At 63.8% G+C, this 222,704-nt stretch carries 223 protein-coding genes, 2 tRNA genes, 1 pseudogene and 1 other annotated feature (2 of these 227 only partly in view); of the genes and pseudogenes, 114 read left to right on the forward strand and 112 right to left on the reverse strand.

Translation table 11 applies throughout. The features are described from left to right. Window positions 1-151 carry the end of an acyl-CoA thioesterase gene (locus ACZ1JX_RS10255; protein WP_465123456.1) on the forward strand. 749 nt of this gene lie to the left of the window's left edge, so only the last 151 of its 900 coding nucleotides appear in the window; its start codon lies off the left edge, out of view; the stop codon is at window positions 149-151. On the opposite strand, the gene ACZ1JX_RS10260 is transcribed toward ACZ1JX_RS10255, so the two are convergent. The 4 genes from ACZ1JX_RS10260 to uvrC all read right to left on the reverse strand — a co-directional run bounded on the left by ACZ1JX_RS10260 (window position 152) and on the right by uvrC (window position 4,614). Beyond that, window positions 152-604: a hypothetical protein gene (locus tag ACZ1JX_RS10260; protein WP_465123457.1), complete on the reverse strand. Its 453-nt coding sequence runs from the start codon at window positions 602-604 to the stop codon at window positions 152-154. Beyond that, a complete protein-coding gene (locus tag ACZ1JX_RS10265) occupies window positions 601-1,476 on the reverse strand; it encodes a hypothetical protein (RefSeq protein ID WP_465123459.1) in 876 nt (291 codons plus the stop codon). Before ACZ1JX_RS10265 ends, ACZ1JX_RS10260 begins: the two co-directional genes overlap by 4 nt. A gap of 126 nt (window positions 1,477-1,602) precedes the next feature. Further along, window positions 1,603-2,661, reverse strand: a complete 1,059-nt coding sequence (locus tag ACZ1JX_RS10270) for a PLP-dependent cysteine synthase family protein (RefSeq protein ID WP_465123461.1) — start codon at window positions 2,659-2,661, stop codon at window positions 1,603-1,605. A gap of 15 nt (window positions 2,662-2,676) precedes the next feature. Next, window positions 2,677-4,614, reverse strand: a complete 1,938-nt coding sequence (uvrC, locus tag ACZ1JX_RS10275) for an excinuclease ABC subunit UvrC (RefSeq protein WP_465123462.1) — start codon at window positions 4,612-4,614, stop codon at window positions 2,677-2,679. A 160-nt stretch (window positions 4,615-4,774) separates the two neighbouring features. On the opposite strand from uvrC, the gene ACZ1JX_RS10280 reads away from it, so the two are divergent. After that, window positions 4,775-5,182 carry a PilZ domain-containing protein gene (locus tag ACZ1JX_RS10280; RefSeq protein WP_465123463.1) on the forward strand — a complete coding sequence of 136 codons (408 nt, stop codon included), beginning with the start codon at window positions 4,775-4,777 and terminating at the stop codon, window positions 5,180-5,182. 7 nt (window positions 5,183-5,189) lie between these two features. On the opposite strand, the gene ACZ1JX_RS10285 is transcribed toward ACZ1JX_RS10280, so the two are convergent. After that, a complete protein-coding gene (locus tag ACZ1JX_RS10285) occupies window positions 5,190-7,604 on the reverse strand; it encodes a TonB-dependent receptor (protein WP_465123465.1) in 2,415 nt (804 codons plus the stop codon). A gap of 294 nt (window positions 7,605-7,898) precedes the next feature. Between ACZ1JX_RS10285 and infA the strand changes: the two genes are divergently transcribed. The 12 genes from infA (at window position 7,899) to ACZ1JX_RS10345 (ending at window position 17,706) form a co-directional block, all read left to right on the forward strand. Then, window positions 7,899-8,144, forward strand: a complete 246-nt coding sequence (gene infA, locus ACZ1JX_RS10290) for a translation initiation factor IF-1 (protein WP_039338683.1) — start codon at window positions 7,899-7,901, stop codon at window positions 8,142-8,144. Further along, complete coding sequence (locus tag ACZ1JX_RS10295) at window positions 8,144-8,749, forward strand: Maf family protein (RefSeq protein ID WP_465123466.1); 606 nt, start codon at window positions 8,144-8,146, stop codon at window positions 8,747-8,749. The genes infA and ACZ1JX_RS10295 overlap by 1 nt, the downstream gene beginning before the upstream one ends. 3 nt (window positions 8,750-8,752) lie before the next feature. Beyond that, complete coding sequence (locus tag ACZ1JX_RS10300) at window positions 8,753-9,745, forward strand: ribonuclease E/G (protein ID WP_465123467.1); 993 nt, start codon at window positions 8,753-8,755, stop codon at window positions 9,743-9,745. Next, the gene (yacG, locus tag ACZ1JX_RS10305) at window positions 9,742-9,906 is read left to right on the forward strand and encodes a DNA gyrase inhibitor YacG (RefSeq protein ID WP_465123468.1); all 165 of its coding nucleotides are present in this window, start codon (window positions 9,742-9,744) and stop codon (window positions 9,904-9,906) included. Before ACZ1JX_RS10300 ends, yacG begins: the two co-directional genes overlap by 4 nt. A 290-nt stretch (window positions 9,907-10,196) precedes the next feature. Then, window positions 10,197-10,272 (forward strand) — tRNA-Phe (locus ACZ1JX_RS10310). Window positions 10,273-10,377: 105 nt separating this feature from the next. Next, entirely contained in the window at window positions 10,378-11,325 is a 948-nt protein-coding gene (locus tag ACZ1JX_RS10315) for an NAD(P)H-binding protein (RefSeq protein ID WP_465123469.1), read from the forward strand. Between the two features lie 69 nt (window positions 11,326-11,394). Next, window positions 11,395-12,825, forward strand: a complete 1,431-nt coding sequence (locus ACZ1JX_RS10320; RefSeq protein WP_465123470.1) for an FGGY-family carbohydrate kinase — start codon at window positions 11,395-11,397, stop codon at window positions 12,823-12,825. Then, entirely contained in the window at window positions 12,822-13,967 is a 1,146-nt protein-coding gene (gene lldD / locus ACZ1JX_RS10325; protein WP_465123471.1) for an FMN-dependent L-lactate dehydrogenase LldD, read from the forward strand. Before ACZ1JX_RS10320 ends, lldD begins: the two co-directional genes overlap by 4 nt. 22 nt (window positions 13,968-13,989) lie before the next feature. After that, the gene (gene rhaT / locus ACZ1JX_RS10330; RefSeq protein WP_465123472.1) at window positions 13,990-15,063 is read left to right on the forward strand and encodes an L-rhamnose/proton symporter RhaT; all 1,074 of its coding nucleotides are present in this window, start codon (window positions 13,990-13,992) and stop codon (window positions 15,061-15,063) included. A 27-nt stretch (window positions 15,064-15,090) separates the two neighbouring features. Next, window positions 15,091-15,864 (forward strand): DeoR/GlpR family DNA-binding transcription regulator, encoded by a 774-nt coding sequence (locus ACZ1JX_RS10335; RefSeq protein ID WP_465123473.1) that lies wholly within the window; start codon window positions 15,091-15,093, stop codon window positions 15,862-15,864. 148 nt (window positions 15,865-16,012) lie between these two features. Further along, window positions 16,013-17,089, forward strand: coding sequence for a sensor histidine kinase (locus ACZ1JX_RS10340; RefSeq protein WP_465123474.1), 1,077 nt, complete (start codon window positions 16,013-16,015; stop codon window positions 17,087-17,089). Window positions 17,090-17,379: 290 nt separating this feature from the next. Then, entirely contained in the window at window positions 17,380-17,706 is a 327-nt protein-coding gene (locus ACZ1JX_RS10345) for a GIY-YIG nuclease family protein (protein ID WP_465123476.1), read from the forward strand. A gap of 148 nt (window positions 17,707-17,854) precedes the next feature. On the opposite strand, the gene ACZ1JX_RS10350 is transcribed toward ACZ1JX_RS10345, so the two are convergent. From ACZ1JX_RS10350 to ACZ1JX_RS10375, 6 genes are all read right to left on the reverse strand, one after another. Beyond that, complete coding sequence (locus tag ACZ1JX_RS10350) at window positions 17,855-18,319, reverse strand: low molecular weight protein-tyrosine-phosphatase (RefSeq protein WP_465123477.1); 465 nt, start codon at window positions 18,317-18,319, stop codon at window positions 17,855-17,857. Next, window positions 18,316-19,329 carry an ACP S-malonyltransferase gene (locus tag ACZ1JX_RS10355; RefSeq protein WP_465123478.1) on the reverse strand — a complete coding sequence of 338 codons (1,014 nt, stop codon included), beginning with the start codon at window positions 19,327-19,329 and terminating at the stop codon, window positions 18,316-18,318. The genes ACZ1JX_RS10350 and ACZ1JX_RS10355 overlap by 4 nt, the downstream gene beginning before the upstream one ends. Further along, the gene (locus ACZ1JX_RS10360) at window positions 19,322-21,631 is read right to left on the reverse strand and encodes a dehydrogenase E1 component subunit alpha/beta (protein ID WP_465123479.1); all 2,310 of its coding nucleotides are present in this window, start codon (window positions 21,629-21,631) and stop codon (window positions 19,322-19,324) included. Before ACZ1JX_RS10360 ends, ACZ1JX_RS10355 begins: the two co-directional genes overlap by 8 nt. A 249-nt stretch (window positions 21,632-21,880) precedes the next feature. Then, the gene (locus ACZ1JX_RS10365; protein WP_465123480.1) at window positions 21,881-22,777 is read right to left on the reverse strand and encodes a carbon-nitrogen hydrolase family protein; all 897 of its coding nucleotides are present in this window, start codon (window positions 22,775-22,777) and stop codon (window positions 21,881-21,883) included. A 133-nt stretch (window positions 22,778-22,910) separates the two neighbouring features. Further along, window positions 22,911-23,498, reverse strand: coding sequence for a GNAT family N-acetyltransferase (locus ACZ1JX_RS10370; protein ID WP_465123481.1), 588 nt, complete (start codon window positions 23,496-23,498; stop codon window positions 22,911-22,913). Next, window positions 23,498-23,920: a ketosteroid isomerase-related protein gene (locus tag ACZ1JX_RS10375; RefSeq protein ID WP_465123482.1), complete on the reverse strand. Its 423-nt coding sequence runs from the start codon at window positions 23,918-23,920 to the stop codon at window positions 23,498-23,500. Before ACZ1JX_RS10375 ends, ACZ1JX_RS10370 begins: the two co-directional genes overlap by 1 nt. Window positions 23,921-24,149: 229 nt before the next feature. Here ACZ1JX_RS10375 and purC point away from each other — a divergent pair, with 229 nt between their 5' ends. Next, window positions 24,150-24,935: a phosphoribosylaminoimidazolesuccinocarboxamide synthase gene (purC, locus tag ACZ1JX_RS10380; RefSeq protein ID WP_039332937.1), complete on the forward strand. Its 786-nt coding sequence runs from the start codon at window positions 24,150-24,152 to the stop codon at window positions 24,933-24,935. Window positions 24,936-25,101: 166 nt separating this feature from the next. Next, entirely contained in the window at window positions 25,102-27,942 is a 2,841-nt protein-coding gene (locus ACZ1JX_RS10385) for a M16 family metallopeptidase (RefSeq protein ID WP_465123483.1), read from the forward strand. Here the strand turns inward: ACZ1JX_RS10385 and ACZ1JX_RS10390 are convergent. The 4 genes from ACZ1JX_RS10390 to ACZ1JX_RS10405 form a co-directional block, all read right to left on the reverse strand. Beyond that, a complete protein-coding gene (locus tag ACZ1JX_RS10390) occupies window positions 27,939-29,057 on the reverse strand; it encodes an ABC transporter permease (protein WP_465123484.1) in 1,119 nt (372 codons plus the stop codon). The two genes, ACZ1JX_RS10385 and ACZ1JX_RS10390, sit on opposite strands and share 4 nt — an antisense overlap. Before the next feature lie 223 nt (window positions 29,058-29,280). Next, window positions 29,281-30,204: an ABC transporter ATP-binding protein gene (locus ACZ1JX_RS10395; RefSeq protein ID WP_465123485.1), complete on the reverse strand. Its 924-nt coding sequence runs from the start codon at window positions 30,202-30,204 to the stop codon at window positions 29,281-29,283. 135 nt (window positions 30,205-30,339) lie between these two features. Beyond that, on the reverse strand, window positions 30,340-31,314 hold the full coding sequence (locus ACZ1JX_RS10400; protein WP_465123486.1) for an HlyD family secretion protein: 975 nt from the start codon (window positions 31,312-31,314) through the stop codon (window positions 30,340-30,342). Then, on the reverse strand, window positions 31,311-31,925 hold the full coding sequence (locus tag ACZ1JX_RS10405; protein WP_465123487.1) for a TetR/AcrR family transcriptional regulator: 615 nt from the start codon (window positions 31,923-31,925) through the stop codon (window positions 31,311-31,313). The genes ACZ1JX_RS10400 and ACZ1JX_RS10405 overlap by 4 nt, the downstream gene beginning before the upstream one ends. Window positions 31,926-32,341: 416 nt before the next feature. On the opposite strand from ACZ1JX_RS10405, the gene purS reads away from it, so the two are divergent. After that, window positions 32,342-32,575, forward strand: coding sequence for a phosphoribosylformylglycinamidine synthase subunit PurS (purS, locus tag ACZ1JX_RS10410; protein ID WP_465123488.1), 234 nt, complete (start codon window positions 32,342-32,344; stop codon window positions 32,573-32,575). 15 nt (window positions 32,576-32,590) lie between these two features. Then, window positions 32,591-33,268 (forward strand): phosphoribosylformylglycinamidine synthase subunit PurQ, encoded by a 678-nt coding sequence (gene purQ / locus ACZ1JX_RS10415; RefSeq protein ID WP_465123489.1) that lies wholly within the window; start codon window positions 32,591-32,593, stop codon window positions 33,266-33,268. On the opposite strand, the gene ACZ1JX_RS10420 is transcribed toward purQ, so the two are convergent. From ACZ1JX_RS10420 to ACZ1JX_RS10430, 3 genes are all read right to left on the reverse strand, one after another. Next, entirely contained in the window at window positions 33,265-35,628 is a 2,364-nt protein-coding gene (locus tag ACZ1JX_RS10420; protein WP_465123490.1) for a putative bifunctional diguanylate cyclase/phosphodiesterase, read from the reverse strand. The genes purQ and ACZ1JX_RS10420 overlap by 4 nt on opposite strands. Window positions 35,629-35,781: 153 nt before the next feature. Then, entirely contained in the window at window positions 35,782-35,940 is a 159-nt protein-coding gene (locus ACZ1JX_RS10425) for a hypothetical protein (protein WP_011444689.1), read from the reverse strand. Window positions 35,941-36,060: 120 nt separating this feature from the next. After that, a complete protein-coding gene (locus ACZ1JX_RS10430) occupies window positions 36,061-37,656 on the reverse strand; it encodes an isocitrate lyase (protein WP_465123491.1) in 1,596 nt (531 codons plus the stop codon). A gap of 146 nt (window positions 37,657-37,802) precedes the next feature. On the opposite strand from ACZ1JX_RS10430, the gene ACZ1JX_RS10435 reads away from it, so the two are divergent. Next, complete coding sequence (locus ACZ1JX_RS10435; RefSeq protein WP_465123492.1) at window positions 37,803-39,197, forward strand: helix-turn-helix domain-containing protein; 1,395 nt, start codon at window positions 37,803-37,805, stop codon at window positions 39,195-39,197. Here ACZ1JX_RS10435 and ACZ1JX_RS10440 read toward each other — a convergent pair. The 3 genes from ACZ1JX_RS10440 to ACZ1JX_RS10450 are packed head-to-tail and all read right to left on the reverse strand — an operon-like array spanning window position 39,178 to window position 41,745. Next, window positions 39,178-39,339 (reverse strand): DUF2474 domain-containing protein, encoded by a 162-nt coding sequence (locus ACZ1JX_RS10440; RefSeq protein ID WP_465123493.1) that lies wholly within the window; start codon window positions 39,337-39,339, stop codon window positions 39,178-39,180. The two genes, ACZ1JX_RS10435 and ACZ1JX_RS10440, sit on opposite strands and share 20 nt — an antisense overlap. Next, window positions 39,326-40,324, reverse strand: coding sequence for a cytochrome d ubiquinol oxidase subunit II (gene cydB, locus ACZ1JX_RS10445; protein ID WP_465123494.1), 999 nt, complete (start codon window positions 40,322-40,324; stop codon window positions 39,326-39,328). The genes ACZ1JX_RS10440 and cydB overlap by 14 nt, the downstream gene beginning before the upstream one ends. After that, on the reverse strand, window positions 40,321-41,745 hold the full coding sequence (locus ACZ1JX_RS10450; protein ID WP_465123495.1) for a cytochrome ubiquinol oxidase subunit I: 1,425 nt from the start codon (window positions 41,743-41,745) through the stop codon (window positions 40,321-40,323). Before ACZ1JX_RS10450 ends, cydB begins: the two co-directional genes overlap by 4 nt. Before the next feature lie 225 nt (window positions 41,746-41,970). Here ACZ1JX_RS10450 and ACZ1JX_RS10455 point away from each other — a divergent pair, with 225 nt between their 5' ends. From ACZ1JX_RS10455 to ACZ1JX_RS10470, 4 genes are read left to right on the forward strand one after another with little or no spacing between them, the layout of a single operon-like run. Next, window positions 41,971-42,480 carry a GNAT family N-acetyltransferase gene (locus tag ACZ1JX_RS10455; protein ID WP_465123496.1) on the forward strand — a complete coding sequence of 170 codons (510 nt, stop codon included), beginning with the start codon at window positions 41,971-41,973 and terminating at the stop codon, window positions 42,478-42,480. Window positions 42,481-42,502: 22 nt separating this feature from the next. Then, window positions 42,503-43,072: a DUF1285 domain-containing protein gene (locus ACZ1JX_RS10460; RefSeq protein ID WP_465123497.1), complete on the forward strand. Its 570-nt coding sequence runs from the start codon at window positions 42,503-42,505 to the stop codon at window positions 43,070-43,072. Then, window positions 43,069-43,671, forward strand: coding sequence for a CoA pyrophosphatase (locus tag ACZ1JX_RS10465; RefSeq protein ID WP_465123498.1), 603 nt, complete (start codon window positions 43,069-43,071; stop codon window positions 43,669-43,671). The genes ACZ1JX_RS10460 and ACZ1JX_RS10465 overlap by 4 nt, the downstream gene beginning before the upstream one ends. Continuing rightward, on the forward strand, window positions 43,664-44,866 hold the full coding sequence (locus ACZ1JX_RS10470) for a CCA tRNA nucleotidyltransferase (protein ID WP_465123499.1): 1,203 nt from the start codon (window positions 43,664-43,666) through the stop codon (window positions 44,864-44,866). Before ACZ1JX_RS10465 ends, ACZ1JX_RS10470 begins: the two co-directional genes overlap by 8 nt. Here ACZ1JX_RS10470 and ACZ1JX_RS10475 read toward each other — a convergent pair. The 16 genes from ACZ1JX_RS10475 to hisB form a co-directional block, all read right to left on the reverse strand. Then, entirely contained in the window at window positions 44,784-45,683 is a 900-nt protein-coding gene (locus ACZ1JX_RS10475; protein ID WP_465123500.1) for a phytanoyl-CoA dioxygenase family protein, read from the reverse strand. The two genes, ACZ1JX_RS10470 and ACZ1JX_RS10475, sit on opposite strands and share 83 nt — an antisense overlap. Continuing rightward, the gene (locus ACZ1JX_RS10480) at window positions 45,671-46,204 is read right to left on the reverse strand and encodes a J domain-containing protein (protein WP_465123501.1); all 534 of its coding nucleotides are present in this window, start codon (window positions 46,202-46,204) and stop codon (window positions 45,671-45,673) included. Before ACZ1JX_RS10480 ends, ACZ1JX_RS10475 begins: the two co-directional genes overlap by 13 nt. Window positions 46,205-46,315: 111 nt before the next feature. Next, window positions 46,316-46,837, reverse strand: a complete 522-nt coding sequence (pal, locus tag ACZ1JX_RS10485) for a peptidoglycan-associated lipoprotein Pal (RefSeq protein WP_465123502.1) — start codon at window positions 46,835-46,837, stop codon at window positions 46,316-46,318. 107 nt (window positions 46,838-46,944) lie between these two features. Next, entirely contained in the window at window positions 46,945-48,327 is a 1,383-nt protein-coding gene (tolB, locus tag ACZ1JX_RS10490; RefSeq protein WP_465123503.1) for a Tol-Pal system beta propeller repeat protein TolB, read from the reverse strand. After that, the gene (locus ACZ1JX_RS10495) at window positions 48,324-49,223 is read right to left on the reverse strand and encodes a hypothetical protein (protein WP_465123504.1); all 900 of its coding nucleotides are present in this window, start codon (window positions 49,221-49,223) and stop codon (window positions 48,324-48,326) included. The genes tolB and ACZ1JX_RS10495 overlap by 4 nt, the downstream gene beginning before the upstream one ends. Before the next feature lie 10 nt (window positions 49,224-49,233). Continuing rightward, entirely contained in the window at window positions 49,234-49,683 is a 450-nt protein-coding gene (locus ACZ1JX_RS10500) for an ExbD/TolR family protein (protein WP_465123505.1), read from the reverse strand. Window positions 49,684-49,686: 3 nt separating this feature from the next. Continuing rightward, window positions 49,687-50,388 (reverse strand): protein TolQ, encoded by a 702-nt coding sequence (gene tolQ, locus ACZ1JX_RS10505; protein ID WP_465123506.1) that lies wholly within the window; start codon window positions 50,386-50,388, stop codon window positions 49,687-49,689. After that, window positions 50,385-50,849 (reverse strand): YbgC/FadM family acyl-CoA thioesterase, encoded by a 465-nt coding sequence (locus ACZ1JX_RS10510; RefSeq protein ID WP_465123507.1) that lies wholly within the window; start codon window positions 50,847-50,849, stop codon window positions 50,385-50,387. Before ACZ1JX_RS10510 ends, tolQ begins: the two co-directional genes overlap by 4 nt. A 75-nt stretch (window positions 50,850-50,924) precedes the next feature. Next, window positions 50,925-51,302, reverse strand: coding sequence for a histidine triad nucleotide-binding protein (locus tag ACZ1JX_RS10515; RefSeq protein WP_465123508.1), 378 nt, complete (start codon window positions 51,300-51,302; stop codon window positions 50,925-50,927). A gap of 1 nt (window position 51,303) precedes the next feature. After that, the gene (locus tag ACZ1JX_RS10520; RefSeq protein ID WP_465123509.1) at window positions 51,304-51,627 is read right to left on the reverse strand and encodes a phosphoribosyl-ATP diphosphatase; all 324 of its coding nucleotides are present in this window, start codon (window positions 51,625-51,627) and stop codon (window positions 51,304-51,306) included. Between the two features lie 181 nt (window positions 51,628-51,808). Next, window positions 51,809-51,973: a hypothetical protein gene (locus tag ACZ1JX_RS10525; RefSeq protein ID WP_465123510.1), complete on the reverse strand. Its 165-nt coding sequence runs from the start codon at window positions 51,971-51,973 to the stop codon at window positions 51,809-51,811. Between the two features lie 98 nt (window positions 51,974-52,071). Next, window positions 52,072-52,833 (reverse strand): imidazole glycerol phosphate synthase subunit HisF, encoded by a 762-nt coding sequence (gene hisF, locus ACZ1JX_RS10530; RefSeq protein ID WP_465123511.1) that lies wholly within the window; start codon window positions 52,831-52,833, stop codon window positions 52,072-52,074. Window positions 52,834-52,974: 141 nt separating this feature from the next. Then, window positions 52,975-53,700, reverse strand: a complete 726-nt coding sequence (gene hisA, locus ACZ1JX_RS10535; protein WP_465123512.1) for a 1-(5-phosphoribosyl)-5-[(5-phosphoribosylamino)methylideneamino]imidazole-4-carboxamide isomerase — start codon at window positions 53,698-53,700, stop codon at window positions 52,975-52,977. 22 nt (window positions 53,701-53,722) lie between these two features. Beyond that, on the reverse strand, window positions 53,723-54,862 hold the full coding sequence (locus ACZ1JX_RS10540) for a glycoside hydrolase family 130 protein (RefSeq protein WP_465123513.1): 1,140 nt from the start codon (window positions 54,860-54,862) through the stop codon (window positions 53,723-53,725). 66 nt (window positions 54,863-54,928) lie between these two features. Further along, window positions 54,929-55,558: an imidazole glycerol phosphate synthase subunit HisH gene (gene hisH, locus ACZ1JX_RS10545; RefSeq protein WP_465123514.1), complete on the reverse strand. Its 630-nt coding sequence runs from the start codon at window positions 55,556-55,558 to the stop codon at window positions 54,929-54,931. Continuing rightward, window positions 55,551-56,144 (reverse strand): imidazoleglycerol-phosphate dehydratase HisB, encoded by a 594-nt coding sequence (hisB, locus tag ACZ1JX_RS10550; protein ID WP_465123515.1) that lies wholly within the window; start codon window positions 56,142-56,144, stop codon window positions 55,551-55,553. Before hisB ends, hisH begins: the two co-directional genes overlap by 8 nt. An 85-nt stretch (window positions 56,145-56,229) precedes the next feature. On the opposite strand from hisB, the gene ACZ1JX_RS10555 reads away from it, so the two are divergent. The 3 genes from ACZ1JX_RS10555 to gmk all read left to right on the forward strand — a co-directional run bounded on the left by ACZ1JX_RS10555 (window position 56,230) and on the right by gmk (window position 57,856). Further along, window positions 56,230-56,727, forward strand: coding sequence for an SspB family protein (locus tag ACZ1JX_RS10555; protein ID WP_465123516.1), 498 nt, complete (start codon window positions 56,230-56,232; stop codon window positions 56,725-56,727). Window positions 56,728-56,839: 112 nt separating this feature from the next. After that, window positions 56,840-57,154 carry a hypothetical protein gene (locus ACZ1JX_RS10560; protein ID WP_465123517.1) on the forward strand — a complete coding sequence of 105 codons (315 nt, stop codon included), beginning with the start codon at window positions 56,840-56,842 and terminating at the stop codon, window positions 57,152-57,154. A 51-nt stretch (window positions 57,155-57,205) separates the two neighbouring features. After that, entirely contained in the window at window positions 57,206-57,856 is a 651-nt protein-coding gene (gmk, locus tag ACZ1JX_RS10565; RefSeq protein WP_465123518.1) for a guanylate kinase, read from the forward strand. A gap of 20 nt (window positions 57,857-57,876) precedes the next feature. Here gmk and ACZ1JX_RS10570 read toward each other — a convergent pair whose 3' ends face one another. The 4 genes from ACZ1JX_RS10570 to ACZ1JX_RS10585 all read right to left on the reverse strand — a co-directional run bounded on the left by ACZ1JX_RS10570 (window position 57,877) and on the right by ACZ1JX_RS10585 (window position 62,010). Then, entirely contained in the window at window positions 57,877-58,764 is an 888-nt protein-coding gene (locus ACZ1JX_RS10570) for an SMP-30/gluconolactonase/LRE family protein (RefSeq protein WP_465123519.1), read from the reverse strand. A gap of 5 nt (window positions 58,765-58,769) precedes the next feature. After that, window positions 58,770-59,573 (reverse strand): SDR family oxidoreductase, encoded by an 804-nt coding sequence (locus tag ACZ1JX_RS10575; protein WP_465123520.1) that lies wholly within the window; start codon window positions 59,571-59,573, stop codon window positions 58,770-58,772. Between the two features lie 133 nt (window positions 59,574-59,706). Continuing rightward, complete coding sequence (locus ACZ1JX_RS10580; protein ID WP_465123521.1) at window positions 59,707-60,846, reverse strand: acyl-CoA dehydrogenase family protein; 1,140 nt, start codon at window positions 60,844-60,846, stop codon at window positions 59,707-59,709. A gap of 3 nt (window positions 60,847-60,849) precedes the next feature. Continuing rightward, a complete protein-coding gene (locus ACZ1JX_RS10585; protein WP_465123522.1) occupies window positions 60,850-62,010 on the reverse strand; it encodes an acyl-CoA dehydrogenase family protein in 1,161 nt (386 codons plus the stop codon). Window positions 62,011-62,204: 194 nt separating this feature from the next. Between ACZ1JX_RS10585 and ACZ1JX_RS10590 the strand changes: the two genes are divergently transcribed. The 6 genes from ACZ1JX_RS10590 to ACZ1JX_RS10615 all read left to right on the forward strand — a co-directional run bounded on the left by ACZ1JX_RS10590 (window position 62,205) and on the right by ACZ1JX_RS10615 (window position 69,328). Beyond that, window positions 62,205-63,053: an SDR family NAD(P)-dependent oxidoreductase gene (locus tag ACZ1JX_RS10590; RefSeq protein WP_465123523.1), complete on the forward strand. Its 849-nt coding sequence runs from the start codon at window positions 62,205-62,207 to the stop codon at window positions 63,051-63,053. Next, window positions 63,050-64,477 (forward strand): MFS transporter, encoded by a 1,428-nt coding sequence (locus ACZ1JX_RS10595; protein ID WP_465123524.1) that lies wholly within the window; start codon window positions 63,050-63,052, stop codon window positions 64,475-64,477. The genes ACZ1JX_RS10590 and ACZ1JX_RS10595 overlap by 4 nt, the downstream gene beginning before the upstream one ends. Before the next feature lie 107 nt (window positions 64,478-64,584). Continuing rightward, complete coding sequence (locus tag ACZ1JX_RS10600) at window positions 64,585-65,877, forward strand: acyl-CoA dehydrogenase family protein (protein ID WP_465123525.1); 1,293 nt, start codon at window positions 64,585-64,587, stop codon at window positions 65,875-65,877. 126 nt (window positions 65,878-66,003) lie between these two features. Further along, window positions 66,004-67,092 (forward strand): Zn-dependent alcohol dehydrogenase, encoded by a 1,089-nt coding sequence (locus ACZ1JX_RS10605; RefSeq protein WP_465123526.1) that lies wholly within the window; start codon window positions 66,004-66,006, stop codon window positions 67,090-67,092. Then, window positions 67,089-68,165: a phosphotransferase family protein gene (locus tag ACZ1JX_RS10610; protein ID WP_465123527.1), complete on the forward strand. Its 1,077-nt coding sequence runs from the start codon at window positions 67,089-67,091 to the stop codon at window positions 68,163-68,165. The genes ACZ1JX_RS10605 and ACZ1JX_RS10610 overlap by 4 nt, the downstream gene beginning before the upstream one ends. A 377-nt stretch (window positions 68,166-68,542) precedes the next feature. Beyond that, a complete protein-coding gene (locus ACZ1JX_RS10615; protein ID WP_465123528.1) occupies window positions 68,543-69,328 on the forward strand; it encodes a hypothetical protein in 786 nt (261 codons plus the stop codon). 38 nt (window positions 69,329-69,366) lie between these two features. On the opposite strand, the gene ACZ1JX_RS10620 is transcribed toward ACZ1JX_RS10615, so the two are convergent. Next, on the reverse strand, window positions 69,367-70,740 hold the full coding sequence (locus ACZ1JX_RS10620) for a class II 3-deoxy-7-phosphoheptulonate synthase (protein ID WP_465123529.1): 1,374 nt from the start codon (window positions 70,738-70,740) through the stop codon (window positions 69,367-69,369). A 196-nt stretch (window positions 70,741-70,936) separates the two neighbouring features. On the opposite strand from ACZ1JX_RS10620, the gene ACZ1JX_RS10625 reads away from it, so the two are divergent. Genes ACZ1JX_RS10625 through ACZ1JX_RS10635 form a run of 3 tightly spaced genes read left to right on the forward strand, consistent with a single transcriptional unit; the run spans window position 70,937 to window position 74,111 of the window. Further along, window positions 70,937-72,883, forward strand: coding sequence for a Tad domain-containing protein (locus tag ACZ1JX_RS10625; protein WP_465123530.1), 1,947 nt, complete (start codon window positions 70,937-70,939; stop codon window positions 72,881-72,883). Continuing rightward, complete coding sequence (locus ACZ1JX_RS10630; protein ID WP_465123531.1) at window positions 72,880-73,464, forward strand: TadE/TadG family type IV pilus assembly protein; 585 nt, start codon at window positions 72,880-72,882, stop codon at window positions 73,462-73,464. The genes ACZ1JX_RS10625 and ACZ1JX_RS10630 overlap by 4 nt, the downstream gene beginning before the upstream one ends. Continuing rightward, entirely contained in the window at window positions 73,461-74,111 is a 651-nt protein-coding gene (locus tag ACZ1JX_RS10635) for a TadE/TadG family type IV pilus assembly protein (RefSeq protein WP_465123532.1), read from the forward strand. The genes ACZ1JX_RS10630 and ACZ1JX_RS10635 overlap by 4 nt, the downstream gene beginning before the upstream one ends. 2 nt (window positions 74,112-74,113) lie before the next feature. Here the strand turns inward: ACZ1JX_RS10635 and ACZ1JX_RS10640 are convergent, their stop codons facing one another. Then, complete coding sequence (locus tag ACZ1JX_RS10640) at window positions 74,114-77,005, reverse strand: M16 family metallopeptidase (RefSeq protein ID WP_465123533.1); 2,892 nt, start codon at window positions 77,003-77,005, stop codon at window positions 74,114-74,116. A gap of 48 nt (window positions 77,006-77,053) precedes the next feature. Next, window positions 77,054-77,635, reverse strand: coding sequence for an FKBP-type peptidyl-prolyl cis-trans isomerase (locus ACZ1JX_RS10645; RefSeq protein ID WP_465123534.1), 582 nt, complete (start codon window positions 77,633-77,635; stop codon window positions 77,054-77,056). A gap of 135 nt (window positions 77,636-77,770) precedes the next feature. On the opposite strand from ACZ1JX_RS10645, the gene ACZ1JX_RS10650 reads away from it, so the two are divergent. From ACZ1JX_RS10650 to ACZ1JX_RS10705, 12 genes are all read left to right on the forward strand, one after another. Beyond that, window positions 77,771-78,349: a NifU family protein gene (locus ACZ1JX_RS10650; protein WP_144905831.1), complete on the forward strand. Its 579-nt coding sequence runs from the start codon at window positions 77,771-77,773 to the stop codon at window positions 78,347-78,349. Window positions 78,350-78,359: 10 nt separating this feature from the next. After that, entirely contained in the window at window positions 78,360-78,977 is a 618-nt protein-coding gene (gene tsaB / locus ACZ1JX_RS10655; RefSeq protein WP_465123535.1) for a tRNA (adenosine(37)-N6)-threonylcarbamoyltransferase complex dimerization subunit type 1 TsaB, read from the forward strand. Window positions 78,978-78,998: 21 nt separating this feature from the next. After that, complete coding sequence (locus ACZ1JX_RS10660) at window positions 78,999-79,472, forward strand: GNAT family N-acetyltransferase (RefSeq protein ID WP_465123536.1); 474 nt, start codon at window positions 78,999-79,001, stop codon at window positions 79,470-79,472. A 163-nt stretch (window positions 79,473-79,635) separates the two neighbouring features. Continuing rightward, a complete protein-coding gene (locus tag ACZ1JX_RS10665) occupies window positions 79,636-80,076 on the forward strand; it encodes a Ros/MucR family transcriptional regulator (protein ID WP_144905631.1) in 441 nt (146 codons plus the stop codon). Window positions 80,077-80,186: 110 nt separating this feature from the next. After that, complete coding sequence (locus ACZ1JX_RS10670; RefSeq protein WP_144905629.1) at window positions 80,187-80,609, forward strand: Fur family transcriptional regulator; 423 nt, start codon at window positions 80,187-80,189, stop codon at window positions 80,607-80,609. Then, window positions 80,593-81,366, forward strand: coding sequence for a lysophospholipid acyltransferase family protein (locus ACZ1JX_RS10675; RefSeq protein WP_465123537.1), 774 nt, complete (start codon window positions 80,593-80,595; stop codon window positions 81,364-81,366). The genes ACZ1JX_RS10670 and ACZ1JX_RS10675 overlap by 17 nt, the downstream gene beginning before the upstream one ends. Before the next feature lie 34 nt (window positions 81,367-81,400). After that, a complete protein-coding gene (gene miaB / locus ACZ1JX_RS10680) occupies window positions 81,401-82,720 on the forward strand; it encodes a tRNA (N6-isopentenyl adenosine(37)-C2)-methylthiotransferase MiaB (RefSeq protein WP_465123538.1) in 1,320 nt (439 codons plus the stop codon). Window positions 82,721-82,808: 88 nt separating this feature from the next. After that, the gene (locus tag ACZ1JX_RS10685; RefSeq protein ID WP_465123539.1) at window positions 82,809-83,831 is read left to right on the forward strand and encodes a PhoH family protein; all 1,023 of its coding nucleotides are present in this window, start codon (window positions 82,809-82,811) and stop codon (window positions 83,829-83,831) included. Next, the gene (gene ybeY, locus ACZ1JX_RS10690; RefSeq protein WP_465123540.1) at window positions 83,828-84,331 is read left to right on the forward strand and encodes an rRNA maturation RNase YbeY; all 504 of its coding nucleotides are present in this window, start codon (window positions 83,828-83,830) and stop codon (window positions 84,329-84,331) included. The genes ACZ1JX_RS10685 and ybeY overlap by 4 nt, the downstream gene beginning before the upstream one ends. 39 nt (window positions 84,332-84,370) lie before the next feature. Then, window positions 84,371-85,324 (forward strand): transporter associated domain-containing protein, encoded by a 954-nt coding sequence (locus ACZ1JX_RS10695; RefSeq protein ID WP_465123541.1) that lies wholly within the window; start codon window positions 84,371-84,373, stop codon window positions 85,322-85,324. Window positions 85,325-85,333: 9 nt separating this feature from the next. Then, complete coding sequence (locus tag ACZ1JX_RS10700) at window positions 85,334-86,215, forward strand: LysR substrate-binding domain-containing protein (protein WP_465123542.1); 882 nt, start codon at window positions 85,334-85,336, stop codon at window positions 86,213-86,215. After that, window positions 86,215-86,607 (forward strand): hypothetical protein, encoded by a 393-nt coding sequence (locus ACZ1JX_RS10705; protein WP_465123543.1) that lies wholly within the window; start codon window positions 86,215-86,217, stop codon window positions 86,605-86,607. Before ACZ1JX_RS10700 ends, ACZ1JX_RS10705 begins: the two co-directional genes overlap by 1 nt. 14 nt (window positions 86,608-86,621) lie before the next feature. On the opposite strand, the gene ACZ1JX_RS10710 is transcribed toward ACZ1JX_RS10705, so the two are convergent. Continuing rightward, complete coding sequence (locus ACZ1JX_RS10710) at window positions 86,622-87,113, reverse strand: gamma-glutamylcyclotransferase family protein (protein WP_465123544.1); 492 nt, start codon at window positions 87,111-87,113, stop codon at window positions 86,622-86,624. Further along, a complete protein-coding gene (locus ACZ1JX_RS10715) occupies window positions 87,079-87,858 on the reverse strand; it encodes an inositol monophosphatase family protein (RefSeq protein ID WP_465123545.1) in 780 nt (259 codons plus the stop codon). Before ACZ1JX_RS10715 ends, ACZ1JX_RS10710 begins: the two co-directional genes overlap by 35 nt. A gap of 165 nt (window positions 87,859-88,023) precedes the next feature. Here ACZ1JX_RS10715 and ACZ1JX_RS10720 point away from each other — a divergent pair, with 165 nt between their 5' ends. The 3 genes from ACZ1JX_RS10720 to ACZ1JX_RS10730 are packed head-to-tail and all read left to right on the forward strand — an operon-like array spanning window position 88,024 to window position 89,344. Then, window positions 88,024-88,704 (forward strand): AraC family transcriptional regulator, encoded by a 681-nt coding sequence (locus ACZ1JX_RS10720; RefSeq protein ID WP_465123546.1) that lies wholly within the window; start codon window positions 88,024-88,026, stop codon window positions 88,702-88,704. Then, window positions 88,705-88,965 (forward strand): helix-turn-helix transcriptional regulator, encoded by a 261-nt coding sequence (locus ACZ1JX_RS10725; RefSeq protein ID WP_465123547.1) that lies wholly within the window; start codon window positions 88,705-88,707, stop codon window positions 88,963-88,965. Window positions 88,966-89,005: 40 nt separating this feature from the next. Continuing rightward, on the forward strand, window positions 89,006-89,344 hold the full coding sequence (locus ACZ1JX_RS10730; protein ID WP_465123548.1) for a hypothetical protein: 339 nt from the start codon (window positions 89,006-89,008) through the stop codon (window positions 89,342-89,344). Here the strand turns inward: ACZ1JX_RS10730 and ACZ1JX_RS10735 are convergent, their stop codons facing one another. Next, window positions 89,345-90,280 carry a ribose-phosphate pyrophosphokinase gene (locus ACZ1JX_RS10735; RefSeq protein ID WP_144905609.1) on the reverse strand — a complete coding sequence of 312 codons (936 nt, stop codon included), beginning with the start codon at window positions 90,278-90,280 and terminating at the stop codon, window positions 89,345-89,347. 103 nt (window positions 90,281-90,383) lie between these two features. On the opposite strand from ACZ1JX_RS10735, the gene ACZ1JX_RS10740 reads away from it, so the two are divergent. The 3 genes from ACZ1JX_RS10740 to gltX all read left to right on the forward strand — a co-directional run bounded on the left by ACZ1JX_RS10740 (window position 90,384) and on the right by gltX (window position 93,932). After that, window positions 90,384-92,051, forward strand: coding sequence for an NAD+ synthase (locus ACZ1JX_RS10740; RefSeq protein ID WP_465123549.1), 1,668 nt, complete (start codon window positions 90,384-90,386; stop codon window positions 92,049-92,051). Window positions 92,052-92,128: 77 nt separating this feature from the next. Next, the gene (locus ACZ1JX_RS10745; RefSeq protein WP_465123550.1) at window positions 92,129-92,557 is read left to right on the forward strand and encodes a hypothetical protein; all 429 of its coding nucleotides are present in this window, start codon (window positions 92,129-92,131) and stop codon (window positions 92,555-92,557) included. A 46-nt stretch (window positions 92,558-92,603) separates the two neighbouring features. Then, the gene (gene gltX / locus ACZ1JX_RS10750) at window positions 92,604-93,932 is read left to right on the forward strand and encodes a glutamate--tRNA ligase (RefSeq protein ID WP_465123551.1); all 1,329 of its coding nucleotides are present in this window, start codon (window positions 92,604-92,606) and stop codon (window positions 93,930-93,932) included. 216 nt (window positions 93,933-94,148) lie between these two features. Here the strand turns inward: gltX and ACZ1JX_RS10755 are convergent, their stop codons facing one another. Beyond that, window positions 94,149-94,604 (reverse strand): peptidylprolyl isomerase, encoded by a 456-nt coding sequence (locus tag ACZ1JX_RS10755; protein WP_465123552.1) that lies wholly within the window; start codon window positions 94,602-94,604, stop codon window positions 94,149-94,151. 112 nt (window positions 94,605-94,716) lie between these two features. Between ACZ1JX_RS10755 and mgtE the strand changes: the two genes are divergently transcribed. The 3 genes from mgtE to ACZ1JX_RS10770 all read left to right on the forward strand — a co-directional run bounded on the left by mgtE (window position 94,717) and on the right by ACZ1JX_RS10770 (window position 98,248). Continuing rightward, entirely contained in the window at window positions 94,717-96,162 is a 1,446-nt protein-coding gene (gene mgtE / locus ACZ1JX_RS10760; RefSeq protein ID WP_465123553.1) for a magnesium transporter, read from the forward strand. 73 nt (window positions 96,163-96,235) lie between these two features. Beyond that, the gene (locus ACZ1JX_RS10765; RefSeq protein WP_465123554.1) at window positions 96,236-96,643 is read left to right on the forward strand and encodes a DUF1489 domain-containing protein; all 408 of its coding nucleotides are present in this window, start codon (window positions 96,236-96,238) and stop codon (window positions 96,641-96,643) included. A gap of 129 nt (window positions 96,644-96,772) precedes the next feature. Then, window positions 96,773-98,248: a hypothetical protein gene (locus ACZ1JX_RS10770; protein WP_465123555.1), complete on the forward strand. Its 1,476-nt coding sequence runs from the start codon at window positions 96,773-96,775 to the stop codon at window positions 98,246-98,248. A 30-nt stretch (window positions 98,249-98,278) separates the two neighbouring features. Here the strand turns inward: ACZ1JX_RS10770 and ACZ1JX_RS10775 are convergent, their stop codons facing one another. Genes ACZ1JX_RS10775 through mutY form a run of 4 tightly spaced genes read right to left on the reverse strand, consistent with a single transcriptional unit; the run spans window position 98,279 to window position 102,218 of the window. Beyond that, window positions 98,279-98,977 carry a DsbA family oxidoreductase gene (locus ACZ1JX_RS10775; protein ID WP_465123556.1) on the reverse strand — a complete coding sequence of 233 codons (699 nt, stop codon included), beginning with the start codon at window positions 98,975-98,977 and terminating at the stop codon, window positions 98,279-98,281. Then, a complete protein-coding gene (nudC, locus tag ACZ1JX_RS10780) occupies window positions 98,974-99,855 on the reverse strand; it encodes an NAD(+) diphosphatase (RefSeq protein ID WP_465123557.1) in 882 nt (293 codons plus the stop codon). Before nudC ends, ACZ1JX_RS10775 begins: the two co-directional genes overlap by 4 nt. Then, window positions 99,855-101,150, reverse strand: a complete 1,296-nt coding sequence (locus tag ACZ1JX_RS10785; protein ID WP_465123558.1) for a serine hydrolase domain-containing protein — start codon at window positions 101,148-101,150, stop codon at window positions 99,855-99,857. The genes nudC and ACZ1JX_RS10785 overlap by 1 nt, the downstream gene beginning before the upstream one ends. A 3-nt stretch (window positions 101,151-101,153) precedes the next feature. After that, window positions 101,154-102,218 carry an A/G-specific adenine glycosylase gene (gene mutY / locus ACZ1JX_RS10790; protein ID WP_465123559.1) on the reverse strand — a complete coding sequence of 355 codons (1,065 nt, stop codon included), beginning with the start codon at window positions 102,216-102,218 and terminating at the stop codon, window positions 101,154-101,156. Between the two features lie 14 nt (window positions 102,219-102,232). On the opposite strand from mutY, the gene ACZ1JX_RS10795 reads away from it, so the two are divergent. From ACZ1JX_RS10795 to smc, 4 genes are all read left to right on the forward strand, one after another. Continuing rightward, entirely contained in the window at window positions 102,233-102,817 is a 585-nt protein-coding gene (locus tag ACZ1JX_RS10795) for a DUF721 domain-containing protein (RefSeq protein ID WP_465123560.1), read from the forward strand. Continuing rightward, window positions 102,814-103,533, forward strand: a complete 720-nt coding sequence (locus ACZ1JX_RS10800) for a DsbA family protein (protein ID WP_465123561.1) — start codon at window positions 102,814-102,816, stop codon at window positions 103,531-103,533. Before ACZ1JX_RS10795 ends, ACZ1JX_RS10800 begins: the two co-directional genes overlap by 4 nt. Before the next feature lie 235 nt (window positions 103,534-103,768). Continuing rightward, entirely contained in the window at window positions 103,769-104,518 is a 750-nt protein-coding gene (locus tag ACZ1JX_RS10805) for a thioredoxin domain-containing protein (protein WP_465123562.1), read from the forward strand. A 37-nt stretch (window positions 104,519-104,555) separates the two neighbouring features. After that, the gene (gene smc / locus ACZ1JX_RS10810; RefSeq protein WP_465123563.1) at window positions 104,556-107,996 is read left to right on the forward strand and encodes a chromosome segregation protein SMC; all 3,441 of its coding nucleotides are present in this window, start codon (window positions 104,556-104,558) and stop codon (window positions 107,994-107,996) included. Here smc and soxR read toward each other — a convergent pair. Next, window positions 107,993-108,439, reverse strand: a complete 447-nt coding sequence (soxR, locus tag ACZ1JX_RS10815) for a redox-sensitive transcriptional activator SoxR (RefSeq protein ID WP_465123564.1) — start codon at window positions 108,437-108,439, stop codon at window positions 107,993-107,995. The two genes, smc and soxR, sit on opposite strands and share 4 nt — an antisense overlap. A gap of 99 nt (window positions 108,440-108,538) precedes the next feature. Here soxR and ACZ1JX_RS10820 point away from each other — a divergent pair, with 99 nt between their 5' ends. Then, on the forward strand, window positions 108,539-108,916 hold the full coding sequence (locus tag ACZ1JX_RS10820; protein ID WP_465123565.1) for a VOC family protein: 378 nt from the start codon (window positions 108,539-108,541) through the stop codon (window positions 108,914-108,916). After that, window positions 108,906-109,751 (forward strand): arylamine N-acetyltransferase family protein, encoded by an 846-nt coding sequence (locus ACZ1JX_RS10825; RefSeq protein WP_465123566.1) that lies wholly within the window; start codon window positions 108,906-108,908, stop codon window positions 109,749-109,751. The genes ACZ1JX_RS10820 and ACZ1JX_RS10825 overlap by 11 nt, the downstream gene beginning before the upstream one ends. On the opposite strand, the gene ubiA is transcribed toward ACZ1JX_RS10825, so the two are convergent. Continuing rightward, on the reverse strand, window positions 109,730-110,644 hold the full coding sequence (gene ubiA, locus ACZ1JX_RS10830; protein ID WP_465123567.1) for a 4-hydroxybenzoate octaprenyltransferase: 915 nt from the start codon (window positions 110,642-110,644) through the stop codon (window positions 109,730-109,732). The genes ACZ1JX_RS10825 and ubiA overlap by 22 nt on opposite strands. A gap of 46 nt (window positions 110,645-110,690) precedes the next feature. Between ubiA and ACZ1JX_RS10835 the strand changes: the two genes are divergently transcribed. The 3 genes from ACZ1JX_RS10835 to ACZ1JX_RS10845 all read left to right on the forward strand — a co-directional run bounded on the left by ACZ1JX_RS10835 (window position 110,691) and on the right by ACZ1JX_RS10845 (window position 113,339). Next, a complete protein-coding gene (locus ACZ1JX_RS10835) occupies window positions 110,691-111,440 on the forward strand; it encodes a 16S rRNA (uracil(1498)-N(3))-methyltransferase (RefSeq protein WP_465126396.1) in 750 nt (249 codons plus the stop codon). Between the two features lie 129 nt (window positions 111,441-111,569). Next, entirely contained in the window at window positions 111,570-112,943 is a 1,374-nt protein-coding gene (locus tag ACZ1JX_RS10840) for a glutamate--cysteine ligase (protein WP_465123568.1), read from the forward strand. A 96-nt stretch (window positions 112,944-113,039) separates the two neighbouring features. Continuing rightward, the gene (locus ACZ1JX_RS10845; RefSeq protein WP_465123569.1) at window positions 113,040-113,339 is read left to right on the forward strand and encodes a putative quinol monooxygenase; all 300 of its coding nucleotides are present in this window, start codon (window positions 113,040-113,042) and stop codon (window positions 113,337-113,339) included. A 362-nt stretch (window positions 113,340-113,701) separates the two neighbouring features. On the opposite strand, the gene ACZ1JX_RS10850 is transcribed toward ACZ1JX_RS10845, so the two are convergent. From ACZ1JX_RS10850 to ACZ1JX_RS10875, 6 genes are all read right to left on the reverse strand, one after another. After that, on the reverse strand, window positions 113,702-116,128 hold the full coding sequence (locus tag ACZ1JX_RS10850) for a TonB-dependent receptor domain-containing protein (RefSeq protein WP_465123570.1): 2,427 nt from the start codon (window positions 116,126-116,128) through the stop codon (window positions 113,702-113,704). 269 nt (window positions 116,129-116,397) lie between these two features. Continuing rightward, window positions 116,398-117,750 carry a methyltransferase family protein gene (locus ACZ1JX_RS10855; protein ID WP_465123571.1) on the reverse strand — a complete coding sequence of 451 codons (1,353 nt, stop codon included), beginning with the start codon at window positions 117,748-117,750 and terminating at the stop codon, window positions 116,398-116,400. Window positions 117,751-117,858: 108 nt separating this feature from the next. After that, window positions 117,859-119,202, reverse strand: a complete 1,344-nt coding sequence (locus ACZ1JX_RS10860) for a PQQ-like beta-propeller repeat protein (RefSeq protein WP_465123572.1) — start codon at window positions 119,200-119,202, stop codon at window positions 117,859-117,861. A 19-nt stretch (window positions 119,203-119,221) separates the two neighbouring features. After that, window positions 119,222-119,980 (reverse strand): tetratricopeptide repeat protein, encoded by a 759-nt coding sequence (locus tag ACZ1JX_RS10865; protein WP_465123573.1) that lies wholly within the window; start codon window positions 119,978-119,980, stop codon window positions 119,222-119,224. A gap of 144 nt (window positions 119,981-120,124) precedes the next feature. Beyond that, on the reverse strand, window positions 120,125-121,297 hold the full coding sequence (locus ACZ1JX_RS10870) for a glycosyltransferase family 4 protein (protein ID WP_465123574.1): 1,173 nt from the start codon (window positions 121,295-121,297) through the stop codon (window positions 120,125-120,127). After that, window positions 121,294-122,148, reverse strand: a complete 855-nt coding sequence (locus ACZ1JX_RS10875) for an alpha/beta fold hydrolase (RefSeq protein ID WP_465126397.1) — start codon at window positions 122,146-122,148, stop codon at window positions 121,294-121,296. Before ACZ1JX_RS10875 ends, ACZ1JX_RS10870 begins: the two co-directional genes overlap by 4 nt. A 72-nt stretch (window positions 122,149-122,220) precedes the next feature. Here ACZ1JX_RS10875 and ACZ1JX_RS10880 point away from each other — a divergent pair, with 72 nt between their 5' ends. After that, window positions 122,221-123,624: a protein adenylyltransferase SelO gene (locus tag ACZ1JX_RS10880; RefSeq protein ID WP_465123575.1), complete on the forward strand. Its 1,404-nt coding sequence runs from the start codon at window positions 122,221-122,223 to the stop codon at window positions 123,622-123,624. Window positions 123,625-123,756: 132 nt separating this feature from the next. Beyond that, entirely contained in the window at window positions 123,757-125,172 is a 1,416-nt protein-coding gene (gene astD / locus ACZ1JX_RS10885; protein WP_465123576.1) for a succinylglutamate-semialdehyde dehydrogenase, read from the forward strand. Between the two features lie 4 nt (window positions 125,173-125,176). Here the strand turns inward: astD and ACZ1JX_RS10890 are convergent, their stop codons facing one another. Together ACZ1JX_RS10890 and ACZ1JX_RS10895 are read right to left on the reverse strand one after the other, a co-directional pair. Continuing rightward, window positions 125,177-125,395, reverse strand: coding sequence for a hypothetical protein (locus ACZ1JX_RS10890; protein ID WP_465123577.1), 219 nt, complete (start codon window positions 125,393-125,395; stop codon window positions 125,177-125,179). A 118-nt stretch (window positions 125,396-125,513) separates the two neighbouring features. After that, the gene (locus ACZ1JX_RS10895) at window positions 125,514-126,026 is read right to left on the reverse strand and encodes a glycine zipper 2TM domain-containing protein (protein WP_465123578.1); all 513 of its coding nucleotides are present in this window, start codon (window positions 126,024-126,026) and stop codon (window positions 125,514-125,516) included. A 205-nt stretch (window positions 126,027-126,231) separates the two neighbouring features. On the opposite strand from ACZ1JX_RS10895, the gene rarD reads away from it, so the two are divergent. After that, window positions 126,232-127,122, forward strand: a complete 891-nt coding sequence (gene rarD, locus ACZ1JX_RS10900; RefSeq protein WP_465123579.1) for an EamA family transporter RarD — start codon at window positions 126,232-126,234, stop codon at window positions 127,120-127,122. On the opposite strand, the gene pyrC is transcribed toward rarD, so the two are convergent. Continuing rightward, window positions 127,119-128,156 carry a dihydroorotase gene (pyrC, locus tag ACZ1JX_RS10905; RefSeq protein ID WP_465123580.1) on the reverse strand — a complete coding sequence of 346 codons (1,038 nt, stop codon included), beginning with the start codon at window positions 128,154-128,156 and terminating at the stop codon, window positions 127,119-127,121. The two genes, rarD and pyrC, sit on opposite strands and share 4 nt — an antisense overlap. Before the next feature lie 39 nt (window positions 128,157-128,195). Between pyrC and ygfZ the strand changes: the two genes are divergently transcribed. Continuing rightward, window positions 128,196-128,942, forward strand: coding sequence for a CAF17-like 4Fe-4S cluster assembly/insertion protein YgfZ (ygfZ, locus tag ACZ1JX_RS10910; protein ID WP_465123581.1), 747 nt, complete (start codon window positions 128,196-128,198; stop codon window positions 128,940-128,942). Here ygfZ and ACZ1JX_RS10915 read toward each other — a convergent pair. Next, a complete protein-coding gene (locus ACZ1JX_RS10915; protein ID WP_465123582.1) occupies window positions 128,926-129,513 on the reverse strand; it encodes a TetR/AcrR family transcriptional regulator in 588 nt (195 codons plus the stop codon). The genes ygfZ and ACZ1JX_RS10915 overlap by 17 nt on opposite strands. A 37-nt stretch (window positions 129,514-129,550) precedes the next feature. Here ACZ1JX_RS10915 and ACZ1JX_RS10920 point away from each other — a divergent pair, with 37 nt between their 5' ends. Next, window positions 129,551-130,435, forward strand: a complete 885-nt coding sequence (locus tag ACZ1JX_RS10920) for a metal-dependent hydrolase (protein ID WP_465126398.1) — start codon at window positions 129,551-129,553, stop codon at window positions 130,433-130,435. A 119-nt stretch (window positions 130,436-130,554) separates the two neighbouring features. On the opposite strand, the gene ACZ1JX_RS10925 is transcribed toward ACZ1JX_RS10920, so the two are convergent. The 3 genes from ACZ1JX_RS10925 to rplU all read right to left on the reverse strand — a co-directional run bounded on the left by ACZ1JX_RS10925 (window position 130,555) and on the right by rplU (window position 131,954). After that, window positions 130,555-131,124, reverse strand: coding sequence for a GNAT family N-acetyltransferase (locus tag ACZ1JX_RS10925; RefSeq protein ID WP_465123583.1), 570 nt, complete (start codon window positions 131,122-131,124; stop codon window positions 130,555-130,557). Between the two features lie 235 nt (window positions 131,125-131,359). Further along, a complete protein-coding gene (gene rpmA, locus ACZ1JX_RS10930; protein WP_465123584.1) occupies window positions 131,360-131,629 on the reverse strand; it encodes a 50S ribosomal protein L27 in 270 nt (89 codons plus the stop codon). A gap of 28 nt (window positions 131,630-131,657) precedes the next feature. Continuing rightward, complete coding sequence (gene rplU / locus ACZ1JX_RS10935; protein WP_465123585.1) at window positions 131,658-131,954, reverse strand: 50S ribosomal protein L21; 297 nt, start codon at window positions 131,952-131,954, stop codon at window positions 131,658-131,660. A gap of 260 nt (window positions 131,955-132,214) precedes the next feature. On the opposite strand from rplU, the gene ACZ1JX_RS10940 reads away from it, so the two are divergent. Continuing rightward, window positions 132,215-132,745: a hypothetical protein gene (locus tag ACZ1JX_RS10940; RefSeq protein WP_465123586.1), complete on the forward strand. Its 531-nt coding sequence runs from the start codon at window positions 132,215-132,217 to the stop codon at window positions 132,743-132,745. A gap of 96 nt (window positions 132,746-132,841) precedes the next feature. Here ACZ1JX_RS10940 and ACZ1JX_RS10945 read toward each other — a convergent pair whose 3' ends face one another. From ACZ1JX_RS10945 to coxB, 16 genes are all read right to left on the reverse strand, one after another. Further along, window positions 132,842-133,225, reverse strand: coding sequence for a hypothetical protein (locus ACZ1JX_RS10945; protein WP_465123587.1), 384 nt, complete (start codon window positions 133,223-133,225; stop codon window positions 132,842-132,844). 80 nt (window positions 133,226-133,305) lie between these two features. Then, window positions 133,306-133,752: a molybdenum cofactor biosynthesis protein MoaE gene (locus ACZ1JX_RS10950; RefSeq protein ID WP_465123588.1), complete on the reverse strand. Its 447-nt coding sequence runs from the start codon at window positions 133,750-133,752 to the stop codon at window positions 133,306-133,308. Continuing rightward, on the reverse strand, window positions 133,745-133,981 hold the full coding sequence (locus ACZ1JX_RS10955) for a MoaD/ThiS family protein (RefSeq protein ID WP_465123589.1): 237 nt from the start codon (window positions 133,979-133,981) through the stop codon (window positions 133,745-133,747). Before ACZ1JX_RS10955 ends, ACZ1JX_RS10950 begins: the two co-directional genes overlap by 8 nt. A 3-nt stretch (window positions 133,982-133,984) precedes the next feature. Then, complete coding sequence (gene moaA / locus ACZ1JX_RS10960; protein ID WP_465123590.1) at window positions 133,985-134,989, reverse strand: GTP 3',8-cyclase MoaA; 1,005 nt, start codon at window positions 134,987-134,989, stop codon at window positions 133,985-133,987. Continuing rightward, window positions 134,986-135,756 carry an SDR family oxidoreductase gene (locus tag ACZ1JX_RS10965; RefSeq protein WP_465123591.1) on the reverse strand — a complete coding sequence of 257 codons (771 nt, stop codon included), beginning with the start codon at window positions 135,754-135,756 and terminating at the stop codon, window positions 134,986-134,988. Before ACZ1JX_RS10965 ends, moaA begins: the two co-directional genes overlap by 4 nt. Continuing rightward, the gene (locus ACZ1JX_RS10970) at window positions 135,756-136,130 is read right to left on the reverse strand and encodes a dihydroneopterin aldolase (protein ID WP_465123592.1); all 375 of its coding nucleotides are present in this window, start codon (window positions 136,128-136,130) and stop codon (window positions 135,756-135,758) included. Before ACZ1JX_RS10970 ends, ACZ1JX_RS10965 begins: the two co-directional genes overlap by 1 nt. 54 nt (window positions 136,131-136,184) lie before the next feature. Continuing rightward, window positions 136,185-137,069 (reverse strand): class I SAM-dependent methyltransferase, encoded by an 885-nt coding sequence (locus tag ACZ1JX_RS10975; RefSeq protein ID WP_465123593.1) that lies wholly within the window; start codon window positions 137,067-137,069, stop codon window positions 136,185-136,187. Continuing rightward, window positions 137,062-138,468, reverse strand: coding sequence for a threonine synthase (gene thrC / locus ACZ1JX_RS10980; protein WP_465123594.1), 1,407 nt, complete (start codon window positions 138,466-138,468; stop codon window positions 137,062-137,064). Before thrC ends, ACZ1JX_RS10975 begins: the two co-directional genes overlap by 8 nt. 49 nt (window positions 138,469-138,517) lie before the next feature. Continuing rightward, window positions 138,518-139,102 (reverse strand): SURF1 family protein, encoded by a 585-nt coding sequence (locus ACZ1JX_RS10985; protein ID WP_465123595.1) that lies wholly within the window; start codon window positions 139,100-139,102, stop codon window positions 138,518-138,520. Then, window positions 139,102-139,473: a DUF983 domain-containing protein gene (locus ACZ1JX_RS10990; protein ID WP_465123596.1), complete on the reverse strand. Its 372-nt coding sequence runs from the start codon at window positions 139,471-139,473 to the stop codon at window positions 139,102-139,104. Before ACZ1JX_RS10990 ends, ACZ1JX_RS10985 begins: the two co-directional genes overlap by 1 nt. Beyond that, window positions 139,473-140,294 (reverse strand): cytochrome c oxidase subunit 3, encoded by an 822-nt coding sequence (locus tag ACZ1JX_RS10995; RefSeq protein WP_465123597.1) that lies wholly within the window; start codon window positions 140,292-140,294, stop codon window positions 139,473-139,475. Before ACZ1JX_RS10995 ends, ACZ1JX_RS10990 begins: the two co-directional genes overlap by 1 nt. An 81-nt stretch (window positions 140,295-140,375) precedes the next feature. After that, complete coding sequence (locus tag ACZ1JX_RS11000; protein ID WP_465123598.1) at window positions 140,376-141,017, reverse strand: cytochrome c oxidase assembly protein; 642 nt, start codon at window positions 141,015-141,017, stop codon at window positions 140,376-140,378. Window position 141,018: 1 nt separating this feature from the next. Then, a complete protein-coding gene (locus ACZ1JX_RS11005) occupies window positions 141,019-141,192 on the reverse strand; it encodes a hypothetical protein (RefSeq protein ID WP_465123599.1) in 174 nt (57 codons plus the stop codon). Then, a complete protein-coding gene (locus ACZ1JX_RS11010) occupies window positions 141,189-142,115 on the reverse strand; it encodes a heme o synthase (RefSeq protein ID WP_465123600.1) in 927 nt (308 codons plus the stop codon). The genes ACZ1JX_RS11005 and ACZ1JX_RS11010 overlap by 4 nt, the downstream gene beginning before the upstream one ends. Before the next feature lie 169 nt (window positions 142,116-142,284). Further along, window positions 142,285-143,976, reverse strand: a complete 1,692-nt coding sequence (gene ctaD / locus ACZ1JX_RS11015; RefSeq protein ID WP_465123601.1) for a cytochrome c oxidase subunit I — start codon at window positions 143,974-143,976, stop codon at window positions 142,285-142,287. Between the two features lie 30 nt (window positions 143,977-144,006). Continuing rightward, window positions 144,007-145,005 (reverse strand): cytochrome c oxidase subunit II, encoded by a 999-nt coding sequence (gene coxB, locus ACZ1JX_RS11020; RefSeq protein WP_465123602.1) that lies wholly within the window; start codon window positions 145,003-145,005, stop codon window positions 144,007-144,009. 296 nt (window positions 145,006-145,301) lie between these two features. Between coxB and pyrE the strand changes: the two genes are divergently transcribed. The 9 genes from pyrE to ACZ1JX_RS11065 are packed head-to-tail and all read left to right on the forward strand — an operon-like array spanning window position 145,302 to window position 151,615. Continuing rightward, entirely contained in the window at window positions 145,302-145,886 is a 585-nt protein-coding gene (gene pyrE, locus ACZ1JX_RS11025) for an orotate phosphoribosyltransferase (protein ID WP_144905504.1), read from the forward strand. Continuing rightward, the gene (locus ACZ1JX_RS11030) at window positions 145,886-146,626 is read left to right on the forward strand and encodes a pyridoxine 5'-phosphate synthase (protein ID WP_465123603.1); all 741 of its coding nucleotides are present in this window, start codon (window positions 145,886-145,888) and stop codon (window positions 146,624-146,626) included. Before pyrE ends, ACZ1JX_RS11030 begins: the two co-directional genes overlap by 1 nt. Before the next feature lie 10 nt (window positions 146,627-146,636). Next, window positions 146,637-147,056 (forward strand): holo-ACP synthase, encoded by a 420-nt coding sequence (acpS, locus tag ACZ1JX_RS11035; protein WP_465123604.1) that lies wholly within the window; start codon window positions 146,637-146,639, stop codon window positions 147,054-147,056. Then, on the forward strand, window positions 147,053-147,964 hold the full coding sequence (lepB, locus tag ACZ1JX_RS11040) for a signal peptidase I (protein WP_465123605.1): 912 nt from the start codon (window positions 147,053-147,055) through the stop codon (window positions 147,962-147,964). The genes acpS and lepB overlap by 4 nt, the downstream gene beginning before the upstream one ends. 5 nt (window positions 147,965-147,969) lie before the next feature. Next, on the forward strand, window positions 147,970-149,031 hold the full coding sequence (locus ACZ1JX_RS11045; RefSeq protein ID WP_465123606.1) for an AI-2E family transporter: 1,062 nt from the start codon (window positions 147,970-147,972) through the stop codon (window positions 149,029-149,031). A 13-nt stretch (window positions 149,032-149,044) separates the two neighbouring features. Then, window positions 149,045-150,181, forward strand: a complete 1,137-nt coding sequence (locus tag ACZ1JX_RS11050) for a DUF3089 domain-containing protein (RefSeq protein ID WP_465123607.1) — start codon at window positions 149,045-149,047, stop codon at window positions 150,179-150,181. A 20-nt stretch (window positions 150,182-150,201) separates the two neighbouring features. Continuing rightward, complete coding sequence (gene ruvX / locus ACZ1JX_RS11055) at window positions 150,202-150,645, forward strand: Holliday junction resolvase RuvX (protein ID WP_465123608.1); 444 nt, start codon at window positions 150,202-150,204, stop codon at window positions 150,643-150,645. A gap of 53 nt (window positions 150,646-150,698) precedes the next feature. Continuing rightward, entirely contained in the window at window positions 150,699-151,202 is a 504-nt protein-coding gene (locus ACZ1JX_RS11060; RefSeq protein WP_465123609.1) for a PaaI family thioesterase, read from the forward strand. 14 nt (window positions 151,203-151,216) lie between these two features. Continuing rightward, window positions 151,217-151,615: a PaaI family thioesterase gene (locus ACZ1JX_RS11065; RefSeq protein ID WP_465126399.1), complete on the forward strand. Its 399-nt coding sequence runs from the start codon at window positions 151,217-151,219 to the stop codon at window positions 151,613-151,615. 5 nt (window positions 151,616-151,620) lie between these two features. Here ACZ1JX_RS11065 and ACZ1JX_RS11070 read toward each other — a convergent pair whose 3' ends face one another. From ACZ1JX_RS11070 to ACZ1JX_RS11085, 4 genes are read right to left on the reverse strand one after another with little or no spacing between them, the layout of a single operon-like run. Continuing rightward, window positions 151,621-151,953: a DUF2794 domain-containing protein gene (locus ACZ1JX_RS11070; RefSeq protein WP_465123610.1), complete on the reverse strand. Its 333-nt coding sequence runs from the start codon at window positions 151,951-151,953 to the stop codon at window positions 151,621-151,623. A 35-nt stretch (window positions 151,954-151,988) separates the two neighbouring features. Then, window positions 151,989-152,705: a serine O-acetyltransferase EpsC gene (gene epsC, locus ACZ1JX_RS11075; RefSeq protein WP_465123611.1), complete on the reverse strand. Its 717-nt coding sequence runs from the start codon at window positions 152,703-152,705 to the stop codon at window positions 151,989-151,991. Between the two features lie 26 nt (window positions 152,706-152,731). Beyond that, complete coding sequence (locus ACZ1JX_RS11080; RefSeq protein ID WP_465123612.1) at window positions 152,732-153,346, reverse strand: HdaA/DnaA family protein; 615 nt, start codon at window positions 153,344-153,346, stop codon at window positions 152,732-152,734. 32 nt (window positions 153,347-153,378) lie between these two features. Further along, window positions 153,379-154,602, reverse strand: coding sequence for a heavy-metal-associated domain-containing protein (locus ACZ1JX_RS11085; RefSeq protein WP_465123613.1), 1,224 nt, complete (start codon window positions 154,600-154,602; stop codon window positions 153,379-153,381). Window positions 154,603-154,762: 160 nt separating this feature from the next. Here ACZ1JX_RS11085 and purM point away from each other — a divergent pair, with 160 nt between their 5' ends. Genes purM through ACZ1JX_RS11100 form a run of 3 tightly spaced genes read left to right on the forward strand, consistent with a single transcriptional unit; the run spans window position 154,763 to window position 157,953 of the window. Further along, window positions 154,763-155,869 carry a phosphoribosylformylglycinamidine cyclo-ligase gene (gene purM / locus ACZ1JX_RS11090; RefSeq protein WP_465123614.1) on the forward strand — a complete coding sequence of 369 codons (1,107 nt, stop codon included), beginning with the start codon at window positions 154,763-154,765 and terminating at the stop codon, window positions 155,867-155,869. Continuing rightward, on the forward strand, window positions 155,862-156,803 hold the full coding sequence (purN, locus tag ACZ1JX_RS11095) for a phosphoribosylglycinamide formyltransferase (protein WP_465123615.1): 942 nt from the start codon (window positions 155,862-155,864) through the stop codon (window positions 156,801-156,803). The genes purM and purN overlap by 8 nt, the downstream gene beginning before the upstream one ends. Window positions 156,804-156,810: 7 nt before the next feature. Beyond that, window positions 156,811-157,953 carry an MFS transporter gene (locus ACZ1JX_RS11100; protein WP_465123616.1) on the forward strand — a complete coding sequence of 381 codons (1,143 nt, stop codon included), beginning with the start codon at window positions 156,811-156,813 and terminating at the stop codon, window positions 157,951-157,953. Here the strand turns inward: ACZ1JX_RS11100 and ACZ1JX_RS11105 are convergent. The 7 genes and pseudogenes from ACZ1JX_RS11105 to ACZ1JX_RS11135 all read right to left on the reverse strand — a co-directional run bounded on the left by ACZ1JX_RS11105 (window position 157,950) and on the right by ACZ1JX_RS11135 (window position 163,367). Beyond that, window positions 157,950-158,195 (reverse strand): hypothetical protein, encoded by a 246-nt coding sequence (locus ACZ1JX_RS11105; RefSeq protein WP_465123617.1) that lies wholly within the window; start codon window positions 158,193-158,195, stop codon window positions 157,950-157,952. The two genes, ACZ1JX_RS11100 and ACZ1JX_RS11105, sit on opposite strands and share 4 nt — an antisense overlap. A gap of 84 nt (window positions 158,196-158,279) precedes the next feature. After that, window positions 158,280-159,689 carry a TonB-dependent receptor gene (locus ACZ1JX_RS11110; RefSeq protein ID WP_465126400.1) on the reverse strand — a complete coding sequence of 470 codons (1,410 nt, stop codon included), beginning with the start codon at window positions 159,687-159,689 and terminating at the stop codon, window positions 158,280-158,282. Window positions 159,690-160,112: 423 nt separating this feature from the next. After that, a pseudogene (locus ACZ1JX_RS11115) lies at window positions 160,113-160,673 on the reverse strand (TonB-dependent receptor plug domain-containing protein); the annotation flags it as partial. A gap of 144 nt (window positions 160,674-160,817) precedes the next feature. Continuing rightward, window positions 160,818-161,240 (reverse strand): nucleoside-diphosphate kinase, encoded by a 423-nt coding sequence (gene ndk / locus ACZ1JX_RS11120; RefSeq protein WP_465123618.1) that lies wholly within the window; start codon window positions 161,238-161,240, stop codon window positions 160,818-160,820. A gap of 79 nt (window positions 161,241-161,319) precedes the next feature. Continuing rightward, window positions 161,320-161,751: a DNA polymerase III subunit chi gene (locus ACZ1JX_RS11125; protein ID WP_465123619.1), complete on the reverse strand. Its 432-nt coding sequence runs from the start codon at window positions 161,749-161,751 to the stop codon at window positions 161,320-161,322. Further along, complete coding sequence (locus ACZ1JX_RS11130; RefSeq protein WP_465123620.1) at window positions 161,751-161,903, reverse strand: DUF2256 domain-containing protein; 153 nt, start codon at window positions 161,901-161,903, stop codon at window positions 161,751-161,753. The genes ACZ1JX_RS11125 and ACZ1JX_RS11130 overlap by 1 nt, the downstream gene beginning before the upstream one ends. A gap of 6 nt (window positions 161,904-161,909) precedes the next feature. Continuing rightward, on the reverse strand, window positions 161,910-163,367 hold the full coding sequence (locus tag ACZ1JX_RS11135; protein WP_465123621.1) for a leucyl aminopeptidase: 1,458 nt from the start codon (window positions 163,365-163,367) through the stop codon (window positions 161,910-161,912). Between the two features lie 98 nt (window positions 163,368-163,465). Between ACZ1JX_RS11135 and ACZ1JX_RS11140 the strand changes: the two genes are divergently transcribed. After that, window positions 163,466-165,748: an LPS-assembly protein LptD gene (locus ACZ1JX_RS11140; protein ID WP_465123622.1), complete on the forward strand. Its 2,283-nt coding sequence runs from the start codon at window positions 163,466-163,468 to the stop codon at window positions 165,746-165,748. Window positions 165,749-165,905: 157 nt separating this feature from the next. Next, entirely contained in the window at window positions 165,906-167,264 is a 1,359-nt protein-coding gene (locus tag ACZ1JX_RS11145; RefSeq protein ID WP_465123623.1) for a peptidylprolyl isomerase, read from the forward strand. A 6-nt stretch (window positions 167,265-167,270) separates the two neighbouring features. Here the strand turns inward: ACZ1JX_RS11145 and ACZ1JX_RS11150 are convergent, their stop codons facing one another. Next, entirely contained in the window at window positions 167,271-168,290 is a 1,020-nt protein-coding gene (locus tag ACZ1JX_RS11150) for a DNA topoisomerase IB (RefSeq protein WP_465126401.1), read from the reverse strand. 91 nt (window positions 168,291-168,381) lie between these two features. Between ACZ1JX_RS11150 and yghU the strand changes: the two genes are divergently transcribed. The 6 genes from yghU (at window position 168,382) to ACZ1JX_RS11180 (ending at window position 173,439) form a co-directional block, all read left to right on the forward strand. Continuing rightward, window positions 168,382-169,248, forward strand: coding sequence for a glutathione-dependent disulfide-bond oxidoreductase (gene yghU, locus ACZ1JX_RS11155; RefSeq protein WP_465123624.1), 867 nt, complete (start codon window positions 168,382-168,384; stop codon window positions 169,246-169,248). A 100-nt stretch (window positions 169,249-169,348) separates the two neighbouring features. Next, a tRNA-Gln gene (locus ACZ1JX_RS11160) sits at window positions 169,349-169,423 on the forward strand. A 146-nt stretch (window positions 169,424-169,569) separates the two neighbouring features. Next, on the forward strand, window positions 169,570-170,859 hold the full coding sequence (locus ACZ1JX_RS11165) for an adenylosuccinate synthase (RefSeq protein ID WP_465123625.1): 1,290 nt from the start codon (window positions 169,570-169,572) through the stop codon (window positions 170,857-170,859). A gap of 55 nt (window positions 170,860-170,914) precedes the next feature. Continuing rightward, window positions 170,915-171,430, forward strand: a complete 516-nt coding sequence (locus ACZ1JX_RS11170) for a L,D-transpeptidase family protein (protein ID WP_465123626.1) — start codon at window positions 170,915-170,917, stop codon at window positions 171,428-171,430. 87 nt (window positions 171,431-171,517) lie between these two features. Then, window positions 171,518-172,561, forward strand: a complete 1,044-nt coding sequence (locus tag ACZ1JX_RS11175; protein WP_465123627.1) for a MarR family transcriptional regulator — start codon at window positions 171,518-171,520, stop codon at window positions 172,559-172,561. 275 nt (window positions 172,562-172,836) lie between these two features. Continuing rightward, window positions 172,837-173,439, forward strand: a complete 603-nt coding sequence (locus ACZ1JX_RS11180) for a cupin domain-containing protein (RefSeq protein ID WP_465123628.1) — start codon at window positions 172,837-172,839, stop codon at window positions 173,437-173,439. A 35-nt stretch (window positions 173,440-173,474) separates the two neighbouring features. Here ACZ1JX_RS11180 and ACZ1JX_RS11185 read toward each other — a convergent pair whose 3' ends face one another. From ACZ1JX_RS11185 to ACZ1JX_RS11195, 3 genes are all read right to left on the reverse strand, one after another. Beyond that, the gene (locus ACZ1JX_RS11185; protein ID WP_465123629.1) at window positions 173,475-174,008 is read right to left on the reverse strand and encodes an SCO family protein; all 534 of its coding nucleotides are present in this window, start codon (window positions 174,006-174,008) and stop codon (window positions 173,475-173,477) included. A gap of 184 nt (window positions 174,009-174,192) precedes the next feature. Then, on the reverse strand, window positions 174,193-175,719 hold the full coding sequence (locus ACZ1JX_RS11190; protein ID WP_465123630.1) for a DUF4139 domain-containing protein: 1,527 nt from the start codon (window positions 175,717-175,719) through the stop codon (window positions 174,193-174,195). 8 nt (window positions 175,720-175,727) lie between these two features. Beyond that, window positions 175,728-177,218 carry a DUF4139 domain-containing protein gene (locus ACZ1JX_RS11195; RefSeq protein ID WP_465123631.1) on the reverse strand — a complete coding sequence of 497 codons (1,491 nt, stop codon included), beginning with the start codon at window positions 177,216-177,218 and terminating at the stop codon, window positions 175,728-175,730. 104 nt (window positions 177,219-177,322) lie between these two features. Between ACZ1JX_RS11195 and ACZ1JX_RS11200 the strand changes: the two genes are divergently transcribed. Then, window positions 177,323-179,080, forward strand: coding sequence for a cation:proton antiporter domain-containing protein (locus ACZ1JX_RS11200; RefSeq protein WP_465123632.1), 1,758 nt, complete (start codon window positions 177,323-177,325; stop codon window positions 179,078-179,080). Here the strand turns inward: ACZ1JX_RS11200 and ACZ1JX_RS11205 are convergent. Continuing rightward, entirely contained in the window at window positions 179,063-179,965 is a 903-nt protein-coding gene (locus ACZ1JX_RS11205; protein ID WP_465123633.1) for a LysR substrate-binding domain-containing protein, read from the reverse strand. The two genes, ACZ1JX_RS11200 and ACZ1JX_RS11205, sit on opposite strands and share 18 nt — an antisense overlap. A gap of 409 nt (window positions 179,966-180,374) precedes the next feature. On the opposite strand from ACZ1JX_RS11205, the gene ACZ1JX_RS11210 reads away from it, so the two are divergent. Continuing rightward, window positions 180,375-180,752: a hypothetical protein gene (locus tag ACZ1JX_RS11210; protein ID WP_465123634.1), complete on the forward strand. Its 378-nt coding sequence runs from the start codon at window positions 180,375-180,377 to the stop codon at window positions 180,750-180,752. A 3-nt stretch (window positions 180,753-180,755) separates the two neighbouring features. Here the strand turns inward: ACZ1JX_RS11210 and ACZ1JX_RS11215 are convergent, their stop codons facing one another. Continuing rightward, window positions 180,756-181,622 (reverse strand): LysR substrate-binding domain-containing protein, encoded by an 867-nt coding sequence (locus ACZ1JX_RS11215; RefSeq protein WP_465123635.1) that lies wholly within the window; start codon window positions 181,620-181,622, stop codon window positions 180,756-180,758. 101 nt (window positions 181,623-181,723) lie between these two features. On the opposite strand from ACZ1JX_RS11215, the gene ACZ1JX_RS11220 reads away from it, so the two are divergent. Next, window positions 181,724-183,118 (forward strand): proton-conducting transporter transmembrane domain-containing protein, encoded by a 1,395-nt coding sequence (locus tag ACZ1JX_RS11220; protein WP_465123636.1) that lies wholly within the window; start codon window positions 181,724-181,726, stop codon window positions 183,116-183,118. Between the two features lie 41 nt (window positions 183,119-183,159). Further along, on the forward strand, window positions 183,160-185,718 hold the full coding sequence (locus ACZ1JX_RS11225) for a DUF2309 domain-containing protein (protein WP_465123637.1): 2,559 nt from the start codon (window positions 183,160-183,162) through the stop codon (window positions 185,716-185,718). Between the two features lie 17 nt (window positions 185,719-185,735). On the opposite strand, the gene ACZ1JX_RS11230 is transcribed toward ACZ1JX_RS11225, so the two are convergent. Genes ACZ1JX_RS11230 through ACZ1JX_RS11240 form a run of 3 tightly spaced genes read right to left on the reverse strand, consistent with a single transcriptional unit; the run spans window position 185,736 to window position 189,764 of the window. Then, the gene (locus tag ACZ1JX_RS11230; protein WP_465123638.1) at window positions 185,736-186,410 is read right to left on the reverse strand and encodes a response regulator transcription factor; all 675 of its coding nucleotides are present in this window, start codon (window positions 186,408-186,410) and stop codon (window positions 185,736-185,738) included. Further along, the gene (locus ACZ1JX_RS11235) at window positions 186,407-187,828 is read right to left on the reverse strand and encodes a sensor histidine kinase (RefSeq protein WP_465123639.1); all 1,422 of its coding nucleotides are present in this window, start codon (window positions 187,826-187,828) and stop codon (window positions 186,407-186,409) included. Before ACZ1JX_RS11235 ends, ACZ1JX_RS11230 begins: the two co-directional genes overlap by 4 nt. 7 nt (window positions 187,829-187,835) lie before the next feature. Next, window positions 187,836-189,764 (reverse strand): potassium transporter Kup, encoded by a 1,929-nt coding sequence (locus tag ACZ1JX_RS11240; RefSeq protein ID WP_465123640.1) that lies wholly within the window; start codon window positions 189,762-189,764, stop codon window positions 187,836-187,838. A 184-nt stretch (window positions 189,765-189,948) separates the two neighbouring features. Here ACZ1JX_RS11240 and ACZ1JX_RS11245 point away from each other — a divergent pair, with 184 nt between their 5' ends. The 5 genes from ACZ1JX_RS11245 to ACZ1JX_RS11265 all read left to right on the forward strand — a co-directional run bounded on the left by ACZ1JX_RS11245 (window position 189,949) and on the right by ACZ1JX_RS11265 (window position 195,262). After that, window positions 189,949-190,356 (forward strand): DUF2946 family protein, encoded by a 408-nt coding sequence (locus ACZ1JX_RS11245; protein ID WP_465123641.1) that lies wholly within the window; start codon window positions 189,949-189,951, stop codon window positions 190,354-190,356. A gap of 91 nt (window positions 190,357-190,447) precedes the next feature. Further along, window positions 190,448-192,421: a TonB-dependent receptor family protein gene (locus ACZ1JX_RS11250; RefSeq protein WP_465123642.1), complete on the forward strand. Its 1,974-nt coding sequence runs from the start codon at window positions 190,448-190,450 to the stop codon at window positions 192,419-192,421. Window positions 192,422-192,519: 98 nt separating this feature from the next. Continuing rightward, complete coding sequence (locus ACZ1JX_RS11255; protein ID WP_465123643.1) at window positions 192,520-193,203, forward strand: TetR/AcrR family transcriptional regulator; 684 nt, start codon at window positions 192,520-192,522, stop codon at window positions 193,201-193,203. Window positions 193,204-193,307: 104 nt separating this feature from the next. Continuing rightward, window positions 193,308-193,646, forward strand: a complete 339-nt coding sequence (locus tag ACZ1JX_RS11260) for a c-type cytochrome (protein ID WP_465123644.1) — start codon at window positions 193,308-193,310, stop codon at window positions 193,644-193,646. Then, window positions 193,643-195,262, forward strand: a complete 1,620-nt coding sequence (locus tag ACZ1JX_RS11265) for an FAD-binding oxidoreductase (protein ID WP_465123645.1) — start codon at window positions 193,643-193,645, stop codon at window positions 195,260-195,262. Before ACZ1JX_RS11260 ends, ACZ1JX_RS11265 begins: the two co-directional genes overlap by 4 nt. Window positions 195,263-195,435: 173 nt before the next feature. Here ACZ1JX_RS11265 and ACZ1JX_RS11270 read toward each other — a convergent pair whose 3' ends face one another. Both ACZ1JX_RS11270 and ACZ1JX_RS11275 read right to left on the reverse strand, forming a co-directional pair. Continuing rightward, window positions 195,436-196,476, reverse strand: a complete 1,041-nt coding sequence (locus ACZ1JX_RS11270; RefSeq protein ID WP_465123646.1) for a tyrosine-type recombinase/integrase — start codon at window positions 196,474-196,476, stop codon at window positions 195,436-195,438. Continuing rightward, the gene (locus ACZ1JX_RS11275; protein ID WP_465123647.1) at window positions 196,473-196,748 is read right to left on the reverse strand and encodes a helix-turn-helix domain-containing protein; all 276 of its coding nucleotides are present in this window, start codon (window positions 196,746-196,748) and stop codon (window positions 196,473-196,475) included. The genes ACZ1JX_RS11270 and ACZ1JX_RS11275 overlap by 4 nt, the downstream gene beginning before the upstream one ends. 252 nt (window positions 196,749-197,000) lie before the next feature. Between ACZ1JX_RS11275 and ACZ1JX_RS11280 the strand changes: the two genes are divergently transcribed. After that, entirely contained in the window at window positions 197,001-197,540 is a 540-nt protein-coding gene (locus ACZ1JX_RS11280; RefSeq protein ID WP_465123648.1) for a hypothetical protein, read from the forward strand. 521 nt (window positions 197,541-198,061) lie between these two features. Here the strand turns inward: ACZ1JX_RS11280 and ACZ1JX_RS11285 are convergent. Beyond that, window positions 198,062-199,290, reverse strand: a protein-coding gene (locus ACZ1JX_RS11285; RefSeq protein ID WP_465123188.1) for an IS3 family transposase whose coding sequence is annotated in 2 segments (ribosomal slippage) — window positions 198,062-199,002 and window positions 199,002-199,290 — 1,230 coding nt in all. Because the reading frame shifts where the segments join, the coding sequence is not laid out codon by codon here. Next, window positions 198,895-199,009: a sequence feature (AL1L pseudoknot), on the reverse strand. It overlaps the preceding gene by 115 nt. 932 nt (window positions 199,291-200,222) lie before the next feature. Further along, complete coding sequence (locus ACZ1JX_RS11290; protein WP_465123649.1) at window positions 200,223-200,651, reverse strand: hypothetical protein; 429 nt, start codon at window positions 200,649-200,651, stop codon at window positions 200,223-200,225. A gap of 11 nt (window positions 200,652-200,662) precedes the next feature. Between ACZ1JX_RS11290 and tnpA the strand changes: the two genes are divergently transcribed. From tnpA to ACZ1JX_RS11310, 4 genes are all read left to right on the forward strand, one after another. After that, entirely contained in the window at window positions 200,663-201,025 is a 363-nt protein-coding gene (gene tnpA, locus ACZ1JX_RS11295) for an IS66-like element accessory protein TnpA (protein WP_217806662.1), read from the forward strand. Then, a complete protein-coding gene (gene tnpB / locus ACZ1JX_RS11300; RefSeq protein ID WP_368655956.1) occupies window positions 201,022-201,381 on the forward strand; it encodes an IS66 family insertion sequence element accessory protein TnpB in 360 nt (119 codons plus the stop codon). Before tnpA ends, tnpB begins: the two co-directional genes overlap by 4 nt. Before the next feature lie 68 nt (window positions 201,382-201,449). Continuing rightward, entirely contained in the window at window positions 201,450-203,039 is a 1,590-nt protein-coding gene (gene tnpC / locus ACZ1JX_RS11305; protein WP_084281523.1) for an IS66 family transposase, read from the forward strand. Continuing rightward, window positions 203,036-203,629 carry a plasmid pRiA4b ORF-3 family protein gene (locus ACZ1JX_RS11310; protein WP_254895250.1) on the forward strand — a complete coding sequence of 198 codons (594 nt, stop codon included), beginning with the start codon at window positions 203,036-203,038 and terminating at the stop codon, window positions 203,627-203,629. Before tnpC ends, ACZ1JX_RS11310 begins: the two co-directional genes overlap by 4 nt. Window positions 203,630-203,631: 2 nt before the next feature. Here the strand turns inward: ACZ1JX_RS11310 and ACZ1JX_RS11315 are convergent, their stop codons facing one another. From ACZ1JX_RS11315 to ACZ1JX_RS11335, 5 genes are all read right to left on the reverse strand, one after another. Continuing rightward, on the reverse strand, window positions 203,632-206,424 hold the full coding sequence (locus tag ACZ1JX_RS11315) for a type I restriction endonuclease subunit R (protein WP_465123650.1): 2,793 nt from the start codon (window positions 206,422-206,424) through the stop codon (window positions 203,632-203,634). Continuing rightward, entirely contained in the window at window positions 206,421-207,395 is a 975-nt protein-coding gene (locus ACZ1JX_RS11320) for a GIY-YIG nuclease family protein (protein ID WP_465123651.1), read from the reverse strand. The genes ACZ1JX_RS11315 and ACZ1JX_RS11320 overlap by 4 nt, the downstream gene beginning before the upstream one ends. Then, a complete protein-coding gene (locus ACZ1JX_RS11325) occupies window positions 207,392-209,359 on the reverse strand; it encodes a restriction endonuclease subunit S (protein WP_465123652.1) in 1,968 nt (655 codons plus the stop codon). Before ACZ1JX_RS11325 ends, ACZ1JX_RS11320 begins: the two co-directional genes overlap by 4 nt. Next, complete coding sequence (locus ACZ1JX_RS11330) at window positions 209,356-211,176, reverse strand: type I restriction-modification system subunit M (protein ID WP_465123653.1); 1,821 nt, start codon at window positions 211,174-211,176, stop codon at window positions 209,356-209,358. The genes ACZ1JX_RS11325 and ACZ1JX_RS11330 overlap by 4 nt, the downstream gene beginning before the upstream one ends. 223 nt (window positions 211,177-211,399) lie before the next feature. Next, window positions 211,400-212,005, reverse strand: coding sequence for a hypothetical protein (locus tag ACZ1JX_RS11335; protein WP_465123654.1), 606 nt, complete (start codon window positions 212,003-212,005; stop codon window positions 211,400-211,402). A 305-nt stretch (window positions 212,006-212,310) separates the two neighbouring features. On the opposite strand from ACZ1JX_RS11335, the gene ACZ1JX_RS11340 reads away from it, so the two are divergent. The 9 genes from ACZ1JX_RS11340 to ACZ1JX_RS11380 all read left to right on the forward strand — a co-directional run. Beyond that, window positions 212,311-212,964: a TetR/AcrR family transcriptional regulator gene (locus ACZ1JX_RS11340; RefSeq protein ID WP_465123655.1), complete on the forward strand. Its 654-nt coding sequence runs from the start codon at window positions 212,311-212,313 to the stop codon at window positions 212,962-212,964. A 171-nt stretch (window positions 212,965-213,135) separates the two neighbouring features. Next, on the forward strand, window positions 213,136-213,417 hold the full coding sequence (locus tag ACZ1JX_RS11345) for a c-type cytochrome (RefSeq protein ID WP_465126402.1): 282 nt from the start codon (window positions 213,136-213,138) through the stop codon (window positions 213,415-213,417). Continuing rightward, complete coding sequence (locus ACZ1JX_RS11350; RefSeq protein WP_465123656.1) at window positions 213,414-215,033, forward strand: FAD-binding oxidoreductase; 1,620 nt, start codon at window positions 213,414-213,416, stop codon at window positions 215,031-215,033. Before ACZ1JX_RS11345 ends, ACZ1JX_RS11350 begins: the two co-directional genes overlap by 4 nt. Before the next feature lies 1 nt (window position 215,034). Beyond that, on the forward strand, window positions 215,035-216,213 hold the full coding sequence (locus ACZ1JX_RS11355) for a cytochrome P450 (protein WP_465123657.1): 1,179 nt from the start codon (window positions 215,035-215,037) through the stop codon (window positions 216,211-216,213). A gap of 11 nt (window positions 216,214-216,224) precedes the next feature. Further along, on the forward strand, window positions 216,225-217,268 hold the full coding sequence (locus tag ACZ1JX_RS11360; RefSeq protein ID WP_465123658.1) for a Rieske 2Fe-2S domain-containing protein: 1,044 nt from the start codon (window positions 216,225-216,227) through the stop codon (window positions 217,266-217,268). Window positions 217,269-217,312: 44 nt separating this feature from the next. Further along, entirely contained in the window at window positions 217,313-219,772 is a 2,460-nt protein-coding gene (locus ACZ1JX_RS11365; RefSeq protein WP_465123659.1) for a TonB-dependent receptor, read from the forward strand. A gap of 20 nt (window positions 219,773-219,792) precedes the next feature. After that, complete coding sequence (locus ACZ1JX_RS11370; protein WP_465123660.1) at window positions 219,793-220,854, forward strand: aromatic ring-hydroxylating dioxygenase subunit alpha; 1,062 nt, start codon at window positions 219,793-219,795, stop codon at window positions 220,852-220,854. A 9-nt stretch (window positions 220,855-220,863) separates the two neighbouring features. After that, window positions 220,864-221,973, forward strand: coding sequence for an NAD(P)-dependent alcohol dehydrogenase (locus ACZ1JX_RS11375; protein WP_465123661.1), 1,110 nt, complete (start codon window positions 220,864-220,866; stop codon window positions 221,971-221,973). A gap of 45 nt (window positions 221,974-222,018) precedes the next feature. Next, window positions 222,019-222,704, forward strand: the 5' portion of a protein-coding gene (locus ACZ1JX_RS11380) for a hypothetical protein (protein ID WP_465123662.1). It continues 253 nt past the right edge of the window; the window shows 686 of its 939 coding nt (coding positions 1-686); it begins with the start codon at window positions 222,019-222,021; its stop codon lies off the right edge, out of view.

Consider the following 222,704-nt stretch of genomic DNA (forward strand, 5'->3'; position numbering starts at 1 on the left):
CGATTGGCTGCTCTACGCCTGCGACAGCCCATGGGCCGGACGCGCGCGCGGCTTCAACCGCGGTCGGATCTATACGCGTGACGGCAGGCTGGTCGCCAATGTCGCTCAGGAAGGGCTGATCCGCCCGATCACGCCCAAGCCCCAGGGCTGATCAGGGCGCGGGGCAGACCACGCCGCTGATGCGCGGGCGGTCGATCATGGCGAAAACCACCCGCCCCAGCGACGATACACCCGGTTGAGCCGCCAATTCCCTGGCAACGCGTTCGAAACGGCGGCAGTTGGCGGGATCGGTTGCCCCGCCGCCATAGCGGTTGCCAAGCTGGGTAGAGTAGCTTTCATAGGCCCGCTTCTGCGGCGCGAAGAAAGCGCGCAACCGGCGGTCAGCGGCCGAAAAGACCGGGCGATGAGTGCCGAGCATGGCTTCATAGACCGGCGCGATGTCCGTGCCGATTGCCTTGCAGCGCAAGGTCACGGCCATCATCATCGTCTCGAACTCGTGGATCCGCGCTGCGGTCAGCGTTTCGCGATCAAGGCAGGCTTCGGCATGGGCCGGGCTGGCCGCGAGCATGATCGCCGCCATCGCGAGTTCGACCGCACGCCTCATTTCGTCGCCGTCGCGATCTGGCAGGCCGTGATTGGCACGGCCATGATCTCATCGAACTGGCGGACGAGCGCAGCCTGCCGCGCGTAAGTCGTTGCGGCAACCTGCTGCTGATAGGCACTGGCCTCGGCCGCGAGCACGTTCATCGGCGTGGGATCGCGGGCGAGCTGAAAGCTGTCATAAGCCTGCTGGAGCGTCTGCATGTAGGCGATGGCGGCGGCATTGTTGGCGCGCGCGAGTTCCAGCTGCGGCTTGTAGCGCGTTTCGTAAAAGGCATTGCGCTGTTCGGCCGAACAGAACGTGCTCGGCAGCGGAAGATCGGCCACCTCGCTCAGCACCGGTCGCGGCGGAACGGAAAAGCCTTGCGCTGCAGAGACCCGGCTCGTCCCCGCACCCGCTTCCTGCGAGCGAGCGAGTTCGAGCAGCAGGTTCGCGTCGCTGGCCGCTTGCGACGCGTCGGCCGGAGCAGCCCCCGGGGCAGACACGGCAATCGCTTTCGGCTCGGGTCGAACGGGAGCAGGAGCTGCTGCCGGTGCAGCAGGGGGAGGTGCAACGGTTACGACGGCGGGAGCTAGTTGCGCGGGAGGTGCCGCTACCGGCGCCGGTGCCTGCGCAACAGCGGGGGCCGAAAGCGGCACCTTGCGCAGGTTCGCCAGCTTGGCGCGTGCCAGCCCAGCAAAGGTGCCGGCCGGATACTGCTGGAGATAGGCTTCGTAAACTGCCGGATCGTCACTGCCCGAGACCGATTGCCAGAATGCCAGCTCGAACGGAGAGCCGACACCGTTGGCCGATTGCGCGCAAAGCGGCGCAGGCAAGCCGAGCAGCGCTGCCGCCACTGTCGAAAGCGCTGCCACGCGCACCCATCCCGCAAACATTCGAAAAGCCCCCCGGCTGTTCCGTCACCATTGACCAAGGCCAGACACCAGACGGCATCAGCCTCAACCTGCTGCAAACAGACAAGGTTACCACTACGTCAATAGTAATTCTACGTATAGTCCGTATCAGGAAAGCAACAGTGCCGCGCGCTGTTCTGCTTCGCGCCAGTCGAGCCCCTGCGCTTCCAGCCAGCCATCGTCGTAATAGGTCTGGGCATAGCGCAACCCGGAATCGCACAGGATGGTGACGATGGCCCCGGACTCGCCCGCCGCGGCCATTTCCTCGGCCAGCTGCAGGCAGGCGTGGATGTTGGTGCCGGTAGATCCGCCGACGGGCCTGCCGATTCTCGCGGCAATCGCGCGCATCGCTCCGATAGAGGCAGCATCAGGCACAGCGATCATCCGGTCGATCACATCGGGCAGAAACGAAGGTTCCACGCGCGGGCGGCCTATGCCTTCGATCAGGCAGCACGCGCCCTGCGGCGGCGCGGTCACGCTGCGGTCGGCATGGTGGCGGTGGAACACCGAGCCTTCGGGATCGGCAACGCACAGGCGCGTCGGGTAACGGCCATAGCGGATGAAGCGCCCAAGCGTGGCCGACGTCCCCCCCGTCCCTGCTCCGCAAACGATCCACGTCGGCACCGGATGATCATCACGCGCCATCTGCTGGAAGATCGATTGCGCGATGTTGTTGTTGCCGCGCCAGTCGGTCGCGCGCTCGGCATAAGTGAACTGGTCAAGGAACAGCCCGCCCGCTTCTGCCGCCAGCCGCTCTGCTGCCGCATACATCTCGGCCGCACTGTCGACCATGTGCACGTCGCCGCCATGAAAGCGGATCGCCTCGATCTTCGCAGGCGATGTGCTGCGCGGAATCACCGCGACGAACTTCAACCCGATCAGCTTGGCAAAGTAGGCTTCGGAAACGGCAGTCGATCCACTCGTCGCGTCGACCAGCAGCGTATCCGGCCCGATACGGTTGTTGCACAGGCCGTAGAGGATCAGCGAGCGCGCCAGCCGGTGCTTGAGGCTGCCAGTGGGATGGACGCTCTCGTCCTTGAGATAGAGCGTGATGCCGGGGAACTTCGGCAGTTCCACCCGGATCAGATGGGTGTCGGCAGAACGGTTGAAGTCCGCCTCGATGCGGCGCACGCCCTCGTCGCTCCACTTGCGCCGGTCGTCGGTCATCGCGTTCTCCATCCTCTACCCATTGGGATGATAGAAGTCGTACACTGTTTGCGCCACTGCCGCGCTCACCCCCGGCGCACGCTGCAGGTCCTCGAGGCTCGCCGCACGCACCTTGCCGGCCGTGCCGAAATGCAGGAGCAGCGCCCGCTTGCGCGCCGGGCCGATGCCGGGGATCTCGTCCAGCGGACTCGCGGTGATCGCACGGCTGCGCTTGGCGCGGTGCGCGCCGATGGCAAAGCGGTGCACCTCGTCGCGCATGTTCTGGAGGTGGAACAGCAACGGCGAATTGACCGGGAGCATCTTCTCGCGCCCGTCGGGGAAGTGAAACACCTCCCGCCCCTCGCGCCCGTGGTGCGGCCCCTTGGCGATGGCGATCAGCGCCACGTCCTCGATGCCGAGTTCGCCCAGCGCATCCTTCACCGCCGACATCTGCCCCTTGCCGCCGTCGATCAGCACGAGATCGGGCCACATCCCGCTCTCGCGATCCGGGTCATCCTCCTGCACCTTGCCGAAGCGCCGGGTCATCACTTCGCGCATCATGCCGAAATCGTCGTTGGTCTGCGCGGTCTTGATGTTCCATTTGCGATACTGCGCCTTCACGAAGCCATCCGGCCCCGCCACGATCATCGCGCCAAGCGCATTGGTGCCCTGGATATGGCTGTTGTCGTAAACCTCGATGCGCTGCGGCACTTCAGGCAATTCAAGGAATTCGGCCAGTTCGCGCATGACCTTGGCCTTGGTCCCGCTCTCGGCCATCCGCCGGTCAAGCGCTTCCACCGCATTGCGCTGCGCCTGCTCCATCAGCCTGCGCCGGTCGCCCCGCTGGGGCACCGAAATCTCCACTTTGCCGCCCGCGCCTTCGCACAGCGCTTCGGCCAGCAATGCGGCTTCGGGCAGTTCGCGATCCACCAGAATGAGCCGCGCCGGGGGCACTTCCTCATAGAACTGGGCGAGGAAGCTGGTCATCACCTCGGCCTCGTCCAGACCTTCGGTGTGGCTGGGAAAGAAGGCGCGGTGGCCCCAGTTCTGGCCACCACGGATGAAGAAGGCCTGCACCGCCACCTGCCCGCCCTTGACCGCCATGGCAAAGACATCGGCATTGCCGACGCCCTCGGCATTGATCGCCTGACTGCCTTGTATGAAAGTCGCGGCGCGCAGCCGGTCGCGCAGCATGGCGGCGCGTTCGAAGTCGAGTGCTTCGGCGGCCTCCTGCATCTGCGCCTCGATCTCGCGCTGCACCGCGCCCGATTTGCCGCCGAGGAAATCCTTCGCCTGCCGCACCAGCTCGCCATAGTCCTCCGGCGTGATCCGGTCGACGCAAGGGGCTGAGCAACGCCGGATCTGATAGAGCAGGCAGGGCCGGTCGCGCCGCGACATGAAGCCGTCGTTGCAGCTGCGCAGCAGGAACAGCTTCTGCAGCGCATTGATCGTGGTGTTGACGCTGCCCGCGCTGGCGAAGGGGCCATAGTAATTGCCCTTCGCCTTCCTCGCCCCGCGATGCTTCTGGATGCGTGGGTAAGCATGATCGCCGCGCAACAGGATGAATGGGAACGATTTGTCGTCGCGCAGCAGCACGTTGTAGGGCGGGCGGAAGCGCTTGATCAGTTGCGCTTCCAGCAGCAACGCCTCGGCCTCGGAATTGGTCGTGACGATGGTCATCGACCGCGTCTGGCTGACCATGCGGCGCAGGCGATTGGGCAGGCGTTCAACCTGCGTGTAGTTCGCCACGCGGTTCTTCAACGCCCGCGCCTTGCCCACATAGAGCACGTCGCCCTTGGCATCCTGCATCCGATAGACGCCGGGCTTGGGCTTGAGCGTATTGACCGTATCGCGGATGACCGAGACGCCGAGTTCGATGTCGGGCTTGTCAGACCCGCGCACGGTCGTGGACGCGCGGTCCTCGTGGAAACGCTCGGTATCGCGATCAGGCGGAGGGGCGGGCTTTCGGGCCATGACTGCCTGAGCAAATAAGCGCTGCTGCGCGCCGCGCAATGGTTCCAAAGGGCTTTCCCCCAAGCAATCAGGCCCCCAAGCAATCAGGCCACCGCGCTATTAGGGATTTCCCGCATGGTCCGTTTCGGCGGTTTTAGGGTCGATGCGCGACACTTCGTGAATGATCGGGAAACCATTCGGCAGGTCGGGAACGGGCACAAGTCCGGTCACTCCGGGACGGCGCGGCGAAGCACGCGTGCGCCTGCACCTGCCCGCCCGCCTTATCCTGCTGACCGGGACGCAGCACTGCATCCTCGAGGATCTGTCGGTGACAGGCGCTGCATTCATTCCGGAGGAAAGCCTGCCACCACCGGGCGCCTCCGCCATCCTGCAATGCGAGCATATCGAAGCCTTCGGCCAGATCCGCTGGTCGCGCTATGGCCGTTGCGGCGTAATGTTCGAGGAGAAGCTCCCGCTCGCGCAAGTCGTCTCTCTTCGCCACTGTGCCGACAACTTCGAAGCGACCGAACGCGAACGCCTCAAGCAACGCGCACAGGCCTGGGTTCAGGGCAAGAGCCGGATCGTGTGAAGCTGCGTCAGAACTGCTTGCGGAACTCGATCTCGAACACCCGCCCGCGCGGATCGAGATAGCCGGGCTGATAGCGCAAGGGCACTGCACCGCTCTCGTCCGTCACCCGCTGCTGCGCGTTGAACAGGTTGTCGACCGACAGCGACAGGCGCGATCCCTTGAGGAACGGCACCTTCTCGACCAGCTTCGCCTTGCGCCCCAGATCGGCGAACAGGCGCAAATTGAATGTCGCGATGGGGTCGAACCGCAGCGTCGACGATCCCGGCAAGACGCTCGCATCGATCCGCGAGCCGCCGGTGTAGGTGCCATTCAGCCGCAGGCCGAAGCCGCGATAGAAGCCGCCGCCCTCCATCTCGAACCCATGCCGCGCGACCCCACTGCTGACCGCATCGCCATCGAGCAGGTTGAGGACAGCCCCACCCGGCGCAATCTGCACCGATTGCTGGAAGCGGATTGTGTGGAAGATCGACAGGTTCCAGCGCCCACGACCATCGGAATTGAACCCGCCCGGCCCGCCGCGACCGCCACCACCGCCCATGCGTGGACCACCGCCCGGCGGAGGACCGCCTGCGCCAACACGCGGACCACCCGGCCCACCGCCGCCACCGCGCATCCCGCCAAACGGCCCACGCTGCGCATTGGGATCGGGCTTGCCGAAGTTGCCCGAGAGGTTGAGCCCATAGCGCAGGCGCGAGCCCTTCTCCTCGGCAAAGGTCACCGCACTCTGGTCCACCGAAACGATCCGCCCCGATGCATCGCGCACCACGCGCCCCGGAAACGCCGCTTCCACCTCGGGCGTCAGCAGCGGAAAATCGTTGGTCGTATTGGTCGATCGGTTGCGGAAGTATTCGGCGACGAAGGTCGAATCCTTGAGGAACGGCAGCGTCCAGTTCAGCCCGAACTTCCAGTCGCGCTGGCGCTCTTTCACAAGGTTCGAATTGCCGCCCGAAATCACCCGCGCCAGCACCGTCTCACCGCGCGAAAAGTCATAGATCGATACGTTCTCGGTCACGATCGAAGGTCCCCCCAGCTCGGTCAGCGTAGGCGCCTTGTCCGCCGCCACATAGCTCGCCTGCAGCGTCAGCTTCCCGGTCGGGCTCCAGGTCAGCCCGCCGCCCCAATTGTACAATGTGCCGAAATCCGAAAGCCGGTGCACTTCGGCATTGGCGTTGAGCGAGATATCGCCGATCCCTGCGCCAAAGCCTTCCTTGCGGCTGGTGATCGGCACATCGAGGCTGAAGCCTGCCTGCGCATCGCCGCGCTTGAGGTTGATCTGCCCCGTTGTGGTGCGCGTGTCGCTGCTCTCGATGCCCGAATAATCAAACCCTGCCTTCACCGTCAGCGAAGCCTCGCCGCCCGGCAGCCGCAACGGACGCCCGCTCAGCGTGGCGAGGCTGGTCAGCGAATCGGTCTTCGAAAGCGCCCGGTCGGCAGCGACATAGCCGTTGTTGTCGATGTCGGATTTGGTCTCGACATGGCCGCCATCGGCCGTAAGCGCGAGGTACCAGTCGCCCAGCGGCTTGTTCAGCGCCGCGCCTGCCTGCAGCGTCGTGGTGCGCGTGCGCCGGGTCAGGGCCTGCAATGCACCCGTGTCATCCAGAACGACCGTGTTCAGACCATTGAGCGAGCGCGAATCATCGCGCTGCGCCAGCATGTTGACGCTCAGTCCCGCTCCGCCGCCAAGCGCCCGCGCCAGCGTGGCGTTGAGCTGTGCGGATTTCGAATCCGCGATCAGCGTGCGATAGTCTGCTGCAGCCGCTCTGCTGCCCGCCGGCTGCACGATCCCGCGCTCCGCCTCGGTCAGCGGGCTTGCATCCTCCAGCTTGCCGGTCACGTTGATACGGTTGCCGCCCGTAATCTTGGTGAGGTTAAGCTCCTGCTCCCACTCGGTGAACCCGCCACCGCTGGGCAGGCGCAACTCGCTGTCCGAGCCATAGGCGCTGAAATTGTCCTTGAGGATGAAGTTCACCACCCGCTGGTCGGGCCGGTAGCCATATTTGAGCGCAACTTCCTCGGGCAACACCTCGACACGGCGGATCGCCTCGGGCGGGAGCCCGCGCATCTCGCGAAACCCTGAAATACGCATCCCGTTGAGCAGCACCACCGGCATCCCGCCGCCCCGCCCGCGCCCCGACGATGTCTGCGGGGAGAGCGCCGCAAGAAGGTCCTGCAACGATCCCGCGCCATACGAGGCGATCGCCTCTTCATCGAGCACGGCAATCGGCGGCTGCGCCGTATCGACCTGCCCCTTGATCCGCGTCGCCACGACGAGGATCTGGTCAGGCTCGGCGGCGATCTCATTGCCTTCGATGTCCTGCAGGGCATCGTCGGTCCCGTCGGTCACGTCCTGCGCCAGCGCCGGGTTCACCGCCACAAGGCAAAAGGCCAATACCGCCAGCGGAGTCGCTGCTGCAGGTTTCACGATCACGTTCCTTCAGAATTGCTCTGCGCCGGGCACGGCCCCGGCTGGTTCAACGCCACTGGTGGCCAAATGGCTCCGCACGGACAACGCGCATTTCGTATCACTTTGTCGCACTGCAACATCGCGATGCCTACATGAACGAAAGGTGGCCCGAGGGTCAGGGCCTTGCCGCGTCCCCCTTTCCTTTTTGCGCGGGCAAGGCTATGGGCCGCCCAATTCCTGTGCGTGTGGATCACATCCGGTGCTCTGCGCGTTACCGAACCATACCCTATACAAAGGCATCCGAGCCCGCCGATGGCGAAAGAAGAACTCCTAGAAATGCGCGGCCAGGTGGTGGAACTCCTGCCCAACGCGATGTTCCGCGTCCGCCTCGAAAACGACCATGAAATCCTCGGCCACACCGCCGGCAAGATGCGCAAGAACCGCATCCGCGTACTGGTGGGCGACGAAGTGCTGGTCGAACTCACCCCTTATGACCTGACCAAGGGCCGCATCACCTACCGCTTCATGCCCGGTCGCGGCGGTCCCGGCGGCTTCTGATGGCGGGCGAGGTTTCGCCCGCTTCCCCTTCTCCCGAACTCATACTGGCGTCGGCAAGCCCGCGTCGGCTTGAACTGCTCGGACGCCTTGGTCTCAAGCCAGACCGCGTCGTCGCCACCGCCATCGACGAATCCCCGCTCAAGGGTGAGCGTCCCCGCGCCCACGCGGTACGCCTCGCCGCCGAAAAAGCGCGCGCGGCAGCGGCTCTGGCACCAGCTTGCGTCATCCTTGCCGGAGATACCGTCGTCGGCGCAGGCGCGCGCATCCTGCCCAAGGCAGAGGACGAGGCCACCGCCCGCAAGTGCCTCGCGCTCCTCTCCGGGCGCCGCCACCGCGTGTTCTCCGCCATCGCGGTCATCACCCCGGACGGAACCCTGCGCGAAGCGCTGTCCGAAACGATCGTGCGCTTCAAGCGTCTCTCGGGCGAGGAAATCGAATCCTACATCGCTGGCGGCGAATGGCACGGCAAGGCCGGCGGCTATGCCATCCAGGGCAGCGCCGAGGGCTTTTGCGACTGGCTTTCGGGCAGCCACTCCGGCGTCGTCGGCCTCCCCCTGTTCGAAACCCGCCGCCTGCTGCGCGCTGCGGGCCTGAAGGTCGGCTGAACCATGTCCGCACAATGGCTCTATGAAGACGGCATCGCCGAGGAACGCGCCATCCTCGTCTCGGGTGGCACGATCCTGTCCGCCCGCGTCGAATGGGGCGAGGCGCTGCGCCCCGGCCTTGTGGCGCAGGTCCGCCTTGCAAAGCGCCACCACGGCAGCCGCCGCGGCGTGGTCCGTTTCGACAACGGCACCGAAGCCCTGATCGACCAGCTCCCGCGCGAGGCCACCGAAGGGGTGACGCTCACCGTCCGCGTGATCCGCGCCGCGATTGCCGAGCGTGGCCGCACCAAACTCCCCGTCGCCCGCCCCGCGCCCGGCGAAGCGCCCCGACCCGCCCCCACCTTGCGTGAGGAAATCGAGGCCACCGGCGCCGCCTTGCGCGCGCTGCCGGTCACCAACGCCGAATTCGCCCGCCACGGCTGGGACGAACTGGTCGAACAGGCGCAGACCGGCGAGATCGCCTTTCCCGGCGGCTCGATCATCGTCAGCCCTACGCCTGCAATGACCCTGATAGACATCGACGGCGCCCTGCCCCCGCTCAAGCTCGCGCTCGCAGCCGTACCGGTCATCGCCGATGCGCTGCACCGCTTCGACATCGGCGGCTCGATCGGCATCGATTTTCCCACTCTTGCCGACAAGCAGGACCGCCAGCAGATCGACAAGGCGCTCGGCAATGCGCTGATCGACTGGACCGGCGAGCGTACCGCGATGAACGGCTTCGGCTTCGTCCACCTCGTCGCGCGGCTCGAACGCCCCTCGGTCGTCGCGCGCCACGCCCGCCATCCCGCCGCTGCCGCCGCGCGCGTGCTGCTGCGCCAGGCCGAGCGCGTGGCCGAACCCGGCGCCCTTCTGCTCACCGCCAACCCGCGTGTGCTCGATGCGCTCCAGCCAGACTGGGAAGCCGAACTTGCCCGTCGCACGGGGCGCGTCGTGCGCCGCAAGGCTGACCCTGCGCTTGCCCTTTCCGGCGGTTTTGCCCAAGGCGTGCCGCTATGAATACGCCGACCCCCAAGCGCTGCCCGATCTGCGGCAAACCCCGCAGCGAAGCGCACACCCCCTTCTGCTCCACCCGCTGCAAGGACCGCGATCTGGTCCAGTGGCTGCAGGGCGGCTACGCCCTCCCCGGCCGTCCGCTGGAAGAAGATCCGGAAGACTGAAATCCCATCACCGGCCAGATACCTGCTCCCCCGCGCAGGCGGGGGCCACGGGCCTGTTACGCAACCGAAGATACGCCAGAAACCCCGCCCTCCCGCAGGCGGGAGGGCGGCGAGACTTACCGAACGCAGTGAGGTTAGTCGCAGCGGGGTGGGCTTCCGACCAGTCGCGTCGGCAGCAGGCCCATGCCCCAAAATTTTCACGCGATGGGGCTTGCCAACCTCGCCCCGCTTCGCCATAGGCGCGCTTCCCATCGCCTGCTGGTCCATTCAGGAACGCGGCAAAGGACGATGCCCGGGTAGCTCAGTTGGTAGAGCAGCGGATTGAAAATCCGCGTGTCGGCGGTTCGAATCCGTCCCCGGGCACCACATTCAACCCAAATCTCCCACACCGCCATGACCGCTTGAACGCGCGTGCGTTCTGGTTGACACTCCGCCTTATGCCCTCTCAAACGAGCGGGCGGGGAGAGGGGCATGCGGGTCTGTGTCGTCGGTGCGACGGGTACCATCGGGCGTGCAGCCGTCGCGGCCCTCGCCTCGCGGGGGCACGAGGTAACATGCCTTGTCCGGCGTGCCGATGCCGATCTCCAGCACAGAGCGGCGATGATCGTCGCAAACCTGCAGGACCCGTCCAAACTTGAAGAAGTCTTTGCCGGGGGGCGCTTTGACGCGGTCGTCTCCTGCCTCGCCTCGCGCACCGGGGTGCCGACCGATGCCTGGGCCGTCGATCATCGCGCCAACCTGAACGTGCTCAAAACCGCGCAAGGCGCCGGTGTCCAGCACTTCGTCCTGCTCTCGGCCATCTGCGTGCAGAAGCCGCTGCTGGCCTTCCAGCATGCCAAGCTGGCCTTCGAAGCCGCGCTTGTCGGCTCGGGCCTGCGCTGGTCCATCGTCCGCCCCACCGCCTTCTTCAAATCTCTCTCGGGCCAGATCGACCGTGTAAAAGCCGGCCGCCCCTTCCTGATCTTCGGAAATGGCGAACTGACCGCGTGCAAGCCGATCAGCGACGGCGATCTGGCAGCCTACATCGCCGATTGCCTGACGCATGAGGACCGCTGGAACCGCATTCTCCCCATAGGCGGCCCCGGCGATGCCATCACCCCGCGCCAGCAGGGCGAGGCGCTGTTCGCCATGCTCGGCAAGCCACCGCGCTTCCGCTCGGTCCCGCTGGCCTTGCTCGACGGGATCGCAGGCGCGCTCGGCCTGTTCGGGCGAGTCATCCCTGGCCTTGCCATCAAGGCCGAACTCGCCCGCATCGGCCGCTATTACGCGAGCGAATCGATGCTCGTGCTCGATACCGAGACGGGCCGATACGATGCCGCCGCCACGCCCTCGACCGGCAGCGAAACCCTGTTCGACCACTACCGTGCCGTGCTCGAAGGCCGCACTGTGGTCGATCGCGGGGATCACGCGGTGTTCTGAGCTTTCTGCTGGAAACGATCAAGATTGATTGCTATTGATCGTTTTCAAGCATTCATCGGGAGAGCGCGCTTGTCTACAGGCGCTACCAACAAAGGCGCAACGATCGTCATCGATCTCGGCAAGACGCTGAGCAAAGTCAGCCTGTGGGACGCAGGCGGGGCCATGCTCGACCGTCAGGTGCGCCCCAACGTACCTCTCGAAATCGGTGGCATCCGCCGCCTCGATGCGCCCGCCACCGGCAGGTGGCTGCTGGAAACGCTGGCCTCCTATGCCCGCCAGCCCGTCGATACGATCGTGCCCGTCGGCCATGGTGCAGGCGTTGTGGCACTCGTGGATGGCACGCTCGCCTTCCCCCCGCTCGATTACGAACAGCCCATCCCGTCTGAAGTCATGGCCGCATACCGTGCACAGCGCGATGCCTTCGCGCTGACCGGCTCGCCCGCGCTTCCCGATGGCCTCAACTTCGGCAGCCAGCTATGGTGGATGGAGCAGTTCGCCCCCGAAGCCATTGCCCGCGCCACGCTGCTCCCCTGGGCGCAATACTGGGCGTGGTTCCTCACCGGCAACGCGGTCAGCGAAGTGACCAGCCTTGGCTGCCATTCCGATCTGTGGTGCCCGCAAGAGGCGGACTTCTCGCCCATGGCCAAAAGACTCGGCTGGGCACAGCGCTTCGCCCCGCTGGCGCGCGCGGGCGACACGGTGGGCACGCTCCTGCCCGGAATCGCTGCACAGACCGGCCTCTCTCCCGAAGTCCGCGTCCGAGCAGGCCTCCACGATTCCAACGCCGCCCTGCTCGCCGCACGCGGCTTTGCCGAGATCGCCGACAACGAGGCGACCGTGCTGTCCACCGGCACCTGGTTCATCGGCATGCGGCTTCCGGCCACCCCGGTGAACACCGCCGACCTCCCCGAAGCGCGCGACTGCCTCGTCAATGTCGATGTCCACGGCCGCCCCGTCCCCTCCGCCCGCTTCATGGGCGGGCGCGAGATCGAGACGCTGATCGAGATCGACACCCGCCGCGTCGACATCAAGCCCGACCAGCCTGCCCTGCTCGCCGCCGTGCCCGAAGTGCTGCGCAAACCCGCCATGATCCTGCCAACGCTGATGCGTGGCTTCGGCCCATACCCGCAGGGTCGCTTCGACTGGATCAACCGGCCAGAGGACTGGTACCAACGCCGCGCCGCCGCCTGCCTCTACGCCGCGCTCGTTGCCGATACCGCGCTGGACCTCATCGGCTCGTCCGAGCGCCTGCTCGTCGAAGGCCGCTTTGCCGAGGCCGAAGTCTTCGTCCGCGCCCTCGCCGCCCTGCGCCCCGACACCGCCGTCTATACCGCCAACGCCCACAACGACGTCTCGTTCGGAGCGCTGCGCCTCATCGACCCGACGCTCACGCCGCGCGGCGAACTCGTCCGGGTCCAGCCACTAAACGGCGATCTCGACACCTACCGCAACCGCTGGCACGCCGAGATCGACGCCTCGCACAAGAGAACCGCCGCATGATTGCCGCCTCGATCCCCGATTTCCGCGAACTCGCCCGCCGCCGCCTGCCGCACTTCCTGTTCGAATACATCGACGGCGGCTCCTACAGCGAGACGACGCTCCGGCGGAACGTCGAGGACTTGCGCGACATCGCCCTGCGCCAGCGCGTGCTGCGCGACGTTTCGGGCCTCGACCTGTCGACCGAACTGTTCGGCCAGAAGCTCCGCCTCCCCGTCGCGCTTGCCCCCATCGGCCTTGCCGGCATGAACGCCCGTCGCGGTGAATGTCAGGCCGTGCGCGCGGCAGAGACCGCAGGCGTGCCCTTCACCCTCTCCACCGTCTCGGCCTGCTCGCTCTCCGAAGTCGCCAAGGCCGCATCAAAGCCCTTCTGGTTCCAGCTCTACATGACCCGGGACCGAGGCTTCATGCGCGAACTGCTGCAGGAGGCGGTCGAACTGAACTGCTCCACCCTCGTCTTCACTGTTGACATGCCCATCCCCGGCAGCCGTTACCGCGATTACCACTCGGGCCTTGCCGGAGCCTCGGGCATGAAAGGCGCGCTCCGCCGCTCGTTGCAGGGCGCGATGAAGCCCGCGTGGGCGTGGGATGTCGGCGTGATGGGCCGCCCGCATGGCCTCGGCAACGTGATCCGCAAGCTTGAAGGCAAGACCGGCATCGAGGACTTCTTCGCGTGGATGCGCGAGAACTTCGACAGCTCGATCTCGTGGAAGGACCTCGATTTCATCCGCTCGGAATGGAACGGCCCACTGGTCATCAAGGGCCTGCTCGATGCCGAGGACGCAGTCGAAGCCGCCAACCTCGGCGCGGACGGGATCGTCGTTTCCAACCACGGCGGGCGCCAGCTTGACGGCGTCCCCTCCACCGCCCGCGCCCTGCCCGCCATTGCCGATGCCGTGGGAGACCGGCTGACCGTGCTCGCCGATGGCGGCGTGCGCTCGGGTCTCGACGTGGTGCGCCTGCTGGCACTGGGAGCCAAAGGCGTGCTGCTTGGCCGCGCATGGGTATTCGCCCTCGCCGCCAATGGACAGCAGGGCGTCGAACACATGCTCGGCCTGATCGAGGCCGAAATGCGCATCGCCATGACGCTGACGGGCGTGAAGAACATCAGCGAGATCGACCGCTCGATCCTCGTGAACCGATAAGAACAACAAGGGACAGGAACCGATGGGCGCGAACCCGCTGCTGGGCGTACTCTTTCACTGGATCGGAGGTTTCTCCTCGGCCAGCTTCTATGTGCCGTACAAGCGCATCAAGCTGTGGTCGTGGGAAGTGTTCTGGCTGGCGGGCGGCCTGTTCTCGTGGTTGATCGCGCCTTGGCTCTTCGCCTCGATCCAGACGAAAGACCTGCTCGGCGTCCTCTCCGCCACCCCGCGCGATACGCTGCTGTGGTGCTGGTTCTGGGGCGCAATGTGGGGCTTTGGCGGGCTGACCTTCGGCCTGACCATGCGCTACCTCGGCCTGTCGCTTGGCATGGCAGTGGCGCTCGGCCTCACCACCGTGATCGGCACGATGGGCCCGCCGATCTTCGATGGCACCCTCGGCCAGATCGCCGCCACGACTAGCGGCAAGCTCACCCTGCTCGGCATCCTAATCACGCTGGCGGGTATCGTGGTCGTCGCCCGCGCGGGCAATGCCAAGGAAGCGGACCTCGGCGGCGCGGCATCCGAAGGCGTTGCCGAGTTCAACTTGCGCAAAGGCCTACTGATCGCGACCTTCTCGGGCGTGATGTCGGGCTGCTTTGCCTGGGGCCTTGCCGCAGGCCAGCCGATCCGCGACCTCACGCTCGCCGCCGGCACCGACCCGCTGAGCCAAGGCCTGCCTGTCCTGTGCGTCGTCCTCGCAGGCGGCCTCACCACCAACGCGCTGTGGTGCGCCTACCTCATCGCGAAGAACAAGAGCTTCGGCCAGTTCTTCGGCGCTGCCTCCGTCGAAGCCCAACCCGGCGAGCGCCCCAACCTCCTCGCCAACTGGCTCCTCGCCGCTTTGGGCGGCACGCTATGGTACGGCCAGTTCTTCTTCTACACCATGGGCGAGAGCCAGATGGGCAAGTACGGCTTCTCCTCTTGGACGCTGCACATGGCCTCGATCATCCTGTTCTCCACGCTCTGGGGTTTCGCACTCAAGGAATGGAAGGGCGCATCCCCGCGCACCCGCACGCTGGTCTGGACCGGGATCGGCCTGCTCGTCGGCTCGACCATCGTGATCGGCCTTGGCAACATGCTGCAGGCGAGTGCATAAGCGCGGGCGGAAGGGACCCCAGCACCAATGCACGCGGAAGAACGGGAACGGCGGATATTCGAGGCGCTGCGGCCGACCGGCTTTGTCAGCTATCGCGAGCTGGAAGCCCTGCTCGATGCCTCGCCCGCCACGATCCGGCGCGATCTGACGCGGCTTGAGGAAAGCCGCCAGATCGTCCGCGTCCACGGCGGGGCCAAGCTGCCCGACGGCGAAGACGCCACCGGCCCCCGCCTGCTCGGCACCCCGTTCGAACAGAACATCACCCGCAACCTCGCCGCCAAGCAGGCCATCGGCAAGGCGGCGGCTGCGCTGTGCTCGCCCGGTGAAGGCGTGATGATCGATGGCGGCACCACCACGCTGCAGATGTGCGCGCACCTCGATGGCCTGGGCCTACAGGTCCTGACCAACTCGCTGCACATCGTCACCGCGCTTCTCCCGCAACCGACCACGCGCATCCTCGTGCCATCAGGCGCCGTGTTCCGCGAACAGAACATCATCCTTGCCGCCGCGGGCGAGGAATCGATGCCGCGCTTCCACGCCCCGCGCCTGTTCATGGGTGCCGCCGCCGTCGGCCCGCAAGGCGCGATGCAGGCAGACGTCGTCCTCGTCGCCGCCGAACGCCGCCTGATCGACCGCGCCGAAGAAGTGATCCTGCTAGTCGATAGCAGCAAGTTCGAAACACAGTCCGGCACCATCGTCTGCGGATTGGACGAGATCGACACGATCATCACCGACAGCGGCATTTCGCCGCAAGCCGCACAGATGATCAGCGACGCACAAGTCAGGCTGATCGTCGCCTGATATCCGGTTTACATGGCGCCTGTCGTCAAAGCGGTTAGGACGTACGGCGAATACATGGTAACGGGCAACTGTTCGCCAGCATCCTTGCCGACGGGCAACCGGGAATGGCTCTCGCCCTGCGGGTCCCGGCTTTCGGAAAGCCCGGGCCATGGAATTCCTTACGCCCATCCCTCCCCACGAGGCGAGCAGCCTCGGCATGGCGCTGGTCATGTCGTCGGCCACCCCTCTTGTCCTGCTCAGCGACAGTCTGGTCGTGCAGGCGGCCAGCGGCTCGTTCTGCCGCGCCTTCTCGATCAACTGCAGCAACGTCGTCGGCCGCGAACTCTTCGTGCTGGGCGATGGAGAGTGGAACATCCCGCAACTGCGCTCGCTCCTCAACGCCACGGCCGCCGGCCGCGCAGCGATCGAGGCCTATGAGATGGTTCTGCATCGCCCCGGCGCAGAACCGCGCACCCTGATCCTCAATGCCCACGTTCTCGCCCATCCCGACAGCGAGCCCCTCCGCCTGGTGCTGGCCATCACCAACATCACGGAGTCTCGCGCCGCCGAAAACCGCGTCCGCCATGCCGAGCTGGAGAAGGAAGCCCTGCTCCGCGAAAAGGAAGTCCTGTTGCAGGAACTCCACCACCGCGTGGCCAACAGCCTGCAGATCATCGCCAGCGTGCTGATGCAGCGCGTGCGCAGCGTCCAGTCCGAAGAAACGCGCGAGCATTTGCGCGATGCCCATCACCGCGTGATGTCCATCGCCACCCTGCAGCGCCAACTTGCCGCCACCGCCACCGGCGATGTCTATCTCAAGCCCTACCTCTCCGATCTGTGCGCCAGCATCGGCGCCTCGATGATCGCCGATCCGGCAGACCTCACGCTCGAAGTCTTGGTCGACGAAAGCTTCACCTCGGCAGACAGGTCGGTCAGCATTGGCCTGATCGTGACCGAACTCGTGATCAACGCGCTCAAGCACGCCTTTCCGGGCGGGCCGAAGAAGGGCAAGATCACGGTGGGCTTCGCGGCCAACCCGCAGGGCTGGCTGCTGTTCGTCGGCGATAATGGCGTAGGCTTGCCCGGCAACTTCGCCCAGGCCAAGCCGGGCCTCGGCACCGGCATCGTCAACGCGCTGGCCACCCAGCTGTCATCGACGGTAACAATCGCAAACGCCAATCCCGGCACGCTGGTCTCGGTCACCCACGTCGATGCCGTGCCTGTAGCAGACCTCACAGCGGTCTAGGGTCAGGGCGAAGGCAGCGTAATCCCGTTGGAGGCGAAGAATTGGAGAATGGACACCTTCTCCACCAAACCCCCGTCGCCCCGTGCTCGACACGGGGCTGGGCTTCCTCCGACCCAACGCTGAAGAAGAAAAGCCAAGTCCGGGACGACGGGTTTTGGGCGCTGGCTGCTGGGGGCTGAATGGCTGCTTTGGGTACGGAGCGGACATCTCCTCCTCCAACCCAACCGTCGCCCCGTGCTTGACACGGGGCTTGGCTTTTCTTGCGACCTCGCGTTTGGCATGACAGCGCGATGGAAAAGGGTGGTTGGGTCTACATCATGGCGAACCGCTATCGTGGCGGGATGTACGTTGGCGTCACTTCCGACCTCATCCGCCGCGTATGGCAGCATCGTGAAGGTGTCGGCTCAAGCCACGTCGACGACTTTGGCAAGACAAGGCTGGTTTATGCCGAGCGCCACGATGAGATCGAACCCGCCATCGCCCGCGAGAAGCTGGTCAAGAAGTGGCGCCGGGAATGGAAGTTTGCGCTGATCGAGGCGGAGAATCCCGATTGGCTGGACCTGTGGGACCAGTGGTATCCGGCGGCGGTTGCTTTGCAGGGCGACGTTCAAAGATAGCCAAGCCCCGTGTCAAGCACGGGGCGACGATGGTTATGAGTTATGTTGAAGGGACTATCCGCAATGGCGTCGTGTCCTGAAAGTTCGATCTCAGAACAAAAAAGCAAATAGCCCACGCCCCCGCCAAGACGAAATTCGTCCGCGCCCCCTAACGCAAGTACCGCTTAACCAGCGCCTGCGCCGCGGCATCGACATCGGCCCAGGCCTGCTCGAAATCCTCCTCGTCGCCATAATAGGGATCGATCACCGCCGTGCCCTTGCGGCCCGGCACGAGGTCCATCAGCAACCGCACTTCGGCGATGTGGCGCGAGGGTTCGATGCGGCGCAGGTCCTTGAGGTTCTGCTGGTCGAGCGCGAAGACGTGGCCGAACTTGTGGAAGTCTTCCGCAGTCACCTGCCGCGCGCGATAGCTCGAAATGTCGAGGCCATGGCGCATCGCGGTTTCCTGTGCGCGGGGATCGGGCGGGCGGCCGACGTGCCAGTCACCGGTTCCGGCGGAATCTATCGTCATCGCCACGCCAGCCTCCACCGCACGACGGCGCAACGCCGCCTCGGCGAGAGGCGAGCGACAGATATTTCCAAGGCAGACGAACAAAATCGACGGTTGGCTCACGGGATCACGATACTCCGCTGGCTGGGTCTCCCCAGGCCAATCAGAAACGGATCCTCTCCCTGCCGCGCAGTGAACATGTTACGTGACGCGATGTCCAGCCATTTCAGCTTGACCAGCACCTGCCCGATAGCCCCGCCCAGCGTCTCCCCCGGCCCGAGCAGCACCACGCGGTCGGGCGCAAACTCGCGGATGCCCACAGTCATCGCGGCGGTGAAGTCGTAAGGCTGCAGAATCTGGTGGCCGAAGGTGTAATCCCACAGCTCTTGGGCATTGCTCTCGAACCGCCGCCACACCTTCCCCTGCCCGTCGATCAACGGCACCTGCGGCTGCCCGAACCAGTCCACCGGAAACTGCGCGCGCGCCGCATCGCTGCTTGGCCACATCAGCGGCGTATGGAACGGCCCATGCCCTACCAGCCGCATCGGCGGGCGCGAAAGCGGCGGCAGGTCTTTCTCGAACGCATCGAGCGCAGCCACTGATCCTGCCACCACCAGCATCCCGCCCAGCCGGATCGAAGGCAGCACCCCATGCCGCGCCATCGCCGCCTCGACAGCCGCCAACAGCGCCGGGTCGACCGTCCAGTCCTCCCCCGCCAGCCCCAGCACTGCCTGCCCGCCCGGCTCATGGCGCTGCGAATTGACGCCCATCCCGTCGGCAATGGCAAAACCATGCTCACCCGAAACCGCCCCGGCGCAGGCCAGCGCCGTATACCAGCCCATCGAATTCCCGGTCACCGCCACCACCTCGAACCGCTCGCGGTCGAGGCTGAGGAAATCCAGATAAGCGCAGGCATGGATCAACGGCGCGGCGTTGTCCCCCTTGAGCAGCGCCGGACTGAACTTGGCCGCCCCATCTAGCGCCGAAAGCGTCGCCTTCCCCGCCTCCGCCCGCATTGCATCAAACCGCGCCAGCCACTCGGCCCCACCATGATGCCGCGCCAGATACCCCAGCTCTGGCGCATTATAAGTGCCGCGCCCCGGACAGACGACAAGGACGGTCTCCTTAGCCACGCACCATCTCCAGCACCTTGGCCACGATCCCGTCCCGGCTTGGCAGCGTATGCGTCGCCGCGCGCGCCAGCGGGATGAAGCTGTCCGTCGCGGCCATCCGTGCAATCGCCTTGTCGGGCGCCCGCTCGGCGAGCAGCGCCATCAACGCCTCGTTCTGCCCCCCGGTAATCCGACACTCGTCCACCACCAGCACCCGCGAGCACGGCGTGACCGCCGCAATCACCGCGTCGTCGTTCACCGGCCCCAGCCAGCGCAAATCGATCACCCGCACGTTGACGCCCTGCTCGGCCAGCAACTTCTGCGCCTGCAGCGAAAGGTAGAACCCGTTGCCGTAAGTCACCACGGCAAGGTCCGTCCCCTCACCCGCCACCCCGATCTCGCCAAAAGCAATCTCGCCCACCCCCGGTGGCTGATAGACGCTGGCCCACAGCCCATCGCCCGGCTCATGAAGATCGCGCGTCATGTAGAGCGCAATCGGCTCCACGAACACCACGACGCGCTGCTCCTCATGCGCCAGCCGCACGCATTCGCGCAGCATCGCCACCGCATCGCGCCCATTGGACGGCACCGCCAGCACCACGCCCGGAATGTCGCGGAAGACGGCCAGCGAGTTGTCGTTGTGGAAGTGCCCGCCGAAACCCTTCTGATAGGGCAGCCCGGCAATCCGCACGACCATCGGATTGGTGTATTGCCCGTTCGAGAAGAACGACAGCGTAGCCGCCTCGCCCCGAATCTGATCCTCGGCATTGTGGACATAGGCGAGGAACTGGATTTCCGGCAGCGGCAGCAACCCGTTGTGCGCCGCCCCGATCGCCAGCCCCAGAATCGCCTGCTCATCCAGCAAGGTGTTGATCACCCGCGCCGAGCCGAACCGTGCATGAAGCTTCTGCGTCGCCGCATAGACCCCGCCCTTCGGTCCCACGTCTTCGCCGCAGACGATCGCGTTCGGGTACTGCAACAGCAGATCGGCCATCGCCCAGCTGATCAGCTTGGCCATATGCTGCGGCTTGTCCATCGCCGCGGCATCATCGGCAAACAGCGCGGCCCGAGCCTCCCCCCAAGCCTCATCCCAAATCACGTCACCCCGGCGAAGGCCGGGGCCCATTACCTCTCCGTCTTGCCCTTCGCCCGCACTGGATCCCGGCCTTCGCCGGGATGAAGGGGATAGGGGGAGCAGGGCAGAAGCGTCGCGCCTCGGCGGCACGATGCTCGCCATCACCGCCGCCGCATCGGGCAGCTTGGGCCGCCGGATTGCCAGCTCCACCTGCCGCTCCAGCGCCGCCTCGATCTCGTCATAGACCGCGCGAACCTCGGCCGGCGACATCACCCCTTCCTCGATCAGCAGCGCCGCACTCGCCAGCAGCGGATCGCGCTCCTCTTCGGCGCGGATTTCATCTTTGGTGCGATAGGCCAGCTGCACGTCGTTCCCGGCATGGCCATAGAGCCGCACCGTCTTCATGTGCAGGAACACCGGCTTGCGCTGCCGCCGCGCAATGACCTCCGCCTCACGCGCCGCGCGCATCGTGTCGACAAGGTCGGACCCATCACAGGCGATGTAATGCAGCCCCGCCCGGCCTGAGAAATTGGCCTCGATCCACCCCGGCGGCGTGCGCGTGGAAATGCCGATACCATTGTCCTCGCACAGGAAAATGATCGGCATCGGCGTCCCCTGAAACGCCGCCCAGCACGCGGTATTGATCGCCCCCAGCGCGGTCGAGTGATTGGCGCTGGCATCGCCGAAGCTGCACAGCACCACGCCGTCCTTGGCAAGCACTGTCCCTTCAAACCCCATCTTGCGCGCAATACCGATGGAAAACGCCGCGCCCACCGCCTTGGGCAGATGGCTGGCGATGGTCGATGTCTGCGGGGGAATGAACAGCCGCTTCGATCCCAGCACCTTGTGCCGCCCGCCTGAAATCGGGTCCTCCATGCTCGCGGTAAAGCTCAGCAGCATGTCCCACGCCGGATTCTCGCCCGGCACGCGGTGCGCGCGGTGGATCTGGAACGCGGCGTCGCGGTAGTGGAGGAACGCCATGTCATCTACGCGCAGCACTTCGGCCAGCACCGCGTTGCCCTCGTGCCCTGAAGACCCGATGGTATAGAACCCCTCGCCCCGCGCCTGCAACTTGCGGCTCATCCGGTCGAGCTGGCGCGACAGCGCCTGCGAACGAAACAACGCCGCCGCCCGCTCCGGCGCCAGCCCCACATCCTTCAAACCGAGGTTCGAACGCCTGCGCGCGGTGCCGTTCTCCAGCGCATCAAGGAACTGCCGGTGGACCTGCTCGGCGGCATCAAGCGACATTGCGGATGGTTTCCCTCGTAACGAATGTCCGTCTTAGCCGCAGCTTGGGCAGGATGGGAACCCCGTGTTTGGATGGTTCACGCAGAGACGCAGAGAAGAAAGGGAGACGCAGAGATGAAGCGCCAGCGGCGAAGCCGCTCTCAAATCCGCCCGGGCGCAAAACGCAACGTCAAAAGGGCAAAGCGGCTTCACCGCAATCGCAAGGCCTCCGCGTCTCCCTTTCTTCTCTGCGTCTCTGCGAGAAACAGCCTAGCGCAAGTCCACGACCTCCACCGCAGGCAAGGCCACCGCCCCCGGCTGCTCAACCCAATGCCGCGCATTGAGCACCCCGCCATCCGCGCGCAGATCAGCCACCTTCGCCGTGTCCAACTCGGCAAAGACCCATTGCGCCGCCCCCTCGACGCCCACCGCCAGCACGCCGTCCTCGGGCATCCCCCGATCCGGCGGACCATAGACCCCCGCCGCCCCCCGATTGACATCCACCGCCGGAGACCACTCAGCCTCCCCCACCGTAGGCGAGTGCACCGCATAGCACTGCCCCTCCAATGCCCGCGCCTGCGCCCCGATCCGCACGCGCCAATAGCCATGCAGCGTGTCCGTGCACGAAGGCACCAGCAGCACCTCCGCCCCCGCCTCCACGCAGGCCCGCGCCAGCAGCGGAAACTCGCTGTCATAGCAGATCGAAACCGCAAGCCGCCCAAGCGCCGTATCGAACACCCGCAGCGAGGCCCCCGCAGCGATATGCCACTGCTCCCGCTCGAACCGCGTCATCACCAGCTTGTCCTGAACGCCCGACTTGCCATTCGGCGCAAACAGCCTCGCCGCGTTGCGAAACCTGCCGTCCGCATCCTTGCGCGGAGCCGAAGCCGCCAGAATATGCATCCCCGTCCGCACTGCCAGCGCGGAATGCAGCGCATCCACCTGCGGCAGCAGCGCCGAAACCGTCTCGATAGACCCAGCCAGATCGCCCATCGTGGCCGGATAAAGGCTCGCCAGTTCCATAGCCCCATACTCAGGGAACACAGCCAACGCTGCGCCCCCCGCTGCCGCCTCGTCCGCCCAGCGCGTCAGCTTGGCCTCATAGGCCTCCCAGCTCTCCAGCCGCTCGATCGGATACTGCGCAGCAGCGACAAGAAACCGAGTCATTCCCCCCTCCTGAAAGCGGGAGGGGCGCTTCCTCCTACCCCCCTCCCGCAGGCGGGAGGGGTTGGGGGTGGGCATGCGCTGACAAGCGCACAAAGCCACATCTCGCCTTCGCCAGAAACCAGACCAGACAATCTCACCACCGCCGCATCCAGTACTGCATCACGTTCACCCGCTCCGCCTCACACCCATGCTCTTTCCACGCCAGCTCGGTCGTCAGCCCCGGCACCACCGCATAGCCCCGCTTCGTCCAGAACGCATCGAGCGGCGTGTATCCCTCAGGCCGCGCCGGATGATCCGCGCTCCGCACCACCGCCGCAAAGCACGCCGCGTTCGCCCCGCACTTCACCGCCTGCGCCTCGCGATGACCGAAGAACGCATGCCCGATCCCCGCCCCGCGATACTCAGGCAGCAGCACGCTCTCGCCAAAGTAGAACAGCCGCTCCACGTCGATCTCCCGCGCCTCGAAAGGTGCGCGGAACTCCGCCTTCTGGTGCATCATCGGCGCTGCCGTCGCCGCGCCGACGATCCGCGCCCCGTCAAACGCCGCCACCAGCACCGCATCGGGCGCGGCGGCATATTCGCTCAGGTACTGCGCCTCGTACGCCGCATCGCCATCATAGAGGTAAGGAAAGGCCGCAAACACCGTGATCCTCAAGGTGGCCAGATCATCCAGCGCCGCCGCGATCTCGCCCCCGGTCAGTGGCCGGACCTCGATCCCCATCACCCGACGACCTGTTTCGTCCAGTCCGCCAGATTATAGTACATCGTCAGCCGCGTGATCTTGCCGCCTTCGATGGCAAGGAAGGCCCCCGCGGGCAGCACATAGGTCTGCCCGTTGGCCTCCGGCAGCCCCTCGTCGGTCGCCAGATACGCCCCATGCACCACGAACTCCGCCGCCGCCCGTGTGCCGTCCTCGCTCGCCATAAGCACGATGTCTTCCAGCCGCTCCTTGTAGCAGCGCTCCATGTGCTTCAGAAATTCCGCAAACGCCGCCTTGCCGACCACGCGCTCGCCCTGGTTGATATCGTGCGCCACATCTTCGCTCAGGCACTCGAGCATCCCCTCCCAGTGCCCCGCATTGAACGCGGCATAGTATCGGGCAAGCAAGGCAATCGCGTCAGTGCGCGCGGCAGGGCTGGTCATCGGCAAGGTCTCCTTTGCCCCCAGCCTAGCGCCCCCCGTCGCACCATTCCAGCGCCCTGCCCTGCAAGGCTCCATTGCAGCCGCGCGTGCAATTGCACTTTGGCCGATGTTCGCTTATGGGCCGGATGAACGCCCCGGCGCTTGCGATGGATTCGCCTCCAACGCGATGCCGGGGTTTTGTATTCTGACCGGGCGCATCGGCCCGGCACCGTGCAGGAAGACGAAACCCATGTCCCGTCGCCGCCAGATCTACGAAGGCAAGGCCAAGATCCTTTACGAAGGCCCCGAACCGGGCACGATCATCCAGTATTTCAAGGATGATGCCACCGCGTTCAACGCGCAGAAGCGCGGCACGATCAACGGCAAGGGCGTGATCAACAACCGCATCAGCGAGTACGTGTTCACGCGCCTCGCCCACATCGGCATCCCCACGCACTTCATCCGCCGCCTCAACATGCGCGAACAGCTCGTGCGGCAGGCAGAGATCATTCCGATCGAAGTGGTCGTGCGCAACATCGCCGCAGGGTCGATCTCCAAGCGCCTCGGCATCGAAGAGGGTGAGCCGCTGCCGCACACCCTGATCGAATACTACTACAAGGACGATGCGCTGGGCGATCCGATGATCGCCGAAGAGCACATCGCCTGCTTCGGCTGGGCATCGAACGAGGAAATGCAGGACATCTCCTCGATGGCCATCCGCGTGAACGATTTCCTCTGCGGCATGTTCGCGGCGATCAACATCAGCCTTGTTGATTTCAAGCTTGAATTCGGCCGCATCTGGGACGGCGACTACAGCCGCGTCATTCTGGCTGACGAAATCAGCCCCGACGGCTGCCGCCTGTGGGACATGACCACCGGCGAAAAGCTCGACAAGGACCGCTTCCGCCGCGACCTCGGCGGCGAAGAAGAAGCCTACCAGGAAGTCGCCCGCCGCTTGGGCCTGCTCGAAAACGACGGCGGCCCGAGCGAAGTGTTCGATCTGGGCGCGCATCGGAAATTGCGCGGCAAGAAGTAAGCCACAAATCCTCCCCGTTTTTGCGAAGCACAAATGGGGAGGTGGCAGACGCAACGCGGCTGACGGAGGGGAACCTCCCCGGCACCCCCTTCGGAAACGGAGGGGGTTTTTGTTTGCCCCAACTCCTCATTGCGCGTTCAGGCCCAACCGGGCACACCCCCATGTAATGATCCTGCGCCGCCTGCTTCCCCTCGCCGCTGCCCTCGCTCTCACCGCCTGCGCCGCGCAGCCTGCGCCAATCGCCAGCACCCCCAAACCCACCTGGGCTTTCCAGCAAAGCGACCTCCCCCCCGATCCCGCCTACCGCTACGGGCAGCTGCCCAACGGCATGCGCTTCATCATCCGCAGGAACGCGACGCCCGCAGGCACCGCGCAGGTGCGCATGGACGTCGCCACCGGCTCGCTTGACGAGCGCGAGGCCGAGCGCGGGTTTGCCCATTTCGTCGAGCACATGGCCTTCAACGGCTCGACCAACGTGCCCGAAGGCGAGATGATCAGGCTGCTAGAGCGCAACGGCCTCTCCTTCGGCGCGGACACCAACGCCCAGACCTCGTTCGAGCAGACGCTCTACATGCTCGACCTGCCCCGCAACGATGCCAAGCTGCTCGACACCGCACTGATGCTGATGCGCGAGACCGCGAGCGAGCTGAAGTTCGACCCGCAAGCCGTCGCCCGCGAACGCGGCGTCGTCCTGTCCGAACTGCGCGACGGGCAGGGCTGGAGCCGTACCAACCTCGAAGACCAGCTCGCCTTCTTCTACCCCGCCGCGACCTACCCCAAGCGCCTGCCCATCGGCACGGTCGAGGCCCTCAACGCTGCCACCGCCGATACGCTCAAGGCCTTCTGGGCGCGCGAATATGTGCCGTCCAAGACCACCGTGATCGTTGTCGGCGATTTCGAGCCCGACGCGGTCGAACAGGCCATCCGCACCCGCTTCGCCGACTGGCAGCCTAAGCCCGAAACCCTGCGCCCCGATCAGGGCAAGGTGCTCCCCAAACAGAAGTCCGCCGTCGACATCCACCTCGACCCGTCGCTGTCCGAGCGCGTCACCGCCTCGCGCCACGGCCCATGGATCGACGAGCCCGACACCATCGCCAACCGCCGCCGCAACCTGCTGCGCCAGATCGGCTATGGCGTGGTCAACCGCCGCTTCCAGCGCATGAGCCGCGCCATCGACCCGCCGTTCCGCGGCGCAGGGTTCGGCACCAGCGAGGTGTTCAGGATCGGTCGCACCACCAACCTCATCGTCGATACCACCGACGGCGGCTGGCAGCGCGGGTTCGCCGCCGCCGCCGGAGCCTATGCCCGCGCGCTCGCCACCGGCTTCACGCAAGCAGAGATCGAAGAGCAGCTCGCCAACATCCGCACCGGCCTCGAAAACGCCGCGGCCGGGGCAGACACCCGCCCGCATGGCGCGCTGGTCGGCGCTGCCCTTGCCCTGATCCGCGACGATCAGGTGCCGACCACGCCCGAATCCGGCCTCGCCCGCTTCAACCAGTTCGCCCCCACCATCACCCCCGCCACGGTCATGGCCGCGCTGAAGGCCGAGGCCGTCCCCCTCAAGGACCCGCTGATCCGCTTCCAGGGCCGCACCGCGCCCAAGGGCGGCGCCGAGGCGCTCCGCAAGACCTGGACCAAGGCCACCCGCGCCAAGGCCCCGGCAGGCGAAGTGCCCGCCCCCATCCCCTTCGCCTACACCGACTTCGGCCCGGCAGGCACCGTCGTTTCCGACGTCACCGAACCGCTCTACGGCATCCGCCAGATCCGCTTTGCCAACAACGTCCGCCTCAACCTCAAGCGCACCGACCTTGCGAAGGACCGCATCGACGTGCGCCTCAATCTCGATGGCGGCGAGATGCTTGACACCAAGGCCGATCCCCTCGCAACCGAGATGACCGGCGTCCTTGCCCGCGGCGGCCTTGGCAAGCATAGCGAGGACGACCTCCAGACCCTGCTCGCCGGCCGCTCGGTCGCTTTCGGCCTTGGCGCCGGCGGCGATACCTTCTCCACCGACGCCGTGACCACCCCGCGCGACCTCGCCCTCCAGCTCCAGCTCATCACCGCGCTGCTGACCGACCCCGGCTACCGCCCCGAAGGCGAAGTGCTCTACCGCCAGAACATCGCCAACTTCTTCGCCCGCCTGCGCTCAAGCCCCGGTGCCGCGCTGGCGAACAGCATCGGCGGCATCCTCTCCGACAACGACCCGCGCTTCACCCTCCAAAGCGAAAGCGCCTACACCGCCCTCACTTTCGCCAACCTGCGCGAGAAAATCGCCGACCGCCTGAACAACGGCGCCATCGAACTCTCCATCGTCGGCGACATGGACGAAGCCGCCGCCATCGCCGCAGTCGCCCGCACCCTCGGCGCGCTCCCACCGCGGGAGCCCGACTTCCGCCCCTACGCCGCCGAACGCCAGCGCGGCTTCACCTCGAAGCGCGGCCTCCAGATCATCCGCCACACCGGCGAGGCCAACCAGGCCGTGGTCCGCATGACCTGGCCCACCCGCGACGACCGCGATCCCGAAGAGGCCATGGCCCTGTCACTCCTCGCCGAAGTCGCGCAGATCGAGGTACTCGATACCGTGCGCGAGAAGCTCGGCAAGGCCTACAGCCCCGGCGCATCGAGCGCATTGAGCCGCGTCTGGACCGGCTACGGCACCTTCACCATGAACGCCTCGGTCGATCTGGCCGACGTCCCCGCCACCCGCACCGCGCTCACCGAGACCGCCCGCACCCTCACCGCCGCCCCGGTCGATGCCGACGTCCTCCAGCGCGCCCGCGCCCCCATGCTCGAACGCATCGACAACATGCTGAAAACGAACGGCGGCTGGAGCGCCCTTGCCGAACGCGCCCAGACCCAGCCCGACCGCCTCGCCCGCGCCAGATCAGCCCGCGCCCGCCTCGAAAAACTCACAGCCGCCGACCTGCAAGCCATGGCGCGCCGCTATCTCTCGCCCGACAAGGCCGTGCAGATCCTCGTCCTGCCAGACGGTGCGCCTGCGCCTTAAGCCACCGTATCCTGATACCGCCGCACTGCCACCGTCCCCAGCACCGCCAGCATCACCGCCAGCACGCCAAGCTGCCCCGCCGCATCGGCAAAGGTCCAGCCCTTCAGCATCACCCCGCGCACCAGCCGGATGTAGTGCGTCGTCGGCAGCAGTTCGGCCAGCCACTGCGCCCAGACCGGCATGCCCCGGAACGGAAAGGCAAAGCCCGACAGCAGGATCGAGGGCAGCATGTAGAAGAAGCTCATCTGCATCGCCTGCAACTGGCTCGTCGCCACGGTCGAAAGCATGAATCCCAGCGCCAGACTGGTCACCATGAACAGCAGCGTAGAGAACAGCGCCAGCCCCACAGAACCCTCGAACGGCACGTGAAACACCACCTGCGCGGCGGCAAGGATCACCGCCATCTGCACGATCCCGATCACAAGGTAAGGCACGATCTTGCCCACCATCACCTCGAACGGGCGCAGCGGCGTTGCCAGCAGGTTCTCCATCGTCCCCTGCTCCACCTCGCGCGTCACCGACAGGGCCGTCAGCATCACCATCGTCATCGACAGCACGATGGCCAGCAGCCCCGGCACGGTATTGTGGCTGGTGATCCCTTCCGGATTGTAGCTGCGATGGATCACCACATCGACCGGCGGCGGCCCCTGCGCCCGGTCGCTGAGCGGCCCGATCAGGTCATGCGTCAGCGCCCCGTCCACCGCCTGCTGGATCGCGGCCAGTGCGTTGCCGGTCGAGGCCGGATCGGTCGCATCTGCCGTCACCAGCAGCTGCGGCCGCGCGCCCCGCACCAGATCCCGCCCGAAATCCACCGGCACAGTCACCACGAACTGCACCGCCCCGTCCCGCAACAGCCGCTCGCCCTCGCCGGGTGCCGAAACAACATGCGTCACGCGAAAGTAGGTCGTGTTGCGCAGCGCGGCATCGATAGAGCGCGCGAATTGCGAAGTATCGTTGATCTCCAACGCCATCGGCAACTGGCGCGGATCGTTGTTGATCGCAAAGCCGAAGATCGTCAGCTGCACGATCGGCATCATCAGCATCATGCCCACGGTGCCGGAATCGCGCAGCATCTGCCGCACCTCCTTGAACACCATCGCGGCAATCCGCGCCAAGGCCCCGCTCCATCTCATGGGTGCGACCTTGTGCATGCCCACCCCGCTGCGACTAAACTCGCCTGCGGCTCGTCAAGTCTCGCGGCCCTCCCGCCTGCGGGAGGGCATGGCAGCCCCTTCTTCTTCCCTCCCTGCCAGCGGGAGGGAGCCTTCTTCCTTCCCCCCTCCCGCAAGCGGGAGGGGTCGGGGGTGGGCAGCGCCACACACAAGCGCCCGAAACTGATCACGCCACCACCACCGAGTTATCCTCGGCCCCTCGCATCAGGTGGATGAACACGTCCTCAAGGCTGGGCCGCGCCTCGCGCCACTCGACGTCCCCAAACTCGGCCACTGCCGCGCGAAGCGCCGCAAGATCCGGTCCGCAAACATGGATCGCAGTGCCAAACGGCGCCGCCATGGCAACGCCGGGCCGTCCCTCGATCCGCGCCGCCAGCCGGTCCGCCCCTGCGCCTTCGCCCTGCAAAGCCTTCAATCCCGAACCAGCCACCACATCGGCAATCGTGCCCCGCGCCAGCATCCGGCCGTAGGCGATATAGGCGATCTCGTGGCAGCGCTCGGCCTCATCCATGTAATGGGTGGAGACCAGCACGGTCATCCCGCCCTGAGCCAGATCGTGGATCTGGTCCCAGAACTCGCGCCGCGCCTGCGGATCGACGCCTGCAGTCGGCTCATCGAGCAGCAGAATCTCGGGTTCATGCAGCACGGCGGCGGCCAGCGCCAGCCGCTGCTTCCACCCGCCCGACAGCTTGCCCGCCAACTGGTCCGATCGCGACGCCAGTCCCAGCCCGTCCAGCGCTTCCGCCACCCTTTCACGGCGACGGTCCAGCCCATGCACCCGCGCGAAGAATTCAAGGTTCTCAGCAATCGTCAGATCGGAAAACAGCCCGAACTTCTGGGTCATGTACCCGACCCGCCCCTTGATCGCCCCGCGCCGCTTGCGCAGATCAAGCCCCAGCACTTCGCCTTCCCCCGCATCGGGGATCAGCAACCCGCAGATCATCCGCAGCGTCGTCGTCTTGCCCGACCCGTTCGGCCCTAGAAACCCGCAAATAGACCCCCGCGCCACCTGCAGGTTCACATCATCGACCACGGTCCGCCCACCAAACCGCTTGGTCAGCCCCCGCACATCGATGACCAGATCACTCATTCGCCATCTTTCCAATCCGCGTCACCCCGGCGCAGGCCGGGGCCCACGACGCCAATGGCAAGCATGACCGCGAGCACATGGACCCCGGCCTGCGCCGGGGCGACATGAAGAACGGAGGTGAAGTGTTTCCGCCCCTCACTCCGCCGCCACCGCCACCGGCAGCCCCAGCGGCAAGGGCTGCGCCACGGGCAAGGCCGCCTCGACCATGAACACCAGCTTGGCCCGCGCCCGCTCGGAATAGATCACCGGCGGCGTGAACTCGGCGCGCGGCGAAATGTAGCTGATCCTCGCAGTCCGTTCGCCCGTGCCACAACCGTCGCAGGTGAAACGCACGCTCGTGCCCACTTTCAGCCCGGCCACGCGCTCCTGCGGAACGAAGAAGCGCAACTTGCGCTGGTCGTCCGGCAGCACGGAAAGCACAGGCTGGTTGGCGGGCACCCATTCGCCCGGATCGTAGAAGGTCTGCTCGACCACGCCCTTGACCGTCGCAACAGGTGCAATCTCGGCACGACGGCGCTCCTGAACCCTCAGCGCCGCCTGCGCAGCGCCGATGCTCGCCTGCGCCGCCGCCTGCTGCTCGGGCCGTCCTGCCGAAAGTCCCCCGCTTGCCACGACCGCCTCGGCCTGACGCACCGCAGCGCTGGCAGAATCGCGAGCTGCCCGCGCGGCATCAAGCTGCGTCCGGCTGGCAAAGCCCTTGCCCGCCAGCGCGGCAATGCGCTCGAAGTCCGCCCCTGCCCGCACCGCCTGTGCCCTTGCCGACGCCAGCGCGGCCTGCGCCGCCGCCTGCTCCGGCGCGCGGTTGCGCCCCTGCGCAAGATCGGCCGCCTGCGCCTTGGCCGCTGCTACTTGCGCGGCCAGTTGCGCGCTCTCGGCATCGGCACTTTGCGGGTCAAGCGTGAACAGCGCGGTGCCCGGAATCACTTCCTGCCCGCGCGCCACTGGCCGTGTCGCCAAAGTCCCCGGCACAGGCGCGGCAATCAGCAACGGTTCGCCCTCAACATAGCCCAGCCACCGGTCAGGTTCGCTCCTGGGGCCGAACAGCGCATAAGCCCCACCAGCAAGGCCCAACGTTACAAGTGCAATCACGGGCCGCGGGAATGCCTTCATGCCGGTAGCTCCTTGCACAGACCGTAGAGGACCATCGCGGAATGGTTCTCGGCCAGCCAGTCGATATCGACCGGTTCAGCCCCCACCGGTTCGAACACGTTGCGCCACAGCGCGGCAAAGATGATCCCGCCTGCCACGCTGCGTGATGCAGTCTTCGGATCGGGGCAGGCAAATTCGCCGCGCGCAATGCCGTGAACGATCAGCCGCTCGATCGCGCCCAGCACGCAGATCATGGCGGTATCGTGATAGAAGCGGGCAAGCTCGGGAAAGTTGCGCCCCTCACCCACGATCAGCCGGGGCAGAAACGCCATGTCCGGGCTGGCCATGCGCTTCATCGCGTTCTTCACAAAGGCCCGCAGCAGCGCGGCTGCAGGCAGATTGCCATAGTCGCTCGGCAGCAGCGTCGGCATCACTTCGGTGATTACTTCCGAAACGAGCGCTCGGAACATCGCCTCCTTGCTGTCGAACGCCAGATAGAGCGCCGCACGGCTGATCCCGACCCGCTTGGCCACATCTTCCAGCCGCGCGGCGGCAAATCCGCGTTCGGCGAATTCCTCGCGTGCCGCATCAAGAATGCGCTCGCGACGGTCTGCTGGCGTAACCCTTGGCATGGGCCGATAATAACTGACGCGTCAGTCATGTAAACAGCGAACTGCGGGAGCCGAAAAGGGCGGTGGCAGGTGCCGATGTGCGCGTGGGGTGCGTTTGATATGGCCGGCAACCTGCCACCGCACGGACCTTAAGCCTGTCCTGTGGCCGTGCGATTCCTAGCGCTTTTCAAGGCCATGCGCTTCCCCGTTTTCCTACTTACGCAACTATCGCTAAGCTGCGAATCATGACCCGTTCACCGCCTCCGCTTCCGCCTCGCCGCGCTCCCGGCCTTGCGGTTTTGCAGGCGGAACGGGGCCTGACGAAGTTTCTCTGGACAGTGTAAACCCCGTAAACCCCCTCGGTCTTGCTCTTCGCGCCCTCAAGTTGCATAGGCCGCCCCAGATTCTCCAATTTCAGTGTCCGAAAGGCCCCGCCGATGAAGGTCCGCGTCATTGTCACCCTCAAGAACGGCGTGCTCGATCCGCAGGGCCGCGCCATCCACCACGCGCTCGAAGGCCTCGGCTTTGAAGGCGTGAACGATGTGCGCGCGGGCCGCGTCATTGAACTCGACGTGGCCGATGCCACCTCGGACGCCGCGCTTGACGAGATGTGCAAGAAGCTCCTCGCCAACATGGTGATCGAGAACTACCGCATCGAAAAGGCCGCCTGAGCAGGAACCGATCCCATGGCATTCACCTCCGCCGTCATCACCTTCCCCGGCTCGAACTGCGACCGCGACATGGCCGTGGCGATCGAGCAGGTCTGCGGCGGCACGGTCCATCGCGTGTGGCACGGCGATGCCGATCTGCCCGACAATCTCGATTTCATCGCACTGCCCGGCGGCTTTTCCTACGGCGACTACCTCCGCTCGGGTGCCATGGCCGCCCGCTCGCCGGTCATGCAGGCGGTGGTGCGCGCGGCAGAGCGTGGCGTGACCGTGCTCGGCGTGTGCAACGGCTTCCAGGTCCTGACCGAGGCCGGCCTCCTGCCCGGCGCGCTCATGCGCAACGCCGGCATCCGCTTCGTCTGCCGCGATGTCTCGCTGACGGTCGAGAACAACCAGTCGCTGTTCACCGCAGGCTATGACGCGGGCCAGCAGATCACGATCCCGGTCGCCCACCACGATGGCAACTACTTCGCCGACGACGCCACGCTCGACCGCCTCGAAGGCGAAGGCCGCGTCGCGTTCCGCTATGCAGACAACGTCAACGGCTCTGCGCGTAGCATTGCGGGCGTGCTCGGTGATCGTGGCAACGTGCTCGGCATGATGCCCCACCCAGAACGCATGATCGAAGCCGCACACGGCGGATCGGACGGGCGGGCACTGTTCGAAAGCGTGGTGCGCGGGCTCGTCGCCGCCTAACCGGCAACACGCTCGCGGAAGGCGGTCTGGCCGAACAGGGCCAGCGCATCGACATTGTTCATCGGGCGACCGAAGAAATAGCCTTGGATCTTCTTGCACCCCAGACGGCGGATGCAGGCCAGCTCGTCCTCGGTCTCCACGCCCTCGGCAGTGGTCGACATCTCCAGTGCATCGGCCATGGCGACGACCGCGCGGACGATGGCGAGGCTCTCGGGATTGTCCTTGGCCGCGCCCTGTACGAAGCTGCGGTCAACCTTGATCGTCGAGAACCGCATCTTGCGCAGGTAGCCCAGCGACGAATATCCGGTCCCGAAATCGTCAAGCGCAACGCCGCAGCCGATGCCCATCAGGTTCTCGAGCGTCATCTGTGCGGTGGTCCCGTCGCGCACGAAGATGCTTTCGGTCACTTCGATCTCGAGCCGGTGCGGCGAGAGGCCGCTTGAGGTCAGCGCGCCGACGACTGTCTCGGCGAAGTAGGGATCGAGCAGTTGCTCGCCCGAAACGTTGACCGCGATCTTGACGTGTTCGGGCCAGTTCATCGCCTCGCGGCAGGCCATGCGCAGGACCCATTCGCCGATCGGCACGATCAGGCGGGTGTCCTCGGCCAGCGGGATGAACTTGGCCGGGCTGACGAAACCATGCTCGACGCTGTTCCAGCGCAGCAGCGCCTCGAAGCTGAGCACCTCCTCGGTCGTCGCATCGACCACAGGCTGGAACATGAGCGAGAATTCGTTTCGCTCAAGCGCGTGGCGCAGCGAGAACTCGAGCTTGCGCCGCTCCTCGGCGTGGGCATGGAGCGAGGGCTCGTACATGCAGTGCCGCCCGCCGCCCTCGTCCTTGGCGCGGTAGAGGGCAAGGTCGGCGTTGCGCAGCAGCGTCTCGACCGTGGACCCATCGCGCGGGCCGATAGCGGAGCCGACGCTGGCGCCGACGTAGAGCGTGTGGTGGTCGATCTCGTAGGGGAGCGACAGCGTCGAGATGATCGCCTCGCTCAATTCGTTGATCCGCTCGCCGTCGGCAGCATCGCGGATCACCACGGCAAACTCGTCGCCGCCGAGCCTGCCGCAGACCTCGCCATCACGCATGATCAGCTTGAGCCGTTCGGACACGAGCGCCAGCAACTGGTCGCCGACGAGGTGGCCGAGGGTGTCGTTGATCGCCTTGAAACGGTCGAGGTCGATCATCAGGAACGCGCAGCGCGAGCGCCACTTCTCGGCATAGCCCATCGCATCGCCGAGCGCTTCGGTGAGCATCAGGCGGTTGGGCAGGCCGGTCAGGGTATCGTAGCGGGCAAGGTAGGCGATCTTCTCGGCGCTCTCGCGCTGCTCGGTCACGTCAGAACCGACGCCACGGAAGCCGACGAAAGTGCCGTTCTCGTCGAACTTGGGCGAGGCCGACAATTCCCACCAGCGATGATTGCCGTGGAGCGTGACGCGGACAAGCAGGTTGGAGAAGCTCTCGCGGCGCTTCAGGCGCTCGGCCAGGTCGTGCAGGCTCGAATGGAAGTGACCGGAGTCCCAAGCCGCCCCTGCGATCAGCTGGATCAGTGGCTTGCCGTCAATATCCTCAGGGTCCTCGCCCAAAGCAAAGGCGAAGCGCGGGCTGGCCGAACGGACACGGCGATTGGCATCGACCTGCCACAGCCAGTCGGCATCGCCTTCCTCGAATTCGCGCAGCAGGAGCGAGACGACCTCGGCCTTTTCCGCCATGCCGGCCTCGGCGACGCGCGCGCCAAGGAACGTGCGCGCAGCCTCGACCCCGCCGACGCTGACGATGGCAACGAAAGCCACCGCGACGGCGGCTGCGGTGTATTCACCCCAGAACAGGAAGACCGCGACCCCGGACAGGCCGACGATGCCCGAGAACATCACCGTGGCCATCGGCATCGCGGCAAAGGTCACGGCCATGCCCGCCATGAGCATGGCGAGAACCGTCCAGAGCGTCATCCGCTGCGCAGCATCGCCGAACGGGGCAAAGGCCAACATCGGTATGGCCCAGACAAGAGCAACGACCAGCGAACTGATCGTCTGCCGGTGCATTTCCTGACGACTGATGCGCCGCCGGTCAGCATCGATCAATGAGCGATCGAAGCGGGCGCCGGAGATAAGCACGCCAACCAGCAACGCCATCCAGCCGACGAGAAACACGACATGGACGCGGGTTGCATAAGTCTGCAGCACGAGCAGCGCCGAAAGGGCATGGGCGAGCAAGCGTGCGAAAGTAAGCCGGGCGAGACTGGAGTACTGCAACCCGCGAAGGCGTCCCCAATCGCCCTCCACCGGATCGCGCAAGCCGATAACGGCAAGGATCGGCAGTTTTGCCGTTGCAGAGTCGGGTGTGGGCGCAAACGATGTGGTCACGCCGCAGGGCTTAATCGCAATTGATTAGCCAAAGGTAAGCGTCGCAAACTCTGCTGCGAACGGTTCGACGCAAAAAAATGGCCCGCCGCGCATGGTGGAGCGCGACGGGCCGGACTTTCCTCCCCAGGAAAGGTCCTTGAAGGCAGCTCTCGCTTATCGGCCGAGAGCGCTGCCAAGCCGGTGGTAGAGGTTCGAGAACTTCACCGATTCCGGTTGGTCCTCGATTGCCTTGAGATAGTGCAGTACGGCTTCGCGGATCAGCTTGAAGTCCTCGGTCGAGAGGACCGCGCGGGCACGTGCAGGTTCAGCCATGGTGGGTCTCCATCCTGGATCTTCGGGGCTTGATTGCCGCGAGGATTTCTTCGTTTGAGAGGGGGGAAGCCCCTCCCCAACCCCTCCCCCGAAGGGGAGGAGCTTTCAGTAGTTCGCAGGTTACGCGGCGAACTGGTTCATCGTGTTGTGGATGCCGCCTGCCTTGAGAGCGGCTTCCCCGGCAAAGTATTCCTTGTGATCGTCACCGATGTCCGAGCCGGACATGTTCTGGTGCTTCACACAAGCGATGCCCTGACGGATTTCCTCGCGCTGGACCTGCTTGACGTAGCCGAGCATGCCTTCTTGGCCGAAGTAGCGCTTGGCAAGGTTGTCGGTGCTCAGCGCAGCCGTGTGGTAGGTCGGCAGCGTGATCAGGTGGTGGAAGATGCCAGCCTGTGCCGCCGCATCGCGCTGGAAGGTGCGGATACGTTCGTCTGCCTCGATGCCGAGTTCAGTGCCATCGTAGTCCACGCTCATCAGCTTCGAGCGATCATAAGCCGAGACGTCCTTGCCTGCTTCGACCATCGCGTCATAGACCTGCTGGCGGAAGTTCAGCGTCCAGTTGAACGACGGGCTGTTGTTGTAGACCAGCTTGGCGTTCGGGATCACTTCACGGATGCGGCTGACCATGCCACCGATCTGGCCGATGTGCGGCTTTTCGGTTTCGATCCACAGCAGGTCCGCGCCGTTCTGCAGCGAGGTGATGCAATCGAGCACGCAGCGGTCCTCGCCGGTTCCGGCGCGGAACTGGTAGAGGTTCGAAGGCAGGCGCTTGGGGCGCATCAGCTTGCCATCGCGGGCGATGAGCACGTCGCCGTGGCCGAGGTTGGCGGGATCGACTTCCTCGCAATCGAGGAAGCTGTTGTACTGGTCGCCCAGATCGCCTGCCTCGCGGGTGTAGGCGATCTGCTTGGTCAGGCCAGCGCCCAGCGAGTCAGTGCGGGCGACGATCACGCCATCATCGACGCCGAGTTCCATGAAGGCGTAGCGGACCGCGCGGATCTTCGCGAGGAAGTCCTCATGCGGCACGGTGACCTTGCCGTCCTGGTGGCCGCACTGCTTTTCGTCCGAGACCTGGTTCTCGATCTGGATGCAGCAGGCACCTGCTTCGATGAACTTCTTGGCGAGCAGGTAGGTTGCCTCGGCATTGCCGAAGCCCGCGTCGATGTCAGCGATGATCGGCACGACGTGGGTTTCGAACTCGTCGATCTTGTGGAGCAGGCGGTGGGTGTTGACCGCATCGCCAGCCTTCTTGGCTTCGTCGAGATCGCGGAACAGCATGCCCAGTTCGCGAGCGTCAGCCTGCTTGAGGAAGGTGTAGAGTTCCTCGATCAGGTCCGAAACGCTGGTCTTCTCGTGCATCGACTGGTCGGGCAGCGGACCGAATTCGCTGCGCAGCGCGGCAACCATCCAGCCCGAAAGATAAAGGTAGCGGCCCTTGGTCGTGCCGAAGTGCTTCTTGATGGAGATCATCTTCTGCTGACCGATGAACCCGTGCCAGCAGCCGAGCGACTGGGTGTAGTTCGCAGGGTCAGCGTCGTAGGCGGCCATGTCACGGCGCATGATCTTGGCGGTGTAGCGCGCGATGTCGAGTCCGGTGTGAAAGCGGTTCTGCAGGCGCATGCGGGCCACGTTCTCGGGCTCGATGCCATCCCAGGTCTGGGCGAAAGGCGCAATGGCCTTGCCGGCTTCGACGATCTTGCTGTGGTAGGTCATTTCCCGTGTTCCCTCACGTGGTGTGCGTCTCTGTGAGATCGGGGTAACGCGCGAATCACGGATGCGGAATGGCGCGCGAAGTGATGTTGTCAAACTTTACAGGATATGCTTGTAAAGTTGTGCAGTCGCTACAAGAGACCTGTAAGATGTCGACAAGACCGCTCTATCTGGGGCCACGCCTCAAGCGCATCCGCCGCGAACTGGGGCTGACGCAGCAGGCGATGGCCGACGAACTGGGCATTTCGCCGAGCTACATCGCGCTGATCGAGCGCAACCAGCGACCGCTGACGGCGGACCTGCTGTTGCGGCTGGCGCGGGCCTACAAGCTCGACATGGCCGACCTCGCCAGCGACGAGCGTGACGATTACGCGCGGCGGCTGACCGATGCGCTGCGCGATCCGATCTTTACCGACATCGACCTGCCGACGCTCGAAGTGTCCGACGTGGCGGCGAGCTTTCCGGGGGTGACCGAGGCACTGTTGCGGCTTTACGGCGCATGGCAGCGCGAGCAGCAGGCCCTGGCCGAACAGCGCAGCGCCTCGCCCGGCAGCGGTGCCAGCGATCCTGTGGGCGAGGCGCGGCGCTTTGTGGCAGCGCGGCGCAATTACTTTCCGGGAATCGATTCGAAGGCTGAGGAACTGGCTGACGAGATTGCCAAGGCCGGCGGTGCGGCGGAGTGGTTGAGGCTGCGCGGGGTGCGCGTGCGCTTCCTGCCGCCCGACGTGATGATGGATGCGGTGCGGCGTTATGACCGGCATAACGAGCAGTTGCTGATCGACGATACGCTTTCGCCTTCGGGGCGGGCGTGGCAGCTGATGCAGCACATTGCCTATACCGCGCTGCGCGGCGAGATTGCGGGCGTGATCCGGGGTGAGAGCTTTGCCAGCGAGACGGCGGCGCAACTGGTGCGGCGCGCGCTGGCAGGGTATGCCGCGGCGGCTCTGGTTATGCCCTACGACCGGTTCGCGCGGGCGGTGGATGCGCGGCGGTACGACATCGAGGCGCTATCGGGGCAATTCGGGGCGAGTTTCGAGCAGGTGGCGCACCGGCTGACGACGCTCAACCGTCCGGGTCAGGAGCGCGTGCCGTTCTTCTTCATCCGCGTGGACACGGCGGGGAACGTGTCGAAACGGCTGGACGGGGCTGGCTTTCCGTTCGCGGCGCATGGCGGGGGGTGTCCGCTGTGGTCGGTGCACGAATGCTTCCGCACACCGGGGGAGATCGTGACGCAGTGGCTGGAACTGCCGGACGGGCAGCGGTTCTTCTCGCTGGCGCGGACGGTTACCTCGGGCGGTGGCGGGTTCGGGCGGCCGCGGTGGACCCGGGCGATTGCGCTGGCCTGCGCCGCCGAACATGCGCCGCGGCTGGTCTATGCGGCGGGCGCGGACCCCAAGGCTGTGGCGGCGACGCCCATCGGCGTGACCTGCCGCCTGTGCCACCGCGCGCAGTGTACCGCGCGGGCCGAGCCTCCGATCGGACGCGAGATTCTGCCCGATGACTACCGGCGCGGGGCCGAGCCGTTCAGCTTTGCGGAGAGTTGAGCCAGTAGCGGATGACTGTGGCGACCGCGCCGAGGGTCAAGACGCTGCCAAGCCAGATCGCGGCCATCCAGCCGAGGCGCTGCCATAGGGGCCTGGCCTCGGCCCGGTCCGCGCCATCGAGGCGGGGGTCAATGATAGCCATGGGTGCCCACCTTCCCCCGGAAGACCCAGTAGGCCCAGCCGGTGTAGGCGAGGATCAAGGGCATGATCAGGCCTACGCCTATGAGCATGAACACCTGTGACCGCTCTGGCGCGGCGGCGTCCCAGATGGAGATGCTCTGGGGTACGACCCACGGCCACATCGAAACGCCAAGGCCGATCATGCCGAGCAGGAACAGGCCCAGGGTATAGAGGAATGGTCGCACCGCATAGCGCTGCTGGAGCGAACGCAGGAGCGCCATGGCGAGCGCCAGCGTGACAAGCGGGACGGGGGCGAGCCAGAACACCATCGGTTCGGTGAACCAGCGCTGGAAGTACTGTCCGGCAAGGAACGGCGTGGCGAGGCTGACGGCGGCCATCAGCGCCAGCGTCGCCCATGCGGCGATGCGGGCGAAGGCGAAGGCCTTGTCCTCGGCGCGGCCTTCCACCTTGATCGCCAGCCAGCAGGCGCCGAGCAGCGCGTATCCGGCGACGACGCCCGCGCCGGTCAGGAGGGAGTAGGGCGAGAGCCAGTCGAGCCAGCCTCCGACATAGGCGCGGCCCTCGACATGGATGCCCTGCAGCAGCGCGCCGAGGGTAATGCCCTGCGCCAGAGCGGCAACGAGAGAGCCTGCGAAGAACGCCATGTCCCAGAAGGCGCGGTGCCTCGGATCGCGCCAGCGGAACTCGAAGGCAACGCCGCGGAAGACAAGGCCGAGCATCATGGCGATGATCAGGGGATATGTGGCGGGTAGGATCACGGCGTAGGCGAGCGGGAACGCGGCGAGCAACCCGCCGCCGCCTAGCACCAGCCAGGTCTCATTGCCGTCCCAGACCGGGGCGATGGCGTTCATCGCCTGATCGCGCTCCTCACCCGGCTGGAATGCCGGGAAGAGGATGCCGATGCCGAGGTCGAAGCCGTCCATCACCACGTACATCAGCACGGCGAAGGCGATGATCAGCGCCCAGATTACGGTGAGGTCGATCATGACGCGGCTCCTTCCTGCTGCTGGGCGGGGGTGATGCCGGCGGAGCGGATCGGTGCGCGCTCGTCCTGCTCGGGGCCTGCTTCGTGCGGGTGCGGGGCGTCCTTCATCAGGTGGAGGATGTACCAGGTGCCGATGCCGAAGACTGCGAAGTAGACGACGACGAAGGCGGCGAGCGAGGTGGCGACGGCAGGGGCCGCGATGGGGCTGACCGAGTCTGCCGTGCTGAGCAGGCCGTAGACCGTCCAGGGCTGGCGGCCGACTTCGGTCGTCACCCAACCGGCGATGACCGCGACGAAGCCCGAGGGCCCCATGAGCACGGCAAGGCGGTGGAGCAGCGGCCAGTCGTAGAGGCGCTTTCGCATGCGGGCGATGAGGCTCCACAGGCCGATGCCGAGCATGAGGAACCCGAGGCCGACCATGATCCGGAACGACCAGAACACGATCCACACCGGCGGGCGCTTGTCGGGTGCGATGGTGTCGAGACCTGCGAGCGGGGCGTCGGGATCGTGCTTGAGGATGAGGCTGGAAGCCTTGGGGATGGCTATGGCGTAGTCCAGCTTCTGGTTCTTGTCGTCAGGGATGCCGAACAGGTAGAGCGGCGCGCCATCGCGGTGGGACTGGTAGTGGCCCTCCATCGCCATGACCTTGGCGGGCTGATGCTCCAGCGTGTTGAGTCCGTGCATGTCGCCCACGAATATCTGCACCGGGGCGACGAGCGCGGCCATCCACATCGCCATCGAGAACATCTTGCGCGCGTGGAGGTTGGCGCGGTCCTTGAGCAGGTGCCACGCGCCCACCGCGCCGACGACGAAGGCAGTCGTCAGATATGCGGCGATGACGGTGTGGACGAGGCGGTAGGGGAAGCTCGGGTTGAAGATGATTGCGGCCCAGCTCGGGCCGGGCAGGAAGCGGCCGTCCGGGCTCATCTCGAAGCCGGTGGGCGTCTGCATCCACGAGTTGACCGAGAGAATCCAGAAGGCCGAGATGAATGTGCCGATCGCGACCATCAGGGTGGCGGCAAAGTGCAGGCGGCGGCCGACGCGGTTCATGCCGAACAGCATGACGCCGAGGAATCCGGCCTCGAGGAAGAAGGCGGTCAGCACCTCGTAGGCCATCAGCGGGCCGATCACCCCGCCGACCTTGTCGGAAAAGACCGACCAGTTGGTGCCGAACTGGTAGGACATGACCAGACCCGAGACGACGCCCATGGCGAAGGCGACCGAGAAGATCTTAAGCCAGTAGCGGAACAGGTCGAGGTAGAGCGGCTTGCCGGTCTTCAGCCAGAGCGCTTCGAGCACCGCCAGATAGCTGGCAAGCCCGATGGAGAAGGCGGGGAAAATGAAGTGAAAGCTCACCGTGAAGGCGAACTGCATTCGCGCCAGAACCAGCGCGGTTCCTTGCGGATCAAGCCCTGCGAACATTCTAGCTCCCCTTTCGGGACCAGGCGTCTCTTGCGGCGCCTCGGGCGTCGCCCTACGCCTATATGAGCAACAGCTAAAGTGATTTTCCCGTTGGAATGATTGCAGTTTCTGCACCTTCAGAACCGCTTGGCGGGCCCGCTGTTCCACCAAACTTGCAGCATTGCCACAGCGAGGCTATCGGCGCGCTTCCTGCCCGGGGTGCCCGGAGTTTTGAAGGCCCTGCCGTTGTCCAAGATCATTCCCCTTGCCGATGTCGAACCTGCGCTGGTCGAGCAGTTGCTCGATGCCGCGTTCGAGCCGGAGCGGCACAATCGAACCGCATACAAGGTGCGCGAGGGCATGGAGGCGCTGGGCAACCTTTCCTTCGCAGCCCTCGACGATTCGGACATGCTGGCGGGCACGATCCAGTGCTGGCCGGTGGGGCTGACCGATGCGAGCGGGCGGATGCACCCGATGATCATGGTCGGGCCGGTGGCGGTCCTGCCGCACCTGCAGGGCGAAGGCTTCGGCAAGGCGCTGATGACGGCTGCGCTTACCGCGATCGACCCGCGCGCGCCGCTGCCGCAGGTGCTGATCGGCGATCCGGAATACTACGAGCGGTTCTTTGGCTTCAGCAATGCCCACACGGGCGGCTGGACCTTGCCGGGGCCATACGAGCAGCACCGCCTGCTGTGCCGCACGGCAAATCCCGCCGTCCTGCCGCAAGAGGGCATGTTGGGGCCTTGGCGGCGCTGATCCGATCTGGCATCGGCGGCTGATGCCCTATGTTCCGCCGCCCGAACTTGCATCGCTGAGCCTTGGCCAACTGGCCGAGCAGGTTGCCGCGCGCAAGATTCCGCCGCTGGACCAGTGGAGTCCGCAAGAAATAGGCGACAGCGAGATGCGCATTGCCGCTGACGGACGCTGGTTCCATCAGGGCGGCGAAATACGGCGTCCGGCGATGGTCCGGGCCTTCTCTTCGCTGCTGATGCGCGACGATGCCGGGCAGCACTGGCTGGTGACGCCATTCCAGAAGCTGTCCATCGAGGTTGAGGACGCGGCCTTCATCGCGACCGATATGCAGGTCAAGCTGGACGAGACAGACCGCCCTGCCCTCGCCTTCCGGCTCAACAGCGATGACCTGGTCGTCTGCGGGCCGGACCATCCCTTGCGCGTGGGCGGTACTGCCGAGGTGCCGGCGTTCTACCTTGCCGTGCGTCACGGAACCGAAGCGCGGCTGAACCGCAGCACTTATGGCCAGCTGATCGACCATGCCTTGGCAGCAGGCGGCGAGGAACTGGCGGTCGAAAGCATGGGCGAGCGGTTCGTGCTGGTGCCGGACGCATGAGCCTGCTCGAGCGGTTGACCGCGCTGTACGAAGAGGGCCATCGCCAGCCCTTGCAGGACCTCTACGAGGACTGGCGCCCCCTGCCCGAACATGGGCTTCGGCCCGCCGCCGTGCTGATCGCGGTGACGGACCGTGTCGGCCATCCTGACGGTCCCGGTGTGCTGGTGACGCATCGGCCATCGCACATGCGCGCCCATCCGGGTCAGGCCGCGTTTCCCGGCGGCAAGCTCGATCCCGGCGAAACGCCGGTCGAGGCGGCCCTGCGCGAGGCCTACGAGGAACTGGGCATCCGGCCCGAGGACGTGACGGTGATCGGCACGACCGACCGTTTCCGCACCGGCACCGGCTATGACATCACGCCGGTGCTGGCGATGGTTCCGCCAGACCTGCCGCTCCAGCCCAATCCGGCGGAAGTTGCCGGATGGTTCGAGCCGCCGCTGGGTTTCCTGCTCGATACCGCGCGGCATGTCTGGCAAGAGGCCGAGTTCAGGGGGCGCACGGGGCGCTACATCGAGATCCTGTGGAACGAGCATCGCATATGGGGCGTGACGGCGGCGATCATCTCCAATCTGGCCAAGCGGATGGCGTGGCATGACTGAGCGCCTGCCTGCCGCCGCGTGGACTGCGCGCGACGATCTTGCGGCGCTGGTTGCCGCGCTTGACCCGCAAGCGACAGGCAACTGCCGCTGGGTGGGCGGCGTGGTGCGCGACACGATGCTGGGCATATCGCCCAAGGACATCGACATGGCGACGACGCTCGTGCCCGAGGAGACAACCGCGCGCCTTGTCGCCGCCGGGATCAAGGCGGTGCCGACGGGGATCGCCCACGGCACGGTGACGGCGGTTCTTGCAGGCGGGACGGTGGAGATCACCACCTTGCGCCGCGATGTCTCGACCGATGGCCGCCATGCCACGGTCGCGTTCTCGACCGAATGGCGCGATGACGCCGCGCGGCGCGATTTCACGATCAATGCGCTCTATGCCGATCCGCGCACGCAGGAAGTGTTCGACTACCATGGTGGGCTTGCCGATCTGGCAGGGCGACACGTGCGCTTCATCGGCGATGCCCGCGAGCGCATCCGCGAGGACTACCTGCGCATCCTGCGCTACTTCCGCTTTCAGGCCCGTTTCGGTTCGACGCCTGCCGATGCCGAAGCCGAAGCGGCCGTTGCGGAACTGGCTGCGGGAATGAAGGGGCTTTCGCGCGAGCGTGTGGGCTGGGAACTGATGAACCTGCTTGGCCTGCCGGACCCTGCGCCGACAATGCGGCGCATGGCCGAACTTGGCGTGCTGGCGCAGGTTCTGCCCGAAGCGACAGAGCAAGGGTTGCAGGCGCTTGACGCGTTGATTGGGATTGAGGGTCGCGAGGGTGCAAACGGTCCAGCCCTGCGACGGCTGGCTGCTCTGCTTCCTGCCGATCCCCCGCTTGCCGAACAGGTGGCGGCGCGGCTGCGGCTGTCGGTGGCGCAGCGCAAGCGACTGGCTGTGGTAGCTGATCGTGGCAGAGCTTTGCCGGATGCCCGAGCGCTCGCCTATCGCATCGGCATCGAGGAGGCGCGCGACCGCTTGTTGCTGACCGGGCAGAGCATTGCAGCGCTGGACGGCTGGACCGTCCCCACTTTTCCGCTGAAGGGCGGCGAGATCGTGGCGCGCGGCGTGAACGCCGGGCCGGAGGTGGCCCGGACGCTGCGGCGGGTCGAGGATCAATGGGTCAGCGAGGGTTTCCCTGACGCAGCACGTGTTTCATCAATCCTTGATGAAGTGCTGGCGCATACCACCGCACCGCGCGGCTGATACTGGCAAGGCCGGTGCGCAGGCCGGGTAGCGGCTTGAACCGCACGAACCGCTTGCGCTGCTCCTTGGGCAAGGCCTTGACCAGCTTGCGCTCGATCACGAGCTTGCGGGCGTTGGCGAGGAAGTTCGTCGAGTCCGTCCAGAACGAGCGGCACGCCGTGATGTAGAGCATCGGTCGGGGCGCATCGCTGGTGTTGGCCTGTCCGCGGTGACGGATCATGAAATCCCAGATCATGCAGTCACCGGGCGAGAGCGGGCTGGTTGTCGGCTCGCCCGGATAGCTGCTGCGCGATTCGAAGCGATGGCTGCCGAGCAGGAACTCGGTACCGCCGTTGATTGCGTTGACCTCTACCAGCGGGATCGAGATCGTGAGGGCATAGGCGGGGAGCTTGCCTGCAAATTCGGTGCCTTCGAACAGGTGATCGTCGTCCGCGTGCAAGTGCTGCAGCGTTGCGCCCGGGAACGAACTGATGACACCAAACGATTCGTAGACCCAGTCCTCCCCGAGCGCTTCGTTGAACAAGGTCTGGAGCGCCGGGCTGACCAGCATGTCGATCACGCCGGACAGCGGCCCGGCAATGGGGACGAGGCCGTTGATGCGCTGTTCGCCGACGCTGAGGAAATCCTCGGGCAGGGTTGCCGACCTGTCATAGGCGCCCGGAACGATGCGTCGCAGTTCAATGGCGACGCTGACGACCAGAGCTGGATCGAAGATGCGGTCGAACACGACCACGCCATCGCGGGTCAGGGCTTGGGCTGCAACTTCTGCCTGATCCGGTGTAAACCGTCCGATCTGCCCCACGATCACCCCTTCCATTCCCGGCGATCTTCGGCCGCGCGCAGCACTTCGTAGGAAACCTGCAGCTTCTGGAACTGCTCGGCCGCGGCCTTGTCGCCGGGCCGCACGTCAGGATGGACTTCCTTGGCCTTGTTGCGCCATGCCTTTTTCACCGCATCGAAATCGGCATCGGGATCGAGGCCGAGCACTTCAAGCGCGCGCAGTTCGTCGCGGCTGCGGGTGCCATCGCCCGATCCGCCCCATTCGGCCCAAGCGGCCTGACGATAGCCTGAGGCTTCGCCGCGCTCCTCGGCCTCGCGCTGGGCGGCTTCTTCCTTGTCGAGTCCTTCGAAGTAGTTCCAGCCCTGATTGTATTCGGCGGCGTGTTGCTGGCAGAAATACCAGCGATCCGGGTTGTTGGGAGACTTGGGCGCGGGGCAATCGCCCTTCTGGTCGCACCCTGCACGGTCGCACAGGCGGACAGGCGCGGCATCGAACGAACTGCCGTAGCCGCGCCAGCGGGGGAATCCCCAGTCCTTCGATCGTGTGTTGCGTGCCATAGGTGCAGCCCAAGCCAACCTTGCGGGAAAGGTCAAGATGGGTGTGCGGCCGGAAATGCAAAAGGCCCGGGCCTTTGAAGGGTCCGGGCCTTGCTGTTGCGGCAGTTTGCCTCAGTTGACCGTGACGGTGACCGCGCGGCGGTTCTTCGCCCACGATTCCTCGTCGGAGCCCAGTGCAAGCGGGCGTTCCTTGCCGTAGCTGACGACGGTGATGCGCGATGGATCGACGCCGAGGCTGACCAGATAGTTCTTGGCGGCGTTGGCGCGACGTTCGCCCAGCGCGATGTTGTAGTCACGCGTGCCGCGCTCGTCGCAGTGGCCCTCGATCGTGATCGCCTTTGCCGGATAGCGGGCGAGCCACGAGGCCTGGCTCTGCAGGACGCCCTGGTCCGACGCATCGATGTTGTAGCGGTCGGTATCGAAGTTGACCGTGTCCGAGATGACCGAGGCGATGAAATCGGCCTGGCTGCCGGGCACCGGGCCGGTCGGCTGCTGCATCTGCGGCGGGGCCTGGGTGGTGGTCGTGGTGGTGCCGGGTTCGGGCGGGAGCTGCTTGGGCTTAGATGCGCAAGCGCCGAGCGTGAGCGTGGCGGCGGCCAGGCCGACAAGCAGGAAAGAACGGTTCATGGGCATTCTCCTGTGGGAGGGATGGGAGAGATGGCGACGTATCGTGCAGTTTCAGCGACAGAATGACAAGGGTGCCCGTTAACCTTTTTGGCTAGGGTGCCTGGCGCAATCAATCACGGCAGGACCGGGCCCCATGCAGGGTCGGAACCATCGACGGGGGTGTTGAGTTTCCGCTCGTTGCGGCCGGTCAGGTCAACTTGCCAGATGCCGGTCTTGCCGCTGCCGCGCTCGGTCCGGAAGAACTGGACGATGCGGCCGTTGGGCGACCAGGTGGGCGCCTCGTCCTGCCAGGAATCGGTGAGGAAGCGCATGCCCTTGCCGTAGGGATCGGTCACGGCGATGCGGAAGTTACCGCCGATGTGGGTGAACGCGATCTGGTCCCCGCGCGGCGACCATTCGGGCGTGGCGGCGCGGCCACCGAAGAAGCTGATGCGCTTCTGGTCCGACCCATCGGCGTTCATCACATAGATCTGCTGACCACCCGACCGGTCGCTTTCGAACACGATCTTGCTGCCATCGGGGGAGTAGGAGCCGCCGACGTCGATGCCGGGGCTGTCGGTGAGGCGGGTGGAGGCCCCGCCGGTGGCGGGCACGCGGTAGATGTCGGTATTGCCCGCGATCGCCATCGAATAGAGGATCGACTTGCCGTCGGGCGACCAGCGCGGGGCGAAAGTGGGGTTGGTGCTGGAGGTGACCAGCGTCTGCTGGCCGGTGCCGATGTTATAGACGTAGATGCGCGGGGCGCCGTTCAGGTAGCTGAGATAGACGATCTTGCTGTAATCGGGCGAGTAGCGCGGCGTCAGGGCCGTGGCCTGACCGTTGGTGATGAAGCGGTGGTTGGCGCCATCGGAGTCCATGATCGCCAGCTGCTTGCGGCGGCGGTCCTTCGGGCCGGTCTCGGCGATATAGGCGATCTTGCTGTCGAAGAACGGGCTTTCGCCGGAAAGGCGCGAATAGACCATGTCGGCGCACTTGTGCGCGGCGCGGCGCCATTCCTCGGGCTTTACGACATAGCCCTGCCGCGCAAGTTCGCTGCCCAGCGCGACGTCATAGAGGTAGCAGCCGACGGTCAGGCGGCCATCGTCGTTCGCCTTGACGAAGCCCTGCACCAGCATTTCAGCCGAGCGTCCGCGCCAGGTGTCGAACGTAGGGGCGGCGACTTGCGGGAAGGCGACTTCGGGGAGCTGGTCGGGGCCGACTGGCTTGAACAGGCCATTGTTGCGCAGATCGTTGAACACCACGCGGGCGACGTTGCGGCCGAGCGCTTCGGTGTTGCCGCCCTCTGCCGCCGTGGCGACCGAGGCGTTGGTGGGGAATGCCGGGATCGCGATGCCGAGGTCCTGCCACTCGCTCTCGTCGGTGACCGAGCCGGTCAGGCCTTCGTCCTCGGCAGGTGCCTGCGAAGCGGTCGAGGATGGGACGCTGGCCTGCTGCGCCACGACCATCGCCGGAACCGTCAGCAGCGTGCCGAACAGGAGAAGATCACGAAGTTTCATTGGGACAGCCTCTTGTCGAACCGGAACGCAGAAATGCGCTTCCAGTTGCTGTAATATTCGGACGGAAGATCGAACGGCGCGGCAAGCTGCACGGCGCGGATCGCGAGTTCGGCGTGACGTTTGGCCTGTGCCTCGTTGGCGGGCGTGATCCCGGTCTGGCTGACCACGCGCGGGCGACCGGCGAGGCTGCCATCGGGATTTAGATCCCACGCAAGAACGGTGACCAGCTTGTCGATATCGACACCCTGAGGACCGACCCAGTGCGCCTTGACCTGACGCGCGACCGCGCTGGCGAGCGAGGCCTTGACCTCAGGCCCCACAGCGGCGGCGGGAGGGGTCTTGGCGGTGCCGGGTTTGGACGAGCCGGGAATGCCGGATAGGAAGTCCGAACCGATGCGGCTGGCACCGGAGGGCGCGTCGGGACGACGCCGAGGGCTGGTGTCGGCGGGCTTTGCGGGCGCTGCCTTGGATGGCGCAGGCTTTTGAGGCGCGGGCTTGGCCGGAGCGGGCTTCGGTGGGGCAGGCTTTGGTGGGGCCGGCTTTGCCTGCGGCTGCGGCTTCGGAGCGGGCTTGGGAGGCAACGGTTTCGGCTGCGGCGGCGCGGGCACAGGCTTGGGCGGCTCGGGCAGCGGTTGCGGCTCCACAACGGGCGCGGGCTGCGGCTCGCCCAGTTCGGGCGCGACATCGGGTGCGGCCTCGGCCAGCGGATCGGGCGAGATCGACTGGTCGGCGATTTCGTCGGAAAACGTGACTTCCATCCGCTCGGGCGGCGGCTTGATCGTCTTGCCCGGCGGGGAGAGCATGAGGAAGGCAAGCAGGCCCGCGTGGGCCAGCGCGGCTATCGCCAGCCCTGCTCCTTCCTGCCTGGTCAGTCCTCCGGCAACGGGATCGTGCATTTCCACGGGCCTATTGCGGCGCGGATGAACTGTTGGTGACCAGCGAGATCGACTTGAAGCCCGCCGCGTTCAGCTCACCCATCACGGCAGCGACGCGGCCCCAATCAAGCACGCGATCGGCGCGCAGGGTGACGAGCGGGGGTTTTGGCCCCTTCTGAAGCCCGGCAAGCCGCTCGGTCAGTTCGCCAGGGGCAAGCTGCTGGTCATCGAGGAAGACGGTGCCTTGTGCGTCCATGCTGACGGTGATCTGGTCCTGCTGCTGGTCAAGCGGATCGGCCTTGCTGTCGGGCAGGTCGACCGGAACGCCTGCGGCCAGCATCGGCGCAGTGACCATGAAGATGATCAGCAGCACGAGCATGACGTCAACCAGCGGGGTGACGTTGATCTCGCTCATCGCAGCGCGACCGCCACGCCCCCGGCGACCACGACCGCCCCCGCCCGATCCCATGGACATTGCCATGCCTCAGACCTCCAGTTCGCGGCTGAGCGAGGCGTGGAAACGGTCGGCGAAGCGATAGAGCCGCGTCTCGAAACGGTTCACGCGGTGGGAGAAGCGGTTGTAGGCGATCACGGCGGGGATCGCGGCGAACAGGCCGATGGCGGTGGCAAACAGCGCCTCGGAAATGCCCGGAGCCACGACGGCGAGCGAGGAATTCTGCTGCGCGCCGATGTTGAAGAAGCTGTCCATGATACCCCAGACCGTGCCGAACAGGCCAACGAAGGGCGCGACCGAGCCAACCGTGGCGAGGAAGTTGAGGCGGTTTGAAAGCGCGTCAGTCTCGGTCACCACGGCACCATCGAGCGCGGTGGTCAGGCGCTGGCGGGTGCCTTCGCGGTCTATTGACTTGCCCGAGGTGGAGCGACGCCATTCGGCCAGCGCCGCATTAACGAGGCGTGCGGACGGCAGATCGCGGCCCTTGTTGTCCTTCTGGAACTGGTCGATGTCGCGCGCTTCCCAGAACTCGCGCTCATACTTGTCACAGCCGCGCTGGACACTGCCGATCTTGAGCGAGAAGCCGATGATGATCGTCCAGGTCCACACGCTGGCGAGCACGAGGCCGACCATCACGCCCTGCACGACGTAATCGGCATCGAGGAACAGTTGCACCGGGTTGAGCGAAGTCGGCGCGAAGGAGACGCCGTTGGCGAGCATCGGGAGAATCATGCGGTTTCCTGTCCTTCGGGGGCAGTTGTGATGGTCTGGAAGGCGGCCATCCAATCGCGCGGCTGGCGGCGGGGTCGGCCATTGGGAGCGACGAAGGCAACGCGCACCTTCGCTTCGCACAAAAGCGTCTCGTCCCTGAACGCACGCTGCACGATCCGGCAGGTAGCGGGCGAAAGTTCGGCTACGTGGCTGCGGACAAGCACGTCCTCGTCCAGTTTGGCGGGACGCAGGTAGCGCAAGTCCATCTCGGCCACGGCATAGGCCCCCTCGCCTGCTTCGTGCGCGCCGCGCTGGTCTATGCCGAGCAGGCGGAGCATGTCGGAACGGGCGCGTTCGAACCAGCGCAAGTAGTTGGCGTGATAGACTACGCCCGACAGGTCCGTGTCCTCGAAATAGACGCGGACCGGATAGAGGTGCTGCGGGCCGTCGAACAGGCCGGAGGGAGGCTGGGGCAGAAGCATTCGGGTGTGACCCTACCCTTGCGACGAGTCACAGGGCAAGGGGTGGTTAACGCCCTGCCCCCACCTTATCCCGTTTCAGCGCACCAGCATCGGCCCGAGCGGCTGCCCGGCAAAGAGGTGAACGTGCAGATGCGGCACTTCCTGGTGGCTGTTGGTGCCGGTGTTGGCGAGCAGGCGATAGCCCGGCGCGACGAGGCCAAGATCGCGCGCGACCTTGCCCACGGCACGGACGAAGCCTGCGATTTCGGCGTCGGAAGCCTTGGCCGAGAAGTCGTCCCAGCACACATAGGCGCCCTTGGGGATCACCAGCACATGCGTGGGCGCTTGCGGATTGATGTCGTGGAAGGCGAGCGCGAAATCGTCTTCATAGACGGTGCGGTTGGGGATTTCCCCGCGCAGAATCTTCGCGAAGATATTCTGGTCATCATAGGGGAGCGTTGCGTCAACGGCCATGTCAGTTGCTCCGGCTGGCTTTCTCGGCGATCCCTGAGGTGCCTTCGCGGCGCTCCAGTTCTGCCAGCACTTCGGACAGCGGCACGTCCTTGGCCGAGAGCAGCACCATCAGGTGGAAGAGCAGGTCCGCCGCTTCGCCGACGAGTTCCTTGCGGTCTCCGGCGAGGGCGGCGATGACGGTTTCGGTGCCCTCTTCGCCGACCTTCTGGGCGATCTTGGCAATGCCCTTGGCGTTGAGCTTCGCCACGTAACTGGCGGAAGGATCGCCCATGCGGCGCTGGGCTATCGTGGCTTCGAGCCGGGCGAGGATGTCACCGTGTTCCATGGGATGCGCAATGGCGCGGATGGAGGGGGGTGGTCAAGGGGCGGGTGCTTTGCTGATCCCTCACCCCGTCATCCTGAACTTGTTTCAGGATCCATCTTGCCGATCGGGCTGCTGCGTGTGTCGAGAAATAGACCCTGAAACAAGTTCAGGGTGACGAACAGCTTTGTGGTGAAGGACTGCCTTAGCCCCGCCGCTTGGCGATGTGGCGGCCTACGATCAGGCCGACAAGGCCCATGGCGAACAATGCACCGTCAGTCGGCTCGGGGATCGAGATGCCGGCCGACTGCGCCAGAGCCGGAGAGACCGACGCGACGAACGCTAGAAGGATGGTACCGATACGAAGCACAGGACAAGCGACCTTGGATTGTTAACGCCAAGCTAATGCCAGACCGCGCGATTCGGTAAAATCCCTTATATCAGTTGGTTAATGACCCATCTCGGGACTCAGCCCCGTGCGGGCAGTCCAGCGGCCCGAAGCGCGGCATGGGCTTCTGCAATCGAGTGCGTGCCGAAGTGGAAGATCGAGGCCGCAAGCACTGCGCTGGCATGGCCTTGGGTCACGCCCTCGACAAGGTGATCGAGCGATCCGACGCCGCCGCTGGCGATCACCGGCACCGGGACCGCATCGGCAATCGCGCGGGTCAGCTCGAGGTCGTAGCCCTTTTGCGTGCCGTCACCGTCCATCGAGGTGACGAGCAGTTCGCCCGCGCCTAGCGTGGCAAGGTTTACCGCATGGGCCAGGGCATCGATGCCGGTCGCCTTGCGTCCGCCGTGGGTGAATATCTCCCACTTGCCCGGCCCCGTGCGCCGCGCATCAACCGAGCCGACCACGCATTGCGCGCCGAACTTCTCGGCAATATCGCGGACCAGTTCGGGGCGGGCGACGGCGGCCGAATTGACCGCAACCTTGTCGGCCCCGGCGAGCAGGAGCGCGCGGGCATCCTCAACCGCCCTCACCCCGCCGCCGACGGTCAGCGGCATGAAGCAGACTTCGGCGGTGCGCGCGACGACATCGAGGAGGGTGCCGCGGCCTTCGTGGCTGGCGGAAATGTCGAGGAAGCAGAGTTCGTCGGCTCCGGCCTTGTCATAGGCGCGCGCCTGCTCGACCGGATCGCCTGCATCGCGCAGGTCGACGAAGTTGACGCCCTTGACCACGCGGCCATCGCGGACATCAAGGCAGGGGATGACGCGGACGCGGACGGTCATGGCTCAATCCTTCGTAAGCCCTCTCACCTTCAGGGGAGAGGGTTGGGAGAGGGGCTGGCGCAAGATACCCCTCTCAAACTCGGCTAGTCAGCAAGCTGACAAGCCTTCGTATCTCTCCCCTGTAGGGGAGAGAGCAAGACCTTAAGCCTCAGCCATCGCAATGGCAGCCGCAAGATCAAGCTTGCCTTCGAACAGCGCGCGGCCGGTGATGACGCCTTCGATGCCGTCTGCCTCGTGGATCTTGAGCATGCGGATATCGTCGATACCCTTGACGCCGCCGCTGGCGATCACGGGGATGTCGACGCGGCGGGCAAGTTCGACCGTGGCATCGAGGTTGACGCCCTTGAGCAGACCGTCGCGGCCGATGTCGGTGAAGAGCAGGCTGGCGACGCCTGCGTCCTCGAAGCGGCGGGCGAGATCGACGACCGAGACGTCGGACACGTCGGCCCAGCCTTCGGTGGCGACCATGCCGTCACGCGCGTCAACCGCAACAACGATGCCGCCGGGGAATTCCTTGGCCATGTCCTTGACGAACTGCGGGTCCTTGAGCGCAGCTGTGCCCATGACGACGCGGCTGACGCCGAGGTCGAACCAGCCCGAGACCGCATCGCGCGTGCGGATACCGCCGCCGAGTTGCACGTGGCCGTCGAAGGCCTTGAGGATGCCTTCCACCGCCTCGCGGTTCTCGGCCCGGCCCGCGAAGGAGCCATCGAGATCGACGACGTGAAGGTACTGCGATCCGGCTTGCGCGAACAGGCTCGCCTGATGGGCGGGGTTGTCGCCGTAGACCGTGGCGCGGTCCATGTCTCCTTCGGCGAGGCGAACGACCTGGCCAGCTTTCAGGTCAATGGCAGGAAAGACGATCATGGAGCGCGCGCCTAGCAGCGCTTTAGCCGGAACGGAAGGCTTCCTTCGGCACATGCGTGACGCGGCAGGCAAGATCGGCCTCGCCCGAGGCGACGATGTAGCGATCTTCGAGTTCGGCGATGCCGGTGGTGAACACCACGTCGCGCAAGTAGAGCAGGTCTTCGAGCGGGCGGGTCAGCTCGGCGTCGGGTTCGAGCAGGGGCGTGTGGCTGCCGCCGATGGTCTTCCACGGCTGATCCGCGTCGAGCAGGGACCAGTAGGTGCGGTAGATGCCGACCATCTCCTTGGGCTCGACGCCGTGCCACAGGGTGAGCCATACGCGCTGGCCGTCGATCTCGGTGAGGATCGGCGGGGTGCCGCCACCCATGCGGGCCGTGGCAGCGGTACCGGCGTGGGGCCGGATGCCGGGCTCAAGGTGCGGCTTCCAGTGGAGGGCGTCGGGGGAAGTCGCGAGGTTGATCGAGGGGCCGGAGCGCCAGTCGCTGCCGGGGGGATAGGCGAAGTACAGATCGCCCAAGGGCCGGGTCTGGGCCCAGTACTCACCGTGGACGAGGCCTTCGAAGATCAGCATATCCTTGTTCTGGTGATCGAGGACGAGGCCCTCGAACTTCCAGTCGAGCCCGTTGGCGGAGGTGTAGAGCGTGGTCGAATGGCGTTCGGGGCTGACCGAGCAGGTGGTCATCAGATAGGCGCCCTCGCCCATGCGGGAGATGCGGGCATCCTCGATGCCGTAGCACTGGTAGGTGCCTTGCGGGGCGATGGCCCTGTCGTAATGGACCGCGACAACTTCGAGGCCGTCGGGCGTCATTTCCACCGGGAGCAGCCATGACAGCGAGGTGAGCGCCATGATCTTCCACCCGCCGCCGTGGAGCAGGAACTTGCGCGGGTCCGAGGTATCGACCAGTTCCAGCGGCCAGCCATCGAGTACGTATCCGCCGTCATGCCAGCGGATTGCGTGGACCTTGCCGTCGCGGATGGGATGGCGCAGCGCCTCGGCAACGCGAACCATGAAGAGCAGGTTGCCGTTGGGCAGGACGGTCAGGCCGGGATTGAAGGTCCCCAGCACGAAGGTTTCGGCACCGAAGTGACCCCGGAGCGGCGAGCGCTCGAGATCGACCATGAAGGGTGTGAAGACGAGGCGGTCGAACGGAAACTGGGTCATGCAGGCGAGGCTCCTTCAAGTGAAGGTAAGGCCTCGCGAGAGCATAGCGTTCCCCAACCTATCGCGTCAGGGCTTCCATTCGAGGAAGCGGGAAAGGAGCGCGAGGCCGTAGGACTGGCTCTTTTCCGGGTGGAACTGGACGCCCAGAATATTGTCGCGCGCCACTGCTGCGACAATGCCGCCGCCATGATCGCTCATCGCTGCCACGTGCGCACCCTCTTCGGGGACGAAGTGGTAGGAGTGGAGGAAATAGGCCTCGCCCGGTTCGAGCAGTTCCGCCGCGCCCTTGTGCGGCATGGGTGCCACGTCGTTCCAGCCCATGTGCGGGACCTTGATCGAAGGGTCGGCCGGTTCGATCACGCGGACTTCGCCGCCGATCCAGCCAAGGCCATCGGTCGTGCCGAATTCGATGCCACGATCTGCAAGAAGCTGCATGCCGACGCAGATGCCGAGGAACGGGGCTCCGCCCACCAGCACACGCTCTTCCATGGCTTCGACCAGGCCGGGGACGGCAGAGAGCGCACCGATGCAGGCGCGGAAGGCGCCGACGCCGGGCAGGACGATACGGTCGGCCGCGCGTACGACGCTGGGATCGGCGGTGACGACCACGCCTTCGGCGCCGGCAGCTTTCAGCGCATTGGCGACAGAGCGGAGATTGCCCGCGCCGTAATCGACCAGCGCGAGGGTATCAGCCACCGAGGATGCCCTTGGTGGAGGGCACCGCATCAGCCTTGCGCGGGTCGATGGCGATCGCCTGCCGCATCGCGCGGGCAAAGCCCTTGTAGATGCCCTCGATGATGTGGTGGTTGTTCGAGCCGTAGAGGCTTTCGATGTGCAGCGTGATCCCGGCGGCTTGGCTGATCGAGGCGAACCAGTGTTCGAACAACTCGGTGTCCATCTCGCCAAGGCGCGGCTGGGTGAAGGCGGCCTTCCAGACCAGCACCGGGCGGCCCGAGATGTCGAGCGCCACGCGGCTCAGCGCTTCGTCCATCGGCGAGTAGGTGTGGCCGTAGCGGGTGATGCCCATCTTGTCGCCCAGTGCCTGCGCGATGGCTTGCCCCAGCGCGATGGCGCTGTCTTCGGTGGTGTGGTGCTGGTCGACGTGCAGGTCGCCCTTCACGCGGCATTCTATGTCAATCAGCGAGTGCCGGCTGAACTGCTCGATCATGTGATCGAGGAAGCCGATGCCCGTTTCCACCTTGTAGGTGCCGGTGCCATCGAGGTTCACCGACACGGCAATGTCGGTCTCCTCGGTCTTTCGCGTGATCGATCCGGTGCGCATGGCAAGCGCCTATACGCCGCTCCTGTTTAGAATCAATCACCGTCCCCACTTGACCCGAACGGCGCGTGCAGTCAGTTGTGACGCCATGAGCGATGCACCTGACAGCCTGATACCCTACGACGAAATCGTGCAGGAGGCCCTGCGCGCCGTGGTTGGCAGAGTGCTGGGCCAGGTAGCAGCCGGCGGCGGCATGCTGCCGGGTACGCACCACTTCTACATCACCTTCAAGACCGGCGCTCCGGGCGTGGACATCCCGCAGCGCCTGCGCGAGCGGTTTCCGGACGAGATGACGATCGTCCTCCAGAACAAGTTCTGGGACCTCAAGGTCGAGGAAGACCTTTTCAGCGTCGGTCTTTCGTTCAACCAGATCCCGTCAACGCTGGTGATTCCGTTCTCGGCAATCACCGCCTTCGTCGATCCAGCAGTCGATTTCGGGCTGCAGTTCCAGGCCGTGGTCGATGACGAGGCCGAGCCGGTAGAGCCTGCAGAGAACGATTCGCCGGAACAAGTCGACAAGCCGGCTGTTGAGCGGAACGAGGACGGCTCGAATGTCGTCACTGTCGATTTCGGCAAGAAGAAGTAAGGGGCTCCGCGCCCCGCTTACAAAAGGCAAGGGCATGGCAGGCAAGGGCAGAAAACTTGTGGTGGCAGCAAAGCGAGCTGCCGATAAGGTGCCCGCGCCAAGCCCCAATCCGATGACCAACCTGATTCTCGCCGACGTCGCGCTGCGCACTGGCGGCGCGCTGCTGCGCAGGGGTGTCGAGAAGGGGCTGATCGGGTCGAAGCTTGGCTCGAAAAAGGCCGGGCGGATCATCAAGGGTCGCTCGATGTTGCAGACTCTGGTCGGCACGGCCATCGCCCGGGTAGCGACGCGTTCGGTTCCCGGCGCCATCGTGGTCGGCGGCGGACTTCTCGCCAAGACGCTCTACGATCGTCGGCGCAGCCGCAAGGCCGAGGCCGCCGGCGAAGTGGCGGTCGACGAACAGGCCGAGCGCAGCAAGAAAGCCTGAGCGAAGCCTTCCCCACTTGACCGCGCGGGAACCGATGCGCCACTAGCGCACATGGTTCACGAGTCCCACGACGACGATACCCTGCACCGCCGGGGCCTGATGTTCATCCTTTCCTCGCCATCGGGCGCTGGAAAGACCACGATCGCGCGCAAGCTGCTGGCCGAGGATGACGAGATCGCGGCATCGGTTTCTGTCACGACCCGGCCGATGCGTCCGGGCGAAGTCGAAGGGAAGGACTACTACTTCGTCGACAAGGCCGAGTTCGACCGAATGGTCGAGGCCAACGAATTCTATGAATGGGCCGTGGTATTCGGGAATTGCTACGGCACGCCCAAGGCCCACATCCGCGACCGGCTGAAATCGGGCGGCGACGTCCTGTTCGACATCGACTGGCAGGGCACGCAGCAACTCTATCAGAAGGCGCAGGCCGACGTGGTGCGCGTGTTCATCCTGCCGCCCAGCCTCGAGGAACTGCACCGCCGCCTGACCGGGCGCGGGACCGACAGCCCTGAAGTGATCGACGCCCGGATGGCCCGCGCGCAGGCCGAGATCAGCCACTGGGATGGCTATGATTACGTGGTCATCAACGACGACGTGGCCAGCTGCTTCGAAAAGGTGCGCGAGATTCTTGCCGCCGAGCGCATGAAGCGGACGCGACAGACGGGGCTTATCGATTTCGTGCGCGGGTTGATGCGGGGCTGATCGGGCTTCAGGGGTGGACTTCAGGGTAGGCCCGCGTGGGGCATGTCCACTTCCGTTAACAGGATTGCTCCGCTGGGAAGTACACCCGCGCCGGGTTCGACAGTGTCCGCAACCAGCATGAACAGGTGGCGTCCCTCCGGCCCGCCAAGCATGCAGGCGTAGCAATTGCGGTTGCCTGTCTCGACCACTTCCAGCACTTCCCCGCCCTCAGCGATGCGCACGCATTCACCGGCAAAGGCATTCGCGAACCAGACCGCGCCTTCTGCATCGAGGGCAATGCCATCGGGTGAGCACAAGGGGGTTTCCGCCCATGTCCTGCGATTCGACAGGCGACCATCCAGCCCGATGTCGAAGGCGGTCAGCCTGCGGCCAAGGGATTCAGCAACGATCAGTGTCTGGCCATCGGGCGTGATCACGCTGCCGTTGGCGAAGGCCATGCCCCTCGCAGCGACGCTGACACTGCCATCCGGCCTAACGCGGGCGAGGTCAGCCAGCGGCGGATCTGCCGCAACGTCGGCAAATGATCGCTGCATGAGTTCGGCAAAGTCCACGCCGAAATTGCCGACCCATGCACCGCCATGGGCGTCGACGACCATGTCATTGCACGGGTGTCTGGCAACGCCCGATAGATCGGCGTGAATGGCGACAGTTCCGTCCGGCCAGAGACGGCGCACTTCGCGGCTGTTCATCGCAACGAACAGGAATGAGCCATCGGGCATCCAACCGAGACCCGATGGCTGATCGTCCAGCTCAAGCTCGATGGTAACGTCTCCACCCATCCCGACAGACCGGATGGACTGCGAGAAGAAATCCGAGAACCACAGCCGCCCGCCCCGGTCGTCCGCCCGCCAGCGCGGCCCTTCGCCAAACGTCAGACCTTCCACCAGCGTGCGAACGGTGCGGGGCATAGGTGTCAGTGCCCGCTTGGATCGATGGCGTTCTCCGGAACCCATGCGTTTACGATACCGCCATCGATGGGGAGCGGCGTTCCGACGACGTAGTCGCCCGCGCGGCTGGCGAGGAAGATTGCGCCGCCAGCCATGTCCTCGATCGTGCCCACGCGCTTCGAAGGGATGCCCCGCGACGACGCTTCGGGGTTCTTGGCCGCAGCCTTGTTCATTTCCGAGGGGAAAGCGCCGGGGCAGATGCAGCTGGCGACGATGTTGTCGCGCACGAGACGGGCCGCCATGCGCTTGGTCAGCTGGATGACGGCAGCCTTGGACGCCTGGTAGCTGTAGGTTTCCCAGGGGTTGAGGCGTAGGCCATCCACCGAGGCGATGTTGATCACCTTGGCGGGCTGTTCCTTGCTGGCAGCCGCCTTGAGCAGGCCGTGCAGCTTCTGGGTCAGGAAGAACGGGGTCTTGACGTTGAGGTCCATGACCTTGTCCCAGCCCACTTCGGGGAAGTCCTCGAAATCGGCGCCCCAGGCGGCGCCTGCATTGTTGACGAGGATGTCGATCTTTTCCTCGCGCGCGGCAAGGTCAGCTGCAAGCTGTTCGATCCCGGCGACGTTGGAAATGTCACCGGCAATGGCAATGCATCGTTCGCCAAGGCGTGCTGCGGTTTCCTCGACAACGGCGACCTTGCGCGCGGTGATGTAAACGCGCTTGCACCCGGCGGCAATGAAACCTTCGGCGATCATCTCGCCGATACCACGCGAACCGCCGGTGACGACCGCGACGCGGCCTTCGAGGCTGAAGAGCTTGCTGAAATCCATTGGTCCGTTCCCTTCCGGCCATCTATGCGACCGTTGTGTAATCGTCCTTCGACAGGCTCAGGACGAGCGGATCTGGTGCAAAACCAAAACCCGCTCATGCTGAGCTTGTCGAAGCATCACGCGCTTCGTCTGATCAATACCCGCTGAGTTGGGCGACACGCTCCGCGTGATAGTACTGGTCGCCCATGAACTCGGCCAGCGAACGGTCGCGCTTCATGTAGAGGCCGATGTCGTATTCATCGGTCATGCCGACGCCGCCATGCATCTGCACGCCTTCACGGACCGAGAGGTTGCACGCCTTGGCGGCCTTGGCCTTGGCGACAGAGATCATCAGATCGGCGCGTTCCGAATTGCCATCGAGAAGCTGCTGCGCCTTGATCACGGCGGCTTCGGCGATTTCGAGTTCGGAATAGAGATGCGCGGCGCGGTGCTGGAGCCCCTGGAACTCGCCGATCAACTGGCCGAACTGCTTGCGGGTCTTGAGGTAGGCGGTCGTGATATCGAAAGCGCCCTGCCCGACGCCGGTCAGCTCGGCGGCAGCGCCGATGCGGCCTGCGCGCAGGACCTTGTTGAGCAGTTCGCGCCCGCCATCGACCTCGCCGATCACGCAATCGCCGTCGAGTTCGACATTGTCGAAGGTGACGTTGCTGGCCATCGCGCTGTCGACCAGACGCAGGTTCTCGTGGGAAATGCCCGCCGCATCCTTGGGCACTGCGAAGAGCGTGATGCCGTCATTGTCGGTGTCGCTGCCCGAAGTGCGGGCCGCGACGATGATCGCGTCGGCAGACGCGCCCTGCACCACGAAAGCCTTGCGGCCCTGAAGGCGGAAGCCGTTGCCGGCCTTCTCCGCCTTGCAGGCAATGCGCTCGGGACGGTGCTTCGGGCCTTCGTCGATGGCGACAGCGAGCACGCTGTCCCCCGCGATCACCCCCGGCAGCCAGCGTCCGCGCAGGTCCTCGGAGCCACCGGCAAGCGCGGTGACGCCCATGACCGAGGTGGTGAGGAACGGTGACGGGGTGAGGTTGCGACCAATCTCTCGCAGAACGATGCCCGCCTCGACATGTCCCATGGCCAGCCCGCCATCGGCCTCGGCCGCGAGCATGCCGGTGAGGCCCATCTCGGCGAACTGCTTCCACAGGGCATGGCCGAAGCCATCCTGGCAGTTGATGTCGCGATAGTGGCGCAACTGCTTCTTGATGCCACCTTCGTCGGCCATGAAGCCGGTGACGCTCTCGGCCAGCATGGCCTGATCTTCGGTATGGTACAGGGGCATGGATCAGGCTCCCGGCAGTTCGAGAATGCGTTTGGCGACGACGTTGAGCATGACTTCGCTGGTGCCGCCTTCGATCGAGTTGGCCTTTGTGCGAAGCCACGAACGGGCGGGCGTTCCGCCGTTGGTGCGCTCGCTGTCCCACTCCAGCGCGGTCGCTCCGCCTGCCGACATCAGCAGTTCGTGGCGGCGCTTGTTCAGTTCGGTGCCTGCATACTTCATCATGTTGGGCTGGGCGGGATGGGCCTTGCCGACCTTGGCTTCGTCGAGGAACTTTTCGCCCATGCAGGCATAGGCCAGGGCATCGACATCGAACATGGCGAGGTCTGCGCGCAGGATCGGGTCTTCGAGGCCATTTCGCGCCACGACTGCACCGATGGCATTGAGGCGATCGCCACCGCCCGCGCCCGAGATCATCTCGCGCTCATGGCCGAGGAGGTACTTGGCGACGTCCCAGCCACGGTTGAGTTCGCCAACGATCTGGTTCTTCGGCACGACGACGTTGTCGAAGAAGGTTTCGCAGAACGGCGAGTTGCCGCTTATCAGCTTGATCGGCTTGGTCGTAACGCCCGGGGTGGTCATGTCGAACAGCAAGAAGCTGATGCCCTGGTACTTGTTGGCCTTGTCGGTGCGGACGAGGCAGAAGATCCAGTCGGCCTTGTCGGCATAGGAGGTCCAGATCTTCTGGCCGTTGACGACCCAGTGATCGCCCTTGTCTTCACCGAAGGTCTGCAGGGACACGAGGTCGGAACCCGAGCCGGGTTCCGAATAGCCCTGGCACCAGCGGATTTCGCCGCGGGCGATCTGATTGAGGTAGTGGACCTTCTGCTCTTCGGTGCCGAACTTCAGCAGTGCGGGACCGAGCATCCAGATGCCGAAGCTGGAAAGCGGTGGGCGGGCGCCGATGCGTGCGAGCTCCTCGCGCCAGATCTTGGCCTGAGCCGGAGACATGCCCGCGCCACCATAGGCCTCGGGCCAATCGGGCACGGTATAGCCCTTGGCGGCGCAGCGATCCATCCAGGTCTTCTGCGCTTCGTTCTTGAACTGGAAGTTGCGTCCGCCCCAGCAGACATCGCCCTCATCGCGGACGGGCTCACGCATTTCGGCAGGGCAATTCTCTTCGAGCCACGCGCGGATTTCGCTGCGGAAAGCATCAAGGTCTGACATGGTTGTGCTCCTCTCTTAATCGGAAGGTTAAGGCGAGTCGCGAGGCGATGGCAAGGGCGGATTTTCGGCCGCTTTCCTGCGCTTTGGGGCAAGTCCAGCATGCCGTAGCGTCAAGTGCAGCAGCATTGACGCGAGGTCTTTCGCGCCTAAGCTGACGTAAACGTAAAACAACGAAAAATGCGCTGGAGAGAGGCATGCGGTTCAACGGAAAGACGGTCGTCGTGACCGGGGCAGCATCGGGAATCGGGCGGGCCACGACCATCGCCTTCGCAGCCGAGGGCGCCACGGTCTATGCTGCCGACATCGACGAATCGGGCCTCGCCGAAACGGCAGCGGCATCGAACGGCAAGGTCGTGACGGCACATTGCGACGTCACCCGCTGCGAGGACATCAAGGCACTGATGGACCGGGCGGCGGCCGAGACCGGCGGGATCGACTGCGTGTTCAACAACGCTGGTGCAGGCGGCGATCGTACGCCCATCGACGAGATCGAGCCTGAAGGCTGGGACCGCACGATGGATCTGCTGCTCCGCTCGGTCGCCTTCGGCATCCGCTATGCCGTGCCGCACATGATCGGGCGCAAGGGTGCCTCGTTCGTCAACACCTCGAGCGTCGCCGCCGTGGGGCCGGGATATTCACCGACCGCCTATGCCGTGGCGAAGGCCGGCGTGCTGCACCTGACCAAAGTGGCGGCGGCGGACCTCGCCAAGCACCAGATCCGCGTGAACGCGGTGCAGCCGGGCTTCATCAATACGAACATCTTCACCGCGTCGTTGGACATGCCTGCAAAACTGGAAGCGCAGGCCAAGGATGCAATCGCCGCAATGTCGAGCCAAGCGCAACCCGTGGCGCGGGGCGGACAGGCAGACGACATCGCGCAGGCGGTGCTGTTCCTTGCCAGCGAGGCAGCAGGCTTCGTCAACGGCACTTCGCTGATCGTCGATGGTGGCATCACCATCGGACCGCGCCACAGCTGGGACCCGAACATGCCGGGCCTGTTCGATGCGCTTGAGCAGATGGCGCAGAGCGGCAAGGTTTCATGATCCCGATACAGGGCAAGGTTCCGACCCGCCTCGCCCTTGCCAATGGCCTGGGCAGCGTGGCCTATGGCGTGAAGGACAACGGCTTCGCGACGTTCCTGCTGCTGTTCTACAATCAGGTGCTGGGCATGGATGCCCGGCTGGTCAGCCTTGCGCTGCTCATCGCCTTGGTATTCGACGGGCTGATCGACCCCATCGTCGGCCATTTCAGCGACCGGACGCGGACGGCGTGGGGGCGACGACTGCCGTTTCTCTACATCGCGCCGATCCCGCTGGCGCTGGCATGGGTGTTTTTGTGGTCGCCGATTGGCGAGCCGAGCTTCTTGATGCTGCTGTTCTCGGCAATCATGGTCCGCGCTCTCGTGGCGATGTGCGAGGTGCCTTCGGCCGCGCTGGTGGCGGAAATCAGCCGCGATTACGACGAACGCACCCGCCTCACCCGCTTCCGATTTCTGTTTTCGTGGGGTGGCGGACTGCTGATGCTGCTGCTGGCCTATGGCGTGTTCCTGCCCAACGCAATGCTGGCGCGTGAAGGGTATCGCAACTTCGGGCTGTTCGGTGCGGGGCTGATGGTCACTTGTGTGCTGGTTTCGGCCATAGGCCAGCATCGCGCGGTCGCGGGGTGGCCACCGGAGCGGGCGTCGACGGGCAAGAGCGCCTTCGCCTCTCTGGGAGAGATTCGCGAGAGCTTCTCGCATACTGCCTGCCTGATCGTAATGGCCGGGATTGCGGCAGCGCTTACCGCACAGGGGCTGACTTTCGCGCTGTCGAACTACCTCTATCTCTACGTCTGGAAGTTTACGTCGACTGCACTGCAGGCCTTCCCGTTCCTGCTGTTCGCCAGCGTCGTCGGCGCATCGTTGCTGGTGGGCCGTGCGCAACTGCGCTGGGGCAAGGCAGGGACGGTGATGCGGATGGCACCGCTTGGCATGGTGTTCTGGGCGGGGCCGTTGCTGCTGCGCTGGCTGGGCCTGTGGGCACCGGATGGAAGCACCACATCGCTCGCCGGCATGTTTGCCTGCACGCTGCTGTCGAACACATTCACCGTCACTGGAACGATGACGCTGTGGTCGATGGTGGCCGACGTGGTCGAGGCATCGGAAGAGCAGACCGGTCGGCGATCGGAAGGGACGTTGTCGGCGGGCGCGTTTCTTGCCTCGAAATGTGCGGGCGGGCTTGGCGTGTTCTGCACGGGCCTGCTGCTGAGCTTTGCAGGACTCGAGCCCAACACCGCTCCCGATGCCGTCGCGCCCGAAGTGACCTATCGCCTGAGTCTCGCCTACGTCGCGAGCATTGCCGTGCTGGCAGGGCTTACGGCATTCGTCGTGCGGCGTTTCCCGATCGACAGGGCCACGCATCAGGCCCGTCTGGCGAGACTCGATCAGGTCGCCAAGGTCGATCCCGACGCCGCGGGATTGCATCCGTGATGCGCCGAAATGACCTCGATCAACGACATGACTTAACCGATCGCTTAATTTCCGCTTGAATTCACCGTCTGCCCGTTGAACAGTGCCGGGCAAGCAAGGAGAGGCCCATGGATTTCGAACCGACCGACCGCCAGAAGTACTGGCGTGACCGCGTCCGCCAGTTCATCGAAGACAACGTCCGCCCGCGCCACAAGGACTACAAGGCCGAACAGGCATCGGGTGATCGGTGGAAGGTTCTGCAGACGGTCGAGCAGGAAAAGGCCAAGGCCAAGGCTGCCGGAATCTGGAACCTGTTCATGCCGCCGCGCAATGGCGGGCATCATCACGTCGAGGACACGTTCGAGTTCGAAGGTCCGGGCCTGACCAACCTCGAATACGCGCTCTGCGCCGAGGAAATGGGCCGCATCGGCTGGGCGAGCGAAGTGTTCAACTGCTCAGCACCCGATACCGGCAACATGGAAGTGTTCCACCGTTACGGCACGCTGGAGCAGAAGGAGCGCTGGCTGCGCCCGCTGATGAATGGCGAGATCCGCTCGGCCTTCCTGATGACGGAACCAGCGGTTGCCTCCTCGGACGCAACCAACATCGAGACCTCGATCCGCCGTGAAGGCGACGAGTATGTGATCAACGGGCGCAAGTGGTGGTCATCGGGCGTGGGCGATCCGCGCTGCAAGATCGCCATCGTCATGGGCAAGACCGATTTCGAGGCGAAGCGCCACCAGCAGCAGTCAATGGTGCTGATGGAACTGGACGCGCCGGGCGTCGAGATTGTCCGTCACCTCCCGGTATTCGGCTATGACGATGCGCCGCACGGCCACATGGAAGTGGTGATGAACAATGTGCGCGTGCCCGCCTCCAACATCCTGCTGGGCGAAGGGCGCGGGTTCGAGATCGCGCAGGGTCGCCTCGGACCGGGCCGCATCCACCACTGCATGCGCACCATCGGCGTGGCCGAGGAAGCAATCGCAAAGATGGCCAAGCGCCTGCAATCGCGTATCGCGTTCGGCAAGCGCGTGGCCGACCAGTCGATCTGGGAATGGCGCATCGCGCAGGCGCGCATCGACATCGAAATGACCCGCCTGCTCTGCCTGAAGGCGGCGGACATGATGGACAAGGTCGGGAACAAGTCGGCCGCGCTGGAGATCGCGATGATCAAGGTGCAGGCTCCGAACATGGCGCTCCGGATCATCGACGATGCGATTCAGGCCCACGGCGGCGGCGGCGTTTCGGAAGACTTCGGCCTTGCCGAGGCCTATGCCCACCAGCGCACCTTGCGTCTGGCAGATGGTCCGGACGAAGTTCACGCCCGCGCGATTGCCCGCATCGAGTTCGCCCGTCATTCCGACCTGCCGTCGGGCGACAAGGGCTTCAGCTCGGGCGATCTGGGCGTGGCTCGGTGATTATCAAGCATCTTGGCTCCCCGCGAAGGCGGGGACCCAAGATGCTGTTACGGAACATCAGCATAAGCCGACTGAAGCACCCGCCTGCGCGGGTGCGCATTTTGGTTCAAAGATCTGGAGTGACCAATGAAAGCCGCAGTCCTCGTCGAACCCGGCAAGCCGCTCGAGCTTCATGACCTCACCGTCTCGAAGCCCGGCCCGCATGAAGTGCTGATCCGCACAGCGGCCTGCGGGCTATGTCATTCGGACCTCCACTTCATCGATGGTGCCTATCCGCATCCGCTTCCTGCGGTGCCCGGGCACGAAGCGGCGGGCATAGTCGAGGCGGTCGGTTCCGAAGTGCGCACGGTCAAGGTGGGGGACGCGGTGGTCACCTGTCTTTCCGCGTTCTGCGGACATTGCGAGTTCTGCGTGACCGGGCGGATGTCGCTTTGCCTTGGCGGAGACACGCGGCGCGGGGCCGGACAGCCCCCTCGCCTGACACGGACGGATGACGGCAGCACCGTCAACCAGATGCTCAACCTTTCAGCCTTTGCCGAGCAGATGCTGGTGCACGAGCATGCTTGCGTCGCGATTACGCCGGACATGCCGCTGGATCGTGCAGCCGTGATCGGTTGCGCGGTCACGACTGGCGCCGGAGCCGTATTCAACGCCGCCAAGCTTACGCCTGGCGAGACGATCTGCGTGGTGGGCTGCGGCGGGGTCGGGCTGGCGACGGTTAACGCCGCCAAGATTGCGGGGGCAGGACGGATCATCGCGGTCGATCCGATGCCCGAAAAGCGCGCGCTGGCTCTGAAGCTTGGCGCGACCGACGCGATCGACGCGGGGCCGGATGCCGCCAAGGAAATCGTCGAGATGACCAAGGGCGGCGTGCATCACGCCATCGAGGCCGTGGGCCGTCCCGCTTCGGGAGATCTTGCGGTCGCCTCGCTGCGGCGGGGCGGCACGGCCACGATCCTCGGGATGATGCCGCTGAACCACAAGGTCGGCCTCTCTGCCATGGACCTCCTGTCCGACAAGAAACTGCAGGGCGCGATCATGGGCGGCAACCACTTCCCGGTGGACCTGCCGCGTCTGGTCGACTTCTACATGCGCGGATTGCTCGATCTCGACACGATCATTGCCGAGCGAATCCCGCTTTCGGGCATCAATGAAGGCTTCGAGAAGATGAAGCAGGGCCATTCTGCCCGCTCAGTCATCGTGTTTGACCAATGAGCGAGGGGGCTATGGACGCGCAGACTGCCTTTACCGGGACAGTCGCTCCGGAGGGGGCCGACAGGCTTGACGAGGCGAGCCTGACTCGCTGGTTCGAAGAGAATGTCGAAGGCTTCGAAGGGCCGCTGAGTGTCTCTAAGTTCAAGGGTGGCCAGTCGAACCCAACCTACAAGATCGACAGTCCATCCGGCCCCTATGTCCTGCGGCGCAAACCCTTCGGAAAGTTGCTGCCTTCTGCCCATGCGGTCGACCGCGAATACAAGGTGCAGGCGGGTCTCTCGGGAACCGGGTTCCCGGTCGCGCGGCAATACGGTCTATGCACGGATGATGACGTCATCGGCTCATGGTTCTACGTGATGGGCTGCGTCGATGGGCGGACGATCTGGGATGGTGCAATGCCAGGTGCCACGCCCGCATTCCGGCGCGCAACCTATGACGAGATGGTGGATACGCTGGCGGCGTTGCATTCGGTGGATGTCGAAGCTGCAGGCCTTTCCGATTTCGGCAAGCCTGGCAACTACTTCGGCCGCCAGGTTGATCGCTGGACGAAACAGTACCGCCTTTCGGAAACCGAGACGATGCCCGAGATGGAGCGGCTGATCGAGTGGCTTCCCGCCACTCTGCCGGAGCAGACGCGTACCAGCGTGGTCCATGGCGACTATCGCATCGACAACATGATCTTCCATCCGACCGAAGCGAGAGTCGTCGCCGTGCTCGACTGGGAGCTTTCGACGCTCGGCGATCCGCTGGCGGATTTCACCTACTTCTGTACCGCCTGGGTGCAGGACAACGCCGGCCGCTCAGGGGTTCAGGACCTTGACCGCGAGGCGCTTGGCATTCCGGAGCTGGAAGACGTCGTCGCCCGCTATTGCGAAAAGACCGGACGGGACGGACTTCCAGACCTCGACTGGTACATCGCCTACAACTTCTTCCGCCTTGCCGGGATCATTCAGGGCATCAAGAAGCGCGTGATCGACGGGACTGCGTCGAGCGCGCATGCAATGGCGATGTCGGAACGGGTGCGTCCGCTGGCTGAACTTGCGCTGGACTTTGCGATGAAAGCGGGAGCCTGAAGCGCAAGTTTGTGCACTTTTGTTGCTAACTTACCAAAACAACTTGAATTTTTGGCACGTTCGACGTTGGGCATTTCCGTGCGCGCATAGTTCTGAACACGAATTTTCAGTATTTTCAGTTACTTAGATTTTATCCGTCAGCCTGTAAGCGGAAGCAGCGGCGTTAACCTTTGCAAAATATTGAAATTTCTCGATAAAAGCATTAACATCCTGACTGTACCGTGAAAGTCTGTTTGGACGTGGAAACATACTGCCGGTCGAATCTGAAGTTGCAAGGATAAGTATATCCGCATCTGATGGCAGTCCTGGGGGCGCAGCTACATTCGCGTTAGCACCGTTGAAAATGACAGAAGTGTTATTTTCCTCACAGCCGCTCGTTGCAGGAAGCAGAAACCGTGATGCTTATTGTTGCTTCAGAAAAACCGGATCCGCTCCACCTCTCTCGCTCTGGTGCGATTACTGAACCCATGGACGCCCATGACAGTCCGGACGTCAATCTTGTCGTTCGCCTGGCACTTGTGGGAGAAAGCAGTGCCTCTTCGCTTCTGCTTTGGTCAGAACTCCTGCATCGAGATATCGATATCTGCAGGGTATCAGAAAACTATCTCGCTGACATTTCACCAAATCGATTCCAATATGATGTGCTTGTCATTGCCGGAAATGATCCAAAGCGCGTAAAGCGACTGCTGCGGTATTATGCTGCGGCCATTACCGACAAGACGAAGATCGCACTTGTAAGATCGACAGGCCCAAAGGAGCGTGCGTCGCTACTGCGTGCCGGATTTGACGACGTGTTCGAACCGCGGATGCCCATTCCCGAGGCCCAGGCCCGCATGCGCGCGCATCACGCTCGACATCGCCTCGCACGAACCGGTCGCGCGAATGAACATGTGGTTGAAATGTCGACGAGCGAAAGTACCGACGCGCATTTTGCAACGCCGCCGACGGCCCGTGAGAAGGCGATGTTCGAGATGTTGCGTGCGGCGGACGGCAATGTCGTACCGATGGGGGTGCTGGCACGAGCGCTCGGATCGGACAGCGTGCTCCAGCCGTCATCGGTCAAGGTGTTCGTATCATCGCTGCGAAAGAAACTGCGCGATGGCCTCGATATCCGGAGCGACAGACAGCACGGCTATGCCTTGTACCGCGATCAGAAGCACTGAGGGGCATGCCCCCTTCTTGCGAAGGGGGCAGCAGGTCTTCAGGCTGCTTCGGCCTTGGCGCCAGCGCGCTCGGCGTTGAGCGCTTCGGCCAGAAGGAACGCCAGTTCGATCGACTGCGCTGCGTTGAGGCGCGGGTCGCAGTGGGTGTGATAGCGGTCGGCGAGGCCTTCCTGCGTGATCGCGACCGCACCGCCGGTGCATTCTGTCACGTCGCGACCGGTCATCTCGATGTGGATGCCACCAGCGTGGGTGCCCTCGGCGCGATGAACCGCGAAGAAGCCTTTCACTTCGGTCAGGATACGGTCGAACGGACGCGTCTTGTAGCCGTTGTCGGCCTTAATCACGTTGCCGTGCATCGGATCGCACGACCACACGACAGGATGGCCCTCGCGCTTCACCGCACGGACCAGCGGCGCAAGGCCCGCTTCAACCTTGTCATGCCCGAAACGGCTGATCAGAGTCATGCGCCCTGCCTCGCGGCCGGGGTTGAGCGTATCGAGCATCTTGAGCAGCGCATCAGGCGTCAGCGAGGGTCCGCACTTCATGCCGATCGGGTTCTGCACGCCACGCAGGTATTCAACGTGGCCCGAACCTTCGAAACGGGTGCGATCACCGATCCACAGCATGTGAGCGCTGGTATCGTACCACTCGCCGGTCAGGGAATCCTGGCGTGTCATGGCCTCTTCGTACTGCAACAGCAGCGCTTCGTGGCTGGTATAGAAGCTGGTGCCCTGCAGTTGCGGAACCGTACGCGGATCGACGCCACAAGCTTCCATGAAGTCGAGCGCTTCACCGATCTTGTCGGCCATTTCGGCAAACTTCGTGGCCCACGGGCTCTTGCCGATATGATCGAGCGTCCACTGGTGGACCTGGCGCAGGTTGGCATAGCCGCCCGTCGAGAACGCGCGCAGCAGATTGAGCGTTGCCGCAGCCTGGCTGTAGGCGCGCAGCATGCGCTCAGGATCGGGGATGCGCGATTCCGGGGTGAAGTCGATGCCGTTGATATTGTCGCCAAGGTAGCTCGGCAGCTCGACATCACCGATCTTCTCGACCGGCGAAGAACGCGGCTTGGCGAACTGGCCGGCCATACGCCCCACCTTCACCACCGGCTGCTTGCTGGCGAAGGTCAGCACGACGGCCATCTGCAGCAGCACGCGGAACGTGTCGCGAATGTTGTTGGGATGGAACTCGGCAAAGCTCTCGGCGCAGTCCCCGCCCTGAAGCAGGAAACCCTTGCCTGCCGCCACTTGGGCGAGATCGGCCTTCAGCGCACGGGCTTCGCCGGCAAAGACCAGCGGCGGAAAGCTCGTCAGGGTCGTCTCGACCTCATTCAGCTTTTCAGCGTCAGGATAGGTCGGCAGATGCCGTCCTTCATATCCGCGCCACGAATCCGCAGTCCAGTTCTGTGCCACTTGCTCTTCCTTTCAAGAGGCGGCCCCATACGCCCGGCGCGCAAGAAATGCAAAGGAAGGGTTGCGTTCACGGCAATCGAACTTCCCGATGAGGGAGAACGGGCAGGCTAAGGAGCTTTCCCTATCGGCTGCATGAGAATGTCTTGGTGGACGGGCGGTTAACCCTGCACTTCCACCATAGGCTCTCTCGGTCCCGATGCTTGCCCTTCGTCGTCTTCTGACCGCTCTTGCCCGAAGCCGGACGGGAAACATCCTTCCGCTTTCGGCGATGGCGATTTTCGCGGTGGCCGCATTGATTGGGGGGGCCATCGACATAAGCCGCGCCTGGCGTACGCAGACGAGACTGCAGGCGGCGTGTGACGCTGGCGTTCTGGCCGGACGTCGAGGAGTAACGACCAGCGGTTTCGACGCGGCAGCCAAGACCCAGGCCGAAAACTACTTCTTCGCGAACTTCGATGAGGCGCATCAGGATTCGCACGATACCACCTTCGTGCCGTCATCGGCGGACAAGGGCGGTACAATCGACGCAGTGGCGACAACATCTCTCCCCCCGTTGATGATGCAGTTGTTCGGGTTTCCCGGGTTTGACTTGAGCGTTCGCTGCACCGCCTCCATGGGCGTGGGCAACAGCGACATCATGATGGTGCTCGACACGACAGGATCGATGGGCTGGCAGCTCGCAGGCAGCACGCAGACGAGGATCGAGGCGTTGCGGGTCGCGATGAAGAATTTCTACAGCACGGTCGAAAACGCCTTGTCGGGCACAAATGCCCGTGTCCGCTACGGATTCGTGCCCTACAGCTCCACTGTGAACGTCGGCGCACTCCTGCGCAATCTGGACCCCGGCTACCTTGTCGACAGTTGGACGATCCAGTCACGGCAGGCAGTTTACCGGACCGTTCAGACCGTGAGCGGATACGGCGCTCCCACTCGCACGACAGGAAGTGGCACCAGCACGACGACTTTCGGCAACTATTCGAGCTTCGGAAACACACGATACAACAACCAGAACCAATGCAATGCTGCCAGACCGGCGAATACGGCATGGGCGAACAACGGCGCTGCATCCACATCAGCCCCGGTCACCACGATCAACGGTTCAGGCCAAAGGGTGACGACCACAACCACCACCCAGCCTCAACGCATGACCGAGTATGCTTGCACGTCTTCGGGCGGTTCAGGTTGGGGCATCATCTGGCGCTACGCCTTCCGTGACCAGTACGCCTACACATACGACACCGAAAACCCGGTCTACACCAGTTCGCAAGTATTCGACCGGTGGGACTATCGACCGGTCACCTACGACACCAGCCGCTTCAAGAACTTCGAAGCCGTCTCGACCCCGACGGGTGACAACGGCACTGCGGTTTCGTCAACGTGGAGAGGTTGCATCGAGGAACGCTCGACCGTTTCGGAGCCGAGCTTTACCTGGTCCTTGCTGGGCGGTTTTGCTCCAGCAGGGGCGCAAGACCTCGAGATCGACCTTGCCCCCGATAGCTCAACGCAAAGCAAGTGGGCACCGATGTGGCCAAATGTCGCTTATATCCGAACGGTGACCTACGGCGGCGTTGTCTACATGAACAGCGCGATGCCATCGCCAACCGGGCAGCAAGCTGCGTCGTCCTGCCCAACTGCGGCACGATTGCTCGCGACGATGAACAGTAGCGCTTTCAACGCCTTCGCAGACTCGCTGGTCCCCGCTGGGGCCACGTATCACGACATCGGGATGGTTTGGGGCGCACGCCTTTCATCGCCGGACGGCCTGTGGTCGAGCAATGTCCGCGAGCCTCCGGCGAACGGCGGTGAAGTTTCAAGGCACATGATCTTCATGACCGACGGCGAGATGGCGCCGAGCTATTCTGTCCAGTCGGCCTGGGGGATCGAGTATCATGACCGGCGGGTCACCGACGATGGCTACAGCGAGGATACCTCGCGTCACAACTCACGGTTTCTGGCACTTTGCGAGGCGGTAAAGGCCAAGGGCATCCGGGTGTGGGTCATTGCCTTTGCCCAAGCCATGACGCCTGAACTGCAGGCATGCTCATCTACCGACAGCGCCTTCACCGCCGCCAATGCAAGCCAGTTGGACGCTGCCTTCCAGGCCATCGCCAAGCAGGTTGGCGAACTGCGGGTAGTACAATGATCGTTCGCCAACTCATCGCCGACCGGGAAGGCGCGACGATCGTCGAGTTTGCCATCGTCGTGCCGCTGTTTCTGATGCTACTCATCGGCATCATGGACGTGGGCCAGATGGTCTATGGCAAGTCTGTGCTGACCGGGGCAGTCCACCGCGCAGCCCGCAACGCATCGCTGGAAACACGCAACACGAATGAAGCCGATGCTTCCGTTCTAGAGGCCATCCGACCAGTTCTGCCGGGTGTGACGATCAAGACCAGCCGCACAAGCTATTACGATTTTGCCGACGTGGGCCGTGCGGAAAAGTGGAACGACAAGAACGCGAACGCAGTGTGCGACGCGGGCGAGACCTTTACCGATGAGAACCGCAACGGCCAGTGGGATCAGGATATCGGGCAGAAGGACAGTTCCGGCTCTACCAACGACGTGGTCGTCTACGAGGTCACCGCTACTTTCAATCCGGTCTTTCAGGTGCCGCTGCTGCCGAAACTCTGGGGTGAGCGAACTCTTACGGCGACGGCCGTTACCAAGAACCAGCCTTTCGGCAACCAGACGAGTTACGGGGCTACTGCGGGGAGTTGTCCGTGAACCGGGCCGCCAACCTGCTGCGCGCGCTCGTCAATCAGCGCGATGCCGTGTCGACGACGGAATTCGCGCTGGTCGTCCCCCTGTTCATGATTCTGGGCATGTATGGCGCAGAGATTGCCTGGATGAACGCGGCGGCGATGGAAGCCAGCCAGGTCGCGTTGGCACTTGCCGACAATGCCTCGCGGCTTGGCCAGACCGACAACAGCGGCGTCACTCCGACCATAACCACAAGCGACGTAGAATCGGTATTGAAAGGCGCGCTTGCTGAAGGTGAGAACATCTCGCTGGCGGACAACGGGCGCGTCATTCTTTCAAGTCTGGAGGTCCACCCGGTGACTGGGCGTCAGTATGTTCACTGGCAGCAGTGCATGGGTGCGGGAAGGCAGAACTCGTCCCACGGCAAACCCGATCTGACCGGCAGTGCTTTGGCAAAGATTGCCCCCGGCATCACTCTGGGAGGCAGGACGATCACCTCGCCGAACAAGAGTGCGGTCATGGTGGCCGAAGTCTGGTACCAATACCACGGTCTGTTCGGAACGATGTTCGTCAAGCCTATCACCATCCACGAGCAGGCTGCGGTCATCGCACGCGATGACCGCAACGTCGGGCCGGGCCTGAGTGGTACGAACGCCCGAATTGGTTGCTAGGGTCAGCGTTTTTCGGGGACGACTTCCAGACGCCAGCTCTTGTCGGCCTTCAGGTACTTCTGCGCCAGCACCTGCATTCGCTCGGGCGTGGTCTGGCTGTAGTCGTTGAGGATCGTGCGGATCGCGGCGATCTTGCGGGGATCGTATGCAGCGCCTTCCAACTGGAACATGTAGAAGCCGTTGCCGGTGCTGGCGCGCGTGATCAGCTGCTTCAACGGCTCGGTCACGCGGGCGATCTCGTCTGCAGTCGGCGGCGTGGCGGCAAGATCGGTGGCGATCTTGTCGGCCGAGGCGAAGAACGTATCGAAATCGCCCGGACGCAGCTGGACCATGGCCGAGATGTAGCCACCGGACGGCAGGTCCAGCGGCCAGCTCGACCCCACTTGCGGCGCATAGCTTGCCCCCACCTTCTCGCGCATCGCATCGAACAGGCGGTTGTTGAAGATCTGGGCAAGAATCTCGAGCTGGCGACTTTCGCGCACGCCCGCCTGCCCCCCGCCCGTCGGCCATGCCACGACGGCTGCCGCCTGCGAAGGATCGCCGCGATGGGTCAGCACGAGCGGCTCGACATTATGAGCTGGAATGTTCGGTGCGAGCGTCTCCGCCGTTGCTGGAGCTCTGGCCGGAAGGGCGCCGAAAGTCTTCTCCAGCGCAGCAAGCGCCTGCTCGCGGGTAAAATCGCCGAACATGTCGATCTCGATCGGCCCCTGCGACAGCAACGGCTCCCAGGTCTTGCGGAAGCCTTCAGGCGTAACGCGTTCAAGCTCAGCCGGATTGGGCGTGGCATAACGCGGATCGCCATCGCGCAGCAGCCATGTGAGATCGCGGTTCAGCACTGCCGTGGGCGAGGAATTATAGCTCTCGTACTGCAGCTTGGCCGCGGCCTTGGCACGCAGCACCGGGTTTGCATCCCAACGCGGCATGCCAAGCTTCGCTGCCATCAGGTAGAGCTGGTCGGCCAAGTCGGCAGGACGGGTGTCTGCAGAAAGCACGAAAGCGGTATCGTCGATGTTGAAATCGAGGCTGAGCTTGCGCCCGGTGGCAAGCCGGTCAAGGTCGTCGCGCCCCAGCGTGCCGATGCCGCTGTCCATCAGTGCGACTTCGCCAAGCGGGCCATAGACAGCGTCCTGCGGCTGGATCGCGGAGTAACCACCGCCGAAGCGCGCCTTGACGATGATCCGTCCGGGTTCTGCATCGTTGGGCCAGAGCAGCACTCTTACGCCGTTCGATAGCACGATCTGTTCGATGCCGAGCAGGCCGATCGGACGAACCGTGGCAACAGTGCCCGGCGTACCGACGGGCGGCAGATCGGAGAACTTGAGCGCATTTGCCGCAACGCGGCTCTCGGACGCAGCCTTGACTGGCGCCGTGAGCGTCGCGCGCAATGAAGCCTCGTCAGCCTCACCCGCCTTGGGCGTGATCATCATCGGGCGGATCACCGTGCCCTGGAACAGGCTGCGGGTGTGGTCGAGCACGGCTTGCGGCTTGAACAGCGGGATCGAGCGCCGGAAGATGTCATAGACTGTATCGGGGTTTGCCACCGTCTCGCGGATGTCGACTGCGTTGACGATGTCGTCAGCGGCCTTCGATCCGGCGATGGTCGACTGCGTCTCAACCGAAACTTTGAACGCCACCTCGAACTCGGCGACTTCGCGGTCGATCTCCTCCTGCGACGGCGGGGTGGCCAACGCATCGGCAATGACCGAGCGAACGTCGGTGACGGCACTCTTCCAGTCTTCGCTCAGCGGGGTGACGGTCACGATCGTGGCGTCGGCAGAGCGCGACAGCTCCTGCTTCATTTCGTCGACCGAGGCGACGAGATAGCTGCCGCCGCCACGCGCACGTGCCTCGAGTCGTCGATTGATCAAGGCCAGGGCCAGCCGATCTACCATCAGCCCCTGATTGTAGACGATCGTGTCGTTAACCTTCTTCCAAGGCCGCAGGATCGCCCAGTTCACCAGACGCGGCAGGTCCGGTTCGACCAGCACCTTGGCTTCGCCGACGGGATTCTTCGGATCGATGCCAGCAGGCGCGATGGGCTTGCCGAAATCGGGCTGGAGCGGCTTCTTGCCCTTGGCCTTCCAGCCGCCGAACCACTGCTCGATCCGCGCGACAAGTGCAGCCGGGTCCGCGTCGCCAGCGACGACGATCACAGTGTTGTCAGGGCGATACCACTTGTCGTGGAAGGCCTTTACTGCCGCTGCATTGGCGGCTTCCAGCGTTTCGACCGTGCCAATAGGATTGCGCGAAGCCAGAAGCTGGCCCTTGAAGAACAGGTCCCGCGTCTGGTCCAGCACGCGCGATTGGGGGCTGGTCCGCTCGCGCATCTCGGCAAGCACGATCGGCACTTCGGTCTTCACGCCATGATCGGTGAAGATCGGCGCGGTGACCATGCCGGAGAGCAGCTTGAAGGTTTCGTCGAGCTTGTCCGAAGTGGCGTTGGGGATATCGAGCTTGTAGACCGTCTGTGTCGGGCTGGTCTCGGCATTGGTATCGCTGCCGAACGTCGCGCCAAGGCGCTGCCAGGTCGGAATCGTCTCGCCTTCCTTGAGGTACTTCGATTCCCGGAAGGTGAGGTGCTCGATCAGATGGGCATAGCCGCGCTGCGGCTCGGTCTCGTACATCGAGCCTGCATCGACCAGCACGCGGATCGAGACCTGATCGGGGGGCACGCCGTTATGGGAAACGGCATAGCGGATACCGTTTGGCAAAACGCCGAACGTCCACGCCTTGTCTTGCGGAACGTCAGAGCCCTTGTAGAGCCAGGGCACCGCCGACTTCGCCGCGGCAACAGGGGCCTTGGCAGGAGCCTCGGCGACAACCGGCGCCGCCGAGACCAGCAGGAGGGAAAGGAACAGGCCGAAGCGCCGGGCGCGCATGTTACGGGATTGCATCGCCCGACTATAGGAAGCCTTCGGATGAAGGACCAGTGAATAGACCCGTTACTGTTGCGGTGCTGACTGAGCAGGTTGGGCTGGCTGTGAAGCCGCTTGCGCCGCGCGCATCGCTTCGACTTCGGCGGCGGTCTTGAAGTCGACCAGTTCGACCTGGAACACCAGATCGGCATTGGGACCGATCGGACCTGAACCTTCCGCGCCGTAGCCCAGCGCGGCAGGAACGCACAGGCGCATCGTGCTGCCCTTGGCCGTCAGCTGCAGGCCTTCGGAAAAGCCGGGGATAACGCCATCCACCGGGAATGCGGCCTGCATGCCCTGATCAAATACCTCGCCGTTGGCAGCAAGATAGCCAACATAATTCACCAGCGCGTAGTCGCCCTTGGCAGGCTTGGCTCCGGCCGCTGCCTTGAGCACCATCGTGCCGAGGCCGCTGGCCGTCCTGGCCAAGCACAGGCGCTGCGCAGGCGCAACCACAGGGTTCAGGGGCATCGGAATGGCCACGGCCGACGGCGCAACCGGCTTTGGAGCGGGCTTTGCCGGAGGAGCGGCCAAGGCCAACGGTGCGCTTGCGGCGCAGAGGAACAGGGCGGGTGCGAGGCGGCTCAGCGCGCGTGCGGTCTTGATCATGTCACTGCCTTAGCGACCGACCGCAACTTGCGCCATGCACCCTTTGGCCGAAAATGCTCGCAATAAGCCCGCGCCCCCGTGAAACCCGACCTTTCCGACCCTTGACCAGCCCCGTGACGGCCCTACATGCGAATCATGTTCATCGAGACCGAAACCACGCCGAACCCGGCCACGCTCAAGTTCCTTCCTGGCGAGCAGGTCATGGCCACCGGCACGCGCGAGTTCACCTCGCCCGAAGCTGCCGAAGCCTCGCCGCTGGCGCAGGCTCTGTTTGATCTGGGCGACGTGACCGGCGTTCTTTTCGGCCGTGATTTCGTGGCGGTGACGGCGGCGCCCGGCGTCGAGTGGGCCAGCCTTAAGCCACAGGTGCTCTCGATCCTGCTTGACCACTTCGTATCGCAGGCTCCCCTGTTCACCGGCGGCACGGCAGCCGGGATCGCAGTCCCCGCCGAGGCCGACGAACGGTTTGACGACGATCCGGCCGATGCCGACGTGATCGAGCAGATCAAGGACCTGATCGAAACCCGCGTCCGGCCCGCAGTCGCCAACGATGGCGGTGACATCATCTACCGCGGCTTCCGCGAAGGTGTGGTCTATCTGCAGATGCAGGGTGCCTGCTCAGGCTGCCCGTCTTCCACCGCGACGCTGAAGAACGGGATCGAGAGCCTCTTGAAGCACTACGTCCCCGAAGTCAGCGAAGTACGCGCTGCCTGATCGCGCGCCCATGCGCAAACTCGTCATCGACTGCGCGACCGAGGCATGTTCCGTCGCGCTGATCGAGAATGGTTCGCTGTTGGCGGGCACATACACCGTTCTGGGCCGCGGTCACGCCGAACGCCTCGTCCCGATGATCGCGGAACTGCCGGACAAGGGGCACGCGGGGATCATCGCCGTCGACATTGGCCCCGGCAGCTTTACCGGCATTCGCGTTGGCCTTGCCGCCGCCCGCGCACTGACGCTTGCCTGGGGCGCGCGGCTCGAGGGCTTCGAAAGCCTTCGCCTCGTCGCAGCCATGGCATCGGCAGAGCATCCCGGCCATCCGGTGGATGTGTGTATGACAGGCGGCCATGGTGAATGGTTCTTCCAGCCCTTTGCCCAGGACGGCACGCCGCTCGCGCCGCTCGCGTCCTTGACGCCTCAAGCGGCCATCGAACGCTCGTCAGCCCCGGTCGTGGCCGGTAGCCAGGCGCTTGCACTGACCGCGCGTCGACCTGACGCCATCGCTCTGGACTTGCGTCCCGACGCGCGCTGCGCCTCGCTGCTTGCAACCAGTGCTTTCCATGATGACCCCCGGCCCAGCTACGGCCGCGCTCCGGATGCGCGGCTTCCGTCGGCGGCCTGAACCCCTATCCCACGAGAAGCCATGGCCCTTCCAGCCGACGATATCGACCGGATCATGGCGGTCATGGAGCAGGCCTTTCCGGCCGAGTTCGGCGAGGCCTGGAATCGCAGGCAGGTCAGCGATGCACTGTTACTAGGTAATTGTCGCTATGGCCTGATTTCACCAGATGGATCTGAGGACTGCGAAGATTGCTCTGAAACGGCTGGTTTCTTCATGAGCCGTGCCGTTTTGGATGAAGAGGAACTACTACTTTTCGCAATTGCTCCTCAATATCGTCGGAGAGGACTAGGTCACAAGCTGCTTGAGAAGTTCATTTCCACCGCGAGATCCAGCGGAATGAGTCGGGTTTTCCTTGAGATGCGCCGTGAAAATCCCGCGGGATTTCTGTATGCTGCACACGGCTTCAGGGAAATCGGGTTAAGACCCGCTTACTATCGTACGCCTGGTGGTGCCCGGATCGACGCGATCAGTCAGGAACTGACTTTCGACGATTGATCGGATACTTGCGGTAACGCTGCCGAAGCCTTGACGGATTAAAATTCTGTCATCGAAAAGGTTGTATCCGGCCGTGATTGGACTATAGATGGTGATCTGGATCACCAAGCAAGTTATCAGTCCCTTCGAGTCCGTACACGATCAAAACAGAAAGCTGTTCGCAATGAGTGAAATTCAGAATGATATGCGGGAGACCCTGATCACGCTGACGTCGGACATCGTCGCGGCGCACGTAAGCAACAACAGCGTTGCCGTCAGCGACCTCCCCACGCTCATCTCCAACGTCTATACCGCGCTGGCCGGCCTCGAAAAGCCGGTGGTTGCTGAAGAGCCTGCGCCAGAGCCTGCGGTTTCGATCCGCTCGTCTATCAAGAACGATCACATCGTCTGCCTTGAAGACGGCAAGAAGCTGAAGATGCTCAAGCGTCACCTCGCCACGCGCTACAATATGACCCCGGATCAGTACCGCGCCCGCTGGAACCTGCCAGCCGACTATCCGATGGTCGCACCGGCCTATGCCGAAAAGCGCCGCGAACTGGCCAAGAAGATCGGCCTCGGCCGCAAGCCTGCGCCCAAGCGCGGTCGCAAGCCCGCTGCCGCCTGACATCGTCGGCTGACGCCACGAGAGCTGTGCGCAATACGTTTGCGCGCGGTTGAAGATTTGGCCCGCCGGTCTATAGATCGGCGGGCCGATCCTTTCTTGAAGAGTTCACCTTGCACCAGGCGATCGACATCGAAGCTCTTTGCGCAGAACGTGGCCTGCGCATTACGGACCAGCGCCGCACGATCGCGCGCGTCCTGTCCGAAAGCGACGATCACCCGGACGTCGAGAAGCTGCACGAGCGCGCAAGCTCGATCGACCCGCGCATTTCGATCGCCACGGTCTACCGCACCGTGCGCCTGTTCGAGGAAGCCGGCATCCTCGATCGCCATGATTTCGGTGACGGGCGTGCCCGCTATGAGGCCACGCCCGAGGCACATCACGATCATCTGATCGATGTCGAAACCGGCAAGGTGATCGAATTCGTCGATCCCGAGCTAGAACAACTCCAGCGCCAAATTGCCGAGAAGCTGGGCTATCGCCTCGTCGATCACCGCATGGAACTTTACGGCGTCAAACTTGAACGCGACGGCTGAAGTGGTGACGCGTCCGGCGTTCTCGCTGGCCGGACGACTGCGCATTGCCATGCGCCTTGGCGCGATGCTCCTGCTTCTGCTTGCGTGCGTGCCGCTCTATTACGTCTGGCGGCTCCTTCGCCTGCACAATCCCTGGCCCCGCCTGTTTCTTGGCGGCATTGCCAGCATTGCCGGAGCGCGCGTTCGGCTTTCGGGCGCCAAGGTCAAAGGCGGTGCCTTCCTGCTCTCCAACCATGTCAGCTGGCTCGACATTCCGGTGATTGCCGGGGCGAGCGGCAGTGCCTTCGTCGCGCATTCGGGTCTGGCCGATATCGGCCTGCTGAAGTGGCTGTGCGAAATGAACGATACGGTCTTTGTCGCTCGCCATGATCGCCGGTCGGTTCATGCGCAGGTGGAGATGGTGCGCGCCGCGCTCACCGATACAGGAGCTCTGACCGTATTTCCCGAAGGCACTACCAGTGACGGCAATGGTCTGTTGCCGTTCAAGTCTTCGCTGCTCTCCGCCCTCGATCCGCCACCGCCCGGAATTGCGATCCAGCCGGTATGGGTCGACTACGGCCCGGATGTTGCGGCCATGGCATGGGTCGGTGAAGAGCACGGGCTGGACAACTTTCTCAAGATCCTCGCCCGGAAGCGCGGATTGCCCGTAACTGTGCACTTCCTGCCCCCCCTGACGCTTGAGGAAACGGCCAGTCGCAAGACCATGGCTCTTGCCGCGCGTGACCGTATCCTCGCTGCGATGAGCGCGCTGCGTTAGACAAAGCGCCGCAAATCCACTATCGGCGCGGCCCATGGCCACCACCCCTGCCCCCAAGACTTTCCGCGTCAAAAGCTTCGGCTGCCAGATGAACGTCTATGACGGCGAGCGCATGTCCGAACTGCTCGCCGCCGATGGCATGTCGGCAGCAGCAGAGGGTGAAGACGCCGATCTCGTCGTGCTCAACACCTGCCACATCCGCGAGAAGGCCACCGAGAAGGTCTATTCCGACATCGGCCGTCTGCGCCGTGAAGACGGTTCGGCACCGCTGATCGCGGTGGCGGGCTGCGTGGCGCAGGCCGAGGGCGAGGAAATCATGACCCGCGCGCCGAGCGTGAAGGTCGTAGTCGGCCCGCAATCGTACCATCGCCTCCCCGAAATGGTCGCCGAAGCCGCATCCGGCAAGCGCGCCACCGAAACCGACATGCCGGCCGAGGCGAAGTTTGCCGCGCTGCCCAAGCGCCGCAAGTCTGGGCCGACCGCTTTCCTCACCGTGCAGGAAGGCTGCGACAAGTTCTGCACCTATTGCGTGGTGCCCTATACTCGCGGTGCCGAGATCAGCCGACCGTTCGCCGATCTGGTCGAAGAAGCGAAGCTGCTTGTTGCAGGAGGCGCGCGCGAGATCACGCTGCTCGGGCAGAACGTCAATGCCTGGGTCGGCGAGGATGACAAAGGCCGCGCGGTTGGACTTGATGGTTTGGCGCGTGCACTGGCTGCCGATCCCGACCTTGCCCGCATCCGCTACACCACCAGCCATCCCAACGACATGACCGACGGCCTGATTGCCGCGCACGGCGAGTTGGACAAGCTCATGCCGTTCCTGCACTTGCCGGTGCAGGCAGGCAGCGACCGCGTGCTCAAGGCGATGAACCGCAGCCACAGCGCCGAAAGTTACCTCAAGGTGCTGGAACGCATCCGCGCCGCGCGGCCGGACATCGCACTGTCGGGCGATTTCATCGTCGGTTTCCCCGGGGAAACTGATGCCGAATTCGAGGAAACGCTGCGGCTTGTCGATGCTGTCGGCTACGCGCAAGCGTTCAGCTTCAAGTATTCCCCGCGCCCGGGCACGCCTGCCGCAACAATGCCCGACCATGTGCCCGCAGCGGTGATGGATGAGCGCCTGCAACGCCTTCAGGCAGCGCTCAATCGTGACCAGCTCGCCTTCAATCAGGCAAGCATCGGCAAGACCTGCGAGGTGCTGGTCGAACGCAAGGGCAAGCACCCCGGCCAGTGGCTCGGCAAGTCGCCCTGGCTGCAATCGGTGCATTTCATGGGCGAGGCGCAGATCGGTGAGATCGTCACCGTCAAGCTCGTCGAGGCAGGCCCGAACTCGCTGGCAGGTCAACTCGTCTAATTGGGCTGTGCAAAGTATGGGCGCACGTCTTGTGCGCGCAACATCCGTTCTTATGCTCCAAAACAGGCCCCAACCCTGAAAGGAGCTCATGGCCCGGAAACTCCACCGCGCTGACGAAGCGCACCATCGCCCGGAAACGCCACACCGTCGCGCCCGGGTCGAAGTCGAGTTCGACGAACAGACCGTGCTTGGCGCGCTGTTCGGCCAGTTCGACACCAATCTCGTGCAAATCGAGAACAGGCTTGGAGTTTACATTTCCGCGCGCGGCAATCGCGTGCTGATCGAAGGGCCGGACGATGCCGTCGCCCGCGCGCGCGATGTGCTTAAGGGAATGCATCAGCGACTGCTTTCCGGTCAGGAACTGGATGCAGGTGCGGTCGAATCGCTTATCGCGATGAGCGTGGAACCAACCCTTGAGGGCATCATCACCGGTGCCCCCGGCGGTGCTCCCCCGATCATGATCCGCACGCGCAAGAAAACGATCATCCCGCGCAGCCCGACGCAGATCGAATATATGAAGGCACTGATCAGCCATGATGTGATCTTTGCGCTTGGTCCGGCAGGGACGGGCAAGACATACGTCGCGGTCGCCCAGGCGGTCGCGCAGCTCATTTCCGGGTCGGTCCAGCGGCTGATCCTGTCGCGACCGGCAGTCGAAGCGGGTGAACGGCTGGGCTTCCTTCCCGGCGACATGAAGGAAAAGGTCGATCCCTACCTGCGCCCGCTCTACGACGCGCTTTACGATTGCATGCCGCCCGAGCAGGTCGAGCGCCGCATCGCCAGCGGTGAAATCGAGATTGCGCCAATCGCTTTCATGCGCGGGCGGACGCTGGCCGATGCTTTCGTCATTCTCGACGAAGCGCAGAATACCACTCCTGCCCAGATGAAGATGTTCCTCACCCGCTTTGGCCAGAACAGCCGGATGGTGGTGTGCGGAGACCCCAAGCAGGTCGATCTTCCGGGCGGCGTCGGGGCCAGCGGCCTCAACGATGCAGTGCAGCGCCTCGAAGGCGTCGAAGGCATCGCAACGGTGCGCTTCAATACCGCAGACGTGGTGCGCCATCCGATCGTTGGCCGCATTGTCGAAGCCTATGAAGGGAAGGACGCTTGAGCGCGCCAATCCTCGAAATCGACATCGATCCGGTCTGGGGAGACGACATCGATTGGGAAGACCTCGCCAATCGGGCCGCTGAGGCAACCGGACGGATTGCCCCCGAACTCGCGCACGAGAACCTCCTCGTCAGCCTGGTCATGGCCGATGACGAGGAGGTTCATGCCCTGAACAAGCAGTGGCGGGCGAAGGACAAGCCGACCAACGTCCTGTCCTTCCCCATGCTCAGCCGCGAGGAAGTGCTACACGCGGCTCGAGACACCGATGCACCCGGCATGCTCGGCGACCTGATCCTCGCCTATGGTGTCTGCAAGCGCGAAGCGGCAGAGAAAGGCGTGAGCGTCGAAGTTCACGCGACCCATCTGGTCGTGCATGGTTTGCTCCATCTGGCGGGCTACGATCACGAACTTGGCGAGGCCGAAGCCGAGGAAATGGAGAATCTGGAGCGGAAGGTGCTTGCGCTTATGGGTATCGACGACCCATATGCGGTCGAAGACTGACCAGAGCCTCACACAGGTTCTATAAGGGGGAATACGACAGTGCCCGAGGGCAACGACTCGTCCGGCGAAGGCCGCTCGGGAGACGGAGACAGTAGCAGTCCCGCATTTTGGCGCGCGCTATGGCGCGCAATCAGGGTCTTTTTCCGAGGCCCAGACCATGACCAGTCGCTGCGCGCGCAGATCGAGGAAGCGATCGACGAGCACGAGGGAGAGGTCCATCACCACGGCAAAGGCAACGGTGACCTCGTTCCGCTCGAACGCCAGATGCTGCGTAACCTACTCCATTTCAGCGAACACGACGCCGATGACGTAGCGATCCCCCGGGGCGAGATCATCGCCATTCCGGCTGCGGCATCGTTCGAGGAACTCGTCGCCGCCTTTGCCGAGAATGGCCACAGCCGCATGCCGGTCTATGGCGAATCGCTCGACGAGATCGTGGGCATGATCCACGTGAAGGACGTCTTCGCGATCGTTGCGGGGATGCTCCTTTCCGGCAAGCAGCCGCCGAAGGACTGGACCTCGCTGATGCGCCAGCCGCTGTTCGTGCCACAGGCACGGGGCGCGCTTGACGTATTGGCCGACATGCGCAGCCGCCGTACCCACCTTGCCGTGGTGATCGACGAGTATTCAGGCACCGATGGCATCATCACCATCGAGGATCTGGTCGAGGAGATCATCGGCGAGATCGAGGACGAACATGACGATGCGCCTCAGGAACTCCTGCGCCGTATCGATCCCGACACCTGGGATGCCGATGCGCGCGCGGAGCTTGATGACGTCGCGGAAACGGTCGATCCGAGGCTTGCGGAAGTGGAAGAAGACGTGGATACGCTCGGCGGTCTTGCCGTGGTACTGGCAGGTGAAGTGCCGCCCGTCGGGCGCGTGCTCGAACATGCCAGCGGATGGCGTCTGGAAGTGACGGGAGGTGACGAACGTCGCCTCACCCGCCTCAGGCTCCACGCGCCACAGGCCACGGCAACTGAAGCAGAATAGGACTACACGATGATCCGCCGCCTTCCCCCTTTGCGTTCGCTCGAGGCGTTCATACGCGTCGTGCGCGCAGGGTCGGCCAAGACGGCGGCGGCGGAGCTTGCGCTCAGCCCTTCGGCACTCTCTCGCCGCCTCGGCGCGCTTGAAGAGTTTGTTGGCAAGCCCATGTTCGAGCGCAAGCATCAGGCCCTGAAGCTGACCGAGGAAGGCCAGCAGCTTTACGATGCGGTCGCGCCACTGATCGATGAGATGGCTGACCGGGTCGATCGACTCATCGACACGGGCAAGGTCATGCGCCTGCGTCTCGGCGTCCTGCCGCTGTTCGGCAGCCAGCGCCTGTTCCCGCGCCTTGGCGAACTGCGCAAGCTGCACCCTCAGCTTCACATCGACATCGATTCGGGCCATTCGGCCGAAACCAAGCTGGGCGATACGATCGATGCTGCCATCGTCCTGTCAGAAGGTCCGGACGCCGCGCTCCATTCGGTCCGCCTCGACCACAACCGCGTCCACGCGATAACCTCGCGCGAACTGGCCGCAGAACTGGGCGACCGCCCCGATCTGGCCAAGCTCTCGAGACAGACGTTCCTCGTGCACAACGATCTTCCGGCAAGCTTCGAGGCTTGGAAGAAAGCGCTCCATCTCGAGAAGATGGAACCGGCTGCAATCGACCATTTCGATTCGGGTCAGCTGATCCTCGAGGCGGCGGCCCAAGGCCTCGGCATCGCGATCATGCACGATGACCACTATCATCGCAGCCACGATTCACGCCTTGCACGGCTTTACGACATCGACGTCGACAGCCCCTATTCCTACTGGTTCGTCTGCCGTCCACGCGCGCTGCAATCGCGACCGGTGCGGCTTTTCCACGACTGGATGCTGAAAGCAGGACTTTAATGCGCCGCCGCGCCATTGCGGTGAAGATCCACTGCCCGATCGCCGCTGAAACCCTCGCCGGCCTGATGACCGGAGACGAAGCCGCGTTGGAGCGCGATGCCACCGCCGCTGCGATCCTGGCGGTGATCCGCGCCGACAACCCGCTCGGCGATTTCGGCCTCTACAAGGGCGTTTGCGAGATCGCGCCCGGTTGGGAAAGCTTTCGCCCCGGTCCCGATGCCAGGCCCACGCTAGGCACATCGGGCGAACGCAGCCTGTCCCCCACCGCGATCCTGACCACTTACGCAGATGCCCAAGCGGACATCTCCGCAGCGCTTGCGGCGCTCATGGCTGCACACCCGTGGGAAGTCCCGGTAATCGAACTGTCGGAAGTCGACCTGCTGGTCCGTTAGCGCGCTAGCGCACCCTAGGCGCGATGACCGAAAGCACGCAGCCCGCGCTTGCGCAGGAAAGACGCAAAGTCTCCGCTAGCGATGACCGGCAATCCCGCATGCCAGGCCCGATTGTGGACATAGACCTGCGCCATGACCCACCCGCCCCTTGCGATCCGCACACGTAGCATGCGCCTGAAGTACTCGGATCGGGCAATGCAACGCGGATCGCAATTCTCGTAAGCATCGAGCATGCGCAATTTCTTTGCGCAAAAACCTCGACCAGCGCGGTAGAGCCGTCCAGTCACCCTGCCCGAACCGCCCCGCAGCACCGGATACCACCCCTCGGCAGTGCGCACGGCCCGCAGACGGCCGCGCACCGATGCGCGCTGGCCGCCGCACAGCAGCGGCATCACCTTTCGCGTAACCGGATTTTCGTGATCCTCGGTCAGCGTCCCGTAGAAAAAGAACCAACCGCCGTGCACAACGCCCTCAGTGCCCGCAGGCCAGCGCCTCAACCACGTCATCAAGCCGCGCCGGATCGCCCAGCGCGATCACGTGGCCATCGGAGCCGGCGTGCAACGGTTCGCCGTTCCAGTCCGCCATCGTGCCGCCTGCCCCTTCGACGATCGGCACGAGCGCGGCCCAGTCATGCAGCTTCAGCCCCGCCTCGCAGACCACGTCGAGTTGTCCGGTGGCGAGCATTGCATAGTTGTAGCAGTCACCGCCCATGACCATGCGCTTGTGATCGGTCTTGGCGGCAAGGCCCATGAAATGGCCGCCATCGTGGTCGTCGAAATAGTGTGGGCCCGTGGTCGCCAGGGTCGCGTCCGAAAGTTCGCGGCACAGGCGCGTGCGCACCGGCTTGCCGTTGAGCGTGGTGGGCTTGCCCATTGCGCCGACCCAGCGCTCTCCGGTGATGGGCTGGTCCAGCACGCCCAGAACCGGAAAGCCTTCAACAACCAGCGCGATCAGCGTGCCAAAGATAGGTCGACCGGCAAGGAAGCCTGCCGTCCCGTCGATCGGATCGAGCACCCAGCTTCGGCCGGATGTTCCCGCGGTCGAGCCGAACTCCTCTCCGATGATCGTATCGCGCGGCACTTCGGCGGTGAGGATGCGGCGCATCGCTTCCTCGGCCGCGCGGTCTGCCAGCGTTACCGGCGTGGCATCACCCTTGCGCTCGGCGGCGACGGTGCGGAAATGCGGGCGGATCGCTGCTGCGGCAGCGTCGGCGAGGCGCATGGCGAGTGCGATGTCGTTTTCCAGCTTCATGTCCCGGCTCTGCCCTCGCCGCCGGGATCAGGTCAAGGCACGGCAAGCGATTCGTCATTGGACAAACCGTGCTGGCCGAATTTAAGGGAGTCGTGACGGTCGACACGCGCGGACTGGTTGGGCGCCGCTAAAGCTCCGTGCATGAACAGACCCAGGGGGCATGGAATGAGTCGCAGCAACAGGCCGGGGGTCGACAGAGCGATCGTATCGCCGATCGCCACGCGCGACGGACAACCGATCTCCTACAGCCGCGCCCCGGCGGCCGACCTTGAACGCTGGGTCGGTCGGTTCTACGTCACGATTGTCGGCGCTCCGCCCGAACACCGCCTAGATTGCGGACTGCTCAGCGATTTTGCCTGCATCCGCATCCAATTGCGCGGAAAGTGGGAAGCAGTGACTGCCGATGGGCTGCAGTGCTCCGAACGCGCGGTGATGCTGTTCGGACCACACTCGAAACGCATGCCGATCAGCGTGACGGGCAGTTTCATCAGTGTCGGCGTGTTTCTCCGTCCCGGCGTTTGCCATGCACTCAATGGCCCAGACATCGCCAAGCTGACCGACCGGCTCGCAACCTTCGCGGATCTCGGCATGCCAGAGGATCGCTGGCTCAACCTGTTCGATCCGGCCGATTCGCCGGAAGACTGGGTCAAGGCCATGGAGCACGAGATGCGCAGCCTGATTGCGGACCGCGCTCTGCGTGAGCCTGATCCGATATCGGCACGGTTCGAGGCTGCAGCCTTCTCCGATCCCACTGTCAACATCGCCCGGCTTGCCAGTGATCTCGGCGTCGAACAGCGCCGCCTTGAACGCATAGTCCGCCGCGATTTCGGGATCACGCCCAAGTAGGTGCTCAAGCGCGCGCGCGCACTCGATATGGCCAGCCATTTGCGCGGCGTTGCTGACCATGACGAGGCCGAGGCAATTGCCTTGCGCTATTACGACCAGAGCCACCTGATCCGCGAGTTTACCGCCCTTTTCGGCATGAGCCCGCGCCAGTTCGTCAACCGCCCGCAGCCCTTGATGACGCTCGGCCTCGAGACCCGGCAGGCGCGCAGGCTGGAGGCCATTCGCAGGCTGGAACCGGGCGAAGTGAAGCCTTGGGAGTAAGCGCCATTGCGCAACCCTCGCACCGGGCCTAGGCCGGGTCATGGCCAGAGCTGACCGTCTCGAACGTCTCGACAAGCGCCGCTCCGAACTGGAAGCGGATTATCTCCTCGCGCTCACTGAAGCGCTTGAGGTGACCGCTGCGGGCAAGTGGGGCCTGTTTGACCACAACGCCGACAAGATCATGCGCGCAGCCACCGCACCGGTGATCGAGAGCCTGACCGAGCTTGCGGAAGAAATAGCCGAAGCGCGCGAGGCCCTGTTCATGGAACCGTTCACGCTCCACGACGAATTCATGGCCTCACGCGGCAAGCCTGCTTCCAATGCCGTAGGCGAACCGAAGCAGGCAAGGGCGTGGCTTGAGCGCCTAAAGAACGCCTGATCAGTCGAACAGGCTGGAAACGGAGCTTTCATCGGCAATGCGGCGCACCGCCTCGCCAATCAGCGGTGCGATCGTCAGCACGCGAATGCGATCGGACGATGCTGTCGCCTCGGTCGGCATGATCGTGTCGGAGATCACCAGTTCCTTGAGCGCCGAATTGCTCACGCGGGCAACCGCGCCACCCGAAAGGACGCCGTGCGTGATGTAGGCCGAAACGCCCGCTGCGCCTGCATCCATCAGCGCCTGCGCCGCGTTGCACAGGGTGCCGCCCGAATCGATGATGTCGTCGATCAGGATGCACATGCGGCCCTTCACGTCGCCGATGATGTTCATCACTTCGGACTGGCCGGGACGGTCACGGCGCTTGTCGACGATGGCGAGCGGCGCATTGTTCAGGCGCTTTGCCAGCGAGCGGGCGCGAACCACGCCGCCGACGTCCGGCGATACGACCATCAGTTCCTGCGTGCCGTAGCGGGTCTGGATGTCGGCAGCCATGACGGGCGCGGCAAACAGGTTGTCGGTCGGGATGTCGAAGAAGCCCTGAATCTGCCCGGCGTGGAGGTCCACCGCCAGAACGCGGTCGGCCCCGGCCTGAGTGATGAGGTTCGCCACGAGCTTGGCCGAGATCGGCGTGCGGGGCCCCGGCTTGCGGTCCTGGCGGGCATAGCCGAAGTAGGGAACGACCGCCGTGATGCGCTTTGCCGAGGCACGGCGCAGCGCGTCGATGCAGATCAGCAGTTCCATCAGGTTGTCGTTCGCGGGGTAGCTGGTCGACTGGACGACGAAGACGTCCTCGCCGCGCACGTTCTCGTGGATTTCGACGAAAACTTCCTCGTCCGCAAAGCGGCGCACGCTGGCGTCGGTCAGCGGCATTTCGAGATAGGCCGAAATGGCGCGAGCGAGCGGCAGGTTCGAGTTGCCGGCCATGATCTTCATGCGTTGCGATTCCCTCGGATTCGATCCCCAACGCGCCCTTAGCCCAAGATGACAGGTTTGCAACTCTTGCAGGCCATGGGTCTTGCCGCCTAGTGGTTACATCATGGCCGATACGCTTCGCATAACCCTCGCCCAGCTCAACCAGTCGGTTGGCGATCTCGCTGCAAACGTCGCAGCCATGCTCGCCGTGCGCGAGAGCAATCCGGACTCGGACCTGATCGTCTATCCCGAACTGATGCTGATCGGCTATCCGCCCGAAGACCTCATCATGAAGCCCGCGTTGATCGAACGCGCGGCGGCGGAACTGGAAAAGCTGGCCAAGGTCACGGCCGATGGCGGCCCTGCCATGCTGGTCGGTTCGGTCTTCGTCCGCGATGGCGATCTGCACAATGGCGTTGCCCTGCTCGAAGGCGGGCGCATTGCCGCCACCCGCTTCAAGTACGAACTGCCCAACTACGGCACTTTCGATGAGAAGCGCTATTTCATGTCCGGCCCGCTGCCCGAACCCGTGTTGTTCAAGGGCGCCATGCTCGGCCTGCCTATCTGCGAGGACATCTGGCACCCCGATGTCTGCCGCCATCTGGCCGAACTCGGCGCAGAAATCTTCATCTGCATCAACGGCTCGCCTTACGAGATCGACAAGGACGTGCTGCGCATAGACGGCGTGGCCAAGCGTCGCGCGATCGATACCGGCATTCCGCTCGCATACCTCAACCGCGTCGGCGGGCAGGACGAGATCGTGTTCGATGGCGCCAGCTTCGTCGTCGGCCCCGAAGGTGCGCTTTGGGTGCAGATGCCGGACTGGGAAGAATCGGTCGTCACCACCGTCTGGACCCAGACCGCGCGCGGCTCCGGCTCGCGCTGGCGCTGCGAGGCAGGCGAGGAGCACGAACTCGCCGAGCATCCCGAGGACATCTACTGCGCAATGGTCATGGCCCTGCGTGACTATGTGAACAAGAACCGCTTCCCCGGCGTGGTCCTCGGCCTATCGGGCGGCATCGATTCGGCGATCTGCGCGGCAATTGCGGTCGATGCGCTCGGTCCCGATCGCGTGTGGTGCGTGATGATGCCCAGCCGCTACACCAGCCAGGAGAGCCTCGAGGACGCCGAAGGCTGCGCCAACATGCTCGGCGTGCGGCTCGATACGGTGCCGATCTCGCCCGCCGTCGATGCCTTTGACAACATGCTCGCCCCGGTATTCACCGGCAAGCAGCCCGATCTGACCGAGGAAAACATCCAGTCCCGCATCCGCGGCGTGACGCTGATGGCGCTTTCGAACAAGTTCGGCCCGATGCTCGTCACCACCGGCAACAAGAGCGAGATGAGCGTCGGTTACGCCACGATCTATGGTGACATGAACGGCGGATACAACCCGCTCAAGGACGCCTACAAGACGACTGTCTTCGCCGTCTCCGAATGGCGTAACGCCCATCGCCCGAAGATCGGCCTTGGTCCCGACGGCCCGGTGATGCCGCAGCGGATCATCACCAAGCCGCCCAGCGCCGAACTGCGCCCCGATCAGAAGGACTCGGACTCGCTTCCGCCCTACGACGTGCTCGACGCGATTCTGGTGGGCCTTGTAGAGAACGAGAAGAGCGTCGACCAGATCGTTGCCGAAGGTCACGACCGCGCTACCGTCAGCCGCATCGAACGCCTGCTCAACATCGCCGAATACAAGCGCCGCCAGGCCCCTCCGGGCGTAAAGCTGGGCGCGCGCAACTATGGCCGTGACCGGCGCTACCCGATCACGCACGGCTTCCGCACCGGATGAATTATTGCGAATGATTCGCATTGACCTGAGATCGGGCGCGACCTAACTTGCGAATAGTTCGCAAGAAAGGATGTGCCGTGCCAGCAGGCGAATCTTCCACCCGCTTCTCCGCCCTGATCGAAAACATGGCGCGTCCGCAGGACGTGCGCGGTCTCTCATTGAAGGGCTTGCACGTGACCATGGCCATGCGGCTCTGCGCGCTGTTCGACGCCGCCGGTCGCGATCCTGTTCCCGACCTCGCCCGCCGTTATCGCAGCATCGAAGCGGCCTGCGCGGTTCACGGTCTGGTCATGACGATCAAGCAGGTCTGGCCAGAACCCTTCATGGTCAACCGCCCCTGCTGCCTTGCCATGACGCCTGACGAGACCACCCTCGCCGCCCTCGCCCGCGCTGCCATCAATGGCAGGCGTGAAGCCTTTTCCGAAGCGATCTCCGGCTTCGTCCGTGCTGACCGCCACGAAGCGCTTTACAACGCCACGGTCCACGCCGTGGCCCTGATCCCGTAAGGACTCTGCCTTCCCCTTGCACGCCGCCCGCGCTAGGGCAGCGCGCATGACCACCGTAACCCGCTTCGCCCCCTCGCCCACCGGCAAGCTCCACGTCGGCAACGTCCGCACCGCGCTCCACAACTGGCTGCTGGCGAAGAAGACCGGCGGCAAGTTCCTTCTGCGAATTGACGACACCGACGCCGAGCGCAGCCGCGAGGAACACGTCGATTCCATCCGCGCCGATCTTGCATGGCTGGGCCTCACCTACGATGGCGAGGAACGCCAGTCCCTGCGCACCGATCTCTACGAGCGCGAATTCCAGCGCCTTGTCGAACAGGGGCGCATCTACCGTGCCTACGAAACCGCACAGGAACTCGACCTCAAGCGCAAGATCCTGCTCGGCCGCGGCCTTCCCCCGATCTATGATCGCGCCGCGCTCAAGCTGACCGAAGCCGATCATGCGGCCAAGGCGGATGCAGGTGAAAGGCCGCACTGGCGCTTCCTGCTCGATCACGACCAGCCGATCACCTGGGACGATGGCATCCGCGGCCCCCAGAACTTCGACCCATGCCAGATGTCCGACCCGGTTATCCGCCGCGCTGACGGTTCGTGGCTCTACATGCTCCCCTCGGCGATCGACGACATCGCCATGGGCATTACCGACGTGCTGCGCGGCGAGGATCACGTCTCCAACACTGCCACGCAGATCCAGATGTTCACCGCATTGGGCGCCACGCCGCCGCGCTTTGCCCACGAAGCGCTGCTGACCGGCAGCGAAGGCAAGCTCTCCAAGCGCCTGGGCGCGCTCGGCATGGCCGATTTCCGCGAACAGGGGATCGAGCCAGAAGCCATCGTCGCCCTGCTCGCCCGCCTCGGCACGTCCGACCCGGTCGATCCTGCACTCGATGCCGACGCTCTTGCCGCCAGCTTCGACCTCTCGCGCTTCGGCCGCGCCCCCGCCCGCTTCGACGAGGCCGACCTGCACCGCGTAAACGCCCAGATCGTTCACCGCCTCCCCTATGCCCGGGTCGCACACCTCCTGCCCGAGGGCATGGGTGAAGCGGCATGGGAAGCCATCCGCCCCAACCTCGCCCACATCGACGAGGCCCGCGAGTGGTGGCAAGTCATCACAGGCCCGATCACCGCGCCTGCGTTCGACGACGAAACCCGCGCCTACTTGGCGCAGGCTTCGGAAGTCGCGGCAACGCTGGATTGGTCCGCAGACCCATGGCGCGCGCTGACCGGAGCGCTCAAGGACAGCACCGGCCGCAAAGGCAAGACGCTGTTCCTGCCCCTGCGACAGGCCCTCACCGGCCACGATCACGGCCCCGAAATGGCCGCGCTCCTGCCGCTTATCGCGCAGGAAGAGGCGGTGCGGCGGCTTTCAGCCTAAGAACACAAGATCCTCCCCGTTTTCACCGCAGGTGCAAATGGGGAGGGGGACCGCCAGCGAAGCTGGTGGTGGAGGGGAAAGAAACCCCTCCGTCATTCGCAGCCGCGAATGCCACCTCCCCGTTTGTGCTTACGCAAAAACGGGGAGGATTATGGATAGAAAAAGGGGCGGCAGCCTCGCGGCCCCGCCCCTCTTCAATCCGAACGTTCAACCCGTTCAGGCGGCGACGACGCTCGCCTTGCGGATCACGCCCGGGTTTGCCGGCGGCTCACCCTTGGGCAGCGCGTCGATCAGTTCCATGCCGCTCTCGACCTGGCCCCAGACGGTGTACTGCTTGTCGAGGAAGCGCGCATCGTCAAAGCAGATGAAGAACTGGCTGTTGGCCGAGTGCGGATAGCTGGTGCGGGCCATCGAGCACACGCCACGCACGTGCGGCTCGTTGTTGAACTCCGCCTTGAGGTCGGGCTTGCTGGAACCGCCCATGCCGGTGCCCTGAGGGCAGCCGCCCTGCGCCATGAAGCCGGGGATCACGCGGTGGAACTTCACGCCATCGTAGAAGCCTTCGCCGGCAAGTTCCTTGATCCGCTCGACATGGCCGGGGGCCAGATCGGGGCGCAGCTTGATCACGACATCGCCGGAGTCGAGCGTGAGGACCAGTTTTTCGTCAGCCATTTGTAGCAATTCCTATCCTGTCTGGGGGCGGATATAAGGGCTTGGAAAAGAAAGTCACGCCTGCCTCTCCAAGGCGGTTTGCTTTTCCCGTGCCAATGGCTAACCCGCGCCTATGGAGCGCGACGAGGACCTCATCGAATCCTACGCCCCCGACGCGGACGATGCGCCCGCGCCGGCCGAACCAGCGCGCAACTCCGAAAGCCTCGACGAGGAAGACAATACCCTTCGCCCCGGCTTCGTGCGCAAGGTCGCAGAAGCGCTTGAGGCAGGTGACGACGAGACCGTCTACAACCTCGTAGAGCCGCTCCACCCGGCCGACATCGCCGACCTGTTCGAGCTGATCGACCGGGATGACCGCGTAACCCTCGCCCGCGCCATCAACGACCTGATGGGCGGCGAAGTGCTCGCCGAACTCAACGATCACGTCCGCGAACTGCTGGTCGAGGAGCTTGAGCCCGAAGAAGTTGCCGACCTTGCCGAGCAGATGGAGACGGACGACGCCGTCGCCCTGATCGAGGACCTGGACGAGGAAGACCAGCAGGCCGTCCTCGCCGAGATGGAGCCGGAAGACCGCGCCGCCATCGAATCGGCGCTGTCCTACCCGGAGGAAACCGCCGGCCGCCTGATGAGCCGCGATCTGATCGCGGTGCCCGAGGCGATGACCGTGGGCGACCTGATCGACTACCTGCGCCGCGACGACGAACTGCCCACCGAGTTTTGGGAAGTGTTCATCGTCGATCACAAGCACCACCCGGTCGGCACCTGCAGCCTCTCTTGGATCCTGCGCGCGCCGCGCAGCATCCCGCTGGCCGACGTGATGAAGCGCGACCAGACGCTGATCCCGGTGACGATGGATCAGGAAGAAGTCGCGCTGCGCTTCCAGAAGTACGCGCTGATCTCTGCCGCCGTTGTTGACGAAAGCGGGCGTCTGGTCGGCCAGATCACCGTCGACGATATCGTCCACATCATTCAGGAAGAGGCGAGCGAGGACATCCTGCGCCTGTCCGGTGCAGGCGACGGCGATATCAACGAGCCGATCCTGCTGACAGTCCGCACGCGCCTCACGTGGCTGGTCGTGAACCTCGGCACCGCAATCATCGCGTCCTCGGTGGTCGGCCTGTTCCAGGGCGCCATCGCCAAGCTGGCCCTGCTTGCCGTGCTTATGCCCATTGTTTCAGGAATGGGCGGGAATGCCGGAACGCAGACGCTGGCCGTGGTCGTGCGCGCCATTGCCACCAATCAACTGACCAGCTCCAACACTGTCCGCATGATCCTGCGCGAACTGCGCATCGCTGCCACCAATGGTGCCGCCCTCGGCCTGTTGATAGGCGGCGGCACCGCGCTGCTGTTTGGCAATCCGCTGCTGGGCGCGGTGATCGGCTCGGCCATGGTGATCAACAACCTCGTTGCGGGATTGGCCGGAATCATGGTCCCGGTCACGCTTGACCGGCTCCGCGTGGACCCGGCTGTCTCTTCGGCCGTATTCGTGACGATGGCGACCGATGTCATGGGCTTCTTCTCATTCCTCGGCCTCGCCGTGCTGAGCGGTCTGGCCTGACATTTCCCCCCTCCCGCAAGCGGGAGGGGTCGGGGGTGGGCATGGTGAAGCCGCAAACAGTGAGTACCCAATAATGCCCCTTCACATGACCAAGGTCGCCTACGGAGCCCAGTCGCTCGCCGCGATCCACGAATGGTTCTCGGCCGAAGGTCGCCGGGGCGGAGCCAAGTACGCCTACCTCACCACCCGCAACCGCCCCAAGCGCGCCGAGGAAATGATCGGCGGCTCGCTTTACTGGATTCACAAGCACCAGCTCGTCGCCCGCTCGGAAATCGTCGGCTTCGAGGAAGCCGAAGGCGGCCGCACCAACATCGTGGTCAGCACCAAACTGATAGAAGTACACCCCAAACCCCGCCGCGCCCACCAAGGCTGGCGCTATCTCGAAGAAGCCGATGCACCCGCCGATCTGGGCGATGGGGAAGCGGGCGAAGTCCTGCCCGCACAGATCGCCTCGGAGCTGGCGAAGCTGGGATTGGTCTAGAGAACTTTCCGGCGGAAAATCTGAACTCGCTCAATTTACACCGAAACGAACTAAATACATCGAATTCGGTTGCAACTATAACTTTATCGCCTTTTATTCACCCCGCTTATGGCGTGGGGGGCAAGAGCGATGACTTCAAAGACCTTTGGTGCGTCAATTGCATTGCTAATTGCAATGACATCCGGTGTCGCAAACGCGAATGGCAATCCGAACGGAAACGAGAGCGGCGTGCCCGAAGTCTCCGAAACATTGCCTGTGATAGATACATCCCAAAGACTCGGGCACATCATTGTACGGGATCCCCTGATCGTTCAGGATAATCTGAACACAATTATCAATAAGTGCAGAATTTCCACCAAAAGCTGCACCACGGCATTTCCATCCTATTACCGGGAAAACAACGAGCACTCGTCCAGCGGTGGTTTTCTCGGCCTTTTCAAATCCCAGAGCTTCTGGGGAGCAGGCCAGGAGCTGCATTATACCCAGGTACCCGCGACCGCGACTGACATTCATGGAACAAAGCGCACTGTCGAGTACCAGGTGGGGTTTGGATACATCGTCGCCGCCCGCCAGGTGGATGCCGACATGAAGGGCAAGGGATTTCTCGATTCCACACCAGTCTCCATCAAGGGCAAAGGCGGCGGCACGCGGTTCTGGGCTATGTTGATCGGCCTCGCTCCGGACAAGCTCTCATCCACGAATTCATCGGTCACCGACGCGCTGGGCTGCGATGACGAAGATCTCGATGCGCAGAGCGCGCTGGTCTGCACACTAGACTTGCAGCCGACCGTGACCCAGCGTTACTACCGAGATACGAGCAGCCGCCTCGCCAACGCGATGGATGATTTCCGTCGCAGCTACAGCAAGCTTCAACCTGATCCGGGCGTAGACGCTAAATCGTTGATTTGTCCGCAAGTGATCGATTTCCGCTGGAAAGAGCCAGAAAAGGGAACCCGCAACTTTGGAAGGCAGGACGTCAACGACGAAACCTGGGCGAATCTCGTCGATGCAGCGGATTACATCAACCGCAAACTCACCGCCGCCTGCGTGAACAACAGGCCCAATGTAAAGGTCGCGTACCGGGACGGTGCGGCAACCCGGCAATGGGACAAGGATGCCCCCGCTCCGTCCGGCAGCGCATCAACTCGCTCCACATTGGTCACCCAATCTCTGGTTGGTGATACGGCAGAACCTGTCGGCTCCGGTTCAATCGGGATCGGCGATGGCAGCATCAGCTACGATCGGAACAGCATCACCCAGGAGTACCAGAGGAACAGGTATTACCTCTCTACTTCATCCAAGCGGTCACCGCGATTTGATCGAAAGCTTATCGACCATCGCTTCGACATCAGGATGGAGGGACTCACCAAGTCAGCGAAATTGCCGTCAATCCTCGCATCGATCGTCAATTACGAGCAGGAAGACATATCCCAGCATCTCAGTTTGAAGCTGATCTGCTCTGGTGGAACCTATCACGTAGCCGTCCCGGAAAACCCCGTTGCAAATCCGACAGCATACACTGAACTGGTCAGCAATGCGCGGAGAGTGGTGGACAGCCCTGTCCATGACTGCAATCAGGTCAGCAATACACCGAGCAGCCGGTAACTGAACTTCAGGGGGCTTGCCGATCGGGAATCAAGCCCTCCCCGCCGCCTCCCGCGCCAGCACCTTGCGGATCAGGTCCGCGTAAACGTCCGGCTCCTGCGCGCCCGGCACGATCAGCTTGCCGTTGATCACCACTGCCGGAACGCCGGTCACGTTCCAGTCCCATGCCTGGCGCTCTTCAGCGGTGACGATCGCGTCGAGCTGCGGGTCGATCATCGCCTGCAGCGCGTTGAGCCGGGGAAGACCGATGCCTTCGGCCACTTCGGCCAGCACTTCCGGATCAGCTACATTCCGCCGCGCCTTGAAGTGGGCATCGAACAGCGCCCGCTTGAATGCTACCTGTCGCTCCGGCCCGAAATCGCGCAAGGCCCAGGTCAGCAGACGATGCGCCATCCGCGTGTTCCACATCATCGCGGGCGGCGCTTCGCCCTCTCCGGTGTAGTCGAACGAATAGCCTGCACGCTCGGCGGCGCCTTTCAGCGTCTCGCGCACCCCTGCCGACTGTTCCGGCGTGCGGCCATACTTGCGCTGGATATGCGCCGCCTGCTCCTCGCCTTCGTCCGGCATGTCGGGGTTCAGCTCGAACGGGTGGAAGCGTACCGTTGCGTCCACTTCCCCTGCCATCCCGGCCAGCGCCTTGTCGAGCTGGTTCAGCCCGATCACGCACCACGGGCACATCACGTCCGACCAGATGTCGAGAGTGACCTTGGCTGGCGTGGAGGCACTCATTGCGCCAGCCACCATTTGAGCAGGTGATGCGCCACGGCGAAAGGTGGCGGGGCAATAAACGCGGCATCGTCGGCACCGCTCATCGCACAACGCACTTCCTCGCGGGTGAACCATCGCGCGTCGTCAAGTTCAGTCGCATCGATGGTGATCTCGCGCTGAGTGGTGAAGGCATGGCACGCGATCATAAGTGATGACGGAAACGGCCAGGGCTGGCTCGCCACGTAATCGACCACATCAACCTTGATCCCCGCCTCTTCCAGCACCTCGCGCCGGACCGCGTCTTCCAGACCCTCGCCCGGCTCCACGAAGCCAGCCAAGGCCGAATAGCGCCGGGGCGGAAAGCGCGGTTGACGGCCTAGCAGCAGGTCGCCCTCGCACTCCACGGTCATGATCGTCACCGGATCGACGCGCGGGAAGTGCTCCGCCTTGCACGCTTTATTGGAGCACGACCGCTGCCAGCCACCCTTGGCCAGCGTGGTCGCCGAACCGCAGCGCGCACAGAAGCGGTGCCGCGCGTGCCAATCGACCAGACTGCGCGCGCCGCCATAGATCGAAAGGTCCGCCGGGCTCATCATGCCCATCACGCCCCACAGCCGCGGATTGGGCGGCGCGACGCTGCCCATGATCGCAGGCGTCACTTGCGCAAAGCACCCGCGTCCGTCGTCGCTCAGCCCCAGGAACACCAGTTCGGCATCCGGATCGGCATCGGCCAGCGTGCCCCAGTCCAGCCCGCCATCGGGCGCAATCACCGGGTCGATCCCCTCCAGCCTGAGCAGCCGCGCGCGCCAGTTCATCAGGCTGCCGAGCTTGTCGGCATCGCCCCGGATATGGTCGGCGCGGTCCAGGCCGCCACCTGCAAATGCAATCTTCGTTTCCATCAGGCTGCAGCCCTCTTCCCCGTTACGTCGGCCAGCACGGCCTGCGCGAATTCCCTGTGCACCGGATAGGCGTCAGACGGCATGTACTGGGTGTAGACCCCTGCCCGCAGCCCCACCCGGTAATTGACGAAGCCCACCGTCCCGGCAGCACCCGCCCAGCCATACGTCCCGGCATCGACGCCCAGCCCCACCGAGCCGCCCGCGCCAAAGCCGTTGCCCTTGATGAAGGACTGCGAAAGGTCGGTACCCTCGGGCAGGAGATTGCTCGTCCCCAACCGCACCGCCGCCTCGCTCATCACTTGCGTACCGTCGATCCGGCCAAAGCCCAGCAGCATCCGCAGGAACCGGTCATAATCACGCGGCGAGGATACCAGCCCAGCCCCGCCGAACGGATAGGGCGGCTGGTCAAGATAGATCGAGGCCTTTGCCGGATCCACCGGAAACAGCATGCCGCCCACCGCGGCATAGTTGGTGGTCAACCGACCGACTTCGCTCTCTGGCACGCGGAACCAGGTGGAGGTCATCCCACACGGCCCGAACACCCGCTCGGCCAGAAAGGCATCGAAGGGCTTGCCCGAGGCAACCTCGATCACCCGTCCCAGCAGGTCGAGCCCGACCGAATAGCTCCACACCGTGCCCGGCTCATAGACCAGCGGCATCGTCGCCAAAACGTCAGCGAACTCGGTAAGGCTCTTCAGCGGCTTTGGCGCGTCCATTCCCGGAAACGGCATCCGGCTCGCCTGCCCCGGCACCAGTCCGGCCTTGATATAGGCATCCTTGATCGGCCCCTTCTGGATGATCGAATAGCCAAGGCCCGCCGTATGCGTCAGCAGATGGCGCACGGTGATCTGGCTCTTTGCCGGTCGCAGATCCGTCAGCGAACCATCAGGCGTTGCCTGTACCTGCATCTTGCCGAAGGCAGGCAGCAGGTCTGCCACCGGTTGGTCGAACCGCAGCTTGCCCTCGTCCACCAGCATCATCGCCGCCATCCCGGTAATCGGCTTGGTCATCGAATAGATGCGGAACAGGCTGTCCATGTCGACCGGCAGCGCCAGTCCCTTGGCGAGCGTACCACGCGCGATGTCGAGCGGTGACTCGCCTGCACCCCAGCCCAGCGCCGCGATCATTCCCGGCAGCTTGCCGGATCCGACATAGCCATCGAGCATCGCCGTCACCGCCGGAAACCGCGCCTCGGCCGCCGCGCTCGCCCAGGCCATTCGAGGCAGGAAAGCGCTCCCTGCCGCCAGCCCCAGCGATCCGATGAATCCCCGCCGCGAAACCGCCATTCGTTGCATGCGTCAGTCTGTCCTCTCGGCAATCGCCAGCCGCGCCGCCTTGGCGAACACGGTCGGCAATCCGGCGGCCTCGATCGTTTCGACGGGCCACCATTCTCCCTCGGGCAGACTAACCGCTTGCGCCTGAACCGAAAGCATCAATTGCAATTCGAGATCGAAATGCGTGAAACCATGCCGCACGATCCCGCCCGCACGCCATACACCCTCCAACACCTCTGCCCCATCGCCTCGCGCCGACCAGCCGTCGTCAGGCAGCGCGCGCATCCCGCCCAGCATCCCGCGTCCCGGCCGCTTGACCAGCAGCACGGCCCCGTCACGCTCGATCCAGTAGGCCCGTCCCTGCCGCACCGGCTTTGCCTTCTTCGCCGCCTTCACCGGCAAACGCTCGGGCGACCCTTGCGCATAGCCCCGGCACTGTTCGCGCAAGGGGCACAACATGCATCGAGGGCTCCGCGCCGTGCAGATCGTCGCGCCAAGGTCCATCATCCCTTGTGCGAAATCCCCCGCCCGCTCGTCTGGCGTCACTTGCCCCGCCGCCAGCCGGATCGCCGCCTTGCCCGCAGGCAATGGCTCATTGATCGCAAACAGCCGCGCCACCACGCGCTCGACATTGGCATCGACCACCACAGCGCGCCGCCCGAAGGCAATCGCCGCCACAGCAGCCGCTGTGTATTCGCCCAGCCCCGGCAGCGCTCTCAACCCCGCCTCGGTATCGGGAAACGCCCCGCCCAACGCTGCAACCGCGCGCGCGCAGGCCACCAGGTTGCGCGCCCGGGCATAGTACCCCAGCCCCGCCCAGGCCGCCATGACATCGGCATCGTCTGCCGCCGCCAGATCGCTCACTGTCGGCCAGCGTTCAGTGAACTTGGCGAAGTACGGCCCCACCGCCGCCACCGTCGTCTGTTGCAGCATGACCTCGGAAAGCCAGACCTTGTAAGGGTCCTGCCGTTCTTCCCCCGGCAATCTGCGCCACGGCAAGCGCCGCGCATTGGCATCATACCAAGCGAGCAGAGCCGGAGCAATTGCTTCGGGATCGAACGACTTTGCGGCTTCCTCTCTGGCTTGCATCGCGCACCTATGGCATGGCGCGAAGCGATATGGAAAGCACCCCTTCGGACGCGCCGAAACGCAAGAGCACCAAGTCGGCCAAGGCCGATACGGGCAAGCTCTATGAGCGCCCCCGTGGCGGCGAGGCACGCCAGATCGCCGATCTCATGCCCGCCATCGGCCGCACTGCCTTCCGCCGCTTCGGCTTCGTGCAATCCAGCGTCGTCACCCGCTGGCCCGAGATTGTGGGCGAACGCCACGCCCGCAACTGCATGCCCGAATCGATCCGCTTTCCGCCGGGCGAGAAGACCGACGGCATTCTCCAGCTGGTCGTCAGCCCGGCCCATGCACCGATGATCCAGCATGTCACACCCGAAATCATCGAACGGGTGAACCGCTTCTTCGGCTACCGCGCGGTGGCCAAGGTCAAGATCCGGCAAGGCGCGGTTCAGGCACCAAAGCCCAATGATCAGCCGCGCGCAGCGCCGCCCTCGCTCAAGCCCATACCAATGGAGCTGGGGGATTCGCTGCGCGACATCGGCGATCCGGAACTGCGCACCGTTCTGGAATCGCTGGCGCGCAGTCTTGATAGTGCAACCGGGGGGAAGAAAGTCGGATGATCCGCAAGCTCGTCACAGCCGCAATTACCGCCACAGCGCTCATGGCGTCGAGCGCATCCGGCCAGCCCGCGAAGAAGGCGCCACCGCGCCCTGCAGGCGGCCTCAACTGGGCCGTCACCAGCACCGCTACACCCGAAGGCAACCACCTCCTCGGCAACCCTGCGGCCAAGCTGCGCCTGATCGAATTCGTCAGCTACACCTGCCCGCATTGCTCGCACTTCGAGACCGAGTCCGAAGGCCAGCTCAAGATCGGCATGATCGCGCCGGGCAAGGGCGCGGTCGAAGTGCGCAATTTCGTGCGCGATCCGGTCGACATGACCGTGGCCCTGATCACCAATTGCGCCCCGCCCAGCCGCTTCTTCCAGCTGCACACCGCGTTCATGCGCCTGCAGCCGCAGTGGATCGGCCCGCTCGCCAACTCCACCGAAGCACAGCGCCAGCGCTGGACCACTGGCACCTTCGTCAGCCGCACCCGCGCCATCGCCAGCGACTTCAAGTTCTACGAGTTCATGGCCTCACGAGGCATGGACCGCCAGACCATGGACCGCTGCCTTGCCAACGAGGCACTGGCCAAGAAGCTCGCCGAACAGACCAACTACGCCGCCGACACCCTCGGCGTAACCGGCACCCCCAGCTTCATGATCGACGGCATCCTGCTGGCGGGCACGCATGACTGGGACACCCTGCGCCCCCAGATCCTCGCCCGAATGAACTAGTCGGCAACCGCTATGGGCCCCGACCTTCGCCGGGGCGACGGGGCAAGCCACACCAGTTTTACCGTCGCCCCGGCGAAGGCCGGGGCCCATGACTTCCAATTCAAGCTCAACAGCCAGCACAACAACCAAAGCCCCGCAAAAACCATCCACACCCCCACCATTGCGGCCACTTCAAACCCCTGCAACAATCCGCTAGCGTCCGCGCAAACCGCCAGAACACGGGAATCCACAGACGATGAAATTCGCCCGCGCCCTTCTCCTCGCCACTCTGCCGCTGACCCTCGGCCTTGCCGCTTGCGGAAAGAAGGACGCTGCTGCCAGTGGCGAAGTGGCAAGCTCCGAACCCATCGCAAAGGTTCCTGCGCCCGCTGGCCAGTCATGGACCGAAACCTTCTCGGCCACGCCCGAAGGCGGCTACCTGATGGGCAACCCCAATGCACCGATCAAGCTGGTCGAATTCGGCGCGCTGTCATGCTCGCACTGCGCCCAGTTCTCGAAGGAAGGCTTCCCCAAGCTGCGCGATGAATACGTCGCATCGGGCCGCGTCTCCTATGAATTGCGCCTGTTCCTGCTGAACGCGCTCGATATGCCGGCCGTGCTGCTTGCCACCTGCGGCAGCCCTGAAGCTGTCATCCCGCTGTCCGAACAGTTCTGGGAATGGCAGCCCAACATGTTCACCAACTTGCAGAAGGACGATGCCGCCTTCCAGCAGATCCAGAACCTGCCTGCCGACAAGCGTTTTGCCGGCATCGCCCAGCTTGGCGGGATGAGCGAATTCTTCGCCTCGCGCGGCATTGCCGCGGCGCAAGGCTCTGCCTGTCTGGCTGACAGTGCCAAGGCCACCAAGCTTGCCACCGCAAACGAACAGTGGAGCAAGGAATTCGACATCACTGGCACGCCCACCTTCTTCATCAATGGCAGCAAGACCGGCGTCGCCAGCTGGCAGGAACTTGAGCCCATGCTGCAGAAGGCCGGCGCGCGCTAAGGCCGCCGGGGGCAAAGTGGGTCGGGGGGCCTGATCGGTGCAATTCAAGCGCTTGAAACTGTCGGGTTTCAAGAGCTTCGTCGAGCCTGCCGAACTGCGCATCGAACCTGGCCTCACCGGGGTCGTCGGCCCCAACGGCTGCGGCAAATCCAACCTGCTCGAAGCCATCCGCTGGGTCATGGGCGAAAGCTCGGCCAAGTCGATGCGCGGCGGCGGCATGGAGGACGTGATCTTTGCAGGCACCGCCACGCGCCCTGCCCGCGCCTTTGCCGAAGTCCTGCTCACCGCCGAAACGGATCCTGACGGACCCTACGGCGCCGAACTCGAAGTCGTCCGCCGCATCGAACGTGGCGCAGGCAGCGCCTATCGCGTCAACGGCAAGGACGTGCGCGCCAAGGACGTCGCGCTGGTCTTCGCCGATGCCGCCACGGGCGCGCACAGCCCAGCCCTCGTCAGCCAGGGCCGTATCGCCGCAGTCATCGCCGCCAAGCCGACTGAGCGGCGCATGATGCTCGAAGAGGCCGCAGGGATCGCAGGCCTCCACGTCCGCCGCCGCGATGCTGAACAGAAGCTGCGTGCCACCGAAGCCAACCTCGGACGGCTGGAGGACATGCTCTCCGGCCTCGAAAGCCAGATCGCCACGCTAAGGCGGCAGGCCCGCGCGGCAGAGCGCTACAAGGCGGTCAGCGAGAAGATTCGCCTTGCCGAGGCCCGCCTCATCTTCGCCCGCTGGCGTGATGCCGCAGCCGCTGCCGAAGCCGCGCGCAAGCAGGCCGTCGCGGCGGACGAAGCCGTCAGGGTCGCAACCGACCTCGCCCAGCAGGCCCAGAAAGCCCAGCACAAGGCCGCCGCCGCCCTTGCCGAAGCGCGCGATGAACTGTTCGACCGCCGCCAGGATGCCTCCGCTCACGGCCAGCGCATGGCCTCGCTCACCGCCCAGCTCGAAGCCGCCGAGCAGCGGGTCAAGGACATCGACCGCCAGCTGACCCGGATCGAGGAAGATCGCGCCAGCGCCGACCGTCTGACCGAGGACGCCGCCGCCGCGATGGCCCGGCTAGATCACGACCTTGGCCTTGCCGAAACTGCGCTTGCCGCCGACAGCGAACGCCGCCCGATGCTCGCTGCTGCGGTTGACGATGCCGACCGTGCAGCCCGCGCCGCCGAAGTCGCGCTTGCCCAGCGCGTGGCCGAACAGGCCGGGATCGACGCCGAATGGCGCGTGGCCGAAGCTGCCGTCGCCGCCGCCCGCCAGCGCCTCGCCCGCCTCGATTCCGACGCCGCCCGCCTCACCCAGCAAGCCGATGCGCTGGCCCGCGAGGCTGATCCTGCCGAACACATCGCCGCCGCCGAAGCCAAGCGCGCCGAGGCCGCAGCCGCCATCGCCACAGCCGAAGCCAGTCGCACCGATCTCACCCGCCAGCGCGAGGACCTCTCAGCCCGCCGCGATGCCGCAAGCAATGCCCTCGCTCAGACCCGCGCCGATCTTGCCGGGATCGAGCGCGAGGCTGACGCCCTCGCCCGCGACAAGGCCGCCCGCGAAAAGGCCCGCGCGGCCAAAGGCTTGGGCCAATCCGCCATCACCGGAACCCGCGCCGCGCCGGGGTACGAACGCGCGCTCGCCGCCGTGCTCGGCCGCGATGCCACGGCCCCTGTGGGCGCAGCGCCAGCGGGCGCCGAAGGGCGGTTTTGGACCGGCGCTGAGGCACCTGCTGCACTGACAGACTCGCTCGCCCACCACGTCCCGCAGTGCCCGCCGGAACTGGCCGCGCGCCTTGCGCTGGTCCGCGTTGCCGAAGCCGATGAAGACCAGCCGCTTGCGCCTGGCGAATGGCTGGTGACAAGGGCCGGACACTTGCGTCGCTGGGACGGTTTCGTCGCGCGCGGCGAAGGCGCGGCCGAAGCAGCGGCGCTTGAGGCGGAGAACCGCCTTTCGGACCTGCAGGCGCTTCTGCCCGAACGTCGCGAAGCCGTGGCCGCTGCCGAAGCCGCGCAGGAGCAGGTTCGTGGGCAACTTGCCGAAGTCCAGACCGCACTCTCGCAAGTCGAACGCACCCTCTCCGCCGCCGCCGATGCCGAGCGCACTGCGCTGCGTGCTCTCGATGCTGCCGAGGCTGCCCGTTCCCGGCTCGAACAGCGCAAGGCCGAACTGGCGCGCGTGCAGGAAGAGCTTTCGGAACAACGTGTTGCGGCACAGGCCGAAGTCACCGCTGCCGAGGACAAGCGCAGCACCCTGCCCGATCCCGCTGCGGGTCGCGCCGCGCTCGAAGCTGCCCGCGCGCGCAACGATGCGGCACGGACCGCGCTGCAATCGGCCACTGCCGCCTCTGCGGCGCTCGAACAGCAGATCGCAGCGGGCAAGGAGCGATTGGCCGGACTGAAGGGCGATATCCGCGCGTGGCAGGCCCGCGCTGGCGATGCCGCAAAGCGCTTGGCGGAGATGACCGGGCGGCGCGAGGAGCTTGAAACCGAGCGCGCGATCTCTGCCGCCAAGCCTGCAGGCCTGATTTCCGAGATCGAACAGGGCGAGGCGATCCGCGCGCGGCTCACTCTCCAACTCTCCGAGGCAGAACGGCAACTCTCCGAGGCAGAAGGCCAACTCTCCAAGGCAGACGCCACACTCGCCGAGGCAAACGAGACCCTCGCAACCGCCCGCGAAGGTCGCGCCGGAGCATCAGCCCGCGCCGAGAACGAGGACGCCCGCCGACAGGAAATGGCGGCGATTTCCGGCGAGCGATTCCAATGCCCTCCCCCCCTCCTTCCGGAGCGCTTCGAATTCTCGTCTGCCGACGTCGCTGCCGCTGGCGAAGAGTCCGCCGCGATGGACCGTCTTTCGGCGGAGCGGGAGCGGATCGGGCCGGTGAATCTGGTGGCTGCCGATGAACTGGCCGATGCCGAGGAGCGGCTGGGCACCAGCGTTGCCGAGCAGGCGGAATTAACCGAGGCTGTTCATAGGCTTAGAGGTTCCATCGGCAACCTCAACCGCGAGGGGCGTGAGCGCCTGCGCGCCGCGTTCGAAGCCGTCGACGGCCATTTCCGCCGCCTGTTCGGCCGTCTGTTCGGCGGCGGCGAGGCGCATCTCGCCTTGGTGGATTCCGACGACCCGCTCGAAGCGGGCCTCGAAATCTTCGCACAACCGCCCGGCAAGCGCCTGCAATCGTTGACTCTCCTGTCGGGCGGCGAGCAGGCGCTGACCGCCGTCGCGCTGATCTTCGCCCTCTTCCTTACCAACCCCGCCCCGATCTGCGTCCTCGACGAAGTCGACGCGCCGCTCGATGACGCAAATATCGAACGATTCTGCGACCTTCTCGACGCCATGGTCGCCGAAACCCGCACCCGCTACCTCATCGTCACCCACAACGCCGTGACCATGAGCCGCATGCATCGCCTGTTCGGCGTGACGATGGTGGAGCGCGGCGTCTCCCGCCTCGTCAGCGTGGACCTTGGCGGGGCCGTCGAACTGCTTGAGAACGCGAGCTAATCCAGCACATACCTCGGCCCCGGCCCACCCGCCGCCGCGCGGTCGTCCTTGTTGTAGAGGGCGCAGCGTTCGAGGCTGAGGCAGCCGCAGCCGATGCATTCGTCGAGCTTGTTGCGGGTGCGGGTGAGGAGTTGGATGCGGCTGTCGATTTCCTTGCGCAGGGAACGGCTTATGCGCTGCCAGTCCATCACGTTGGGCGTGCGGCCCTGCGGCAGGGCGGCAAGTTCGCGTTCTATCTCTGCGAGTCCCAGACCGAGCTTCTGCGCGATCTGCACAAAACTCAGCCGCCGGATGTCCGAGCGCAGGAAACGGCGCTGGTTTCCGCCGGTGCGGATCGACGTGACGAGGCCGCGATCTTCGTAATAGCGGATGGCGCTGACGGCGAGGCCGGTGCGGCGGGCGAGCACGCCGATCGGGATCAGATCGTTGCGACTTAGGGCCAAGGTTCTGCGACTCCGCGATTTCCGCTTGACCTTAAGTTAACTTGAGGTTGCAGATTCGCAAGCATCGAATCAAATCAGTGCCATAGAAGGACAACTCCGATGCCCGCAGCCCGCCTCGAACACGTCAACATCCGCGTCAGCGATCCCGAGCGTTCTGCCGCGTTCTTCACCACGCTTTGTGGCTGGCGCGAACGCTGGCGCGGGCCTGCGATCGACGACGGATTCTCGATCCATCTCGGCACCGACGACCAGTACCTCGTATTCTATGCTCCGAAGACCGGACACACCGGTCGCTTCGAGAAGGGCGTCCCGCTGCAGCACATCGGCGTGGAAGTCGATGACCTGGACGAGGCCGAGCGCATCGTGGTTGCAGCAGGCCTCGAACCGTTCAATCATGCCGATTACGAGCCGGGCCGCCGGTTCTATTTCTATGATTGGGACGGGATTGAGTTCGAAGTGGTCAGCTATGCCGGTTGAAGCGCTTTCGCCCTCGCAGTTGGACGCCTATTTCGCGCGGATCGGGCTGAACGGTCCTGTCCGTCCCGACCTCGCCACGCTGGACGCCATCGTGCGGGCGCATGTGCAGGCAATCCCGTTCGAGAACCTCGACGTGCAGCTTGGCCGTGCTCTGACCACGGATCCCGCCGCTGCCTTTGCCAAGCTGGTCGAGGCACGGCGCGGGGGGTGGTGTTACGAGCACAACGGCGTGCTTGGCGCGGCGCTGTCTGCCATCGGCTTCGATGTGATGCGGATCAGCGCCGGTGTGATGCGGCAGGTGCGCGGGGACGAGTCGATGGGCTCGCACTTGTGCCTGCTGGTCGAGTGCGAGGGACCGCATCTGGTCGATGCCGGGTTCGGCTGTTGGCTCGGCGCGCCGGTGCCCTTGCGGCCGGGCGAATGGCTGCACGATCCGCTGCCGGTGGCGCTCGGGCCTGTCGAGGACGGATTGTGGCGGGTGTCCGTGTCGCTCGGGGCCTCGGCGATGTCTTATGACTTTACGCCAGAACCCGCCGACGAGGCGCAACTGTCCGCCCTGTGCCAGTGGCAGGCGAGCGATCCGGCATCGGTCTTCGTCCAGAACCTGACGGCGCAGCGGCGAGCCGAAGGTTCCTACCTGATGCTGCGCGGCAAGGTGCTCTCGGTGGTAACAGCGAACGGCGAGGAGCGGCGGGAACTAGGCTCGGCACAGGAACTGGTGGAGATTTTGCGCGAGGTGTTCCTGCTTGATGTGCCTGAAGCGGCTGACCTTTGGCCAGCGATCGAAGCGCGGCATGAAGCGCTGTTTGGGCCTCAAGCCGCGCCGACGACGTAGCAGGCCGTTGCCATCAGCAATCCGGCAAAGCGGTTGGAGCGGAACTTGACCAAGGGATCAGCCCCGTCCTCCTTGAGCGTGGCAACCTGCCACAGTAGATGGACCGCGACTGGCAGCAGGGCGAGCAGCGCAAGCGGATCGGACCGGGTGAGCCAGATCGCGCCCGCCCAACAGGTCAGCGCCAAGGCATAGAGCCCACCGACGCCCGCCTTTACGTGATGCCCGAACGACAGCGCTGAGGAGCCGATGCCGATGAGCGCATCGTCCTCGCGGTCCTGCAATGCATAGATCGTGTCATAGGCCATGCACCATGCCCAGCATCCAGCGTAAAGAGCGGCCAGCGGGACGAGGCGTTCGAAGCCCCATGCCTCGACCCAGCCGACCGGGGCACCCCAGGTGAAGACGAGGCCGAGCCACGCCTGCGGCCAGCCGGTCAGACGCTTCATGAAAGGATAGGCAGCGACGAGTGCGAGGCTGCCCAGCGCGACAAGTTGTGCTTCCCAGCGCAGTTGCAGGAGGACGATCAGGCCGACCGCGCAGAGGGTGAGCAGCCAGATCCAAGCGGTGCGTTTGCTCGTCGCTCCGCTGGCGATGGGGCGCGCGGCGGTGCGTGCGACCCGGGCATCGAGATCGGCATCGACGATGTCGTTATAGACGCAACCCGCCCCGCGCATGGCGATGGCGCCGAGCAGCATCCATGCAAGAATGCCCCAGCGCGAGGTGCCGCCGCCGAGAAACAGGCCCCATGCGCAAGGCCAGAACAGCAGCCACCAGCCGATCGGCCTGTCAAACCGGGCGAGCAGGGCAAGGTTGCGCCAAGGCTGCGGCAGGCTGGCGACAAGGCCCTTGTGCTCGCTGTCGGGAACGATTGTTTCTGAATTGGTGGTAGTCACATTACAAACTCTTAACGAAAGGTACGAGACGCGCTAGGCGGAGATGATGACAGCGACTCCAGCCTGGCCGCCCAAGTCCGCACCGCGGCTCTTCGTCGATACGACGTTGAGCGAGGCGTTGCGACTGCCAATCGACGGGCCTCAGGCGCATTATCTGGCCAAGGTCATGCGCGTCGGCGCGGGGGATGCGGTGGTGCTGTGCGACAACCGGACCGGTGAGTGGCTGGCGCAGGTGGTCGAGGCGGGCAAGCGCGAGGTTGTGGTAGAGTGCGAGCGGCGGATGCGCGAGCGCGAGGAAGTGCCGGACTTCTGGCTCTGCGCCGCACTGCTCAAGAAGCCCAACTTCGATCTGGTGCTGGAAAAGGCGACGGAACTGGGCGCGGCGCGGGTCGTGCCGGTGGTGACGCGGCGCTGCGTGGCCGACAAGCTGAATCCGGAGCGGGCGCAGACGATCATGACCGAGGCGGCAGAGCAATGTGCGCGGACGGCGCTTCCCGAACTTGGCGAGACGGTGAAGCTCGATCACCTGCTGCGCCACTGGCCCGAGGGGCGCACGCTGTTCTTTGCCGACGAGAATGGCGGGATGCCGGCGGCTGTGGCGTTTTCGCTGCACTCCGGGCCTGCCGCCTTGCTGATCGGACCGGAGGGTGGGTTCGACGAAGCGGAGCGGACGGCGGTGCGGGCGCATCCTGCGGCTGTGGCGCTGTCGCTGGGCCCCAGAATCCTGCGCGGCGAGACGGCGGCAATAGCCGGAACCGCGCTGTGGATGGGCATGCAGGGCGACTGGTTCGGCTGAAAGACCTGCGCGGTTACAAAGTCCTGCGCGGTAACAGGGCTTTCGTGCCGAATGCGCAACATTCCCTTGCAGGTGGCGGGCAACAATTTGACTGGCTAAAAGCTGTCCTGCCCATTAACGGAAGCGGGCATGAGCACGCGGCAAGTTTCAAATAGCAACGATCCCATAATCGAAAGCCGCGACATGCTCGTGGTGCCGATGCAGAAGGGCGAAAAGCCCAAGGAAAACTGGCGGATCGGCACCGAACACGAGAAGTTCGTCTATCGCACCAGTGACCGCGCCGCGCCTTCGTATGGCGAGCAGGGCGGCATCCGCGACCTGCTGAACGCGCTGACCGAGTACGGTTGGGAGCCGATCATCGAGGGCGGAAATGTCATCGCGATGTCCGGGCCGGACGGGGCGGTAAGCCTCGAGCCTGCCGGGCAGCTGGAGCTTTCTGGTGCGCCGCTGGTCAACCTGCACCAGACCTGCGCGGAGACCGGGCGGCATCTGGCGCAAGTCAAGACCATCGGCGACAAGCTGGGTCTTGCCTACCTTGGCCTTGGGCTGTGGCCGGACAAGACCCGCGAAGAACTGCCGATCATGCCCAAGGGCCGCTACGACATCATGCTGCGGCACATGCCGCGCGTGGGATCGATGGGCCTCGACATGATGCTGCGGACCTGCACCATCCAGACCAACCTCGATTATTCGAGCGAGGCGGACATGGTGCAGAAGTTCCGCGTTTCGCTGGCTTTGCAGCCGCTGGCGACGGCATTGTTCGCCAATTCGCCGTTCCTTGAAGGCAAGCCCAACGGCTTCCTGTCCTATCGCAGCCACATCTGGACCGATACGGACCCTGCGCGCACGGGGATGCTCTCGTTCGTGTTCGACGAGGGCTTCGGCTACGAGCGCTATGTCGAATACATGCTCGACGTGCCGATGTATTTCGTGTTCCGCGATGGCAAGTATATCGACGCGGCGGGCCTGTCGTTCCGCGATTTCCTGGACGGCCAGCTTTCGGTCCTGCCGGGCGAGAAGCCGACTCTTTCGGACTGGAACGACCATCTTTCGACCGCCTTCCCCGAAGTGCGGCTGAAGTCTTTCCTCGAAATGCGCGGGGCCGATGGCGGGCCGTGGAACCGGATCTGCGCGCTGCCGGCGCTGTGGGTGGGCCTGCTTTACGATCAGGGCGCGCTGGATGCGGCGTGGGATCTGGTCAAGGGCTGGGACATGGACGGGCGCGAGCGACTGCGGGCAGAAGTGCCCAAGCGCGGGCTGGACGCGACACTGCCGGGGGGTGGCTCCTTGCGGGACATCGCCGCCGAAGTGCTGGCGATCTCGCGCGGCGGGCTTTCGGCGCGGGCGCAACTGAACGAGGCGGGCGACAACGAAACCGGCTATCTCCAGCCGCTCGACGAGATCGTGGCGACAGGGAAGACGCCGGCCGAACGGTTGCTGGATCTCTACCACGGTCCGTGGAGCGGCGATCTGTCGCATATCTACGGGGAAAAGAGCTTCTGATCCTGCCACGCCGGACGGCACCGTCCGGCATTATGGGTTTGCGCCTCACCCATGCGGGTGCAATGAATCGCGCACGATATTGGGGATTTTCGAAGCATGATCATCGTGATGGGCACCGTTCGCGTTCCGGTGGAGAACATCGAGCCGATCCGGCCGATGATGGCCAGGGTCATCGCGGCGACACTGGCCGAGGACGGCTGCATCCAGTATGCCTATGGGCAGGACGTGCTAGATCCCGAACTGATCCACATCGCCGAGAAGTGGCGCGACATGGCAGCGCTCAAGGCGCATTTCCAGACCGAGCACATGAAGGTCTGGGCCGAAGAGCGCGCGACGCTGGGGCTGTTTGACCGCAATATCCGGGTGTTCGAGACCGACGAGGGCGTGGAAGTCTAGGGTCCAAACCCAATCAGGGCACGTTCGAGGCGTCCAAATGGCGAAGATATCGGGCGGAGCGGCCCGTCGCGAAGGCTGGTTGCCTTTGCAAGGGCCGGTTTGCCCGAGATCGAAGCCATTTGGACGCCCCGAAGGGGTTCGACCAGAATGGCCCATTGCCGCGTCGGCAGGACTGGAAATATCGACATATTACTGCGCCCTGCCTCCTTGCGCTGAGCCATTCTGCCTCGAACCTCGAACGTGCCCTGATTGAGTTTGGACCCTAGCTCCCGTCGGGCTGCGGGTCATGGCATAGACGGCACTACGCAAATGCGCTGCGGGCCTGATGAGAGCAATCGTCAGGCCCGGCTCCAGTCTCACGATCAGAAGAAGAATCTTGCCGACGTGGATACAGCGCGGCCGAACAAGGGTCTGGTCATGACCACGCCCGATGCCGGCAGGGCACCTTCCGAGATACCAGTGATGGCAAGTGTGTTGAACAGATTGGTCGCGTTGACGCTCAGTTCAAGCCGCTCCATCGGACGGACCTGCGCAAACAGTCCAACGGTGGTATAGCCCGGCAGACGCAATTGATTGATGTCTTGCGCGAAGCTTCCCGTGACGCCCGTGATGTTGGCTCCGACCGTAAAGGCATTGGTGTCGAACTGCGGGGTCAGACCGTACAACAGCTTGGGCTGACCACGCGGAACATTGCCGACGAGTACCGGATTCTCGGCACGTCGGATCTTGGCTTCAGTATAGGTGGCGTGCGCCATGACGCTGAACGGTCCGCGCCGGAAGACGCCTTCGAACTCGAGTCCGTACGCTTCATAAGCGCGCGTGACAGAGGAAAGCTCGAGCTGGCCGGTCGCAGGGTTCGTGAGGATCTGCGAATTCGTGTCGTCAGTCTTCGCGTGGAAGCCGGTGAGGTTCAGCACGAGCCCGTTGTTCCGGTACTTGAAGCCGACCTCCGCCTGTCGCACGCTATCATCGCCCGCGGCACTGTTCACCAACGCTCCGGTGGTCCGGCTGACAGCAGGGGTAAACAGGATCTTGTCGGCCGCTGCCCTAGCGCCAAGACTATAGCGCGCGAACACCGCGAACGGATCGGCGAGGCGGTAGTTCATGCTGACGGAGTATGACAAGTAATCGTGGTGGTAGTTCACCGGGAGCGTCACGCCTGTCGGCACGAACGACACCAGTGTTTCCGGCCTGGAGATGGCACCATCGCCATTCATGTCCAAGGTCCGCACGCCACTGTCGTTCATGATGTTGCCGTTGGCGCGGCTGTTGTCCCAACGCACCGACGCGCCCAAGGCAAGCTTCCCCTTGTGGAAGTTCACGGACGCAAATGGTGCCGTCGTCTGATAGGTTACGTTGTTGTCCCTGATGTTCCCGGCACCACCTGGACCGCCATAATTGCGATAGCCACCGTCGGTGACCGCAACGCCTCCTGCGGTCGTCAGGTTCAACGGCACCGATTGGCCGCCGCCGACAACATCCTGGAAGAACGTGGCAAAGCTGATTTCGGAGACGAACTTCTGGCTGGACCGATAGAGGCCGGTCGTTGTGGTCAGGTCCCCGCCGCCCACGCTCCAGACGCGACTGATGCGCAAGTCATTGGTCATGTTGCTGACATCGGGCGCATCATTGTCGGAGAAGAACGACAAGGCAACCAGACCGTTGCCGTTGGCGACATCGAACAACTGTCCGGCACGCGGACCCGCGGCATATCTGTATGTCGCCCCGGTTCCACCGAACCGCGTCGCGAACTGAGCGGCAGGTGCTGCGGCCGAACTCACCAGAGTCGTGTTGCGCGTTGATTGGTCGGCATAGCGGAAGCGGTTTGTCAGCGACCATTCACCGAGACTGAACTGCGCTTCGAAGCCCAGTGCCTTGGCTTTGACTTCCACCCCGTCAGTGAAGTTTCTGCGGCGCGGTGAGCCCGAAGAGCCGAGCGTCAACGCGACCGGCAGATAGGGTGAATGCAGTGAATCGGTACCGCTATCGACACCGCGCGGATTGGCGAAGGAAGGGTCGGCATTGGTGCCGGTGACCAAAAGCGGCATGCCGGCGAAAGTGGGGACGCGGTCATCCAGCAGCTTGGCATGGACGCGGATGTATCCGCCATCGAACTGCTTGGTGACATTGAGCTTGACCTGTCCGCCGCGTGAAGCGTTGAAACCGGTTTCGCGCACGCCCTCCCCTTCACGATAGAAGCCGCCGATGTGGAAACGCCAGCCGTCTCCCAGGCGGCCGCCATAATCGAAATCGGTGCGGTAGCTCTGGAAGTCCGCGCCGATGCTGGCCATGATCGATCCGCCCTCGACCTCCCCGGTCTTGGAAATCAGGTTTATGACGCCGCCGGGGGAGTTGGATGCGAAAGTCGATGCCGAACCGCCGCGAATGGATTCAACCTGCGCGACATTGAAGTCCGCACGCACAAAGAGATCCGGCGTCAGGCGCATCAAGTCACCAAACTCCATGACCGGCAGGCCGTCTTCCTGAATCTGGATGTATTTGCTGGCTCCGTTGACCATCGGCAGCCCGCGAACGGTGTAATTGTTCTGCGCTTCACCACCGCCTGCTTCAACGCGGATGCCGGGAATGTTGCGGAACAGTTCGGCGAGCGACCGTGGCGCAAGCCGAATGATGTCATTTTCCTTGATTGCGCTGGTGGAGGTTGCGCTGTTCAAGCGATCGCGCCCGCGGGCAACGCCGGTGGTGACCGTATCATCACCATCAACGGTGCGGCTAGCTTCCCAGGCGGTGCGTGGTTGGGCATCCTGTGCGGCGGCCGTGTTGGCCATGGCCAAGACTGCAAGAGCTGTCGCTGAACCGCAACGGCGCACATGACGACGTGAATGTTTCATGGAGTTCCCGTTTCTGCCGAATGACACGGAACTCCCTATGGTGCGGCGATGTAGGCTGCTTTAAATGCAAACCACTGGCAAAACCCGGTACCGCCGAACAAGAATGTTAACTTTCAGAACGTCCACACTGTGAACGATGCTTTGCGCCTTGGCGCCATCACTTCGGAAATCTTTGAAAAACAAGGCCACCATGCCCGTTGGCGCAATCAGACTGTCGACGTTGGTCCTTTTGCACCCTGAGCGACCGGTCTTTTTGGCGTCACCGCGCGGGTCAGCTTGCGCAGAGTGGCGGTGATCGGGCCGTGCTCGGCCATCCAGGTGTAGTACTCGCGGTACTTGGCGTCTTCGGCGAAGAGGTGCTTCTCCTCGGTGCGGGCGCGCCAGTAGTAGACCGCGCTGACGAAGGCGAGGATCACGGTGTTGCGGATGGCGTCGACCATCGAGCCGCTGGTGGTCAGGAACGGCAGCGAGGCGAGCCACCAGTAGGCGTTCTTGGACAGGTAGGCCGGGTGGCGGGTGTAGCGGTAGGGCCCGTTGGTCAGGACGCCGCGATAGGTGAGGTTGGAAAAGCGCAGGCCGAAGGCGACGGTGGCCCAGGCATACACTGCGGTGAGGAACACCAGCGCTGCGGCCCAGAGCCACAGGAGACCAGTGTGGCCTTGCAGCCAGAATGCCCATTCTGCGCCGTTGTGACGGTAATCGAGCACGTCGCCATCGCCCATCAGGATGAAGGGCGGGTAGCAGATCAGCGCCGCGACCCAGGCTGAAAGATGCGGATTGGCTGTACGGATCTGCGCGTCCAGCGGCTTCATCGTGACGAGATAGCCGACCATGGCAATCTGCACGTCGATCATGAACATCGTCTCGATCAGCAAGGTGCCGAGCGCGACGGGATCGTGGAGGACGGAAGCCCAATCGAAGTGCACGACGGCAGCAAAGCCTCCTGGCACGATCGAGATCATGAAGGCGCAGAAGAAGCCTTTCACCAGCCACGACAGTGCATGGCGTCTGACTTCTTCCGGCTCCCACGGTTCGCGGCCGATGAGCATGGCACCGAAGTGCCACGAGGCATCGCGCGGGTTTACCAGCACGCGGTCAAGCCACAGGACGTAAGGGATTGCGCCGAGGAACAGGATGGGAGCGGCGGTTTCCAGCACTTCCATGGCGAAGACGTATTGCCCGCGCCAGTACCAGCGGGCGATGCAATAGGCGAAGCCGATCACGGACCATGTGGCCCAGAGCCCGGCGATCTTTGTGATCGAGATGTCGACCACATCGCGCAAGGGGCGCGGGGCGGACCAGTCTATGCCGGTGGAGGGGCGCAGGTGGACTTTCTCGACCAGCAGCGACCATGCGACCATGGCGCTGCCGGAGAACAGCAGCGCGGCGAGCGCGGCTGAGGGGCCATCCATGACTTCGGCGGGGGCAGAGAGGCCCAGCGTCGTGACGATCTGCGGCCAGAAGCGGCAGGTCAGCACCCACAGGGCAAGGCCAGCGACTCCGGCAAGGCCAGTGCCTGCGGATACATCTGATGGTGGCGGGGCCGGACGGGCGCTCATGCACCCGTCCTTAGCGCGCAAAGCGTTAGGATATGGTTGTGATGAGGCGACCAATGTCTGTCCGCAGGCCCACCCCCAGCCCCTCCCGCTTGCGGGAGGGGGGAAGAATTAGCGGAACGCGGTGATCTTGCCCTTGTCGTCGAGGATGTAGAGCGTCTGGTTGGCGACGATGGGGGCAAGCGTGACGCTGGAGCCGACCTTGCTGAATTCGCTGACCGTGCCATCGGTGACCGAGGCCTGCATGATCTCGCCGCGCGAGTTCGCCATCCATAGGCGGTTGCCGGCAAGGACAGGGCCGGTCCAGAGGATCTGGTTCTTCTTCTTCTTTTCGTTGCGATAGCGCTGGAGCTGCGTCATCCAGCGGACCTTGCCGTTGGACTTGGCGATGCACAGCAGCTTCGCCTCGTCGGTCAGCGTGAAGATCCAGTCGCCCGCGATGGCGGGGGTGGAGATGCCGGCGAGGTTGAGTTCCCAGATGCGCTGGCCGGTGACCAGTTCATAGGCGGCCATGCGACCACCCTGCCCCAGTGCATAGACGCGGCCGCGTTCGATGATCGGATCGGCGTCGATGTCGGTCAGGGTGGAAACCGAAGTGGCGATGGAGGTGCGCGCGAGGGCATCGGCCCAAAGCTGGCGACCGTTCTCGTAGCGATAGGCGACGAGTTCGCCCGAGGAGTAACCCGCAACGATGGTGCCTTGGCCTGCGGCGGGCGAGGCGACGCCGAACACGTTTGTCTGGCCTACGGAAGCATTCTCGTTCCACAGCACTGCGCCATCGGCCTCGTTGAGGGCGAAGAGCTGGTTGTCCTGGCTCATCACCATGACCTGCCCGAAGGCAACCGTGGGCGAACCGCGCAGCGGGCCTGCGGGCTTCACGCGCCACTTGATCTCGCCGGAGCTGGCATCGATCGACGCGACCTCGCCGACGCCGTTGGTGACGTAGACCTTGCCGTCATCGTAGGAAGCGCCGCCGCCGAAGGTGGAGCCCGCATTCTGCTTCTCGGCGCGGACCGAGGTGTCCCATATGCGGGCGCCGGTGATGGCATCGAACGCGTGGACAGTGCCGTCGGTATCCATCGCGAAGAGCTTGCCACCGCCAACGACCGGTGAAGCAGCCAGGCGCTGGCGGGCGTTCGAACCCTTGATCGAGACGCTGAAGGCGCGCGAAGGCGACTCCGCGAGGGCAGCGTGCCCATAGGATTTCGACGCATTGCCACCGCCCTGCGCGAACTCGGTGTTCACTTCGGGAGCGGGCAGGACCACGCTCATCAGCGAGATCGAATCGTCAACCTTGGTACCGGCTTCGATCTTGGACAGGATCGGCTGGCGCATGCCGACGGTTGGCGTGGTCTTGACGCCCTTCTTGCCGAAGACGCCGCAGCCGCCCAGAGCAAGCGCGAGGACCAGCACGCTGGTAAGCGAGGCGCGGCGGAAAGTGGGCTTCGGCGTCATCGGATGCATCCTCAAATTCTTACTGCGCCGGCTGGACGATCGCGGCCGAGCCGGGTTCCTCGACCGCATCGACGCCAAGCAGGCCCGCCATCTGGCGAGTGCGGCGACGCAGCGTGTCGGGGACGGTCTTGTCCTTGGCAATCTGCGCGAAAAGCGCTCCTGCCAGATCGTTCTTGCCCTGCTTCATGTAGGCAAGGCCGACGAGTTCGCCTGCGCTGCCGAACCAGGCGTTGCCTGGGACGGCCAGCGGCTTGAGCCGTTCGACCACCTTGTCTGGGCCAAGCTGGTCGAAAGTCAGCGAGACTTCGCGGATCGTGGCGAGATCGCGATAGGCCTGCGGCGTATCGGCATCGGCGGCAATCGCGGCGAAAGCCTTGGCTGCTTCTGCATTCTTGCCCTGTTCGGACAGGACGCCTGCGGCGAGCATCCGGGCGGTGGCGCGGTAACCGTCAGTGCCATCGCTGGCGAGCGGGGCGACAGCGTCGGTCGCAGCCTTGAGGTTGCGCACTTCCAGATCATCAAGCGCCTTGGTCAGCGCTTCGCCCTGTTCGGCGGCCTTGGCGTTGCTGTGGTTTTCATACCAGAGGTATCCGGCAAGGCCGAGCAGGCCCGCAGCGATCAGCCCGCCGACGGGCTTTCCGTACTTCTGGATCGCGGTGAAGACCTGGTCTTCACGCAGGGCATCGTCAACTTCGCGCAGGAAGCCATCGGCCTGAGCGTCAGCGCGCTCGGCAAGCTGGTTGGAACGGGTTTGATTGCGATCAGGACGGAGAGCCAAGGCAGCGCTTTCGGGATGTGACGTTGAAGATTGCTAGCGTTTGTCTGGCGCGGTGTTTAGCGGATGGCCCCGCCTTTTCAACGGAATTGATTCTCGGCGAAGGGCCTGCCGTCCTGCGCGTGAACGGTGGCTGAAGCAGAAGCCTCAACCGAATGCCTCACGACCAAGAACCCGGGCGTACGCCTCGGCATAGCGCTTCGCCATGACCCGCTCGTCATATTCCGCTCCAGCGCGGGCGCGGTTGGCGGTGCCCAGGCGCTGGCGCAGGGCAGGATCGGCAGCAAGTGCGGCAACAGTCTGGGTCAGGGCAGCGTCATCACCGGCCGGGGTGATAAACGGTCGGTTCTCTTCCGACACCATTTCGGCGACGTCGCCCACAGCAGGGCTGGCCACGGCAAGGCCTGCAGCCATGGCCTCGATTACGGATAGCGGGGCCTGTTCGCTGTCGGACGAAAGCGCGAAGAGATCGAACAGACCGACAGCGGCGGAAGGATCGGCAACGTGGCCGGGCAAGTGCACGCGGTGGCCGATATCGAGCCGCATGGCCTCGGCCAGGATCGCCTCGCGCTCCGGCCCTTCGCCGAGAATGACGAGATGCCATTCGGGCGGCAGATCGACCAGCGTGCGGACCATGCGCGGCAGGTTCTTGACCGCGCGAAGCCCTGCGAGCGTCCCCAGCCACTTCTCGCCAGGGCGCTTGACCACGCGCGGCAGGACATCGGGCCGGGGTTTTCTGGCGTAGAGCGAGGTTTCAATGCCGTTGGGGATGCGCAGGACCCGCCCGCGCGGCTGGTGCCAGGCGGTGAGCGCGATGTCTTCGAGCTGGCGCGAGGGGACGATCAGCGTGCTGGCGCGGGCCAGTGCGACGCGGCGATACCAGTTGCGGCTGCGCTTGAGACCGCCGGATTCGTCGGCGTTGAAGCCGTCTTCGTGGTGGATCAGCGGAGCGAGGCCCATCGACGGCGCGAAGATGGCATGGGCGAGCGCTGCGTCCATCGCGCCCCAGTTGTAGGTCAGGATCAGGTCGAAGCCCTGCATGGCGCGGGCGAGCTGTTGCAGGCGGCCGATGCGCAGCTTGCCCGCAAGCGGCGGGAAGCCGAACGGAAAGAAGGCGCGCACCTGTTTGTCTATCAGCGACTTTGCGCCCATCGCGCCCGGCTGGGCCGAGACGATGTGGTGTTCGAGATTGCGGCCGGCGGCACCCTTGCCCCAGCGGTTCATCAGGGCAACAGCCCGACGCTCCTTGCCGCCCGCATCGAACGTGGAATGCAGGTGAAGCAGCTTGATCGGCGCAGGCGCAGTCCTGTTCTGGGTCATGCCTTGGCGAGCAGGCGCTCTATCGCGGCGATGCTGTCAGGCTCGTCCAGCGTGGGCGCGTGGCCGATGCGCGGGATGGTGACGAGTTCGACGCCGGGGCGCGAGGCCATCTTTCGGGCCGTTGCGGGTTCAAGAATGTCGGAGGTCTCACCGCGCAGGATCAGCAGCGGGCGCGTGGCGAGCGCGTCGTAGAGCGGCCACATGTCGACTTGCGGAGTGGCTCCGGCAGGAGCCTCGAAAGGTTCGGCGATCTTCATGTCATAGTCGAAGGCGATGCGGCCGCCGGTGCCCAGCACCATGATGCGCTTGGCGTAGCGGAGCCAGTCGGTGATGTCCCAATCGGGATAGACATCACCGCTGCTTTCCTGAAGCGCGCGGGCGGCGTGCATCCAGGTTTCGAAGTTGCGCCCCTGCCCGACATAGCCGCGGATGCGCTCCAGCCCCTTTTCCGACACTTCGGGGCCGACATCGTTGAGCACGGCGGCGGCGATGCGCTGCGGGTTCGACATGGCGAGCAGCATGGTGAGCAGTCCACCGAGCGAGGTGCCGATGGAGACGAAGCGGTCGATCCCTTCATGTGCGAGCAGGGCCTCGACGTCCTGCAGGTAGTGCATGGGCGTGTAGGTCATCGGGTCCTTGGCGTAATCGCTGTCCCCTCGCCCGCGCATTTCGGGGCAGAGCACGCGCCATGTACCGGCGAGCCGGGTGGCAAGGTCTTCGAAATCGCGGGCATTGCGGGTGAGGCCGGGCAGGCAGATGACTGGCGGCTTGGCAGCGTCACCATCGAAATATCGGAAATGCAGGCGCAATCCGTCGCTGCTGGTCCAGTAGCGATCTTCGTATTCGGCCATTTCTTCTGGTATTCCGCGTGAAATCGGGGGTGCCTGCTTGCGGGCAGGCTTGGTCATGCCCACTATTGCCGGATGCAGGCGCTCCCGCAAGACGCGATCTATCGTCCCTCGCCCAGGATCATGGCTCTGGCTGACTGGATCGGCGATCCGGTGCGCCCGGCGGACTTCCCCGAAACACGCCTGCGCTGGCGCAATGACAGGGCGGCGGCGGATGTCGGGCTGGCAGGGCTTTCGGACGAAGACTGGGTGCGGCACTTCGGGCGGTTCGACCCGCTGGAAGGCAATATGCCAGGACCTCTGGCGCTGCGCTATCACGGGCACCAGTTCCGCGTGTACAACCCGGATCTGGGCGACGGGCGCGGCTATACCTTCGCGCAGATGCTGGATGGCGACGACCGGCTGATGGACCTTGGCACCAAGGGGTCCGGACAGACGCCGTGGAGCCGCGCGGGCGATGGGCGGCTGACGCTGAAGGGCGCGGTGCGCGAGATTCTGGCGACCGAGATGCTCGAGGCGCTGGGAGTAAACACCAGCCGCACGCTTTCGGTGATCGAGACGGGCGAATCGCTCTACCGGGGGGACGAGCCTTCGCCGACGCGCTCGGCGGTGCTGGTGCGGCTGAGCCACGGGCATATTCGCATCGGCACGTTCCAAAGGCTGGCGGCGCTTGAGCTTGAGGACGAGATGGCGCAGTTGGTGGCCTATTGCCTCGCCAATTTTCCGGGGGGGCATGAAGATGCAGCCCATCCGGCAGTGCGGTTCTTCAACCAGGTGGTCGAGCGCATGGCCGACATGGCGGCGAGCTACATGGTGGCGGGCTTCGTCCATGGCGTGCTCAATTCCGACAACATGAACGTGACGGGCGAGAGCTTCGACTATGGGCCTTGGCGCTGGCTGCCGAAGTGGGAGCCGGGCTTTACCGCCGCCTATTTCGATCATCAGGGGCTTTATGCCTATGGCCGCCAGCCCGAGGCGATTCACTGGAATTGCGGGCAATTAGCCGTGGCTTTGAGGACTTTGGTTGACGCGCCGCCGCTGATCGAGGCGCTCAATCGCTATCCGGAGCTTTATCAACACGCGATGACGCGGCGGTGGCTCTGGCGGCTTGGCGTGGAGCAACGCGGACTGGAGGAAGACACCGCGCTGATCGGGGCGTGCGAGAAGGTGATGGTCACGCAAGGATTGGGGCCGGATGCGTTCTTCTTTGCGCATCGCGGCGGGCGCGGGGACTTCTGCGCGGGCGAGGAGGAGCAGGCGCTCAAGGCGGCGCTGGCGCCCTATGCCGCGGCTGACCTTAGCCATCCCTACTGGTCCGACGCCGCACCGCAGTCCATGCCGATCGATGAGGTGGAAGCCATCTGGCAGCCGATTGCCGAGAGCGACGACTGGAGCGCGCTGTTCGCCAAGGTCGAGGCGGTGCGGCGGATGGGCGAAGCCATGGGGGCACGACCGGAACCCGAGGGGCACAGGCCTTGATGATTTCCCGTCTACGGGGGTGGTAGCGCGGGTGAATATTGTTTAATCGGTAACGAATGTCGCGTTACGGTACGCCCCGGGACCGGGACCCCATCGTTCGCGCAAGAACCGAAAAGAAGAGCAGGCAAATCCGTGGCAGCTGCCGAAATCGTCTCGTTTGAACCCGCAACCGGCGCCGAGGTATGGCGCGGCAAGATCGGCGATGTCGATGAAGTCGTCGCGCGTGCAAGGCGGGCCTGGCCTGCCTGGGCCGCCCAGCCGCTGGCCACGCGCATCGAACTGGTGCGGCGCTTTGCCAACGAGGTCCGCAAGGACGCAGACAAGCTCGCCATGATGATCTCGCGCGAGACGGGCAAGCCGCTGTGGGAAGCACGCACCGAAGTCGAGAGCGTGGTAAACAAGGTCGAGATCTCGATCCGCGCCTACGCCGACCGCACCTCGCAGCGCAAACTCGATTCGGCGATGCAGGGGACTGCGGCGCTGCGGCACAAGCCGCATGGCGTGCTGGCGGTGCTGGGGCCGTACAACTTCCCCGCGCATCTGCCCAATGGCCATATCGTGCCCGCGCTGATCGCGGGCAACGCGGTGGTGTTCAAGCCTTCGGAAAAGACGCCTGCCACTGGTGAGATGCTGGCGCAGTGCTTCCATCGCGCAGGGATTTCGGCAGCAGTCGTTCAGGTGTTGATCGGCGGGCCTGCGGAAGGGCAGGCGCTGGTCGCGCATGACGGGATCGACGGCGTGCTGTTCACCGGTTCGGCCCATGCAGGCATCGCGATCAACCGCAAGCTGGCTTCGAATCCGGGCAAAATCGTCGCGCTGGAGATGGGCGGCAACAACCCGATCGTCGTGTGGGACACGCCCAAAATCGAGGATGCTGCAACGTTGATCGTGCAGTCCGCCTTCACCAGCGCAGGCCAGCGCTGCACGGCGGGGCGGCGGCTGATCATCAAGGCTTCGATGTACGATGCGGTGGTCGGCGAAGTGAAGCGACTGGCCGACCGGATCATCGTCGGCGCACCGTTCGACGAGCCTGCGCCGTTCATGGGGCCGGTGATCGACAACCGTACGGCCGACGGGCTGACCGAAAGCTTTGTCTATCTGCTCTCGTCGGGCGGGCGTCCGATCAAGCACATGGTGCGGCTGCAGGAAGGACTGCCGTTCCTCAGCCCTGCGATCATCGACGTAACCGGCATTGCCGAGCGGCCCGACGTGGAACTGTTCGGCCCGCTGCTGCAGGTGGTGAAGATCGACGATTTCGACGAGGCGATTGCCGAGGCGAACAACACCCGTTTCGGCCTTTCGGCCTCGCTGATCGGCGGGCGTCCCGAAGATTACAACCGCTTCTGGGCGAATATCCGCGCGGGCGTGGTCAACTGGAACCGGCCGACCAACGGGGCTTCCTCGGCAGCACCGTTTGGCGGCGTGGGGCTTTCGGGCAACCACCGGCCTAGCGCCTATTATGCGGCGGATTACTGCGCCTATCCGGTTGCCTCGACCGAGATGGACCAGCCGCGCGCGAGCATCGGCGTGGGATTGCGCAGCGAGTAGGACCTCAGCTTTTCGGATCGGGTAGCGGGAGCGCAGGGTCTATCGGGCCGCCGGGCACGATCGCCAGATTGCGCATGTTTTGCTGACTGAGATCGGGATCGACCATCAGCTGGCCCTCGAGCGCTTCGGTCATGACCGGATCGAGCGGAGTCTTGTCCTGCTCCACGGGCGCAGTGCCGCATGCGGCGAGTGCGAATGTCATGACCAGGCCGAGGCTGCGCATTGCTTGGGACTAGCGCAACAGGGTTAAGAAAAAGGGAGCGCCCCGCTTGTGCGGAGCGCTCCCCTGCCGACCTTTCAGCGCGACCCGAAGGACGGTCAGTAACTGTTAGCGGCCCAAATTACCGACAGCGCGAGCCGCCGCGGTCAACCTCGCGGCCGAGCAGGGCGCCACCGGCGGCACCAAGGATCGCGCCCAGGGTGCGGTCACCGTAGTTGCCGGCAACTTCGCGGCCGATCAGGGCACCGGCAGCACCGCCGATCAGAAGACCGGTCGTGCCGTTGGAGCGACGGCAGTAGTAGCGGCCGTCGTTGCCGCGCCAGACGCGGGTGTTGCGATAGACCGGATCACCGTAGTAGCCGCGGTCATTGCTGCGGTAGTAGTTGCGGTCATAGCCACGGTCATATCCGCGACCGTAGTCACGATCATAGCGGTCATGACGGCCGTGCCCGCGCCAGTCGCGGCGTTCGCGGCCATGCTCCCAGCGGTCATCATCGTCCCAGCCCTCGTTCCACTGCGTGGAGATCGCGGCACCGGCATGGGCCTGCGGGAGGACGGCTGCGGTCGCAGGGACTGCGCTTGCGACGGTCGAGGCGGCGACGAGCGCAAGTGCGGATTTCTTCAGGTTGAACATCTTCGTTCTCCTCATTTCAGGAGGACCTCACCTGCTTTGGCGACCAGTCCCGCTGCTTCGTTTGTTAAGGTTTACGCCGCCCAACCTGAACAGATCGCAACCAGAGCGTCAGAATCCGGCTTTGCGGTGAAACGAAGCGTGTTGCCGATGAAATGCCCGTCAGGCGGGGATTGGCGAATGTCCCCATTGCTGGCAGGGCGCAGAGATGAGCGAATCCACCACCTTCCGGCGCGGCCTTGCGGCAGCCCTGATCGCCTACGTGATCTGGGGCCTGCTTCCGCTTTATTTCAAGGCCTTGCACGCCGTACCGCCGCTCGAACTGGTGGGCTGGCGCGTGGTATTCACGGTGCCGGTCTGCTGTGTGATCGTCTGGGCGCGGCGGCAATGGCCCGACGTGCGGGCGGCCATCGGCGACCGGCGAGTAATGGGCCTGCTGGCCTTGAGCGCTCTGCTGATCGGATCGAACTGGCTGATCTTCGTCATCGCGATCAACAACGGGCACGTTCTGGCGACGAGCCTTGGATACTACATCAATCCGCTGCTCAACGTGGTGCTCGGCACCGCTTTTCTGGGGGAACGGCTGACGCGCGTACAATGGGCGGCGGTCGCTCTGGCAGGGGCTGGAATCGCGCTGCTGCTGAGCGGAGCGGTGGACACGCTGGCCGTCGCGCTGTCGCTGGCGTTCTCGTTCGCGTTCTATGGCTTCGTGCGCAAGCAGGCTCCGGTGGGCGCTTTGCCGGGGCTGACGATCGAGACGGCCATGCTGTTCATACCCGCGGTGGTGGCAGTGGCCCTGGCAGGCAATTCTGCGCAAGGAAGCAGCCTTCTGGCGGGCGGCTACACCACGCCGCTGGTCATTGCTTCAGGCGTTGCAACAGCGATCCCGCTTCTGCTCTTTGCCATCGCCGCGCGCAGCCTGCCGCTTTCCACGCTGGGCTTCGTGCAGTTTCTTTCGCCCACCCTGAGCTTCATCCTCGGGCTGACGGTGTTCGGCGAGTCGCTCGATGCGACCCGCCTCGCCTGCTTCGCGCTGATCTGGGCGGCGATTGCGCTCTATAGCTGGGACATGGCCAAGCGCGCCCGCGCGTGCCGTTAGGCCAGCCGCCAGTTCAGCGTTTCGCCTGCATGGAACGGCACGATCATCGTGCCGTTGCAGTCGACCACTTCGGGGACGGTGACCGGCGCCTTCTCCAGCGTGATCGTGCCTTCGTTGACCGGCATCCGGTAGAACGCGGGGCCGTTCAATGAGGCGAAGGCTTCAAACCGGTCGAGCGCGCCTTCCTCGTCGAACACGGTGACGTAGCTTTCGAGCGCGAAGGGGGCGTTGAAGATGCCAGCGCAGCCGCAGGCAGCTTCCTTGAGATGCTTGGCGTGGGGTGCGGTGTCGGTGCCGAGGAATACGCGCTCGCACGTGGACGTCGCCAGCTTTCGCAGGGCGAGACGGTGCTTTTCGCGCTTGGCTACGGGCAGGCAGAACGCATGCGGGCGGATGCCGCCGACGAGCATGGCGTTGCGGTTGATGTGGAGGTGCTGCGGGGTGATCGTTGCTGCGATGTTCGGACCTGCCCCTTCGACGAACTGCGCGGCTTCCTCGGTGGTGATGTGTTCGAACACAATGCGCAGCTCTGGCATATCGGCCACCAGCTTCGTCAGCGTGCGCTCAATGAACACGGCTTCGCGATCGAAGATGTCGACGTGGCTGTCGGTGACCTCGCCATGGATCAGCAGCGGCATGCCGATGCGCTGCATGACTTCGAGCACGGGGTAGATGTTACGGATGTCGGTCACACCGTGGGCCGATCCCGTGGTGGCGTGGGCGGGATAGAGCTTGGCGGCGACGAAGACGCCCTCGGCAAACCCGCGCTCGACTTCGGCGGTGTCGGTCGAATCGGTCAAGTACAGCGTCATCAGCGGGGTGAAGTCGGTGCCTTCGGGGAGCGCGGCAAGGATGCGGTCGCGATAGGCGGCAACGCCCGCAACGTCCGTCATCGGCGGGGACAGGTTGGGCATGACGATAGCGCGGGCGAACTGGCGGGCGGTGTAGGGGACGACGCCGACCAGCACGTCGCGGTCGCGCAAGTGGGTGTGCCAGTCATCGGGGCGGCGAATGGTGAGAGTCGTCGTGTCCATGGGCTTCCCCTTAGCGGCGGCGCTGCCTATCTACCAGCCATGACCAACACGCCTTCCCGTCTGTTCGACCGTGCCCTTGTCCGCCTTTCCCCGCTGGAACCGGGAGAGGACGTTGCGGGGTTTCTGCAGGGACTTGTTACCAATGACGTGAAGGGCGCGCTGCCGGTGTGGACTGCGCTGCTCAGCCCGCAAGGCAAGGTGCTGTTCGACTTCCTTGTCTGGCCGGACGGTGTCGACGCGCTCCTTATCGATTGCGAGGCGCAAGCGGCCGATGCGCTGGTCAAGCGGCTGACGTTGTACAGTCTGCGGCGCAAGATCGGAATCGAGCGCGTCGATGGGCTCGGCGTTTTCTGGGAAGCTCATCCGGGCGACGGCGGGGCGGGTGATCCGCGTCTGAGCGCGCTGGGCCAGCGCTGGATTGCACCGGTTTCAACGGATGACCAGCCCGCCGACGAGGCGTGGAAAGCGCATCGCCTGAAGCTTGGAGTGACCGAGGGTCAGGCAGAGCTTGGCAATGGGGACGTGCTCTGGCTGGAATGCAATGCGGTGGACCTGAACGGCGTCAGCTTCACCAAGGGCTGTTATGTCGGGCAGGAGAACACGGCGCGGATGAACTGGCGGCAGAAGGTCAACCGCCGCCTTGTGGTGGTACCGCTGGACCGGTCTGACCCGGCGCGGCAGCGCGTGGCCTATCCGGAGCTTGGACTGGCCGTCGACCATCGCCGGGTGGAGGAAATCTCCGATGACCTCGTGCCCGGATGGATGGAGCTTACGGCGCCTGAGTAGCCTGCGTTGCAGCTATTCCTTCGATCAGCATCTGCTCGGCACGATCGCGCGCAGCGGTCCGCGGCAGTTCGAGGCCTTTGGCCAGCGGCCCGCCCATCAGCGCATCACCCAGGGCCATGAGCGTGAGCGCCAGCGTGGTGCTGCGCTGGGCGTCCGAACTGTATTCCTCGAGATCTACGACGAGATCGTGGATCGTATCAACGATCGGATCGAGCGCGTCTTCGTTGCCCGAGAGCAGCATCCATGAGGCGAGCGCGCCCGCGCCTTCACGGTCGAAAGCGTCGAACGTGAGGTCAACAACATCGCGCGGTTTGCCGATGCCGGAGCGACTGGCAATCACAGCATCGCGAATCGTGGCGCAGATGGTTTCGGCAAGGTGCTTGGCCAGCGCCTTTTGCAAACCCGCTGCCGAGCCGAAGTGATGCAGCAGGTTGGCGTGGGTCCTGCCGATCCGCCCCGCCACGGCCTTGAGCGTGACGGCCTGCGGACCGGTTTCCACCAGCAGGGCACGTGCAGCCTCGAGCGCGGCCATGCGGCTTTCTTCGGGCGGAAGCCTCTTCCTTATTGACATTGGTGTAAGCACGCCTAGATTGTCGTTCATGACCGCCATGACCCCCACGATCGCACTAGAGCGCGCCGCCACTTCCGGCAAGGCCGTGCCCACCCCTTCGGACCTGACGATCACGATACGCGACCGTCGCTTTGGCCGCAATGAGCCTGCGGGCCGCTGGTGGCTGAACAACGATCCAGTGGCGACGGCGTGGCACAACGCTCTCTCAGCCACCTTCCCGCGTGGCGAAGCCTTTTTCATCGAGGCAGTGAAGGCGCATCGCGATGGCGTGCCGCCCAAGCTGGAAGCAGAAATCCGCGCGTTCGTGCGGCAGGAGATCAACCACACGCGTGAGCACGTGGCGTTCAACCGCGCGGCGGAGAATGCAGGGTATGACATCGCCCGCATCGACAAGCGCGTCGAGGAAATGCTGGCGCTGACCAAGGATCGCCCGGTGATCCTCAACCTTGCCGCGACTATGGCGCTGGAACACTACACCGCGATGATGGCGCACGAGTTCCTTGCCAACCCTGCCCACTTTGCCGGAGCCGAACAGGAAGCCGCGGACATGTGGCGCTGGCATGCGATCGAGGAGATCGAGCACAAGGGTGTCGCCTACGACACCTGGTTGCACGCCACCCGCGACTGGAGCCGCTGGAAGCGCTGGAAGGTGAAAAGCCTTATGATGGTGGTGGTGACGAAGAACTTCATCACGCACCGTATCGAGGACACGCTCGACCTGCTCGCGCAGGACGGACTGACCGGCGCGAAGTGGAAGTGGAAGCTCGCCGCTTACCTGCTGTGGAAGCCGGGCGTGATCCGCCGCATCTTCCCGGCTTGGATCAGCTACTTCCTGCCGGGTTTCCACCCATGGCAGCACGATGATCGGGCGCTGATCGCCAAGTCGGACAGCGAGTTTCCCGATGCGGTGATGAAAGGCTGAGACAGCCCTCCTACAGTTCCAGCCGTCATCCCGGCGAAGGCCGGGATCCATGTGCTATCCTTAAACGCAATGGGCCCCGGCCTGCGCCGGGGCGACGAGAATTGGATGACGTAGGCGGATCAAGCCGCGCGTCGCATGGGCTCGAACCCGCCATCTTGTGGTCCGTCGCAATCGACCGGGGCCAGGAGGTCTATCGCGTGGACCAGTGCACTAACCGGTCCGCTCCGCGCGGGGCTCGAGATCTGGCGCACTTCTCCGGTCGAGCGGAAACCCGCCTTGGCGAGGACGCGGGCCGAGGCCGCGTTGTCGGCGAACGGCGTTGCGACCACGCGACGGTGCCCAAGAGAGCGCGCGAACGCGAGCACCGCGCGGACCGCTTCGGTGGCATAGCCCTGCCCCCAATGACGCCGACCGATCCAGTAGCCCAACTCCGTCTCATCGCCATAGCGTGCAAGGCCGACGCAACCGACCAGACGCGAGCCGTGCCCGCCCGGAAGCGTGATGAGGAAGTGCGGGTGCCTGCCTGCCTGTGGCAACGAGGCGAAGGTCTTGGCGTCCTCCGGCCCGTAGGGCCAGGGCGCGCGCGCAAGATGGCGCACGACCGCCTCGTCATCGATCAGGGCGTGGAGTTCGGCCCAGTCCTCGGGGAAGCCGGGCCGCAGGAACAGGCGTTCGCTGCGAATGAACATTGGAAATCTCCTTCGTCGGCCCCTCTGCCAGCGATCCTCTAAGCGGTTGACGTGACAGAGGTATTGCGCCCTGCGCCGGATCGGACGGGCTTTGCGTCCGAATGCGAGAGAGCGGGGTTGCGTCCGAGGGAGACGTGAAAAGAGGGAGACGGGCGGGGCCCTCTCCCTCTATCGGCCAGCGACTGAGCGCTGGCGGGGCCACCCCATCGGGATGGCCCTTTGTATGACCATCCGGTTATTCTGCCGCTTCGGCCTGCACGTCGACCGATACGTACTTGCGTCCAAGCTTGCCGGCATGGAAGCGTACGCGGCCTTCGCCGAGCGCGAACAAGGTGTGATCCTTGCCCATGCCGACGTTGGCGCCCGGGTACACGCGGGTGCCACGCTGGCGGATGATGATGTTGCCGCCGACCACTTCCTGGCCGCCGAACTTCTTGACGCCGAGGCGACGACCGGCTGAGTCGCGACCGTTGCGCGAAGAGCCGCCTGCTTTCTTGTGTGCCATCTCAGATTACTCCGAATTCCGTTTGCGCTCAGGCGACCGAGACGATGCGCAGCAGGGTCATCTGCTGGCGGTGACCGTTGCGGCGGCGATAGTTGTGGCGACGGCGCTTCTTGAACACGATCACCTTCTCCGACTTCGCCTGAGCGATGATCTCTGCCGAGACAGTGATCTTCGCGGCGTCAGCCAGCGAATCGCCGTCACCGGCGAGGAGGACTTCACCCAGCGTGATCTTGTCGCCGGCTTCGCCTGCCAGCTTCTCGACCGCGATCTTGTCTCCGGCGGCGACCCGATACTGCTTGCCGCCCGTGCGCACGATTGCGAACATCGTTCTGTGTATCCGTTCCAAAAGCCTGCGGTTGCCCGAGGCGATTCCAAATGAGGCGCCCAACGCCTGCGAATCGCTGACTGAGGGCAACACACCGTTACCCCGCTGCGTGCAGGGTCCCGGAAAGAGTGGCGCGGATAGTCAAACGCGGGCCCCGTGTCAATGCGATCTTGGCGGACTCGCGGGCAAAATCAGGCACGCATGGACGGCCGAGCGCACTGGACGCTGGCGAGTGCTGCCAGCCATGCTATGGCGCAGCCATGGTCCGGCGCAATACAAACATCGTAACTGTCGCAACTCTCGGCTTCGCCCTGCTCGTCAGTGGCTGTGCCGACCGCGACCGGTTCCCCTCGCTCGCCCTCAGACCGGCAGAGACTGCCTACCGGGTGCCAACAGGCACCGCTCCTGCGCCGACGTCCCCTGCTGTCATGTCAGAAGGCATGGCCGCGCGTCTTGCAGGGCTGAGAGACAAGGCCGCCAAGGCCCACGCCACTTTCGAAGCTGCACGCGGATCGGCAACGCGGGCCGTGAGTGCTGCCCGCGGCGCTTCCAAAGGTAGCGAAAGCTGGTCGGTTGCCTCGGTTGAACTCGCGCGGCTCGAATCTGCGCGGGCGCAGGCAGGACTGCCGCTGGCCGAACTGGACCGGCTTGAGAACGAGGCGAGCAATCGCGCGGTCGATGGATCGGACGCAGACCTGAATGCCGTGCGCGAAGCGCGCCGCGAAGTGGAAGCGTTGGTCGAAAGCGAAACCAAGGTCATCGATTCGCTGCTGGGGCAGCTCGCCGGATAAGGAAAAGGGCGCCGCGCGGGGGATGCGCAGCGCCCTTCGGGGGGTAGGTTGTAACGGTCAGCGAACGGTGGCGACGATCACCGCAATTGCCATGCCCTAGACCGCGATCAGCACCGGCAGGATCAGCACCTGCGCTATGGCCGAATTTGCATCGAGCTTGCCCGAGAGGGTCTGGATGCCCTTGCGGCGGAAATCATACCAGCCCAGCGCATCGGGATGGCGGTCTGCGCCAAGCTTGGTCCAGACGGCGGGGATGCCAAAGGCGCAGGCGATGAACAGCACGAAGATTGTCATCGGAATGGCCAGTTCGCCATTGCCGAAAATCGAAGCCATCATCGCGATGAAGGCGAGATAGCCGCCAGCCGAGACGGCATAGAGCCCGCCGGGCAGGCCGAAGTTGCGGTCAACGACCGTCTGTTGCGGTTGGGCGACAATATCGGCGACCTGCTCGATCCGGTCGGAAGCGATGTGCATGCTCATGGACTGGGCTCCTTGTAACGGAGCCTTGATGCAGCACTGCCAAGGGGGATTCCTTGACGGGAATCAAACTGCGCGCGGATTCATGCCCGCCAGCGCGAAATATCTTCGTGATCCTCAGGCCGTGGTTCGACCCAGCGCCAGCCTGCCGCGGTCTTCTCGCGTTTCCAGAACCAGGATTCGCTCTTGAGGTGGTCCATCGCAAAATCGGCTGCGGCAAAGGCATCGCGACGATGGCGTGCGGCAGCACAGACCAGCACGATGGCATCGCCGGGATACATCATGCCGCTGCGATGCAGGATCAGCAGGCCCTCGAGAGGCCAGCGCATCTGCGTGACGCGAGCCAGCTCCTCCATCCCGGGCAAGGTCATCGGTTCATAGTGCTGGAGTTCCAACGCCTCGACCCCGCCCGAATCGCGGACCTGGCCAAGGAACATGACGATGCCGCCCGCGTAGCGGTGGCGCGCATTGAAAGAGGCGATCTCTGCCGCCGGATCGAACGCGTCGAGCGAAAGGCGGACGTCAGCCACCGCTGACCGGCGGAAGGAAGGCAAGTTCGTCACCCTCGGCAAGGACCACGCCGCCAACGTCGGTGAGCAGACGGCCATTGTGGGCCATGCGGACTTTTTCGCCCAGAAGCTGGACCGCGAGTGCGGGGTCGAGGGTGGCGAGCACCTGCTCGACCGGCCCCGGAGCAACGGACATCTCGGCCATCCCGGCCACGTCCTCGAGCCGTCCCATGAACACCAGCCTTGCCACGGTTCAGCCGCCCGTCGTCGACATGTGGCGCGAGACCGCAGGGGCCCCGCCGGGCTTGTCGATCACGAAGGAATGGCGCTCCTGCTTTTCGCCCATGGCGCGGGCAAAGCATTCTGACAGCGCGCCGTCGGAATCATCGGAACGTAGCGCAGCGCGCAAATCCACGCGGCCCTCGCCGCCGAGGCACATGTAGAGTTGGCCGGTGGCGGTGACGCGAACACGGTTGCAACCGGCACAGAAGTTGCCGGTGAGCGGAGTGATGAAGCCGAGGCGTCCGCCGGTTTCGGCGATGTCGACATAGCGCGCAGGACCGCCGGAACTTGCGCTGCTGTCTGTCAGAGTCCAGCTCTTTTCGAGATCACGGCGCACGGCATCAAGCGGGAGGTAATGATCGAACCGGTCACCCTCGACCTCGCCCAAAGGCATGACCTCGATCAGGGTCATGTCGTGCCCTGCCCCGTGCGCCCATTCGATCAGAGAGGGCAGTTCGGCCTCGTTGATGTCCTTCAGAGCGACGGCGTTGATCTTGACCTTGAGGCCCGCAGCCTTAGCAGCAGCAATGCCTTCGAGCACTTGCGGCAGCATGTCGCGGCGGGAAAGCTTGCAGAATGCCTCGCGATCAAGCGTATCGAGCGAGACGTTGATGCGCTTCACCCCTGCCGCCGCGAGATCGTCGGCAAATTCGGCGAGGCGCGTGCCGTTGGTGGTCATGGTCAGCTCATCAAGCCCGTCCCCGAGCTTGCGGCCAAGGGCGCGGACCAGATCGATCATGTCGCGGCGGACGAGCGGTTCGCCGCCGGTCAGGCGGATCTTGCGGACGCCCCGGGCGATGAAGTGGAGCGAGAGGCGGTGCAACTCTTCCAGAGTCAGGACTTCTGCCTTGGGCAGGAACTCCATGCGTTCAGGCATGCAGTAGGCGCAGCGCAGATCGCAGCGGTCAGTCACCGAAAGACGGAGATAGGTGATCCGGCGGGCGAACCGGTCAATCAAGGGCGAAGGCGCTGTCACTTCTCTAGGTATACGAAGTCGCGTGCATAAGATTCAAGGGCTGCGCCTGCATCGACGAACAAAGTCTGCCCGGTAACCGATTTTGCAGCCGCAAGGTAATGGACAGCATCGGCGATTTCGTCCGCGCCGGGCAAGCGTTTGAGCGGCATGATCTCCTCCAGCCTGCGCCATTGCTCGGCATCGTAATCCGCCGTTGGCAGGATAAGGCCGGGGGCCACGCCATTGACACGCACCCTCGGAGCCATGGCCCTTGCCATTGTGCGCACCGAGGCGTGCAGGGCCTGTTTGGACAACGTATAGCTGATCTGGTCGGGCACCGGGTTGAGCACACGCTGATCGAGGATGTTGACCACCGAACCGGTGCGTTCGCCCAAGGCCTCTGCGAATGCGCGCGTCAGCAGCAGGGGGGCAAACAGGTTGACGCGAAAATGCTGTTCGAGTTCCTCCGACGTGATCGTATCGGCACGGTCATCGTGGAACAGCGAGGCGCAGTTCACCAGCAGGTCGGGCGAGCGGCCGGCAAGGGTGGTCACCTCGGCAAGCAGGCGCGGCGGATAGGCCGGATCTTCGAGATCACCCGATACCGGATGGACCACAGCGCCGAGCCATTCGAGCTGCGCCTTGAACTCTTGATCGAAAGTGGAGGCGCGATGGGCGTGGAGGGCAAGGTCCCAGCCTTCGGTCGCCAGCTTTCGGGCAATCGCTCCGCCAATTCGCCGCCAGCCGCCGGTTACCAGCGCGAGCGGCCGGAACAGCGGATCTGCCATCAGGCCTTCCTCTCGCGTTTCAGCGTAATGCCGATTTCCTCGCCGTTCTCGCTGATCGCCAGCTTCACGATCTTCACTTCAATCCACATCACCCGATCATCCTGCAGCATCAGCGTTTCGATGATGTGATCTGCCACGGCCTCGATCAGCTTGAAATGCACCCCCTTGGGCAAACCTTCGGTGGCTGCGAACTTGAGGTCCATGTAATTCTTGCTGGCCGTGAGCGGGCAATCAGGGGTGTACCGGTCCTGTTGCTTGAGCCCGACACGCATCGTGATGCGCAGCGGCTGTGGGCGGCCGGTCTCTTCCGAATAGATCCCGGTGAGGACATCGGTTTCAAGATTGGCGACTTCGAGGATCAGGCTGTCGGACATGGGATGCGCTCTTTGGCACCGGCGCAGGCTCAAGTCCATTGCGCCTGGGGGATTTCAGTTTTTCCAGCGAGCGAAGATCGCCGTGGGCAGGTGACGTCCGCCCTCGCCCTGCTCGCGGATGCAAAGGTCGCCGTGTTCGATCGTTCCGGGCAAGTCCTTCAGCGCTTCGGCCAGCAGCCCGGCAATGGCCAGCGAGGACATTCGCACGGCATAGACGGTGAGGAACAGGAAGCGGCTGTCGGCATCAAGCAGATTTGCGCAATCGACAACGAGGCCGGGGAGGCTTTCCTCAAGCCGCCAGACTTCACCATCGGGCCCGCGGCCGAACTTGGGCGGATCGAGGATAATGCCGTCGTAGCGGCGTCCGCGGCGGACTTCGCGGGCGGTGAACTTGGCGGCATCGTCGACGATCCAGCGGACCGGGCGCTCGGCCATTCCCGAAAGCTGGGCGTTGGCGCGGGCCTGCGCGACGGACTTCTTCGATGCATCGACGTGCGTGACGGGGCCGTATTCGGACAAAGCCAGCGTGCCGACGCCGGTGTAGCCGAACAGGTTCAGGGTCTGCGCTTCCGCTTTTCCTTCAAGGCGTTCGCCCATCCAGTCCCACACCGGGGCCATATCCGGAAAGAAGCCAAGATGGCGGAAGGGAGTACAAGAGGCGGTGAAGCGGACGTCGTTCCAGCCAAGCTCCCAGCCATCGCGGGGTACGGGCCGGTCAAATTGCCAGCGCCCGCCGCCGTCCTCGTCGGAACCGGGAACGAACTCGGCATCGGCGCGCCAATCGGCCGTCCGCGGAGTCCACATCGCCTGCGGTTCGGGGCGGATGAAACGATGCGGGCCGTATTGCTCCAGCTTTCGGCCATGACCAGAGTCGAGCAGGACGAAGTCCGCCCAGCCCTCACCGACCATCAGCTTGGGCTGAAGATCGAGATCAGCCATGTTTGAGCGTCGCGCGCTCGGCAACGTAGGCGGCGACTGCGTCGTACTCGCCGGGGAGGCGGTCGTAGCGCTCCTCGCGTTCGAACAGGTCTCCCACTCGCGACGGCAGGCCGGGGCGCACGCCGGTGGCGCGCTCGACCGCATCGACGAACTTTGCCGGGTGTGCGGTCGCAAGCGTGACAATGGGGATGCCTGCCGGGATGCCCTCGGCAACACGCGCGGCGTGAAGGCCGATGGCGGTGTGCGGGTCCAGCACTTCGCCGCAGGCCTCGTAAGCCCAGCGCATGGCATTGGCCATCTGTCCGGCATCCGCGCGCTCGGAGGTGAACAGTTCTGCCGCCGATTCGCGCTGCTGGTTGGTCAGCTGCATCGCCTTGGTGGCTTCGAAGTGCTTCATCTGCCCGGCCATCGCCGAACCATCGCGACCGCAGCCGTCGAACAGCAGGCGTTCGAAGTTCGAGGAGACCTGAATGTCCATCGAGGGCGCAGCGGTGGGCGTGACCGTGCTGGCCGAATAGTCGCCGGTCGAGAGCGCACGGTGGAGAATGTCGTTGACGTTGGTAGCAACGATCAGGCGCTCGATCGGCAGGCCCATCTTCGCTGCCACGTATCCGGCAAACACATCGCCGAAGTTTCCGGTGGGCACCGAGAACGCAACCTTGCGCTGCGGCGCGCCGAGCTGGAGCGCGGCGTAGAAGTAATAGACCACCTGCGCCATGAGGCGGGCCCAGTTGATCGAGTTCACTGCCGCGATGCCGAAGCGGCTCGTCATCGCGCTGTCGTTGAACATGCGCTTCACCATTGCCTGGGCGTCGTCGAAGCTGCCGTCGATGGCGATGTTGTGGACGTTGGGCGCGATGACCGTGGTCATCTGGCGGCGCTGCACGTCGGACACGCGGCCATGCGGGTGGAGCATGAAGATGTCGACCTTGGCGCGACCGGCGACCGCGTCGATGGCGGCAGAGCCTGTGTCGCCCGAGGTGGCACCGACGATGGTGATGTGATCGTCACCACGCGCGAGGAATTCCTCGAACAGCAGGCCGAGCAACTGGAGCGCGACGTCCTTGAACGCGAGAGTGGGGCCGTGGAAGAGTTCGAGCACCCACTGGGTTTCATCGAGCTGCTTGAGCGGCACTACGGCGGCGTGGGCGAAGCGGCCATAGGCCTGCTCGCACAATTCGAGCAGGCGTTCCGGCGTCAGGCAATCGCCCACGAAGGGCTGCATGATCGTCTGCGCCAGCTTGGCGTAGGGCAGCCCGGCCATCGCGGCGATCTCGTCCGCGCTGAACTGCGGCCAGGTCTCGGGCACGTAAAGACCGCCATCGGAAGCGAGGCCTGCGAGCGTGACGCCCTGGAAATCGAGCGAGGGTGCCTGCCCCCGGGTGCTGACGTACTTCATGGGTTTGCGCGGTTAGCGGCCATGGGGGCAAAGGGCAAGGATTCAGGCGTCAACCGCGCTCGCGCCAACGCTTGCGCAGGGCGAGCACGTAGATGACGAGCGCAACGCCTGCGAAAAAGAACCATTGCACGGCATAGGCGAGATGGTTGTTGGGGATGTCGTTGGGGTCGGGCCTGGCACTGGCGGTGAAACCAGGAGCGGGCGGATCGGCGATCAGGCGGGCAGTGCCGCCGATATAGGGTGCGATCAGGCCGCTGACCTTGCCGCCCTTCCAGTCAGGATGCTGCGGCCCTTGGGTCCAGCCTGCCTGAACATAGGCCGTGCGATTGCCGTCAATGCCGCACAGCACGATGTGGACGTAGCCAGCCTCATCACTCGTGTTGCGACCGGAGATCGAGTTCCATTGCGAGGTGAAGCGGCAATCGACCGTGGCACGGCGAAACAGCACGGCTTCCACTTCCTCCGGGTTTGCCGAGGGGAACGAGGCCTCCACCGAATCGCTCATCGCGGTGGCATAATGCGCGAGCAGGTTCTGCTTCCTCTGGAGGCGCTCAAGCTGCCAGACGCCAAGCCCGATCATCGTCAGGACGGCAGCGATGACGATGACAGTGGAAACGATCGGCACGCGCCGCATTACAGCAGTCCTTCTCTGTCGAGTCGCGCGAACAGCGCCACTGTCTTGGCGAAGCGCAGCGCGCCGGTCACCACAATTGGCACCACGACGCCCCAAAGGGCTATCAATGCCCAGATCGGTAGCTGGATCAAATCATCAAGCTTCAATGCCGCCAGAACCAGCAAGATCGTGACCGGCAGTACGACGACGTACATGCCGCGTCCGCGTGGTTCATGACGCTCGAATTCAAGCGCGCAAGAGCCGCATTGCTCTGTCAGTGCGGCAGGCCCTGCCCACAGCCCCTTGGCGCCGCAGCGCGGGCACAAACCGAAAAGGGCAGCCTGGGTAATTCCCGGCTGCCCCTTCGTTTTCTGGCTTTCGCCGTCTGGCATCAGTGGATCTTGTAGCCCCAGCCGCCCCACACGTAGATGGCGACAAACAGGAACAGCCACACCACGTCGACGAAGTGCCAGTACCACGCGGCCGCTTCGAAACCGAAGTGCTGGCGCGGGGTGAAGTGGCCCTTGTATGCGCGGATCAGGCAGACGACCAGGAAGATCGTGCCGACAATCACGTGGAAGCCATGGAACCCGGTGGCCATGTAAAAGGCCGAGCCATAGGTGTTGGTACCGAAGGCAAACGGTGCGTGCGCATACTCGTAAGCCTGGATCATCGAGAACACGGCGCCGAGGATGATCGTGGCCCACAGGCCCTTCTTGAGGCCTTCACGGTCACCATGGATCAGCGCGTGGTGCGCCCAGGTGAGCGTCGTGCCCGAGCAGAGCAGGATCAGCGTATTGAGCAGCGGCAGGTCGAACGGGTCCATGACCGCCTCGATCGCCTTGGGCGGCCACTGGCCACCGACCACTTCGGCCAGCGTCGAAGGAAACAGCGAGAAGTCGAAGAAGGCCCAGAACCAGCCGACGAAGAACATCACTTCCGAAGCGATGAACAGGATCATGCCGTAGCGCTGGTGAAGCTGAACGACGGGGGTGTGGTCGCCTGCGTGGGCTTCCTTGATGATCTTGCCGAACCACGAGAAGAACGTGACGATCACGCCCAGCAGGCCTGCGAAGAACACGGCATGGCCACCGGCCATCTTGTGCATGTAGAGCACGCCGCCGCTGGTCATCGTCAGCGCCGAGATGGCACCGATGAAGGGCCACACGTCGGGCGGAAGGATATGATAATCGTGGTTCTTTGCGCCGGCCATGATCGCCTCAATTCCCCCAGTCAGTCTGGTCGTAATGGCTAGCCCGCAGCAGGACGCTTCGGGCGCAGTTCACTTGGGCCTTTATCGCCGCACTTGCGCGCGGTCCAGAGGCTTTTCTGCCAAGAGAGCGATAGGCTTGCCCTCAGCAGAATTGCGGGCTTGCGCCGCGCTTTCCGGGGTCTCGTTGAACGTATAGCTCAACGTGATCTCCTCGATGTTGTTCGCGCCCGGATCGTCGAGAATCGCCGGATCCACATAATAGATCACTGGCATGCGCACGTCCTGACCCGGCGTCAGCTTCTGCTGGGTGAAGCAGAAGCACTGAATCTTGTTGAAATACTTGCCTGCCTGTTCGGGCGAGACGTTGAAGATCGCCGTGCCGGTGATCGGGCGGCCGGAAAGGTTCCGGGCCTCGAATGTCGCGATCTTGCGTTCACCGATGCGCAGGTCTTGCGTGACCTGCTGCGGCTTGAACATCCACGGAAGGCCGGGCGCGGTATTTGCGTCAAAGCGGACGCGGATCATCTTGCCTGCAACTTTCACGCCCGCGAGCTTTTCCGCATCTGCGCGCTGGGTTGTGCCACCGTAGCCGGTGACCTGACAGAACAGGCGATAAAGCGGCACCGAGGCGTAGCCTAGGCCAAGCATGGCCAGCGCCCCACCGGCCGCGATCAGGGCGACCTTGCGATTCTTCCGCGCATCCGGCGCGAGCATCGTCGCCATGTCAGTGGTTCCCCGTCACCTGCGCGGCGATTTTCACGATGGAGATCGCGAAGAAAAGGATCGCGAGCGAGCCGAGCACGATGCCCATGACCTTGTTGCGGCTGCGCTGCCGGGCCCGATAGAGCTCGGATTCTTCCTTGGAGAGATGCACGTGATCGAGGGGGTCGTTCATCATTGCCAGCCTTGGACAGTGGCAAGCCGGTCCCCCGCCAGCATGCCGAAAAGGACGAAAAGGTACAGGATCGAGTATCCGAACAGCCGCTTCTCCGGCAGCATCTTGTCGTCCGGACCTGTCTTGCGAAGCCCGACCTTGATCGAGAGCAGCACGAAGACCAGACCCAGCACCAGCGCGGAAACGCCATAGACCCAGCCCGTGCCGCCGATCCACCAAGGTGCGAGCGTGACTGGCAGAAGGAACAGCGCGTAGATCAGGATCTGGCGGCGGGTTGACTTCTCACCCGCCACCACTGGCATCATCGGGATGCCGACCTTGGCGTAATCGATCTGCACGAACAGGGCTAGTGCCCAGAAGTGTGGTGGCGTCCACATGAAGATGATCAGGAACAGCAGCACCGGCATCAGCGTGATGTCGCCCGTGACTGCTACCCAGCCGATCAGAGGCGGAAACGCCCCTGCCCCGCCACCGATCACGATGTTCTGCGGTGTGCGCGGCTTTAGCCAGACCGTGTAGATCCAGGCGTAGTAGAAGATCGAGAAAGCGAGAATCGCAGCAGCGAGCCAGTTCACGCCCAGCCCCATGATCACGATCGAAGCGCCAGACAGCGCAAAGCCGAAGTCACGGGCCGATGTGGGGTCCATGCGACCCGACGGAAGCGGACGCTTGGAGGTACGCTTCATCCCCGCATCGAGATCGGCTTCCCACCACATGTTGAGCGCGGCCGCGCCACCGGCACCGATGGCGATGCACAGGATGGCGGTGAAGGCGAGGACGGGGTGTATCTCGCCCGGAGCGGCAAGAAGGCCGCACAGGCCGCTGAAGATGACGAGCGTCATCACGCGCGGCTTGGTCAGCGCGAAGAAATCGCGCCACTCCGCGGGCAGGGCTACGGTCGAGCCAAGGGGGGGTGCAGAATCCATGATTGGCCGCGCCTATACGCGCAGCGGACGTTCATGGAAAGCGAAAGGGGACGAGGCGAGCCGACACCTAAAAGGGCTGTCCCTGCAGCAATGCAGCGGCAACGAAAAAGGCCCCCGGATCGTGCTCCGGAGGCCCTTTCGTGTCTCAGCCCTTGGGCCAACGACTGGCTCAGTGTGCGTGAGCTACGTCGTCGATCACCGGCAGGGTTTCGAACTGGTGGAACGGCGGGGGCGAGGACAGGGTCCACTCCAGCGTCGTCGCACCTTCGCCCCAGTAGTTGGCTTCAGCCTTCTTGCCCGCAAGGAAGGCGTAGAGGATGTTGATGAAGAAGATCACGATCGAGACGGCCATGATGACGTAGCCGATCGAAGCGATCTTGTTCCAGTACGAGTAGGCCATTGCGTAGTCGGGATAGCGACGCGGCATGCCCTGGACCCCGAGGAAGTGCATCGGGAAGAAGATCAGATTCACGCCGACGAAGAAGATCCAGAACTGCAGGTGGCTCAGGAACTCGGAGTGCATGCGGCCGCTCATCTTCGGGAACCAGTAGAAGAACCCGGCGAAAAGCGAGGTCACCGCGCCCAGCGACAGCACGTAGTGGAAGTGCGCGACCACGTAGTAGGTGTCGTGCAGGTTATCGTCCACGCCGCCGTTCGCCAGCACAACGCCGGTGACGCCGCCCACGGTGAACAGGAAGATGAAGCCGATTGCCCATACCATCGGCGACTTGAACTCGAGGCTGCCGCCCCACATCGTCGCGATCCACGAGAAGATCTTGATGCCGGTCGGCACCGCGATGACCATGGTTGCGGCGGTGAAGTACATCTTTGTGTTCACGTCGAGGCCGGTGGTGTACATGTGGTGTGCCCACACGATGAACCCGACCACGCCGATCGCGACCATGGCGTAGGCCATGCCGAGGTAGCCGAACACCGGCTTCTTCGAGAAGGTCGAGATGATCTGGCTGATGATGCCGAAGCCCGGCAGAATCATGATGTACACTTCGGGGTGGCCGAAGAACCAGAACAGGTGCTGATAGAGAACCGGATCACCACCGCCGGCAGGATCGAAGAACGTCGTGCCGAAGTTACGGTCGGTCAGCAGCATGGTGATGGCGGCGGCCAGAACCGGCAGTGCCAGCAGCAGCAGGAACGCGGTGACCAGCACCGACCATACGAACAGTGGCATCTTGTGCAGGGTCATACCCGGCGCGCGCATGTTGAAGATGGTGGTGATGAAGTTGATCGCGCCCAGGATCGAGCCAGCGCCCGAAAGGTGGAGCGAGAAGATCGCGAAGTCGACAGCAGGACCGACCGAACCCGAAGTGGAGAGCGGTGCGTAGACCGTCCAGCCCGTACCAGCGCCAATACCGGTGCCACCCGGCATGAAAGCCGAGAGCATGAGGGAGCAGAAGCCCACGAACGTCAGCCAGAACGAGACGTTGTTCATGCGCGGGAAGGCCATGTCCGGCGCGCCGATCATGATCGGAACGAACCAGTTCCCGAAGCCGCCGATGATCGCGGGCATGACCATGAAGAACACCATGATCAGGCCGTGCGCGGTGATCAGCACGTTCCACATGTGGAGCGTCTGGTTGAAATCGGCAGCATTGCCGCCGACGAAGTTGGTCCACCAGCCGAGGTACTGGATACCCGGCTCGGCCAGTTCGGCGCGCATGATGCCCGACACGGCTCCGCCGATGATCCCCGCGAAGATCGCGAAAATCAGGTAGAGCGTACCGATGTCCTTGTGGTTGGTGGACATGAACCAGCGGGCAAAGAAGCCCGGCTTGTGGTCATGATCGTGGTCGTGCGCATCGTGATGCGCATCGAAACCTTCGTTTGCGGGAATGGTGGCCATCTCGGTCAAACCTTGTCCATGAACTTCGCGTCAGGCGGCAGGGGCGGCAGGAGCCGCACCCACGGTGCCGCCGGGCTGGGTCTTCACCCAGGCCTCGAACTTGTCGCGCGGCAGGGCTTCCACCGCGATCGGCATATAGCCATGACGGGCGCCGCACAGCTCGGAACACTGGCCGTAATAGAGGCCCGGCTCCTTGATGAAGAGCACCTTCTCGTTGATACGGCCCGGAACGGCGTCGAGCTTGAACCACAGCGACGGCACGGCAAAGGCGTGGATCACGTCCGAACCGATGGTCTGGATGCGGATCGGCTCGCCAACGGGAACGACCATGCGATTGTCGACCGCGAGGTGGCCCGGCTCACCGGCCTTGAGCGCATCTTCTTCCGACAGCATGTTCGAAATGACTTCGAAACCGCCGTTATCGGGATAAGTGTAGCCCCAGTACCACTGGTACCCGGTAACCTTGACCGTGACCGCACCCTTAGGAGCAGGCTCGTATTGATGAGCGAGCAGCCTGATCGACGGAACAGCGATGACCACAAGGATCAGCACCGGAACCAGCGTCCAGACGACTTCAATCAGCGTGTTGTGGCTGGTCTTGGAAGCGACCGGGTTCGCACGCTTGTTGAAGCGGGCAGCCACAATCACCAGAAGGATCAGCACGAAGATCGAGATCGCGACGATGATCGGCATGAGGATCACGTCGTGCATCCACAGCGCCTGTTCGCCAGTCGGCGAGTACTGGTCCTGGAAGGTCCAGCCCTTGTCCACCGGCTGACCCTTGCCGGGCGTCGGCTTCATCGGGGAGTAGTACCCCTTGTCAACCGGAGCGGCTTCGGCAGCGGGGGCAGGAGCCGCAGCAGCGGTAGCAGGCGCGGCGGCAGCAACGGCTGCCGAATCGCTGGCTACAGCCGCAGGCGCCTCAGCAGCAGCCGGCGTAGCCGGTGCAGCAGCCATCGCCTGAGCTCCGAAAGTCAGCGCAGCAGCGACGCCAAGGGTCCGGCCAAATGTCCGGAAAGCTTTGCCCATGGAACGGGCGGTATCGGCAAGACTCATCGTCAAAGTTTCCGCTTTTTCCCTGTTTGCGCGCTTGTTGCGCTGCATCAGGAAGGTGCTCTCGCCCCTTCCCTAAGTCCCTCGATTGGAGCGGCCTATACGCGTAGCTGTCACAAGCCTCAAGCCGCAGAACGCATATTTTTCATGGGGCTTCCATGGCCATTCGGGCAAGGCGGTAACACTCGGTTACACATGGGTTCGAAAAGGGTTGCCCCGGGCGCGGGCAAGGGCCATTTGCGGTGCATTGCAGCAGTATTTCAGGCAGAACGATGCTCGAAGACGAGATCCTTTCCGAATTCCGCGCCAGCCAAGCCCTGCTCGAGGGACACTTCCTCCTCTCATCGGGCCGGCACAGCGCACATTATCTTCAGTGCGCGCGCGTCCTGATGGACCCGATGCGCGCATCGCGCCTTGCTGCGGCAACCGCACAGAAGATTCCGCGCGAGCTTCGCCAGCAGATCCAGAAGGTCGTGGCGCCAGCGATGGGCGGCGTGATCATCGGCCATGAGATGGGTCGCGCGCTCGGAGTCGAGGCGATGTTCGTCGAGCGTCCCACTGGCACGTTCGAGCTGCGCCGCGGGTTTTCGCTCAACCCGGGCGAGAAGGTGCTGATGGTCGAAGACGTGGTCACCACCGGGCTTTCCAGCCGCGAGGCGATCAAGGCGATCGAGGAAGCTGGCGGCGTGGTGATTGCGGCTGCGTCTCTGGTCGACCGTTCGGCAGGCAGCGTCGATCTCGGCGTGCCCTTCTTCCCGCTCGTCGCGCTGAACTTCCCGACTTACGCACCAGACGAGTTGCCGCCCGAACTCGCGGCGACTGAAGCGGTAAAGCCAGGCAGCCGGGCCAAGCCCTGATGAACGTGCTTGTACCGGGCCGCCTCCGCCTCGGCGTCAATATTGATCACGTGGCGACGATCCGCAACGCGCGCGGCGGGGATCATCCCGATCCCGTGCGCGCGGCGGAGATCGTTGCCAGCGTCGGCGGAGACGGCATCACTGCACATTTGCGCGAAGATCGCCGACACATCCGCGACGAGGACCTTGCGCGGATTCAGGCGGCAACCAACCTGCCGTTGAACCTCGAAATGGCGGCGACGGAGGAGATGGTCGAGATAGCGCTGCGTCACAAGCCGCATGCCGCCTGCATCGTGCCCGAACGGCGCGAGGAACGCACCACCGAAGGCGGGCTGGACGCTGCAGGCCAGCATAACCGACTCGCACCGATCGTTTCGCGCCTCAGAGATGCAGGCATCCGCGTCAGCCTGTTCATCGCCCCCGAAGCGCGCCAGATCGAAGCTGCAATGAAGCTCGGCGCGCCAGTGGTTGAACTCCACACTGGTGAATACGCCCACGCGGATGGCGAGCAGCGCGCAGTGGAACTCAGGCGGATTGCAGATATGGCCGCACTCGCTGCTCGCAATGGGATCGAGCCGCATGCAGGCCATGGGCTGACTTATGAAAACGTTCAGCCGATTGCAGCGATACCGCAGCTCGCGGAGCTGAACATAGGGCATTACCTTATAGGCGAGGCGATCTTCGTCGGGCTGGAGAGCGCGGTCCGGAGGATGCGCGACCTGATGGATGAGGCTCGGTGAAGGCGATCGCATGATCATCGCCATCGGCTCTGACCTCTGCAACATTGAACGCATCCAGAACTCGCTGGATCGCTTCGGCGAGCGGTTCATCAACCGCGTATTCACCGATGTGGAAAAGGCGAAAGCCGCGCGCCGCCCCTATACCATGGCCGGAACGCTGGCGAAGCGGTTTGCAGCCAAGGAAGCTTTCTCCAAGGCGGTTGGAACCGGGTTCAAAGCCGGGGTGTTCATGAAAGACATCGGGGTGGTCAACGCCAAGTCCGGTGCGCCCACTCTCGCGCTGACCGGCGGTGCATCAGCCCGCCTTGCCGCCATCACGCCCGAGGGATACCAAGCCGTTGTCCACCTTACACTGACCGACGATCATCCCTGGGCACAGGCCTTCGTGGTGATCGAGGCCCGCCCCCTTGCTGAAAAGCTCGACGCTTGACCGAACAGCCGTCCGACCATTCGCCCGAACAGGTCTCCCCTCCCCCACCCCCGCCCGGCGGCGTGGATTGGTGGGCCGAGATTCGAGGGCTCTTCCTAATGCTGCTAGCAGTGGTCACCTTCCACAGCCTGATAGCGAAGCCCTTCTACATCCCGTCGATCTCGATGATGCCCAACCTGCTGGTGGGCGACCGGCTGATCGTCTCGAAGTATCCCTATGGATGGTCGTGGGTCTCGGCCTCGTTCCACGTCCTGCCGCGCGGGCAGGAGCGAATTCTGCCGCGGACGCCGGAGTACGGCGACATCGTCATCGCGGTTCCACCTGACCGTGATGAGGACTACATCAAGCGCGTTGTGGCTCTTCCCGGAGACCGAATCGCGGTGATCCACGGCCAGATCATCCTAAACGGCAAGCTCGTGCCGCAGCAGGCGGAGCCACCGGTACAGATTCCGGCGGACCCGCAACTGAGCTGCGATGGCGCGCCTTGCTACGACATGTTCGAACGCTACCAGACGCGGCTTGCCGATGGGCGCGAAGTCTATGAGTTGCCCGCCTTTCGCGAGACATTGCCCAACGGCGCGAGCTACGTGATCATCGATCACATGGACCAGATGCTGGACAACTATCCGGAAACGCGCGTGCCTGAAGGCCATGTCTTCCTGATGGGCGACAACCGTGACCATTCGGCAGACAGCCGTGCTCCGATCGAGGAACGGGGACTCGGCGGACCGGTGCCGCTTGCCAATGTCGGCGGGCGAGCGGAATTCGTCACGTTCTCGCTCGATGGCAGCGAAAACTGGAACCCGGCGACGTGGTGGCCTGCCTTGCGCGACGGCCGTGCGTGGACCAGACTGCGGCCTGAAATTCGGCGCCAGCCTCTACCCGATGGCAAAACAGGGGAGCCTTGAAACGCATGGACGAGACGAGCCCGGCAACGAGTACCGGCCCGACCGACATCACTGACGATCTGGTCCGCCGCGAGGCCAAGAAAGCCACGGTCTGGCTCGGAATCGCCGGGTTGTTTGCTCTGGCAGTGATGCTCGCTCAGCCGATCATGGTGATCATCGGCGGCGTGGTCTTTGCAGCAATGATTGATGGTGGGCAGCGCTTGATTGCGCGCGCCGCACCTTGGCTGCCGCGCGGTGTGCGGATCACCCTCGTCCTTCTTGGTGCTTTCGCCTTCCTTATCTGGCTTGTCATCTTTGCCGGCGGGCAGATCGCGGAGCAGGCCGCACAGTTGCCCCAAGTGATCCAGACCCAGATCAGCAATCTCACGCTTTGGGCGCAAGGCCACGGCATTTCCATGCAAAGCTTCGATCTGCAAGGCATTGCCAGTCAGGTGCTGGGCAGCGTCGGGCAGGTGACGCGGGCATTGGGGGGTATCTTTGGCGGCTTCACCACAGCTTTCCTGATCTTCATCCTCTCGATCTACTTCGTGCTGGAGCCGGACTTGTACCGGCGCGGCGTTGCCTGGCTGCTGCCGGAAGACAGCCGCGAGCAATGGGAAGGCACCGCACTGCGCATGGGCAAGTCGCTGCGCATGCTGCTGTTCGGACGACTCATTGGCATGGCTGTCGAAGGCGTGGCCACCTGGGCACTGCTTGCGTGGTGGGGCGTGCCGATGGCGGCACTGCTGGGCCTGCTGACCGGGCTGCTGGCGTTCCTGCCCAACATCGGCGCACCGATCTCGGGTGCGCTGATGATCATGGTCGGCTTCTCTGGCGGGACGGAGATGGGTCTGTTCTGCATCGCGGTCTACGTGATCGTGCAGACGGTCGATGGAAACATCATCGTGCCGATGGTGGCCAAGCGTACTGCCGATCTTGCACCTGCGCTGGTCTTGGGAGCACAGCTCATGTTCGGGTTGCTGTTCGGCATCCTCGGCCTGATGCTTGCCGACCCGATCGTTGCCATGCTCAAGATCGCACTTGAGCGGCAGGCAGAGCGCAACGACGCAAAGCGCAATCCAGCCTGAAAGTCCGCTACTGATGGCCCGCAAGTTCCTCTATCTTATCGCTTTGCTTGCCGTGATGGTCATTGCAGCGCTATTCGTGCTGCGCATCTGGCAGAACGAACTCAGCCGCTTCGCGTTCGTACCGCGCGTGGCTTACGCCCGACTCGATCCGCTGCCCGCAGATGCCTATGCCGGCAACCGGATGTGGCTTGCCCGCCCTGGTCTGGGTGCCAACGATCCTGCACAGTGGCTCCCCGAAGGAGTGAAGAAGAGCGTCGGTCCGGGCAAATCTGCCGCAGTGTTCTTCATTCATCCGACCAGCTATCTCGCGCGCGAACGCTGGAACGGCCCGCTCGACGATAACGATACGAATCGCCGCGCGACCTATTTCGTCCAAGGAATGGCCTCTGCCTTCAATGAGCAGGCGCAGGTATGGGCACCGCGCTATCGGCAGGCCGCCTTCGGTGCATTTCTCACCGACAAGGCCGAGGGCGAGCTGGCCTTGGATACAGCCTACCTCGATGTCCGGCAGGCCTTTGACGCCTTTCTGGCAGCAACGCCGTCTGATGTTCCGATCGTGCTGGCGGGGCACAGTCAGGGCGCACTTCACCTGATGCACCTTTTGAAGGATCGTGTTGCCGGAACACCTCTGGCCGCCCGGGTCGTGGCGGCCTACCCGATCGGGTGGCCGATCTCCGTAGAGCATGACCTGCCCGCCCTTGGCCTGCCAGCTTGCAGCAGGAGCGATGCCACTGGCTGCATCATGACTTGGTCGAGCTTTGCGGAACCAGCCGACCCGCAACTTGTGCTGGAGGCGTATCGCACGCGCCCCGCGCTTGACGGAAAGGCCAAGGATGCAAGGCCCGTGCTTTGCACCAACCCGCTTACTGGGAGCATTGGCGGACAGGCGCCCGCTTCGGCCAACCTCGGCACGCTCAAACCCAGCAAGGACCTGAAGAGTGGCGAGATGATCGCCAAGGCCGTCCCTGCCCGCTGCGATGTCGGCACCGGCTTGCTGATGATCGGAGACCCGCCGGATCTCGGGCCTTTCGTCCTGCCAGGCAATAATTACCACGTCTATGACATCCCGCTGTTCTGGGCGAACCTGCGCGCAGACGTCGGACGGCGGACCGCAGCTTGGGAAAAGGCACGCGGAGAGGCCGCAAGGTGATCACCCAGTCCGCCCTTTCAATGCGCGATCTACTTCCCGAGGGTGGCGTGCTGATGGGTCTCGACACGGGCACGAAGACCATCGGCATTGCCCTGTGCGATCGGGATTGGCGATTCGCCACGGCAGGCAAGACGATCAAACGAAGCAAGTTCATGGCGGACAAGGCCAGCCTCGCCGCATTGATCGCCGAGCGCGATGTGCGCGGTCTGGTTATCGGACTACCGCTCAACATGGATGGTTCGGAGAGCCCGCGCTCGCAAGGCGCGCGGGCCATTGCGCGCAATCTTGAGGATATCGGTCTGCCCATCCTGCTCTGGGACGAACGCTGGACCACGCAGGCCGCTCAACGCGCAATGATCGAGCAGGATTTCAGCCGAGCCAAGCGGGCCGAACGAATCGATTCCCATGCTGCTGCGCTGATCCTTCAGGGAGCCATCGACGCGCTTGCGGGGAGTGCATTTTAACCAAGCGCTTAATCCACTTGTATTCCTGCTTGGCGTGCGGCAGTGAAATCCCGATGGACAGCAAGCCTGACAGCACTGGTGGCCGCCCCGCGATACCGCCGGGCCTGAATTTCGATCCGTCAAAGTTCGGCAAGTTCATGACGCGCCATGGCCATACCGGCTTCATCGGCATGCAGTACCGCACGCATGGCGAGAACTGGGTCGAACTGGCCTTACCGTGGCGAGAAGACCTTGTCGGCGATCCCGAAACCGGCGTTCTTGCGTCCGGCCCAATCATCAGCCTGCTCGACAACGCAACTTCGATGTCGGTTTGGGCACTGCGTGGCGGGTTTCGTCCTCAGGTAACTCTTGACCTGCGAGTGGACTATGTCCGGGCCGCGACGCCCGGAAAGACGATCATCGCATGGGCCGAATGCTATCAGTTGAAGAAGTCTATGGCATTCGTCCGGGGCATTGCCCACGATGGCGACATTGCCGACCCGGTAGCGCATGCAGCCGGAATCTTCATTCAGGTCGAAGCTGACGGCTGGTCTCGCGATCCGGAGAAGACGACGTGACGGATCAGGCAAGAATGCTGTCAGACCGTCTCCCGCCCTATGCGCGTTCGATGGGCATGCGGGTAGCGGGATTGCTCGACGGGGCTCCGCTTCTGGCCATGGACTTCTCCGACCGCGCGATGGGCCGTCCCGGCTATCTTCATGGCGGGGCCATTGCGGGCATGCTCGAGATTGCCGCCATCATGGCTCTGCACGCCGGACTGGGCGAGGAAGACACGATGGTCAGCATCAAGCCGGTGAACATCTCGGTCGAGTACCTGAGGGGGGGCATCACGGTCGAAACTTTCGCGCGCGGGGAAGTGATCCGTGCAGGACGGCGCATCGCCAACGTCCGCGCCGAAGCATGGCAAGCGGACCGGGCCAAGCCGCTTGCCAGTTGCTGGATGAATTTCCTGCTCAAGCCGAAAGGCTAGGGTCCCTAGTCCTCGACCACCTTCAACAGCTTGCGTTCGAGCGGGGAGAGAACGCCTGCGAGGTCGTGGCCGCGCTTGAGCACTTGGCCCGCCTCGCCGAACAGCGCCCACATGCCTTGCTTGCCGCGCAGCGAAGGGCGCTTTTCGATGCGGGCAGTAGGGCGCTCGGCCGTGCGCTTGAAGGCCGCAAAAACGGCTGCATCCTTGCCAAAGTCCATCGCATAATCACGCCAGAAGCCTGCCGCGACCATCCTCCCATAGAGATCGAGGATTTTCAGCAGTTCAAGCCTTTCGAAGCCGATCTGCTGAACGGCACGCGCAGCGGGAAAGGGCACCACGCTGCCGGGAGTTCCGGCATCCGGCCCACCCAAGCTCAGCGGCGCGTCCTCCGGCCCACGGTGGTGGGGGTCGGAGCAGGAGTTTCACCGTCCTGCGCCGCGATCAACGCAGCAACCTGTGCTTTGAGCAGGGCCAATTCGGCTTCCAGTTCGTCAACCCGCGTGCCGCCATTGGGTTCGCACGGCTCCTTGCAGGGAGTGCCGTAGGGGATGAACTCCTTGAGCCACGTCTCGGCGGGCACAAGCGTGGAGCGAGCTTTCAGACCGACCATTGTCGCGCCTTCGGGCACGTCGTCGGTCACCACGGCATTCGCGCCAACGCGTGCACGAGGGCCGACCGTGATAGGACCGAGGATCTGGGCGCCCGAGCCGATGATCGCATTGTCACAAAGCGTAGGGTGACGCTTGCCGGGAACGCCGTTCGCAGGGTTCGTGCCACCCAGCGTGACGCACTGGTAGATCGTGACATTGTCGCCGATCTCCGCAGTCTCGCCGATCACTGTGAAGCCATGGTCGATGAACAGGTGCTTCCCGATCTTGGCGCCCGGGTGAATGTCGATGGCGGTGACGAAACGGGAGAAATGGTTGACCAGACGGGCGAGGAAATAGAGCTCAGCCTCGAACAGCCAATGGGCGAGGCGATGGAAACCGACCGCCCACAGCCCCGGATACAGCAGGATTTCCCAGCGCGAACGGGGCGCAGGGTCGCGCGAGCGGATCGAGTCCAGATAGGCGATCAGGCCGTCAAACATGCCCCAATTCTCTCTCTTTCAACCGCTTAAAGCAAGCGCGGCTGGAATTCCCCTGTCCGCTCGGCAAGTGCGTCGCGAGCCAAGGATATGGTGACTGGTGATTTACGCTCAAGAGACAGCCGGTCAAGAGTTTCAATCAGCAACTCGATTTCTGCATGCGATCGTTCGACTCTTGGCAGCAGATAGCCGACCGCTTGCTCACCCAGCACAAGCCCGCGCCGTGCCGAATGTTCCATGATGAGGCCAGCGACAAGCTCGTCGTCAGGAGGGCCGATCTCGATCAGCAAAGCCGATCCCAGACGGGAGGCGAGATCGGGAAGGGCGACTGTCCACTCTCCCGGAGTCCTGTCGGTTACAAGCAACAGGGGACGCCCGTCAGCCTGAGCGCGGTTCCAGCGGTGGAAGAGTTCTTCCTCCGGAAGCGAGTCGGCACCATCCAAAGCCTCGCCCACCCCGCTTTCGGCAAACCAGCGCGCAAGCAGGCTTTTGCCCGAACGCGGCGGCCCTGCGAGAATCGCCGTTTGAAAGGGCCAGCGATCGGCGGCGTTCAACGCATCTACCACGGGCGCGAGGCTGCGGCCCATGACCACGGTCTCGGCTCCGCGCGCTGTCACCAGCGGAAGGGCGATCTGCGACGACATTTCCCGCTTATACGCTCGAATTGCCGTTTTGGTTACTTGCGGATCGAAAGGGCGCCAGCCCCCACGGTTACTCGCCAGCCCTGCGCGCGCAGGGCGGCAGCTAGAGCATCGATATCGCCTGCGTAGGTCACCCGCATCACCGATGTGCCACCGATGGCAATCGAAGAGGAAACCGCGCTTTTCACGCCGGCGACGCCGCGTACAGCGGCCATCCCAGCATCGACAGCAGCGCCATCGGACGTCGCGAACTGGATCGTCACAGTCGTCGTCGCTGCCGTGCTTGCGCTGGTAGTGGGTGTCGCCACTGGTGCTGCGTCGGGACCGGCCGCCTGCGTCGAAGCGACGACCGGACCTGCCGTGGCGAGAGTCTGCTCGATCAGCCTGGGGTCGATCTCCGCAGCCATGTTCAGCGTCGGATCGGGCTTCAGCGTGCCTGCAATCAGCGCCTGCGTGTAAATCCCGTCGAGTCGGCCAATCGCCTGTTCGAGCATCGTGGGGACATCAGCCTCGCTCTTTGCGGTGAGAGTAAAGCTGCCGAGAAAACGATTGTCCGGGCCATAGCGCGCCGTGAACGTGCCGTTCACCGGGCCACCGGGGAACTGCCGCTCCAGCCGCGCGATCGGTATGATCACGTCGGACGCACCAAATTCGTCAAGAATCAGGCGCCACCAGTTGCGACTGCGCCGATCCAGCTGGCCCGCCGTCAGCAACAGCGAATCGGAGCCCGCGCCGGCCGGACGAACATAGTCGATTGCACTGCTGCCGGTACGATACTCGGCCCAGGCCTTCTGCCAGGGCGTGCGCGTCTCGAATACGGTGGCAACCCCGCCCTGATAGAGCACGGGAATGACCAGCAGCGGTGCCGAGCGCGCCTTCACGCCCGTCATACCGAGCCGCTCGCCGGTCCGCGCACGGTCGAAGATCACCCCAAGCGTGGCGATGTACCGACGCGGGCCGATCTGCTCGCGCTCCACCACGACGGCAGAAACCATCGATTCGATGGTCGAATCATCAAGCCCAGGTGCCGCGCCGCCGCTGCCATTGGTCTCCCACAACTTGGCCCAGGCCTTGCGCTGCGCCTCGCGCCAGCCCTTGTTGCGGGCATCCTCTGCGTTGTCGCCGCTGACGTTTACCGCGATTCCGCGAACCTCGTAATCGCCGTTGCTGGCAATCGGCGGAATGCCGCGATCACCTTCGATCTGCGCCAAAAGCGCAGCACCACCGGCACCCGCGAGGAGGGCAAGAGCGAGGCCCATGGCCCTGCGGTTCTTCGCTTTTTCGAAAGGCAGGCGCAGGGCGACCAAGGGAACTCCAATTGCAATGAGGCCGCACATTCGGGGACAAACCGGCCTTGCCCTCGGCTTTTGCCCAAAGGCAAGTGGAAATCCAAGCGAGAAAGCGCTAGGCGCGCGCTCCATGAGCGACGACCAGAACAAGCCCGAGAGCTACAGCTACGCCAAGGCCGGCGTGAACATTGCCGCTGGCAACGCGCTGGTGAAGGCCATCGGCCCGCTGGCCAAGGCCACCGCACGCCCCGGCGCCGATGCCGAACTGGGCGGTTTCGGCGGCTTCTTCGACCTCAAGGCCGCGGGCTACAAGGACCCGCTGCTGGTCGCGGGCAACGATGGCGTAGGCACCAAGGTCAAGCTCGCCATCGACCATGACCGCCACGACCAGATCGGCATCGACCTCGTTGCGATGTGCGTGAACGACCTGATCGTGCAGGGCGCCGAGCCGCTGTTCTTTCTCGACTACTTCGCCACCGGTCGCCTCGACAATGGCGTGGCCGAGCGCGTCGTGGCCGGCATCGCCGAAGGCTGCAAGATCGCCGGGTGCGCGCTGATCGGCGGCGAAACCGCAGAAATGCCGGGCATGTACACCGATGGCGACTACGACCTCGCAGGCTTCTGCGTCGGTGCGGTCGAACGCGGAGAGCAGTTGACCGGTGACCGCGTGGCAGCTGGCAACGTGTTGCTTGGGCTCGCGTCCTCGGGCGTTCATTCCAACGGTTACTCGCTGGTCCGCCGTCTCGCCGCAGACAAGGGCTGGAAGCTCGACCGCCCCGCCCTGTTCGACAACGAGCGCCTGCTGATCGACTATCTGATCGAGCCGACCCGCATCTACGTGAAGAGCCTACTGCCGTTCATCCGCTCAGGCAGAATCAACGCGCTGGCCCACATCACCGGTGGTGGCCTGCTCGAAAACGTGCCCCGCGTTCTGCCCAAAGGCCTGCACGCCCGCATCGATGCCGACAGCTGGGAGCAGAGCCGCCTGATGGCCTTCCTTCAGGCGCAGGGGAACATCGAGCCCGAGGAAATGGCGCGGACCTTCAACTGCGGGATCGGCATGATCCTCGCCGTAGGACCCGAGCAAGCCGAATCGCTCAGCGCAGACCTCACTGCGGCCGGAGAGACGGTCTATCGCGTCGGCGAGATCGTTGCGGGCGAGAAGGGCTGCACGGTCACCGGCAGCGTCGAGACCTGGTCGGCGCGCGAAGCGTGGGAAGCGACGCATCTTGGCTGATCGCGTTCCCGTCGCCGTCTTCATATCGGGCAGCGGCACCAACATGGCCGCGCTGCTCTATGCCAGTCGTGCGGCGGATTGCCCTTACGAAATCGTTCTGGTGCTTTCGAACAACCCGGAAGCCTCGGGCCTCAAGCTGGCCGAGGCCGAAGGTGTGGCGACGTTCTGCCTGCCTCACAAGGGCATCCCGCGGCCTGAACATGACGCACTCATGGAAGCCGAAGTGCTCAAGGCGGGAGCCCGCTACATCGCGCTGGCGGGTTACATGCGCATTCTCAGCCCCGAGTTCGTCGGGCGCTGGGAGGGACGGATGCTCAACATCCACCCATCGCTGCTGCCCAAGTACAAGGGCCTGCACACCCACGACCGCGCAATCGAGGCGGGTGACAGCCACGGCGGATGCACGGTCCATCTTGTTACGGCGGAACTCGACGATGGCCCGATCCTTGGCCAGACGCCGGTGGCGATTATTCCCGGAGATACCGGCGACAGTCTCGCCGCCCGTGTCCTGTTTGCCGAGCACCAGCTCTATTCGCGCACGCTCGCCGCTTACGTCGCGCGTGAGCGCAGCGCGGACTGGCTCCTGGAGAAGGTTCGCGCTCTGACCGCAGCACTTCCCGAGGTCGAGGAACGCGAAAGCCATGGCGCTCCCGGATGGCGTGTCGGTGGCAAGTATTTCGCCTACTTCAACGACCAGCATCATGGCACGCCGCATGTCGCCCTATTGGTCAAGACCAGCGGACAGGACGAACTGGCCGCGCTGATCGAACAGGACGAGGACACCTGGTTCCGCCCTGCCTACTATGGCGCGAGTGGTTGGGCAGGATTGATTCTCAACCGCCCGGACGTGGACTGGGATCACGCTGCCGATTGGCTGCGCCGAAGCTGGGCCGCAGTCGCTCCGCGTCGCCTTGCCGCAATGATGGAATTCTGAGGGCAAAATGGCGCTCACCACGATCCAGCGAATCTACGCACACGCAGGACTGCAATCGTTTGTAGAGGCAAGCGGTGGCCTGTTCGTGGTGGGCTTCCTGATAAAGCAAGGGCTCAGCCCCTCGCTGGCGCTAGCAAGCTTCGCGCTGGTCCTGCTCTCGCGCTTCGCCTTGCGAGCGGCGGTCCTGCCGGTGGCCTATGCCTATGGCTTGCGGACGGTGCTGCTGCTCGGCGTCGGGATTCGCGCAGTGTCTTTCCTGATGCTGCCGCTCGTCTCCGGGCTTGGCCCGATGCTTGTGGCGTATATCGTGGTCTCCGGCCTCGGCAGCGTACTCTACTGGACCGGTTACCACGCCTATGTGTCTGCCGCGGGCGACAACGAGGCGATGGGCAAGCAGGTGTCGATCCAGCAGGCGACGACTGCAGCCGTGGGGATCGTGGCTCCAGTAGCCGGAGGATACCTGCTCTCATGGGCGGGGCCGGTTGCGGGTTTCGCCGTGATTGCCGCGATCCAGCTTCTCGCCGGCCTTCCCCTTTTCGGGGCGGCCAATCCGGAAATTCCCCGTGAGAGCCGGGCCGATCCGACCATCGTCCGCAACGGTCGGCGCATCTACTTTGCCGAGGGCCTGCAGGCAGGTTGCTCGGTGGTGGTATGGAATCTCGCGCTTTTCGTGACGCTTGGCCAGAGCTTCGAGAGCTTCGGCGGAGCGATGGCGTTGGCGGGCATAGGAGCGGCGGCAGGAAGCCTGCTGATCGGGCGCCTGATCGACCGCGGACGCGGTACGCATTCGCTTGCGCTTGCCTATGGGTTCGGCGCGGCCGTGCTCCTGATCAAAGCAATGGCCTGGTCGTCTCCCCTTCCCGCGCTCATAGCCACCGCGCTCGGCGCGCTCGCAATGCCGATGTTGGCAACGGCAATGCTCTCGCCCCTCTATGCCATGGCCCAGCGCTCCCAATGCACACTGCGTTTCAACATGGCGACCGAAGGCGGCTGGGATCTGGGCTGTTCCACGGCCGCTATCGCGGCTGCCCTGATTCTCGCAGGCGGATTTGGCTACAGCCTGCCCATCCTGCTCGGCCTGCTTGGCATCGCCACGATCGCCTGGGGCCTGACCCGGTGGTATCGCGGCGAGAGTGGCATTACCGCCTAGATCTCGCTCGCCGACACCTGTGGGCGGCTTTCCCGGGTGCCACGATAGCGTACCGAGGGATCGTTGACGTCGCCGGCGATTACAACATGGTCGTTGTGCACCTCGAGCAACTCACCCGCGAATGGCATGTCCTCGAACATCGGGTTCCCGACAATGCGGTAGCTGACAGTTTCGCCGACCTTGAACGTCGCGGCGTCAAAATTGAACGCAAAGGGGCAATCGCCCCCACCCATTCCCTGCATGCGAATCTCCCTTGGCAAACCGCGTAACAAAAAGGGCCGCCGGAGTGAACCGACGGCCCGATGAGGTTACCCTTTCGGGGTGGATCAGAATTCGTAGCCCAAGGTGACGCCGTAGGTGCGCGGCGGCATCAGCGTGCCACCGATGGTGCGGCTCGTGGCCACCGCATAGCTGCCCGCCCAGACCAGTTCATTGGTCAGGTTGCGCACCCACAGGTTGACCGAAGTCCGGTCGTCCGAGTGGCGGTACTTCACGTTGGCATCGACCATCACATAAGCGTCAGCGGCCATGCGATCGTCGTTGAACTCAGTGTGGTACTGCTTCGAACGATACGAGACGTTCGTGCCGAACACCACGCTTGCACCGCTCGAAAGATCGGCAGTGTAGGTCGGGTTGAAGTTCAGCGTCCACTTCGGGCTCATGCGGGTGGCATTGCCTGAGAGATCCTCGTCAGGCAGCGCCGCGCCGCCGGGACCGAAGAGGGCCGCATTCAGCGGGTTCTTGGAGAAGAACTTGGTGAACTTCGAGTTGAGGTAGGCTGCAGACGCATCGATGGCGAGGCCATCGATCGGGCGCCAGCGCAGTTCGAACTCAGCACCATAGGCCCGCGATTCTGCCGCGTTCTCAAGCGCGCTGGCAAAGAACGGTGGGTTCGGGATCGGGAAGGTCCGCTGGAACTGGCCGTTCTTGAGCTTCTGGTAGAACACTGCAAGGTTGGTCTGCAGCGTGCCTGCGCTGTACTTGATGCCGCCTTCGAAGGCCTCGACCTTCTCGGGGTTCACAAACGGCGTAGTAGCCACTGCCGAACGGCGCGAACCGATCTCGGCCGTGCCCGACTTGAAGCCCCGCGACCAGTTGAAATAGGCCATCACGTCGGCGTTCGGGCGGAACTCGACACCGAGCGACGGCGAGAAGTCGTCCCAGGTCTTGGACGTGTTCCACTGCAGAGGATCGAGCACGAAGCCAGTTGCGGCCGTGCCGATGCCGCTGTTGTTCTGGATCTTGCGCTTTTCCCAAGAGTAGCGGCCTCCGGCCTTGAGCGAGAACTGTTCGGTCAGGTCGTAGGTGACGTTACCGAACACGGCCCAAGTCTCAACGTCGAGCTTGCCGTCAAACTGCACGCGATAGGGATCGGTGTTGGTCAGCACGTCGAAGCCGATGTGGTTTTCGACGCGGATGTGGTCCTTCAGGTAGAATCCGGCAAAGACCGCATGCAGCTTGTCGGTATCGATGTTGGCCTGAAGTTCCTGGCTGAACTGGTTTTCGAAGACCGGCTGCCAGTGGTTCGCGCTGGTGCGCACGGCGTTGGTTTGCGCCAGCGGATAGCCAGCGTAGGACGACATGTCGAAGTCGTGGAAGAAGATCGCGCGGAAATTGCGATAGCTCGTCAGCGACTTGAGCGAGACCGTATCAGACGCCGCATAATCGAGGATACCGGTGAAGGCGTACTGCTTGCGATCGTTGATCGGGTCATAGTTGGTGTTCAGATTGCGCACGTTCTTCGCGAAAGAAGCAGCGCTGCCGTCTGCATTGGTGCGCTGGCCCAGCGCCGTGAGGCTGGCCACCTGCGTGCCGGGGAACGAAACCTCGCGGAACTTCACGGCCAACGAACGGTCGTTCTCGGTGTGGAGTTCGCCGGTCAGCAGGATCGAGAGCTTGTCGCTCGGCAGGAACTGCAGGTGACCGCGCACCGACCACTGGTTGGCGTTGTCGATCTGATTGCCGGTGAACTCGTTGATGCCGAAGCCATCGCGCTTGATGCGTTGCACGGCGAGGCGAGCGCGAACGCCCTCGGTAATCGGTCCTCCGATGGCGGCATCGGTCTGAACCAGGAACGCATCGCCGCCGAGGGTCTGGCGGACGTATCCGTCGAGCTTGTCGGTTGGCTTGGCGGTGATGAGGTTGACTGCGCCGCCGGTGGCGTTGCGGCCATAGAGCGTGCCCTGCGGCCCGCGCAGCACTTCGACGCGCTCAAGATCGAACATTGAACCGAGCTGCGCCTGCGCAAGGCTCACGACGACGCCATCAACGTGCAGCGCGACCGAGGGATCGACGCCCGGCAGCGAGCTCGACAGGCCGATGCCGCGGATGAACAGCTTGGCGAAGTTGAAGTCATTGCCGAAGCTGATCGACGGAACCAGCGCCTGCAGGCCTTCGAGGTTGACAGTGTTGTTGGCAGCAAGCTGCTCGGTGCCGACGGCTGCAACTGATAGCGAGACGTCCGACAGCGACTGCGCACGCTTCTGCGCGGTCACGATGATTTCGCCGCCATTATCGTCAGAGACAGCTTCCTGCGCAGCATCCTGTGCAAGGACCGGCTGGGAAAGTGCAAAAGCTGCGGCAGCGAACATGCTCGTACGCGCCAGAAGGCGCGCGGAAGCGCGTTGGAAAAACATCAGGTATCCTCCCTGAATGAGCCCGAAGGCCCGCCTGTTCTCGTTTCGGAACAGGTACTTTCCTAACACTTGTAAGCAGAACATACAAAGTTTGTTATCGACGATAACAGAGCTTTTGCAATGATGCGTTGCATCCCTGCAACATTGTGCAAAGGTGCATCTACCCAAACGCAAAAGGGCCGGGACATCGCTGCCCCGGCCCTTTTCATGTGCAGTGACTTGCGCCGATCAGCCGACGATTTCTTCCGGCTTGAAGAAGTAGGCGATCTCAATCGCCGCGTTCTCGTCCGAATCCGAACCGTGAACGGTGTTGGCTTCGATCGATTCAGCCAGTTCCTTGCGGATCGTGCCGGGTTCGGCATTGGCAGGGTTGGTTGCGCCCATGATATCGCGGTTGCGCTGCATGGCGTTCTCGCCCTCGAGCACCTGCACGACGACCGGACCCGAGATCATGAACTCGACGAGGTCGTTGAAGAAGGGGCGCTCGCGGTGAACGGCGTAGAAGCCCTCGGCCTGCTCGCGGGTCATGTGGATGCGCTTGGAAGCAACGACGCGTAGACCGGCTTCTTCAAGCATCTTGGTGACCGCACCAGTCAGGTTGCGGCGCGTGGCGTCGGGCTTGATGATCGAAAAGGTGCGGGTAACCGCCATGGGATGTTCCTTGCGATGTATAGAATTTCGTTGGCCGCGCCCCTAGCGATGTTTGCGACGAGGCGCAAGGATAGTGGCCTCAGGGCCCTTCCTTCCATTTTCCGCCATCCTGCCGCCAGTAGCGCCGCTCGACGCCTTCGCGCGTACCGAGCATGCGCCAGCAACCGCGAGCGTCATTGATGCGGGCGGGCGGGAAGAGCAGGAACACCCGTTCGAACTCGCCCTCGCGCCAGACCCCATCCGCCAGCGCCATGAACTTCGCACCATTCACAGGCTCGGGAGCATCCGACAGAAGAATTGGCTGGCGTTCCTCATGGCCGCCCCCGGCACGCCCGTTAGCAAGGAACGTCTCGGGCAATCGTGTCCACAGCGCCTCGCCAACGCGGTGAAGCTGCGCCTCGTCTTCCGACACGACCAACAGTCGTTCACCGGCTGCAAGCGTGTTGCGCGCGATCAGCGGCAGGACCTGTTCGGCAGGATCATTGGTAAGCTGATAGAAATCGACGCGCATCAACCTGCCTTACCCTTTCCGCTGCGGCACCTGTCGGAACAGAACTTCACGTTGTCCCAATCCCGCTCCCACTTCTTGCGCCACGTGAACGGCAGGCCGCAACCGGCGCAAGTCTTGCTAGGCAGATCAGACTTGCGCCGCATTCTCGGCATGGAAAATCAGGCCTCCAGCACGTCGCGGACGTAGCGGTCGAGCAGACGCACGCCATAACCGGTCGCACCCTTATCCCAGGTCTGGCCGGGCTTGTCGGCCCAGACCATCCCGGCAATGTCGAGGTGCGCCCATGCGACGCCCTTGTCGATATAGCGGTGGAGGAACTGCGCGGCGGTGATCGATCCGCCATAGCGGGGACCGACGTTTTTCATGTCGGCAATCGGGCTGTCGATCAGCTTGTCGTAAGCCGCGCCGATAGGGAAGCGCCAGAGCTTGTCGCCGCTGTCCTTGCCCGCTGCATCGAGCTTGGCCGCCAATGCATCGTCGTTGCTGAACATGCCGCCATACTCGTGACCGAGCGAGATGATGATCGCGCCGGTCAGCGTGGCAAGGTCGATCACGGTCTTGGGGCTGTATTCCTTTTGCACCCATGTCAGCGCGTCACACAGCACCAGACGCCCTTCAGCATCGGTGTTGATCACTTCGACCGTCTGGCCGGACATAGAGGTGACCACGTCGCCGGGGCGCTGGGCATTGCCATCGGGCATGTTCTCGACCAGACCGCAGACGCCGATCACGTCCGCCTTGGCCTTGCGCCGGGCGAGCGCGAGCATCGTGCCCGCAACCGCAGCGGCACCGCCCATGTCCCACTTCATGTCTTCCATGCCCGCCGCAGGCTTGATCGAAATACCGCCGGTATCGAAAGTCACGCCCTTGCCGACAAACGCGGTGGGCTGCGCAGCTTCGGCACCCTTCCAGCGCATCGCGAGCAGCCTAGGCTCGCGCACCGAACCTTGGGCGACGCCCAGCAGAGCGCCCATGCCCAGCGCCTTCATCTCGGCAAGGCCGAGGACGACGATCTCGACACCGGTGCCTTCAAGGCGGGCCTTGGCGCGTTCGACGAAGCTTTCGGGGTAGATAATGTTGGCCGGTTCGGCGACGAGTTCACGGGTAAACTCGACACCTTCGGCCAGAGCGGCCTCGATTTCCCAAGACGCAGCCGTGCCTTCAGGTGCGCCAACTGCCACGATCTCTGCCAACGAAGGCTTCTGCTCTGCGGCAAGCTTGGTGCGATAGACATCGTGCCGCCAGCCGCGCAGGCGCGCGCCGAACAGCACCGAGGCAGCCTCCGCCCCGGTTAGGCCCGTGTTGGTAAAGTCGATGGCCAGCGCCGCTTCGCCCGACGTCAGATACTTGGCGGTAAGCGCAGCCCCTGCCTTCTCGAGGTTGGCGCTGCGCTCTGCCGCGTCAGCCTTGCCCAGCCCTGCAAGGGCAAGGCGCTTCACACCACCATCGCCAGCCAGGAAGGCTTCGAACACCTGCCCCGCTTTCCCGCTGAACCGCGCAGCCACAGCACCTTCGCGCACCACGGCATCGAGATCGGCAGGAAGCGCATCCTGCGTCACCAGCCGGGCGACGAGACGGGGGAGCGGGGCATCGCTGGTGCGGAACACGACCTTCATGGGAACTCCTGTCGGAAAGGCGTCACGCTTTGACGCGTATCGGCAAGCGTGAAAAATGTGGAATTGCAGTTAGGGTGCACTGGTGCGATAGGCAACCCATGCAACCCGCCCGGCGGCCGCAGCCGCAAGCCCTTTACCGACGCTTGCGCCTTGCGCGTCTTGCAACCACCCCTTCCGTGTTGGCACTGTTCTGCTGGCTTGTCCCGCATGCCTTGGCGCAGGAAGCGCCTCTGACATCGCCCAAGGGGGACGAATCGTCCGTCGACGATCAGGTGCGCTTCGAAGCAGACAAGGTCCGCTACGACAGCAACGCCGAGAAGGTCTATGCCGACGGCAACGTGGTCCTGCGTCACGAGACCCAGACCGTGCGGGCCGACAATGTCACGTGGGACCGGAATTCTGGCCAGATCCTCGCCACAGGCAATATCCGCTTCGTCGATGATGACGGCAATATCGTCTATACCGACAAGGTCGAATTGACCGACGAGTTCAAGGCCGGAGCGATCGAGGATCTTCTCGTGGTCCTGCGCACGGGTGGACGGCTCGCCGCAGAGCGCGGTACCCGCGACGAATTCGGCAACATGACGCTGGAAAACGCGGCCTACTCAGGCTGCGCAGTGGAAGACGGCAAGGGCTGCCCCAAGAAACCCAGTTGGGAAGTGACCGCCGCCCGCGTCTATTTCGACGCCAAGCAGAAACGCGTGAAGTACAAGGGCGCGACACTGCGCATGTTCGGCGTGCCGATCCTGCCGTTGCCGGGCCTTGGCCATACATCGGACTTCCGCGCGGAAACCGGGCTGCTGATTCCCGATTTTCGCCTTGGCGCGGCCAACGGCGCGGAAATCAGCGAGACGTGGTACTGGCGAATTGCCGACAACCGCGACCTTGCATTGACCGGCACGTTCTACACCGGCTCGCTGCCGATGCTTACAGCGAAGTACCGGCACCTCACTGATCTCGGCGCATTTCAGGTGACCGGCTACGCAACCCGCAGTTCGCGCATCCCGCTAGGCAGCAACGCCACTGGCGGGGCGAATGCCAGCCAGCAATCGTGGCGCGGCTATATCGAGGCGAACGGCAAGCTGCAGTTCTCGCCGCACTGGAGCCTGACCGGCAACGGCCGGCTCGCGTCTGACCGCACCTTCCTGCGCCGCTACGACATCAGCCGCGATGACCGGCTGCGCTCTTCGCTAAACCTCGAGCGGATCGACGACGACAGCTACCTTTCGATCGCCGGCTGGGTCACGCAGACTGTCCGAGTCAACGATCCGCAAGGCATGGTGCCACTGGCCCTGCCCGCGATCGACTATCGCCGCCGCATGTCTTTCGACGGGGTCCCTGGCAGGTTCGAGTTCGAGGCAAACAGCCTCGCCATCGTCCGCACGGCAGGGCAGGACAGCCAGCGTGCCTTCGCCAAGGCCCAATGGGACTTGCGCACGATCACTGGCCCTGGTCAGGAAGTGACGCTCACCGGGCTGGTGCGCGGAGATGCCTATCACAGCGCCGAGAACGAACTCACCACGACCGCAGTCTACCGCGGCCTGCCGGGCTGGCAAACGCGGGGAATCGCAACAGCCGCACTCGACGTGAAGTGGCCGTTCGTCGGCGGCATCTTTGGCGGCACGCAGGTGCTCACCCCGCGCTTTCAGATCGTGGCCACGCCGAGCGTGCGAAACTTCGAGATTCCGAACGAGGATTCGCGCTCGGTCGATCTTGAAGACACCAACCTGTTCTCGCTCAGCCGGTTTCCTGGCCATGACCGGATCGAGGATGGTGTACGCTTCACCTATGGCTTCGACTGGAGCTTCCAGCGTCCTGGCCTGCGCATCACGTCGACCATCGGCCAGAGCTATCGCTTGTCAAAGCAGGACACGCTGCTGCCTGACGGTACGGGTCTCACGAACCGTGCATCGGACTATGTCGGCCGCACCACGGTGCGCTTCGGCGACATCATCAAGTTCACGCACCGCTTCCGACTCGACAAGGACAGCTTTGCCCTGCGTCGCAACGAGTTCGACGCGACCATCGGCAATCATCGGCGCTATATCGAGGCGGGTTATCTCAAACTCAACCGCAACGTGGTTTCGACGTTCGAGGATCTGCAGGACCGCGAGGAATTGCGATTTGCAGCGCGCACGCCCATCACCAGCACATTCTCGGTGTTCGGTTCTGCCATCGTCAACCTGACCAACCGCAACGAGGACCCGACGCTTACCTCGGACGGCTTCCAGATGCTGCGCCACCGCCTTGGCGTGGCCTACACCGACGATTGCCTCGACCTGTCGTTCACCTGGCGGCGCGACTACGTGAACATCGGCGACGCGGTTCGCGGCAACTCCTTCCAGGTGTCGCTCTCGCTCAAGAATCTCGGAGTGAAGTAGCGCCAATGCCATTCGATGGCGGGTTGTGGTTGCAGACTATTGCCCTTTTGCGTCCGATGCGCCACTCAGCTTGGGTTAAGCCGTGCGCGGCCAGAGAACCGGAATAACAAGAAGGCCGCCATCCGAGCGCCAGTTCGACAGGACCACTTCCAAGACCATGACGTCCAAGCTGTACATCACCCGCAAGGCGATTTCGCGCACGCTGGGTTCCACCGCGATGGCGCTGGCCGCCTTTTCCTCCGCCGCTTCGCCGGTCCTCGCTCAGGGCGCCAACGCTCCGCTCAACATCCCGGCAAACCCGACGATGTTCGGGACCAACGATCCGAACGTGCGCCGCGCGACCGCGATCATCAACGGCGAAATCGTCACCGGCACCGATGTAGAACAGCGCCTTGCCCTGATCGTCTCGGCAAATGGCGGCAAGATCGATGCCGAGGAAAAGGAGCGCCTCCGCATGCAGGTGCTGCGCAACCTGATCGACGAAACGCTGCAGATCCAGGAAGCCAAGGCTGCCGACGTCCCGGCCGACGACGCTCAGGTCGAGGCGACCTACGAGCGCGTCGCCACGCAGAACTTCGGCCAGTCCCCCGAAGCGATGGAAAAGTATCTGGCGCGCATCGGCTCGTCGGCAGCATCGCTCAAGCGCCAGATCCGTGGCGAACTGGCATGGCAGAACCTGCTCCGCCGCAACGTCCAGCCTTTCGTGAACATCTCCGAGGGCGAAGTTCAGGAAGCGATCCAGCGTCTTCAGGCCTCGAAGGGCACCGAGGAGTACCGCATCGGCGAAATCTTCCTTTCGGCAAACGACGAAAACAAGGCGCAGGTTTTCGCCAACGCCGAGAAGATCGTCGAGCAGCTCAAGCAGGGCGGCAGCTTCGTCGCCTATGCGCGCCAGTATTCCGAAGCCTCGACAGCCTCGGTCGGCGGCGACCTTGGCTGGATCCGTCTCGCCCAGCTGCCGTCGGAACTGGGTGCGGCCGCGGCGACCATGGCTCCAGGCCAGTTGGCAGGGCCCGTCGAAATTCGCGGCGGCTTCTCGATCCTGTACCTGATCGACAAGCGCCAGGTCCTGACCGCAGACCCGCGCGATGCCCTGCTCAGCCTCAAGCAGATCTCGATCGAGTTCCCCAAGGGCACGACCAACGATGTGGCGACAAAGCGAGCAGCGGAGTTTGCCGCAACGGTGAAGGCGATCAAGGGCTGCGGCGATGCCGAAGCTCAGGCCAACAAGATCGGTGCGACCGTTGTGGCCAACGACCAGATCAAGGCCCGCGATCTCCCGGGTGCGCTTCAGGAAACCCTGCTCAACCTGCCCGTTGGCCAGACCACGCCGCCCTTCGGTTCGATTGAGGAAGGCGTGCGCGTGCTGATGCTCTGCGGTCGCGATGATCCGCAGGTCGCCAGCGGTCCGAACTTCGACGAAATGATGGCCCAGATGGAGGACGACCGCGTCAACAAGCGCGCCCAGACCTACCTGCGCGACCTTCGTCGCGACGCCGTCATCGAATACAACTGATCCAGATCATCCGGCAGCGGCAAGCAATTGCGCCGCTGCCGGACCATCCTCTAGATGGGCAATCAACCCTCGTTCGTGGCGCGAAAGCCAGCTTGTGGCTCTCGGCAGGCGCAAGGTCCTGCGCCATTCTTCCTGACCTTCGACCAGCGCAAGCACTGCAGGGTGGACATAGCTCTTGCGGGCTATCGCGGGCGTATTCCCAAGATGGTCCGATACGTCCTCCAGCAACGCCTTCATCGGCATGCGGTTCTTGGCATTTGCGAGGATAGCAAAGCCCAACACACTCGCGCGCCACGTGCGGAAGTGCTTCGCGGTGAAGGCCTCACCCATGACGTCGCGCAGCCAGGCATTCACCTCGGCCGAACCGACGGGACAGGCACAGCCGGTTTCATCGAGATACTGGAAAAGATGCTGCCCCGGCAGATCCTGCATCTTGCGCACGAAGCGCACGAGACCACGGTCAGTCACGCGCATCTCCCGCTCCTTGCCGGACTTCGCTCTGAAACGAAGGCACAGGACCTGCCCCGTCACCTCGGCATGCCGCATCCGCAAGGTGGTGGCACCAAAACTGTTGTTGGCCTGCGCATAGGCTTCGTTGCCGATGCGGATGCCGCCGGTGTCAAGCAGGCGCACGATGCTGGCAATGCATCGGTCCCTCGTCAGTGCACGGCAGGCCAGTTCCTCCTCAACCCGAGCGCGAACCAACGGCAGCAGGCGTCCGAACTGTGCGCAGCGGTCAAACTTTTCGCCCTCGCGCTCTGCCCGGAAGTCGGGGTGGTAGCGATACTGCTTGCGCCCCTTGGCATCGATCCCCATCGCCAGGATGTGGCCATTGGGGGCCGGACAATACCAGGTGTCGGTATAAGCAGGGGGCAACGCAATCGCATTGAGGCGCGCGATCTCAGCGGAATCGGTTACCCTTTCACCGCGCGCATCGAGATAGATCCAGCCCTTGCCGCGTCGTTTTCGTATGATGCCGGGAAGGTTGTCATCGACATGTACGAGGTTAGGCGCTTTTCTATCCATATGGCGGCGAACGGCTACGGGACCCTTGCGGTTCCACCCGCAAGGCCGCAATATAGTATGCAACACTAACGATTTTCGAAGGAGTCCCTGCATGTCCGAAGAATACGTTCCACCCAAGGTCTGGACTTGGGACAAGGCCAACGGCGGCGCCTTCGCCAGCGTCAACCGCCCGATCGCCGGGCCCACGAGCCAGCGTGAGCTTCCGGTCGGCAAGCATCCTTTCCAAGTCTATTCGCTGGGTACGCCCAATGGCCAGAAGGCCACGATCATGCTGGAAGAGTTGCTCCAGCTTGGCTTTTCCGAGGCTGAGTACGACGCTTGGCTGATCAAGATCTTCGAGGGTGACCAGTTCACCTCGGGCTTCGTCGACATCAACCCGAACTCCAAGATTCCGGCGATGGTCGACCGGTCGGGGCCAGAGCCCTTCCGCGTGTTCGAATCGGGCGCGATCCTGATGCACCTTGCCGAAAAGTTCGGCGTGCTTTTGCCAACCTCAGGCCCGGCCCGCGCCGAATGCCTCTCCTGGCTCTTCTGGCAGGTGGGCTCTGCCCCGTTCATCGGCGGCGGCTTCGGCCATTTCTATAACTACGCGCCGATCAAGATCGAATACGCGATCGACCGCTATGCCATGGAAACCAAGCGCCTGTTTGACGTCGCCAACCGGCAGCTGGCCAAGACCCGTTTCCTTGCCGGTGACGACTACACCATCGCTGACCTCGCCACTTACACCTGGTTCGGCAACATCTACCGCGGCGAGGCCTACGGCGAAGCGGCGACGTTCCTTTCGATGCACGAATACGAGAACGTAGGCCGCTGGGTTGCCGAGATCGATGCTCGTCCCGGCGTGCTGCGCGGTCGTCTGGTGAACTCGCAGAAGGGCATCGCCGAGCGGCACGATGCCAGCGATTTCGATGCGCTTCCCCCCGAAAAGCTGCAAGGCATCGTCAAAGGTTTCTGAGACTTGGCACATGCGGGACGGCAAGCCGGCAGGCACTGTCCCGCACGCCCCTTATCCCTCTTTTCAACCGCGCCGACCACGCTATAAGCGCGCCTCCTGTTGGGGCGTCGCCAAGTGGTAAGGCACCGGTTTTTGGTACCGGCATTCGCAGGTTCGAATCCTGCCGCCCCAGCCAGCAGCGCGCGACCTTGACTTGGCAGCATGTCTGCCCCTAGGGCGCGCAGCGACAACCGGGGTCCTCCCCGTTCATCCCGTCCGCAACGCCGAGTCCTGTCGAAGGGCGTTTCTGGATCCGCCCTGGCAGGGTGGAGGAGTGTATCCATGGCCAATGTAACCGTGATCGGCGCCCAGTGGGGTGACGAAGGCAAAGGCAAGATCGTCGACTGGCTGGCAAGCCGCGCTGACGCTGTCGTCCGCTTCCAGGGCGGCCACAATGCGGGTCACACGCTGGTCGTAGGGGATCAGGTCTACAAGCTCTCGCTGCTGCCTTCGGGCATCGTAACTGGCACGCTGTCGATTATCGGCAACGGCGTGGTGCTCGATCCCTGGGCACTCAAGGCAGAGATCGAGAAACTCACTGGCCAGGGCGTCGAGATCAATGCCGAGAACTTCGCCATTGCCGACAACTGCCCGCTGATCCTGCCGCTCCACCGCGACCTTGACGGCCTGCGCGAACAGGCTGCCGGGGCCGGGAAGATCGGCACGACCGGCCGTGGCATCGGTCCGGCCTATGAAGACAAGGTGGGCCGCCGCGCCATCCGCGTGTGCGACCTTGCCCATCTCGATGCGCTCGATTCGCAGCTTGATCGCCTCTGCGCGCACCACGACGCGCTGCGCGCAGGCTTCGGCCAGCCCCCGGTCGATCGCGAGGCCCTGATCAGCGAACTGCGCGAAATTGCACCCTATGTGCTGCAGTTTGCTCAGCCGGTCTGGAAGCGCCTCAATCAGGTCCGCAAGGCCGGCGCGCGCATCCTCTTCGAAGGCGCGCAAGGCGTGCTGCTTGACGTTGACCACGGCACCTATCCGTTCGTCACCTCGTCGAATACGGTTTCCGGCACGGCCGCTTCGGGCTCGGGCCTTGGTCCTTCGTCGACCGGGTTCGTGCTGGGCATCGTCAAGGCCTACACCACGCGCGTCGGTTCGGGTCCCTTCCCGACCGAGCTTGAAGACGAAGTCGGCCAGCGCCTTGGCGAGCGTGGCCATGAATTCGGTACCGTCACCGGGCGCAAGCGCCGTTGCGGCTGGTTCGATGCAGTGCTGGTGCGCCAGTCCTGTGCGATCTCGGGCGTGACCGGCATTGCACTCACCAAGCTTGACGTGCTCGACGGCTTCGAGAAGGTGAAGATCTGCACCGGCTATCGCCTGCGCGGTAAGGTCCTGGACTACTTCCCGGCTCACGCTGCGGATCAGGCCGAAGTCGAGCCGATCTACGAAGAGATGGACGGCTGGGTCGGCACAACCGCCGGTGCCCGTTCATGGGCCGACCTCCCCGCACAGGCGATAAAATATATCCAGCGCGTACAGGAATTGATCGAGACGCCAGTTGCGCTCGTTTCAACCAGCCCCGAGCGGGCGGACACGATCCTCGTCCGCGATCCCTTCGTCGACTGAACTTTTCGGTCAGCAAGGTCTTGGGAGCAGGACGGGTCTCGCGTAGTCTCGCGCGATGGCCCGCCCATTGCTGACGATCATTCTTCCGCTGGCCCTGCTGTTGCAGGGCTCGGCTGGATCATCTGCGGAAACTCGCGCGTTGAGCGCCGACGATATCGCTTCGGTGCGTGTCGAGAAGGCAGCGCGGCGTCTGTTGCTGCTAGACGCCAACGGTCGGCCACTGCGCGTCATCACAGGAATCCAGCTTGGTGACGATCCGATTGGGGCAAAGCGTCTTGAAGGTGACGAACGGACGCCCGAAGGCCGCTACGTGATTGACTACGCCAACCCCTCGAGCAGCTATCACCTCTCGCTCCACATCTCCTATCCGAACGCCATGGACAAAGCTTATGCCGAGTCGCTTGGGCGGTCGCCCGGCGGGCAGATTTTTATCCACGGACAGCCGAACTCACTCGAAAGCGGACGCATCGAGGGTGATTGGACGGACGGCTGCATTGCGCTTGCCAACGAAGAAATCGAGGAGTTGTGGCAACTTGTGCCTGATGGGACGCCCATCGAGATAGTGACTTGATCCAAAATCGAAGTAATCAGTCTTGACCTGATCCTCATTTGTTCCACTCATGTTCGCACTTAGGGCGTTTACTGAGGGACAACGGCAATGGCACTGGATCAGGCGGCAGCGCGGTTCGATTACACATGGAACGATGACACCGACCGGGCCGACCCTGGCCAGACAGGAGCCGACGTGGCGTGGCTCAGCCCCTGTTCGCCGCTTGCCGTTTCGATCTTTTCCGACCGGGCCTACTTGCGCATGGAAATGGCCGAGGATGCAGCCGCAGCAGGCCTGCGCGTTGCAAGCACGGCAGAGATTGCCACGCTGCTAGACTCTGCCCGAGAATACCCGCTTGGCGACCTCGTCCTCATAGATTGCCCGGTCCTCGAAGCGGCAGAAATGGCGGCACTTGCCCTGCTGGATGCGCGAGTTGCCAAGAGCGGCGCGCAAATGGTGGTTTCAACCAGCATGGGTTCGCTCGACGATGTCTTCGGCTGCCTTGATCAGTCCGCAGCGCAGATTCTTGTAAGCCCCGGCCGGGCCGATCGCGTGATTGCGCTTGGCCACATTCTTTCAATGCCCGAGATGGCTGCTCACGGCGGGCGTGTGCGTGAACTGTCCGACCATGACCGAATGTCGCTCCTTCGGCTGACCCAGCAGGTCGGCGAAATTGCGCAGCGTCTCGAGTCTCTCTCGGGGGCAAGCCCAGAGACCAGCAGGGTTGAAGCCTCAGCTTTTGCTTTCGATGCTACCGGCGACCGAGATCTTGCCACCCAGCGCCTGGTTCGGGGAAAACGCGCGTCGCTTCCCGATCCCAGGCTGGTCCGCAAGATCATCCGCCAGCGCCAGCTGCGTGCCAGGTTCTTCGAAGGCGAACTGTTTGCAGATCCCGCCTGGGACATGCTCCTCGATCTGACGGCAGCGCGGTCGGAGCACAAGCGGGTATCGGTAACCTCGCTGTGTATCGCGTCTGGCGTACCGCCGACTACGGCGCTGCGCTGGATCAGCCAGATGACCGATGCCGGCCTGCTCTGCCGTGCCGAGGATGCCACAGATCGTCGCCGGGCCTTTATTGCACTGTCCGACAAGGCGGCCGAGAGCATGGCGCATTACTTCGCGGAGATCGAAGCCACGGCGTTGCCTCTGTGAACAAAGCCTCGCTGAATTCTGGCAGCAGGCTCTGCCACCTGACCCTCGCCATTCGGCGCTTCGTGCCGACACGGGTCACTGATCGCGCAGCACCAAACAGCCTCTGGCTCTAAGGTCGCTAGGTCAGAAGCTTGCTGCAGGTTCGGATGACCACGCTCAATTCCACGGCTCACTCCTTCATCGATCTCCGTGCCTTCGCTGACGGTGTCCGGTTTGACCATGCCCCGGGTTCGGAAATGACTTCGGCATGGGCCTCCAACAGCTGTCACCTGCCCTTGCCGACCGGCGCGGTCGCGGTGCTTGCAGCCGGAGTTTCTCCTGAGGGCGAACACGCCGGACTGGAAGCGGACGAGTTTGTCTTCGTTCTCAAGGGTGAACTGACGTTGGTGCAGAGTGACGTTTCGGTTGCGCTGCCTTGCAATGCCAGTGGAGTCATTCCAGCAGGCCGCCGTTTCGGCTGGCAGGCTGCAGTCGACACGACCGTGATCATCATGCGCTGCAGCAGCGGTCCGGCCGGATCGGACGCAATCGTTCCCATCAATGAAAGTGCAGACCTTGTCCCGTCCGGACCGCCGCTTGCAGAACTGCTGGTCGGCCCGACGCCGTCGTGCCGGAACTTTACAGATTACCGGTCTGCCAATGGCGAGTTCGTTTGCGGCACTTGGGATTCAACGCCCTATCACCGCTTGCCGATGCCATACCGGCACCATGAACTGATGCACCTGCTGGAAGGTGAAGTCACCTTCATCGATGGTGTGGGGCGGGAGGCGACGTTCTCGAAAGGTGACCTCTTCCTAGTCGAGATGGGCGCACATTGCTCATGGGAAAGCCGAAGTCATGTAAAGAAGGTCTATGCCATCTATCGGCCGAATGCCTGAAGAAGGGTAAGGCTGAAGCGCCGCACGGTTACGGGTCAGGTAGCGGGATCGGAGGCAGGTCCGCTTGCCTCGCCCGCAGGGGCCTTCAGCACACCGCGCACTTTCTCTATCACCACAGCATTGTCATCTCCGGGCGCGATCGTGTCCCAGAAGTCGCCGTTCGCGTGATAGAGATAGGCGTTTGTCGTGTGCTCTATCCGGTAACTGCCATCGGGCTGTGTGCGAGTCTCGACGAACACGGCGGCATTGTCGGTCACCCGGTTGATCACGTCCGCACTTCCGGTCAGTGCGATGATGGGCCGGTCCAGAGACTTGACGAACGCCGCCAGTCGCTCGGGGGTATCGTGCTTCGGATCGACCGTGATGAACACGATCGGCAATTGCTGTGGCGCAAGTCCCATCTGCTTTCGCAGGTTTGCGAGGCGCACCAGCATGGCAGGGCATTGATCAGGGCAGGCGGCATAGCCGAAATACGTGATATAGGGACGGCCCTTGAGGCTTGATCGCGCGAACAGAGTACCGTCCGTTGCAACAAGCCGGTAGTTGCCCTTCGCATCGACGCTGGACACGGCGACTGGCTTTTCACTGCTTCTCCCGGACATGACAAAACCCGCCGCAATGGCCAGCACCAACAATGCCCCAAGGAGAAAAGCTCTTCGCATTCTATCCGACTGTCTGTTCTAAGCGCCCCGATGCTGCGCTGGTGCCACAGATAGCATCGGAAAGCGCCATCAAAACACAGCAGCAAGCAATTCAGTCCGATTTAACCATCCTGTAAACGAGTGACGTCGTCGCCCCCGGGCCAACTTCGGTCGCCCAGATGCTGCGTCCGTCCTTGCGCGAAAGCTTGCCACCAGAGACAGCCCGCACCGCATCTGCAGTCGCTATGCGTGCTTCGAACCTGACGGGAACCGACCGCGCATTGCGAACCGTCAACCGGACCGTCGCCGATCGCTCGTCAGCCTCCAGTTCCTCTGCCGAAGCAGTCACTTGCGTGGCCTCGGAGAGCATGATCTCGACGTCCTCGCCAACCGCTCGATCCGGCAGGCCACCCTCGCCCGAGAGCAGCACTGCATCCCCATGCGGCTCGAACACGGTGACCGGACCACCCGGTAAGGGCAGGCCAAGACCTTCCTCCTTGCGATTGCGCGTACGCAGCATCTGGCGAACCTCGCCCACGCTACCCTCCCAGACTTCTGCCCGGTAGAGCGCCTCCATCTTCACGCCAGACTTCTGTGCGAGTGCCACCTGCTTCTGCGCATTGGCGGCTACCGTGACCGGCACCGGCACACGATAAAGCTTGAGATCGCCCAAGCCCTCCTGCTGCACCGTGACCGGGGCGTTCATCACCGTCTCGTTCCGGCGCTCCGCGGTGACAACGATGTCCGCCATTTCCATGACCGGAGGAGCCGGTGCTGGCATTGCCAATACAGGAGGTTCTACAGGCACTACTGCCACCGGCGAAAGCGCACATTGCAGCACCAGTTCCCCGCCTGAAGGCTTGGCTCCTTCCTCGCTCTCCTCGCGATTGACTTCGCCTGCAATGACGGCAGTCTCGGCATCGGCAAAGCTGGTCGCGTCGCTGCTTGCCAGCGTGACCCAGGCCGAAAGATCGGCGGTGCGGCCGTCGGGGCTCATGTGGATCACGTAGTTCGATTGCCAATCGAACCCCCAGGCGAGGTACGACAGCGAAAGTGTGGCCTTCTGCGCCACAGGACTGTCCGTCTCGACGGAAAGCGTTGGTCGCGCCGAAAGGTCCGTTGGCGCATCGGGATAGAGCAGTTCATCATCGAGACCGCCGCAGCTTACAGCCTCGACGCCCTCGGATGTCTGCAGGATCGCCGCGCCGTCGGGCCCCGAGCGAATGATCGCCCGTTCCTCACGCGCTACACCAGTCGCAGGCGCTGTCCGACGCAGGATGATCGGCCGCCCGAACATGCGCGCATAGAGGCTGCGTGGCGACAGCAAGTCGGCATCGAGGTTCTTTTCGCGCACGCCCGATGGCAAGCCGGTGACAATGGCGCTTTCCGGAAACAGCCCCGCCGCCACGCCTTCAAAGCGGATTGTCGCCTTGCCCGCAGGAATATCGACGGTGCGCTTCTCGGTGACGAGTGCGTAGCCCTCAAGCCAATCGAGATCCATCGCCGTATCGCTATCGCGGTCGGGCGCACGATAAATGCTGACCGAAACGCTTTCGGGCGCGGACGAGGTCACGAGCCCCTGCCCCAGCGCTGGAGGTGAGCACGCAAGCAGAGCGAGAATGGCTGCGCGAAGGCGCACGGGCGCGCTCAGTACCGCGTGTCGAACTGGACGGTCAGCGTGGTCTCGCCATTGGCGGGCACCGGCACCTGCCAGATGCGCTCGTCGGCGGAGCGTTGCTCGCCCTTGATGCTCTCTGACGGCACGCGGGTATCGTGCCACCAGTTGTCGAGCCCGCCCTGCACCACTTCGACGACGACCGGAGTGGCTCTCGCGTTGGTGACCTTGTATGTCATGGTGGTGCGCCAGAAGACCTTTTCGGTCTCTACGGTCACTTCGCTCGGCGCCTTGCCGGGCGTGGTTACACGGTAGCGCAGGCTCCGCTCCCATTCGCCGCTGTCGATCCGGTCGCGCTTTTCCAGCACGGGCTGGACCTTCACATCGAAGGCTTCGCCCGTCTTCAGCGCCAGCGAGGAGCCCATCGGGGTATGCCCGATGCTGTTCTCGCCAATGAACTGCGGCTGCCCGCGCGCATCGCGCATATAGACGCGGACCGTGCCCGCTGGAAGCGCATCGCCCAGCCCAGCCTCGCGCGCAGTGGAGAAGCGCAGCACGGTGTCGGCGCTCTGCGGCTCGGTCTGGCTGGAGAGCCAGCCGTTGCGGAAGTGATAGGCCTTGGTAGCGGGTGCCCCTGCCACATCGAGGAAGCTGACCTGCTTCTGCTGGGCATTGGCGACGGTCGTCCGCCCGGCAATGGGATAGACGTAGAAATCGCCAAGGCTTTCGCGGCCCGCACTTTGCGTGCCCATGCGATTGCCGGGCATCACGGGGCGCCCCCCTCCATAGTTCTGGGCGGCATAGTTCTGCGCGCCATCACCGACCGATCCGGCCACCAGCAACACTTTGGCCTTCCCGAATGTCGTCCCGCTGTTGTTGTTGAGCGTGATCCAGCCCTGCACGTCGATCTTGCCCGCCGCCTCGTCAAACAGGGCGACATAGTCCGCCTTCCAGCCAAACCCGCGCGACAGGTAGCTGAGCGAGACAGGCCGCGCACCCAGTGTTGTGGTATCGAGCGTGACCGAAAGCGTCGGCCGTGCGCGCAATCCTGCCGGAAGGCTCGGGAAGATCACGCGCGCGCCATATTCGTTCAGCACTTCGATCCGGTCACCAATGCGCACAACCGTTCCGCCATTGTTTGCAAGGATCGTGGCGGCCTCGCGCGTTTCCACGCCGGTTGCGGGATTGGTGCGGACCACTGTCACCGTCTGGCCGACAGCCTTGTCCATGAGCTTGGCAGGCGTCAGCAGATCGTAGTCGAAGTTCTGTTCGACGATGCCGGTGCCGCCAGCGTTGAGCGTCACGGTCTCGGGTCTTATCGCGGACGAAACATCAGGAAACTCCTGCCGGGTACGGCCGAGTGGCAGCGACATCTGCCGCACGTCCTGCACGAGTGCCAGATCGTTGTTGTAGATGGTGAGCGATACATCGCCCTGAGAGGATGTTGGCGCCGATGTCTGCGCGGACTGCGCCATGGCCACTGCCGGAATCGTCGCGGCCGCCAGTACAAGACCCATGCGCATATCTGCCCCTCCGTCGTTTCCCTCGGGCTAGACTTTCCGTGACGACAGATCAACGCAAGCTGAACGGCTGTTGCGATGAATCAGGAGCGGCCTAAAGAAAGGAAATGGCAGAACATTCCTCCATGCTCCGCGACGGGTTCCTCCTGCTAGGCTTCGCGCTGGCGTTCGTGCTGGTCTTCCGGCGGCTGGGATTGGGCGCGACTCTGGGCTATCTGCTCGCCGGAGCCGTAGTCGGACCGCAAGTGTTGGGACTGGTTGGCGATGCCGAACAGAAGCTAGGCATTGCGGAACTGGGCATCACCTTGCTGCTGTTCCTCGTGGGTCTTGAACTGAACCCCGCGCGCCTGTGGAAGATGAAGCGCGACATTCTCGGTCTTGGCCTGCTGCAGGTGACAGCGTGTGGCCTTGCGATAGCGGGCATGATCCTTCTGAAGACCGAGTTCAGCTGGGAAGCCGCGCTTGCACTGGGCATGCCCTTGGCGCTTTCATCCACCGCGCAGGTCCTGCCGATGCTGCAGTCTTCCGGGCGTCTGCGCACCCCGTTCGGCGAGCGGGCCTTTGCCATCCTGTTGTTCCAGGACCTCTCGATCATCCCGATGATCACGATAATCACCGCGATGAGCCGCAATCCGGCCGACGCCGGCGGCCCTCCGGGCTGGCTGATGGTAATCTACACTCTGGCGGCTATCGCCGCCCTGATCGCGGCTGGGCGATACCTGATCCGCCCGCTGTTCCGGCTGATCGGCAATCTTGGCGAGCGCGAGATGTTCGTCGTCGCAGCGCTGTTCACGGTGATGGCCTCGGCTGCAGTGATGGAACTGCTGGGTCTGTCGACCGCGCTCGGCGCATTCGTTGCGGGCGTGATGCTGGCCGACAGCCCCTATCGCCACGAACTTGAAGCCGATGTCGAACCCTTCCGTTCGATCCTGCTCGGCCTGTTCTTCCTTGCCGTCGGCATGATGCTCAACCTGCACGCCATTGCCGAGCGCCCCCTTTTCGTGGCGGGGATGGCGGCAGGGCTGATCGCGATCAAAGCGACGATTATCTTCGGCATCGGGCGCGTTTTCGGAATGCCATGGCGCGGTGCGCTGGCTCTCGGACTGCTGCTCAGCCAAGGGGGCGAGTTCGGCTTCGTGCTGTTCGCCCAGGCCCAGAATGCGCTGCTGATCGCACCTGATGCTGCCAGCCTGTTTGGCGCTGTCGTCACGCTGTCGATGGCCACCACGCCGTTCCTGATGATGGCCACAGCCAATTTCCGACGCGAGGCGGAAGCGGCCAAGGGCGAACGTGAAGGCCCTCAACCCGATGGTTCGAATGCCGTCGTGGTCGGTTTCGGCCGCTTCGGTCAGAGCGTCACCCAGATGCTCCTCGCCAGCAACATTCCGGTGACCATGGTAGATACCGACATCGAGATGATCGATGTGGCCGCAACCTTCGGTGCCAAGGTCTATTTCGGTGACGGAACCCGACTGGACCTGCTGCGACAGGCTGGCGCGGACGAAGCAGAGATGATCTTCTTCTGCATGGATGGCGATCAGGTCTCGCCAGAACTGGTCGAAGCCGTTCACGATGCCTTCCCGCGGGCCGCGATCTACGTCCGCGCCTATGACCGCCGCGCGTTGATCCGCCTGCGCGGAACGCCGGTTGGCGCAGTGGTGCGCGAGGTCATGGAGTCCGCCGTGAAGATGGCACGCATCGCTCTGGCAGACGCCGGACTGTCTCAGGAAGCGATAACCCGCGCAGAAGACATTTTCCGCGCCAGCGATCGTGAGCGACTGAAGCTGCAGATCGAGGCGGGTGACATCCGCGTCGCGCGTGACAGGATCATCACGGAGCCGCAGGCGTCAACGCAACAGGGATAACGCCTCGGCCTGAATGCGCTTGGCAAGAGCATGATAATCACCCGCACTTGCGGACTTCGCACGCCATGCCGCAACGATCTCGCGGCTACATTGCCACTTGTCGACCTTCAGTCTCGCTACCAGCGCATCGCCGCCCACGTCCGACCTGAGGTACAATTCAGGCAGAATCGCCAAACCCACCCCGCTGCCGACCATCTGGTGGATGCTGTCGAGACTTGTGCCTTCATAATCGTAGAGGATTTCCGCTCCGAGTTCGGCACAGGCGCGCTGCACCTGCTGGTGATAGTGATGGCGCGGATCGAGCGTCAGGAAACGCTCCCCTGCAAAGTCGCTTCGATCGATTCTGCGCGCACTGGCAAGGAGGTGATTGCGCGGGGCAACGATCGTCATGGGCTCCTCGAAAAGGGGCAACACCTCGAGATCCTCGCCCACCACCGGACCGGGGCCGACCATCATGTCGAGCCGCCCGGCGACAAGATCGCGCGCCTGTTCGACCGGAATGCCATCGCGGATGTAAAGGCGCAGGCCCGGTTGCTCGACATGAAGCCCGCCGATGATCGCCGGCAGGAGATATGGCCCGAGCGTGGGCGTGACTCCGAATCGCACGATCCCGGTCAACTGCTTGCGCGAGCGGGCAGCAAGCGCCCGGATATCGCGAATCTCCAGCAGTACCCGCTTCGCCCGCTCGGCGATCTCGCGTCCGATTGGCGTCAGTTCGACGGATTGAGCCGCCCGATCGATAAGCGTCGTGCCTAGACGGTCTTCCAGGGCGCGTAACTGATGACTCAGTGTCGGTTGCGAAATGTTGCAGGATTGGGCCGCCTTGCCAAAATGACGCAACTCGGAAACGGCCAGGAAATACTCAAGCTGTCGAACAGTTGGCATCGAAACCCCGATAGATATTCTCTATCGATTTATGCTTGTTCTTTCGATTGGACGCAACTTGCGAATCCCGTCATTCCGGTAGGGCAAGAGACGCGAAGGACGCCCCAACTGGCCGAAACCGGCAGTTACCTGGCTCCCCCCCTCGCCTGTACCGGACGGCCTTGCCACCGTCTCTTGCCCGGGAGCGGCACAGTCCCAGTCCGCGCCGCTCCCGCCAAGTTTCGAACGCGTCGCGCCTTGCCGCTCGACCCCGAATTTTGCGGCACGCGACACGCCACGTGCGGATGAGGCCCGCCCCCGGAAGCGTTGGCCGCCGAACGTGGAGCACTGGCGGTGTGCGCTGACGACCCTGGCGGCGCGCATCGCCAGAACAATCCCGCCCCTCGGGGCACGTGAAAGGCCAAGAGCCATGCTGACCTTGTTTGCAACTGCCCTCGCAACGACCCTGATCCCGGCCAGCCACCCGATCGGTGCGACGGCAATGGCCGAAAGCGCGCACCACAGCTTCCGCCTGCCAGCTGACCTGTCGTACGACAGCCCGAAAAGCGGCCTCTCGACAACCAGCACGAAGGCCTGCCCGACTTCGCAGGTCGTCACAGTCTGTGCAAACCGCGCGGACCGCATCCTGAAGCTTCGCGTACCTTCAGAGGATGTCCGGACGGGCGATGCTGCGGGGCCTCATCTGCGCGCACTCAGGATTCAGCCCAGTCGCTGCGTCAACCCTGTGGAGGAAGGATTGCGATGCATCCGTCCGGTTCCCGCCGCCCGTATTTCTCTTGGGAACTGAACCTCACGCTCCCCGCTCCAGCGCGGCGATGATGTGCTGGGCCAGCAAGTGCGCAGTGTCAGACAGGCCCGGCGCCTCGATCAACGCAATCTCGGTATCGTAGAGCGGAGGAAGACCGGCATCCTCGCCCACGGCGGCAAGTCCGGGCGGGACCATTTCCAGTGGCAGCACGGTCATTCCAAGTCCTGCCCGCACGGCTGACAGGCTCCCGGCAAGGCTGGTCGAGGTATAGGCCACACGCCATGGACGCCCGACTGCATCAAGCGCCTCGGTCGCGCGCTTGCGATAGACGCAGGGTTCGGGCGAGACGACCAACGGCACACGCGCAAAGTCGGAGGCCGACTGCCGATCCCGAGCGACCCAGACCAGCGGTTCGCGCCAGACTCGCACCCCGTCCTGCTGCTCCTGCGTCGGCTGACGCTTGACCATTGCGAGGTCGAAATCACCCGCGTGGAAGCGCTCAAGCAGGTTCAGCGTAAGGTCGCACGTCACTTCCAGTTCCACCAGCGGGTGCGCTGCGGTGAAGGCTGAAAGGACGGTCGGTAGATGCGCCGTCGCGAAATCCTCAGGCACGCCTATGCGGACAGAGCCGGCAATGTCCGGTTCGAACATCTCGGCCACCGTGGCATCATGAAGCCGCAGGATCTGCCGCGCGGGGCCGATCAGACGCTCCCCGTCCGAGGTGATCGCCAGAGAGCGTGGGCTGCGCAGGAACAGGACACGGCCGACCTGCTCCTCCAGCCGTTTCAGCTGCAATGAAATTGCGGATTGTGTCCGCCCCAGCCGCTCGCCCGCACGGGTAAAGCTGCCGGTATCGGCAATCGTCACGAAGCAACGCAACAGATCGATGTCGAGGTTTCGTAAGGCCATGAGATCGCTATATCATTTATAATTGAAATCTTCAATATTTCAGAAATTCGTTTCACCAATCATGACCGATGCTGCACCTGCACAGGCAAGGAGGCATTGAAATGAATCAGATGACCATGACTGCCAGTCGGCAAGCAGCCATCCCTGTAGCCAATCGCTCTGCTGCAACAGTACTGCGAACAGCAGTTGCGAACCTGCCTGTGGCGGCCCTTGGCCTGCTGTTGGGCGCGGCTTTCCTGACCGGGCATGTGGCAGCGACGACCGCGGGTGTGGCGCTGGCAGGACTGAGCCTGCTCGTCACTGTCGTCGTTCTGGTCTTCGCAAAACGCCAGTTGCGCGCTGATCGTCGCAGCGCTTCCTTCGCGCGACTTGCTGTCGGTCTTGCCATTGCCACAGTGCTGATGGGGCTGACCTCCGATGCCCTGCTGCTTGCCGCCGCATGGATCGTGTCCGGTCGGCTGATGGCAGGCCTGATCGGTCACGTCGGTGAATGGAGCGAAGCGCGGGATGCCGCTCGCACGGCCAACATCGCTTTCTCCATCGGCGATCTCGCGCTGGTCGGTGCAATGCTCGTCCTCTCTCTTGGCTCAGGTTCAAGCGACATCGCCGCAATCACGGCAGCGGTTCCCGCCATGGCCGGTCCGCAGCTGACGCTCGCCGCCTTCCTACTGGTCATTGCCGCGCTTGCCCGCTGTGCCCTGCCACCGTTCTCGACATGGCTGATGCGCTCGCTTGCGGCCCCCACCCCGGTGTCGGCGCTTATGCATGCAGGCTTCGTCAATGCAGGCGGCTTCCTCCTGATCCGCTTCGCCCCCGCGCTTGAGGCTGTCATCACGGCACGCTACGCCCTCTTTGCGACCGGGGTCGTGGCCGCCCTCGTCGGCAGCGCGATCATGCTGGTCCGCAGCGATGTCAAGGGTGCTCTCGCTGCCTCCACGGTCGGACAGATGGGCTTCATGCTCCTCACCGTCGCACTGGGGGCCTATCCCGCTGCACTCTGGCACATGGTCGCCCACGGTCTGTTCAAGGCCTGGCTGTTCCTCGGCTCGGCCGGAACGATCTCGACCGCACCGACGCGCACCAAGGGCCTGACACAGCCTTGGCCCGCCATCATCGCCCTCGCGACGCTGGCCGGCTGCATTACCCTGATCGAGACCCAGCATGCCGACGCCCTTCTCCCGGTTGGTCTCGCGCTCACCGCACTGCTCTGTGCTCTTGTGCTGGCGATGCGCGCACTGCCACGCGGTCCACTGGGACTTGTCGTTGCAATCGCCCCGATCGTACTGATCGCACTCAACGCAGCGGCGCTTGCGATCATGACCATCCTTCAGCCTTCTGCCGCCCAGCCGCTCATCTCGCCCCATGGCCAGATCGCGCTGCTCTCGCTCTTCCTGGCGGGTTGGGTCTGGCAGCAGCGGGTGGTGACAGGCGAGCAAGCCCTGCCTCACGCGCTCTACGCCCGCCTGATCCATGCCGGCAGCACCATCACTGCCTGAAAACTCAAGACTTCGGCCAATCCAGATCAAGGACCCAAGCCATGAACATCGCCACCGGAGCTATGCAAGCGACAAGCGGCATTCCCGTCAGCCTCCAGGCCGAACGGCAGGAACTGCAGGCACTCGTCGATATCGCCGCACAGACCGTTGCGCCGCTCTGGCCGCTCGACAGCGCCATCGCCGTCAACCCGCTCTCCGGGTTTGAAGACCAAGCCTTCGAGCAGGCCCTGCCCGAGGCCGCCGGACTGTTCGGCGCTCGCCCCTCGCTGTCCCTCATCCAGTGGCGCAAGATCATGGAAGAAGGCCGCATCGACTACGTCGCCATGCGCAAGGCCGTCGTGAACGCACTCGGAGGACTGGACGAGGCTTTCGCGCCGCTGGGGCCCGACCTCAACGCCTACAACCTGCTGGTCGCCCGGCTGACCGAGCTGCCCACCGATGACGTTCAGGCCACCCGTCGCGAGCTGTCCCCCGCCTGCGCCATCCTCGCGCGCTGGCTCGCCGCTTTCTTCGACCGCAACGGCGCACTGCGCCTGCCCGGTCGTCACCTCGGCCTTTATGCCTGCCTGAGCACCGCGCTGCGGCATGATCCGGCCCTCGTCCGCACCGGTGATGCAACCGCTGCGCATTGGCTGGAACTGGTGCCCGCCGATCCCATCGAGATGCTGCTGTTTGCCGCACGGCGCGATGGCGTTGCGCGCGAGCGGAGGCTTGGCTGGCTGCGGTCGCTGGTCGCTGCCCTGCCTGGCTGGGCGGCACATCTGCGCTGGCGCAGCGAACACGGTGGCCCTGCCGCCAGCGAAGGTGCGCCTGCCACGATGGTCGAATTGATGGCGCTGGTCGCCCTGGTTGAAGGGACTGTCCGCAACGGGCCGCGTGCCCTGCCCGACGCCAGCGCCGAAGCATCTGGTGTCGAACAGGCCCTGCTTGCCCACTTCGGCCTGCCCGCCGATGCCGCCGAGACATGGACCGAAGCTGCTCGCAATCGCTTGCGGAGCATCGCTGACCTGTCGCTGGCGGAGCTGGGCCTGATCTTCCAGCAGGCGGCAGAGGCCTCGTTCCTCGCTGAATACGCCCCGCTGCTCGAAGGCGCATCGGCCCGGATGACCGCACCTGTGGCAAAGCCTGCTGCCGAGGCGCAGGCCGTGTTCTGCATTGACGTCCGCTCGGAGCCGATGCGGCGCGCACTGGAAGCGCAAGGGCGGTACGAGACGCTGGGCTACGCCGGCTTCTTCGGCCTGCCCATCGCGATCAACCCGGCCTGCGAGGCCCCGCAGCGCAACCAGTTGCCGGTCCTGCTGTCGCCAGCGCACGTGGTGGCAGAACGTCCCGCAACAGGCCGGGAGGCGGAAGCCGACGCCATGCTCGCCCGCCATGCTGCTCTTGCCGACGCGCGCGCCATGCTCGACACCACCAAGGGTGGTGCCACTGGCTTTGCCACTGCCGAAGCGGCAGGTCCGCTCGCGGCTGTCGCGCTGCTGGCCCGCACGCTCGCCCCGCGCCTCTCCGATGCGATGCGCAAGCGGCTAGTCGGTGAGCGGGGCCATGTGCTGACCCCGTCGGCCAGCAACGATCACGACCATACGCACAACCACAGCGCCAGCGCGATCCCGCTCGAGCAACGCATCGCCTACGCACGCGGCATGTTCGCGCTGACCGGCCTCTCTGCAGAAACTGCGCGACTGGTCGCATTGGTCGGCCATGGCGGTTGCACCACCAACAACGCCTTTGCCGCAAGCCTTGATTGCGGTGCCTGCGGCGGTCACCCCGGCGGCCCCAACGCCCGCCTCATGGCTGCGATCCTCAACGACACTCAAGTGCGTGAAGGTCTCGCCGCGCAAGGCCTCGAGTTGCCCGATGATACCTGGTTCATCGCAGCCCAGCACGACACCACGCGCGATGAAGTGGAAATCTTCGACCGCCAGCTCGTTCCCGCCACCCACGCTCAGGACCTCGCCCGGTTCGAGCAAGCCCTGCTGCAGGCGGGCGCCAAGTGCCGCCAGGAACGCGCCGCCCGTCTAGGCCGGACCGCGGAAGATCTGCTGACCGGTGCCGCCCACTGGGGCGAAGTCCGCCCCGAGTGGGGCCTGTCGGGCAATGCCGCTTTCATCGTTGGCCCCCGCGCGCTCACGGCGGACATCGATCTTGGCGGCAATGCGTTCCTCCACAGCTACGACTGGAAGAAGGACGAGGACGGCAGCGCGCTGACCGGGATCATGACCGCGCCGATGATCGTGGCGCAGTGGATCAACTGCCAGTACCTGTTCTCGACCATCGATAACGAGGTGTTCGGCGCGGGCGACAAGACCACGCAGAACGTGGTCGGCGGGTTCGGCGTGGTGCAGGGCAGCGGCGGCGACCTGTGCGTCGGGCTGCCGCGCCAGTCGCTGTTCCGCGACGATGGCACGCCCTACCACACCCCGCGCCGCCTTTCGGTGATCATTGAAGCGCCGCTGCAGCGCGTGCAGGACATCGTCCTTGCCCACGATGCGGTCGGCCGTCTCGTCGAGAACGGCTGGATCAACCTCGTCGTGATCGACCCCTGGAAGCACAAGGCGCACCACTGGGTCCGCGGCGAATGGGCGGCGCGGCCCTGCTGATCTAAAGACGCCGGGGATCAGCTCAACCTGTAGCCGATCCCCGGTTCGTTGCGGATCAACCGGGGGTGTGACGGGTCTTCCTCAAGCTTGAGCCGCAAGGCCCGGATCACCACGCGCAAATACTCGACATCATCGCGGTGCGCCTTGCCCCATACGCTCTCGAGCAGGGCGGCGTGGGTGAGGACGCGCCCGCCGGCATCGACCAGCGCGTGGAGCACGGCGAACTCTTTGGGCGTCAGTTGCACCGGCCTGCCGGAAACGCTTGCCTCATGCCGGGGCAGGTCCAGGCTCACAGGTCCATGCTCAAGCACTTCGGCCTTAGCGACGGTCTTGCCGGCGCCGCGCAGTGCCACGCGCAACCGCGCCAGCAGTTCGTCCCCGTCGAACGGCTTGGTAACGTAGTCGCTGGCCCCCAGATCGAGTGCGGTGACCTTCTCCTGCACTTCGCCTCGAGCCGAAACGACCACAACCGGCGCATCGCACCGTGCCCGGATCAGCCCCAGCAATTCCAGCCCGTCGCGATCGGGAAGCCCCAGATCGAGCAGCACCGCGTCAACCGGCTCGTGCGCCAGAGCGGCAAGGGCAGCTCTGGCATCACTCGCAGGCACCACATCATGCCCGTCCCTGCGCAACACGACTTCGAGCAACCGCAGGATCGCGGGCTCGTCATCAATGCACAGTATACGGCTCATGCTTCACCGATCTTCACGCACGGTGCCGAAACCTCGAACCGTGCGCCACCGCCTGCTGCCTGTCCGATGTTCACATTCATGCCCATCGCATCGGCAAAGTCCTTGACGATGGCAAGGCCCAGACCGCTGCCATCGGTGCGGTCGGACCCTTCAATGCGGCGGAAACGCTCGAAGATCAGCGCGCGTTCGGCCTCGGGCACGCCGGTGCCATCATCCTCGACGCTCAACACGACACGTTCGCCATCTGCCCTTGCCGCAACGGTCACCTGCGAGCGGGCATGGCGCACGGCGTTGTCGACGAGATTGGCCATGACGTGGTGCAACAACACCGGATCGCCGCGCACGAACGGCAAGTCCGCCGCCACATCGCGCCGGACCGTGACCGCTGCAGGCAGGACGAGGTGATCGCACACGCCGCCGATCACGTCGATGAGATCGAGACTTTCGCAAGCGACGCTAAGCGATCCGCCCTCGATCCGTGCGGCGGCGAGCAGGTTGGCCATCATCCCGTCTAGCCTGCGCGCTGCGACCAGCGCATCGCGGACATCGGGCCGCTCGCGCGCGATCTGCTCCAGCCGCCCAGCGATCACGGTCAATGGCGTGCGGAAATCGTGGGCAAGCGAGGCGAGGAACGTGCTGCGCAGCCTGTCGCGCGCTTCGGCCAGTTCGCGCTCGCGCCTTTCACGCAGCAGGCTCTCGCGGTCACGCGACTGGCCGAGCTGCAGGCACAGTTCGGCCATGCGTTCGATCTCGGCGGTTGTGCGGGTGTGCCCTGTGGCGGGCCTTGCGAGTGCCAGAACCGCATCGCCGGGCCGGTTGCGCCGGACGAGCGGGAAGAAGGTCCAGTCCGCCGCCGCCATCGTCAGCGTGCCATGCCCGGTGACATCGCCATTGTGCAAAGCCCACGCCGCAGCCGACTGGTCAAGCGAGGACATGCCGCCTTCCCCCGCCTCGTCCAGAAGCACGACCTGCCCGTAACGCGATGCAAGATATCCGAGCGCGCGGTCCAGGGCTTCGCTGGCAGGCTCGGCGGACAGGAGCCCTGCCAGTGTTGCCGCTTCTGCGCTGGCCGCCGCCCGCTCGTTCGCCTCAGCCTCGCGCGCCAGCAACCGGGTCGCCAGCCGTCCGGTGACCACGGCCACGACGCAGAGCACGAAGACGCTGACGAGGTTGTCGAGACGATGGACCCGGAAGGTGAAGCGCGGCTCCAGCAGGAAGTAGTTGTAGGCCGCAGCCCCGGTGAGCGCCGCGATCATCGCAGGACCGATCCCGCCGCGCGTTGCGGCAAGCAGCACCGGCAGGAGGAACAGCAGCGCTGCCGAGGCCAGCCCCATCGTCGGCAGCAGTGCCGAAGTCAGTGCTGCCACCACGGCAACGGCCAGCAGAGCCTCGAGGGCAGAGGAAAGATAGCGCGGCACGGGCCGACTATAGCTCTATCTGGCTGCCAAGTTCGACCACCCTGTTGGGCGGAATGGCAAAATAGGCGGTCGGGTCGGACGCGTTGCGGTGAAGGAACATGTAGATCACCGTCATCCAGCGCGGCAGGCTTGGACGCGAGGCGAAGCGGATGGCACTGCGCCCGACGAAGAACGAGGTTCCGCCCGGCCGCGCCAGCAGGCCTTCGCTGCGGGCAAGATCGCTCGGCACGTCTATGCGGTCCATGTAGCCATAGGTCAGCCGCGCCCGGACGAAGTTGTCGTCGATCCGCTCAAGCGTCAGCCGGTTCGCGGCATCGACCCATGGCCGGTTGGTCGTCTGCACCTTGAGCACGATCGAACAACGATGCAGCACCTTGTTGTGCTTGAGGTTGTGGAGCAGCGCGGCAGGGGCATTGTCGAGATCCTGCGTGAGAAACACCGCCGTACCCTCGATCCGCACCGGAGGGCGTGCGGCCAATGCGACGGCCATTTCGTCAAGCAGCACGCCCTGTTCCTGCTGACGCTCCAGCGCCGCCTTCCTGCCGCGCAGCCAGGTGAAGATCACCAGTCCGATGGCAGCGGCGGTTACCAGCGGCACCCAGCCGCCCTCGGTCACGCGCAGGATGTTGGCGCCGAAGAAGAACACGTCGAGCGCAAGGAACGGGGCGATGAGCAGCCCGGCCCAGACCGGCTCCCAGTGCCAGTAGCGCCAGGCGATGATGAACGCGAGGCAGGTGGTGACGACCATCGTGCCGGTGACCGCGATGCCATATGCCGCCGCCATCGCCGAACTGCTGCCGAAGCCGAGCACGAGGATCACCACGCCTGCGAGCAGGAGCCAGTTCACCGCCGGGATGTAGATCTGCCCGACCTGCCGTTCCGAGGTCTGGCGGATGGCAAGGCGCGGGAGCAGGCCGAGCGCGATGGCCTGATGGGTCAGCGAATAGGCGCCGGTGATCACGGCCTGGCTGGCGATGATCGTGGCCATGGTGGCAAGCACGACCAATGGCGCGCGCAGGGAATCGGGGGCCATCAGGAAGAACCAGTCGGCATTGGCCAGCACGTGGCCCGAGCCTTCGGCCACAGCCAGCGCCTTCAATGCCATAGCGCCTTGCCCCAGATAGTTGAGCGTGAGCGCGGGCCAGACAAGGCCCAGCCAGCCGATGCGGATCGGGCTCGCGCCGAAGTGGCCCATGTCGGCAATCAGCGCCTCGGCACCTGTCACGGTCAGGAACACCGCGCCGAGCACGAACAGGCCCGAGACGCCATTGCCCAGCATGAAGCGCACGGCGTGGAGCGGGTTGAAGGCTTCGAGGATCGCCGGGGCATCGGCGATATGCCACAGGCCGAGCGCGGCTAGCACGCCGAACCAGACGAGGCAGACCGGGCCGAAGAACGCGGCAATCCCCGCCGTCCCGCGCGCCTGCACGGCGAAGAGCCCGGCCAGAATGCCGAGCGTGACGCCGAGGATCGTCGGCTCACTCATCGATTCCATGCCCGGAATGGTGCGCAGGCCCTCGACCGCAGAGAGCACCGATAGCGCGGGCGTGATGATCGCATCGCCATAGAACAGCGCCGCGCCGGTTGCGCCCAGCAGCAGCACGATCGGCCACTTCCGGTTGGTCGCACGCTCGGCCAGCGCCATCAGCGAGAGCACACCGCCTTCGCCGTTGTTGTCCATGCGCATGAGGAAGGCGACGTACTTGAGCGTGACCACCACGATCAGCGCCCACAGCGCCAGCGAGAGTACGCCGAGGATCTCGGGGCGCGAGATGCCGTCAGCGCTGGTCTGCGCCAATGCCTCGCGGAAGGCGTAGAGCGGGCTCGTGCCGATATCGCCATAGACGACTCCAATGGCGCCCAATGTCAGGATGGCCAGAGAATGGCGCTGCGCCTGATGCGCGGGTGAAGGGTGCGGCTGGTCTGCCTCGGTCATGGTCGGTCCTTCGTGTGGAGCCTGCCCCATCGCGCAGAACCGCGTAAAGGCAATATGGGTATGCGAGGTGTGCGGCGTAAAGTTTCCATAAAAGTCAGCGCCGCGCCTGCCCGTCCCGATTGGCGGATGAAGATCATGTGAAGCGGGATGACACCGCATGTGACGCCGTCTAAGGGGCGCGGCCATGGGCGGGCTGCGCACATCGCTGAGGCTGAATTACCGGCTGGCATTGCTGCTGGTCGCGCTTGCTGTGGCGATGAAGGCGCTCGTCCCTGCCGGGTTCATGGTCGAGGCTTCGGCAAAATCGCTGACCGTGCTGGTCTGCGCTGACAGCACCGGCGCGCGCTCGGCCATCGAGATCACCGTGCCGCAATCGGGCAGCAAGGCACCCGCCATGGCCAAGGCGCATGAGAGCTGTGCGTTCACGGCGCTGGGCTTTGCCGCCCTTTCCGCCACCGACCCGCTGCAACTGGCGCTTGCGCTCGCCTTCATCCTTGCGCTGGGGTTCACCGCCCACGGCGTTATCGCGCCGCGCAAGGTCCATCGCATGCTGCCGCCACCTTGCGGCCCGCCCGCCGGAATGCCTGCCTGACAGCCCGCGCCAGAGCCACGCTCTGGCACAATCGATCCAGCATCGCCGCCCCCTTCAAGCGGTTGGCGGCGATTGTCAGAAAGACATTCCGATGAATTCCCAAGCTATTGTAACGGCTCCGCTTGCCGTTGCGCTTTCCCTGTCCGTCCCCGCCCATGCGGAAGACGCGAACCCCGTCATCATCGTCACCGGCAACGCGCAGGCGCAAGTGGCCGAAACGCAAGTTGCCGCCACGCCCGGAGGGGCCGATGTCGTGTCCTACGAGGACTATGCCGACCGCACCGTCGTATCGCTGCGCGATGCGCTCGCCTTCTCACCCGGCGTCTATACCCAGCCGCGTTTCGGGCAGGAGGTGCGCATTTCGATCCGTGGTTCCGGCCTGTCACGCAGCTTCCACATGCGCGGACTGACGCTGCTGCAGGATGGCGTGCCGATCAATCTGGCTGACGACAACGGCGATTTCCAGGAACTCGAACCGATCTTCCTCGATCACCTCGAAGTCTATCGCGGTGCCAATGCGCTGCGCTTTGGCTCGGGCACGCTGGGCGGCGCGATCAACGGGGTGACCCCGCGTGGCGATGAAGCGCACGGCATCTATGCGCGGCTCGATGGCGGTTCGTTCGATTTCCTGCGCGGCCTTGTCTCGGCAGGCTTCGGGGACGAGCGCGCCAACGCCTGGGCCGCGATCAGCGCCGACCGCCACGATGGCGACCGCATTCATGCGACGCGGCGCTCGCTGCGCTTCAATGGCAATGTCGGGCTGAGGCTGGGCGAAGGCATCTCCACGCGGTTCTATGCCAGCGCCAATACGATCCGCCAGAAGCTGCCCGGGGCGCTGAGCCTCACCGATGCGATCGACAACCCGCGCAAGGGCAACATCGTCGGCGATCAGGCGCGCAACATCGATTCGCTGCGCCTGCAGAACCGCACCACGCTCGATCTCGGCAGCGGCACGCTTGAGTTCGGCACATTCTTCAATACCAGGCAACTCGACCACCCGATCTTCATGGTGATCGACCAGAAGTCCGAGGATCGCGGCCTCTTCGCGCGGGGCGAGTGGGAAGCAGGCATCGTCTCGCTAACCATCGGCGGGGAATCGCGCTGGGGCATCACTCGCGCGCGCCAGTTCGTGAACAACAATGGCAAACGCGGCGCTCTCACCTTCCGCGCCGTGCAGAAGGCGCGCACGTCCAACCTCTATGGCGAGGTGCGCGTCTCGCCAGTCGAGAGCCTCACCCTGATCGCGGGTGGCATCTATGCCGATAGCTGGCGCGAGCAGGTCCGCGAAGTGCCCTCTGCCGTCACCGGCAGAGCCTCGTTCGATGCCTTCTCGCCCCGCTTCGGCGCGCTATGGCGGCCAGCGCATGACATGCAGGTCTATGCCAATTACAGCCGCTCTGCCGAATTCCCGACCTTCGTCGAACTCGCCCAGCAGGCCGCCTTCGTACCCGTCCGCCCTCAACGTGCATGGACGGCAGAAATCGGCACGCGTGGTCGGATTGGCGCGGTGCAGTGGGACATCTCGGCCTATCGCGCCGACCTGACCGGTGAGATGCTGCAATACACACCCAACGCCAACGTCGGCATTCCGGCAGCCACCTTCAACGCGGGCAAGACCCGCCATCAGGGCATCGAGGCGGGCCTTTCATGGGCGCCTCTGGACTGGCTGCGCCTGCGCCAGATCTGGCAATACTCCGACTTCCGCTTCCGTGGCGACGTGCAGTTTGCCAACAACCGCCTGCCCGTGATTCCTCGCCATGTCCTGCGCAGCGAAGTGCGGATCGGACGCGAAGCACTGCACATCGCGCCGAGCGTGGAATGGGTGCCCGAAGGCGCCTTTGCCGATTACCGCAATACGGTCCGCACGCAGGGATACGCGCTGCTCTCGCTCAGTGCGGGCGCAACGGTCGCATCAGGGGTCGAGCTGTTCGCTGACTTGCGCAACATCACCGGCAAGAAGGCCGTGGGCGACATTGCCGCCGTGATCTCCGCCAACACGGCAAGCGCGATCTACTACCCGGTCGAACGCCGCGCCGCCTATGCCGGAGTGCGCGCCCGCTTCTGATCGATGCGCGGGCGGGAGCAGCTTCCCGCCCGCCATTTCCCGATTTTGCAAACTGTCAGATCGGTTTAAGAACCCCACTACAGCAATCGGGGTAAAGTGTGACAGAGGGAAAGGCCGACGGGAGGCCAGACGGAAGGTCGGACAAGGCGCGCAGGCTCGAGCTTGGCCGCCAGCGCCGCGCAAAGACCCGCGCCAAGGTCATCGCCGCAGCCTTCGAACTGTTTGGCGAGGAGGATGGCCTCTATGCCCGCATCGAGGACGTCTCGCAGCGTGCCGGGATAACCCGCGCCACATTCTACGATCACTTCTCGGGCATGGCCGAACTGCGCGAGGCGGTGAGCTATGAAGTGACTCACGATTTCCTCAGCGCGGTGAGCCACACCATCTCGCTGCTGGAAGACGCGCGCGAACGCATCACCGTCGCCATCCGCTTCTATCTCCACCGCGTGCGCGAAGTGCCGGGCTGGGGCCGCTCGATGATCAACCTGAGTGCCAACGGCGTGATCTTCGGCGCGGAAACCTTCCGCGAGGCTGAGGGAACCGTCGCCCAGGCCATCGCCGCGGGGCAGCTTTCCATAGATGACAGCGCTCTGGGCCGGGACGCCATTCTGGGCACGACCATAGCTGCATTCGCGACGATGCTGCGGGAAGACAAAAGCGCCGACTATCCCGAACGGATTGCGCAGATGATCCTCGTCGGCCTTGGTGTTAGCGCAGAAATAGCCGCCGAGATTGCCAACCGCCCACTTCCGGCATTGGCCTCCATCCCAGAATCAACTTGACGATCTGCAAGATTGAAAATACCCAACTTCAATCGGACATATTGTCGGATTGAAGAGATCAACCGTGTCCGGCCGACAAGAGCCGGAACTTGGGAGAAACGGGAATGGCGGCTTTGACAGGTCCGCGCCTTTGGATCGGCACCAGCCTGATGTTGGGCGCAATCGGCACGACGGCGCTTGCCGCTGCCTCTCCCGCGGCCACCACCGCTCCAAGGCCACCCGAAGCGATCTATGCAAAGACCTGCGGATACTGCCACGGCCAGCACGTGGCGCCGATCATCCGCGGGCGCGGGTTGCCGCCCGAGATTATCGAGCAATACGTCCGCACCGGCCCGCGCGGCATGGTCGCCTTCCGCCCGACCGAGATCAGCGACGTGGAACTCAAAGCCCTCGCCAAGTGGCTCAATGCCTCGAAAGCCGACCCGAAGGAGAAGGGCGAATGACCGGTATCAGCCGCCGCGACGTGATCCGCACCGGGGCCGTAGGGGCCGCCATGCTGGGATCGAGCGCTTTCGCCTCGCCGCTAGACGGCCCGCGCCAATTGCCGGTCCATCTCGACAAGGGTGCCTTTGCCGCCGCCTGCAAGGAGCTGCGCGCCGTGGTGGGGGCCGAATGGGTCTTCGCCGATCCTGAAAGCACCCTGCCCTACGCCAAGAGCTTCACCCCCGATCCGCGCCACGAGCATGTGCCTTCGGGTGCGGTTGCTCCGGCCTCGGTCGAGGAAGTGCAGGCGATCCTCAAGATCGCCAACAAATACAAGCTCCCGCTGTGGACCGTCTCCACCGGCAAGAACATGGGCTATGGCTGCGCCACGCCTGCCAGCAGCGGCCAGATGATCCTCGATCTCAAGCGCATGAACCGGATCATCGAGATCGACGCTGAACTCGGCACCGCGCTGGTCGAACCCGGCGTCACCTACCAGGACCTGCGTGACTACCTCGACGAGCACAACCTGCCGTTCTGGCTCGACGTGCCGACAGTCGGCCCGATCGTCTCGCCGCTCGGCAATACGCTCGAGCGCGGGGTCGGTTACACGCCCTATGGCGACCACTTCTTCATGCAGTGCGGCATGGAAGTGGTTCTCGCTGATGGCACGGTGGTCCGAACCGGCATGGGCAGCGTCAAGAACTCCACCACCTGGCAGGCGTTCAAGTGGGGCTACGGTCCCTACATCGACGGCATCTTCACCCAGTCGAACTTCGGCATCGTCACCAAGCTCGGCTTCTGGCTGATGCCCAAGCCGCCCGCGTTCAAGCCGTTCATGGTCCGCCACAACGAGATGGGCGACGTCTCGAAGATCGTCGACGCCATGCGCCCGTTCCGCATGAACAACCTCATCCCCAACGTCGTGCTGATGATGGGCGCGGCCTACCAGATTGCGATGTTCCACCGCCGCGAGGAGCTGTGGGACAAGCCGGAGAGCATCCCCGACGATGTCGTGCGCGACTTTGCGAAAAGCCAAGGCCTTGGCATGTGGAACACCTACTTCGCGCTCTATGGCACCGACGAGATCATCGCTGCGGTCGAACCGATCGTGCGCCGTGCGTTCGAGGCCTCGGGCGGCGAAGTGCTGACTGAAAAGGAGATGGGCGGCAACCTGTGGTTTGAGCACCACAAGAACCTGATGTCGGGCCAGCTCACGCTTGAAGAAAAGGGCATCATGCGCTGGCGCGGCGGCGGCATGTGCTGCTTCGCGCCGGTCGCCCCGGCCAAGGGCGTAGAGACGCAGCAGCAAACCGAGCTCGCCAAGGAAGTCCTCGGCAAATACGGCTTCGACTACTCGGTCGCCTACGCCATCGGCGGGCGCGAACTGCACCACCTGATTTTCATCCAGTATGACAAGGAAGATCCAGTCGAGGAGAAGAAGGCCGACGACTGCATCCGTGAGATGATCACCCGCTTCGGCGAGCGCGGCTGGGCCAGCTACCGCACTGGCGTCAACACCATGGACCTCGTCGCCCAGCAATATGGCGATGCCAACCGCGCCCTCAACGCCCGCCTCAAGCAGGCGCTCGACCCCAACCACATCCTCTCGCCCGGCAAGCAGGGGATTGCCTGAGAAGCCAGCCCGGCATGCCTGAACCAGTTCATGCCGGGCAACCCTTGACCAACCCCGAAAAACCTAGCAATAGCCCGCTTCCGGCACGCCGGGGCGCTTAGCTCAGTTGGTAGAGCATCTCGTTTACACGGTGATGCGCGAAACCCTAAAAACACCCACAAAATCTAGCTTTTTCAAACATTCACGCTACCCGCTTCGGGACTATTTCGGGACTCGCTGTCGTCGAGTGCTTTCCGGGTGTCTTCGTCGAGCACGTGAGCGTAGCGTTGCGTGGTCGCGATGCTGCGGTGAGCAAGCGCAGCCTTCGCCGAGAGCAGTGAACCCGTGTTCCTGACAATCCGCGTGGCGCGCGTGTGTCGCAGGTCGTGTAAACGGAATTCCTCGATCTTAGCTTCATTCAAGGCTTTGCCAAAGGGGTTGCGAAGCGCGGTTGCGGTCAGATGATAGCGTTGCCCTGCCTTCCGGCTCTTGCTCGACCGTTGGCAGACGTATGTGAACACGAATTGCGATACCTGAGGCTGTCTTTCAATCAGCGACACCAAGGTATCAGTAAGCGGTCGCCTCACCACGTCACCTCCCTTGATCCGGGTGAACGCCACTCGAGCGGTGAAGTCGCAATCCTTCCACCGAAGGTTAAGCACTTCGTTTCTGCGCCAGCCCGACTTGAGCAGGAATGCAACGGCGTCGCACACATCTTCGCGCAAAACAGCGAACAGACGGCGTTCCTCATCGAGGCTTAGTTCCCGCTCGGGGCGCGCCGTCTCCTTCAACTTCAAACTGCGCCACTCGGGTCGCTCACCGATGTGAAACCGGGTTGCGTCTGCGTGGGCCCACACTGCTCTCAGGACATCGATCTCCCTGTTGATCGTAGATGGCGCGCGCCCCTTCTTGCGCTTGGCGATGTAGAGCTGAAGATCGCGTTGAGACACGTCAGCGAGAAGTCGGTTCGGGCCCAGGCCCGTAACAGCCGCCGCTAGGATATACCTTGTCGTGGGCCAAGAGGTCTGATCCTCGACCTTCTCGCGATAAAGGCCGCATGCCTCGTCGACGGTGATCGCAGGGCGCTGGCGAGACGGCAAAGCCGCTTCATCACGCACGCGCTTCTCGAACTCCTCGGCCTTTCGCTTGGTAGTGCAGCCCGTGGAGCCGCAATAACGCACGCCTTGGAACTGGAAGTCGTAGTGGAAGAATTTCCCCTTCTTGTAGACTGTCACTGCTTGGCAGGCCCCTGCGTGAATGGTCGGATTTTGGGGCGAGACGGAGCCCGCACACGACGCAAATTTTGTTCTTGTTTTGTTCCTTCGTTGGTGGCAGCAATTGATGCGACGGTGAGGAATCCTTCGAGATCGTCGGCGCGGTAACGAATAAGTCGGCCAATCCGCAAATGCGGCAGATCTCCGCGCTCGCGCGCATTGCGCACTGAGCGCTGGCTCATACGCAGGATTTTAGCCACTTCGGGCTCGGTCAGTAGGTTGATGTTGGCCATGTTTTCAAATCCAATCGTGACTACGGGGCAAGTGCTAAGCCTCACCAAGTCAGACCCGCGCTGCCTGGACGAGCTTGAGGACCTTCGCAGAGGATCCTCCGCGATGTGGAGTGCTAGACCTAGCATTGCCTCTCTCGAGCGCTTGACCGCACCTATTACTCGACCTGTGCCGGCAGTGATGGCATATTGGTGTTTCTCAGACATTATGTGTTCTTTTTTACACACATATGCGCAAATAGCAAGAGGGCAATCATGACGAGTAACGCGGAGAACAATTTCCCACACGCCGACACCAAGGCGGCAGCAATGCTCCGCTCGGGCCTCGCACGGTTGAAGGGCGAAAAGGGCGTCTCAGCTCGGACGGTCGCAACGCGGCTTGGATATAAGCAACCAGTGGTCCTCAGTCACATGGCAAGTGGGCGCGTTCCGATACCAATCGACCGCGTCGAGGCAATCGCCAAGGAAGTGTGTCTCGACCCCGCCGCCTTCCTACTCGCGGCGATAGATCAAAGGCTTGAGGGGCGGGCGAGGCAGTTGCTCGCGCAGAGCCAAGCTAGTGATGCGACCGGCTTTGTCACAGACCTCCAAGAGATTGCCGGCGAGGACCTGGCCACCTTCACCCCAGCCAAGAAGCAGGTCCTGAGGGAAGTTGTTGCAGATCCTGATCCGTCAAGGAGGTGGCTGTCCCTTTCCGAACTACCGGTGGTCCAGATGCTACGGCGCAAGTTCCCTCACATCCAGGAGCGCGGGCTGAGCGCCACTGAACGCCAAGAGCTGTTCGATCTTATTTAGAACACATGAGTGTTGACAAACACACATATAGCACTGTAGTCGCCCGTCGCAGGCGCTCAATGGAGGCGCCCCAAGACGGAGTGACAGATGGATTACCGAAGCATCTCGCCAGTCCGGTTGCGAGATCTGCCCGGTCCACGCCGCAGCAAGCCACCTGTGCGGCGGATCAGGCAAAAGCAGGCTCAGGCACTACGGCGCGAACGTGCGATCGTGCAGGATCTCCTCGCGCTTCGAGCGCTGCGGATCGATCTTTGCCGCCTCGTAGGCGAGCGGCCCGACCCCTTGCTAGTTATGGAAAATTATTACCAGACGGAGTCAGGTTACTGTCACCAAGGTAACGAATGCCTACCCTGGGAGCTCATGCTTCCTCAATGGGACGATCTCACGGAATACATGCAATTGCATTTGGGCTTCATGGCATGCCTCGGATGTGGTGGCTTCTCCTTCTCTGCTGACATTCATCCTCACGTCCTCGCACAGGTTGAACCGCCCCGGCTTTCCCGGAGGCATTTTCAATTGAGTCATGCGACCATATCGAGGGTCTCGTTGGCCGCATAGTAGTTGGCTTCGGCTTCGGCGGGTGGGATGTGCCCGATGGGTCCGAACAGGCGGTGATTGTTGAACCAGTCCACCCAGCGCAGCGTTGCCATTTCCACGGCCGATGCGCTCGGCCATGAGCGCTGCCGCCAGATGACCTCGGCCTTATAGAGACCGTTGATGGTCTCGGCCAAGGCGTTGTCATAGCTGTCGCCGACGCTGCCCACAGACGGCACGAGGTTGGCTTCGGCCAGACGCTGCGTGTAGTTCATCGCCAGGTATTGAACGCCCCTGTCGCTGTGGTGGATCAAGCCATCATCTGGACTTGGCCTGCGGGCATGGATCGCCTGCTCCAGGGCATCCAGTACGAAGCCCGCCGTGGCGCTGGTGCTGACCTTCCAGCCCACAATCCGGCGGGCGAAGGCATCGATCACGAACGCGACATAGACGAACCCGGCCCAGGTATGGACGTAGGTGAAGTCGACCACCCACAGCGCATTGGGCCGGCTGACGCGGAACTCGCGGTTGACCTTGTCCAGCGGGCACGGTGCCTTGGGGTTGCTGATGGTCGTCACCGTCGTCTTGCCCCGGCGCACGCCTGCCAGGCCCATGGTGCGCATCAGCCGCTCGACGGTGCACTTGGCCACCTTGATCCCCTCGCGGCGCATCTGGTGCCAGACCTTGCGGGCACCATAGAGGCCAAAGCTGTTCTCGTGGACGCGCTTGATCGCCTCGCGCATCTCGTCATCGCGCCGGACACGGGCGGGGCGCCTGCCGGGATCGGCAAGGCGGGCGGCATATTCGTGGTAGGAGGAAGGGGCGATTGCCAGTTCCCGGCAGATCGGCTCGATACCCAATTCCTTCCGGTGAGCGTCGATGAACGACATCACCATTTGCCGTGGCGGTCGAGCTCCGCCTGCGCAAAATATGCCGAGGCTTTGCGAAGGATCTCGTTGGCCCGGCGCAGTTCCTTGACCTCGCGCTCCAGGGCCTTGACCCGATCACGATCACTGACAGCCTGCGCCGCTGGCCCTGCTCGTCGGCTCGCCTCCTCACGGCACCAGCGGCGCAGTGTCTCGGTCGTGCAGCCAACCTTCCCGGCGATCGACGTCATCGCCGCCCACTCCGACGGGTAATCTCCCCGGTGCTCCTCCACCATCCGCACCGCACGGTCGCGAAACTCAGGCGAGAACTTGTTCCTTGTAGCGCTCATCGTGGCTCCTTCTCACAGATAGGAGCCTCCGGGAAAGCCGGGGCGGTTCACTCGCTTTAAACGCAAGCAAAGAGAGGCAAAGCGCCGTTCGCTCCTCATTCGTCAGCAGCTACCACAGCAGGCTGATTTACGAGCACTCATTCAGGAGAGGCAATCACGCGAAGCAAGCTTGTGTGCCCTGTGGGAGAGTGGCGGCGCGCCGCTATCGGTGAGCAAGATCCCTGCGGCCCACCTTGAAGCAACCGCGAGGTTTACCGCCGACGCATGGCTAGCGTCGGTGCTACTCCGATCCATGAATCGCAAAGTCAGCGCCGCATACGTCGCACGCTTCCTTCGCGACTACGGCCGGGATCAAGGAAAGTCGCCGGACGCGCTTAAAGCAAGGTTGCGGTCAGACCTGAGCAGGATCGACGAGATGCACCGGATAGGGACGTGGTCGAGGATGGATTGCATCTCGGAGATCGGAGCGCACCAGGATCAGCGGGACGACTTTGACGACCAGCACGCCGAGGAGGCCAGCGAAGCTGATCGCGCGACTTACCTTCGTTCGCTTTGGAGCCCACCCCCTCCTGAAGAGAATGGATTTACCCCCTCCTGACCACCCCCTCCCCGCATGGTCCTTTCTTTTCCGTTACTTATAGAATCAATGTATTCCAAAAGTATGCTTGGATTTAGAGATGATTCCCATACTGCGGTATCCGCCGTCTTACGACGTTGGATACAAGCTCGCCGAGCTCGGTAATGTTTATTTTTTGTTTTTGCAGCTTTGCGGCGTGTCTGAAACTGAACCTCAACGGAGTGCTAGACTGCGCTGCAACCAGAAAATCTTTTGGGCCGGAAATGGTGCGGCAGGAAATACCACGGTAGCAAGAAGACTGACTGCGGAGCTCTTGTTTTGCGCGGTTGCAGCGGGGCACCGATGCGGCTCGTGGCTATTCAGCCCTCAGGGCCTCATACAGCTGTCCTGGTCCCAATAGAATTTCCTTCAGCCCGGCGCGCACCTTGGCGCTGTTGAGGGCCTGGCTGCTCATAACCTCGTGTGCGGCCAGCGCATCCATGAGCGCATTGATGAACTCATCGTCGAGCGTCGGCGAGGCCGCGAACTGAGCCTTGGTGTTGTTCTTGGCCTGCATGCGGAGGGCCTCGGACTCCAGCAGCTTACCCTTGAGCACGTTGTTGACGTAGACCAACTGGTCGCCGTCGGTGAGGTCGCCTTCGAACAGGTCGTTGACCTTCGCGATGATCTCGGCGAGCAGCGCCTTCTCCGTAAGCGCCGCCGGAACCCGGCCTTGCGCAGGATTGGGATGGCGTAGATTTCGCGGGGCAAATGGAGGCCTTGCGAGTGGATATCGAGCAGTCAAACGAGCCTCGTATGGGCGCTCGTCGGGATGGAGGAGCGGTCGTACGTGTCGAGCGGCGGCGGCATTGGAGCGACGAGGAGAAGCTCGCGATCCTGAAGGAGACGACGCAGCCCGGCGTCATAGTTGCGGCGGTGGCGCGGCGGCATGGGATCGGAACAGGCCAGCTCTACACATGGCGCAAGCAATTGCTGCGCGGGGCGATGGCGGGTTTTGTTCCAGTTGAACTGGTGAAGCCCGAGCCGGCAGGCAAACCGCCTGAAGCTGGCCGGATCGACATCCGGCGAGGCGACGGCTTCACGGTCTCGGTGGACAGGCTGGTTGACCCACAGGCGCTGCGACTGGTTCTCGAGATTGTCGGGGAGCTTGAACGGTGAGCCTGACCTTGCCGCCGTCGGCCAAGATCTATCTGTCGCTGGCACCGTGCGACATGCGCAAAGGCTTCGACGGGCTGTCGGCCCAGGTTCGTAATATCCTGCAGCTTGATCCATTCTCTGGTGCAGTATTCCTGTTCCGCGGGAAAAGAGGTGACAGGCTGAAGGCGCTGGTCTGGGACGGGTCAGGGCTTTGCCTGTACGCGAAACGTCTCGAGCGTGGAAAGTTCGTGTGGCCCCGAACCCAGGAGGGGGCGGCAGCTCGGCTCTCGGGCGCACAGTTGGCGATGTTGATTGAAGGCCTCGATTGGAGGCAGGCGATCATTCACAACGAGGTGCTCGTACCGACACTCGCATGAGCGGAAAAGTCACGAAAAACTGCGGTTTTAGGTAGGATCGGGAAGGCATTTCCGCTATAGTTCCGGGCATGCGGTTCGACCTTGATCGCCTTCCCACAGACCCGGTTCTCCTGCAGAAAATGCTGCGGGAGATGGCCGAAGCCATGGAGGTAGAGCGGGCCGAGCTGAAGGCGGTAAAGCATACCGTCAAGACCCAAAGCCTGACGATCGAAAAGCTGGAGCATCGCCTTGCCCGGCTGCTGCGCGTCCAGTTCGGTCGCAGCTCCGAAAAGATGGATATCGCGCAACTGCGCCTGATGTTCGAAGAGGTCGAGACCCCGGAGCCGGCCAATGACGACGTAGCCACATCGTCAAAGCTGAAATCGGCACGCAAGGCTGGAGCCCGGACGCCGATCCCGGCGCACGTCCCGCGCCTGACGACGGAGCATCGCCCAGAGCCCTGTGGCTGCGGGGGCGTGGAAACCGTCATCTGCGAAGACGTCACCGAAGTGCTGGATTATGTGCCGGCCCGCTTCCGCGTCCTGCGCCATGTTCGCCCTCGTATCGCTTGCCGGTCTTGCGAGACAATCCGCCAGGCTCCGGCCATTGAGCTGCCGTTGCCCAAGGTCATGGCGAGCAGCGCGCTGCTTGCGCATCTGGTCGTCAGCCGCTTCGTGGATCATCAACCCTGGCACCGCCAGTCGGTGATCTTGCGTCGCCAGGGCGTGGACATCGATCGCGATGTAATGGGGCGTTGGTCCCGCAAGCTGGCTTGGTTGATGGCCCCGCTCGGCGAACGCTTGCTCGCCTACGTCCTCCAAGCTCCCAAGATCCATGGTGACGAGACGCCGGTCACATTGCTCATGGGTGAGGACGGCAGCCACACTGCCTACTTCTGGGTCTATCTGCGCGATGGTCGTTCGAGCGGCGACATGAGCCCGCCCGCTGTGGTGTTCCGCTTCACCACCGGCCGCGGCGGCGAGCATCCCGCAGCCCATCTCGCCGGATATCAGGGATACCTCCAGGCGGATGGCTATGCCGGCTACAACGCGCTGTATCGTGACCCCAAGACGAAGGCCCCGCGCGGCGTGACCGAGGTGGGTTGCTGGGCACATGCGCGGCGCAAGTTTACTGACATCCTGGAAAAGAACCCGTCGCCAGTCGCGGCTGAAGCCGTTGTGAGGATTGGTGAGCTGTTCGCGATCGAGCGCGACATCAAGGGCGCACCACCCGATGCACGACGACAGGTCCGCCAGCAGCAGGCCTCCCCTAAACTGGCTGCCTTACGGCCCTGGCTCGAAGCACAGATGCGCGGGCTGTCCTCAGACAGCGCACTGGCGAAGGCCTGCCGTTATCCGCTCAACCGGTGGGCGGCGATGATCCGCTATTGCGACGATGGCCTGCTCGAGATCAGCAACAACCTGGTCGAAAATGCCCTGCGCGGCGTTGCTCTTGGTCGGCGCAACTGGATGTTCGTCGGTTCGACCAAGGGCGGAGATGCTTCGGCCCTGTTTTACTCGCTTGTCGAGACATGCCGCCTGAACGGCGTGGAACCCGAGGCTTGGTTTACCGACGTCATCGCGCGTATCGGCAACCACCCGATCAACCGGATCGACGAATTGCTGCCATGGAACTGGCATGCGGCGAGAGAGGTCCAGAACCTGGAGTATGCTGCTTGAGCAACGCCTTCATCGTGCGGATGACAATCACCCTAGACGACGTGACGCCGGCCGTCAGCCGCGTAATCGAAGTGCCGCTGGGTATCCGGCTCGATCGTCTGCACAGCGTCTTCCAGGCGGCATTGGCGTGGACGGACAGTCATCTGTGGGAACTGACGTTCGGTCGCACGGGCTTCGGCATCCCAGATCCCGAATATGGCTTTGGCGGTCCGCTCGATGCCCGCAAGGCGACCCTGGGTCAGGCTCTAGAGGGAATGCGGGGCAAGTCCTTCCGATACCTATACGACTTCGGTGATGCCTGGGAGCACAGCGTCAAAATCCAGGGCATCGCTCCGGCCGAGCCCCAAGGCAGCTATCCTCGCCTGCTCGCAGCCACCGGCATGCGACCGCCAGAGGACTCAGGCGGACCTTGGGGCTATGCCGAGAAGCTGGAAGCCCTGGCCGATCCGACACATGAATACCATGAAGAGGCGTTGGAAGCCCTGGGGGACGACCATGATACCGATGCTCAGCCCGACATCGACATGATCCATAACCGCTTAGCAGCGCTGGCAAAGAAATGGGCGCCGCGCCCGCGGAAGGCCAAATAGACTTACGTCAACGCCGCCTTCCGTCGGCGCTTACCCTTCTCCTTCTCGTGTAACGCACCCGAACCCACGCCGGTTATCGGCGGTAGCTTCGGTCGGTCCTCTCCACCGATCGACAAGTTGCGTTGGCCTTGGTCCTTCAGGTTATGGTGCGTCAGCTTGACGCCTGACAGGTCGACGCCATCACGCTCACGGCCGAACTGCAGCAACGGGATCAGGCGCTTGTAGAACAGGAACCGCTTCTCGATGTCGGTGCTACCGTAGTCGATGATCTGCGACAGGAAGGTGTAGAGGCGGACGTATCCGCCCATGTCGTTCTTGAACAACGTGAGGGCGTTCATCTCGTCCCTCGCGTCCTGTTCGGCGGTCTTGTCCTTGGCCTCCAGAGCGGTCCTAAGGCGTTCCTGAGCGCCTTTGAACTGATGGAGCAACCTTTGAGCTACTGGCTCCAGCGCGGCCACCAGCTGCCCCTGCGTGGCCGTGGGGTCAAGCTCTACCGCGACCAGCCGCTCGACCTCGTAGGTGTCGTAATGACCTGATGCATCAAGCTTGGCACGGATGTCGAAGATCTGGTCGGGATTGGTCTCGGCCTCGATCTCGGCGGTCTCGTGGTATTGCCTGAAAGCGTGCAGCACCTCTTCGGAGCTGTTCACGAAGTCGAGGATGTAGGTCGTGTCCTTGCCGGGGTGCGCACGGTTGAGGCGCGACAGGGTCTGGACAGCCTGAATGCCGGCAAGGCGGCGGTCGACATACATGCCGCACAGCAGCGGCTGGTCGAAGCCGGTTTGGAACTTATTCGCCACCAGCAGGATCTTGCAGTCCTCGTCCGTGAAGGCATCGCGGATGTCGCGTCCCTTCAGCGTCGGGTTGAGCTTGGCACTGGTTTCGGTGAGGGGTTCGCCTGTCCCGTCTGGATCGTTCACGTCGCCGGAGAACGCCACCAGCGTGCTCATGCGGTATCCTTGTGACCGAATGTAGCTGTCGATCGCCAGTTGCCACCTGACGGCCTCCAAGCGGCTTCCAAGCACGACCATCGCCTTGGCCTTCCCTTGAAGCAACGGAGCGACGTTCTCACGGAAGTGCTCAACGACGATCTGGACCTTCTGCGAGATGTTCCAGGGGTGCAGCCGGACCCAGCGCATGATGCCCTTCATGGCCGCGCTCTTCTCGACTTCCTGCTCGTCCCACTCCTCGCCACCATTCGCCAACCGGAAGGCGAGGCGATACGGCGTGTAATTCTTCAGCACGTCGAGGATGAAGCCTTCCTCGATCGCCTGTCGCATCGAGTAGACGTGGAAAGGGGCTGGGAGGTTTGTTTGACCCGCGGGTGCGTCAGGATTGGGACGCCGGCCGAACAGTTCCATCGTCTTGGTCTTCGGCGTGGCGGTGAAGGCAACGTAGGTCACCCCGTCCTTCGCGGCGCGTGCGGTCATCTGCGCCGCGAGGATGTCCTCGGCCGCATACTCACCGCCATCACCAAGCTCAGCCAGCTCCTCCGGCGAGAGCACAGCCTTGAGCTTTGATGCTGTCTCACCCGCCTGCGAGCTGTGGGCTTCATCGGCGATCACCGCAAAGCGCTTGTGCTGGGTTGCAGCGCGCTCACGCACGGCTTCGAGCGCAAACGGGAAGGTCTGCATGGTGCAGACGATAATCTTCTTGCCCGCATCCAGAGCCTGGGCGAGCGCTGCGCTCTTGCTGCCGCCTTCGCTGGTGATAGTGGCGACGACCCCCTTGGTCCGCTCGAACTCGAACAGCGCCTCTTGGAGCTGCGCGTCGATTACGTTGCGGTCGGATACGACGATGACACTCGAGAAGATCTTGGCATCGGTTTCGTCGTGGAGATCGGCAAGGAAATGCGCCGACCAGGCGATCGAATTGGTCTTGCCCGACCCCGCGCTGTGCTGGATCAGGAAGCGCCCTCCGGCGCCCTCGGCCTTGACCTGCGCGCGCAGCTTCCGCGTGGCGTCGAGCTGGTGGTAGCGGGGAAAGATCAGCCCGCTGATCTGCTTCTTCTTGTCGCGCTTGGCGATCATGTAGCGGCCGATGATCTCCAGCCAGCTGTCGGGCTGCCACACCTCTCGCCACAGATAGGCAGTTGGATGGCCGGGACCGTCGGCGGGGTTTCCTGCACCGCCTTGATTACCACGGTTGAAGGGCAAGAAGCGGGTCGCGCCGCCTTCGAGGCGAGTGGTCATCATCACATCGCGGTTGCTCACGGCGAAGTGGACGAGCGCACCGGTGGCGAAGGTCAGCAGCGGTTCGCCGCGCACTGGGCGGTCGAACTTGTATTGGTCCATGGCGTCGGCGATGGTTTGAGTGAAGTTGGTCTTCAGCTCCACCGTGGCGACGGGAATGCCATTGATGAACAGGCCAAGGTCGATGCAGTTCTCATTCGCGCGCGAATAGCGCAGCTGGCGCACGACGCGCAGGCGATTGGCCTTGTAGCGGGCGACGATCGCGGCGTTCATGCCGGATGCCGGTGCGAACTGCGCCAGGCTGACCAGTCCACGCACACCGATCATCTCGATACCATAGCGCAAAACGTCGAGCGTGCCCCGGTCGTCGAGAGACTTGCGCACACGGTCGCACAGCACCTCTATCGCAGCGAGACCATGCGACTTCTGCAGTGCTTGCCAGACGTCTGGCTGAGACACCTCAAGCCAGGTCTGCAGGTCTTCTGGGTAGAGCGCGCGGGCACGGTCGTAGCACACCGCAGAGCCCTGCTCGTAGAGCCAGCCCGACGCCTCGAGATCGGCGCAGATCTCGTCCTCGAAACTGATCTCCTTGTGGATGCTCACAGGCCCAGCTCCCGAAGCGCCTCGGCAGCAATTGCTTCTGGGTTCACGCGCCTCGCCTCCCAAGCTTGATAGGACTCGCCGCTATCGCTGTGCTTCCAGTGCGCCGGACCATTCGTCGACGTGCCATTCGCCACCGATGCTGCCGCGCTTGGGCTTCCAAACGCATAGTCGCTCGCGAACCGCAGTTGGCCGTCCGCCTCGGTGGCGATCACACCGGCTCGGAGCAACTCGTCATAGAGTCTGCGATAGCTGCCAAGCTCTCTTGGTTCTCGGGCTTGAGAGCCTGCAAGGACCACGAACTCTCCGCGGTCATTCAGGACAGCATCCGCACGGAAGTTCTTACGCGGCAGGTGGAGGGTGAAGTGGACGCCTTCGCGCATTATTTCGCCTCCAGGAAAAGCAGCTACCCTTCTGGACCCGGCACTTGTTCCTGCGTCGACAACTTGAGATGGCACTTCACGCCGGGCCTTTTGAATAAACATGTCCACGCGCACGGCAGGAAGCACGATGAAGAGATTTTCTAGAAACGCTTCCATCTTCGCGACATCTGCTTCGCTCAGCGAGGGCGGGAGAGGCGAAGTGCTATTGTCCAAGGGCATGCGGCCGACAGCTCGTGCGGCTTCAATGAGCCGTGCTTCGAGAAACCTGACATGTGCCTTGTTGAGCTTGTTCGCAGCGGCGGTCACGAGCACGGCATCGGTCCACCAATCCTTTTTCAGGTCGTGGCTCCTGATGCGAGCTGAGATGTCCTCGCCCTCACCTATGTATGCGAGGGGCTCCCCATTGCGTTCGCCCAACAGAAGGTAGATCCCCGCGTAGCTTGCCTCCTCGCGAGCCAAGGCGGCGGGTATCTGAGTGCGGGGAGCCATGAGCACATGCCCCGTCCAATTGAACATCTCGGCGGTCAGCATCCCATCGGGACGCCCGTCGATGTAGTAGAGTTCAAGGCTGCGTCCGATTGTGCGGCTCATAACGGCAGTGCGCCTTGTCGGTCCGTGCGGGGAGCGGTGCCGTTGGGGACAAGACCATTGCGGCGCATCCAGGCGATCCAGTGTTCAAGGTCGTCCCGCTTGAACTTTCTTGCCTTCTCGTCGTGCCATTCGGTGAGCACACCCCTGAAGATCGCATCGTCATCATCTGGCAATCCGGCGGCTTGAAGGTCATTCCAGACCGCATAGATTGTTGCGACCGCTTCCACGCCGTCCCGGCCGATGCCGCCCAGGTCCGCAAGGAGCCGCGACAGGCGCTGTGAGCGATCTTCCCCGGCCAGGGCGCGAAGCTCTTCGGCCGGCGCACAAGCGGCCCTCGGGACGTTGTAAGTGACCCGTTCGCCTACCTCAGCCGGTCCATCCGTCGTTATGCCGCACAGCTCGAATGCGCCCTGCTCCATGGCCGCGATCAAACTGCTATCATAGGGCCCAGCAGCATAGCGTTCATAGCGCCCTCCGATTTCGTTCAAGCCGCAGTGGGCCTCGGCGAGGTAGCCGCCTTTCATGACCGCCATGCGCCCCATTTGACCGAGTTTAAGCACTACAACGCCACCCACGACAGCTCGCAACGACGGCAGCACGCGCTCTACCGGCGCAGCGACCAAAGGCGCCAGGGCGGCGTTGGCAGCTTGCCCCCGCACGTCGATCTTGCCGGTGACGGCGGCGGAGATCAGCGCCGCGCGGCGTTCTTGAAGGAGGGTGATGGCACTTTGCGATGCCTTCTCAAGCGCAGTGAATCGGTGAGCTAATGAGGCTCCCTCCTCCAGAATTTTGTCCACCTCGTCTTCAGGCGGCCATGGAACCTTCATATCCTTGAACTCATCCCAATAGAGCCTCAGGCGGAAATCAGTCACCCCGCGAGAACGGCGTCGCATTTCCTCGACGGCCGACGGCGTGCGCAGCAGAGCCTCGACATACTCCGATCGCAGCTTCTTGAGCGGCTCAGCCACAACATAGGCAGGGCTCACTTGTCCATGGGTCTGGACCGCCCCAAAGCCACCCTGCCACGCACGCATCATATTGTAGACAAGATCGTTTGGCTGGACGCGTTTGTATTTCGTGCGGTCTTCACTCCGAGCTACGTTGCGCTCCATATCTTCATCGGGGATTTCGAAGTCCGACACACCTCGATGAATCGATACGCTAAGGATCGGCAGATCTTCGGAACCAATCCGTGCAGCTTCGCGATAGAGGCTCGCGACCCGAATTACCTCCCAATGCGCCGGGATTTCCCCCAGCCATTCGATGCCGCTGTCCTTCATGGGGGCGTTGGGGTTGAGGCCCTTGGTGACGGCGTGGGAGATCACTGCCTGCCGCTTTTCCTTTAGCAGCGCGATCAACCGCTCCTGCTCTGCCACCAGCCCATCGATCTTCGCGGTCTCGCGGTCGAGGAATGTAGCGATGGCCTTCTGCTCGTCTAGGGGCGGAAGACAACCAAGGGTATTTGCAAGTGGTTCCAGATTAAGGGCGCGAAATGTCGCCCCGCCAATTGAGCTTTCCCACTGAGCTACACTTTCGCGCGAACGCAGTATCCAAAAGAGAAATCGCTGATCTATCTCCGACTTTGGTGCGATACGAGCAGTGCCCTGTGTTAAGTTCCCGCCATCGAGTTCATCAGGAACAACCATCACTTTCCCAAAGCTTGGACCAATCGAACATATCAAATCACCTGCGCGGATAACGCTGCGCTGGTAAGGAGCAGCAATTTCTGGCGTGGTCCGCAAAATTGAGTTCATATCTGCCACACCATTCTCCGCTGTCATGTCTGCGGGGCGAACGTATGGTATGCCATCAGGAGTATCTGGCCCTGCTTGCACAATACCGTAGGTGATTGGCCGATAATCATCGACCATCCATTTTATAGCTGCCACGCGCCAATGCTTCGGCACCACACCGAGCCACGGCACGCCACTGTCCTTGTAATCCGCATAGGCCGGCACACTCACGCGGCCAGCTCCGTCAGCATCGCCTGAATGCGCGCGGTCACCTCGACAAGCTCCGCATCGATCTCCGCCAGCGGGCGCGGCGGTTCGAACACATAAAAGTGCCGGTTGAACGGGATCTCGTAGCCGATCTTGGTCTTCTCGTGATCGATCCAGGCATCGGGCGCGTGAGGCTTCACCTCGCGGGCGAAGTAGGCTTCCACATCCTCGGTCAGAGGCACGTTCTCGGTGTCGCGAAGAGCGCTGTCGGCCTGTGGCTTGCCCTTGGCCTTGCCCTTCTGGCCCAGCACCGGCTTGCCGCTCTCGTCCAGCAAGGGCCGCTCGACGGTGATCGTGCGATAGCCGAAGCTCTTGTTGTCGAAGATGCGGGAGAGCGGGCTCAGCTTCACCTTGCCGCCTTCGGGTGCCTGCGGCGGCGCCTCACCTGCAGTCACGACCTCGCGCGCGACCTCCTTGCCATTGGCATCCAGCACCGTTGCCAGCTGCGCCTCGACAAAGGCACCGAACAGGCGCGTGACCTCGCGGATGTGGTCCTCACTCATCTGCTTGCGCTTGCTGCCCAGGGACTTGCGCATCTTCTGCCAGAAGCCGCTTGCATCGATCAGCTGGACCTTGCCAGTTCGCTCGGCCGGCTTCTTGTTGGACAGGACCCACACATAGGTTGCGATGCCGGTGTTGTAGAACATGTCCGTCGGAAGCGCGATGATCGCTTCGAGCAGGTCGCTCTCAAGCACGAAGCGCCGGATCTCGCTCTCGCCACTGCAAGCGCCGCCAGTGAACAGCGGTGAGCCATTGAGCACGATGCCGAACCGGCAGCCGCCCTCGGTCCACGGTCGCATCTTCGACAGCAGGTGCATCAGGAACAGCAGCGAGCCATCGGACACGCGCGGCAGGCCGGGACCGAAGCGCCCTGCAAAGCCAAGCCGGGTATGCTCGTCCTGCACCGCCTTCTGGACTTTTTTCCATTCCACCCCGAAGGGAGGGTTAGACAACATATAGTCAAACGTCTGGCCGGGATGCCCATCGTCCGACAGGGTGTTGCCCTGCACGATACGCGAGATGTCCTGCCCCTTGATCAGCATGTCGGCCTTGCAGATCGCGTAGGACTCCGGGTTCAGCTCCTGCCCCGACATGGTGAGCTGCGCCTGCGGGTTGTGCTCGAACAGATACTCCCCTGCAATCGACAGCATGCCGCCGGTGCCCGCCGTTGGGTCATAGATAGAACGGACAACACCAGGCTTCGACAAGACGTCGTCGTCCTCGACGAACAGGAGGTTGACCATCAGGCGGATCACCTCGCGCGGGGTGAAGTGCTCACCGGCAGTCTCGTTGCTGATTTCCGCGAACTTGCGGATAAGCTCCTCGAAGGCGAGACCCATCTGGTTGTTGTCGACGCGCGAAGGGTGCAGGTCGATCCCCGCGAACCGCTCGGTCACCTGATAGAGTAGGCCGTTCTTCGCGAGGCGGTCGATCTGTGCCGCGAACTCGAACTGGTCGAAGATGTCGCGCACCGCTGGCGAGAAGCCTTGGATGTAGCTGAGCAGGTTCGTGCCGATGTTGTCCTGATCACCGACGAGCTTGGCGAGGTCGATGTTGGTGCGGTTGAAGAAGCTCTGTCCTGCGGCGCGCAGCAGGAAGGGATCGGGCCGCCCCGCCTCGGCTTCCTTGAGCACTGCTTCGCGCGTCGGAGCGAGGACGCAGTCGAGACGGCGCAGCACCGTGAACGGCAGGATGACCCGCCCATACTCGGACTGCTTGTAATCGCCGCGCAGAAGATCGGCGACGGACCAGATGAAATTTGAAAGCGATTGATGATTCAAGACCATACCCCCGGTGCAGCGGCAATGTATGTGCCTCACAAGGGGACGTCGAGCAACGGTTGGCAGGAAAGAAAGCGACGGCCTCGGTAGCTGTCTTTACTGTGCAACCACTGGCCAGGAGTGGCAGCGGACACGCAACGGCATACGGCTTCGGCCCCGTCCAAGTATATATGCGGCGCCACTGACTGGGCAGCGACCGGGGCTTGCACCCCGGCCAAGGTGTTTACCTGACGCTCCCATCCCGCTTCCGCAGCGGCGGGTCGTAGTCGGCTGGGAAGATGCGCCAGAAGCCGTCCTCGCATTCGTGACCGATCCCGGTCTCGCCCTCGAACATTGCCTCACGCAGGGTTACCAGAGGCCCGGTGAGCGTCCAGGGGGACACTTCAGCCAAGCTCTCGTAGTCGGCCTCGCAGCCGCTCTGGTCGAGGCTGTAGAGGTGCAGGGTTGCGATCGCGCGTTCGCGGGTCTCGGCAAAGACGTAGACGGTCTGCGCCCCCTCGAAGCCCGATACCTGAAAGCAATGCACGTCGGGGACGGGAGGTGCCGCTACACCCAGCGGAGGGCCATCTGGTGCCCCTAGAGACCAACCCTCGCGGTGACCGCGCCACCATGCAACCCCGATCCCGCCCTGCGCTCCCTGAGCCAGCTGAGGGGTTGCTGCGAGCTGCTCATCGGTAAGCTCCTGGATCTGCGCTGGCGCATTCATCGCCGCTGGTGCATGGACCTCTAGCCACAGCAGGAACATGCGGTGCGCTTCAGCAGAATCGCGCGCGACCAACGTCACGGAATCTGCAAGCGCATCGCTGGTGATCGCGAAGACCTTTGTCATTCGTCTTGACCTCATTCGTTGTCGATAAGGTCACCATGACGCATTCGCGAAGGTAACGCGGGTGGGAAATGGTCCGCAAACTGAACAAAATCAGCCGCATGCGACGCCGACATAGGACAGGAAGTCCTAGGGGCGGGTGGATTGACGACCCCGGTGCTGCCTATTCGCCGAGGTTGGAAAACGCTCCAAAGCCTACGGGAATGCCGTCGCCTGAGAGGTGCATGCACGTCGCTAATGGGGTGTCACCATTTTGCAAAATGTCAGATTGGTTTATGAGCGCTCGGAGAACATTCAGAGGATTATAAGTGGCAGACGGCAGATCGGACAAGGAGCGCAGGCTTGAGGTGGGCAGGCAGAGGCGTCTCAGGACCCGTGCCAAGATCGTTGCCGCAGCCTTCGAACTGTTTGGAGAGGAAGACGGTCTCTATGCCCGCATCGAGGATGTCTCGCAGCGTGCCGGAATCACTCGCGCGACTTTTTACGATCACTTCTCAGGCATGGCTGAGCTACGCGAGGCCGTAACATACGAGGTGACGCACGACTTTCTGACATCGGTCACCTACACTGTTTCATTGCTCCCTGACCCGAGGGAACGCATCTCAGCGGCCATTCGCTTCTATCTGCATCGCGTGCGCGAGGTGCCTGGCTGGGGCCGGTCGATGATCAATCTTAGCGCCAATGGCATCATTTTCGGGGCTGAAACATTCCGTCAGGCCGAGCTGACCGTCGTCGACGCGATCGCCGCAAAGCAGCTGATGATCGAGGACAGTGCCATCGGTCGCGATTCGATCCTCGGCACGACAATCGCTGCAATCTCAACCATGCTCAGGGAGGAGCGCGGTGCGGATTACCCAGAGCGGATCGTGACGGTGATCCTCATCGGACTTGGCGTAACCGCTGAAGAGGCAACAGAAATCGCGCTGAGGCCCCTGCCAGAGTTGGTGGCTTCGCCGAGCTGATTGCAAACTTGACGATATGCAAGATTAGGATTATCCCAGCCTAAATCAGACAACATGTCTGATTTGGATTCGGTATCAGTCCTCGGCCAGAGAAGCCGAAGGTTGGGAGGAGCGGGAATGCCTGTCTTGGCGCGTAACCGGCGATTTGCCGGACCCTTTGTTGTGTCTTCCATGTTGGTGACTGCAGCTTGCGTCAATGCGAGCACGCCGCCGTCGGCTCCACGTGCGCCGGAGACCGTCTACGCCAAGAGTTGCGGCTACTGCCACGGACAACACGTAGCTCCGATCATTCGCGGACGCGGACTGCCACCCGAGATCATCAAGGATTATGTGCGCCGGGGCCCGCGCGGGATGGTCGCATTCCGCCCGACAGAGATCAGCGATGTCGAACTCGAAGCCCTCGCCAAGTGGCTCAACGCCTCGAAGGCCGATCCCAAGGAGAAGGGCGAATGACCGGTATCAGCCGCCGCGACGTGATCCGCACTGGTGCCGTCGGCGCTGCCATGCTGGGATCAAGTGCGTTCGCTTCGCCACTGGACGGCCCGCGCCAGTTGCCGATCCATCTCGACAAGGGAGCCTTTGCCGCAGCGTGCAAGGAACTGCGCGCGGTGGTTGGCGCAGAATGGGTCTTCGCCGACCCTGAAAGCACTCTGCCCTACGCCAAGAGCTTCACCCCCGATCCGCGCCACGAACACGTGCCTTCGGGCGCGGTCGCCCCGGCCTCGGTCGAGGAAGTGCAGGCGATCCTCAAGATCGCCAACAAATACAAACTTCCGCTGTGGACCGTCTCGACCGGCAAGAACATGGGCTATGGCTGTGCCACGCCCGCCAGCAGCGGCCAGATGATCCTCGATCTTAAGCGGATGAACCGGATCATCGAGATCGACGCCGAACTCGGCACCGCGCTGGTCGAGCCCGGCGTGACCTATCAGGACCTGCGCGACTATCTCGACGAGCACAACCTGCCGTTCTGGCTCGACGTGCCGACTGTCGGACCGATCGTCTCGCCGCTGGGCAACACGCTGGAGCGCGGCGTTGGTTATACGCCCTATGGCGACCACTTCTTCATGCAATGCGGCATGGAAGTGGTGCTCGCCGATGGCACTGTCGTGCGCACCGGTATGGGCAGCGTCAAGAACTCCACCACCTGGCAGGCGTTCAAGTGGGGCTACGGGCCCTATATCGACGGCATCTTCACCCAGTCGAACTTCGGCGTCGTCACCAAGCTCGGCTTCTGGCTCATGCCCAAGCCGCCTGCGTTCAAGCCGTTCATGGTGCGCCACAATGAGATGAGCGATGTGGCCAAGATCGTTGATGCCATGCGTCCGTTCCGCATGAACAACCTCATCCCCAACGTCGTGCTGATGATGGGCGCGGCCTATCAGATCGCAATGTTCCACCGCCGCGAGGAATTGTGGGACAAGCCGGAGAGCATTCCGGAGGAGGTCGTGCGAGACTTTGCGAAGAAGCATGGCCTCGGCATGTGGAACACCTACTTCGCGCTCTACGGCACCGACGAGATCATCGCTGCGGTCGAGCCGATCGTGCGCCGCGCCTTCGAGGCCTCCGGCGGGGAAGTGCTGACCGAGAAGGAGATGGGCGGCAACCTGTGGTTCAACCACCACAAGAACCTGATGTCCGGCCAGCTCACGCTGGAGGAGAAGGGCATCATGCGCTGGCGCGGCGGCGGCATGTGCTGCTTCGCGCCGGTCGCCCCGGCCAAGGGCGTTGAGACGCAACAGCAGACCGAACTCGCCAAGGAAATCCTGGGCAAATACGGCTTCGATTATTCGGTCGCCTACGCCATCGGCGGGCGGGAACTCCACCACCTGATCTTCATCCAGTATGACAAGGACGATCCTGCCGAGGAAAAGAAGGCCGACGACTGCATCCGCGAAATGATCACCCGCTTCGGCGAGCGTGGCTGGGCGAGCTACCGCACTGGCGTCAACACGATGGACCTCGTAGCCCAGCAATATGGCGAGGCGAACCGTGCCCTCAACGCCCGCCTCAAGCAGGCGCTCGACCCCAATCACATCCTCTCGCCGGGCAAGCAGGGGATCGCGTGACGTGAACCTCCCGACAACTGCCGAGGACATCTTCTCGGACGAGACCCTCGCCGATCCTCACCCGACGTATCGCGGGCTGCGCGATCTGGGCTCGGCGGTCTGGCTGGAAAAGACCGGGGCGTGCTTCATCGGGCGCTATGCCGACGTCCGGCGGGCGCTCAACGATTGGCAGATCTTCTCCTCGGCGCAAGGCATCGGCTTCAACCCTGTGATCAACGCCGCCTGGGAGGAAGCGCTGATCTGCCAGGACCCGCCGGTTCATACCGCGCGGCGCAAGCTGATGATGGAAGCGCTTGGTCCCGTCGCACTCAAGCCGGTTGCCGATACCATCTCGCAGCGTGCCGCGACACTGGCCGATCGCATTGTGACAATGGGCAATTTCGACGCAGTTGCCGACTTCGCGCTCGACCTGCCGGTCGGGGTGGTCATGGACCTGATCGGCTGGCCGCATGATGTCCGCCCGGCGCTGCTCGACCTCGCCTCAGGCTCTTGGAACGCTGCTGGTCCGGCAAATGCCCGCATGGAGCAGGGCCTCGGCGGTCTGCAGGAGACGATGGGCCTGCTGACCAAGCTCTACGACAAGGAGCGCGTCCTGCCGGGCGGGTTCGCTGCAAAGCTGATCGCCGCGTCACACCGAGGCGAAATCTCGCGCGAGACTGCAATCGGCATGCTTGCAGGCTATGTCGTTGCGGCCTTCGAAACCACGATCAGCGCCATGGCCGCTGGCATCCAGCTGTTTGCCGACAATCCTGCCGAATGGGACAAGCTTCGCGCCGATCCACGTCTGGCGATGGCTGCCGCCAACGAGATCGTGCGGATCGAAACGCCCCTCCAGAACTTTGCTCGCGTGACCACACAGGACGCCGAGATGTCTGATGGCAGCGTGATCCCGTCAGGAACCAGAGTCGTCGTATCCTACGCCAGTGCCAATCGCGACGAGCGTCAGTTCGCAGACCCTGACGCTTTCCGAATAGACCGACGCGAAAAACAGAACTTGGGTTTCGGGCATGGTCCGCACGGCTGTGCCGGACAGAATCTTGCCCGCATGGAACTCACGGCCGTGTTTGGCGCGCTCGCCGCTCGCGTCGTCCGGCTCGAACGCGCCGGTGAAGGCGTCCGCGCGCTCAACAACATTTCCCGCTCTTTCGCCCGCCTGCCTGCCGTGGCGATTGCTGCCTGAGGAGACACTGTATGTATCCGTTCAAGGAAGGCTCCTTTGCTCCCCGCAACGCCTGGTATGTCGCGGCGTTCAGCGAAGACATTGGCGAGAAGCTCTTGTCGCGCTGGATCCTCGGTGAGCCGGTCGTGCTTTATCGCAAGCAGGATGGCTCTGCTGTCGCCGTGGGTGGTCGTTGCCCTCATCGTTTTTATCCCCTCGGTGAGTCCGAGCGGATCGGCGATACGATCCAGTGCGGCTATCATGGCTTTACGTTCGGCCCGGACGGTCGGTGCACCAAGCTTCCCAGCCAGCAGACGGTTCCATCCGTCTTTCGCATTCCGTCCTATCCCTTGGTGGAGCGTGGACTCTGGGCCTTCATCTGGCCGGGCGATCCCGAGCAAGCCGACGAAAGCCTGCTGCCCACCGAGGAAGAGATGGGCTTCGGCGTGGCCGGCTATATCTACAAGCCGTTTCGCACGATGCATGTGCAGGGCCGCTTTCAGCTTCTCAACGATAACCTCCTCGACCTCACGCATCTCGGCTTCCTGCATTCGGGCAGCATAGGCACCGAGGAGAACGCCAGCACGCCCGAGGAACGCGAGGTCGGCGAAAGGACGATCCGTAGTCGTCGCCAAATGACAGGCGCCGCCTGCCCGCCCTTGATGGGCAAGGCTGCCGGTTACCAAGGACTGGTTGATCGGGTGTCGGCAATGACGTTTTTCGCCCCTGGCTTCCATGCGGGCCTCGACGACACGTTCATTGCATCCACGCATCCCGATCAGGCGGGGCGCTGCATCAACAGCGCAAAAGTATTCCATGCCGTGACGCCAGCAACGCGGCACGAAACGAACTACTTTTTCGCCTTGGGCGGCACGAGCGAAGCACAAGTCGAGGCGCTCAAGTCTTCTCTCTGGCCCGTTCTCGACGAGGACATTTTCGCGACCGAAGAGATCGAAAAGATCGTGCAGAGGTCCGAGAGCCTGCCGCTCGAACTCATGGTCAAGAGCGACGCAACGACGGTCGAGGGGCGCCGGATGGTGCAACGCATGATCGACCTTGAAGACACAGTGGGCTGAGCCCGCAATCAGCAAAAAAGCAATTAGTTGAAGGGGAGATGGACATGAACGGCAAACTTCGCATTTCAACCTGCACCGCGGCGTTGGCCGCGGCAGCATTCTGGGCAAAAGCCGCTTCAGCTCAGGAAGCCGAAACAGCGGCAAACGCCAACACCGGCATCGACGAGATTATCGTAACCGCGCAGAAGCGCGCCGAAAACGTGCAGGACGTGCCAATCGCGATCACTGCCGTCACCGCGCAAGCACTGCAGGACCAGAATATCAGTTCAGTTGCGGACCTGTCCAAGCTTGCACCAAACGTGCAGCTCGACAGCAGCGCGCCGATCTTCTCTTCCTCACAGATCCTCACCGGGTTCATTCGCGGCATCGGCCAGAACGATGTCTCGTCGAGCCTTGAACCCGGCGTTGGCATCTATCTCGACGGTGTCATCCTTGCCAGGTCGACAGGCGCGAACGTCGACCTGCTCGACGTCGAACGCATAGAAGTCCTCAAAGGACCGCAAGGCACGTTGTTCGGTCGCAACACCATCGGCGGTGCGATCTCTGTCGTGACCCGTGACCCGGCTGACAAACTCGGTGTCCGCATCCAAGGCACTTACGGCAGTCGTGAACGCATGGAACTGCGCGGCACGATCGATATTCCGCTGGCCCAGACCCTGTCCTCGCAAGTGAGCTTCTCGCGTAAATATCAGAAGGGCTACCAGCGGATCATCCCATTCCCTGGCGACACGGGAGTGACCGACGAATACAATCTCAACATCATCCCGCGAAACAAGTCGGATCGGCGCGGTGGCACCGATACTTATACCTTCCGCGGCAAGCTGAAGTGGGAGCCGTCAGACAATGTCACCGTCCGTCTGGCCGGCGATTATTCGCACGCAGATGAAGAGGCTGGTGCTGTCTCGCTTGTTGCAACTGACGTCAACCCGCTCGCCCCGGCTCCGACCTATGCTGCCGTTTACAACACCTGCATCAGCGCCCCCGGCTTCCTCTTCGCGCCCGGTGCCCCCTTGGGCTTCCTTGGTCCGATCTGCGGCCCACGTGGTGGCGGGGTGCCAGGCGGGGCCGCACTTCCCGGCCTTGCAGGCTACAACTTCGCCAACGCAACCCCGCGCCTCACGTTCGGGGATCAGTTCATCACGCCCAATCGCGACGAAACCTATGCAAACGGAGCAAACCGGTCGCTTGTGAAGACCTGGGGGCTCACCGGCCAGATCGACATTGAACTCAGCGATAACCTCTCGCTGAAGTCAACTACGGGTTACCGCGAAGTCGATGCCGACCTTGCCAATGACATCGATGGCGCGCCCATGCTGATTGCCACGACGTTGTCGCAGCTACGCCAGAAGCAGTTTTCGCAGGAACTCCAGTTCAACATCGATGCCATCGACGGTCGCCTGAAGTCGGTCGTTGGTCTTTATTACTTCCAGGAGAAGAACGACAACCTCGAGAACGCCTATCTCTCGGAAGGGCTGGGACAGTTCTATGGTCCTTACCACAACGACAACAAGTCCTACGCGGCTTACACACATAACAGCTTCGCTATCACTGACCAATTCAGCATCACGATCGGTGCCCGCTACACGCAGGACAAGAAAACGTTCTTCGCTGGCCAGTCGGACATCAATCTGTCGCTGTTGAAGCTGGGCCTATTCACAGCAGGTCAGCTTCCCGACCCGAACGATCCCACGCGGCTCTATCCGCTCGGCCTGCAGAAGGACACCTACAACAACTTCGCGATGCGCGTTGGCGCTGAATACAAGATCACGCCGGACGTGATGGTCTACGGCTCATTTGCTCAGGGCTTCAAGTCAGGCGGCTATACCACACGCCTCTCGATCCCCACGCCGGGCAACATCGCACCGCGCTTCGACCCCGAAAAGGCCGACACCTACGAGATTGGCGCAAAGACCGAATTCTTCGATCGGCGTCTGCAACTGAACCTGGCGGCGTTCCACACCGACTACAAGAACCTCCAGGTCATCGTCGTCCGCGGGATTTCGCCATTTATCGAGAACGCCGGCACGGCAAAGATCGATGGCGTTGAGGCGGAGCTTGTAGCCCGGCCGATCCCGGAGGTGCGCCTCAACGCCAGCCTTGGCTATATCGACGCGCGCTATACCAGTCTGGATCCGGCGGTGACTTTCACCAAGGACGATGCCTTCGTGAACACGCCGAAATGGTCGGCGTTCATTGCGGCAGACGTTGATCTGTTCAAGGCGCTGGACGGCACGTTCACAGCCCATGCGGACTACTCCTACAAGAGCCGCATTGCACGCGATGCAGTCAACACGCCGGCGCTAATTGCTGACCCGCAGAACATTGTTGGCGCAAGCCTACGGTGGGCGCGTGCCGATGACCTGCTTGAGGTCAAAGCCGGTGTGATGAACCTGACAGACGAGCGTTACATCGTGACCGGCACGCAGGTCGATGCAGTCGGCGCGACGACGGTCACCTGGTCGCGACCGCGTGAATACTACCTCACGCTCAGCCTCAAATACTGAACGCTTCGAAAGGGCCACCGATGTCCAATCTCGTCCGCAACTGCTGGTATGTCGCCGGTTGGAGCCACCAGATCACCCGAGAACCCCAGCAGCGCATGCTGCTGGGCGAACCGGTGGTGCTTTACCGGCGCGAGGACGGCTCACCGGTGGCTCTCGAAGACCGCTGTGTCCACCGACTCGCGCCACTATCGCTGGGGCGCGTTGAGGGTGATCGCATCCGCTGCCTCTACCACGGCTTCCAATTCGACGCCGATGGCACTTGCCGGGAAATTCCTGGGCAAGACATGATCCCCGACAGGGCCTGCGTCAAAGCATACCCTGTGGTCGAAAAGAACAGCTGGGTGTGGGTATGGATGGGCGACCCGGCGCGAGCCGACCCCACACGCATCGCCAACTCCAAGGCACTTGATGACCCGCAGTGGATCCTCAAGACGGGCCAGCTCGATTACGATGCAAATTACGAGCTGATCAACGACAACTTGCTCGATCTTACGCACCTGACCTATGTTCACGCGGGGAGCTTCGGCGCCGACGAAGCCTGGTCACGCAACCGGCCAATGATCGAGCGCATCCCCGAAGGCGTGCGCTCGTCCCGCTGGATCATCGGTTCGCCTCCGATCCCGCCGCTCGGGGAAGCTGCAAGTCACGAGACCGTCGACATCTGGACGAGTTACGATTTCGTGTTGCCTGGCGTGTTCCTCCTCTACACCGCGATGTATCCTGCAGGCACCGCAGCGGCGTGTGACGGGCGAGAACCAGGGCCGGAACACCGCGTCCTGTTCAACAACTTCACCAGCCAGGCTGTCGTGCCGACGTCCGAGAAAACTTCACGCTACTATTACTCCTGGGGGCCTGGCGCAGGCTTTGGGGATGAGGCCATAGCGCAACTCATGATCGATACGGCGACCATGGCATTCCGGGAGGACAAAGTCATGATCGAGGCACAGCAGCGCGTGATTGACTGCGACCCGGCAAAGCAGCCTATGCCTGCCACCGCCGACCGTGCGATCACGATCTTTCAGCGCCTAATGCAAAGCCAGGACCGACCTGAAGCCAACGCTGCGGCCGAAGCGGCGGCCTGAGAAGGACTTATGACATCCACCATCGAAGCAGCCGTTTTTCGCGCGGCAGGCGCTCCACCCGCCATTGAACGGGTCATTATTGACGCGCCTCGCGACGACGAGGTCCTCGTCAAGATCGTGGCAGTCGGGGTTTGCCACACTGACATGGTGCTCCGCGACGGCATGCTGCCAATGCCGTTCCCTGTGGTGCTAGGTCACGAGGGATCGGGCATTGTCGTAGAGGTCGGCCATGCCGTGACAGGGGTGAGCCAAGGCGACCATGTGGTGCTCAGCTTTGACAGCTGCGGAGATTGCCCGTCGTGTGGCGCGGATGCTCCCGCGTATTGTCACTCCTGGTTCCCGTTGAACTTCGGCGGCGGTAGGTCCGATGGCACTACCGCGCTGCGCGGAACACACGGAGAGTCGATCCACAGTCACATCTTCGGCCAATCTTCGTTCGCCACACACGCGCTCGTGCATGAGCGCAATCTCGTGAAGGTCGACAAGGATCTGCCCCTTGAGCTGCTGGGCCCCCTTGGCTGCGGCATCCAGACCGGAGCAGGGACGATCCTCAACGTCCTCAGACCAGGCTCGGGCAGCTCCGTTGCGGTCATTGGCACAGGCGCAGTTGGTTCCTCGGCTATACTGGCGGCAAGACTTTCTGGCGTCGCCAACATCGTTGCAGTCGATCTCAATCAGGAGAGACTCGCCTTCGCGCTTCGATTGGGCGCCACGCACGTATTTGACCCGCGCGCTGTGGACATGCCGGCAATGGCAGTAGCTGCCGGCTGCGCCGCCGGTTTCGACTACATCGTGGATACCACAGGCAACCCCGACGTGGTCAACAAAGCGATCCATGCCCTGGCACCACGCGGCGAACTGGCGTTGGTAGGCGCATATCCACCAGCGCAGGTCGAAGCTGACGCATCGTTCCTTATGAGTGGTGGCCGAGTGATCAGGGGTATCGTCGAAGGCGGCGCGGCCCCCAAACGCTTCATCCCGCAACTCCTGGAGCATTTCCGCAACGGTCGCTTTCCGTTTGACCAACTTATTCGCAAGTTCGATTGGAACGATTTGCAGGCGGCAATTGAAGCAGGGGAAAAAGGCGCGGTGCTCAAGCCTGTAGTCGTTATGCCGTGAGCCGGTTATCCCTCCTGTCTGCTAGTTAGCCAACAGGAGAGCACTTTGGCTTCCGAACCTATTACATTCGGCACGCTTGAAGACATCGAAGCGCGGCTTGCGTGGTCCCACGAGGCGCATGCGTTCACGCCTTGGCTGGCAGATAACCTCGAGCGACTCTCGCAGGCAATTGGCATCCCTCTCGAGCTCACGGGCCGCGAAGTGAGCGTGGGGCGCTACTCGGCCGACATACTGGCGACTAACCCCGTCGACGGAAGCGTGGTGCTTATCGAGAACCAGCTTGAGCCCTCGGACCACACGCACATGGGGCAAATCATGACCTACCTTGCGGGTCTTGAGGCGCAGGTGATTATCTGGGTCGCCCCGAACTTTCGCGAAGAGCACCTGTCGGCCCTGCGATGGCTCAACCAGCACACCGCTGAGAACTTCGCCTTCTTTGCGGTGCGGTTACGGGTCGTGCGCATCGGGGACAGCGCGCTAGCTCCGCTATTTGACGTGCTGGAGAAGCCCAACGCATGGGACAAGTCGTTACAGCGAACGGCACGCGCCGCAACGGCAGCTACCACATCACCAGAAGTAGCCGCGCGTCGGGACAGCCTGTGGGCGCGGTATGCCCAGCGTGACCCACAAGTCGAGCACGATCTTCGTGTTGGCCCAGGTGGTTCTGTTCGATGGCGGGTCGTGCCTGACACCGGCGTCGTGGTGTCTCGATACGTTTCCAAAAGCGGAGT

This window comes from Novosphingobium sp. BL-A-41-Hi4A-0G (genome assembly GCF_055521735.1).

Bases quoted from the DNA above. Each gene is read 5' to 3' on its own strand.
- ACZ1JX_RS10260 (WP_465123457.1), bottom strand. From the start codon at position 604: ATGAGGCGTGCGGTCGAACTCGCGATGGCGGCGATCATGCTCGCGGCC.
- ACZ1JX_RS10265 (WP_465123459.1), bottom strand. From the start codon at position 1,476: ATGTTTGCGGGATGGGTGCGCGTGGCAGCGCTTTCGACAGTGGCGGCA.
- ACZ1JX_RS10270 (WP_465123461.1), bottom strand. From the start codon at position 2,661: ATGACCGACGACCGGCGCAAGTGGAGCGACGAGGGCGTGCGCCGCATC.
- uvrC (WP_465123462.1), bottom strand. From the start codon at position 4,614: ATGGCCCGAAAGCCCGCCCCTCCGCCTGATCGCGATACCGAGCGTTTC.
- ACZ1JX_RS10280 (WP_465123463.1), top strand. From the start codon at position 4,775: ATGATCGGGAAACCATTCGGCAGGTCGGGAACGGGCACAAGTCCGGTC.
- infA (WP_039338683.1), top strand. From the start codon at position 7,899: ATGGCGAAAGAAGAACTCCTAGAAATGCGCGGCCAGGTGGTGGAACTC.
- ACZ1JX_RS10295 (WP_465123466.1), top strand. From the start codon at position 8,144: ATGGCGGGCGAGGTTTCGCCCGCTTCCCCTTCTCCCGAACTCATACTG.
- ACZ1JX_RS10300 (WP_465123467.1), top strand. From the start codon at position 8,753: ATGTCCGCACAATGGCTCTATGAAGACGGCATCGCCGAGGAACGCGCC.
- yacG (WP_465123468.1), top strand. From the start codon at position 9,742: ATGAATACGCCGACCCCCAAGCGCTGCCCGATCTGCGGCAAACCCCGC.
- ACZ1JX_RS10315 (WP_465123469.1), top strand. From the start codon at position 10,378: ATGCGGGTCTGTGTCGTCGGTGCGACGGGTACCATCGGGCGTGCAGCC.
- lldD (WP_465123471.1), top strand. From the start codon at position 12,822: ATGATTGCCGCCTCGATCCCCGATTTCCGCGAACTCGCCCGCCGCCGC.
- rhaT (WP_465123472.1), top strand. From the start codon at position 13,990: ATGGGCGCGAACCCGCTGCTGGGCGTACTCTTTCACTGGATCGGAGGT.
- ACZ1JX_RS10335 (WP_465123473.1), top strand. From the start codon at position 15,091: ATGCACGCGGAAGAACGGGAACGGCGGATATTCGAGGCGCTGCGGCCG.
- ACZ1JX_RS10340 (WP_465123474.1), top strand. From the start codon at position 16,013: ATGGAATTCCTTACGCCCATCCCTCCCCACGAGGCGAGCAGCCTCGGC.
- ACZ1JX_RS10345 (WP_465123476.1), top strand. From the start codon at position 17,380: ATGGAAAAGGGTGGTTGGGTCTACATCATGGCGAACCGCTATCGTGGC.
- ACZ1JX_RS10360 (WP_465123479.1), bottom strand. From the start codon at position 21,631: ATGTCGCTTGATGCCGCCGAGCAGGTCCACCGGCAGTTCCTTGATGCG.
- ACZ1JX_RS10365 (WP_465123480.1), bottom strand. From the start codon at position 22,777: ATGACTCGGTTTCTTGTCGCTGCTGCGCAGTATCCGATCGAGCGGCTG.
- ACZ1JX_RS10370 (WP_465123481.1), bottom strand. From the start codon at position 23,498: ATGGGGATCGAGGTCCGGCCACTGACCGGGGGCGAGATCGCGGCGGCG.
- ACZ1JX_RS10375 (WP_465123482.1), bottom strand. From the start codon at position 23,920: ATGACCAGCCCTGCCGCGCGCACTGACGCGATTGCCTTGCTTGCCCGA.
- purC (WP_039332937.1), top strand. From the start codon at position 24,150: ATGTCCCGTCGCCGCCAGATCTACGAAGGCAAGGCCAAGATCCTTTAC.
- ACZ1JX_RS10385 (WP_465123483.1), top strand. From the start codon at position 25,102: ATGATCCTGCGCCGCCTGCTTCCCCTCGCCGCTGCCCTCGCTCTCACC.
- ACZ1JX_RS10395 (WP_465123485.1), bottom strand. From the start codon at position 30,204: ATGAGTGATCTGGTCATCGATGTGCGGGGGCTGACCAAGCGGTTTGGT.
- ACZ1JX_RS10400 (WP_465123486.1), bottom strand. From the start codon at position 31,314: ATGAAGGCATTCCCGCGGCCCGTGATTGCACTTGTAACGTTGGGCCTT.
- ACZ1JX_RS10405 (WP_465123487.1), bottom strand. From the start codon at position 31,925: ATGCCAAGGGTTACGCCAGCAGACCGTCGCGAGCGCATTCTTGATGCG.
- purS (WP_465123488.1), top strand. From the start codon at position 32,342: ATGAAGGTCCGCGTCATTGTCACCCTCAAGAACGGCGTGCTCGATCCG.
- purQ (WP_465123489.1), top strand. From the start codon at position 32,591: ATGGCATTCACCTCCGCCGTCATCACCTTCCCCGGCTCGAACTGCGAC.
- ACZ1JX_RS10425 (WP_011444689.1), bottom strand. From the start codon at position 35,940: ATGGCTGAACCTGCACGTGCCCGCGCGGTCCTCTCGACCGAGGACTTC.
- ACZ1JX_RS10430 (WP_465123491.1), bottom strand. From the start codon at position 37,656: ATGACCTACCACAGCAAGATCGTCGAAGCCGGCAAGGCCATTGCGCCT.
- ACZ1JX_RS10435 (WP_465123492.1), top strand. From the start codon at position 37,803: ATGTCGACAAGACCGCTCTATCTGGGGCCACGCCTCAAGCGCATCCGC.
- ACZ1JX_RS10440 (WP_465123493.1), bottom strand. From the start codon at position 39,339: ATGGCTATCATTGACCCCCGCCTCGATGGCGCGGACCGGGCCGAGGCC.
- cydB (WP_465123494.1), bottom strand. From the start codon at position 40,324: ATGATCGACCTCACCGTAATCTGGGCGCTGATCATCGCCTTCGCCGTG.
- ACZ1JX_RS10450 (WP_465123495.1), bottom strand. From the start codon at position 41,745: ATGTTCGCAGGGCTTGATCCGCAAGGAACCGCGCTGGTTCTGGCGCGA.
- ACZ1JX_RS10460 (WP_465123497.1), top strand. From the start codon at position 42,503: ATGCCCTATGTTCCGCCGCCCGAACTTGCATCGCTGAGCCTTGGCCAA.
- ACZ1JX_RS10465 (WP_465123498.1), top strand. From the start codon at position 43,069: ATGAGCCTGCTCGAGCGGTTGACCGCGCTGTACGAAGAGGGCCATCGC.
- ACZ1JX_RS10470 (WP_465123499.1), top strand. From the start codon at position 43,664: ATGACTGAGCGCCTGCCTGCCGCCGCGTGGACTGCGCGCGACGATCTT.
- ACZ1JX_RS10475 (WP_465123500.1), bottom strand. From the start codon at position 45,683: ATGGAAGGGGTGATCGTGGGGCAGATCGGACGGTTTACACCGGATCAG.
- ACZ1JX_RS10480 (WP_465123501.1), bottom strand. From the start codon at position 46,204: ATGGCACGCAACACACGATCGAAGGACTGGGGATTCCCCCGCTGGCGC.
- pal (WP_465123502.1), bottom strand. From the start codon at position 46,837: ATGCCCATGAACCGTTCTTTCCTGCTTGTCGGCCTGGCCGCCGCCACG.
- tolB (WP_465123503.1), bottom strand. From the start codon at position 48,327: ATGAAACTTCGTGATCTTCTCCTGTTCGGCACGCTGCTGACGGTTCCG.
- ACZ1JX_RS10495 (WP_465123504.1), bottom strand. From the start codon at position 49,223: ATGCACGATCCCGTTGCCGGAGGACTGACCAGGCAGGAAGGAGCAGGG.
- ACZ1JX_RS10500 (WP_465123505.1), bottom strand. From the start codon at position 49,683: ATGGCAATGTCCATGGGATCGGGCGGGGGCGGTCGTGGTCGCCGGGGG.
- tolQ (WP_465123506.1), bottom strand. From the start codon at position 50,388: ATGATTCTCCCGATGCTCGCCAACGGCGTCTCCTTCGCGCCGACTTCG.
- ACZ1JX_RS10510 (WP_465123507.1), bottom strand. From the start codon at position 50,849: ATGCTTCTGCCCCAGCCTCCCTCCGGCCTGTTCGACGGCCCGCAGCAC.
- ACZ1JX_RS10515 (WP_465123508.1), bottom strand. From the start codon at position 51,302: ATGGCCGTTGACGCAACGCTCCCCTATGATGACCAGAATATCTTCGCG.
- ACZ1JX_RS10520 (WP_465123509.1), bottom strand. From the start codon at position 51,627: ATGGAACACGGTGACATCCTCGCCCGGCTCGAAGCCACGATAGCCCAG.
- hisF (WP_465123511.1), bottom strand. From the start codon at position 52,833: ATGACCGTCCGCGTCCGCGTCATCCCCTGCCTTGATGTCCGCGATGGC.
- hisA (WP_465123512.1), bottom strand. From the start codon at position 53,700: ATGATCGTCTTTCCTGCCATTGACCTGAAAGCTGGCCAGGTCGTTCGC.
- ACZ1JX_RS10540 (WP_465123513.1), bottom strand. From the start codon at position 54,862: ATGACCCAGTTTCCGTTCGACCGCCTCGTCTTCACACCCTTCATGGTC.
- hisB (WP_465123515.1), bottom strand. From the start codon at position 56,144: ATGCGCACCGGATCGATCACGCGAAAGACCGAGGAGACCGACATTGCC.
- ACZ1JX_RS10555 (WP_465123516.1), top strand. From the start codon at position 56,230: ATGAGCGATGCACCTGACAGCCTGATACCCTACGACGAAATCGTGCAG.
- ACZ1JX_RS10560 (WP_465123517.1), top strand. From the start codon at position 56,840: ATGACCAACCTGATTCTCGCCGACGTCGCGCTGCGCACTGGCGGCGCG.
- gmk (WP_465123518.1), top strand. From the start codon at position 57,206: ATGGTTCACGAGTCCCACGACGACGATACCCTGCACCGCCGGGGCCTG.
- ACZ1JX_RS10570 (WP_465123519.1), bottom strand. From the start codon at position 58,764: ATGCCCCGCACCGTTCGCACGCTGGTGGAAGGTCTGACGTTTGGCGAA.
- ACZ1JX_RS10575 (WP_465123520.1), bottom strand. From the start codon at position 59,573: ATGGATTTCAGCAAGCTCTTCAGCCTCGAAGGCCGCGTCGCGGTCGTC.
- ACZ1JX_RS10580 (WP_465123521.1), bottom strand. From the start codon at position 60,846: ATGCCCCTGTACCATACCGAAGATCAGGCCATGCTGGCCGAGAGCGTC.
- ACZ1JX_RS10585 (WP_465123522.1), bottom strand. From the start codon at position 62,010: ATGTCAGACCTTGATGCTTTCCGCAGCGAAATCCGCGCGTGGCTCGAA.
- ACZ1JX_RS10590 (WP_465123523.1), top strand. From the start codon at position 62,205: ATGCGGTTCAACGGAAAGACGGTCGTCGTGACCGGGGCAGCATCGGGA.
- ACZ1JX_RS10595 (WP_465123524.1), top strand. From the start codon at position 63,050: ATGATCCCGATACAGGGCAAGGTTCCGACCCGCCTCGCCCTTGCCAAT.
- ACZ1JX_RS10600 (WP_465123525.1), top strand. From the start codon at position 64,585: ATGGATTTCGAACCGACCGACCGCCAGAAGTACTGGCGTGACCGCGTC.
- ACZ1JX_RS10605 (WP_465123526.1), top strand. From the start codon at position 66,004: ATGAAAGCCGCAGTCCTCGTCGAACCCGGCAAGCCGCTCGAGCTTCAT.
- ACZ1JX_RS10610 (WP_465123527.1), top strand. From the start codon at position 67,089: ATGAGCGAGGGGGCTATGGACGCGCAGACTGCCTTTACCGGGACAGTC.
- ACZ1JX_RS10625 (WP_465123530.1), top strand. From the start codon at position 70,937: ATGCTTGCCCTTCGTCGTCTTCTGACCGCTCTTGCCCGAAGCCGGACG.
- ACZ1JX_RS10630 (WP_465123531.1), top strand. From the start codon at position 72,880: ATGATCGTTCGCCAACTCATCGCCGACCGGGAAGGCGCGACGATCGTC.
- ACZ1JX_RS10640 (WP_465123533.1), bottom strand. From the start codon at position 77,005: ATGCAATCCCGTAACATGCGCGCCCGGCGCTTCGGCCTGTTCCTTTCC.
- ACZ1JX_RS10645 (WP_465123534.1), bottom strand. From the start codon at position 77,635: ATGATCAAGACCGCACGCGCGCTGAGCCGCCTCGCACCCGCCCTGTTC.
- ACZ1JX_RS10650 (WP_144905831.1), top strand. From the start codon at position 77,771: ATGTTCATCGAGACCGAAACCACGCCGAACCCGGCCACGCTCAAGTTC.
- tsaB (WP_465123535.1), top strand. From the start codon at position 78,360: ATGCGCAAACTCGTCATCGACTGCGCGACCGAGGCATGTTCCGTCGCG.
- ACZ1JX_RS10660 (WP_465123536.1), top strand. From the start codon at position 78,999: ATGGCCCTTCCAGCCGACGATATCGACCGGATCATGGCGGTCATGGAG.
- ACZ1JX_RS10665 (WP_144905631.1), top strand. From the start codon at position 79,636: ATGAGTGAAATTCAGAATGATATGCGGGAGACCCTGATCACGCTGACG.
- miaB (WP_465123538.1), top strand. From the start codon at position 81,401: ATGGCCACCACCCCTGCCCCCAAGACTTTCCGCGTCAAAAGCTTCGGC.
- ACZ1JX_RS10685 (WP_465123539.1), top strand. From the start codon at position 82,809: ATGGCCCGGAAACTCCACCGCGCTGACGAAGCGCACCATCGCCCGGAA.
- ACZ1JX_RS10700 (WP_465123542.1), top strand. From the start codon at position 85,334: ATGATCCGCCGCCTTCCCCCTTTGCGTTCGCTCGAGGCGTTCATACGC.
- ACZ1JX_RS10705 (WP_465123543.1), top strand. From the start codon at position 86,215: ATGCGCCGCCGCGCCATTGCGGTGAAGATCCACTGCCCGATCGCCGCT.
- ACZ1JX_RS10710 (WP_465123544.1), bottom strand. From the start codon at position 87,113: ATGACGTGGTTGAGGCGCTGGCCTGCGGGCACTGAGGGCGTTGTGCAC.
- ACZ1JX_RS10715 (WP_465123545.1), bottom strand. From the start codon at position 87,858: ATGAAGCTGGAAAACGACATCGCACTCGCCATGCGCCTCGCCGACGCT.
- ACZ1JX_RS10720 (WP_465123546.1), top strand. From the start codon at position 88,024: ATGAGTCGCAGCAACAGGCCGGGGGTCGACAGAGCGATCGTATCGCCG.
- ACZ1JX_RS10730 (WP_465123548.1), top strand. From the start codon at position 89,006: ATGGCCAGAGCTGACCGTCTCGAACGTCTCGACAAGCGCCGCTCCGAA.
- ACZ1JX_RS10735 (WP_144905609.1), bottom strand. From the start codon at position 90,280: ATGAAGATCATGGCCGGCAACTCGAACCTGCCGCTCGCTCGCGCCATT.
- ACZ1JX_RS10740 (WP_465123549.1), top strand. From the start codon at position 90,384: ATGGCCGATACGCTTCGCATAACCCTCGCCCAGCTCAACCAGTCGGTT.
- gltX (WP_465123551.1), top strand. From the start codon at position 92,604: ATGACCACCGTAACCCGCTTCGCCCCCTCGCCCACCGGCAAGCTCCAC.
- ACZ1JX_RS10755 (WP_465123552.1), bottom strand. From the start codon at position 94,604: ATGGCTGACGAAAAACTGGTCCTCACGCTCGACTCCGGCGATGTCGTG.
- mgtE (WP_465123553.1), top strand. From the start codon at position 94,717: ATGGAGCGCGACGAGGACCTCATCGAATCCTACGCCCCCGACGCGGAC.
- ACZ1JX_RS10765 (WP_465123554.1), top strand. From the start codon at position 96,236: ATGCCCCTTCACATGACCAAGGTCGCCTACGGAGCCCAGTCGCTCGCC.
- ACZ1JX_RS10770 (WP_465123555.1), top strand. From the start codon at position 96,773: ATGACTTCAAAGACCTTTGGTGCGTCAATTGCATTGCTAATTGCAATG.
- ACZ1JX_RS10775 (WP_465123556.1), bottom strand. From the start codon at position 98,977: ATGAGTGCCTCCACGCCAGCCAAGGTCACTCTCGACATCTGGTCGGAC.
- nudC (WP_465123557.1), bottom strand. From the start codon at position 99,855: ATGGAAACGAAGATTGCATTTGCAGGTGGCGGCCTGGACCGCGCCGAC.
- ACZ1JX_RS10785 (WP_465123558.1), bottom strand. From the start codon at position 101,150: ATGCAACGAATGGCGGTTTCGCGGCGGGGATTCATCGGATCGCTGGGG.
- mutY (WP_465123559.1), bottom strand. From the start codon at position 102,218: ATGCAAGCCAGAGAGGAAGCCGCAAAGTCGTTCGATCCCGAAGCAATT.
- ACZ1JX_RS10795 (WP_465123560.1), top strand. From the start codon at position 102,233: ATGGCGCGAAGCGATATGGAAAGCACCCCTTCGGACGCGCCGAAACGC.
- ACZ1JX_RS10800 (WP_465123561.1), top strand. From the start codon at position 102,814: ATGATCCGCAAGCTCGTCACAGCCGCAATTACCGCCACAGCGCTCATG.
- ACZ1JX_RS10805 (WP_465123562.1), top strand. From the start codon at position 103,769: ATGAAATTCGCCCGCGCCCTTCTCCTCGCCACTCTGCCGCTGACCCTC.
- ACZ1JX_RS10820 (WP_465123565.1), top strand. From the start codon at position 108,539: ATGCCCGCAGCCCGCCTCGAACACGTCAACATCCGCGTCAGCGATCCC.
- ACZ1JX_RS10825 (WP_465123566.1), top strand. From the start codon at position 108,906: ATGCCGGTTGAAGCGCTTTCGCCCTCGCAGTTGGACGCCTATTTCGCG.
- ACZ1JX_RS10835 (WP_465126396.1), top strand. From the start codon at position 110,691: ATGACAGCGACTCCAGCCTGGCCGCCCAAGTCCGCACCGCGGCTCTTC.
- ACZ1JX_RS10840 (WP_465123568.1), top strand. From the start codon at position 111,570: ATGAGCACGCGGCAAGTTTCAAATAGCAACGATCCCATAATCGAAAGC.
- ACZ1JX_RS10845 (WP_465123569.1), top strand. From the start codon at position 113,040: ATGATCATCGTGATGGGCACCGTTCGCGTTCCGGTGGAGAACATCGAG.
- ACZ1JX_RS10850 (WP_465123570.1), bottom strand. From the start codon at position 116,128: ATGGCCAACACGGCCGCCGCACAGGATGCCCAACCACGCACCGCCTGG.
- ACZ1JX_RS10855 (WP_465123571.1), bottom strand. From the start codon at position 117,750: ATGAGCGCCCGTCCGGCCCCGCCACCATCAGATGTATCCGCAGGCACT.
- ACZ1JX_RS10860 (WP_465123572.1), bottom strand. From the start codon at position 119,202: ATGACGCCGAAGCCCACTTTCCGCCGCGCCTCGCTTACCAGCGTGCTG.
- ACZ1JX_RS10870 (WP_465123574.1), bottom strand. From the start codon at position 121,297: ATGACCCAGAACAGGACTGCGCCTGCGCCGATCAAGCTGCTTCACCTG.
- ACZ1JX_RS10875 (WP_465126397.1), bottom strand. From the start codon at position 122,148: ATGGCCGAATACGAAGATCGCTACTGGACCAGCAGCGACGGATTGCGC.
- ACZ1JX_RS10880 (WP_465123575.1), top strand. From the start codon at position 122,221: ATGCAGGCGCTCCCGCAAGACGCGATCTATCGTCCCTCGCCCAGGATC.
- ACZ1JX_RS10890 (WP_465123577.1), bottom strand. From the start codon at position 125,395: ATGCGCAGCCTCGGCCTGGTCATGACATTCGCACTCGCCGCATGCGGC.
- ACZ1JX_RS10895 (WP_465123578.1), bottom strand. From the start codon at position 126,026: ATGTTCAACCTGAAGAAATCCGCACTTGCGCTCGTCGCCGCCTCGACC.
- rarD (WP_465123579.1), top strand. From the start codon at position 126,232: ATGAGCGAATCCACCACCTTCCGGCGCGGCCTTGCGGCAGCCCTGATC.
- pyrC (WP_465123580.1), bottom strand. From the start codon at position 128,156: ATGGACACGACGACTCTCACCATTCGCCGCCCCGATGACTGGCACACC.
- ygfZ (WP_465123581.1), top strand. From the start codon at position 128,196: ATGACCAACACGCCTTCCCGTCTGTTCGACCGTGCCCTTGTCCGCCTT.
- ACZ1JX_RS10915 (WP_465123582.1), bottom strand. From the start codon at position 129,513: ATGTCAATAAGGAAGAGGCTTCCGCCCGAAGAAAGCCGCATGGCCGCG.
- ACZ1JX_RS10920 (WP_465126398.1), top strand. From the start codon at position 129,551: ATGACCCCCACGATCGCACTAGAGCGCGCCGCCACTTCCGGCAAGGCC.
- ACZ1JX_RS10925 (WP_465123583.1), bottom strand. From the start codon at position 131,124: ATGTTCATTCGCAGCGAACGCCTGTTCCTGCGGCCCGGCTTCCCCGAG.
- rpmA (WP_465123584.1), bottom strand. From the start codon at position 131,629: ATGGCACACAAGAAAGCAGGCGGCTCTTCGCGCAACGGTCGCGACTCA.
- rplU (WP_465123585.1), bottom strand. From the start codon at position 131,954: ATGTTCGCAATCGTGCGCACGGGCGGCAAGCAGTATCGGGTCGCCGCC.
- ACZ1JX_RS10940 (WP_465123586.1), top strand. From the start codon at position 132,215: ATGGTCCGGCGCAATACAAACATCGTAACTGTCGCAACTCTCGGCTTC.
- ACZ1JX_RS10945 (WP_465123587.1), bottom strand. From the start codon at position 133,225: ATGAGCATGCACATCGCTTCCGACCGGATCGAGCAGGTCGCCGATATT.
- ACZ1JX_RS10965 (WP_465123591.1), bottom strand. From the start codon at position 135,756: ATGGCAGATCCGCTGTTCCGGCCGCTCGCGCTGGTAACCGGCGGCTGG.
- ACZ1JX_RS10970 (WP_465123592.1), bottom strand. From the start codon at position 136,130: ATGTCCGACAGCCTGATCCTCGAAGTCGCCAATCTTGAAACCGATGTC.
- ACZ1JX_RS10975 (WP_465123593.1), bottom strand. From the start codon at position 137,069: ATGGCTGATCTCGATCTTCAGCCCAAGCTGATGGTCGGTGAGGGCTGG.
- thrC (WP_465123594.1), bottom strand. From the start codon at position 138,468: ATGAAGTACGTCAGCACCCGGGGGCAGGCACCCTCGCTCGATTTCCAG.
- ACZ1JX_RS10985 (WP_465123595.1), bottom strand. From the start codon at position 139,102: ATGCGGCGCGTGCCGATCGTTTCCACTGTCATCGTCATCGCTGCCGTC.
- ACZ1JX_RS10990 (WP_465123596.1), bottom strand. From the start codon at position 139,473: ATGCCAGACGGCGAAAGCCAGAAAACGAAGGGGCAGCCGGGAATTACC.
- ACZ1JX_RS10995 (WP_465123597.1), bottom strand. From the start codon at position 140,294: ATGGCCGGCGCAAAGAACCACGATTATCATATCCTTCCGCCCGACGTG.
- ACZ1JX_RS11000 (WP_465123598.1), bottom strand. From the start codon at position 141,017: ATGGCGACGATGCTCGCGCCGGATGCGCGGAAGAATCGCAAGGTCGCC.
- ACZ1JX_RS11005 (WP_465123599.1), bottom strand. From the start codon at position 141,192: ATGATGAACGACCCCCTCGATCACGTGCATCTCTCCAAGGAAGAATCC.
- ACZ1JX_RS11010 (WP_465123600.1), bottom strand. From the start codon at position 142,115: ATGGATTCTGCACCCCCCCTTGGCTCGACCGTAGCCCTGCCCGCGGAG.
- ctaD (WP_465123601.1), bottom strand. From the start codon at position 143,976: ATGGCCACCATTCCCGCAAACGAAGGTTTCGATGCGCATCACGATGCG.
- coxB (WP_465123602.1), bottom strand. From the start codon at position 145,005: ATGGGCAAAGCTTTCCGGACATTTGGCCGGACCCTTGGCGTCGCTGCT.
- pyrE (WP_144905504.1), top strand. From the start codon at position 145,302: ATGCTCGAAGACGAGATCCTTTCCGAATTCCGCGCCAGCCAAGCCCTG.
- ACZ1JX_RS11030 (WP_465123603.1), top strand. From the start codon at position 145,886: ATGAACGTGCTTGTACCGGGCCGCCTCCGCCTCGGCGTCAATATTGAT.
- acpS (WP_465123604.1), top strand. From the start codon at position 146,637: ATGATCATCGCCATCGGCTCTGACCTCTGCAACATTGAACGCATCCAG.
- ACZ1JX_RS11045 (WP_465123606.1), top strand. From the start codon at position 147,970: ATGGACGAGACGAGCCCGGCAACGAGTACCGGCCCGACCGACATCACT.
- ACZ1JX_RS11050 (WP_465123607.1), top strand. From the start codon at position 149,045: ATGGCCCGCAAGTTCCTCTATCTTATCGCTTTGCTTGCCGTGATGGTC.
- ruvX (WP_465123608.1), top strand. From the start codon at position 150,202: ATGCGCGATCTACTTCCCGAGGGTGGCGTGCTGATGGGTCTCGACACG.
- ACZ1JX_RS11060 (WP_465123609.1), top strand. From the start codon at position 150,699: ATGGACAGCAAGCCTGACAGCACTGGTGGCCGCCCCGCGATACCGCCG.
- ACZ1JX_RS11065 (WP_465126399.1), top strand. From the start codon at position 151,217: ATGCTGTCAGACCGTCTCCCGCCCTATGCGCGTTCGATGGGCATGCGG.
- epsC (WP_465123611.1), bottom strand. From the start codon at position 152,705: ATGTTTGACGGCCTGATCGCCTATCTGGACTCGATCCGCTCGCGCGAC.
- ACZ1JX_RS11080 (WP_465123612.1), bottom strand. From the start codon at position 153,346: ATGTCGTCGCAGATCGCCCTTCCGCTGGTGACAGCGCGCGGAGCCGAG.
- ACZ1JX_RS11085 (WP_465123613.1), bottom strand. From the start codon at position 154,602: ATGGGCCTCGCTCTTGCCCTCCTCGCGGGTGCCGGTGGTGCTGCGCTT.
- purM (WP_465123614.1), top strand. From the start codon at position 154,763: ATGAGCGACGACCAGAACAAGCCCGAGAGCTACAGCTACGCCAAGGCC.
- ACZ1JX_RS11100 (WP_465123616.1), top strand. From the start codon at position 156,811: ATGGCGCTCACCACGATCCAGCGAATCTACGCACACGCAGGACTGCAA.
- ACZ1JX_RS11105 (WP_465123617.1), bottom strand. From the start codon at position 158,195: ATGCAGGGAATGGGTGGGGGCGATTGCCCCTTTGCGTTCAATTTTGAC.
- ndk (WP_465123618.1), bottom strand. From the start codon at position 161,240: ATGGCGGTTACCCGCACCTTTTCGATCATCAAGCCCGACGCCACGCGC.
- ACZ1JX_RS11125 (WP_465123619.1), bottom strand. From the start codon at position 161,751: ATGCGCGTCGATTTCTATCAGCTTACCAATGATCCTGCCGAACAGGTC.
- ACZ1JX_RS11130 (WP_465123620.1), bottom strand. From the start codon at position 161,903: ATGCCGAGAATGCGGCGCAAGTCTGATCTGCCTAGCAAGACTTGCGCC.
- ACZ1JX_RS11135 (WP_465123621.1), bottom strand. From the start codon at position 163,367: ATGAAGGTCGTGTTCCGCACCAGCGATGCCCCGCTCCCCCGTCTCGTC.
- ACZ1JX_RS11140 (WP_465123622.1), top strand. From the start codon at position 163,466: ATGCAACCCGCCCGGCGGCCGCAGCCGCAAGCCCTTTACCGACGCTTG.
- ACZ1JX_RS11145 (WP_465123623.1), top strand. From the start codon at position 165,906: ATGACGTCCAAGCTGTACATCACCCGCAAGGCGATTTCGCGCACGCTG.
- ACZ1JX_RS11150 (WP_465126401.1), bottom strand. From the start codon at position 168,290: ATGGATAGAAAAGCGCCTAACCTCGTACATGTCGATGACAACCTTCCC.
- yghU (WP_465123624.1), top strand. From the start codon at position 168,382: ATGTCCGAAGAATACGTTCCACCCAAGGTCTGGACTTGGGACAAGGCC.
- ACZ1JX_RS11165 (WP_465123625.1), top strand. From the start codon at position 169,570: ATGGCCAATGTAACCGTGATCGGCGCCCAGTGGGGTGACGAAGGCAAA.
- ACZ1JX_RS11170 (WP_465123626.1), top strand. From the start codon at position 170,915: ATGGCCCGCCCATTGCTGACGATCATTCTTCCGCTGGCCCTGCTGTTG.
- ACZ1JX_RS11175 (WP_465123627.1), top strand. From the start codon at position 171,518: ATGGCACTGGATCAGGCGGCAGCGCGGTTCGATTACACATGGAACGAT.
- ACZ1JX_RS11195 (WP_465123631.1), bottom strand. From the start codon at position 177,218: ATGCGCATGGGTCTTGTACTGGCGGCCGCGACGATTCCGGCAGTGGCC.
- ACZ1JX_RS11200 (WP_465123632.1), top strand. From the start codon at position 177,323: ATGGCAGAACATTCCTCCATGCTCCGCGACGGGTTCCTCCTGCTAGGC.
- ACZ1JX_RS11205 (WP_465123633.1), bottom strand. From the start codon at position 179,965: ATGCCAACTGTTCGACAGCTTGAGTATTTCCTGGCCGTTTCCGAGTTG.
- ACZ1JX_RS11210 (WP_465123634.1), top strand. From the start codon at position 180,375: ATGCTGACCTTGTTTGCAACTGCCCTCGCAACGACCCTGATCCCGGCC.
- ACZ1JX_RS11215 (WP_465123635.1), bottom strand. From the start codon at position 181,622: ATGGCCTTACGAAACCTCGACATCGATCTGTTGCGTTGCTTCGTGACG.
- ACZ1JX_RS11220 (WP_465123636.1), top strand. From the start codon at position 181,724: ATGAATCAGATGACCATGACTGCCAGTCGGCAAGCAGCCATCCCTGTA.
- ACZ1JX_RS11225 (WP_465123637.1), top strand. From the start codon at position 183,160: ATGAACATCGCCACCGGAGCTATGCAAGCGACAAGCGGCATTCCCGTC.
- ACZ1JX_RS11230 (WP_465123638.1), bottom strand. From the start codon at position 186,410: ATGAGCCGTATACTGTGCATTGATGACGAGCCCGCGATCCTGCGGTTG.
- ACZ1JX_RS11240 (WP_465123640.1), bottom strand. From the start codon at position 189,764: ATGACCGAGGCAGACCAGCCGCACCCTTCACCCGCGCATCAGGCGCAG.
- ACZ1JX_RS11245 (WP_465123641.1), top strand. From the start codon at position 189,949: ATGGGCGGGCTGCGCACATCGCTGAGGCTGAATTACCGGCTGGCATTG.
- ACZ1JX_RS11250 (WP_465123642.1), top strand. From the start codon at position 190,448: ATGAATTCCCAAGCTATTGTAACGGCTCCGCTTGCCGTTGCGCTTTCC.
- ACZ1JX_RS11260 (WP_465123644.1), top strand. From the start codon at position 193,308: ATGGCGGCTTTGACAGGTCCGCGCCTTTGGATCGGCACCAGCCTGATG.
- ACZ1JX_RS11265 (WP_465123645.1), top strand. From the start codon at position 193,643: ATGACCGGTATCAGCCGCCGCGACGTGATCCGCACCGGGGCCGTAGGG.
- ACZ1JX_RS11275 (WP_465123647.1), bottom strand. From the start codon at position 196,748: ATGGCCAACATCAACCTACTGACCGAGCCCGAAGTGGCTAAAATCCTG.
- ACZ1JX_RS11280 (WP_465123648.1), top strand. From the start codon at position 197,001: ATGACGAGTAACGCGGAGAACAATTTCCCACACGCCGACACCAAGGCG.
- tnpA (WP_217806662.1), top strand. From the start codon at position 200,663: ATGGGCGCTCGTCGGGATGGAGGAGCGGTCGTACGTGTCGAGCGGCGG.
- tnpC (WP_084281523.1), top strand. From the start codon at position 201,450: ATGCGGTTCGACCTTGATCGCCTTCCCACAGACCCGGTTCTCCTGCAG.
- ACZ1JX_RS11320 (WP_465123651.1), bottom strand. From the start codon at position 207,395: ATGAGCCGCACAATCGGACGCAGCCTTGAACTCTACTACATCGACGGG.
- ACZ1JX_RS11335 (WP_465123654.1), bottom strand. From the start codon at position 212,005: ATGACAAAGGTCTTCGCGATCACCAGCGATGCGCTTGCAGATTCCGTG.
- ACZ1JX_RS11345 (WP_465126402.1), top strand. From the start codon at position 213,136: ATGTTGGTGACTGCAGCTTGCGTCAATGCGAGCACGCCGCCGTCGGCT.
- ACZ1JX_RS11350 (WP_465123656.1), top strand. From the start codon at position 213,414: ATGACCGGTATCAGCCGCCGCGACGTGATCCGCACTGGTGCCGTCGGC.
- ACZ1JX_RS11360 (WP_465123658.1), top strand. From the start codon at position 216,225: ATGTATCCGTTCAAGGAAGGCTCCTTTGCTCCCCGCAACGCCTGGTAT.
- ACZ1JX_RS11365 (WP_465123659.1), top strand. From the start codon at position 217,313: ATGAACGGCAAACTTCGCATTTCAACCTGCACCGCGGCGTTGGCCGCG.
- ACZ1JX_RS11370 (WP_465123660.1), top strand. From the start codon at position 219,793: ATGTCCAATCTCGTCCGCAACTGCTGGTATGTCGCCGGTTGGAGCCAC.
- ACZ1JX_RS11375 (WP_465123661.1), top strand. From the start codon at position 220,864: ATGACATCCACCATCGAAGCAGCCGTTTTTCGCGCGGCAGGCGCTCCA.